The organism is Brevibacterium sp. GP-SGM9, assembly GCF_047300845.1.
Lineage (GTDB): Bacteria > Actinomycetota > Actinomycetes > Actinomycetales > Brevibacteriaceae > Brevibacterium.
This window is the reverse complement of sequence record NZ_CP178563.1, coordinates 2,198,445-2,424,185: the sequence shown is the minus strand read 5'-3', so window position 1 is coordinate 2,424,185 and position 225,741 is coordinate 2,198,445. Positions and strand designations below refer to the sequence as shown.

Here is a 225,741-nt window from a genome sequence, read left to right as displayed (position 1 = left end):
GGTACCGGTCGCGTCGAACGTCCGGGACGAGTTCGCTCAACCGGCGCCGCCTCGCCCTTCTCGCACTCTTCTTCCTGCCCGGCATCTCGATCGCCTCCTGGGTGACCCGGACTCCGTCGATCCGCGATTCTCTCGACGCCTCGACAGCGCAGATGGGCCTCGTCCTCTTCGGCCTCTCGATCGGCTCGATGATCGGCATCCTCGGCTCCGGCCCGCTCGTCTCCCGGTGGGGAGCCCGTCCGGTCGTCCTCGTCGGCACGATCGGCGTCGTCGCGAGCATGCCGATCGTCGGCATCGGTGCCGCCGTGTCCCAGTCGCTCGTCGTGGCGGCCGGGCTCGTCGTCTTCGGCCTGGGCATGGGCACCGGCGAGGTCGCGATGAACGTCGAGGGCGCCGAGCTCGAGAAGCATCTGGGCACCCCGTTCCTGCCCGCACTGCACGGGTTCTTCAGCCTCGGCACGGTGATCGGCGCGGTGCTCGGCATCGTCGCCACCGCCGCGGACTTCTCCGTGCTCATCCACCTCGTGGCCATCGGCATCCTCGGGGCGATCGTCCTCGTCCCGGCCATGCGCCACGTCCCCGCGGGGACGGGCAGGACCGACGCAGCGACCACCTCGGCGGACGCATCCGCCTCTGCCCACGACGACCGGAACCCCAGTGCCGCCTCGACGGTGTCCGGATCCCGCGCTCGCCCGGTGTGGAGGGATCCGCGGCTCATCGTCATCGGCGCGATCGTGCTCGGGATGGCTCTGGCCGAGGGCACGGCCAACGACTGGCTGCCCCTGGTCATGGTCGACGGGCACGGCTTCGATGCGGCGCTGGGCTCGAGCGTCTACGCGATCTTCGCCGCGTCGATGACGCTCGGCAGGTTCCTCGGCGGGCCCATCGTCGCCCGCTTCGGACGCCCGAACGTGCTGCTGGTCAGTGGAGCCTTCGGGCTCGTCGGGATCGGCCTGACCTCGCTGATCGACAGTCAGGTCGTCGCCGCGATCGCCGTCATCCTGTGGGGGCTGGGCACCTCACTCGGCTTCCCGGTGGCGCTCTCCGAGGCAGGCGCCTCGGGACCGAACCCGGCCAAACGCGTGGCCACGGTCTCGACGATCGGCTACCTCGCCTTCCTCGTCGGACCACCGGCGCTCGGCCTCGTCGGCGAGCATTGGGGACTGCGGAGCGCACTGCTCATCCCGATGGGAGTGCTCGTCCTCGTCGTCGCCCTCGCCCCGGTGCTGCGCCGCCGACACCGAGCCCGCCGGCCTCGCGAGCCTCAGAGCCCGAGGTAGACGGCTCCGGGATTGAGGATGTTGTCGGGATCGAGTGCCTGCTTGATCCGGTGGTTGAGCTCCATCACGTCATCGCCGAGGTGGGCCGCGAGCCAAGGTGCCTTGAGCCGGCCGACCCCGTGCTCCCCGGTGATCGTCCCGCCGAGTCCCGTCGCCAGGTCCATGACCTCGCCGTAGGCGATGCGTGCCCGCACCTGCTGGGCATCGTCCTTCGGGTCGAGGAGGAGCAGCGGATGCGTGTTGCCATCCCCGGCATGGGCGATGACCGCGATCGTCACGGCCCGCTCCTGCGAGATCTTCTCGATCCCGAGCACGAGTTCGCCGAGCATCGGCAGCGGCACCCCGACATCCTCGAGCAGGAGCGCCCCCGTCTTCTCGACCGCGGGGATCGCCATCCGGCGGGCGGCCACGAAGGCCTCGCCCTCGTCCGGATCTTCGGTGAGATAGCACTCCGAGGCGTTGTTGGCCCGGCAGATCTCCTCGAGCTTTCCTGCCTGGGACGCCGCGTGTTCGCCGGGTTCGTCCGACTGCATGACGAGCATCGCCTCGGCCTCGCGGTCGAGTCCCATGCGGATCTCGTCCTCGACGGCGTTGATCGATGTGCGGTCCATGAACTCGAGCATCGAGGGCCGCAGCTCACGGGCGATGTCGAGCACCGCCTGCGTCGCCTCGGCGAGGTTGCGGAACATCGCGACGACGGTGGTCGGCGGCAGTTGGGCCGGGATCAGCCGCAGCGTCACCTCGGTGATGATGCCCAGCGTTCCCTCGCTGCCGACGAACAGCTTGGTCAGCGGCAGACCGGCGACGTCCTTGAGCCGGGGTCCGCCGAGCTCGACCGAGCGCCCATCGGCGAGGACGACCGTCATCCCCAGCACATAGTCCGTGGTCACGCCGTATTTCACGCAGCATAGTCCGCCGGCGTTGGTGGCGATGTTGCCGCCGATCGAGCAGAACTCGAAGGAGGAGGGATCCGGCGGATACCACAGGCCGTGCTCGGCGGCAGCGGCCTTGACCTCGGCGTTGAAGGCACCCGGCTGGACCACGGCCATCCGGGTGATCGGGTCGATGTTGATCTCGCGCATCCGGTCGAGGGACAGGACGATGCCTTCGGCGATCGCGGAGCTGCCGCCGGAGAGCCCGGAGCCCGCCCCGCGGGGGACGATCGGCACCTTCGCTGCGGCTGCGATACGGACGGCGGCCTGCACATCGGCCGTCGAGGTCGCCCTGACCACAGCCAGCGGCACACCGGCGTCGGGGTCGTTCGCGCGGTCCCAGCGGTAGGCGTCCATGGAGTCGGGATCGGTGATGACGGCCGAGGAGGCGAGGGCCTCGATGAGGGAGGAGACAACGTCCATGTTGTGTGTGGGCCTTTCGTGCGATGTCCGACATCCGTGGTGTGCCGCCGACGTTACCAGGATCACATTCGGTTGTTCTCGGCGGCCATCGGTCGGACAGCGGCGGGCTAGACGGTGCGTACGCAGCCGCGTCCGCGCTGCGTCCGCGGTCGTGTCCCCGGTGCGCAGTAGGCTGGGATCATGTCCGCCGTCCCCGACCGTCCTCCCGCTGCGTGCGTGCTTGGGCGCGCCGGTGACGACCGGGTGGCCATGGTCGAGGTCGATCACGCCGGAGCAGTGATCGGCAGGACCGACATCGCCGAGGTGGAGCTGCCCGAGCGGGTCCGTGACCTCGAAGAACGCGGCCGTTCGACCCGAATACCCCCGCCGAGGTGGGTCTTCAGCGATACTCCGAAGTGGTACCCGCCGCTGCTGGCCGCCGGTGTCCGCATCGAACGCTGCCATGATCTCCGTCTGGCCCGCGCGATCCTCGCCCGTTCCGAGCTCGTGACCGAGCCCGGGGAGATCCGTGCGGCCGCACAATGGGAGGCCGGGCCGACGGCGGCTGCGGGAGTCGATGCCCCGGTCGCCCTGTTCGAGGTCGCCGAAGGTCGCGGCTACGTCAGACAGGTGCCCCACGGCATCGACGAGGCCCTGGCCGAATACGAGCGGCAGAACCGTGCCCAGGCCGGGGCGAGCGACCCCGGGCGACTGCGCCTCCTGCTGGCCGCCGAATCCGCCGGCGGTCTCGTGGCCGCGGAGATGCAGGCCGCCGGGGTGCCCTGGGACGTGGCCGAGCATGAGCGGATCCTCACAGACATCCTCGGTCCCCGCCCGATCGGGGACGGGAAGCCGGCGAAGATGCTCGCCGTCGCCGAGGAGGTGCGGGCCGCACTCGGTGATCCGCGAGCCAATCTCGACTCGCCCGTCCGCCTGCTCCAGGCCCTGCGCAATGCCGGGATCAACGTCGCCTCGACCTCGAAGTGGGAGCTCGAAACCAGCGAGCATCCGGCCGTCGAGCCGCTGCTGCGCTACAAGAAGCAGGCCCGGCTGCTCTCGGCCAACGGCTGGCACTGGCTCGACGAATGGGTCGAGCAGGGGCGCTACCGGCCCGTCTATGTTCCCGGTGGGGTCGTGACCGGACGGTGGGCGGCCAGTGGCGGCGGTGCCCTGCAGATTCCGCGGCAGCTGCGCCCGGCCCTGCGCGCGGATCCCGGCTGGCGGCTGATCTCGGCCGATGTCGCCCAGCTCGAGCCTCGGGCGCTCGCCGCCATGTCCGGTGACCGGGCGATGGCCGAGGCCGGGCGGGGCCGTGACCTCTACTCGGGCCTCGTCGACGCCGGAGTAGTCGCCACGAGGCAGGAGGCGAAGATCGCCGTGCTCGGCGCCATGTACGGGTCGACGACTGGGGAGGCCGGCGCCCTTGTGCCGCGTCTGCGCACGAGCTTCCCCGCCGCGATGCACCTTGTCGACACCGCCGCCGAGGTGGGGGTGCAGGGAGGAGTCGTGTCCACCTGGTTGGGGCGGACGTCTCCGGCACCCGGGCAGCGGTGGCTGGAGGTGCAGAAGGCGGCGAACCAGTTCGACGCCACCGCCGCCGATGAAAACCGGGCCCGGCGCGCCGCCGGTGACCAGGGGCGATTCACTCGCAACTTCGTCGTCCAGGGCACCGCGGCCGAATGGGCCCTGGCGTGGCTCGCGGACCTCCGTCTGCGCTTGGCCCGGTTGCCGGAGGCCGGGGAGAATCTCGCGGGCGACGGGAACCCGGTCGAGGGGGAGGGTTCAGCCGCCGCCTCGGGGCCGGTGTTCTCCCGCCGCGCGCATCTCGTCTTCTTCCTCCACGACGAGGTCATCGTCCATGCCCCCGCCGAGCACGCTGAGGCCGCCGCGGACGCGATCAGGGAATCGGCCGCCTCGGCGGGTCGACTGCTCTTCGGGGATGCGCCGGTCGACTTCCCGCTCGATCTTGCGATCTCCGAGCGCGCGGTCAAGGACTGAGAGGTCCGCTCGCGAGTACCGGGTGAGGAGACGGGTGAAGAATAAGCGCCCGTGCATGGAATAATCCGGGGCCCCTCGACGCTGGACGTCGTGGAACGGTGTGAGATCGTCAGCCGGCACCCGGGCCACCATGCCCGAGCTGCCGTGCCGGACGAGCGCACCGGAATCGCCCCAGTTACGTGAGGAGAACCCATGAGCATCACCGTCAAGGCTCTGCAGAAGACCGGCCCGGACCAGCCGTTCAAAGTCGCGAACATCGAACGCCGGGACCCACGGGCCGATGATGTGGTCATCGACATCAAGGCCGCAGGGATCTGCCACAGCGACATCCACACCATCCGCAACGAATGGGGCGAGGCGAGCTTCCCGCTGACCGTCGGCCATGAGATCGCCGGCGTCGTCGAGGCGGTCGGTGAGAACGTCACCGATTGGAAGGTCGGCGACCGCGTGGGCGTGGGCTGCATGGTCGATTCCTGCGGCGAGTGCGAGGAATGCCGTGCCGGCCAGGAGCAGAACTGCCTGAACGGCAGCGTCGGCACCTACAACTCCACCGACGTCGACGGCACCGTCACCCAGGGCGGATATGCGGAGAAGGTCGTCGTCAACGAACGCTTCGTCTGCCGGATCCCCGACGCCCTCGACTTCGACGTCGCGGCACCGCTGCTCTGCGCAGGCATCACCACCTACGCCCCGCTCAACCGCTGGGGCGCCGGAGAGGCCAAGAACGGGGCACCGAAGAAGGTCGCGGTCCTCGGACTCGGCGGACTCGGCCACATGGGCGTGCAGATCGCCGTGGCCATGGGTGCCGACGTCACCGTGCTCTCCCGCTCCATGAAGAAGGAGCAGGAGGCTCTCGAGCTCGGCGCGCAGCGGATGCTCGCGACCTCCGACGAGGACTTCTTCAGCGATCACAAGGGTGAGTTCGACCTCATCCTCAACACGATCAGCGCCGACATCCCCGTCGACCGCTACCTGCGCCTGCTCAAGGCGCGCGGCGTCATGGCCGTCGTCGGCCTGCCCCCGGAGAAGCAGGATCTGTCCTTCGGCTCGGTCATCGGCGGCGCCAAGGTGCTCGCCGGATCGAACATCGGCGGCATCCCCGAGACCCAGGAGATGCTCGACTTCTGCGCCGAGCACGGCATCGCCGCGAAGATCGAGACCGTGGGCATCGGCGAAGTCGATGTCGCCTATGACCGGGTCGTGTCCGGCGACGTGCACTTCCGCGCCGTCATCGACACCGCGAGCTTCGCGGACGCCGAGGTGGCCTGAGGGCTTCTGATCCGTCTGATCCGCAGGGCCGTTCCTCTCGTCGAGAGGAGCGGCCCTGCGTCGTCTGTGATCCGGCATTGATCCGGGTCTGATCCAGCACCAAGATTCCCTCGGTAGGCTTGGGACAATGACAGGTCGCGATCGTCGAATGGGCAATGCCCCACTCATCATGCTGATCTTCTACACCCTGTTCATCGCCTTCGTCACCCTCACTCCCCAGCAGCTCGACACGGGTCCCTACGGGCCGATCGGTCGGCTGCTCGAGTTCTTCGCGAGCCATTCGGCGACCGAGTGGCTGACCTATTCGCGAGTCGAGAAGCTCGCGAACGTAGGGATGTTCATCCCCTTCGGGCTCCTCCTCGCCCTTCACCTCGGACGCAGCCGCTGGTGGCTCGGCGGAGTCGTGGGGGCCGGGTTCAGCGCGGCCATCGAGATCTTCCAGGGGACGGTGCTCACGCAGACGCGGTTCGCCACCATCAGCGACCTCGTGACGAACACGATCGGTTCGGGCATCGGCGCCGCCCTCGGGCTGCTCGTCATGGTTCTGCTGCCGCCGAAGCAGGAGGAGGACCGTCCTCCGGACCGCGTGGTCAGATAAGTCGGCGGGGCCAGTTGGCGTCGCGGGGTCAGAGAGAGCCTCGCAGTCAGCTGAGGCTCAGTCTTCGCCCTCCTCGAGGGCTGCGATGCACAGCTCGAGGTCCCCGGCCAGACGCTCGCGCTGCGCCGAGTCGAGCCTCGAGATCATCCGCTCCTGAATGCGCGCGATCCGTTCGGCCGCCTGATCGAGCAGCTGCCCGCCTTCGTCCGTCAGGGTCGTCGGCAGCGCCCTGCCCGTCTCCGCCTTCTCCGGCCTGGTCACCAGACCCCGGTCCTGCAGGCCCCGCAGCAGGGTATTCATCGTCTGCCGGGTGACGAATCCGCCGCGGGCGAGCTCCGAATTCGAGGCGCCGGGACGTCTGCGCAGCTGCTCGAGGCACACGTACTGCGGCGTCGAGAGCCCAAGCTCCCGCAGCGATTCGTCCATGCGCGAGCGCAGCGCCGACTGCAGGTGCTTGAGCTGATAGCCGAGCATCGATTCGAGACTCGGGAGGTCTTCCGTGCTTCTCTGCCCCTCTTGACTCATGTAAGCATTCTGACATACATTTTTCTATGTCACGTTACTGACATGCAGGGACAGATTTACAGAGACACGTACGCAGATACACAAACACAGACACATGATGCCGCGCAGTTACGGGGCATCGGGAGAAGGGAGCCATCATGAGCGTGACAGGACTGGATTTCACGGCACTGCAGGTCCGCGACCTCGAGAAGTCAGCGGAGTTCTACGAGACCCGGCTCGGACTCACCCGGGCCCCGGCCGGTCCTCCCGGGGCGGTCGTCTTCGCGACCTCGCCGATCCCGTTCGCGGTCCGCGAGCCCCTGCCCGACGTCGATCTCGATTCGGTGGCCACCCCGGGTCTCGGAGTCGCGCTGTGGTTCCGCTGCGATGATGCGCAGGCTCTGCACGATTCACTCGCCGAGGCGGGGGTCGAGATCCTCAGCGAGCCGGCACCGAGCCCCTTCGGTCTGATCTTCGCCTTCGCCGATCCCGACGGCTACCGGGTGACCATCCACGACGAAGGCTGAACTGGGCACAGCGAATCGGACTCACTGACTCACTGCGTCAGCGAGTCGACGATCTTCGCGATCCGCCGGGCCCGGGTCTCCTCGGCCTTGGCCGTGGTCACCTGGCGCACGTGCTCCTTGCGCTTCGAGGGAGCCAGCGCGTCGAAGACCGCGCGGACATCGGCGGTTCCGAGCGCCTCGGCGAGGTCATCGGGCACTGGGGTGTCCCGGGACGAGGTGTCGTGGGTGAGCGTCACCTCGTGGGTCTCACCGCCGGCGACGCCGATGGCCTCCCGGTGCTCCTTGGCCAGTGGGATCAGGAACTTCCCGCCCATCACCGCGATCGTCGAGGGATAGGAGTAGTCCGCGATCGTGACGATCACGGGGACCCGCTTGCCGGCTCCGAAGCCGAGCACGATCTCCTCGGGGACTTCGATGCCGACGTTGTTGCCCAGCGACAGCAGCGTCGTCGTGAATGTGACCATGGGACTCAGTCCTCCTCGGTCTCAGGCTCTCCCTCGGCGTCATCGTCGAAGGCGCGTCCGCGCGGGAACCAGCAGGACACACGCCGAGTGTACTCCACGTATTCGGCCCCGAAGCGGTCCCGGAGATCGGCCTCCTCGTGGGGGCGGATGAGCCAGTTCCAGAGCAGCGAACCCGCCAGAGCGTAGACGACGATCAGCCAGGATCCGATGAGGAGTCCGATCGCCATTCCCTGGCCGATGCCGGCGATGGCCATGGGATTGCGGACGAAAGCATAGGGTCCGCGGACGACGAGGTGGTTGGCCATCTCCGCGGGCAGGGGAGTCCCGGACCCGAAGTTCGCGATCGCCCGAGCCGACCACACGCCGAGCACGGTGGAGAAGGCGAGCAGGGCGAAGCCCGCGACGACGACGAGGATCGGGAACTTGAATGACAGGTTCCAGCGGTCCTCGAGCGCGTTGATGATCGCGGGCAGGACGATGAGGAAGACGCCCCAGAAGATCACGAGCTGGACGGTGGTCCGGACCAGGAGTCGGGAGCGGATGCGCGTGTGCGAGGCCCGGAAGGCGAAGGGGCCGACGATGAGGCGGTGCGAGGGGATGCGGCCGAGCAGCATGAGCGATCCAGCGAGGACGCTGCCGATCGCGGCACCGACCATGAGGATCGCACCGATCCCGCCTGTCGTGGTGACCGTGGCGTAGATGAGCATGAAGATCGCGACGATGACCGTCCACGCCGAGGCGAGCCACACGGCCCAGCGCATGTTGAGGGCGGCAAGGGCCGAGCCGATGACGAAGAGCGGAATGTCGATGATCGAGACGAGCAGCGGGTCGAGGCCGCCGAGCGTCGCTTCCTGCAGGGCTGGAAGCGTGCTGACACCGAGCCACCAGGCGGCCCCCGCGAGGGCCTGGAGGGCGAAGTACATGCGGCCGTGGAAGATGCGCAGCCGGTTCTTCGGCTTGTTCTTGCTGGTCAGGTGCCGGCTCATGCGAGGGCCGTTCCGCGGAAGCACACGGTGGCGGCGCCGCCGACCCAGATCTTCTCGGCTTCGCGGGAGATCGAGATGACTCCTGCCCGGCCGAGTGCGGTGCCCTGGGTGGCGGAGTAGGAGTCGGGGGCGAGTCCGGCGCCGATCAGCCACTGCGCCACCGAGGCGTTGAGGCTGCCGGTGACCGGATCCTCGGCGACACCGACGCCGGGCACGAAGGCCCGGATCTCGTATTCGTGCTCCGAATCCTCCGGGTGTGCGCCGAGCACGCCGAGCTTGGCATCGGGAATCGTCGAGAAGTCTGGCTCGAGGTCGAGGACCTGCGCGGCGCTCGCGATCCGCACGGCCGCCCAGCCGGGTCCGTTGTCGACCCACTGGTGGCCGAGGATCTCCGTGCGGTCGAGGTGCAGGGCGGCCGCGATCTGCTCGACATAGTCCTCGTCGAGGGGGCCGGAGCGGAGGCGTTCGGGGGCCGCGAAGGACAGGGTCTCGGCGGTCACATCTGAGGTCACGGTCGACGGTGAAGCCTGGCCGCCTCTGCGGAGTTCGACGAGTCCGGCACCGCATTCCTGGATGATGCGGCCCGTGGTCCGGGGCGTGCCGCCGGCATCGAGCCAGGCGGCCGCGGAGCCCAGGGTGGGGTGGCCGGCGAAGGGCAGCTCGCGGTGCGGAGTGAAGATGCGCAGCCGGTAGTCGGCCGCGGGGTCGCTCGGCGGAAGGACGAAGGTCGTCTCCGACAGGTTCGTCCAGTTCGCGATCCGGGCCATGTCCGCATCGGAGAGACCGTCGGCGTCGAGGATCACGGCGACGGGGTTTCCGCGATAGGGGATGGCGGAGAAGACGTCGACCTGGGCAAAGGGACGGTTATGGGGCAATTGCACTCCTTCGGCAGAGGTGGCCCGCGCCGTTGTTCGGGGATTGCGCGGCCTCTGCCTCCAGTGTACTGGCCCTCAAGTGCACTGGGCGTCAAGTGCACTGGGCGTCGGCGCCTCACCGTCCGAGGGCGGCGGCGATCCGCTCGGGAGACAGGGCGGCATCGATGGCGAGATGGGCGGCACCGAGGATCGCCGCATCGCCGGCCGCATGTGAGGGGGCGATCGTCAGGTGCTCGGTGGACAGGGGGATCGAACGCGCGTAGACGACCTCGCGGACACCGGCGACGAGGTGCTCGGCCGCCTGGGCCATCGTTCCGCCGATGAGGATGAGCGAAGGATTCATCAGGCTCACGCAGGTGGTGAGGACCTCTCCGAGGTCGCGACCGGCCTGACGAACGAGCTGGATCGCCGTGAGGTCGCCCGCTTTGACCAGTCGGACGACGTCCCCGGGGGTCGCCGCCGGAGTGCCGGTGCGGGTGAGCTCCTCGGCAATGGCCCTGCCGGAGGCGACGGCCTCGAGGCAGCCGCGATTGCCGCAGGCACAGGGAGTCTCTGCGGCTCGGGAGAGTGCGACATGGCCGATGTCACCGGCGGCGCCGTGGGAACCGCGCCGCAGGGAGCCGCCGGAGATGATGCCTGCTCCGATGCCGGTGGCGACCTTGACGAAGATGAGATCGGTGGTCTCCGGCCAGGCGGAGGTCTGCTCGCCGAGCGCCATGATGTTGACGTCGTTGTCGATGAGCACGGGGGCCGAGAACGTCTCCCGCAGCGCTCCGGGCAGGTCGAACCGATCCCAGCCGGGCATGATCGGCGGATTGATCGGTCTGCCCGTCGAGAACTCGACCGGGCCGGGCAGTCCGATGCCCACTCCGACGACCTCGTCGAGGCTGCGCCCGGACTGCTCCAGCAGAAGCAGGGATGACGTGGTCAGCCACTCCATGGCGCTGACCGGACCGAGGGAGATCTCGCGCTCCTCCCCGGTCTCCGCGAGCAGGGTGCCGGTCAGGTCGGTGACGGCGACCCGGGCGTGCGAGGCCCCGAAATCGGCGGCGATGACGACCCGAGCCTGCGGATTGAAGGCGAACTGCGAGCTGGGGCGGCCTCCCGTCGAGGCCGCGGCGTCGACGGGCGAGATGAGTCCGAGTCCGAGCAGCTGATCGATCCGCTGTGCGACGGTGGGGCGGGAGAGCCCCGTCGACTTGGCCAGCTCGGCGCGCGTTCGCGGCTGACCGTTACGGAGCAGTTGGAAGAGTCCCCCGGCGTGGGAGACGTCGACGCTGCTCGAAGTGCTCATCTGGACCATTCATTCAGTAAAACACATTGCAGAAGAGCAACGGTTCGCGAAAGACATTTGAAAAGCTATTGACAAAAGTGGTGAGGCCGTCACCATAATGATCTATGGTCAGTGTTGCTCATACGTCCCAGACGGCACCGAGAATCGGAATGCTCGGTGGCGGCTTCATGGCGCGCACCCACACCCAGGCGGCTCGACTCGCCGGCGCGGAGCTCTCCGTGATCGCCACCTCCGGTCCGGTCGGCAGTGAACGCGCTGCGGCGGCACTGGGCTACGAGGCCGCGACGACGAGCGCGGAGTTGGACGCTCTGGGGCTCGACGTCGTCCACATCTGCACCCCGAACTCCGGCCACGTCGAACAGTCCCTGCGGGCGCTCGCCGCCGGCGCGAACATCATCTGTGAGAAGCCGCTGGCCACCGACGCGGCCTCGGCCCGGTCGATCCTCGACGCCGCACAGGAGAGGGGACTGACCGGAACGGTGCCGTTCGTCTACCGCTACCATCCGATGGTGCGCGAGGCGAGAGAGACGATCCGGCGCGGCGAGGTCGGGCGCATCCTCACCGTCGATGCCCGCTATCTGCAGGACTGGCTGCTCGGGGACGAGGATGACAACTGGCGCGTCGACGCCGGTGCGGGCGGCCCCTCGCGGGCCTTCGCGGACATCGGATCCCACCTCGTCGACCTCATCGAATTCGTCCTCGGGCAGCGCATCGTCGCACTCGCGGCGACGACGCGCACAGTGCACCCCCGCCGAGGTGGGGCCGAGGTGACGACCGAGGACACCGTTGCGATGACCGTCGAGCTCGAGGGCGGAGGGACCGGCTCGGTCCTCGTCTCGCAGCTGGCTCCGGGACGGAAGAACAGCCTCGTCCTCGAGGTCGCCGGGACCGAGGAGAGCATCGCCTTCGACCAAGAGCAGCCGGAGCAGCTGTGGATCGGTCGCCGCAGCGGCAGTCGCCTGATCATGCGCGACCCCGAGGCGCTCAGCCTCGATGCCGCTCGACTCTGCACCGTGCCCGCCGGGCACCCGCAGGGCTACCAGGATGCCTTCAACGCCTTCATCGCCGACTCCTACGCGGTCTTCGCCGGTGAGGAGCGAGAGGGAGTGCCGATGCTCGCCGACGGTGTCCGGGCCGCACTCGTCACCGAAGCCGTGCTGCGCTCGGCGGCGCAGCGGACCTGGGTGGAGGTCGAGCAGCTGTGACGGGCGCGCCTACGTCCGGTGCCCCCGTGCTGTGCGCACGCGGCATCCGCAAGCAGTTCTTCGGCGTCGAGGTTCTGCACGAGGTTTCGCTCGACGTCCACGCGGGCACCGTGCACGGACTCGTCGGCGAGAACGGCGCCGGCAAGTCCACGCTGATGAAGATCATCGCCGGGGTGCACCGACGCGACGGCGGAGAACTGACCATCGACGATCGCCTCGTCGACTTCTCCCATCCCGTCGAAGCGGGCCGAGCGGGGGTCGCCACCGTGTTCCAGGAGTTCAACCTCCTGCCCGACCGCACCGTCGCCCAGAACGTCTTCCTCGGGCGGGAACCTCGCCGGCGCGGTCTCGTCGACGTCAAGGCGATGCGAGCGGACACGCAGGCCCTGCTCGACGACCTCGGCGTGGAGGGAATCACCCCCGAGGCGAAGGTCGGGTGGCTGACGGTGGCCGAACAGCAGATCGTCGAGATCATCAAGGCCCTGTCCGTCGACGCGCGGGTCATCTCGATGGACGAACCCACGGCGGCCCTCTCCGAGGCCGAGGTGGCCGTGCTCTACCGGGTGATCGGGGCGCTGAAGTCCAAAGGCGTGGCGATCATCTACGTCTCCCACAGGCTGCAGGAGATCTTCGATCTGTGCGACACGATCACGGTGCTCAAAGACGGAGCGCTCGTGACCAGTCGCCCGGCGGAAGAATTGGATCATGCCGGCCTCGTCCGCGCCATGGTCGGCAGGCCCATCAGCGCCTTCTTTCCCGAGCCCGAGGAAGGCACGGAGATCGGCGAAGTGGTCCTCGAGGTCCGCGGCGGGGGCAGCGAACAGCTCGACGACATCGACGTGGACCTGCACGCCGGTGAGATCCTCGGCGTCGCGGGACTCCAGGGCTCGGGACGGACGGAGCTGCTCGAAGCGATCTTCGGCGTCGTTCCCTTCACCCGGGGAACGCTGCGCCTGCACGGCTCGACTCTCACCCTGAGATCGGCACGGCAGGGGGTCCGCAACGGACTCGCACTCGTCACGGAGGACCGCAAGGGCACAGGTCTCGCGCTCTCCCAATCGGTGCTCGACAACGCCCTGCTGGCGATCCGAGCGGTGTTCCCCTCCCGGGCCCGGCAGATGCGGGCAGAGGTGCCCGGCATCCTCGAATCCCTCGAGGTGGTCAGCCGCGGCTCGGCCCAGGAGGTGCGCGCCCTCTCCGGTGGGAATCAGCAGAAGGTCGTCCTGGCCAAATGGCTCGCGACCTCCCCGCAGGTGGTGCTTCTCGATGAGCCGACCCGCGGCATCGACGTCGGAGCGAAGATCGCCGTCTACCGACTCATCCGCAGCCTCGCCCGCCGAGGTGTGGCGATCGTCCTCGTCTCCAGCGAGCTGCCGGAGGTGCTGGGCATGTCCGATCGGGTCCTCGTCATGTCCGACGGAAGGGTCGCCGGCCAGCTGCCGCCGAGTTCGACCGAAGAGGAGATCCTCGCTTTGGCCGTCGGGACGGAGAACCAGGTGATCGGCGACGATGCCGGGACGGTGGGGCGGCAATGAGACTGCGGCTGCGCCGACTCGACACCACGGCACTCGTCTACCTCGCGCTCCTCGCCGTCCTCATCATCGCCGCGATCCTCGTCGCCACCACGGGGCGCAGCCTCTTCAGCCCGGGAAACATCAGGGACATCCTCACGGGGATGAGCGTGCTCGGCTTCGTCGCCATCGGCCAGACCCTCGTCATCCTCGGTGCCTCCCTCGATCTCTCGGTTCCCTATGTGATGAGTCTGGCCAGCCTCGTTGCGGCGCAGACGATGAACGGCAGCGATGCGATGGTGGTCCCGGCCGTGCTGCTGACCCTCGTGGTCACTGCCGGCATCGGTCTGGCGAACGGACTCATCGTCACCGTTCTCGGGGTCCACGGATTCGTGGCGACTCTCGGCGTGGGGCTCATTCTCAAGGGGTATCTCGACACGAACTATCAGGGAACGGAGGGCAGCGTGCCCTGGTCGTTCCAGCTCTTCGGCGCCACCGGCATCGGGCCGGTTCCGATCTCGACGATCGTCATGCTCGCGCTCGCCGCCCTCGTCGCCTTCATTCTCGTGCGCACCGCCTTCGGACACCACCTCTTCGCCGTCGGCGGCAGCTCGGAGGTCGCCCGACTCTCCGGGGTCCGGCAGCGGCTGCCGCTCATCGGCGCCCACATCGGCAGTTCAGTGTGCGCCGGACTGGCCGGCCTTCTGCTGGCCAGTCGTCTGGGCGTCGGCAGCCCCACCGTCGGTTCGCAGGGCAGCTACGATCTGCTCTCCATCGCGGCGGTCGTCCTCGGCGGCACGGTGCTCATGGGCGGGCGCGGATCGATCTGGGGGACGATCGGCGGCGTGGCCATCTTCGCAGTCCTCGACAACCTGATGAGCGTCATGCAGTTCAACCCGTTCCTCAAAGACGTCATCCGCGGACTCGTCATCATCATCGCCGTCGCCCTCTACGCCCGTCGCCGGGTCATCGCCCGCCGGATCCGCTTCGCCGCGAACGCACCGGGGCCCAACATCGCCACCGGATCGGCTCCGGCTCCCGCTCCGGCTCCCGCTCCGGCTCCCGCTCCGGCTGCGGCTCCCGCGCCGGCTGCGGAGACGGGAGGGCGATCGCAATGAACGCATCTGCCGCGGAGAACAGATCAGACCGCCTCATGACATTGGTCCGACGCGCTGTTGACCCGAAGGGCATCGTCCTCGTCCTGCTCATCGTGATCCTGACCGCCATCATCGTGCTCAACCCGAGCTTCGCCGAGCCGGGTTCCCTCATGCGCTTCATCCAACGGGTCGCACCGATCGCGATCGTCGCCATCGGTCAGTACTTCGTCATCGTCTCCGGCGAGTTCGACCTCTCGATGGGGGCGGTCGTGACCGCACAGGTGATGACCGCAGGTCACCTCATCGGCGAGGATGACACGAAGACCGGTCCGGTGCTCGTCCTCATGCTCGGCATCGGCATCATCGTCGGCATCGTCAACGGCCTGGCCACCACTCTGCTCAAGGTGCCGTCCTTCATCGTCACTCTCGGCACGATGCTCGTCATCCACGGCGGAGTCATGTGGTGGACCGGTGGGACGGCGACGGGCAACCCCGCCGAGTCCTTCCGGCGGCTCGGGCGGGGCGGGATCGAGGGTCTCCCCGTCGTCGACCTTCTGCCCTACGCGGTGCTCGTCCTCATCGCCGTGATCGTGTTCGCAGTGTGGATCTCCCGCCGGCCCTTCGGACAGACGGTGGTCGCGATCGGCGACAACGCCAGGGCGGCGACCTTCGCGGGCGCGAATGTGTGGCGGACGAAGACCTTCGCATTCGTCCTCTCCTCGCTCTCGGCCACCGTGGCGGGTGTGCTCCTGGCCGGCTATGCGGGCGTGCACCCCTCGGTGGGACAGGGATACGAGTTCACGGCGATCACCGCCGTGGTCCTCGGCGGTGTCGTGCTCGGCGGCGGTCGGGGGACCGTGCTCGGCGCTCTCATCGGCGCCTTCACCCTCGAATCGCTCTTCACCCTGCTCAACTTCACCACGGTGCCGGCGACGATGCGCGACGCGATCCAGGGCGCCATCATCATCGCGGCGGTGGCCTACTCCGGGGTGATCTTCGCGAAACGGCGCAAGCGGCCGAGCGCATCTGACATTGCCAGCGCACCGGACGATGCCACCACCTCGGCGAGGGTCGCCGAGAAGCCAATGACCACCTCGGCGGGGACACCTTCGTCGATCCCACTCACCGGCGGCGACGGCGCCGACCGGACATGACAGAGGAGATTCCATCATGAGAAGAGGCGTGAGAACAGCGGTCGCCATTGCGGGGGCCTCGGCGCTCATCGCACTGGCGGGGTGCACGACGGATCCCTCCGTGGAGCCGGCGGACGAAGGGGACGGAGGTGGGGAGGAGTCGTCGCAGGAATGGTTCGATCAGGAGCTCTATGACAAGCAGTTCGAGGAGCGCGATGTCGTGCCGGAAGGCCCGGAGGACAAACCCTACCTGCAGATGATCAACCCGGAGATGGGCGAGACTTCGGAATTCAAGGCCGAGGGCGAGAAGAAGATGTGCTTCGCGAATGCCTCGATCTCCAACCCGTGGCGCCAGACAGGGTGGATCACGATGAACGAACAGCTGAAGGAGCTGAAGAAGGACGGCGTCATCACGGAGATGGAGACCCGCGATGCGCAGGACAACGATGACACCCAGATCGCCGACATCGACTACTTCATCTCCGAGGGCGACTGCGACGGCTTCATCATCTCGCCGAACTCCACGGCCGCCATCACCCCGGCCGTCGAACGAGCGTGTGAGACCGACAAACCCGTCATCGTCTTCGACCGCGGCGTCGAGACCGACTGTGCGGTGACCTTCATCCACCCGATCGGCGGATTCGCCTGGGGCATCGACACCTCGCAGTTCCTCATCGACAATCTCAGCGAAGGCGACAAAGTTGTGGCCCTGCGCATCCTGCCCGGCGTCGACGTGCTCGAACAGCGGTGGGCTGCCGCGGACAAGCTCTTCGGGGAGGCGGGAATCGAAGTCGTCGACTACTTCACCGAGGGCGATCCGGCCGAGATCAAGAAGGTCGTCTCCGATGAGCTCGCCAAGGGTGACGTGCAGGGAATCTGGATGGACGCCGGCGACGGCGCAGTCTCGGCCATTGAAGCCTTCGAGGATGCCGGCAAGGACTATCCCGTCATGACCGGTGAGGACGAGCTGAGCTTCCTGCGGAAGTGGAAGGAAACCGAGATGACGGCCCTGGCTCCCGTGTACACGAACTTCCAGTGGAGGACTCCGCTGCTGGCCGCGGAGATGATCTTCAAGGGCGAGGAGGTGCCGACCGAATGGGTTCTGCCGCAGAGTCCGATCACTGCCGGCGACCTCGATGAGTACCTCGACCGGAATGAGGGAATGCCCGATGGCCACTATGCCAAGTTCGGCGGCGAGGACATGTCGGGATTCCCCGAGGTGTGGCAGGACAGGGTCATCCCCTGATCATCCTCTGATCGGAGTCTGCAGCCATGAACGAGCCACAGGAGATCGCGGGCGTGCCCGGCCCGACCGGGGTCGGGCCGCGTGAGCTCGGCGTCAACACCTGGGTGTGGGCGTCCCCGCTGACGACTCAGATACTGAAGGATCTGGCGGTCAGAGCCTGGGGGTTCGGGTTTGGTCTGTTGGAGCTGCCGGTGGAGCGCGCGGGCGACTGGGACCCGGACACCGCCGCCGAGGTGCTCGCCGATTCCGGCATGGGTGCGCGGATCGTCGGGGCGATGGGCCCCGGTCGGGACCTCATCGATCCGAGGTTCCGTGCGAACACCCAGGACTACCTGCGGCACTGCGTGGACGTGGCCCACACCGTGGGATCGCCCACCGTGGCGGGACCGTTCACCGCGGCCACAGGACGGGTCTGGAGGATGGACGCGGCCGACCGCAGGGTGGTCATCGACACCCTGCGGGAGGCGCTGCGCCCGGTGGCCGACTATGCGGCCGAGCGGGCAGTGGCGTTGGCCGTGGAACCGCTCAATCGCTACGAGACCAGCATCATCAACACGGTCGAGCAGGGACTCGACGCCCTGGGCCCCCTGCTGGGCAGCGGCCTCGGTTTGGCCCTCGACAGCTATCACCTGAATATCGAGGAGCGCTCGTCGGCCGCCGCAATCCGCGCCGCCGGGGACCACTGCCTGGTCGTTCAGGTCTGCGGAAACGACAGAGGTCCGGTGGGAGGAGACCGGACCGAGGGGGACCGGCGCTTCTGGAGCGGCTTCCTCGATGCCCTCGACGACATCGGCTACGGGGGGCCGCTGACCCTGGAGAGCTTCACCGCCGACAACGACACGATCGCCGTGGCCGCATCGATCTGGCGGCCGCTGGCGATCAGCCAGGACGAACTGGCCCGGGCCAGCGCCGACTTCCTCACCGAGATGCAGCGTGGTCGGATGAGAGATGCCTCCCCGGCTGAATCACCCGAAGACTCTGCACGCACCGAGAACCCTGCACACATAGACTCACCTGCAAAGGAGCAGCCATGACCGAGAGTTCGCATCCCGTCACCCTCTTCACCGGCCAGTGGGCGGAGCTGCCCTTCGAAGAGGTGGCCCGACTGGCCGCCTCCTGGGGCTACGACGGTCTCGAGATCGCGTGCTCCGGGGACCATCTCGATCTGGCTCGGGCCGATGAGGACCCTGCCTACCTGCAGTCCCGCCTCGACATCCTCGACCGACACGGTCTCAAGGTATGGGCGATCTCGAATCACCTGGCCGGGCAGGCTGTGTGCGATGACCCGATCGACTTCCGCCATCGGGCGATCGTGCGCGACTATGTCTGGGGCGACGGCGAGGCCGAAGGGGTCAGACAGCGCGCCGCCGAGGACATGAAGCGTGCGGCCAGGGTGGCGCGCAGGCTCGGCGTCGACACGGTCGTCGGGTTCACGGGCTCGAAGATCTGGCCCTATGTGGCGATGTTCCCTCCTGTCCCCGCCGAGGTCATCGACTCAGGCTATGAAGACTTCGCCGAGCGGTGGAATCCGATCCTCGACGTCTTCGATTCCGAAGGGGTGCGCTTCGCCCACGAGGTCCACCCCTCCGAGATCGCCTACGACCACTGGACGACGGTGCGAACCCTGGAGGCGATCGAGCACCGTGAGGCGTTCGGTCTCAACTGGGATCCCAGCCACCTGCTCTGGCAGGGGATCGACACCATCGGATTCATCACCGACTTCGCCGATCGCATCTATCACGTCGACTGCAAGGACACCCGACTGAGACCGGCCAGCGGCCGCAGCGGGATCCTCGGCTCGCACCTGCCCTGGGGAGACCCGCGGCGCGGCTGGGACTTCGTCTCCACGGGTCACGGCGACATGCACTGGGAGGACGCGTTCCGCGCGCTCGCCTCGATCGGCTATACCGGTCCGATCTCCATCGAGTGGGAGGACGCCGGAATGGACCGACTCCACGGGGCCGCCGAGGCGGTCGCGAAGATCCGCGAACTGCTGTGGAAGCGCCCGGAGACCGCCTTCGACGCGGCGTTCTCGAACCAGTGACCGGCCCCTACTTCACGCTGCCTGTGGTCAGGCCGCCGACGAGGCGCTTCTCGATGAGCATGAACAGCAGCACCACAGGCAGGATGCCGACGATCGAGACCCCGAAGACGTATTGCCAGCTCGTCTCGTACTGACCGACGAACTTCGTCAGCGCCACCGAGATCGGCTGATTGCCCGCCGTGGAGAGGATGACGAGCGAGGCCGCGAACTCGTTCCAGCAGGCCACGAACGTGAACACGATCGCCGTGACGATCCCTGGCCACACGAGGGGGAGGTTGATCCGGAACAGGACGGCCAGCTGGGATGCGCCGTCGAGTCGGGCCGCCTCGTCGATCTCCTTGGGGATCCCGGCGAAGAAGGAGTGCATGATCCACGTCGCGAAGGACAGGTTGAAGGCCGCATTGACGAGGATCATCGCCGCCCAGGTGTCGCCGAGGCCGAGAATCGAGAACTGTCGGAACAGGCCCGAGGTCAGCACCGCCGGCTGGAGCATCTGGGTGACGATGACGAGGAACATGAAGACCATCCGGCCGGGGAACCGGAACCGGGCGGTGTAGTAGGCGGCGGGCAGGGCGACGACGAGGACGAGCAGGGTCGCGCAGACCGAGATGATGACCGTGGAGATCATGTTCTGGGCTAGTGGCGTCTCCGGGGTCGACCACATCGACACGAAGTTCTCCCAGTGCCACTCCTGCGGGAAGTACGTGGGGTCGACCGACCTGATCTGCGACTTCGTCTTCACCGAGCCGAAGACCATGATGAGGTAGGGCAGGATGAACACGGCCAGGACGATGAGGCCGACGACCATCCGCCCGATCACGGTGCCCAAGGGCACCTTGTCCTCGGTGTAGCGCTTCGTCCGCCGAGGCGGGGCCTGAGTTCCAGGGGCGGTGCCCTGAGTTCCGGGTGCTGTGTCCTGGGTGTTCCGGTCGAGCGAGGCCGACATTTCAGACCTCCTTGAGGGGTTTGACGACGCGGACGTAGACGATGACGATGATGATGACGATCGCGAAGGCGATCACCGAGAGCGCACTGGCGACGTCGACCTTGCGCTGGAGTTCGATGTACTTGAAGATCATCGTCATGATCGTGTCCGCCCCGTAGCCGGGGATCGATCCGGTCATCACCTTCAGTATCGGCAGGGAATTGAACACGTTGATGATGTTGATGAGCACCGCGACGCTCAGCGCCCCGCGCAGCTGCGGGAGGATGACCGCGAAGTAGGTGCGCACGGGACCCGCCGCGTCCATCCGCGCGGCCTCGATCGTCTCCCGCGGGATCGTGGCCAGGCCCGCCAGCAGCGTATAGGTGGTGAAGGGCAGGGACACGAAGATCGCGATGACGATCGACCACAGGAAGGCCGTGGTCGGATTCTTCGTCCACCCGTAGCCGGCCGGATTGTCGATCAGCCCGAGGTCGACGAAGAACTTGTTGACCACCCCGAAGTACGGTTCGAGACCGTAGTAGAAGACCATGGTCGTCATCACCACCGAGGCGGCCCACGGGATGATCACGGCCAGCCGGACCAGCTGCCGACCGGGGAAGGCCTTGTTGAGCACCTGCGCGAGCCCGAGCGAGATGACCACGGTGAGACCGACGACGGCGACGACCCAGATCACAGTGCGGCCGATGATCGGCCAGAACTGCGAGAAGCCGAACACCGTGGCGTAGTTGTCGAAGCCGACCGAACCCTTGTCGAGCCCGGAGATCGCGAGATCCCGAGTCGAGTTGAACAGCATCAGCCCGGCAGGGAAGAACACGACCCCGACGATGAGTACGAGCGCCGGGGCCAGCCACGGCAGAGCCTTGAGGGTGTCACGCCACGTGGTCCGGCGCCCGGAACCCGAGCTCCGCTGCTTGGAACCCGGGCTCTTCGGTGCGGAGCCCGAACTGCTCGGTTTGGAACTCAGGCTCACCCTTCGTCGACCTGATCCTGGATCGACCCGAGCACCTCGTCGGCGGGCTTGGACTCGAGCTCACCGAAGGTGGACTTGAAGGCGCCGTCGGTGGCCGACCACTTCGAGTTCGTCGAAGGGTAGAACTGCGCATCGGGCATGAGATCGAGGAACGGTTTCAGATCCTCGTTGTCGGCGAGCTCCTCCGAGCCGGACTTCGTCACCGGCAGGAAGCCTTCGGCCTCGACCCAGGGCAGATAGTTCTCAGCGGTGTAGAAGTAGTCGAAGAACTTCGTGATCGCCTCGGCCTTGTCTCCGTCGTTCTGGAAGGCCATGAGCTGATCGCCGACGCCGAGGGTCATCGGCGAGCCGTCCTTGGTCGGAATCGGCACCACCGAGTAGTCGAGGTCGGGATTGGAATCCTTGAGCTGACCGACAGTCGGGGGCAGGCCGACCTGCATGCCGATCTTGCCCTGGACGAAGATGTCGAGCAGCGGGGTGCGCTGGGAGGAGCCCGGATCGTCCTGGGTCGCACCTTCGTCGATCATCTTCTTGATCTGCTTCGCCCCGTCGAGGTTCTCAGGCGTGTCGATCGTGATCTCCTTCTCGTCGCCGAAGGTCCCGTCGGCGCCCCACAGCCAGATCGCCGCCTCGGCCTGGGCCTCTTCGGACCCGAGCGGCATGCCGTAGCCGGCCACTCCGCCGCCGAGTTCGGAGACCTTCTTCGACGCGTCGAGGAGTTCGTCCCAGTCCTTGGGCGCCTCCTTCACCCCCGCCTCGTCGAGGAGTTCGTTGTTGACGAACAGCGCCCTGGTCGAGGCGATGAGCGGAACTGCATAGGCCGTGCCCTCGAGGGTCTCGTTATCGAGGAAGCCCTCGTCGAAGTCCTGGAACGTCTCGGGACTCGTGACGTCCTCGGCCTTGTAGAGCAGGTCGTCGGAGGCGAAGCCGGCGAAAGGCCCGCCGTTGTAGATGTCTGGGGCCTCGCCGGCCTGGATCTTCGTCGACACGACCTTCTCGAGGTTGTCCCAGGACTGGACCTCGAGGTTGACGGAGATGTCCTCGTTCTCCGCCTCGAAGCCCTCGATCACGTCTTCCCAGAGTCCCTTCGTGGCATCCGAGTAGGTGGGGACGAGGAAGTCCAGGGTGGTCTTTCCGCCCTCGTCGCCGGAATCGGACCCGCCGAAGCCGCAGCCGGACACCGTCAGCGTCAATGCTGCCGTGGCGGCGATGGCCCCGAGTGTGCGTGTTCTTCTCATGAGCAGTTCTCCATTGAACGTATCGTCGGTCGACCATCCCGGTCGCCATCGGTTGCCCGCGTCGATCGGAACAGTCGCATTGAAAGAAAGTATGCTGTGAGTGGAGTCACAAATCAAGTATATAATCGCTATTGTGAAGTTATTCCGTGAATATCAATCATAGGAATGGATCTTTCTGATAGTTCTCAATCACAAATCTGCCGAGTTCGGTGGTTGAGGACACGGTAGGGAACGGCAGGCAACAGAGAGGCGAAGGAGCCCCATGGTCAATGTTTCGCTGCGCGAGGTGAGTCTGAGCTATCCGGGAACGGAGCGGCCGGCGGTCGCCGACGTCGACCTCGAGGTCGCGGACTCCGAATTCCTCGTCCTCGTCGGTCCCTCGGGCTGCGGGAAGTCGACGACGCTGCGGATGCTCGCCGGTCTCGAATTCCCCACCTCGGGCAGCATCCTCTTCGACGGAGCCGATGTCACCGATGTGTCCCCGACGACCCGCGACGTCGCCATGGTCTTCCAGTCCTACGCCCTCTACCCGCATATGAGCGTTGCGGAGAACATGGAGTTCTCCCTGAATAACACGGGGGTGGCGAAGGACCGGCGTCGGGAGCTCGTCGCCGAGGCCGCCGCGATGCTCGAACTCGAGGACCTCCTCGGCCGCAAGCCGAAGGCGCTCTCCGGCGGACAGCGGCAGCGGGTGGCGATGGGCCGGGCGATCGTGCGCCGGCCGCAGGTCTTCCTCATGGACGAACCCCTGTCGAACCTCGACGCGAAGCTGCGCGTGCAGACCCGCGCCCAGATCTCGGCCCTGCAGCGCAAGCTCGGGGTGACCACCGTCTATGTCACCCACGACCAGACCGAGGCGATGACGATGGGCGATCGGGTGGTGGTGATGAACGAAGGCCGGATCGAGCAGGTCGGCACCCCACGCGAGCTCTACAACTCCCCGGCCACGCTGTTCGTCGCCGCGTTCATCGGCTCGCCGACGATGAACCTCATTCCGGCCAAGCGCGGAGCCGACGGCACGGCGGTCGGCGCTGGAGTCTCGGTTGCGCTGCCCCGGGACCTGCCGGAATCGGGCGAGGACATCGTGCTCGGCATCCGTCCCGAGGATCTGGCCGTCTCACCAGGGGAGGGAACGAGCGAACTCGAACTCGAGATCTCGCTCGTCGAGGAGCTCGGCTCCGACACCTTCGTCTACGGCACCACCCCCGAGCAAGATCCGCTCAAGCTCAGCGAGAAGCCCGTGGTCGCCCGGCTGAGCAAGGGCGGAGTGCCGAGGCGAGGGGAACAGATGAGCGTCCACATCGATCCGGCACAGGTGCGCGTCTTCGATGCCCGGACCGAGCGGCTTCTGGTCTGAGGGCGGCTCGAGCAACCGCCTCGGCGGGTCGGTGAACGGAGCGCGAACGCGTTCACGTTCTCGTGGGCTGTCGTCCACCTCAGGACGTTCGCCGAGGTGACGCGGCCGCAGCCATCCCGCGTGCCTGTGCCGCACGTCCCGGCTGTGCGGGTGTGATTCACCCGCATCGGCCGCGTTCACCTGCCCGATCGCGGCTGTTCAGCGACAGCGGAGTCGCGGTTCATCCTGCCTGGTGACAATGACCGAGGTCGTCCAGCCGGACGGCCGGAGTCGACCGAGGCGGAGGATGGGAATGAAGGCAGCGCTCACCCCGTCCGAGGTGCAGGATCCGCCCGCGCAGAAGGCGGCACGGCATCGCCGAGGTGTGCGCGAGTGGGCGACGTTCCTCGCCTTCCTCGCCCCGAACGTCCTCCTCATCCTTGCGTTCATCTACTACCCGCTGGCCTCGAACATCTACTATTCGATGCTCGACTGGCGCCTCGGAGCGGCCAGCGCGGATTTCGACGGACTGAAGAACTACCTCACTCTCTTCACCTCGCCGACCGGGCTCGACATGTGGCGGGTGACGCTGATCTTCACGATCAGCACCGTCGTCATCTCGATGGCGATCGGCCTGCTCCTCGCCCTCGTGCTCAACCGGAACATCCCGGGCCGGACCTTCGCCCGCACCGCCGTCTTCTCGCCCTATGTGCTCTCCGGGGTCGGGGTCGGCATGGTCTGGAACTTCATCTTCGATCCGCAGATCGGTCTGCTCTCCCACGTCTTCGCCTTCTTCGGGGCGAACTCGCCGGACTGGTACCTGGACAAGAATCTTGCTCTCGTCATGGTCATCGTCGTCTACATCTGGAAGAACCTCGGCTACTGCGCGGTGGTCTACCTGGCCGGGCTGCAGTCGATCCCGAAGGACCTGCTCGAGGCCGCGGCCATCGACCACGCCGGTCCCGTGCGCCGCTTCTTCACGATCAGCTTCGCGCTGCTGGGTCCGACGACGTTCTTCCTCATCATCACCACGATCCTCTCCTCGATGCAGGCCTTCGACATCCTGCGGATCATGACGCCGACCGGACACGGGACGAACACCATCGTCTTCGAACTCTTCCTCCAGGGCTTCGGCGTCTACCAGCGGGCAGGCTACTCCGCGGCGATCTCGGTCGTCCTCTTCCTAGCGCTCTTCATCATCACCACGGTGCAGATGCGCTTCGTCGAGCGGAAGGTCCACTACGCATGAGCGTCGAATCCAGGAACGAAGCGAATCCCGGCGCCGAGGCGGGGGCTGGGAATGCGGGCATCATCGCAGGGACCGGGGCAGGGGTTGCCGGGACCGGGGCAGATATCCCCGGCGCTGTCGCCGGGGTCTCCGGGACCACCTCGGCGCGGGGTGGATCGGGTCGATCCGGCCGTGGCCCCGCCTGGCGCGAGGCCTTCACCCCACGACATCTGGGTGAGACGATCCTCACCGGCTACCTGCCGCTGCTCATCGCGCTCGTCGTCATCGTCCTGCCGCTGGTGTGGATGGTCATCGCCTCGTTCAAGCCGCCGGGCGAGATCGTCACGCTGACCCCGACACTATGGCCGCAGGAGCCGACGGCGGACAACTATGCCGCGGTCGCCGATCGCGTGCCGCTGGGACGGATCCTGCTCAACAGCATCATCGTCACCGCCGTCGGCTCGCTCATCAAGGTGGTCCTGGCGATCACCTCGGCGTATGCGCTGGTCTTCATCAAGGTGCGGTTCAAGAACATCATCTTCCTCGGCATCCTCGTCGCCCTGATGGTTCCGCCCGAGGTCGCGCTGCTGCCGAACTATATGACGATCTCCGCCCTCGGCGGGCGCAACACCCTGTGGGGGATCCTGCTGCCGGGACTGGGCACGGCCTTCGGAACGTTCCTGCTGCGGCAGCAGTTCAAGACCCTGCCGATCGACATGCTCGAGGCCGCGGAACTCGACGGCGCGGGCCACTGGAAGAAGCTGTGGAAGATCGTCGTCCCGGTCTGTGCACCGGCGATCGCCACAGTCGCCCTGGTCACGATCGTCACCGAGTGGAATTCGTTCATGTGGCCGCTGGTCATCACCGACACCCCGGAGAACATGACCCTGCCGGTCGGGCTCAACCTGCTCCAGTCCGTGGAGGGGCAGACCGGCAGCTACGGCTACCTCATGGCGGGCGCCGTGCTCGTCATCGTGCCCGTCCTCGTCGTCTTCGCCGCCCTCCAGCGCCACATCGTCTCGGGCCTGACCCAGGGCGCGGTGAAGTAGTGACCAGCACCTGAACCGTCCCAGTCAACCTCACCATTCCAGCCACCAGATCCATTCCAGCCACTTGATCCACCGCTCTCGAGGAGAAGAACATGTCCCGCACCAGCAAGCGCTTCGTTCTCGGCGCATCAATCCTCGGTATCGCGACGCTCGGCATGAGTGCCTGCGGACCCAGCGTCGGCTCGGATTCCGCTGCGGAGACCGATGTCGACTACTCGGATGTAGAGCCCGCCGACAAGATCACCTTCTGGACGAACCACCCCGGCGGGTCCATGGATATCGAGAAGCAGATCGTCGCCGACTTCAAGAAGGAGTCCGGCATCGACGTCGAACTCGTCACCGCGGGGGCGAACTACGAAGAGGTCTCGCAGAAGTTCCAGACCGCGCAGAACTCCGACGAGGTCGGCGACATGGTCGTCGTCTCCGACGCCACCTGGTTCACGAACTTCGCCAATGACTCGCTGCTGCCCGTCGACAAGGTCCTCGAATCCGCCGAGTCGGACACCTCGACCTACCAGGAGACGCTGTTCGACGACTACCTCTACGAGGACGCCCACTACGCGGTGCCCTACGCCCGGTCGACCCCGATCTTCTACTACAACAAGGACCACTACAAGAAGGCCGGACTCGATGACAAGGCCCCTGCCACCTGGGAGGACGTCAAGGCCAACTCGGAGAAGCTGCAGGAGAAGAAGATCGCGAAGTCCGCGCTGAGCTACCCGAAGGAAGACGCCTATCCGGCGTGGATCCTCGGCAACATGGTCTGGGGCTACGGCGGCGGCTGGAGCAACGACTGGGACATGTCCGCGATGACGAGTCCCGAGACCGTCGAGGCCGTCCAGTTCGCGCAGGGTTCGACGAAGGACGGCTGGGCGAACGTCTCCAGCGGCGTCCCCGAGGACGACTTCGCCGCCGGTGCGACCAGCCAGGTGCTCGGTTCGACCGGTTCGCTGGCCGGCATCCTCGAATCCGCTGACTTCGAGGTCGGCGTAGGCTTCCTGCCGGGCGGACCGAAGGAGACCGACAAGGTCGTGCCCACCGGCGGTGCCGGCGTGGGGATCTCGGCGAAGTCGAGCCCGGAGGAGCAGCTCGCCTCGGCGATGTTCCTCGACTATCTGACGAACTCCGAGAACACGGCCACGTTCTCCGGGGGCACCGGCTACCTGCCTGTGCGCACAGACGCCGATATGAGCAAGGTCTACGAGAAGACTCCGCAGTTCGAGGTCGCGGTCGACCAGCTCGAGAAGACCCGCACCCAGGATCCGGGCCGAGTGCTCCTGCCCGGCGGTGACACGACGATCGCGAAGTCGCTGCAGAAGATCCTCACCTCGGATGCCGATGTCACCGAGGAGCTGCAGGGCGCCCAGGACGAGCTGCAGGGCCTCTACGACAACGACCTGCCGGACAAGCTGAAGAACTGAAGCCACCTTCCCGACGACAAGACACAGGAGACCGCACGATGGTCAACGTCACCCTCACAGATGTCAGCCTGAGCTACCCGCAGGCCGAGACCCCCGCGGTTGCGGGGTTCGATCTCGACATCGCCGACGGGGAGTTCCTCGTCCTTGTCGGTCCCTCGGGGTGTGGGAAATCGACGACGCTGCGGATGCTCGCCGGTCTCGAGCACCCCACGTCCGGACGGATCGTCTTCGGTTCCCAGGACGTCACCGAGGTGGGGGCGAAGGACCGGGACGTGGCGATGGTGTTCCAGTCCTATGCGCTCTACCCTCACATGAGCGTGGCCGGCAACCTCGAGTTCTCCCTGAAGAACGCTGGCGTGCCCAAGGCCGAGCGGGTGACCCAGGTCGAGACGGCCGCGGCGATGCTCGAGCTCGATGGTCTGCTCGATCGCAAGCCGCGCGAGCTCTCGGGCGGGCAGCGGCAGAGGGTGGCGATGGGCCGTGCGCTGGTGCGATCGCCGCAGGTCTTCCTCATGGACGAACCGCTGTCGAACCTCGATGCGAAGCTGCGCGTGCAGACCCGTGCGCAGATTGCTGCGCTGCAGCGCAAGCTCGGCGTGACCACCGTCTATGTCACGCATGATCAGACCGAGGCGATGACGATGGGGGATCGGGTGGTGGTGATGAATGGCGGCCGGATCGAGCAGGTCGGCACCCCGCGTGAGCTCTACGATCACCCGCGCTCGCTGTTCGTCGCCGGGTTCATCGGCTCGCCGACGATGAATCTGCTCAATGCACGCCGGGCCGAGTCGGGGCTGGTCATCGGCGACGCTCGGGTGCCCCTCGCTCGCAATGCTGCCGACACCCCCGCCGAGGTGGTCCTCGGGGTCCGCTCGGAAGACCTGCGTCCCAGCGGCGAGAGCGAGGCAGCCCTGGCTCTCGACATCGATCTCATCGAAGAGCTGGGCTCGGACACCTATGTCTACGGGTCGCTGGCCCGGACCGAGGGCGGCGGGACCGGAGCGATCGGTGGGACCGGAACGGTTCGCGGCGCCGGGACCGGAGCGGCCAGCGAGACGGGGACGGCCGGCGGGACCGGAGCGATCGGTGGGACTGGGACGGTCGGCCACCTCGGCGAGCGTCCCTTCGTCGTCCGCCTGCCGAAGGGATCGACGCCCAAGCGCGGAGATCGGATGTGGCTGGCTCTCGACCCGGAGCGCGCCCGGATCTTCGACCCCGAGACTCAGCTGGCTATCGCCTGAGGACGCCGCTCAGGGTTGATTCATAGACTTGGCGGCTATGGATCTGAAACAGGGAGCGGCGACGTGGTGGGAGGCCATCACGTCCGGATTCGGGCGTCAGGACGGCCTCGAACTCGATGTTCTGCGACTCGTCCTCGTGGTCGGCATTCCCCTGGTCGTGACGCTGACGCCGGGGGTCTGGCGCTTCTTCGGGATGTTCGTGACCTTCGTGCACGAGCTCGGGCACGCTTTCGCGGCACTGATGACGGGGCGTGTGGTCAAGGGAATCTCGCTGAACTTCGACCATTCCGGGCAGATGAACTCCTTCGGCCGGGTCGGCTTCTCGGCCACCTGGGCCGGGTTCTGGGGATATCCGGCACCCGGCGTGCTCGGATTGGTCCTCATCACCTCGGCGGTGTTCGGGTGGGCGCCTTTGGCTCTGTCGATCGGCGCTCTGATCCTGCTGGTCGCGCTCATCTTCATCCGCAATGTCGCCGGTGCCGTCATCGCCGTGTTCACGGCCGTGGCGGCGCAGCTCGTCGTCGTGTTCATGCCCCTCGAGTGGATCTCGGTGTTCGTGGCCGCGCTGGGCACGGCACTGGCCATCGGCGCGCTCAAAGACCTCGTCAAGGTCATCCGGGTCCACACGCGCAGGCGCGGTGTGCAGCAGTCCGATGCCTACATCCTCAGCCGAGGTTCGAGCCTTCCAGCCGGCGCCTGGCTGACACTGTTCGCCCTGGTCATCGTGGCATGTGCGCTGGGGTCCGGATGGATTCTGTATTCGGCGCTCGCACTCGGGTGAGTCCTGAGGGCGGCGGAGATTCGCGCTCGGCGGAGATTCGCGGTCACCTGTTCTGCTGACACCCGAACCGCGTGTTCTGCGCGCGGTCGACTCCGTCCGCCCCTCGGGTATCCGAACCTCGCGTCAGTGCCGAGTGAGACAATCAGGACATGACGCCGAAGCCGAGATATGCCGCCGTTCTGTTCGACTGCGATGGAGTCCTCGTCGAATCCGAGAGCATCACGAACGACGTCCTGCGTGAGATGCTCGCGGACCTCGGGTGGCGGCTGTCGCGAGAAGAGTCACTGGCACGTTTTGTGGGCAAGATGCTTCGGGACGAGGCCGATGTCATCGAGGAGCACACCGGATACCGCATCGATGCCGACTGGCTGTCCGAGTTCCGGCAGCGACGCAATGTCGCGCTCGAAGCGTCCCTCAAGGCGATTCCCGGTGTGGTCGAGGCCGTGCGTGAGCTGTCTCTGGCCTATCCGGGAAAGCTTGCGTGTGCGTCGAGTGCGGATCGGCCGAAGATCGAACTGCAGCTGAAGAAGGTCGGTCTGTTCGAATCGTTCGGGGGCAGGATCTTCTCCGGCATGGAGCTGCCGCGCTCGAAACCTGCCCCCGATGTCTACCTGGCGGCTGCCGATTTCCTGGAGGTCGACCCCGCCGAGGCGGCTGTGATCGAAGATTCCCCGACCGGAGTCATCGCCGGAGTTGCGGCGGGTTCGCATGTTCTCGGATTCAGCCCGGATTCCTTGGTTCACCAGAGTCCTGAGACGCTGTTGGCGGCGGGGGCGGCCGAGGTGTTCACCTCGATGGATGATCTGCCGGAGCTGCTCGTGGAGTAGGGCGAGGACGGAACGGCGTGGACTCGCGCCGCCGACCGCTGGACGGAACCGATGTTCGTGAGTGCGTTCTCCCTGCCTGAAAGTCGATCATTCATTTGAATGATAGGTGATTGTCGTTCGATTGTTTACCGAATTGTGACATTCATTCTTCGCAATCAGTAGTAGACTGGATAAAAGCACCCACACCGTCGTGGAGAGCAGGTGAAACCGATGAAGGATCCCGATGATCCTGGTACCAAAGGCCCCACCCCTGCACCCGAACCTGACCCGACTGCATCGCCCGAAACCACATCGTCCGAACTGGTCCCCGACACCGGACAGATCGGCAATGTCATCGATCCGCCCACAGTGGGGCCGGACTCACCGCGTCGCCTCGATGTTGCTCCGGACTCGCTGTTGGCCGTCCTGGCACATGTGGTGAAGGCCTCGACGATGACGCAGGTGATTGAGTACCAGGCCATCGGCAACGTGTTCATGGCCGAAACGATCCAGCAGCTCAACTTCGCCGCCAACGGGGTCGACGGCCTCTATGACTACGCTTCGTTCACCGACACCGTCGAACGATTCCTCTTCGTCGAGGCAGCCAAGGAAGATTTCCCGGATCCCGATGCACCGTCGCCGCGGGAATCGTATCGAAGCAAGCTCGATGGTCTCCGCGCACTCTTGGCCGCAGACGGTGCGGCTCCCGCTGCCGAGGTCGTCACCGAGTCGGAGTTCGAAGTCGCCGGTGAAGTCGAGACAGACCAGGATGTCGAGGCCGACCGGGAAGCCGCTGCCGAGGTGGAGGAAGTCAAAGCTGATACGGAGGCGGAGAAGCTCGAGGCTGAAGTTGAGGCTCCCACTGAGTCCGAAGCCGGCGCTTCGCTCGAGCCAGTTCGTGAACTGCCGATCTTCCCCCGGTTCCGTCTCGATCAGACATTCTCCGGATGGGTGAGAGGTCTGGCGGAGACCGATGACATCGCCGAATTCACCACTGTGCTCGGCGCGACGATCGATCACGCCTACGGCAGAATCACCACGGCCATGATGCTCAACCACGGCCTGCCCCGGTTTTCGGCCCGGGTCTTTGCGGGCGAGTTCACCATCGAACACCTCGACGCTGTTTCGAGGGCCGCCAGGAATCTCAAATTCGAGCACTTTCCGTTCCTCGACGCCTACCTGGCCCAGCGCCGTGCCGATGTCACGATTGAGACGTTCCGCAAGTCTGTGAACACGAAGGTCGCCGCTCTTGAACCCGTTGAGGACAGGCTCGAGGAAGCGTCGAAGCGTCGGCGTGTCGACATCACGACCTATCCGGACGGCACCGCGGCCGTGACTCTTTCGGGTCCTGCTGCGGAGCTGAAGGCGTACTTCCTTCGGTTGGAGGCTTTCGCGAGGGCGATCGCGTCGGGACAGATCGCCGAGTTCACCACCGAAGATACGACAGGTATGGATGTGGTCGATGAACGGAGCATCGATGCCCTCATGTTCGACATTTCGACCCGCACTCGGCCTCAGCTGACGATCGAGGTCACCACTCACGACACCACCACCGGACAGACGACGACCGACGAGATCCCCCTCAACATTCCCGAGTCGAAAGAGACCAGCCCGGTGGGAATCGTCGCCGCGGCTCGCGACCAGGCCGATGCGGCACGTGCCGCAGTCGAATCCGCAGCGAAAATCGAAGATTCCGCGAACACCGAGGTTGCCAGGGCCCGGTCCGCCGACACCGAGGTTGTCGAGGCCGGAACCGAATGTGGTGCGGTGCAGGTATCGACGACCATCAATCTGGTTCTGCCGACACAGGGGCAATGGATGGCCGGACAGGGCAAAATGCTCGTCACCGTTCCATTCCTCACCCTCGCCGGAAATGCCGAACTGCCCGGCGTCTTCTCCGACGGCGCCCCGGTCCCGGCCGACGCGGTACGCGCCATCGCCAAGGAATGCCCGACCTGGACGAGGATCCTCACCGACCCCGCCACCGGGACCCCTATCGATGCGAAAGCCACCAACTACGCCATTCCCGCATCCGTGCGGAAGGTGCTGGTTGCGAAGTGGCAGTCATGCACCACTCCCGGATGTACCCGCCGAGCCGAGACCTCCGAGATCGATCATCTGATCCCGTACGATCACCAATGCCCTGACCAGGGCGGACTGACGACTTTCATGAATACCCACCCCCTCTGCAAACAGCACCACCAGGGGAAGACCGACCGCAGATACAGTGTCCGGAAGACCTCGGACGGGTGTGTCGAATACGTGTTCAAACACGGAGTGACCACGAATGTGGCACCGGCAGATCAGCCGATCAATGTCGAACATGCCAGGCTTATCGAGAAACTGGGACGGCCGCCTGATCCGGACGGTTCCCCCGGATCGGACGCGCCTCCCGATTCGGATGGTCCTCCCGATTCGGATGGGCCATCACCTGGACCGGATGCTTCACCACCCGGACCGGGCGGCGGACCACCGATTGCATCATCGCCGTCACCGGGCACGAGCCCTCCAGCATCAGCCACGGACCCGCCACCTCGGACAGGGGCAGCCCCGCCCGATGGCACCGATACTCTCTTCGACGCTTCGGTTCGACCTCCACGGACACCCAATCCGAGAGTTCGTCCGCCGGGGAGGGAGGGTTGGTCACCCGGGAAGGAAGACCGATCGCCGGGCAACGAGTATCGCCCACCCGAACAGTCGAAGAGATCCACAGGGCGACGGAGTCGCAGGGCCGCCAGGGATTCAGGAAAGCCGATCGATCCCTGGTCCGCGAACGGACGATCGCATGACTCCTACTGGAATCGCGACGAACCCCCACCCTTCTGAACGCACTTCGCTGAGGCGACGACATCGACGGCAACGTCGACGGAGGCATCGCCTCAGCGGAATGCTCGGGTACTCAGACCTCGTCCTCCTGGATCACACGGCGGACGTCGTCCTGGGTCTTGACTTCGCCGTTCTTGGCCGCTTCGATGACCTTCTCGTGCTGTTCGTCGGTGACGACGGGGACCTCTTCGCCGTTGCAGTCGACGATCTTGCCGTCCTTGACGGTATCGCCCTCGGTGAGAATCGCCTCGTGATCGACGAGTCGCTGCAGCTCTTCCTTGCGGATGACTCGGCCCGTGCCTGCGACGAATACCGAGCGATCGGAACGGTCCTTGGACTTGGCTCCGATGTGATTGAAGACCAGGTTGAGCAGCACCGCCATGAGCGTCGCCGAGGAGATGCCCGAGTGCAGGATGATGCCGACCCAGGAGGGGAACGAGTTGTAGAAATCGGGCTCGACGACCGGAATGATGCCGAAGGCCAAGGACACGGCCACGATGATCATGTTGAGGTTGCCTTCGTACTCGACCTTCGACAGGGTGCGAATGCCGGACGCGGCGACCGTGCCGAACAGGACGATCCCCGCACCGCCGAGCACCGGAGAGGGAACCGCCGCGACCACGCCGCCCATGACCGGCAGCAGGCCGAGGACCAAGAGGATCACACCACCGGCGGTGACGACGAAGCGCGACTTCACCCCGGTGATCGCAACGAGTCCGACGTTCTGCGCGAAGGCGGACTGAGTAAACGAATTGAACACCGGCGACACAGCTGACGACAGCATGTCGGCGCGCAGACCATTGGAGATCCGCTTCGAGTCGACCTTGGTCTTGACGATCTCGCCGACGGCGATGATGTCGGCAGTGGTCTCGGCGAAGGTGACGATGATGACGATGAACATCGAGATGATCGCCGCCGCGGAGAATGTCGGCCAGCCGAACGCGAAGGGCTCAGGGAAGGCGAAGATGCCGCGAGCGAAGACCTCCGAGAAGTCTGCCCATCCGAAGATCGCGCAGACGATGGTGCCGATGACGATTGCCAGCAGAATGGAGAGACGAGAGACCGTCGCAACTGGAATCCTGCTGAGGATGAGCACGACTGCGAGGGTGCCGACGGCGATGAGGATGTTGCGTGCGCTGCCGTAGTCGGCCGCCTCGGCGTTGCCGCCCATCGCCCACCCCGCCGCGACCGGCATGAGCGAGAGTCCGATCGTCGTGATGACGGTGCCGGTGACCACGGGCGGGAAGTACTTGACGATGAGGGCGAATGCCGGAGCGACGACGAGGCCGATCACCGAGGCGACGATGACGGAACCGAAGACCGCCGGGAGTCCGTCCCCGCCGGCGAGGATCGAGGTCATCGTCGCGACACCGGCGAAGGACACGCCCTGAACCAGGGGCAGCTGAGACCCGAAGAAGGGGACGCCCCAAGACTGCAGTATCGTCGCCAGCCCGCCCATGAACAGGCATGATGCGATGAGGATGCTGATGCCGTTGGGGTCGAGTCCGGCCGCGTTGCCGATGATGAGCGGCACGGCGATGATGCCGCCGTACATGGTGAGGACGTGCTGAAGTCCGTAGGCGAATGAGGAGCCGACGGAGAGGCGCTCGTCCTCCGGACGGAGTGACTTCTTCGTGGACTGTTTGGGTGCCGACATCTATCTCTCCGTTGAGCTCTGCCGAATCGTCTGATTCGGTTCTCTCTGCGCCGATGGCCACGAAGAGTCAGGACTGACGCTTCGACGCCGCGCATCGGGAATCGGTGATCTCATATCTGCGGCTTCCTCAACCATCATCACAGCTATAACGATGTTCAAAGCGATAGCCAAGAAAATATTTCCAAGATATGAAATCTTATTTCCTTATCGCAAAACTTTAGGGGAATTGCGGTCTGACTGCAACCCATTTTCGTGAGCCGCGACACATGCTAGAGTGCAGTCTTGCCGGTATGCCATTCCGGCGCAAATCCTCGGGACAGATCTTCGCCGCCGTGTGTGGACGAAACTGTGAGGGCAAAGTCTTCGGACAGAGCCTGGTATCCCGAACGGCGGAGCAGCAGACGCCGGAAAACCTGAGCTGGAGGCGATGGCCCCAGCGTTGTCGCCGCACGTCGGGCCCGGCAGACGCGGTCCCGACCGGATCCGAACCGAAAGGCGACCTGATGTCCTTCGCCCCGCAATCTGCACCTGGCGCACCCGCACCCGCTGCTGCCACACCCGCACCCGCTGCTGCCACACCCGCCACTTCGGCCGTGTGGCTCCGTGACCCACTCGCCGTCCACCTCGGCGCCGGCGTCGATCCGGGACGAGCAGCGCGGGGGATCGTCGTCGACCGGGCGACCGGAACCATCCTGGAGCTCATTCCCGCAGGTGGGGAACCCGCCGGGGGAGTTCAGTCCGTTGGTGAGATCGTCGATGCGAGCGCTCACGTGATCACCCCCGGGCTGATCAACACCCATCATCACTTCTATCAGACCCTGACGCGGGCCTGGGCCCCGGTCGCGGATCTGCCGCTGTTCGGGTGGCTGACGAACCTCTACCCGGTCTGGGCCCGGCTGACTCCGCGCGCTCTCGAACTCGCCACCACCGTTGCGATGGCCGAACTCCTCGAATCCGGCTGCACGACCGCCGCCGATCATCACTACCTGTTCCCGACGGGGATGGACGATGCGATCGACATCCAGGTCGACGTCGTGCGGAAGTTGGGGATGCGGGCGATGCTCACTCGCGGGTCGATGTCACTGGGGGTGAAGGACGGCGGACTCCCGCCGCAGCAGACCGTGCAGGACGCGGAGGTCATCCTCGCCGACTCCCGCCGCCTCGTCGAGACCTACCACGAACGCGGTGCGGGGGCGCAGGTGCAGATCGGCTTCGCCCCTTGCTCACCGTTCTCCGTGACCACCGAACTCATGCGTGACAGCGCGATCCTCGCCGAGGAGCTCGACGTCCGCCTGCACACCCACCTGGCCGAGACTCTCGACGAGGAGGACTTCTGCCGGGAGCGCTTCGGCCTGCGGACGGTGGACTACCTCGAATCGGTCGGGTGGCTGGGTGAACGAGCCTGGCTGGCGCACGGTGTGCACTTCGACGATGAGGAGATCACCCGCCTCGGCGAGGCCGGTGCCTCCGTGGCCCACTGCCCGACCTCGAATATGCGTCTGGCCTCGGGCATCGCCCGTGCCGTCGAACTCGAGGATGCCGGGGTCAACGTCGGACTCGGCGTCGACGGATCCGCCTCGAACGATGCCTCGAACCTCATCCGCGAGGTCCGGCAGGCTCTCTACATCCAACGTCTGCGTTACGGCGCCGAGGCTGTCACCTGCGCTCGCGCCCTCGACTGGGCGACCCGCGGATCGGCGGCGGCGCTGGGACGCGAGGACATCGGCCGCATAGAGGTCGGCAAGCAGGCCGACCTCGCGATGTTCCGCCTCGACGGTCTCGCGTTCTCCGGTTCCCACGATCCGATTCCGGCGCTCGTGCTCTGCGGCGCCGAGAAGGCAGATCGGGTGATGGTCGGCGGGCAGTGGCGCGTGCTCGACGGCAATGCCGTCGGTGCGGATGGGGCTCCGATCGACAAAGAGGCGCTCATCGCGGCGCACCAGGAGGAGGCGCGGCGGCTCGTCGCCGGCTGAGGCCGGACGACGATCAGGTTCGGCCGGTCCCGTAGATCCGACCGCCCGGCCCGCCGCCTCGCCGACCGGCCTGCTGGCACTCCGACCGGCCCTGCTCAGTCCTCCGGTTTCCGGAACACCTCACGCATGTGATCGCTGGTGAGGAAGTCGCCGACGCCGATCATGACGAGACTGAAGACGATCTGCTCGGTGATCATCCACACGGGATAGAGGCCCGGGATCGCGGCCATGACCAGGGTGATCACCGGGAAGATCTGCGTGAACAGGCGCAGCCTCTGGTAGCCCCAGTAGTACCCCTTCGTCGCGCGCCAGAAGAAGTAGAACAGTGTTGCCGTCATGCCGAAGACGACGACCGTGCGCATCCACACGGCGAAGGGCACGGGGTCGCCCGACTGGGAGATGATGACGGCGACGACGACGGCGCCGAACCCGAGCACCAGCTCGAAGGACAGCAGCCACGTGATCCACCGGAATGCGGTCCTCGTCTTCGGCAGGCGGAGTCCTTCGGGCGCGACGAGGATGCCGGCCTTCTTCCCGCCGGCGAGGCGATCGATCTTCGCAAACACATTGTCCGAAACCATGGCCCCAGGCTAACCCTGCGTATGCCTCATCGCCCGCGAATTCGGGCTTCGGAGGCCTGTGAGACGAAACATCAATCGAAAGTTGGGGACGGAGTTCAATCCTCTTGGTCAGGATCGCGCGAGCAGATCCTGATGAAGTGGAACCATGAAGAAAATATTCAACGCAGCATTCGCGTACATGATCATCGGCGTCCTCTCCGGGCTGTTCTACCGAGAGTTCACCAAGGCCAACGACTTCCCGGAAGGAGACTTCACGCAGCTGGGTCTCGTCCACACCCACCTGCTCACCCTCGGCTTCATCGTCCTGCTCATCGTCCTCGTCCTCGACAAGGTCTTCGGGCTCTCGGGCACGAAGCTGTTCTCGTGGTTCTTCTGGACCTACAACGCAGGCGTCGTCCTCACCTCGGCGACGATGGTCTGGCACGGCATGCTCACCGTCCTCGGCCAGGAGTCCAGCGCCATGATCGCCGGAGTCGCCGGCCTCGGCCACATCGCACTGTCCGTGGGCATGGTTCTACTCTTCCTCGCCCTGCGCAAGAAGATCGTCACCGACAAGGAGTTGACCACGGCATCGGTCGGGTCGCTGGCCGACTGATCCGGCACTGACACCAGTTCACCCACACCCCCGCCGAGGTGGGGCCCGGGCCCGCACGACACGACGTCATCGTCGTGGTGCGGGCCCGCTCTATGTCCGCGGACTCCGGGCTTGGGCCCGGAGGCGCACAGTCCGATTGACCTCGTCAGGCCGAGATCGGCTGCTGCAGTTCGACGATCCACCCCGACTGATCGGAGTCGTCGGTGCCGTCTCCGGCCTCGAGGTAGATCTCCCGGCACGGGCCGCTGAGCGCATAGCCCTGGACGATGCACCACTCGGAGAGATGCTGCCAGCTGGCGCCGATGCGACTCATCGTTCCCTTGTGGATGAGGGTCGCGGCAGTACAGGCGGCCAGTTCTGTGATCTCGAGTGCATGGCCCGCAGTACCACCCGGCACTGTGCCGTCGTCCGATCCCGTATCGTCGTCCGCGGCCGTGTTCGTGCGGTAGCCGCAAGTGACTTCGGTGCCCGATTCGACGTCGGAATAGAGGGCGACTCCGATGTTCGGATCGCCTCCGGACTCGGCGATCTCGGCCGCCACGGCTCCGAACAGCGGGCCGATCTCTGAGGTGTCGAATGGTGGTTCGCCGAGGCTGACGGTCCGTCCGAGGATTCTCTCCGCAGGCAGTTCCTTGATGATGATGTCAGGGTGTTCCATGGTCGTCCTTCCGATGAGTGCCAGCCGAAACTCGACATCGGCCAGCTTGGCGGCCGCGGCCGACTGTTCGGCGCGCAGCTGTTGACGACGAAGGCGCAGCATGTCGACCAGACCTGCGGTGCTGAGGTCCGAGTCGAGCAGCACGGCAATCTTCTTCAGCTCGATGCCGAGCGAATTCAATGCCATGATTCTGTTCAGTCGTGGCAGCTGTGCCACCGAATAGCTCCGATGGCCGTTGAACCTGTCGACCGTCTCGGGGGCGAGCAGTCCAAGCGACTCATAGTGGCGCAACATCCGCACCGAAACCTGACCGAGCCGGGCGAAATCACCGATCTTCATCGTCTGTCCTGCCTGTTCCCTTGGGCCTTCTGCCTCGCCGTCACTGCCATTGACTCACCTGTCACTGTGTCAGGTTCAAGCCGGAAGTCGGGTTTACGGAGCAGCCGGGTCCTTGGGGCAATGGTCCGCGACCTCACTGCTGTTCGAGGAAGCCGCGCAGAAGCTGCTCTGTGCCCTCCGCGTGCTGGGCGGCCAGCTCGGCGGCTCGGTCGGCATCGGAGTCGAGGATCGCCTCGACGAGGGCGCGATGCTGAGAGCACGAGTGGTCGACGTTCGTGTGGATGAAGGGGATCCGATCGAGCAGGGCATTGACCCGTGAGCGAGTGTTCGCCGAGGCTGTGACCAGTGACGGCACCCGTGTGAGTTCGGTGATGGTGAGGTGGAAGCGGGCATCGAGGGCGCGGAACCTCTCCGCCCCGTCATCCGGCTCGACCAGTGCAGGACTGTCTGCCGGATCGCCGAGTGCGGCCCGGCATTCCTGCTCGGCAGCGCGCAGGTTCGCGATCTCCTCCGCGGTGAGCTCGCGTTCGGCCGCGATCCGCGCCGCGGCCGTTTCGAGGATGTGCCGGAACCTCACCGCATCGTCGAGCTCGACCGGATCGATCCGCTCCTCTGTGTCGGCACTCGGCAGGCGAGTGACGAAGGTCCCTCCGTATCGGCCGCGCTGAACCGTGACGATGCCCGCGGTCTGGAGTTCGCCCAGCGCCTGCCGCAGAGTGGCCCGCGAGACCTTGATCCGAGCGGCGAGCTCCCGCTCGGCCGGCAGCTTGTCGCCGACGAGATACTGGCCGAGCCGTATCGCGCGCAGCAGCTCGGCGATTGTGTGCTCGAAGACATTGCCCCCGCGTCTGGGTGAGCCGCTCAGACGACCGGTGCTCTCATCGTGATCCACCGACACCCCCTTCATCGACTCGCCTCATTCTGATTCTCTGTCAGATTCTCTCGCAGAAACTCCTTGACACTGCGCTGTGATCCAGATTACATTCGATTCAGTTCAATGGTCTGAATATGATCCATTGAATCTTCGCACCGATCATCCCAGGACGCTGAGGGCGGCTATGAGCAGAAACATCGAATACGGCAATGTCGATGACAACTATCTTGAGAAGAGACAGCTGAAGAAGGGCGCAGCCGGCTGGATCCTGCTCGCCGGGCTCGGAGTCGCCTACGTCATCTCCGGCGACTTCTCCGGCTGGAACCTCGGACTCGCCGAGGGCGGATGGGGCGGACTCCTCATCGCCTTCCTGCTCATGGGCCTGATGTATGTGTGCATGGTCTTCGGTCTCGCCGAACTCTCCTCCACCCTGCCGACCGCCGGCGCCGGCTACGGCTTCGCCCGCCGCGCCCTGGGACCACTCGGCGGATTCGCCACCGGCATGGCCATCCTCATCGAATACACCATGGCCCCCGCGGCCATCTCGACCTTCATCGCCGGCTACGTCCAAGCGCTGGGAATCCTCCCCGCCTCGGTGCCGGTGTGGACCATCTACCTCGTCGCCTACGCCGTCTTCGTCGGCATCCACCTGTGGGGCGTCGGCGAGGCCCTGCGGCTGATGTTCGTCATCACCGCCATCGCGGTCGTCGCACTCATCGTCTTCGTCGTCGCCGCCATCGGCCACTTCGATCCGAGCAACCTCTTCGACATCGAACCCACGGCCGCCCTCGGCTCGAGTTCCTTCCTGCCCATGGGCATCTCCGGACTGCTCGGCTCCCTCGTCTTCGGCATCTGGTTCTTCCTCGCCGTCGAAGGAGTCCCGCTGGCCGCCGAGGAATCGGCCAACCCCAAGCGCGACATGCCGCGCGGCATCATCACGGCCATGGCGATCCTCGTCATCTTCGGCGCACTCATGCTCACCCTGGTCCCCGGCCTCGCCGGCTCCTCGGCGATGGGGGAATCGGACAATCCGCTCCCCGAGGCGCTGCGCACCGCCTACGGCGACAACTCGGCCCTGGCCACCTTCGTCAACTGGGCGGGACTGGCCGGACTCGTCGCCAGCTTCTTCTCGATCATCTTCGCCTACTCCCGTCAGCTCTTCGCCCTCTCCCGAGCCGGATACCTGCCGAAGTGGCTGTCCCTGACGGGAAAGCGCAAGACCCCGGTGCTCGCACTCATCGTCCCCGGCACGATCGGCTTCATCCTCGCCATCCTCGTCGAAGGCAACGGGGGAGTCCTCCTCAACGTCGCGGTCTTCGGAGCCACGGTCTCCTATGTGCTGCTCAATCTCTCCCATATCCGCCTGCGCATCAAGGAACCCGAACTCACCCGCGGCTATCGGACCCCCGGCGGCATCGTCACCACATCGATCGCCCTCGTGCTCGCCTCGGTGGCCGTCATCGCCACCTTCTTCGTCGACATCTTCGCCGCCGGCATCGCCGCCGCCGTCTTCCTCGTCGCGCTCGCCTACTTCTGGTTCTACTCCCGCCACCACCTCGTGGCCAGCGCCCCCGAAGAGGAGTTCGCACAGATCGAGGCCGCCGAGAAGGACCTCAAGTGACCTCAAACGACCCCGCTCACAACAGCAAAGGAACGACGCATGACAGAGATTCCGGTCCCCACTTCTCCCACCTCGCCGCAGCGCAGCCCGAACGGATCCAAGCAGGCCGAGCCGCTCACCGTCGATGAGCTCCGCCGACTGGCCGATGAGGGCGCCATCGACACCGTCGTCGTCGCCATCACCGACCACATGGGTCGCCTGCAGGGCAAACGCCTCGGCGCGCAGTTCTTCCTCGAGGACGTGATGGACCACGGCTCGGAATGCTGCAACTATCTGCTCGCCGTCGACGTCGACATGAACACCGTCGACGGCTACGAGGTCTCGTCCTGGGAGACCGGATACGGCGACATGGTGATGAAGCCGGATCTCGCCACGCTCCGCCTCGTCCCCTGGCAGCCGGGCACGGCCATGGTCAACTGCGATCTGCTCACGACCAGCGGCGCCGAGGTGGCTCCCTCCCCACGTCAGATCCTGAAGAGGCAACTCGACCGCCTCGGCGAGCACGGGCTCAGCGCCCACGCGGGCACCGAACTCGAATTCATCACCTTCGACTCCTCCTATGAACAGGGCTTCGCCTCCAGGTACACCGAGGTGGCCCCGTCGAACCAGTACAACGTCGACTACTCCCTGCTCGGCACCGCGAGGGTGGAACCCCTGCTCCGCGACATCCGCAACTCCATGGCCGGGGCCGGGCTCTTCGTCGAAGGCGCGAAGGGCGAATGCAACTTCGGTCAGCACGAGATCACCTTCCGCTACCAGCCCGCACTGAAGGCCTGCGACGACCATGCGGTGTACAAGAACGGAGCGAAAGAGATCGCGGCCCAGCACGGGAAGTCGATCACCTTCATGGCCAAGTACGACCAGAAGGAGGGCTCCTCGTGCCACATCCACCTGAGCTTCCGCTCCGCCGACGGAGATATGGTCATGGCCGGAGATCGGGACCACGGATTCTCGACCCTGATGGAGCACTTCATCGCCGGACAGCTGGCCTGCATTGAGGACTTCACCTACTTCTTCGCTCCGAACATCAACTCCTATAAGCGCTTCGTCGAAGGCTCCTTCGCGCCCACCGCCGTGGCCTGGGGCTTCGACAACCGAACCTGTGCCTTCCGGGTCGTCGGATCCGGCCCTTCGCTGCGCGTGGAATGCCGCGTCGGCGGGGCCGACCTCAACCCCTACCTCGCCACCGCGGCCCTCGTCGCCGCGGGACTGCACGGGATCGAGAACGAACTCGAACTGCCGGCGATCACCGAAGGCAACGCCTACACCGCAGGCGCCACGCGATTGCCGACCACCCTGCAGGGAGCCCGCGACCGGCTCGAGAACTCGCAGATCGCCAGGGACGTCCTCGGCGCAGACGTGGTCCGGCACTACGTCCACGCCGCCGACATCGAACTCGCCGACTACAATGCGACCGTCACCGACTGGGAGAGGATCCGTGGCTTCGAACGACTCTGAACCCGTCATCGCCATCAGCTGCTATCTGCAGCAGGCACGGTGGGGAGTCTGGGACACCGAGGCGGCCCTCATCCCCGCCGACTACGTGCGAATAGTCAGCGCGTGCGGGGCGATCCCGGTCCTCCTGCCGCCGCACGGACAGGCGCCTGCGGTGCTCGATCGGGTCGACGGGCTCCTGCTGGCCGGCGGGGCCGACGTCGACGCGGTCGCCTACGCGCAGGAACCGCACGCTCTCACGGTCTCCCACCCCTTCCGGGACGACAGCGAGACCATGCTGCTGACCGCCGCGCGGCAGCGAGGACTGCCCGTGCTCGGCATCTGCCGCGGACTCCAGGTGATCAACGTCGCCGCGGGCGGCAGCCTGATCCAGCACCTGCCCGAGACTCTCGGGCACTCCGACTACCAGCCGAGCCCCGGCGTCTACGGCGAGGTCACGGTGACCACCGAACCCGGGTCGCTGGCCAGGGAGATCCTCGGGGAGACGACGACGGCACCCTGCTATCACCATCAGGGCGTCGACCGCCTCGGCGAGGGACTCGTGGTCACCGGGCGCAGTCCCGAAGGGCTGATCGAGACTATCGAACCGGCTTCGGCAGTCGACGGGACGCCGCCGGAAGAGGAGGCCGGCTGGCTCCTCGCCGTGCAATGGCATCCCGAGCACGACCCCGCCGACAACCGCGTCGTCCGAGCCCTGGTCGATGAGGCCCGGCGATACGCCCTGCGATATGCCCGGCGTCGAGGATCCGACGGCGCCTCGACACCCGCGACAGACATGAGGAGAGAACAGCTTTGAGCACATACACGGTGATCAACCCCGCCACCGAGGGGCCGATCGAGGAGGTCGAACTCGCCGACCTCGCGGCCACGGACGCCGCGATCGCGAAGGCGGAGAAGGCATTCGAGACCTGGCGGAACGTTGCCCCGGCCGATCGCGGAAGGATCCTGCGCCGCTTCGCCTCGGCGGTCGACGGCGCGATCGACGAACTCGCCGCGCTCGAGGTCGCCAATGCCGGTCACACGATCTCGAACGCGACCTGGGAGGCGGGCAATGTCCGCGACGTCATCGACTACTACGCGGCGGTGCCCGAGAGGCTCTTCGGGCGGCAGATTCCCGTCGACGGCGGGGTGAACATCACCTTCGCCGAACCGCTCGGCGTCGTCGGTGTCATCGTCCCCTGGAACTTCCCGATGCCGATCGCCGGCTGGGGATTCGCCCCGGCCCTGGCCGCCGGCAACACCGTCGTACTCAAACCCGCCGAGATCACCCCGCTGACGGCGATCCGCATCGGGCAGCTCGCCCTCGAGGCCGGCCTGCCCGAAGGAGTGCTGACGATCATCCCCGGCAAGGGATCCATCGTGGGGGAGCGCTTCGTCACCCACCCGAGCGTGCGCAAGGTCGTCTTCACCGGCTCCACCGAGGTGGGCAAGAAGATCATGGCCGGGTGCGCCGACCAGGTGAAGAACCTGACCCTCGAACTCGGGGGCAAGAACGCGAACATCGTCTTCGACGACGCTGACATCGCCGGTGCCGCGGCCGCCGCCCCCGGCGGCGTCTTCGACAACTCGGGACAGGACTGCTGTTCGCGCTCCCGGCTTCTCGTCCAGCGCGGCGTCTATGAGGAATTCATGGCCGCACTCGAGGAGTCCGTCTCGGCCTTCAGCTGCGCCGATCCCAGCCTCCCGGACACGGACATGGGACCCTTGGTGACCGCGGCACACCGGGAGAAGGTCGCCGGCTACGTCGCCGCCGGCGAGGTTGCATTCACCGGATCCGCTCCGGACGGTCCGGGATTCTGGTTCCCGCCGACCGTGCTGCGGCCGGCCACCACCGCCTCGGCGGACTTCACCGAGGAGATCTTCGGACCCGTGCTCTCGGTCGTCCCCTTCGACACCGAGGCCGACGCTCTGCGCATCGCCAACGACACCGAATACGGACTCTCGGGCTCGATCTGGACGAACGACCTCGACCGGGCGATGCGGGTCTCCCGGGGTGTCGAGGCGGGCAACCTCTCGGTGAACTCGCACTCCTCGGTCCGCTACTCGACGCCCTTCGGCGGGTACAAGCAGTCGGGACTCGGCCGCGAGCTCGGCCCCGATGCCGTCGCCGCGTTCACCGAGGTCAAGAACGTCTTCTTCGCCACCCGACCCGTCGGCCGCTGACCGGCGCCGACACCCATCGAACCGACACCCGCTGACACCCACAGACAGTCATTGAAATCTACAGACACCCACGCGCGATCAGAAGGAGCACCATGACCACTGCAGCAACACGCCTGAAGGACAAGATCTGCGTCATCACCGGCGGCGCCTCGGGCATCGGCCTGGCCAGCGCCCGCCGGCTGACCGAGGAAGGCGCGAAGGTCGTCATCGCCGACCTCGACGAAGTCCGCGGACCGCAGATCGCCGAGGAGCTCGGCGGGCTGTTCGTGCGCGTCAACGTCGCCGACGAGGAGGACGTGAAGAACCTCTTCGCGCGCACCGTCGAGGTCTACGGGCGCGTCGACGTCGCCTTCAACAACGCCGGCATCAACCCGACCGACGACAATTCGATCCTCACCACCGACATCGCAGCCTGGACGAAGGTGCAGACGGTCAACCTCACCTCGGTCTACCTGTGCAGCAAGTATGCGCTCGAGCAGATGGTCAAGCAGGGCTCCGGTTCGGTGATCAACACGGCCTCATTCGTCGCCCTGATGGGCGCGGCGACCTCGCAGATCTCGTACTCGGCTTCGAAGGGCGGCGTGCTGTCGATGAGCCGGGAACTCGGCGTCCAGTTCGCGAAGAACGGGATCCGGGTCAATGCCCTGTGCCCGGGACCGGTGAACACGCCGCTGCTGCGCGAGCTCTTCGCCTCGGATCCCGTACAGGCGCAGCGTCGACTCGTGCACTGCCCGGGCGGCCGCTTCGCCGAACCCGAGGAGATCGCCGCGGCCGTGGCCTTCCTCGCCAGCGACGACTCCTCCTTCGTCAACGCCTCGTCGTTCACCGTCGACGGCGGGATCTCCTCGGCCTACGTCACGGCCGAGTAGCGGCGCGCTCACCGTCGAGCAACGGCGTGCTCACCGCGAAGCCGGGGTGCACGGGTGAGAGGATTGGGGCCATGACTCACGTGAGAATCCTCGTCATCGAACATGAGAACGGCACCGGTCCCGAACGCTTCGGCACGTGGTTGGCCGAGGCCGGCGCCGAGGTGGTGACCGTCCGCCCGTACCTGGGGGAGGAGATCCCCGCCGAGGGACTGACCCGGGCCGGTGCCGACGGCTTCTCTGCTCTCATCGTCCTCGGCGGTTCGGCCGGGCCTCTGCAGGATGCGGAGAACCCGTGGTTCCCCGAGGTCAGGGACCTCCTTCGCGCCTCGGCGGCGGGAGCGTTCCCGAGCTTCAACATCTGCCTCGGTGGGGAGCTGCTCGCGGCCGCGACCGAGGCCCGGATCTCCCGTCGGCGGCACCCGCAGATCGGGATCTACGATCTCCACACCACCTCGGCGGCGGGGTCCGATCCGGTGTTCGCCGCAATCGTCGGCGAAGCGATTCCCGCGGTCCTCTTCCACCAGGAGCAGATGACGCTGCCCGGGGGCGGGGAACTGCTGCTCACCGGCTCGGACGCGCCGGTCCAGGGCTTCCGAGTCGGCGAGTTCGCCTGGGGCACCCAGTTCCATCCCGAGACCGACGCCGCCCAGATCGAACGCTGGCTGGACTCGGATTCACTTGCGCTGCCCGAGGGCAAGACCGAGGCATCCATCGTCGGCGAGCTCCTGCGGGCCGATGCCGACCTGATCCGGATCAACCGGGCGCTCGCCCACAGCTTCGTCGACTTCCTGTCGGCGCGATATCGCGACCTGTCCCGGGCTTCGTGACCGCGCAGACGCCGACAGCCAGGATCCGCCGGCAGACCCGCGGACAGCGAAGCGGCCCTTCCATATCGGAAGGGCCGCTTCGGTCGACGCACTCGACGGAACACGTCGTGCGTGGCGATCAGGCCGTCTGTGATCAGACCATCTGTGATCAGGCCTTCTTGAGCCTCTGTTCGGTGTTCGTGTAGTTGATCGAATCGGCGGTGGATCCGACCAACCCCATCGTCACCCTCAGGAGTCCCGGCTTGACGTCGTCCATGGCAGGCGGTGTGTCCGCACCCAAGGTCAGCGATTTGCCGTCCTTCGTCGTGGCCGTGATCGACCCGATGTAGACACTGACATCGCCCTTGAGCGTCATCGTGTCCGCTGTGGTCACTAGACCGTACTCCTCATCGGGCGGCTTCACGGTCAGGGAGAACCCGGAGATCGAGATCTCGTCGGCTTGGATCTTCAGAGTCACGACCTTCTTGCCGGTCTTCGTCGGAACCGAGACGAACGAGATGCCCTTCAGGCCCTTGAACGACAGCGACTCGGAACCCAGTGCTCCGGGAGTCTCCGTGAAGACCGGGGCGTTGTCATCGCTCTGCGCCTCCTTCGGGAACTTGCCGTCGAGCTTCTCATCCGGGTCATCATCCGAATCCTTGACCCCGAGTCCTCCGGGATCGGTCGGCTCCGGCGATGCCGGGTCCGTCGGTTCCTCGGACGGAGTTACGGGCGAGGACGGATCCGACGGGCTCGGACGCTTGCCGAGACCAGGCGAATCCGAAGAATCGCAGTCGGACTTCGAACTGCCGGAATCCGGGCTGCAGGTCGGGCTCGACGACGGCATCGGGTCGGGCTGAGTCGTCGCCGAGACGCCGGCTCCCACAGTGGAAGGAACGATGAGGACGAGCACCGACAGGAGCAGCGCAGTGCGTCTGCTGGATGTCTTCCTCATACGTTCCTCTCTTGTCCTGCAGAGTCTGCAGACTCTGCGTCGTCCCTCCGTCCGGCATCCGAGGCCTTCTTCGACTTGCGCTTCTTCGGCTTCGGTTCGCGCGGTCCCATCCAGGCGACCACGAGAATCGCCCCGATCGTGGACAGCAGCATCCCGAGGATGAATCCGCCGAGGTTGACCCCGATCAGCGAATAGACGGCAAGGACGAGCGCAATGATCCCGTAGAACATGTGGTGTGTGGGTCGGAACATCGCAGAGAGTCCGAGAGCCACCAGCGCGATCGGAATGATCGTGGCCTGCAGTCCCTCGATGCCGAACTGGATGTGCAGATTTCCGGTGTCCAGCTGGCCGGAGAAGAAGAGCTCGATTCCGCCGAGGACGACCAGGAGTCCGCCGATGAAGGGCCGCTGGAGACGCCAATGCCGGAAGCCCTGGCGCTTGCTCTCGTCATGATCGGCCGCGGCACGGTCACGACGGGATGTCGCGGCATCCGCGGCACCGGACTCAGTCGTCGATGCATCCGCCCCAGTCGTCGCGGCATCGAACTCGGCCGTCTCGACGTCCGATTCGGGCTGCGAGTTCTCGGGCTGCGTGTTCTCGGGCGTGCTGTGCTCGCCGGAGCGACGGCTGCGCCGGGACAGCGCAAGCAGACTCGTCTGCTGTGCGGTGGAGTCCTGAGCGGCAGCCTCCGGAGCGGTCGTCTCCGGATCTCCGGCGGCGTGCCCGTTGGTTGGTGCGTCCTTCATCAGAAGCACGTCTCGGTTCCGTTGGTGAGCTTCAGCGTCATGTCCTTGAGCGTGAACACCGACGCCGTGGTGCTCCACGAGTCCTGCTTGAGGTCCTTGATCGAGACCGTGTCGGAATCCTGGGCGAAGTCGCCCTTGGAGCCCTTGGCTGAAGTGTTGACATCTGAGGCATCGACGCCGATCCGAATGTTCTTGAACTCGGCATCGCCCTTGAGGCCCGTCATGCCGATCTGCAGATCTTTGGCGGATGCCGGCTCCTTGCCGCCGCCGGCCTTGATGAGCACGCCCACCTTGCCCATCGGCGTGTCGGTCACCGCCGACTGGCAGAGATTCTCCAGTGTGGCGTCCTTGATATTGGCCGTGACGACAGCGTGCTCGCCGCCCTCTGCGTCCTTCGCGATCCCGCTGTACTGGGAGAAGCCGGTGCCCTCGAGCTGCGAGGACGTGATCTTGAACTGGCTTCCGGACACCGCGAACGAGACCGGCACTGCACCCTGAGCAACCCCGCCCATCAGCATCGCTGAGACGACACTCGTGGGAATCGCGACCATGGCGATCCGTCCGGTGTGCGATTTGCCGAGCTTGCGGATGATGTCAAACTTCGGGAACTTCATTGATCCTCCTACGTGTTCCGACAGCTATGTCGGCGCGACCATTGTGACCTATGTTACTGCGGGGTGTTACCGACGAGTATAACGGGCATCGTTTTCGCGTCAACGGTCCGCGCCCCAAGATGTTTTCAGCAGGTCTGCGTGTAATCACTGAGCGCCGCGCGCAGCGCGACGATGCTCGGAGTCCGAGAGCTGCCGCTGCGGACCGCCGTCGAGATGGTCCGCTGCGGTCGTCCGGGCAGCTCGCTGCGCACAATCGCCGAGGTGTCCACGAGTCCCTCCGCCCCGCGCAGGGCGAGATCCGGGACGAGGGCGTCGGCGAGGCCGAGGGAGACGAGACGGACCTGCAGGATGACGTCCGAAGTCTCAAAGGCTACCCGCGGTTCGAAGCCCGCCCGCCGACACTCGGCCTGCGTCCACTGCCGTGCCCGAGCGCCGGTGGTCTCCATCGCCCACGGCCGCTCGGCGCGGTCGCTGAGCTGCAGACGCTCGCTGAGCTGCAGACGCTCGCCGAGGTGGGGCTCCGTCCCTGCAGACTCTGCGGCCGCAGTGATGAGATGAAGCGGGTCGGTGCCGAGCGTTTCGATCTGCACTCCCGGGGACTGTCGGCTCGGTCGCGAGGGGTAGTCCTCCTGGAGCACCAGGTCGAAATCGTGGGCGAGCAGAGCCGGTATGCCCTCCTCGGCATCGATGTGGGAGGTGAGGATCTCGAGCTCGGGGTGTCTGTCCTGGAGTTGGGCGACGGCCGGCGGCACGATCGTGTGCAGGGCGGTCTGGAATGCGGCGACGCGCAGGGTGCCGCGCACGGTGCTGCCCAGGGCCGCGAGTTCAGCCTCGGCCGCTTCGAGCTCACCGATGACCGCCTCGGTGTGCGTGACGAGGACCTTCGCCGCCTCGGTCAGGCGGACGCCCCTGCCGACCGGCTCGAGCAGCAGGGTCCCGACCTCGGCCTCGAGCGCCTTAAGCTGGTGGGAGACCGAGGAGGGGTTGTATCCGAGCGCCTCGGCAGCAGCCGCGAGACTGCCGCGGAGACTCACTTCACGCAGCAGGCGGAGTCGTCGGAGGCTGTACATCGGGTGCCGTCCCTTCTGTGTGGGTGCTCGGCTCTGTGCGTGCTCGGCGGTGCACTCATGTATGAATCGCATGAGTAATCGTGAAACCCATTCTATCGATTGCATGAGTGGCGATCCCTAGTCTTGACCTCATGTCGACCTTCTGCACGCGTCCATGACCATCGCCTCGGCGCTCTGGGGCTTCGCCGCGCTCGCCGCCGTTCTCACCCTCATTCCCGGACTCGACACGGCACTCGTCCTGCGCAGCTCGGTCACCCGGACGAAGATTTATGCCTTCGCCACGGCCCTCGGGGTCCAGGCCGGGATCATCGTCTGGGGCGTCGTCACCGCGCTCGGGGCGACGATGCTGCTGGCCGCCTCACCGGTGGCGTACCGCATTCTCGCCGTTGCCGGATCTCTCTATCTCATCGGCATGGGCGCAGTGATAATCCGAGCCGGATTCCGGCGGACCGCCTCGGTGCCCGATGATGTGCCGGCCTTCGAAGGCGGACCTCTCCGGGGACTGTGGATCGGTCTGCTGACGAACCTCCTCAACCCGAAGATCGCCGTCTTCTACCTGGCCACACTCCCGCAGTTCGTCCCTATGGGCGTCTCGCCGCTGCTCATGGGAGTCCTCCTCGCGCTCGTCCACGTGATCCTCGGGATGGTGTGGCTGACCACCGTCATCGGCGGTGGGCGGGTGATCGCACGGACGATGCGGACGCCGAGGTTCGCACGGTGGATCGACCGGATCGCCGGTGCCGTTGTCATCGCCTTCGGGGTGCACCTCGCCCTCGGGTCGCTGCACGGCGCCTAGCCGAAGGCGCAGGCGCCTAGCCGAAGAACGGGCACCCAGCCGTAGGTCACCTGCGACGATGACGGCACAGCCGCCTCGGCGAGGATCAGCGGACCGGGGCGTCGGGGCCGAGCGGGATGCCCAGACCCCACCACAGGAAGAACAGCAGGCTCCAGGTGATCGTCATGCAGATCGCCAGGGGCAGGGTGTGGGAGGCGAGGGTGCCGATGCCTGCGGACTTCTGGTAGCGCTGCATGAAGCCGAGCGCCATGATGAAGTACGGGCTCATCGGGGTGATCGCGGTCGACCCGGAGTCGGCGATACGGAAGATGGCCTGGCTCGTCTCGGGCGGGACTTCGAGGAGCATGAGCATCGGCACGATGACCGGAGCCATGATCGCCCACATCGCCGAACCGGAGGTGATGATGACGTTGACGACGGAGAGGACGAGGAGCACGAGGATGAAGATCACCCAGGTGGGCAGGCCGAGCCCGGTGAACAGGTCCGCCGAGGACACCGAGACGAGCATGCCGATGTTCGTCCATTCGAAGTACTCGAGGAACTGGGCGATCGCGAAGAACAGGACGAGGACCGGGGCCATGGACACGATGCCCTGGCTCATCAGCTTGGGGACGTCGGCGAACTTCTCGATCGTGCCCTCGCGGAAGCCGTAGACGATGCCGCCGACGCCGAAGAGCATGGCGATGATGAAGGCGATGCCGGTGAGGAATGGGGACTCGCCTATGGGTCCGTCACCGCGCAGCGGGGCGCCGTCGGGTACGACGAGGACGACGACGATGATGAGCATCGCGAGCACGGCGAAGCTTGCGAACTTCAGGGCCGAGCGCTCCTTATCGGAGATGACGAGGTCTTCGTACTCGGCGTCCTCATCGGCGTCGAGGTTCTGCCGCTTGGTCAGCACGAGCTCGGTGACGATGGTGATGACGATGGCGAGCAGGATCGAGCTGGCGATGTTGAAGTACCAGTTGCCGATCGGGGTGACGATGTAGTCGGGATCGATGATGTGCGCCGCCGCCGAGGTGATGCCCGCGAAGATCGCATCGTTCGGTGTGGGAATGGGGCTGGCGTCGTAGCCGGAGGCGATCGAAGTGTAGGCGACGATGATTCCGAGGACGGGGGAGCGGCCGACGGCCTTGAACACCATGCCGCCGAGCGGGACGAGGATGACATAGGCCGCCGCCGAGGCGACGTGCGAGACCGTGCCCATGAAGGCGACGGTGAAGACGATGAGAGAGGCCGGGACCCGGGCGATCGAGACCTTCATCGCCGTGGACAGCAGCCCGGTGCGCTCGGCCAGGGCCACGCCCATGATGACGACCATGATCGTGATCAGCGGCGGGAACGACTGGTAGGCATCAAGCGAGGTGCTCACGGCCATCGCGATGCCGTCGCCGCTGAGCAGGTTGTTCACCGGGGTCCATTCCCCGCTGCTCGGGTCGTTGACCCCCACACCGGCCAGCGAGAGGACGAGGCTGAGCACGGCGAGGATGGCCGCGAGGATCCAGAACAGCCAGAACGGGTGCGGCAGCTTGTTGCCGACGGTCTCGATGACGTTGAGGGCGCGGATCACGGCGGGCAGCCGCTCCTGCTGTTTCGCGGTGGGTGTGGCGGTGGTGTCCATGGCGGGCTCCAGAGTCTCCAGATGGCTGAGGTTTCCAGGTGGCTGAGTGTTCCAGGTGGCGGTTTTCCAAGTGGCTCAGGGAGCGTGAGGGCGCAGAAGGGGAAGGCCGGTGAGCTCCATTGATCGATGTGGCGGTGTTGTGATGATGTTGCGAGGGCGGTGTTGCTGGGGTGATTCGGGGGTGGTGTGGCTGGGTTCTACAGTTCGAGAAGCCTCCGGGAGTAGTCGAGGAGCTTCGTGTGGATCTCGTCGAGGATGCGCTGCCCGTCCTCGGCGGTGGCGGTGCGCGGGTCCCCGAGCACCCCGTTCTCCGCATAGCGGTCGAAGGTCACGGCGCTCGCCGGTGTCTTCGTCCGGGACAGTCTGGCCCGTGGGGAGAGCTCGCCGAGGCTGGTCGCCCCTGGTGAGAGGTGCGGGCTGTCGACGAGTGCCGGGTCGATGGCGAGCACTTGCGAGGTCTCGGATTCGCCGCAGTGGCCGCTGACCTCGGTCCGCGGCAGTGCCGCGCTCGCCTCGGTGGCCAAGGCGCTGACCGGGGAGTGGGCGAAGACGAGATCCGGATGGGAGGCCAGCAGCACCTGGGCGGCGACGCCGAGTCCGGCGATATTGCCGCCGTGGCCGGTGATGACGAGGATGCGGCGGAATCCGGCGTCGGCGAGCTGACCGGCCACCGAGGTGACGATGTCGACGAACAGCCTGGGATCGAGGCTGATCGTGCCGGGCAGCTCGGTGTGGTGCGGGGAGATGCCGTAGCCGATGGTCGGCAGCACGAAGGCGCGTCCGCTTCCTTCGGCGCTGTCGCTGTCGCTGCTGTCGGCGTCGGCCGCGAGGTCCTCGGCCAGGCGCATGGCCACGTGCTCGGCGCGGATGTTGTCCGTGGACAGCGGCAGTCCGTCGCCGTGCTGCTCGGTCGCGCCGACCGGGAGGATGAGCAGGGTGTTCTCCTGCTTGGCCCGCTCGATCTCGAGAGAGGTGAGGTCTCCGTAGCGGCGGATATGGGGGCGGATTGTCTCGATCTGCGGCCGGGTCATCGCAGGTCACCCGCCGAGGTGGCCGCGCGGTTCGCGTCGCCGGTGACACCGCTGTCGTCGCCGGCGACACTGTTGTGTCCGCCGGAGACCTCGGCCTCGCCCTCGGGCTGCCAGTCGGCGAGGACCGCGGCCTTGATCGCCTCGAGGTGCCTGCGGGTCCGGTGCGAGGCCTCGAATCCGTCTCCGCGTTTGACCGCGTCGAGGATTCCAGCGTGTTCGTCATGGTCGCGGAGACGGTCGTAGGTCGTACGTGCCGCCTGCTGGGTCCGGGAGTGGATCGCGAGCAGGGATACGAGCATCTCGGACAGCGCCCGATTGCCCGAGGCCTTGGCGAGTTCGACGTGGAAGTGTCCGGCCGGGACAGCGGTCTGGACCTGCAGCGCATTGTCCAGAGCCGAATCCATCGAGGTCACCGCCGCGGCGTCCTGCACGCTCGCGGCGAGCTCGGCGATGCCGGGCTCGATCGCGATGCGGGCGTCGAGGAGTTCGATCGCGGCCGCGAGGTCGACGGGCACATAGTGCGGATTGTCGAGGATGCGGCGGTTGATCGCCTCGCGGACATAGGTGCCGGAGCCGTGCTTGAGTTCGACGGAGCCGGTCGCCTCGAGTCGGCGCAGAGCCTCACGGACCGTCGGCACCGTGACCTCGAAGCGCTCGGCCAGGGCCTTGGCCGAGGGCAGAGTCTGGCCCGGCTGCAGATTGTCGCTGCGAATCGTCGCCACGATCTCCAGAGTGAGTCGTTCGACGAGTCCGATAGACGTATTCATAGGCACTCTCCTTCAAGTGTTTAAGTCATCTAATCACTTTGACGGCGAATGTGTCAACGGTCACTTCGCGGGTGATCCTGGAAGAACTTCCACAGGGTGGTCGTGGCCGAGAAGTGCTTCGTCACGTAGCCGCCGCCGCTGTATACGGCCTCACCTGGCCAGACGTGCCCGCCGCCGGCGACCGAGTAGAGCTCGACATCGGCGCCGGATTGTCGCTCGGGTCCCCGCTGTCCTTCGGCCGAGTCGCCCGTGCATTTCTTCCAGCGGGTCCGGAGCACGTCCTCGCCCTTCTTGCCGACATTGCGCTCGGTCTTCACCCGGCAGTCGGAGGCCTCGGCCCAGGGCTGGATCCATTCGCGGACGCCCGGATAGTCCTCGCCCTGGCGGGTTCCGCCGTCGTAGTGCATCGTCTCGTCTCCGGTGCCGTGGATGGCGAGCATCGGGGTCGGCTCGGAGTAGCCGCAGCCTTCGGTCGACTGCGGGTAGTAGGCGCCGGCGACGGTCGCGAAGGCCGAGAACCGCTCCCGCAGCTGGCAGGCGAGCACGGAGACCATGCCTCCGCCGTTGGACTTCCCGGTCGCGTACACGCGATTGAGGTCGATGCAGAAGTCGTCCTCGATCGAATCGAGGAGGTCCGAAACGAAGCGCACGTCATCGGCGCCGCTGGCATAGGGCGCGCCCTGCCAGGAGCGTTTGCCGTCCTTGAGCGCGCCGTCCGGGAACACGGTGACCGCCGGCAGCTGCGGCAGTCCCGTGTAGTTCTGGAACTCGGCGCCATCGGATCCGTTGCCGTGGAAGCCGAGGACCAGAGGCTGCGGCGCCTGTGGGTCGTAGTCGCGGGGGACATTGATCCGGTAGGTGCGTTCGCCTCCCGCCGAGGTGATTGTGCGTTCGTCGTTGCCCGGAGTCTGGTCTGTTCCGCAGCCGGCGGAAGGGTCTGTGCTGATTGCGGAGGCTGTGCCGGACTGGGCTGAGGTTTGAGTCTGGGCCGCAGCCGCCGAATCCGTCGTGACCGTCTGGGCTGTCGTGGTCAGTGCCAGGGTGAGGAGAAGGGCGATGATCGCCCCGATGGACAGAGTGCGCTTCGTCGTCGAATGCATGTTCTTCCTTTGATCGTCGGTGATCGCAGTGACAACATAGCACAAGTCATCAGATCACTTGAAGACCTCAGGAGCTGAGAGCGAGCCAGTTCTCGCGAGTGAGCTCGACGGCGGATGTGTGGTCCGCCTCGCGCAGTGCGGCGATGATCCGGGAGTGGACGTCCGGGGATGCGGTCGGCGTCGACGGTGCGGTGTCGGGCCCGTCGCCGACGGTTCCTGCATGGGTCTTTGCGGGACCTGCTGGGCCGTCGGCAGCTCCTGCCTTCCCTGTCAGCGCATCGAAGTGGAGGTGTTCGGTGCGGCGGAGGGTGGCGGTGACGAGTTCGAGATGCTCGGCGATGAGGGGATTGTTGCAGGCCGCGATGGCGACGGTGTGGAAATCGTCATCGGCGGCGATCGCGGCATCGCTGTCCGCATCGTCCAGGGCTTCGCGCAGCCGTTCGTTTGCGGCCTCCATCGCCGCGAGATCGGCCTCGGTGAGCGCGGGGGCGGCCAGTCGCATGGCCAGGGCATGGAGTTCGGCGGCGATCTGGCGGGCGTGGGCGACGGCCGCAGGATCCTCGGGCGCGACCCGAGTCATCCTCCCCGGTTCGGCGATGACCAGACCGGCTTGGGCCAGGCGCTGCAGGGCCTCCCGCACGGGGGTGCGCGAGACCTGCAGCCAGGTGCCGAGCTCCTGATCGCGCAGCTGCTCGCCCGGAGCGAGCTGCCCGCGCACGATGGCATCGCGGATCGCCCGGTAGACGTCATCGCGGAGCAGGCTGCGCCGGGCGATCGGCGCATCGGTGGGAATCGGCACGGGCTCGTCTTTCGTCTGAAGGTCGCTGGGTCTGAGTCGGCAGGTCTGGGGCGTTCGAAATGAGCGGGACTTTCTGCACGACTATTGTAAGCACTGCCGACATGCAATATATTGCATATTGCACCCCCCTATCCACATCTATGCCCCTACACCTACCCACCCGAACCCACGTCTCGAGGAGAGCACTCCATGGCCATCACCGACTTCGACCGCTATCCGCTCACCTTCGGGCCGAGCCCCGTCCATGAACTCGCACGACTGGGCGACCACCTCGGCGGGGCCCGGGTCTGGGCCAAGCGCGAGGACGTGAACTCCGGACTCGCCTTCGGCGGGAACAAGACCCGCAAGCTCGAATACATCGTCCCCGACATCCTCGCCTCGGGTGCGGACACCCTCGTCTCGATCGGCGGCTACCAGTCCAACCACACCCGCCAGGTCGCCGCTGTCGCCGCGCACCTCGGGCTGAAGGCCCGCCTCGTCCAGGAGCGCTGGGTCGACTGGGACGATCCGGTCAACGACAAGGTCGGCAACATCGAGCTCTCGCGCATCATGGGTGCCGACGTCAGTCTCGACTCGGCCGGCTTCGACATCGGCATCCGCTCGAGCTGGGAAGAGGCCATCGCCGAGGTCGAGGCCTCCGGCGGCAAGCCCTACCCGATCCCGGCCGGAGCCTCGGAGCACAAGTTCGGGGCCCTCGGCTTCGTCAACTGGGCCTACGAGGTCGCCGAGCAGGAGAAGACCCTCGGCGTCTTCTTCGACACCATCGTCGTCTGCACCGTCACCGGCTCGACCCACGCGGGAATGATCGCCGGGTTCGCCGCCCTCGAGGCCGCCGGCGGCCCGAAGCGCACCGTCATCGGCATCGACGCCTCGGCCACCTTGGACAAGACTCGCGACCAGGTCAAGCGCATCGCGAACAATGCGGCCCAGCTCATCGGTCTCGGTCGGGAGATCACCGACGCCGAGGTCGACATCCGCCCCGGCTGGGAAGGGCCGGCCTACGGCATCCCCGACGAGTCGACCGTGGGCGCGATCCGCACCACCGCCCGACTCGAGGGCGTCATCCTCGACCCCGTCTACGAGGGCAAGTCCATGGCCGGACTGCTCGACCTCGTCGGGCAGGGCGACATCGCCGCGGATTCCACGGTCCTCTACGCCCACCTCGGCGGGCAGCTCGCGCTCAACGCCTACAGCTCGATCTTCTGAGCGGAGGGCCACCCGGGTCGCCGCCGAAACGGTGACCCGGGTGGCACTTGAGTGCGGATTTCGTGCACGTGGGCACGGAATCCGCACCACCTCGGCGAGGGTGTCCCTCCGCATCGTCGACTGATGATTCCCCCAGCTTCCGCCACTTGTTGCGCAGGTCACGTGTTGATAGCGTGAGAGACAGGCATACGCGATCCGTCGATTCCGACGGCGATCGGCGATGCACCTATCTCGGACGGCGCCCGACCGGCGCCCCAAGTCGAAGGAGTCTGGAATGAGCAATGTAGGAAGCGCTGCAGGCGGCTACCGCGTCGAGAACCCGGCCACCGGTGAAGTCGTCGAGAAGTTCGACAATGCGACCGACGCACAGATCGACGAGGTCCTCGGTGCGGCTCACGACGGCTTCCTGGCCTGGCGTGAGAAGACGATCGAAGAGCGCGCCGCCGTCGTCAACAAGGTCGCCGCCCTGTTCGGAGAGCGCAAGGAAGAGCTCGCGAACATCATCGCCGAAGAGATGGGCAAGCCCGTCGCCGAAGGCATCGAAGAGGCCGAGTTCTGCGAAGCCATCTTCAACTACTACGCCGACAACGGCCCGGAGTTCGCCGCGGACGAGCCGATCAAGTCGATGTCCGGCGGCAAGGCCTTCATCCAGCGCCGCCCCGTCGGCGCGCTGCTGGGCATCATGCCCTGGAACTTCCCCTACTACCAGGTGGCCCGCTTCGCCGCGCCCAACCTGGTGCTGGGCAACACGATCATCCTCAAGCACGCGGAGATCTGCCCCCGCTCCTCGGCGAAGATCGCCGAACTGATGAAGGAGGCGGGCATCCCCGAAGGCGTGTACGCCAATGTCTACGCCACCCACGAGCAGATCGAGACGATCATCGCCGATGACCGCGTCGAGGGCGTGTCCCTGACCGGTTCCGAGCGTGCGGGATCCGCCGTGGCCGCCATCGCGGGCAAGAACCTCAAGAAGGCCGTGCTCGAGCTCGGCGGCTCCGACCCCTACATCATCCTCGACACCGACGACATGGACGAGGCAGTCGACACCGCCTGGGGCACCCGCCTGTACAACACCGGTCAGGTCTGCAATGCCAACAAGCGCATGATCGTCATGGACGACATCTACGAGGACTTCGTGTCCGGGCTGACCCAGCGCGCCCAGGACTGGACGAAGGGCACCCCCGCCGAGGCGGGCGACGGCAAATACTCGCCCCTGTCCTCCCGCGGTGCGGCCGAGAATCTGCGCAAGCAGCTCGATCGCGCCGTCGAGCAGGGCGCGACACTCGTCGGCGGCGAACTCGCCAGCGACGGTTCGGCCTACGTCTCCCCGGCCGTGCTCACCGGAGTCACCTCGGACATGGACGCCTACCGCGAGGAGCTCTTCGGACCCGTGGCCACCGTGTACAAGGTGACCAGCGACGACGAAGCACTCAAGCTGGCCAACGACACCCGCTTCGGCCTCGGCGGCGCCGTGTTCGCGAAGGATTCCGAGCGGGCCGCGAAGCTCGCCCAGCGCCTCGACGTCGGCATGTCCAACGTCAACACCCCGGCCGGTGAAGGCGCGGAGATCCCGTTCGGCGGCACCAAGCGCTCGGGCTTCGGCCGCGAGCTCGGGCCCTACGGCATGGACGAGTTCGTCAACAAGCGCATGTACTACGTGGCCGACTGAGGCTGATCGCTCAGGTTTGATTGCTCAGGTCTGACGCGCAACACGGGCGCTGTGTCGAGATTCGGGTGTGTCCACCCGTTTCCTGACGCGGCGCCCGTGTTTCGTGTGTGGTGGGCTGTTCAGCTTTCGTAGGTCCAGGTGGCCTCGGCGGGCAGGGAGGGCAGCGGCCAGTCCGGGTCGGGTGCGAAGTCCGTGTAGGCCGAGTCGAAGGGGAAGGTCCAGGCTTCGATGTCAGCGATGGCGCCGTCTGCCGCGCTGCGGATCCGGGCCACCTGCTCGGGAGAGAACATGCCCGCCTCGAGGGCGAACTCCAGTTCGTCCTCGTCCTTGAGGCTGTAGGAGCCATCGGCGGCGACGACGATGTCGAGCACATGGTCCGAGGTGAGGATCCCGGTCTCGAAGCGGGTGAACGGAGTCTCGAGGTTGACGTAGAAGGAGTCGCGGCGGGGCAGGGGGACCTGTGGACGTGAGGGGTTCTGTGGAGCGGAGGCAGCTGGGGTCTCGAAGAACCACACGGAGTAGTCCTTCCCGGGTTGGAAGACCGCGACGATGCCGGCGCCCTGCCAGGTCTTGAGGCCCTGCGCCCGTGGTGCGCCGAAGCGGGCGGGCCCATCGGCCTCGCGGATGCCCCTGCCGTCGGCGAGCACATGGTGGAGCATCGGAGTGCCCGACTCCAGCCACACCGCCAGATGCCGGTCGTCATCGGCGATGACGGTGACCGGGCGCTGGTCAAGCAGTCCGGGGTGGGCGGGATTCACATAGGTCCAATGGATCTGATCGCCGCGGCGCCAGCGGGGAATGTCCGAATCGCTCATGGCTTCATTGTTCCTGAGCGGGCGGAATCTCAGATCGCGATATTCGTCCGCGCTGAGATTGACCGCGGGAGAGTGACCAGAGCTACACTCAACCTGTCATACAGCTTGACAGGTTGCGAACACGGCGACCCGGCTGATCGAGACACCAGGAACCAGAACGAGCTGGAGGGGCGAGCGTGGGAGCCATCAATCCGACCGCTGTCGAACGGCTGTCAGCGGGCGAGGGAGTCATCCGCAGGCTCCGGGCAGAGATCGCCGAAGGCACGTTTCCCATCGGTGCCAGACTTCCCTCCGAAGCCAAGCTCGCCGACCGCTATGCCGTGAGCAGGCCGGTCATCCGAGAGGCGCTGCGTTCGTGTGCGACCCTGGGGCTGACCGAGACCAAGACCGGCAGCGGCACCTTCGTCATCGCCGCGGCCCCGGCGACAGGGCTGCACCTCGGCGAATACTCCTCGCAGGACCTCCACGAGGCCCGCCCTCATATTGAGGTGCCGGCCGCTGAGCTCGCCGCCCAGCGTCGCACCGACGAGGATGTGGCTCAGCTGCACTCCCTTCTCGAAGCGATGATCACGGAGACGAGTCCGCGCGGATGGGTCGAGCTCGACGGCGAACTCCACATCGCCATCGCCCGCGCCAGCGGCAACCGAGTCTTCGAAAGCGTCATCGCCGAACTCCGCGGCGCCCTGACCGCCCAGTCGGAGCTGCTCAACCTGGCGGCTCACCGGCAGCCGGACTCCGATGACGAACACGCGCAGATCGTCCGCGCCATCGAGCAGGGGCGGACCGACCTCGCCCGCGAGGCCATGGCCAAGCACCTCGCGCGAGTGGCCGACGCCGTCACCGATCTCGCCGCCTCGGCGAACACCGACAGAACCCACACCTGAACTCGAGGACCGTAGAACGATGCCGCTGCCTTCACCCACCCTGCCCGTTTCGGCCGAGCACACCGAGACCTGCGGCCCCGCCGCGCACATCCCGCTCGTCGAAGTCACGCGCGGAGGCCTCGTCGAAAGCCTGCACCTCGGGGCCTTCGCCGCCGTCGATGAGACCGGGGACCTCCTCGTCGACGCGGGTGACTCCGCGGCCCCCTTCTACCCGCGCTCCACACTCAAACCCCTGCAGCTGACGGCGATGCTGCGGGCCGGGCTCGACCTTCCACCCGAACTGCTCGCGCTCGCCGCCGCCAGCCACTCGGGTGCCCCGGAGCACGTCGCCGGGGCACGCCGCATCCTCGGCCTGCATGGGCTCGAGGAGTCTGATCTCGGCAATGCGCCCGACCTGCCCTACGGCGCCGCCGAACGGGAGAAGCACCTGCGGGCCGGCGGCACGCGCACCCGACTGGTGCAGAACTGCTCGGGCAAACACGCCGCGATGCTCGCGACCTGCATGATCAACGGCTGGAGCCGTGCGGACTACCTCGACCCGGAGCATCCGCTGCAGCGTCTCATCGCGGCCACGGTCGCCGAACTCACGGGGGAGTCGGCCGATGTGCTCACCACCGACGGCTGCGGCACGCCCCTGCCTTCATCCTCCCTGCGCGGGATCGCCCGCGCCTACGCGGCACTCGCGGCCGCCGCCCCGGGAACGAGTGCCGCCAGGGCGGCCGCGGCGATGCGCGCCCATCCGGAGATGGTCGGAGGTCCCGGACGCGATGTCACCGCGCTGATGCGCACGGTTCCCGGGCTCATCGCCAAGGACGGCGCCGAGGCGGTGCAGCTCCTCGCCCTGCGACCGCCGGGAGGGCGTGCCCTCGGCATCGCCGTGAAAATCGCCGACGGAACCGACCGTGCCCGCCTGCCGATCACCCGGGCCATCCTCACCGCCCTCGGAACCGAGGCGGAGGCACTGGCGGAGCTCACCTCGGCGCCGGTCGTCGGGGGAGGCCGAGCGGTCGGGGAACTGCGCGTGGCACGGGAGATCTGGGACCGCCTCGGCGGGCTCGGATTCATACACGAAGACAACCGGACAGGGGTGGGAGCATGACCACGACGAACACACGAACCGAACACGACCTCCTCGGCGATCGGGAGATCCCGGCGGACGCCTATTGGGGCATCCACACGCTGCGGGCGACGGAGAACTTTCCGATCACGGCGCAGACTCTCGAATCGAACCCGGACGCGATCCGCGGGCTCGCGGCCGTCAAACTCGCGGCCGCCCGGGCCAACCACGCGCTCGGACTCCTCGACGTCGAGCGGCGGGACGCGATCGTCGCCGCCTGCCGGGAGATCCTCGACGGGCACCTCCACGACCAGTTTCCCGTCAACGTCATCCAAGGCGGAGCAGGCACGTCGTCGAACATGAACGCGAACGAGGTCATCGCCAACCGGGCCCTCGAGATCCTCGGCCAGCCCCGCGGCACCTATGCCCGGATCAGCCCGAACGACCACGTCAACCTCAGCCAGTCGACGAACGACGCCTACCCGACCGCGGTCAAGCTCGGCACGATCTTCGCGATCAAGCGGCTGCTGTCCGCACTCGGCGAACTCGAGGAGTCGTTCGCGGCGAAGTCCCGGGAGTTCCACGACATCGTCAAGATGGGCCGCACCCAGCTCCAGGATGCGGTGCCGATGACCCTGGGGCAGGAGTTCGGCAGCTACGCGGTGACCGTGGGAGAGGATCGGGAGCGCCTCGCCGAGGCGGAGAAGCTCGTCCACGAGATCAATCTCGGCGCCACGGCCATCGGCACCGGCCTCAACGCCGCCCTCGGCTATGCGGAAGAGGTCCGCGAACAGCTCGCCGAGCTCACCGGGCTGCCTCTGATCACCGCACCGGACCTCATCGAGGCGACCCAGGACGTCGGATCCTTCGTCCACCTCTCCGGGGTCCTCAAGCGCATCGCCGTGAAGCTCTCGAAGATCTGCAACGACCTGCGGCTGCTCTCCTCGGGACCCCGGGCCGGCCTCGGCGAGATCAACCTGCCCGCCGTGCAGTCGGGATCGTCGATCATGCCGGGCAAGATCAACCCGGTCATCCCCGAGGTCGTCAGCCAGGTGGCCTTCGAGGTCATCGGCAACGATGTCACCATCACCATGGCCGCCGAATCCGGACAGCTGCAGCTCAACGCCTTCGAACCGGTCATCCTGCACAGCCTGCACAAGTCGATCTCCCACCTCGAATCCGCCAGCCGCACCCTGGCCGAGCGCTGTGTTGCGGGCATCACCGCGAACGCCGAGGCCACCCGTGCCTCGGTCGAGGCGTCGATCGGCCTCGTCACCGCGCTCAACCCGACCATCGGGTACGCCGCGGCGACCTCGATCGCGAAGGAGGCGCTCGAGACGAATCGCGGGGTGGCCGAACTCGTGCTCGAGCACGGGCTGATGACACCCGAGGAGCTCGCTCGTCTCCTGCGGCCCGAGAGGCTCGCGAATCTGAGCACCGTGTGAATCGCACATCTGACACCACTGACCTGACTGCACCGACCTGACTGCACTGACCTGACTTCATCCACCTGAGCAGAGGACTTCTATGACTCATCACCACGGGCCTGACCGCAGCGCGGCCGTCGAGCCCACCTCCACGATCGACCTCACCGCCGAGGACACCGGCTATCAGAAGCATCTCGCCCCGCGGCAGGTGCAGATGATCGCCATCGGCGGAGCCATCGGCACCGGCCTCTTCCTCGGCGCGGGCGGTCGCCTGCACGAGGCGGGACCGGCCATCGTGCTCTCCTACGCCATCTGCGGGCTCTTCGCCTTCTTCATCCTCCGGGCGCTCGGCGAGCTCGTCCTCCACCGACCCACGACGGGGTCCTTCGTGTCCTATGCGCGGGAGTTCTTCGGGGAGAAGGCCGCCTTCATCGCCGGCTGGTTCTACTGGCTCGTGTGGGCGACGACGACCATCGTCGACATCACCGCGGCCGCCCTCTACATGGGCTTCTTCGGCAAGTACGTCGCGTGGATCGCAGCGGTGCCGCAGTGGACGTGGGCGCTCATCGCCCTGCTCGCCGTGCTCGGACTCAACGTCATCTCGGTCAAGGTCTTCGGCGAGCTCGAATTCTGGTTCGCCCTCGTCAAGGTCGCGGCTCTTGTGGCGTTCCTCATCGTCGGAATCTGCTTCCTCATCTTCGGCACTCCCGTGTCCGGTCACGAGCCCGGACTCGGCCTGCTCTTCGAATCCGGCGGGATCTTCCCCAACGGGGTGCTGCCGGCGATCCTGCTCATGCAGGGCGTCGTCTTCGCCTACGCCTCGATCGAGCTCGTCGGCACCGCCGCGGGAGAGACCGCCAACCCGGAGAAGGTGATGCCGAAGGCGATCAACTCCGTGGTGCTGCGCATCGCCGTCTTCTACGTCGGCTCGCTCGTGCTGCTCGCACTGCTGCTGCCCTACACCGCGTATTCGGACGGGGAGAGTCCGTTCGTCACCTTCTTCTCCTTCATCGGCATCAAGGGCGCCGACACGGTGATGAACCTCGTCGTCCTCACCGCGGCACTGTCCTCCCTCAACGCCGGTCTGTACTCGACCGGCCGCATCCTGCGCTCGATGTCCGTGGCCGGATCCGCACCTCGGTTCGCCCAGCGGATGAATCGCAGCGGAGTCCCCTACGGCGGTATCGTCATCACGGCCGCGGTCGCCCTCCTCGGCGTGCCCTTGAATTACCTCCTGCCCGCCGACGCATTCGAGATCGTGCTCAGCGTCTCCTCGGTGGGCATCATCGTCACCTGGGCGACGATCGTGCTGTGCCAGATGCGTCTGCACCGGTGGGCGAACCGGGGGCTGCTCGAGCGTCCCTCGTTCCGGATGATCGGTGCCCCGTACACGAGCTACCTGACCTTGACTTTCCTCGCGGTCGTCCTCGTCATGGTCCTCGTCGATTCCCCGGCGACGCTGGTCGTCGCGATCATCGCCTGCGTGCTCATGGTCATCGGCTGGTACGCCTGCCGGGGACGGATCCGGGCGCTCGCCGCCGCAGGCCGGGAGGTCGAGTTCCAGGTGTGAGGCCGGCCGCGGTGTCAGACTCGGGTATCTTCGGTCCAAGGTTTCAACGTGGCAGCTACCTGGGCGACATCGAGGGCCGCATCCGCGAACCAGCGCTCGGCCGCCTTCTCGGCGATTCCCTCGGCTTGGTCGATGAGGGCGCGGCCGCTGTCGATGAGAACGAATGCACCGTCGTCCGTGCGAGTCAACCAGCCGAGCTTGACCAATGGCAGGGTGGCGCGCAGCGTCTGGGAACGGGTCTCGCTCATCTCCCAGGCAAGCTGATCCCGTGCCAGACCTTCTGAGTGGACGCCGAGGAGGCGGAGTCGAAGGAGGTCGTCCAGAGACAAGCCGACGCGGGTGAGCGCGCCGCCGATCGCAGTGTCCGCCGAGCTCTTTGCCCGCGCGAGCAGGAGCGCGGCTGCGAGGTGCGGTGCGGATCCCTCCGACCTGCGCTGGTGCTGTTCTGGGGCATCTGTCGTCATCTGCGCCTTCCAGGACGAATCTTGAGACTCTCGATGCAGACCGCGGAGACGTCGACCGTGCGCCCCCTGAGCCCGCGACCGGCAAGGTCAGCTCCGGCGAGCTCCTCGGCCCGGACGCGGGCCTCGAGTTCCGCGTCATCGGGGTTGACCTCATCGACGGTGATGAAGAACCGGTGCTGATAGTTCACGAGTTCGCGCGTATAGAGGAACGTTCCCTCCGGAGTGAACCGAGCCGCGAACATGTCATGCTCGGCTTGGTGGGTGCGCAGATATTCACATTGGTGTTCGTCGAGGTCCGAGAATCGGCCGCGAACCGTGATGCGATAACTCCAGGTCATTGAGGTGCCTCCGGTGCTCGAGCCGTTTCGGCTCGCGTCGCATGGTCGAAGAGGGCGACGATCTCGCCCGCATCGATGCCGGTGTGGGTGGGTACTGCGGTGTCGAGGACCGCGCGCAGCGACAGGGCCATGGCGATCGGATCGAACTCGCGCATCTCGCCTCGCGCCTGGCCCTCCTGGAAGAGCGCCACGAGATCCGCGACGGAATCGGCCGAGCGCCGAGCGTAGGACTGCGTGTGCTCGCCCGGTCTGTCCGCGTCGGGACGACCGGTCCGAGTCGATCGACCGAGGTAGCCGACGGCCGCGATGATGGCCGCTGCCCGCGCCGGCTGTCGGCGGCAGTAGCCGACATGGGTGGTGATGTATGCGGCCAGGCGGTCATTAGTTGGGCCCGCGGTACCCAGCGCCTGGGTGAGCTCGGGGCCGAGGTCGGCGATGACGAATGCGATGGCCGCCGAGGCGAGTTCGTCCTTGTCGGTGAAGTTGCCGTGGATCGCTCCACGGCTGAATCCCGCGTTCTCCGCCACGGCGACGAGTGACGTGGCGTCGACTCCGTGCTCGGCGAAGAGGTCGACCGCCGATTCGATGAGTCTGTTCCGGGTCTCCTGCTGGCTCTCTGCGCGCGACATCCTGGGACGGGAGGTGTTCATGCATTCAAGATACACCAAAGTATTCGAATACTGAAATGTATATGAATGATCGACGGATGCCCTCCTGCGGAGAACTGAGGACTGCCTATACTGGACCCGGCCCGTAGAGCTGCGTTCATCCGGGGCCGGAACCAGGAGGTCAGACGTGCCGATCACCGCGACGATCCTCGAGGTCGCAGACAGTGACCCCGAGCGGCTTGCCCTCGTCGGCGGCGACGAGCGACTGAGCTACGGCGAACTCGTCGCGGACTCGCGGACCATGGTCGCCGTCGTCGACTCCCTGCACCGGGCCCAGCCCGAACCGCCCACCCCGGCACCCGAGACCGAGGGCATCCCGATCACCGCGGTCAGCACCACCTCGGCGTTCCACACCTCGCGCATCATCGCCGGACTCGCCGGCTACCGCGCGGTCTCCGCCACCATCGATCCCCGCTGGCCCCTGGAACATCAGGTTCGGGTCATCCGTGTCACCGGCATCGGGCTGGTCATCAGCGACTCGACCGACCTCGCCGAGGCGCTCGCCGCCGCCGAGTGGACCGGAACCGTGATCACCACGACCGAATTTCGGGCACGCGAAGCCGCCGTCGAACCTGCCCCGCCGCCGAGCGTCCGCGCGCCGGACGAACCCTTCCTCATGCTCTTCTCCTCGGGGACGACGAGCAACCCCAAGGCCTTCATCAAGACCCGACAGCAGTATCGGGACAATGTCGCGGTCTCCTCGGCCCACCTCGAACCCCTGCCCGAGGTGGCGACGCTGGCCCCCGGGCCCGTCTCTTACAGCCTCACCCTCTACGCCGTCGTCGAGAGCCTCGCGACCGGCGGCAGCGTCCATGTCGCCGACGAGTTCGCCCCGATCGAGATGGGCCGCCGAATCGAGGTCGAATCCGTCACCCGCATCGTCGCCGTGCCCGCCGTGGTCAAAGCCCTCGCCGAGGCGGCCGCCCGCGATCCGGAACGCTTCGCCGGGATCGAGCTCGTCGTCACCGGGGGTGCCAACCTGCCCGCGAGCATCCGCGACCGCCTCGGCGAGGTCCTCCTGAACACCCGTCTGATCAGCTATTACGGGGCAGCGGAGATCGGATTCATCGGCGACAGCCGTGACGGCGACGGCACGTGGATCACGATCTACCCGACCATCGGGGCCGAGATCCGAGACGAACACGGGGCGCCGCTGCCCGAAGGCGAGATCGGCACCCTGTGGATCAACGCGGCCGCCTGCTCTCACGGCTACGTCACCGGCACCACCGAGGCGGTCCTGCGCGGACCCGACGGCTGGGCCACCGTCGATGACCAGGGACGGATCGAGAACGGCCTGCTCCAGCTGGCCGGACGAGCCGGCGACATCGCCATCACCGGCGGCTACAAGGTCTCCCTGCCCGAGGTCGAACGCGCATTCGAGACGTTTTCCTCGCGCGAGACTGGCCACGACCTCGGCGAGGTCTGCGCGGTCGCGCTCGACGATGCGAACCTCGGCAGCATCGTCGCCCTTGTCGTGGAGGTCGGGCATGCGACCGCACTTCCCGATAAGACAGCGCTCCTCGCGCACGCTCGCGCGCACCTGGCCCCGCAGTTCGTGCCGCGGCGCATCTTTGCACTGGACCGACTGCCACGCACCGTCGGCGGGAAGATTCGCCGCAGCGAAACCGTTGACCAGATCATGAAGGGCCGAGGGCAGCGACTGTGAACGACGAGCACCGAGACCGGCAAGACCGAAGCGTCGTCATCACCGGGATGGGGGCGATCACGCCCAGCGGCAACGACGTCGACACCCTGTGGGAGTCGGTGCGGACCGGGCGGAGTGCGATCGACGTCCTCGCCGGTGAGCGGTTCGCCGATCTCGCCGTGCGCATCGGCGGACAGGTCAGAGACTTCGACGCCGAGGCGGTCCTGCCCCGCGCGCTCGCCCGCCGACTCAGCCCGGTCCAGCACTGGGCCATCGCCGCCGCCGACCAAGCACTCGGGCAGGCCGGGATCGCGAATCCCGCCGAGCTCGGCGCGAACCCGGTCGACGATCTACCTTGGGACCGCCAGCGCATCGCCGTCATCGCGGCCACCGGTTCCGGTCCCGTCGACGCCATGCAGGAGGCCACTCGGGCCCTCCTCGACGGCGGACCACGCGCGGTGCCCCTGAGCCTGGCGATCCACGGGGCACCGGACTCGGCGGCGGCGCTGCTGAGCCAACGCTATGACTTCCGGGGCCCCGGCCAAGGGGTCTCGGCCACCTGCGCCTCCGGGGCGGTCGGCCTCGGCGCGGGACTGCGCCGCATCCGCCACGGCTATGCCGACGCCGTGCTCGTCATCGGCATGGAAGACTGCCTGGGCCCGGTCAACCTCGCCTCGAACGCGAACATGCGCGCCCTCGCCGCCGGGTTCGAAGACGACCCGACCGCTGCCAGCCGCCCTTTCGACCGGATACGCAATGGATTCGTGATGAGCCAGGGCGCCGGCGCGATCCTCCTCGAATCCGCCGCCGGTGCCGCAGCCAGAGGCGCCGCGGTGCTCGCCGAACTCGCCGGCTTCGGAGCCGCCAGCGACGCCCACCATCCGACGAACCCGCATCCCGAAGGCCGCGGAGCCGCCGCGGCGGTCCGCGAAGCCCTGGCCGATGCCGGCCTGACCGCCTCCGACATCGACCACATCAACGCCCACGCCACCGGCACCCCGGCCGGTGATTCCGCCGAACTCGCCGCCTTCGATGCGGCCCTCGGCGCCACGGCACACCTGATTCCGATCAGCGCCACGAAGTCATCCACCGGGCACCTGCTCGGCGCCTCCGGGATCGTCGAGGCGATCATCGCGGTCCACACGCTGCGGGAACAGACGCTGCCACCGACGCTCAACCTCGGCGATCCGGAATTCGACGACTGGGACATCGTGGCCGGTCAGGCCCGCGAAATTGAGAGCCTCGACACCGTTCTCTCGACGTCCTTCGGCTTCGGCGGACACAACGGGGCGATCGTGCTGCGCCGGCCGCGACCATGACATCCCCTCCCACGCGCCACCCCGACCCCACGAGCAAGGAGAGATGATGACCGATCGTGAGACCCACCATCGTGAACTGGCCGAGAAATACCTGCCCGCCGAGGTCCTCGAACGCTTCCGCGAGCGTGCGGCGATCTACGACCGGGAGAACCGCTTCTTCGACGAGGATCTCGAGGAGCTCAAGGCTCTCGGCTATCTCACTCTCTTCGTGCCCGACGCCTACGGCGGTCCCGGGCTGAGCCTGCACGAGGTGACTCGGCTGCAGCAGCGGTTGGCCGGCGCGGCCCCGGCCACCGCGTTGGCGATCAACATGCACCTGATGTGCACCGGGGTCGTCAAGGCCATGGCCGACCGCGGCGATTCGACGCTCAACTGGGTCTTCGACGAGGTCATGGCCGGTGAGATCTTCGCCTTCGGGATCTCCGAGCCGTCGAACGACTGGGTGCTGCAGGGGTCGAACACCGAGGCGGTGCCCACCGCCGACGGCGGGTACCTGCTCTCGGGGGTGAAGATCTTCACCTCCCTGTCCCCGGTGTGGACCCGGCTGATCGTCCACGGCGCCGTCACACCCGAGGACGAGGGGATCGCCGGTCCCGATGCCGAGGAACCGGCCGAGGGACAGCTGGTCTACGGGTTCATCGAACGCTCGGAGCCGGGCATCACGATCTCCGATCACTGGGATGTGCTGGGCATGCGGGCCTCCCAGTCGCGGGCGACGATCCTCGACGAGGTGCTCCTGCGTCCCGACCGCGTCTCCCGAGTCATCCCGGCCGGCAAGCATCCCGATCTGCTGACCTTCGCGATCACCAGCAATTTCCAGCTGCTCATCGCCGCCGTCTACGCCGGGGTCGCTGCCCGTGCGCTCGAGCTCGGGGCTGCTGGGCTGAAGAAGCGGACGTCCGCGAAGGCCGGGACCACTCTCGCCGAGGTGCCCGAGACTCGGGCGCGCCTGGCCGGTGCCCACCTCGACTACCTCAGCGTCCCGGCGATGATCGATTCCTATGCCAGGGACTTCGACGGCCTCGTCGATCACGGTGCCGGTTGGCCGCTGCGCCTCGTGGGAGCGAGGATCAAGGCTGCCGAGGCTGCCCGTCGCACTGCCGAGACCGCGCTGATGTGCGCCGGCGGCAGCGGTTTCGACAACGGCCATGAGCTCTCACGTCTCTTACGGGACGCGAGTGCTGGCCTGTTCCACCCGCCGAGCGCCGACGCCGCCCGCCCGATGTACGCCGCGGCTCTGCTCGATGACTGAAAATGGTCGTGACGCTGTCAGCGATGGCTCGCTGTTGGATCGGATGTATCCGAGGAAGCCGGTTTGGCGGTTCCTCTACTTTGCGCTCATCATTCTCACTTCGGTGCTCATCTGCCTGAGCGTGGGGATCTCCATCTGGTCGCAGATCGGCGAAGACGGGTGGGTGACGAAGGCCGCATTGGCCGTCCTGTCGTGGCTGGTCACTCTGCCTCTGCTGCTCGGATCCGTGTGCTGGTGGGTCGTGCTGATCAGCAGGCCGCGACGGTTGCCGGCACCCGAGCGGCTCAGTCCTGTTCGAGCATCTCGGCGAGGCTGACGGGCGCGGTTCCCGTCAGCCGTTCCACGCAGTCGGTGACGACATCGAGTTCACCGGCCGCGATCGCGGTGTACGTCGACACCCAGGCGTCGAGCTGCCAGTCGGGCACACCATAGGGTCGGCGTGATTCGTAGGCTTCGTCGACGGTCTCGTTGTGGAAGGTCGTCGGCCTCCCGGTCACCTCGGTGACGGTGCGGGCCACCTCGTCGAAGGTCAGCGCCTGCGGGCCTGTGAGGTCATAGGACCGGCCGACATGGGCATCTGGATCCTGCAGGATCGCTGCCGCACAGCGGGCGACATCGCCCCTGGTCACGGCTCCGACGCGGCCAGTTTCTGCAGGTCCGCGGATGACGCCGTCATCTCCGGCCATGGCGGGCAGGAAGTCGAGATAGAACGAGTCCCGCAGGAACGTCCACGCCATTCCGGATTCACGAAGCCGCTCCTCGGTGTGCCAGTGAGTGCGCGCCAGTGTGAACGTGGCCTGGGGAGAGGCTCCGAGGAATGACAGGTAGACCACGTGCCGCACTCCGGCGGCGGCCGCGGCATCGATGAAGGTCAGATGCTGTTCGAGTCGGTCGGCGCTCTCGGCGGCGGAGACCATGAAGAGGACGTCGACGCCGCGCAGAGCCTTGGTGGCGGCATCGGCATCCCCGTATTCGGCCACGGCGATGTCGCCGACACCCTGCGGAGCCCGACTCACGTCTCGGACGATGAGTCGCAGAGAGGTCTCGGCGCTGCCGAGCAGATCGGTGACGATGCGTCCGATGTGCCCCGTCGCACCGGTGATCGCAGTGACGGATCGTGGACTCATGGTCATGATTCCTCTCCTCGACGACGGATTCTGTCAGCCTACTCCGCCGCGACCGCCTCGGCGCGTGGTCTGCGCTGCGCCGCAGGCACCCACCGCGGATCCGGCTTGGCCAGAGTGACGGCTACGACGACGATCAGGTTGGCGGCGACGGCCCACAGGCCCCCGTTGATGCCGAGCAGCGGATCGTGGCCTGTGTAATGGAGGCCGACCATGACGACGGAGCCGACGATGAGTCCGGCTCCTGCTGCCTGCTTGCTCATCCGCGGCCAGTAGAGGGCGAGCAGCGCGGCCGGAACCACCTGCGCGAGCCCCTCATAGCTGAGCACCGAGAGCGAGACGAGCGCATCGGGCATGAGCAGGCTCATCACCAGGGCGATCACACCGACGATGAGGCACACCCACTGGGACAGCGTCTTCTGCCGCAGTCCGCGAACCGCCGTCTCTTCGGCCGTCATCGCCGCAGCATTCTTCGGCCCGGCCAGGCCGCCGCCCAGGACAGTCCTGCCCCACATCGACCCGATCGAGAGCATGTACACGCTCATCGGCACGATCGCCGAGAGCGCCCCGGCGACGCCGATGATCGCGACGAGGGGAGCCGGCAGCGAGTCGATGACCACGGAGAACAGCGCCAGATCGGCGTCCTTGAGGGCGGGGATGACGAAGAGCGCGGCCACGCCGACCATCATCGGCACGAGGAGCAGCAGCTGGTACCAGGGCAGGATGATCGAATTGCGGCGCAGGGCGTTCGCCGAGGTGCCCGAGAGGTACCCGGCGATCGACGTCGGGAACACGGTGATCGTGATCCCGTTGAGGATGATCGTCGAGATGAACCAGGCGCTGCCGTAGGTGCCCTCCCCGGCACCGGGGAAGGTCAGCCACTGTGATTTCTCGACGACGAGCTTGTCGAGCAGACCGCCGAGTCCGTCGAAGTAGTGCAGCGGCACATAGATGGCGAGGAAGGCCACGGCGAGGATGACGAGTCCGTCCTTGAGGGCACTGACCCATGCGGAACCGCGCAGGCCGGAGAAGAGGATGAACGCCTCGGCGACGATGAAGGAGATGATGGCGGCGACCTTGAGGTCGATCGCCCCGTAGCTCATGGCGTTGACCACGGCGCCCATGCCTTGGATCTGCAGCTGGATGTAGGGAACGATGAAGATCGTTGCGAGCACGGCGACGAGGATCGCCAGACCGCGGGAGCGGAACCGGTGTTCGACGATGTCGGAGAGGCTGACGAGCTTGTGCCGGGCCGCGTAGGTCCAGAACAGCGGGCCGACGAGGTAGGCGACGACGAGGCCGATGCTCAGGTAGCCGATGAGGTAGAGGATCGGCACGCCGTAGGAGTACGACCAGCCGGCGGTGCCGAGGAACGAGAAGCTCGTGTAGGTTTCCCCGGCCATGAGCAGGAGGATGAAGACGACGCCGAGCCCGCGCCCCGAGACCGACCATTCGTCGAGGGACTTCTCCCGACCGCGGCCGGACCAGACGCCGATGCCGATGGTCGCGAGCATGGCGAGGCCGAAGATGATGCAGGCGATGATCGCGGAGGTGCTCATTTCCCGGCCTCCTCGATGGCGGAGCTGCCGGTGGCGGGGCCGTCGATGGCGTGGTCCTCACCGAAGGCGACGTCAGCGGGAATGTGCTCAGGCCGGTCGGTGCGGTAGAAGTGGTCGCCGCGGGCGGCCATCCACACGCAGAGCCAGGTGAGGATCGTGACGATGATCGTGTAGGTGACGATGAACGGCAGACCGAAGATGCGCGGCTCGACCGTGTTCGCCACGACCGGGGTGAGGACGTAGAGGACGACGGGAACGATGAGCAGGAGAAGCGAATACCGCCGCCGAGGTGGTCCCGGCGGTGATGTTGATTCGTGAACCCGTGACATGTGCGTCCTCTTTCACCCTGGCGCTCACCGCTGGTGAGCGGCGTCTGAGTCGCCGCCGGTGGGCGGCGTAGGCCAGGGTAGTGGTGCGCGTCACGCGGGTCGTGTAGTGGTCCGTATTCTGGAACGTGCCTTGTGCTGGGGTTCACGGCTCAGGTCGGTTCAGAGCTCCGGCGTAATCAGAGCTCCGGCAGGAGCGAGACCGGGTTCTCGATGCAGTCAGCGACGAAGGTGAGGAATTGACTCGGCTCCTCGCCGTCGCAGGCGCGGTGGTCGAAGACGAAGGACAGGTACATGACCTTGCGGACTCTCAGCTCTCCGTCGACGGCCCAAGGGCGGTCCTTGATCCGGCCGAGCCCGAGCATCGCGACCTCGGGGAGGTTGATGATCGGGGCCGAACCGTCGACCCCGAAGACGCCGTAGTTATTCAGCGTGAATGTGCCGCCGCTCAGCTCCTCGCCGCTGAACTTCCCGGTGGAAGCCTTGCCGACAGTCTCGGACACCGAGTCCCGCAGCTGGCGCAGGCTCATCTCACCGGCGCCGTGGACGACGGGGACCATGAGTCCGCGCGGGGTCTGCGCGGCGAGACCGAGGTTGATGTCACCGTGGGTGACGATCTCACCTGCGACGGTGTCGATCGAGGAGTTGATGATCGGGTACTTCTTCAGCCCGGCCGTGACGAAGCGGGCGACGAGGGAGAGCAGCGAATACTTCTCTCCCGTCTTCGACTCAAGGGCGCGCTTCGTGTTCAGCAGCTCGGTGGCATCGACGTCGAGCCAGATCGTCGCCTCGGGAATCTCCTGGCGCGACCTGGTCAAGCGTTCGGACACGACCTTGCGCAGCCCCGTGATCGGGGTTCGGGTATCGCGGGAATTCTCTGTTGTCCGCGCCGAGGCGGCTGACGTCCCCGCGGGGACGAGCCCGTTCGGCGTCCCCGCGGGGACGTTTTCGACGGGGACCGGTTCGGCGGCAGTTGCGGGGGACGCGGTGTCCGAATCGATCGCCGCGAGGACATCGGCGCGGGTGACGATCCCGCCTGGACCGGATCCGGCGAGGCGTTTGGCGCTGATCCCGTGGTCTTTCGCGAGCTTACGCACGAGCGGGGAAGTGACTGGAGAGACCCGCGACTCTTCGTCGGCCTCCGTGGCCATTGCGCCGGCCTCCGCGGGGGCGACCGACTTCTCAGCCGCCGGGGGAGTGGTCGCCGAGGTTGGTGCGTTCGCTCCGGTGCGTGATCCGAAGGACCGCTTCTTCGATGACCGAGTCTTCGGTTCAGAAGTGCCGTAGCCGATGAGGTTGGCGCCGCCGCCTTCACTCGAAGTCTCGCCCTCACGCGCGGTCTCGACCTCACTCGCAGCCTCGGCGACGGTGAGCAGGGCCTGACCTGCGGCGACGGTGTCACCGGCCGCGGCGTGCAGGGCCGAGATCCGACCCGCGTAGGGGCAGGGCAACTCGACGACTGACTTCGCGGACTCGACCTCGACGACCATCTGATCGACGTGGACTTCATCGCCGACGGCGATCTTCCAGGAGATGAGCTCGGCCTCGGTCAGTCCCTCGCCGAGGTCGGGCAGGATGAAGTCACGCGTGCCCGCGGCAGAGGGGCCCGCGCCAGGGGAGCCCGCAGCGGAGGCGCCCGACGTGTCGGCGCCGGTACTCAGATCCGCACTCATCACAGCTCCCAATCCCAGGTCTCGAAGGCATCGAGCACGCGTTCGACGGTCGGCAAGTAGTACTCCTCGAGCTTCGGGGACGGGTAGGGCACGTCGAAGCCGGTGATCCGCAGGATCGGGGCCGACAGATGGGTGAAGTTGCGTTCGGTGACCCGGGCGGCCACCTCGGCGCCGTAGCCTCCGAACTGAGCGGCCTCGTGGATGATCGCCGCCCGCGAGGTCTTGCGCACGGAAGCGCTCACTGTCTCATCGTCGAAGGGGGAGAGCGTGCGCAGGTCGATGACCTCGACGGACAGTCCGTGTTCGGCTCCGGCCTCGGCGGCCTCCACGGCCGTTCGCACGGTCGGCCCGTACGCCAGCAGGGTGACGTCAGATCCTTCTCGGACCACCTCGGCGCGATTCATCGGGGCCGTGGTCACGGGCAGGGACAGGGTCTCCTTCATCCAATACCGCGACTTCGGCTCCATGAAGATCACGGGGTCGTCGGAGGCGATCGACTCGCGCAGCAGGGAGTACGCATCGGCCGGATTCGAGGGCGTGAGAACGGTCAGACCCGGGGTCGAGGTCCAGTACGCCTCGGAGGAATCCGAGTGGTGTTCGACGCCGCCGATGTCGCCGGCGTAGGGGATCCGGATCGTGATCGGCAGGCTGGCCCGGCCCTTCGTGCGATTGCGCATCTTCGCCACATGGGACACGATCTGCTCGAACGCGGGGTAGGCGTAGGCGTCGAACTGCATCTCGATGACCGGGCGCATCCCGCCCATCGCCATGCCGATCGCGGTGCCGACGATGCCCGATTCGGCCAAGGGTGAGTCCCAGACGCGTTCGGGTCCGAATTCCTTCCGCAGTCCTTCGGTGACCCGGAAGACCCCGCCGAGGCGGCCGACGTCCTCACCGTAGACGAGGACGTTCTCGTCCGCGGCCAGGGAATCGCGCAGGGCGGCGTTGAGTGCCTTCGTCATCGTCACCGGTGCCGGCGCCGAGGCGGCGGTGCCGACGCCTGAGTCCGCCGTGGGCGAGGCGGTGGCCTCGGCATCGACGCTCATGCCCGCCCCGCCGCGGCGAGTTCGGCTTCGAGAATCTTCTGCTGCTCGCCGAGGCTGGCGCGCGGTGTCGCATAGACGTGGGCGAAGAGTTCGCTCGGGTCGATGACGGCCTCGTCGTTCATGGCATCGCGGACGCTCGCGGCCAGCTCCTCGGCCGAGGCGGTGATCTCGTCGAATCCGGCGCCGTCGAGGACACCGGTCGAACGCAGGTAGGTCTCGAGGCGGGTGATGGGGTCGAACTGCTTCCAGTGCTCGACCTCTTCGGAGTCGCGGTACTTCGTGGGGTCATCGGAGTTCGTGTGCGACTCCATGCGATAGGTCAGGCACTCGATGAGGGTCGGGCCTTCGCCGTTCCGTCCCCGTTCGAGGGCGGCCGCGACGGCGGCGAACACGGCGGCGACATCATTGCCGTCGACGCGGATTCCGGGCATGCCGTAGCCGGCGGCGCGGTCGGCGAGCATCGTCGCGTTCGACTGTTCGCGCAGCGGGGTCGAGATCGCGTACTGGTTGTTCTGGAGTACGAAGACCGTCGGCGTCTGCCAGACAGAGGCGAAGTTGAAGGCCTCGTGGGTGTCACCCTCGCTGCTCGCCCCATCGCCGAGGAAGGTCAGGGTGGCCGCGTCCGTGCCCTTGAGCTTGGCGGCCATGGCGAAGCCGGTGGCGTGCAGGGTCTGCGTGGCCAGCGGTGTCGCTGCAGGTGAGGTGTGGTACTCATGTGGGTCGAAGCCGCAGTGCCAATCTCCGCGGAAGGCTGCGAGGATCTCGGCGACCGGGACGCCGCGGGTCAGCAGCGACGCGGAGTCGCGATAGGTGGGGAAGAGCCAGTCATTCGGTGCCAGCGCGGTGGTGGCTCCGACCTCGCAGGCTTCCTGCCCGGCCGCAGAGGGGTAGGTGGCGAGCCTGCCCTGCCGGGTCAGGTGCGTGACCTGAGCTTCGAAGCGACGGACATGGACCATCTGCCGGTAGAGGCCGAGCAGGGTGCGGTCGCTGGGGATGCTCAGCCCCTCGGTCGGTGCGTCGGTGGGGCTGCCGTCGGGGCCGATGAAGCTGATGGGCTGCAGCTGGGGGAGAGCGCGGCCGGTGCTGGGCGGAACGTCGATGGTCATGACCCCATGGTGACGTGAGCCGAGTCACGGTTCCATGCCTGGAAGACAGGTGGAGACGGGCGGTCATCTGTGTCGCGAAGAGTGGACGAACCGGCCCGCTTCGGTGAGGTTGGGTGGACATTTGGCCGGCGGTTCTGCGGTGGGTGGGCCCGACCTCAGATCTCTCCCCAGCGGTAGCCGCCGAGGCGGCCGACCCGTCCGCGCGTGCGCGCGGCCTCGAACTGACGATTCGCGCCGTCCGCCGGACCCTCGGTGCCGGTTCCGACATATAAGACACCGGCCCGCCGGTGGCCGCGCTCGGCACTGAGAATCCGGGCTTCGACGTCTCATTTCACAAGAATCTCCGGCAACGGGTTGTGCGGGTCCCCACCCCCGGTTAGGGTAACCTATGAGATATAGGAAACATTCGTATTTCATTAAGGCAGTCGACACACCTGCTTGAAGTTGCGAGTCCTGTTTCTCACTGTTTCATACGTCAAGGAACCCTCGGAGCTGAATACATGCCGCGCACTTCCAGGCCTCTGCAGGTATTACCGATCATCCTGCGAGAGGTGGAAGTCACCGGCATCACGGACATCACCCCCAATATGCGACGCCTAACAGTGGCTGGCGATCAATTGGCGGCGGGTGAAGTCGACGGGATGCTGCGGCCGGAATTCCGCTCCGAGGGTTTCGACGATCACGTGAAACTCGTCATTCCCCCACCCGGACGTGAAGACCTCCACATCGGTGAGCAGGAGGACTTCCGGTTCAACTGGAACCGCGAAGCGCTCAACCTCACCCGCGACTACACGGTCCGCAGCGTCGACCCCGAGGCGAAGTCCTTCACCTTCGACGTCGTCCGCCACGACTCCGGACTGGCCTCCGACTGGGCCTTCACCGTCAACATCGGCGACTCGCTGAAGTTCGCCGGCCCGAAGACGTGCGCCGGAATCAGCGAAGGCATCGACTTCCATCTGCTCATCGCCGACGAAACCGCACTGCCCGCGGTCGGGCGGTGGCTCGAGGAGGCCCCCGCCGGCACCCGCGGCCACATCATCGTCGAGATCCCCACCGCCGAGGACATCCAGACGATCCCCACCGATGCCGATGTCGAGATCGACTGGCTCGTGCGCGGCTCCACCCCGCCCGGCGAATCCACCCTCATGTACGAAGCCGTGAAGAATGTGGCCCTGCCCGCCGGGCGGACCTTCGCCTGGTGCGCCGGCGAGACCATGACCATCGCGCCCATCCGCCGCTACCTGCGCCGGGACCTCGGCCTGCCCAAGGAGGACGTCGAGGTCGTCGGCTATTGGCGCAAGATGACGACGAAGAAGGCGAGCCACGCCGAGGCGGTGCCGGAGACCGCGGCCGGCAGCGAAGGAATGGCGACCGCCGGTGCAGGCACAGTGTCCGGCGGTGCAGGCGCGGCCGTCGCGGGCACGGGCGTCTCGGGCTCGGCCGGCGACACCGCCGCGAGCGCTGAGCCTTCCGGTCCCGCCGTCGACTCCGGCGCCGCGGGCTCGACCGACGCCTCCGAGGGCACCCTGGGTGTCCTCCACCAGGTGCACGAGATGACCGAGATCCTGCCCCCGATCATCACCCGCGTCGCGGTCAGCTTCGGCGTCAACGACCTCGTGGCCGGCGGGGTCACCACTCCTGCCGCGATCGCCGCGGAACTCGGCATCGACACCGAAGGCGCACGGGTGGTGCTGACCGCGATGAGTGCGCTCGGGCTCCTCGAACGTGAGGGCGAGAACTACCGGAACACCCCCACCGGCGCGGTGCTGACCAGCGAAGGGTCCGCCGACGGACTCAACCTCGAGGATCCGGCCCTGCTCGACCTGTTCTCCGTCGTCGATCTCCTCGACGTCCTCAAGGGCGGGTATGCGGCCAGGACCTCACGCGCCTCGGCGACGGATGCCCAGAGCTGGACGGCGCTGCGCGCGAACGACGAGGCCCTCGACGCCGCCCACCGCAGCCGCACCCTCGACCACCTGCAGTACGTGCTCGACATCATCCTCGACCTCGATCCGATCAGAACCGCTGCCAGCATCGCCCTGGCCGGGGACGCCGGCGCCGAGGTGGCCGCCGCCCTGACAAGGAAGGCTCCGGATTCGGGGCGGTCGATCCACACCCCGGGGGCCGCCGCGCTCAGCGGGGAGGCGCTCTGGCCCGAGGTCGATGCCACCCTCCTCCTCGCCGGGCTGACCGGACGCAGCCGCGAGGAGATGCGCAGCCTGCTGGCGAACATCCTCAAGGCCAGCCGCAGTCTCGTCATCGTCGAACCCTTCACCGATGAGGCGGAAGAGGACGATCACCAGGCCGAAGAGCTCGTGTCCACCTTCGCGACCACCGGACATGCATCGCTGACGAGCGAGGAGCTGCGCGGCATGCTCACCGAGCTGCCGGCCGGAACCGTCGACGTCGTCGACATCGGCTGGGGCTTCGGACGCTTCCGCCGCGCCGTCATCGCTACCCGACGCTGAGCGCCTGAGTCCCGGCCGACGCAGGAATCTCGAAAGGAAACCATGAGAATCAATCGCATCAGCTCTGCCCTGATCGCGGGTGTCGCAGGATTGGCGCTGTTCGCCGGCTGCGGAAGCGGAAGCGCGGACGACGCGGAGGCCTCGAGCGAGACCCGTACGGTCACCGACTCGAGCGGGTCCGAGGTCGAAGTGCCGGCCGATCCCCAGAGCATCGTCACCCTGCACTATGCGGCGACGGAGACGCTCATGGACCTCGACCTCCCGCCCGTCGGGCAGGGTGAGTTCATGGAATCGGCCGTGCCCGAGGAGTGGTTGGATCAGCTGAACGAGATCCCGAAATTCGCGCAGGAAGCGCCGGACCTCGAGAAGATCGCCGAGGCGGAACCCGACCTCATCCTGTCCCCGAACACCTTTGAGCCCGAGATGATCGAGCAGTTGCAGGAGATCGCTCCGGTCTACCAGTTCACCCTGCGCGGCGGCGACCGTGCGAACTGGAAGCAGCGCGTCCAGGAAGTGGCGGACGCGGTGAATCAGACCGATGAACTCGAACAGCTCGACAGCGAATTCGAGGCCGAGCAGAAACGGCTTGCCGATGAGTACGGCGATGCCGCCGAAGGCACCACGATCGGTGTCGCCTCCTCCTACGAAGACAATTCCGCTTATCTCTGGGGCAGTAAGAACATGCTCGGCTCCATCCTCAGCCCGATCGGCTTCGACTGGTCGGCCGACGAAGACAAGATGGTCGAGAAGTACGGTAAGGCGGCGCAGGGCGGCAACAAGTCCGGCAAGGTCGAGCCGGAAGCGCAGATCTCCATGGAGGTTCTCGATGCGAGCCTGTCCGATGCCGACATCATCTTCGTCAACTCCGATCTGCGCGGTGACTACGACGAGCTCACCGAGACCCTGGTGGACTCGGCCGTGTTCAAGGAACTGCCCGCCGCCAAGGCAGGACACGTCTACCCGATCGGCAAGGCCACGATCGCCGGATACGCGGATGCGAAGTACGGACTCGAACTCGCGGAGAAGGCCATTCAGGAGTACGAGAAGGACTGACCCGCGTCGGCGGCTCTGATCCTCGAGCCCGCTGTGCCGACAAGCCCGCTGCGCCACGGACCGATTCCGGTCGAGCGCGGTGGGCTCGTTGCGTTCTCCGCTCCCTGACTCAGTTGTTCGAAGGCTCAACCGCTCCCTGACTCAGCCGTTCGAAGGATCAGCCGTTCGAGCCGGGCCGGTGGCCCTCGGCCTCGTCGAGGATGAGCAGGGACCGGGAGGACACCACGCCGGGGACCTCGTGGATGCGGCGCAGGATCACCTGGGACAGTGCGGTGTTGTCCGGGGCGTTGACGGTGACGAGGGCGTCGATGTCTCCGCTGACGGCTTGGACCTTCTCGACGAACGGAAGCTTGGCGAGCTCATCGCGTACCTCGGGCCACGGACGGTCGCCGATCTTGACGACGACCACCGCGGTCACGGTCATGCCCAGGGCGCTGCGGTCGACCTCGGCGGTGAACCGCCTGATCGCGCCGGACTCGATGAGGGCGGAGAAGCGCTTGTGTGCGGCGGACCGGGAGATGTGGACTCGCTCTGCCAACTGGCGGACGCTGAGGCGGGAGTCCTCGACGAGAGCGGCGATGATGCTGCGATCGATATCGTCGAGGTCGAATGCCACGAGGCGCTCCTTCGTCGTTGATGTCGGCGTCGGTCCCGCCCGAATGCCGGGATGAGTCTCATTCTAGGGCCACTCGTGGGGATGACCTCGGGCGAGGCTTCGAGTAGAGTCGGCATCACCGAAGTTTTCGATCGTTCGTACAGTAAAAGTGTTCCGTGTGGTGGAGACCACGTACCATGGTTCCTGAGCATTCGTTCGGGGCCAGAAGCGGACCCGGCTGTCGGACGGCGAAGCGCCGACTGTAGATTATGAGACGGAAGTCTCAGTGCACATTGAACTGCTTCACGGAAAAGGAGTCATCCTTGAAGATCGCGGTGTTGGTCAAAGAGGTCCCGGACACATACGGGGACCGGAAGTTGAATCTGGAGACGGGGCTGGCCGATCGCGGCGCCTCGGAAGCCGTTCTCGATGAGATCGGCGAGCGTGCCCTCGAGGTCGCTCTGTCCTACAAGGACGGCGAAGGCGATACCGAGATCAGCGTCATCTCGATGGCGCCCGACACCGCGACCGCCACGATCCGCAAGGGTTTGGCGATGGGTGCCGACAACGCCGTGCACATCGCCGACGAGGGCCTGCCCGGTGCTGACCTCGGCCTGACCGCCGAGATCCTCGCGGCGGCGGTCCGCCGCGGCGAGTACGACCTCGTCGTCACCGGCAACATCTCGACCGACGGCAACGGCGGCATGATGCCGGCGATGCTCGCCGAACACCTCGACTACCCGCATGTGACCGGTCTGAGCAGCGTCGAGCTGAGCGCCGACAAGGTCTCCGGCACGCGCGGAATCGAAGGCGGCAAGCAGCAAGTGAGCGCCGAGCTGCCCGCGGTCATCTCGATCACCGAGGCCCTGCCGGAAGCTCGTTTCCCGAACTTCAAGGGCATCATGGCCGCGAAGAAGAAGCCGTTCGAGGTCATCAGCCTCGCCGACCTCGGCGTCGATGCCGAGGATCAGTCGACCGCTCGCTCGATCATGGTCTCCGTGGCCGAGAAGCCGCCGCGCGAAGCCGGCGAGAAGGTCGTCGACGAAGGCAATGGCGGCGCCGACCTCGCCGTATTCCTCATCCAGAACCGTTTGGCCTAAGGAGAGACGCTCATGTCCGAATTCCCACAAGACAGCATTCTCGTCGTCCTGACCGCTGACTCCGAGGGCCAGCTGGAGAAGCCGGCCGCCGAGCTCCTCGGCGGTGCCGGTGAGATCGGTTCGCCCGTCGCGCTCGTCCTCGCCGCCTCCGGCGCCGAGGCGGCCGCCGAGCAGGCCTCCTCCCTCGGTGCCGTGGCCACCCTGACCGCCGAGGTGGCCGGGGACAATCTCGGCACCGCCGCGGTCGACGCGGTCGCAGCCGCCGCCGAGCTCAGCGCTCCCGATGCGGTGCTCGTGCCCAACACGCTCGACGGTCGCGATATCGCCGGCCGCTACGCCGTGCGCACAGGCTCGGCGATCAACGTCGACGCGATCGGCCTCGAACGCGATTCCGAAGGCATCGTGACCAACCACTCCGTCTACGGCGGCGGCTACACCTCGACCGCGGCCCCGACCTTCGGTGCCCCCGTCATCACCGTGCGTCTCGGTGCGATCGAGACCCGCGGCGAAGCGCAGGCGGCGAACAATCAGGCCCTCGAGGTCGCCGATTCCGGCAAGCGCGCGGCCACGATCGAATCCTTCGAGGAGATCGTGGAGACCTCCTCGCGGCCCGAGCTGCGCGGTGCGCAGAAGGTCGTATCCGGTGGACGCGGCGTCGGTTCGGAGGAGTCCTTCGAACTCGTCGGCGAGTTCGCCGATGTGCTCGGCGCGGCCGTCGGTGCCTCGCGTGCCGCCGTCGACGCCGGATTCATCGCCCAGTCCCATCAGGTCGGCCAGACCGGTGTGTCAGTGTCGCCGCAGCTCTACGTGGCACTCGGCATCTCGGGTGCGATCCAGCACAAGGCCGGCATGCAGACCTCGAAGACGATCGTCGCGGTCAACAAGGACGGCGAAGCCCCGATCTTCGACATCGCCGATTACGGTGTCGTCGGCGACCTGTTCAAGGTCGTCCCGCAGTCGATCGAGACCTTGAAAGAGAAACAGTCCTGATATGGCCACATACTCCAGTTCGCTGCGCTCGGGTCTGCCCCGAGTAGAAGGCGGAGACCCCTGGCCGCCCGAGGGCACCATCGGTGAACCGCTGGAACCGGGCGCAACGTTCGAACCGGGAACCGCGGATGACCTCGAGGAGTCCGCGGCTCCCGGTGTGGAGTCCCAGGCCCCGGTCGCCGAGGCGGTGCCCGAGGCCGAATCGGGCGGTGAAGCTGAGCCGTTCGATGAGGCCGAGTCGTTCGACGACAGCGACAACGTCGACGAGGCTGATGCGGTTGACGATGCTGACACCGAGGCGGTTGCCGAGGATGAGCCAGATGTTGCCGTTGCTGCTGCCGATGTTCCGCTGCGCCGGGGACTGCCCCGCGTCGCGGGCGGAGATCCCTGGCCGCCCGAAGGCCTCGCCCCCGCCGGTGTGAAGGCACCGTCATCGTCGGCCGCCCCTGCGGTCGAGTCCGCGGGTGGCGAGTCCGCCGTGGCCGAACAGGTCATCGATGGACAGGACGTCGACGAGGTCGACGAACCCGACACTTCCGCCGCGGCAACTGCTGCCGCGGCGACGGCCGGAGCAGGTGTCGGCGCGGCTGCCGTCGCCTCCGGCTCAGACGATGATTCGGCCGACGAGGCCGAGATCGCTTCCGATACTGATGACGTTGCGCCCGCTGCTGCAGCGGCCGATGTCCCATTGCGTCGCGGCCTGCCCCGCGTCGCCGCGGGAGACTCCTGGCCTCCGGAGGGATTTGCACCCGCCGATGCCAAGGCGCTCGCGCTTGCGGGCACCGGTTCGGCACCCGCGGCGGCTCCGGCCGCCTCGGGTGCAGACGCCCCGGCAGATTCGGGCGCAGACGCCCCGAGCGACGCCAGCTCCCACACCCAAGCCGGATCCGAGACGACAGAGGACACCTCTGACGAGTCGTCGTCCGCGGCCCCGGTCGCGGCAGGTGCCGGCGCCGCGACTGGCGCTGTTGCCGGTGGCGCCGCTGCTGCTGCCGCAAGCGGATCCGACGCTGGCTCGAACGGAGTCAGCGACGTTCCGCTGCGCCGCGGCCTGCCCCGCGTCGCCGGGGGAGACCCCTGGCCGCCCGAAGGCTTCGCACCCGCTTCGGCCGTGAAGTCGAGCGCTATGAAGTCGAGCGCTGCCGCGAGCGAGGCTCAGGAAGCGCCCGCCGCGAGCTCCAATGCCGAAGCGACTTCAGCTGAGACCCCGAGCCCGGACTCAGCAGCAGCGGCTGACGATTCCGCTACCTCGGCGCCTGACGATTCGACCACCTCGGCGCCGGCGGAGCAGAAACCGCAACGCCGCCGCTCGGGAATCGGCGGAATCGGCGCTGCCGGTGCCGCCGCGGGCGCCGGTGCTGCCGCCGGGGCCACAGCGGCTGCTGCTTCCGGCTCCGCGAAGGCCGCGCAGGACGATGAGGCCAAGGAGGCCTCGGCTGAGGAGAAGCCGGCGGCGAAAGCCGCCGACGCACCTGCCCAGCGCAAGCCCATGGGAGCTGCCGCCGGGAAGCCCGCTCAGCGCAAACCCATGGGTGCCCCTGCGGCGAAGTCCACGGACAAGCCCGCCCAGCGCAAGCCGATGGCCAAGCCAGCGGCGAAGCAGGCCGAGAAGCCCGCCGCGAAGACCGCGGAGAAACCAGCAGCCAAGACCGCTGCTCCGGCGGCGAAGGCATCGTCTTCGTCGGCAGCGTCCACCTCATCGGGATCGTCGGCTGCGGCGAAGTCCGCGGACAAGCCGGCGGCAAAGAAGGAACCGATCATGATCGGTTCGAAGTCGCTGGGTCAGTGGGCGAAGCTCGGCGGCGGCTGGTTGGCCGCCGTGGTCGTGGCCGCCGGAATCATCATCCTCGCCGCCCGCGGGGTCACGACTCTGCCGGGTGTCCCGGAGTTCCTCGAGCGCTACCCGGGCGAATACCACCTGCCCGAGTTCGTCGACGACGGCTTCCCGGCCTGGGCGCGATGGACGCACTTCCTCAACGTCTTCTTCATGGTCCTCATCATCCGCTCCGGCCTGCAGGTGCGACACCAGCAGAAGCCGCCGGCGTTCTACACCCCGAAGAAGGGCGGCAAGAAGGTCAGCATCAATCTGTGGCTGCACACCGGCCTGGATCTGCTGTGGCTGGCCAACGGCGTCGTCTTCGTCGTGCTGCTCTTCGTCTCCGGGCACTGGGCGCGGATCGTGCCCACCAGCTGGGAGGTCTTCCCGAACGCGATCTCGGCGATGCTGCAGTACATGACGCTGGAGTGGCCGGCCGAGAACGGCTGGGTCAACTACAACTCGCTGCAGCAGCTGATGTACTTCATCGTCGTGTTCATCGCCGCACCCTTGGCCGCGATCACGGGCGTGCGGATGAGCGAATGGTGGCCGAAGGACGCGGCCAAGCTCAACAAGATCTACCCGGCGCCGCTGGCTCGGGCGATCCACTTCCCGACGATGATCTTCTTCGTCGTGTTCATCCTCATCCACGTGTTCCTCGTCTTCGCCACGGGCATGCGACAGAACCTCAACCACATGTTCGCCGGCACGGACGCGCTCAACTGGGTGGGCTTCATCTGGTTCGTCGTCTCACTCGCAGTCATCGTGGGCGGCTGGTTCGCCGCCAGGCCGCTGCTGCTGGCACCGATCGCGAATCTGTTCGGGCGGGTCTCGAGCAGGTAGCCAGCGCACACACACGAGGCGTAAGCGCGAGCCGCGTGGAACGGCAGCGTCGACGAAGGGCCCCGCAGGACGATCAGTCCTGCGGGGCCCTGCTCATCGGTCGGCGGGAACGGCGGGCCGCCTCGGCGAGGGTCTAGCTCTTCTTCCGGGTCGCCAGGTGGCGGATCGTACGGATGAGCATGAGCGCGAGGAGGACGATGCCGACGTAGCCATTGATGACGTAGACGATGTTGACCATCTGCGAGAACGGGAGGACGAGGCCGATGATCGTGCCGAGCACTGCCAGGCCCACGGTCAGATACTTGAACTTCGCCGTCTTGTCGTCGAAGAACCTCGCCGAGACCGTCCACAGCAGGGGAATCGCCGTGGTGTAGATGCCGGCGAGGATCATCACGGAGATGAGCGCGCCGACCCAGGGGCCGAGGTTGCTGGCGAGGACAAGCATCGGGATCTCGGCGTCGAAGACCTGCTCCATGTTCGCCAGCAGACCGAGGCCGACGACCATGCACGCCACGGAGAAGGCGATGCCGCCGACGAGTCCGCCTGCGGTGGCCTCGCGACGGTTCTTCACGGTCTTGCCCAGAGCCGAGAGGAACGCGGCGAGCCAGAGCATGCAGAAGCCGACGTAGGACAGGCCGGAGAGGAACCAGTTCGAGGAGGCCTGGGTGACATCGAGGGTGGGCAGGATGGCGTTGCCGGTCGAGATGCCTTCGGGATCGCGCATGATGCCGTAGATGCCCAGGGCGATCGCGACGACGACGATGATGGGGCCGATCTTGCCGATGATGTCGACGAGGCTGGTCAGGCCGAACCACACGGTGAGCCCGACGACGACGGCCAGGGCGATGCCGCCGATGAACTTGGAGAGTCCGTAGTACTCCTCGAAGACGGCCCCGGCTCCGGCGATCATCACCGTGAAGCTCAAGAAGACGAAGAGGATCGAGAAGTAGTCGAAGAACGTGCCCAGGTACTTCCTGCAGTAGTGGTAGAAGACGCCCGAGGGCTTCTCGAACTGCTCGCGGCGGCCGGTGAGGAAGAACTCGACGGCGACATAGGAGATGAGAATGAGGACGAGGCTGCCCGTGCCGAAGACTCCCCAGAACCCGTAGGAGGCGTAGTACTGGAGGATTTCCTGGCCGGTGGCGAATCCGGAGCCGATGAGGAAGGCGATGATCGCGCCGGCATAGGTGATGACGCGCAGCGCGCTCGTCTTCTCCGCGGTGCCGAGATTGTTCGTGGTGGTGATGTTGTCTGCCATATGTTCCTTCTTCGTTGAGGGTGGCTGAGCTGATGTCTGCGCATCGGCTGCGTGGCCGGAAGGCAACTCAGATCAACAACTGATACATCAGTCGGCGACCAGAATACATCAGGATGTGATCAAATCAACAGTTCCGGCGGTGAAGGTGTGGCGAGTGGGTAAGTGGCGTGAGCTGTGGGGTGGGGCGATGACTGGGGGCGAGGGAGGACGAAATGGGCCGATTCTGCGTGGCGAGATCGGCCCAGAGTGACCACTTAGCGAGCCGCGGAACGTCGGAGGGAGCAGATCACAGCCCTGGTGGAGCTGGGCCTCAGCGGAGGGCGGCGCGGAGGGTCTTGTCGAATTCGCGGACGTGTTCGCCGGCGAGCTCGGCGACCGCGGAGTCGTCGCCGTCGAGCACGGCCTCGAGCAGGTCGATGTGCTCGCGGATGTGGCCGATGAGGTCCGGGATCTGCGGGATGACGAGGCACCAGATGCGGGTGGCCAGATCGTCGAGGCGGACAAGGGTCTCCATGAGGTGCGGGTTGTCGACCGAACGGTAGATGAGCCGGTGCACTTCGAGGTCGCGCTCCATCAGCGTGCGCTGGTCATCGCCGGCCTCGAGGGTGCGCAGCTCGGCGATCGTGGTCGTGAACTCATCGCGCCGGGCGGACGTGAGGTTCCTGGCCGCCTTGCGCGCGGCGATCGGCTCAAGGACCTCGCGCATCTCGGAGATCGTGGACAGGTCGGTGAGATCGACGTTCGAGGCGAAGGTGCCCCGCCGCGGATAGGAGACGACGAGGTGATCGCTCTCGAGTCGCTTGAGCGCCTCGCGGATCGGTGTTCGGCCGACGTCGAGTTCGAGACTGAGCGCCGCCTCGTTGATGGCCTCGCCGGGGGCGATGTCGAGCATGATCAGACGATGCCGGAGGATCTCATACGCTCGCGTGGCCAGGGACGTCTTCGGCGACGTCGCGTCGGCCGGGCTGCGCATGAACTGACTCCTGAAGAAACTCGCTGCGGATGCATTGCATTCATCCGATTCCTCTGCATACACTACAGGAACACATCTGATATATTAGTTGACGATCAAACGATCGAAGGAGATCCGATGACAGACCAGATCGTGGGCCGTCCCGACCGGACCGAGTTCGCACACCCCGACAGCGCAGACTTCCCCAGCCGCGAACCCGCTGAGCTGAGCACTCCCATCGGCGAGCTCGATCCCGAGATCGCCGGCTTCATCGACGCGGAGCTGGCCCGCCAGCGCGAGGGCCTCGAGATGATCGCCTCGGAGAACCACACGGCCACCGCGGTCATGGCCGCGCAGGGCTCGGTGCTGACGAACAAGTACGCCGAGGGCTACCCCGGACGCCGCTACTACGGCGGCTGCGAACACGTCGACGAGATCGAACGCATCGCCATCGACCGCGTCAAGGCCCTCTTCGGCGCCGAGCACGCCAACGTCCAGCCCCACTCCGGCGCCCAGGCCAACGCCTCGGTGATGCACGCGCTCATCCGCCCCGGCGACACCGTGCTCGGCCTCGACCTCGCCCACGGCGGCCACCTCACCCACGGGATGAAGATCAACTTCTCCGGTCGCCTCTACAACATCGTCGCCTACGGCGTCAGCGATGACACCCACCGGGTCGACATGGCCGAGGTCGCACGCCTCGCCGAAGAGCACCGACCCAAGCTCATCGTCGCAGGCTGGTCCGCCTACACCCGCCAGCTCGACTTCGCCGAGTTCCGCCGCATCGCCGATTCGGTCGGCGCCTACCTCATGGTCGACATGGCCCACTTCGCCGGACTCGTCGCCGCCGGACTCCACCCCTCACCCGTGCCGCACGCCCACGTCGTGTCCTCGACGACCCACAAGACCCTCGGCGGCCCCCGCGGCGGCATCATCCTGACCAACGACGCGGACGTCGCGAAGAAGATCAACTCCGCAGTCTTCCCCGGCCAGCAGGGCGGACCCCTCGAACACGTCATCGCCGGCAAGGCCGTGGCCTTCGGACTCGCCGCCACCGACACCTTCGTCGACAAGCAGCGCCGCACCCTGGCCGGAGCCTCGGAACTGGCGCGCCGCCTCGGCGAGGATGACGTCGCCTCACGTGGCATCTCGATCGTCACCGGCGGCACCGACGTCCACCTCGTCCTCGTCGACCTCCGCGACTCCGTGCTCGACGGCGGACAGGCCGAGGACCTCCTCGCCGAGGTGGGGATCACCGTCAACCGCAACGCCGTGCCCAACGATCCCAGGCCTCCGATGGTCACCTCGGGGCTGCGCATCGGCACCCCCGCCCTGGCCAGCCGCGGATTCGGCTCGGACGCCTTCGCCGAGGTGGCCGACATCATCGCCGAGGCGCTCAAGGCCGGCACCGAAGACGGCGGCGCCTCCCCGGAGACCATCGCCGAACTGTCAGCCCGGGTCACGGCCCTGGCCACCGCCCACCCGCTCTACCCCACCGTCGCAGAGATCGGAGCACGCTGATGGCAGACCAACTCCCGGAACACCCGGACTTCCTCTGGCGCAACCCGGAGCCGAAGAAATCCTACGAAGCCGTCATCATCGGCGGCGGCGGACACGGCCTGGCCACCGCCTACTACCTGGCCAAGAACCACGGCATGACCAATATCGCGATCCTCGAGCGCGGCTGGCTGGCCGGGGGCAACATGGCCCGAAACACGACGATCATCCGCTCGAACTACCTCTGGGACGAGTCCGCGGCGATCTACGAGAAGTCGCTCAAACTCTGGGAGCAGCTGCCCGAGGAACTCGACTACGACTTCCTGTTCTCCCAGCGCGGCGTGCTCAACCTCGCTCACACCCTCCAGGACGTGCGCGAATCCCAGCGCCGGGTCAACGCGAACTTCCTCAACGGCGTCGACGCCGAATGGCTCGACCCCAAGCAGGTCAAGGAAGTCTGCCCGATCATCAACATCGGCGACGACCTGCGCTACCCGGTGATGGGCGGGACGTACCAGCCGCGTGCCGGCATCGCCAAGCACGATCACGTCGCCTGGGCCTTCGCCCGCAAGGCTGATGAGATGGGTGTCGACATCATCCAGAACTGCGAGGTCACCGGTGTCGAACGCATCGGCGACAAGGTCGTGGGAGTGCGCACCAACCGCGGCAACATCGCCACCGAACGCGTGGCCATGTGCGTGGCCGGCGACTCCTCCGTGCTCGCAGACATGGCCGGCATCCGCCTGCCCATCCAGTCCCATCCGCTGCAGGCCCTGGTCTCCGAACTCTTCGAACCCGTCCACCCGACCGTGGTCATGTCCAACCATGTCCACGTCTACGTGTCCCAGGCCCACAAGGGCGAACTCGTCATGGGTGCCGGCGTCGACTCCTACAACGGCTACGGCCAACGAGGCGGCTTCCACGTCATCGAGGAGCAGCTGGCCGCCGCGGTCGAACTCTTCCCGATCTTCTCCCGCGCCCATGTGCTGCGCACCTGGGGCGGAATCGTCGATGTCACCCTCGACGCCTCGCCGATCGTGTCGAAGACCGAGGTCGACGGCCTCTACGTCAACTGCGGCTGGGGCACCGGAGGCTTCAAGGGAACCCCGGCAGCAGGACTGACCTTCGCCCACACCATCGCCAACGACGACCCCCACCCGCTCAACGCCCCCTACGCCCTCGAACGATTCGAGACCGGCCACCTCATCGACGAGCACGGCGCGGCCGCCGTGGCCCACTGAGCGCGGACCGGACCAGGAAGGACACCCCATGCTTCTCATCAGCTGCCCGAACTGCGGGCCCCGCGACGAAACCGAATTCCACTACGGCGGACAGGCCCACGTGCCCTACCCCGAGGACCCCTATGCGCTGTCCGACAGGGAGTGGGCCGAGTACCTCTTCTACCGCGACAACGACCGCGGTGCCTACGCCGAGAGGTGGAGCCACAGCCTCGGCTGCCGCAAATGGTTCAACGCCGTCCGCGACACCGTGACCTATGACTTCACCGCCATCTACCCGATGGGCGATCCGCGCCCGACGACATCCGAAGGAGCGGTTCGATGACGACCACTCGACTGCCCGGCGCCACCGGGATCGACACCTCCCGGCCAGTGACGTTCAGCGTCGACGGCCAGACCTACACCGGTTTCGCCGGTGACACGATCGCCAGCGCGCTCATCGCCGCCGGCCGCATCGACTGCGGCAACTCCACCTACCTGGGCCGGGCCCGGGGCATCATCAGCGCCGGCATCGAGGAGTCCAACGCCCTCGTCCGCGTCCACCCGCGCCTCGACGGCGATGTGGCCGAATCCATGCTCCCGGCCACCCGCGTGCCCATCACCGAAGGCCTCGAAGCCGACTACCTCGCGGGTCTGGGCATCCTCGACCCCGACCGCGACGAACTCGTCTACGAACACAAGCACGTGCACACCGATGTGCTCATCGTCGGCGCCGGTCCCGCCGGATTGGCAGCGGCCCGAGAAGCCGGCAAGTCCGGTGCCCGCACGCTGCTCCTCGACGACCAGTCCCTCCCGGGCGGTTCGCTGCGCTCGACCCCGAACGAGACCATCGACGAGATGGCCGCCGCCGACTGGATCGCCTCCACCGTCGACGGCTTCGCCGCGGCCGAAGAGCTGCAGTACGTGCCCAACACCACGGTCTTCGGCAGCTACGACTCGAACTTCTTCCTCGCCCTCGAAGACCGCACCCAGACCGTGGTCGAGGCCGGCAACGGCAACGCGAACTCCCACGGCTCCACCCGGGCCGCCACCCGCCAGCGGGTGTGGCACATCCGCGCAGGGCAGGTCATCCTCGCCACCGGCGCCCACGAACGTCCGATCGTGTTCACCGACAACGACCGACCGGGCATCATGCTCGCCTCGGCTGTGCGGACGTATCTGGGCCGTTACGGCGTCGCCGCGGGTGAGAACGTCGCAGTCGCGACGACGAACGACTCGGCCTACGAACTTCTGAGTGAACTCCACGCGGCAGGCGTGACCGTGCCCGCGATCATCGACTCCCGGACGACCGCCTCGGCGATCGCCCAGGAGACCACCGAGGCCACGGGCACCCGCCTCATCCTCGGCTCCGCGGTCACCGGCACCGCAGGCGACGGCCCGGCCGGGCGACTCAGCCGGGTGAGCGTCGCCGCTCTCGACGAGGACGGCGTGGCCGCCTCGGCGGGAGAGGACATCGATGCCGACCTGCTCGCAGTCTCCGGCGGATTCTCCCCGGTCATCCACCTCCACGGACAGCGCAAGGGCCCGATCGAATGGCGCGAGGACATCGCCGCCTTCGTCCCGACGACCCCTGTGCGCGACCAGTTCACGGTCGGCGCGATCACCGGCGAGTACTCGCTCGAAGCCGCCCTGCGACAGGGCGCCGAGGCGGGAAGCGCCGCCGCGAACCGGACCGGATTCCCCGCCCAGCTGGTCACCCCACAGGCCCAACCCACGGCCTTCGCACCGGCCCGCCCGCTGTGGTTGGTCACGACCGCGGATTCCGGTGAGGACGAAGCGGCACGCCAGTTCATCGACCTCCAACGCGATCAGACCGTCGCCGATGTGCAGCGGGCGATGAACGCGGGCATGCGCTCGGTCGAGCACATCAAGCGCTACACCTCGATCTCCACGGCCAACGACCAGGGCAAGACGAGCGCGGTCAACGCGATCGGTGCGATCGCAGCGGTGCTCGGGGAGAACGACCTCGGCGCGGTCGGACACACGACCTTCCGCGCCCCCTTCGCCCCTGTGCCCTTCGCGGCTCTGGCCGGCCGCCGCAAGGGCGAGCTCTTCGACCCGGCACGCGTGACCGCCATCCACCCCTGGCATGTGGCCCACGGTGCCGAGTTCGAAGACGTCGGACAGTGGAAGCGACCCTGGTACTACCCTCGCCCGGGCGAGGACATGGATGCCGCGGTGCTGCGCGAAGGCAAGGCCGTGCGCGAATCCGTCGGCTTCCAGGATGCCTCCACCCTCGGCAAGATCGAGATCCGCGGCACCGATGCCGGTGAGTTCCTCGGACAGATCTACACCAACGGGTTCAAGAAACTCAAGGTCGGCAAGGGCCGCTACGGGCTGATGTGCAAGCCCGACGGCATGGTCTTCGACGACGGCGTGACCCTGCGCGTGGCCGAGGACCGGTACTACATGACCACGACCACCGGCGGTGCCGCGACCGTGCTCGAATGGCTCGAGGAATGGCACCAGACCGAATGGCCGCACCTCGACGTCGTCTTCACCTCGGTGACCGAGGAATGGTCGACCGTCGCGGTTGCCGGACCCCGCTCGCGCGATGTCATCGCCAAGCTCGCCCCGAACCTCGACGTGTCCAACGAGGCCTTCGAGTTCATGGGCTTCCGGGAGACCACCCTGACCAACGGAATCCCGGCACGCATCTGCCGGATCTCCTTCTCCGGAGAGCTCGCCTTCGAGATCAACGTCGAGAACTACTACGGCCTGGCCGTGTGGGAGGCCACAGCCTCGGCGGGAGCCGAGTTCGACATCACCCCCTACGGCACCGAGGTCATGCACGTCCTCCGTGCGGAGAAGGGCTTCATCATCGTCGGTCAGGACACCGACGGAACCGTGACCCCGCAGGACGCGGGCATGGAGTGGATCGTCTCGAAGGTCAAGGACTTCATCGGCAAACGCTCCTACTCCCGGATCGACACGGCACGGGAGGACCGCAAACACCTCGTCGGGGTTCTCCCCGTCGACGGCACCACCCGGCTGGCCGAAGGTGCGCAGCTCATCACCGCGGGCACCCCGGTCACCCCCGAGGCGGGTCCGGTGCCGATGATCGGCCACGTCACCTCCTCGTACATGTCACCGGCGCTCGACCGTCCGATCGGCCTCGCGCTCGTCGAGAACGGCCGCAACCGGACCGGAGAGATCGTCCAGTCCCCGCTCGGAGGCGAACTCGTCGACGTCGAGATCACCTCACCCGTCTTCTACGACCCAGAAGGGAACCGCCGCGATGGCTGACACCTCGTATTCCACCCAGACCCGTGAGACCGCCGAGGTCCTCGATGACCTGCGCGTATCCCCGGCCGCCCACCTGAGTCAGGACATGGCCCGGGCCACCGCCGGCGGAGGCAATGCCGTGGCCCTGCGCGAACTGGCGTTCCGCCCCCAGATCGGCCTGCGCGCGATCCCGGGATCGGCCTCCGGGCAGGCGCTGGAGAACGCCCTCGGGCTCGCCCTGCCCAGGCGCGTCGGTGAGGTCACCGGCGACGGTGCCGGACTGCACGCCCTGTGGTTGGGTCCCGATGAGTTCCTCGCCGTCGACGTCTCCCGTGCTCAGCAGCCGGGTGAGACCCTCGTCGCCGAGGCGGCCCTCGAGGGGCTACCAGGACAGGCCGTCGAGCTCTCGGCCAACCGCACGATCCTCGAACTCTCGGGTGCCAAGGCCCGCGAAGTCCTCGAGAAGAGCATCCGCGCCGACATCCACCCGCGCGTCTTCGGAGTCGGCACCGCGATCGTCACCCAGATGGGGCCGGTGCCGATCATCCTCCACCACTTTGCGGACCACGAGTATCGGATCTACCCGCGGGCGAGCTTCGCGGACTTCGCAGTCCGCTGGCTGCTCGACGGCATGGCCGAATTCGTGTCTGCCGAGTTCGTGTCTGCCGAGACGGCGGCCGGAGCCGAGAGCAGCGGCTGATGGCACTCGGCGTCCTCGATCTCTTCTCGATCGGCATCGGCCCCTCGTCCTCCCACACCGTGGGGCCGATGCGCGCGGCCCTGCGGTTCGTCGAGGAGCTCGAGGGACAGGGAGTCCTCCACCGCGTGCGGCGGGTCAGGGTCGGTCTCTACGGATCACTGGCCGCGACCGGCATCGGCCACGGCTCGGACTCGGCGGTCCTCGTGGGCTTAAGAGGCTTCGACCCCGAAACGCTTGATCCCGATCAGGTGGAACCGCTGGTGGGGGAGGTGACAACGCAGCGCAAGCTCCACCTCGGCGGGCGACTGTTCATCGAATTCGAACCGGAGACGGACCTCAAGCTGCATCTGCGCAAATCCCTGCCGGGGCATCCCAACGGGATGCGGATCCGCGCGGAGACCGACGATGAGACCATCGAGCGCGAGTACTACTCGGTCGGCGGCGGATTCGTCGTCACCGCCGAGGAGCTCGCGGCGGAGCAGGCGGACGAAGCAGTCAGCACCGAAGCCCGCGACGTCATCGACTTCTCCACCGCCGATGAGCTGCTCGAACAGTGCCGGACGCACGAGCTGAGCATCGCCGAGCTGATGGCCGTCAACGAACGCGCCCGACAGGACGAGACCGTGCTGCGGGAGAAGCTGCTGCGGATCTGGTCGGTGATGCGCGAATGCGTGCACAACGGGTGCACTCGTGAGGAGAAGACTCTGCCCGGCGGGCTCAAGGTCCGCCGCCGTGCCCCCGAGCTGCGGGCCAGGCTCGAAGACGCCGAGTACCAGGCCACCGGTTCGCTCGACGCCCTAGAATGGGTCAACCTCTACGCGCTCGCCGTCAACGAGGAGAACGCCTCGGGCGGGCGCATCGTCACCGCCCCGACCAACGGTGCTGCGGGGATCATTCCCGCGGTGCTGCACTACATGGTCAAGTTCGTCAGCGGCGACGATGACGAGGCCATCGTGAAGTTCCTGCTCACGGCCGGAGCGATCGGCATCCTGTTCAAACGCAATGCCTCGATCTCCGGCGCCGAGGTGGGCTGCCAGGGGGAGGTCGGATCGGCCTGCGCGATGGCTGCCGCAGGACTGTGCGCAGCCCTTGGCGGGTCTGCCGAACAGGTCGAGAACGCCGCCGAGATCGGGCTCGAGCACAACCTCGGGCTGACCTGCGATCCCGTCGGCGGACTCGTGCAGGTCCCCTGCATCGAACGCAACGCCATCGCCTCGGTGAAGGCGATCAACGCCGCCAGGCTGTCGATGCACGGCGACGGCAGCCACCGGGTCAGCCTCGATCAGGCCATCGAGACGATGCGCCAGACCGGGGCCGATATGAAATCGAAGTACAAAGAGACATCCCGCGGCGGACTCGCCGTCAACGTCGTCGAGTGCTGAATCGCTGAGGAATCGCACTCTCTGGAATCGCACTCTCCGCCCTCGTGAGAAAGAATAGTGACATGCAGGATTTCATCTTCACCCTCGAATGTGACGAACGTCCCGGCATCCTCCACAAGGTGACCGGCGCCCTGCTCGAACACGGGGGTGACATCAAGGAGCTCAAGCAGTTCGACGACCAGTACACGAAGCGGCTGTTCCTCCGCATCGACTTCAGCGTCTCGGAAGAGCCGGGCAACGGCATCGATGCGCTGCGGACGGACTTCGCCGCTCTCGGTGAGGAGTTCGATGCTCGCTGGCAGCTGTGGCCGCAGGGCCAGAAGCGGCGGGTGCTCATCATGGTCTCGAAGTTCGAGCACTGCCTCAACGACCTGCTCTTCCGCGCCCAGATCGGAGAGCTGCCCATCGAGATCGCGGCAGTGGTGTCGAACCACCCGGACCACCGTGAGCTCGTCGAATGGCATCACATCCCGTTCTTCCGGGTGCCGGTGACCAAGGAGACCAAGCCCGAGGCGGAGGCGAAGCTGCTCGACCTCGTCGACCGCTTCGAGGTCGACCTCGTCGTGCTCGCCCGCTACATGCAGATCCTCTCCGACGATCTGGCCAGGGAGCTGACGGGTCGGGCGATCAACATCCACCACTCGTTCCTGCCCTCGTTCAAGGGGGCCAAGCCCTACCACCAGGCGTGGGAACGTGGCGTGAAGACCGTGGGTGCGACCGCGCACTTCGTCAACAGCGAACTCGACGAAGGTCCGATCATCGCCCAGCAGCTCGTCGAGGTCGACCATTCCTTCGGTCCCGAAGACCTCGTCGCCGCCGGCCGTGATGCCGAATGCAAGGCCTTGTCGAATGCCGTGAAGTGGCACTGCGACGGCCGCGTGTTCCTCTCGGGGAAGAGGACCGTCGTCCTGCGCTGAGCTGCTCGACGCAGCTCGACGCAGTTCGACCCAGTTCGACCCAGTTCGACGACGAAAGCACGCCGCAGCGTCGAAAGCGGGTTCCCTGAACTCTGCTTTCGACGCTGCGGCCTGCGCTCGATGCGCTCTCGGCCCTCAGCGGGAGTGGTTGATCTGCACGTGCTTGGTGCGGGAGAAGTCGTTCAGCGCGTAGATCGAGAGATCGCGGCCGTAGCCGGAGCCTTTGAATCCGCCCCATGGCACTTCGGCGGCAAGCACGAGGTGCGAGTTCACCCACACGGTCCCGAAGTCGAGGTGCCGGGGAGCGTCGAGGCTGCGCGCGGCATCCGTGGTCCACACCGAGGCGGCCAGACCGTAGGGGACCTCGTTGGCCCGTGTCAGCGCTTCGTCCTCGGTCTCGAAGGTCTCGATCGTCACGACGGGCCCGAAGATCTCCTCCTGAGAAGCCTCGGAGCCGGGAGCGATTTTCGCCAGCACGGTCGAGGCGACGAAGAAGCCGGGGCCCTCAAGCGCACCACCGCCGACGACCGGCTTCGCACCATCGGCGATCGCCCGGTCGAGGAAGCCCGTGACCCGCTCGAAGTGCGCCTCGGAGATCATCGGACCGAGTTCGACCGACTCTCCGCCGCGGGGGTCACCGACCGTGTAGCTGCCGACCTGTTCGGCGAGCAGTTCGGTGAACTTCTCCGCCACCGAGGAGTGGACGAGCACGCGCGTGCCCGCACCGCATTCCTGACCCGAGTTCCAGTACCCGGCATTGCGCACGCCCTCGGCGGCCGCCTGCAGGTCGGCGTCGTCGAAGACGATCACCGGGGCCTTGCCTCCGAGCTCGAGGTGAACCCGCTTGAGGCTCTCGCCCGCGCTCGTCGCCACGGCCCTGCCGCTGCCGACGCTGCCGGTCAGCGCCACGAGATCGATGTCCGGGTGGCTCGACAGGCGCGCACCGACACTCGGCCCGAGGCCCGTGACGATGTTGAGGACACCCGCGGGCAGCAGGTCGGCGACGAGCTCGGCGAACTTCAGCGTCGACAGCGGGGTCTGCTCGGAGGGTTTGAGGACGAGGGTGTTGCCGGCGGCGAGGATCGGCCCGATCTTCCACGCGGCCATGAGCAGCGGATAGTTCCAGGGCACGACGACACCGACGACGCCGACGGGCTCGCGCAGGATCACCGAGGTGTGCCCCTCGACATAGTCGCCGGCACCCATCTCGGTGAAGGCGCGGCCGGCGCCGGCCGCGAAGCGGAAGGTATCGGCCGACATCGAGATATCGTCCTCGGACACGACACGCGGCTTGCCGGTGTTCAGCGACTCGAGGCGGATGAGCAGGTCCGCGTTGTCCTCGATGCGATCGGCGATGGCCAGCAGAATGTCGGCCCGCTCCTTCGGAGTCGTGGACTTCCACGCCGGTAGGGCCCGACGGGACGCATCCACCGCGGAATCGACGTCGGCAGTCTCGCCCTCGGCCACCTCGGCGATGGTGGTGCCGTCGGCCGGATTGACGATCGTCGTCGTGGAAGTGGCCGCACCGGCTGCACCGGACGCACCGGCCGCCGACTCGACGAAGGCGCCGTCGATGAAATGGGTGAGCGGGGGCAGCTCGGCGGCGGTGACGAGCGGGGTCGTGGTGTCGCCGCGGACGACGGCTGGGGCGGGGGTGGCAGCCATGACGGCCTCCGTTTCCTCGGTTCGATGGATGAGTCCTCGGTGGAGGGTCGGGTCTTTCGGACGACCTCCGCAGGATGTGATCACATTAACCTCGTTTTCGGGTACGATGCAATGGAATCTCCGAAGAATGATGAGCGAATCGCTCTTCGGGAGAACTGAATACCCGCGCGGACCGGCGTGGGAGTCGACGAACACGGAGCGGTGCTCTTGGACATCACCACACAGCTGCAGACCATCGCGAATGCGATGTGGATACCGACCATCGTGCTGGCCATCGTCATGGGGGTCTACTTCACGATCCGCACCCGGCTGCTGCAGATCCGGCTCTTCCCGCAGATGCTGCGCGAACTCAAGGGCGACGGCGATGTCGCCCCCGGCGGCCTCACTCCGTTCCAGGCACTGGCGCTGACGATCGGCAACCGCGTCGGCGTCGGCAACATCGCCGGTGTCGCCACGGCCATCGGCTGGGGCGGACCCGGAGCCCTGTTCTGGATGGCGGTGATGGCCTTCTGCGGAGGCGCAACCGCCTTCGTCGAATCGACGCTCGCCCAGATCTACAAGCAGCGGGTCGGCAGCGAACTCAAGGGCGGCGTGCCCTACTACCTCTACAAGGCCTTCCAGAAGCGCTGGCTGGGCCTCATCGCCGCGGTCATCGCACTCATCCTCTACACGATCCTCGCCCCGGGCATCCAGTCCAACAGCATCGCCGTGAGCTTCGAATACGCCTTCGGCATCCCCGGCTGGATCACCGGAATCGCCGTCACAGCGGTCCTCGGATTCATCATCTGGGGCGGGCGCGAACGCATCATCAAGGTCGTCAACGTCATCGTCCCGATCATGGCCGTCGGCTACATCGGCGGGGCGATCATCGTGCTCATCGTCAACATCACCGCGCTGCCCGGGGCCCTCGGGCTGATCATCTCCTCGGCCTTCGGCACCGACCAGGTCTTCGGCGGCATCGTCGGCGCGGCCATCTCCTGGGGTGTGCGCCGCGCCCTGTTCTCGAATGTCGCCGGCGTCGGCGAGGGCACCTATGCGGCGGGCGCCGCCGAGGTCAGCCACCCGGCCAAGCAGGGACTCGTGCAGACCTTCTCGATCTACATCGACACGCTGACCGTGTGCATGCTCACCGGTCTGATGATGGTCGTGACCGGTCAGTACAACGTCATCACCGAGGATGGCCGAGAGCTGCTGGTCAACCTGCCCGGGGTCGAGGCGGGCACGAACTTCACCCAGGCCGCCGTCGACACCGTGGCCACAGGCTTCGGCTCCCCATTCATCGCGATCTCCGTGGCGATGTTCGCGATCACGACCATCGTCGCCTTCTACTTCATCGCCGATACGAACCTGTCCTTCATCGTCGGCGAAGGCAACCGGGTCTACCTGCGCATCCTCGAATGCGTGATCCTCGCCGTGTGCTTCATCAGCTGCATCGTCGACGCCGGCGCGGTCTGGGCGCTCGGGGACATGGGCTACGCCAGCCTCGGCGTCATCAACTTCGCCGCGCTCATCCTGCTCTCCCGGATCGCGCTGCGCACGCTCAAGGACTTCGACCGCCAGCGCAAGCTGGGACTCAATCCCGTCTTCGACCCGAGCAGCCTGGGCATCAGGCACGCCGACTTCTGGGAGGACCCCGCCGAGGGGGTCGTCGCGGCACGGCTGGGAGCCGAGGCCTCGGGACGCGGCTTCGACAACGACACCACCACCGATCACCACGACGAGGAGGACCGTCGGAAATGACGATCATCGCAGCGTTCCCCTACGGAAAGAGGGACAGGTCAGCACTCCATCTGGCGGCGACGCTCGCCCGCTCGAACGGGGAGGCGGTGCGCATCGTCTCGATCGTGCCCGCCCAGAGCCGGTCGTTCATCGCCAGCGGCAGCGATCTCCAACTCGCCGCCTGGTCCCGGGAGAGAGGACGCAAGGCCGTCGCCGAGGCGGAGCGCGCCGCGGCCGACATCTGCCCCGATGTCGAGACCGAGGCTGTGGCCGTGCAGGCACGGTCACGCGGCAAGGGACTCATCGCCGAGGCGGTCGACCATGACGCCTCGATGATCGTCCTCGGCTCGGGCACGGAGGGGGCGCGTGGTCGGATCCGCGTGAGCGGAACCTCTGACCGTCTGCTCCATTCGTCTCCCGTGCCGGTGGCGTTGGCGCCGAAGGGCTACCAGAGCGCACCGGGGTCGGTCATCGGGCGGGTGACCTGCTCCTTCCGCGGTGACGAGCGCTCCCAGCGGGTCCTCGCGCAGACCGCGGAGCTCTCCGAATCCGTCGAGGCGCGGCTGCGAGTCGCGACCTTCGGAGTCAGCGGCCGCACCGTGGAACCCGTTTGGGTGGAGGAGAATTCCCGACGCGCCGACTACGTTCGGCGGGTCAAGGCGGCCCAGGCCGCGGCGATCGAAGGCGTCGACGAGATCGACATCGGTGAGGCCGGGACGCCGGTCGAGGAGGCTGTCGGAATCGGCAAGGACTGGAAGTCCGCGCTGTCGGCCCTCGACTGGGGTGTCGGCGAGGTGCTCGTCCTCGGCTCCTCGGCGGACGGGCCGAAGTCGCGGGTCTTTCTCGGATCGAACGCCGCGAAGATCATCCGGCATGCCCCGGTCCCGGTGGTCGTGGTGCCGTGATGAGGCTGCGCAGCGGGCGAAGGTGCGGCGAACGGTGGCCGGGATGCGGCGAACGGCGGTTCGCACCGCCTCGGCGAGATTAGACTGTCGAGCATGAGCGAGACCCAGGCGACCCAGTCCTCGGCGCAGACCGAGACCGAAATCGGCCCGCGCATCGGCGACCAGGTGTTCGAGGCCATGCAGGCCAGCATCCTCAACGGCGAATACCGCGGCGGACAGCGCCTGCGGATCCGCCAGCTGGCGGCCGCGCTGGGCACGAGCGTCATGCCCGTGCGCGAATCGCTCGCGCGCCTCGAGGAGGTCGGGCTCGTCGAGACCAGCCCGCACCGCGGAGCCGTGGTCAAGACCTTCACCGCCGAGGAGCTGCTGCAGATCTATTCGGTGCGCCGGATCCTCGAGGTCGAGGCCACCGTGCAGGGGGCGCAGCGACTCGACGAGGTCGGCAGGGCGCGGCTCGACGAGGAGTTCTCTGCGATGGAGTCGTCTCTCGCCCACGGCGACCCGGCGGCCTACCTCGACCACGACGAGGAGCTGCTGGCAACCATCTACTCAGCGGCCGGCAACCCCGTCCTCGTCGAGACGATCCGCACCCTGTGGCTGCGGTGCCGGGCATACAAGCTCGTCGGTGCCAGGCGTGAGATGGAAGCCGGCGACCTCAACCCGCTGCTCAAGCATCAGCGCCACCTCATGGACGCCGTGGACACCGGCGATGCCGAGAGTGCTGCCCGGGTGACCGGCGATTCCTTCGACGACGCGGTGAGTCGGATCCGCAGCGTCCTGGAGGACTAGGAGCGGTCACGGTCGGTTTCGGCCGAACTGGTTCGACTTGATTCCGCGTGATTCGGGCGGTCGTGGACCTCCGCTGAAAATCTCTGAGAAAAACTCCGGCTCAACGCTTGCAATTAAATGTGATCACATCCTATGCTTCTTGCAGAAGTCCGCGCGAAGGGGTGCGGGCGTGTATGAGAGAGGGGGTATCCCCCTATGAAAGATGCCGTCATCGTCGGTGGAGGACTCGCAGGACTATCGGCAGCATGGAGACTGCGCAACTGGGACATCACCCTCCTCGAATCGCAGCACCGTGTGGGTGGGCGAATCCGGTCAGAGAACCGCGGTCGCTACTTCCTCAACTGGGGTGGGCACATGTTCGCCGGAGGCAAGACCGCGACGAATGCGCTCATCACCGAGACCCAGACGCGTGCCTCGGACATCCCCGGCTCGCTGTCGGCGATCTCGATGAACGGAAAGCTGCTGCTCAAGGGCCCGGTGCAGAGCTACCCGTTCCGCATTCCGATGTCGCTCAAGGACCGCGCATCGATGATCAAGGCCGGGGTCAAGGTCAGCGCCGATGTCCTCCGCTACGCCGAGGCGGTGCGGCTGCGCCCGAACGAGAGCGCGGAGATGCGCCAGCAGCGGATCTACGACTTCGAGAACGACCGGTCCTTCGCCGACTACATCGGAGACCTCTCCGAGGACGCCGAGGCGATGTTCCGCCCGACCATCACCCGCTCGGCCGCCGACCCCGACGAACTCGCCGCGGGCGCGGGCATCGGCTACTTCAGCCTGGCCTGGAACATCGGCCAAGGACTCAACCGGAGCATCGGCGGCGGGCCGTCGAACCTCATCGAAGCGATCGCCGCGCCCCTGCAGGAGAACATCCAGCTCGATGCGAAGGTCCACGAGATCGTGCACAAGAAGGACCACGTGGTCGTCCGCTACCGGCAGGACGACATCGACCACGAGGTCGAGGCGCGCACGGTGGTGCTGGCCACCCCGGCGACCGTGGCTCACCGGATCGCCGTCGATCTGCAGGAGGACAAGCGCGAGGCCCTGGCCAAGATCGTCTACGGCCCCTACGTGTCTGCGGCCTTCCTCACGAACGAGACCGAGCCGCAGCCCTGGGACGCCGCCTACGGCATCGCCACCCCGAAGCGCTCATTCAACGTGGTGATGAACCAGGGCAACATCGTCCGCGGCACGGAGTCCGAACGCCAGCCCGGCGGCAGCATCATGACCTTCTCCCCGGCGAGTCTCGCCAGGAAGCTGCTCGACCTCGACGATGCGGACATCCTCGACACCTACATCAAGGACCTCGACCAAGTGCTGCCCGGTTTCGCGGGCATGGTCGAAGAAGCACAGGTCCAGCGCTGGCGCACCGGGGCACCCTACTGCTTCCCGGGTCGCGGCAAACTCCAACCGACCCTCAACACCCTCTCCGGTCGGGTCTTCCTCGCCGGCGACTACCTCGGGACGCTCTACACCGAGACCGCGATCAGCTCCGGCTTCACCGCGGCCCAGGAAGCGGCGAACATCCTCGCCACCGCCCGGCAGACACGCAAGCACCACCCCGTCCAGCACCCGAACGAGGACGAACCGCCCAAGCACGGCTGAACCTCAACGATTCCAGCGATTCGAAACCCCCACTGACTGCACAGGAGAAACCATGACCGAGAACCTCAGCGGTGTCCTCACCGCCCTGACCACCCCCTTCGACGCCGAGGAGAACATCGACTTCGACGCGCTCGGCCGAGTCGTCGACCGGTCCATCGACGGCGGCGTCGACGGACTCGTCGTCGGCGGATCGACCGCCGAATTCGCGACCATGTCCGCCGAAGAGCGCCAGTCCATGGTCGAGTTCGTCATCGACCGCGCCGCCGGCCGCGTCCCCGTTGTCGCACAGACCGGAGCCACGACCACGAAGGAGGCCATCCGGCACTCCCTGGCCGCCCAGCGCTGCGGCGCCGATGTCCTCATGATCGTGACACCGTACTACGAGCCGCTGACACTGGCCGAGACCGTCGACTACATCAAGACCGTCGCGGCCGCCGTGGACATCGACGTGATGCTCTACAACATTCCGGGCGCGACCGGCATCAACCTCGACCCGGACACCGTCCGCCAGCTCGCCGAAGAGGTCGCGAACATCCGCTACATCAAGGACTCGAGCGCGGACTGGGAGCAGGCCCTCAGGCTCATCCACCATCACAACGACGTCATCGGCACCTTCATCGGCTGGGACAGCTACATCTACTCCGGTCTCGTCGAAGGCGCGGCCGGAATGGTCGCAGGTGCTGCGAATGTCGTCCCCGCGGAGATCGTCTCGGTCTCGCGCAAGATCGCCGACGGCGACCTGCACGGTGCCCGGGACGAATGGCGACGCCTCTACCCGGTCATCGACGCGATGATCTCGGAACCCTTCATCCAGTCGGTGAAGAAAGGCCTCGAGCTGCGGGGCCTGCCCGTCGGAGCACCTCGGCGACCGATGGCCGAGACCGACCCGGACGCGACCGAGCGGATCAGGACGGCGCTGGCCGCCTTGGAGAGCTGAGGCTCACCCTCGCCGAGGTTGCGGGTCGTCCCGCTGTCGACCGTGCTCAGTCCGCCGCCGACCCCCGACGCCGGAGTTCGGTCACGGTCTCCGCGGAGAGCTCGACCGCCTCGGCGAGGGGTTTGCGACCGAAGTCGATGCCGTGTTCGGTGCGCAGACGCTCGAGGTGGGCGGCGACCCTCTCGCGGTAGCCGGGGTCGATGACCTCCGGGTCGACGGCGATGATCGTCAGCCCGATGCCCGGATTCTCATCACCGTCTGCGTGCGAGGGCGCGTCGAGTGAGAAGCGGGCGCCGCCGAGTGTGGCGAGGAGTTCGACCATGATCGCGATGTTGCTGCCCTTGACCCCGCCGAAGGGCAGGAGGGTGCCGGCCAGACCGGCCGCGGCATCGGTGGTCGCCTCGCCCTGAGGATCGATCGCCCAATCCTCGGGGATCGCCTCGTCGCGCTCGGCTGCCTCGCGGACGTTGACCCAGGCCGTGGCGCTGCTGGCTTGGTCGAACAGGCGCGGACCATCCGGGTGCGGGACGGCGAAGGCGAGCGGGTTCGTCCCCGTCGCCGCGTCAGTCGAGCCGAACAGGCTCATCAGCGCCGGGGAATTCGAGCCCGCCCAGGCGACGAGTCCGCGTTCGGCGAGCCGGTGGACGAACCAGGCGAGCTCGCCGGCGGTGTAGCTGCGCGAGATCGCCGCCAGGCTGATGCCGAAGCGGTTCGCCGAGTCGACGAGGGTCTCAAAGACAGTGTCGAAGGCGAGGTGGGCCGTGCCATGGCCGGCATCCACGCGGTGGACGACGGGAGTGGGGGAGTCGAGAATGGGCACCGCGGCCCCGTCGATCCGCCCGGTTTCCAGAGCTTCGAGGAAGTCGCCGAGGTGGCCGACGCCGAGCCGTGATTTACCGCGGCGCTCGGCCGAGACGGTCGCGGCGGCGAGGCTGGCGGCCATCGCCTCCGACCCTCCGGCGGTCCGGATCGCCCGGGCGCAGAGCTCGGCGAGCTCATCGGGGCTGAGTGTGATGGTGGGCGAGGACTGTGTGTGATCGGCCATGCCTCCACGCTAACGGAATCCCGCTCGCGACCTCGGGGCTGTCCGTCGTGTGAGGTCACCTCGGAGAGACGCCTATTCCGTCACCACCCGGAAGGTGTCCATCGCCGAATCCGCGGCACCGCGGACATAGCCCGACGGTGCTGCGGCGGTCATCCGGAGGAAGGACACCACCTCGGCGCTGAGCACCTCACCGGGGAGGACATTGGGCACCCCGGGCGGGTACGCGGCCAGGGCGTCGGCTGAGACTCGGCCGACCGCCTCGGCGAAGGGCACCGTGGTCGGTTCGGCGAAATAGGCCTCGCCGATGTCCATGCGTTTCTCGCAGCTGCCGGGAACGACGAGCGGACGCTCCGGTTCGGACTCGGAGACCGGCAGGGACTGCAGTGCGGTCCAGAACCGCTCGACATCGACCGGGGATGTGGCCCCGATGAGCAGGAGCAGCGCCGAGGGGGTGGCGAGCTCGCAGTAGATCCGGTGGTCCCGGATCAGCCGATATTGGGCGTCGGTGCCGGTGATCCCGGCTCCGCGGGTGTCGATGACGACCTTGAACGGGTCGTTCGCGATCGCATCGTGCCCGCCGAGGATGTCGGGAGTGGCATCGCGGAAGCGTGCATCCTCCCTGATCCGCGTGCGCAGCTCCTCTGCCGTGGTCAGGGTCTCACCGATCGCCTGGGGGTGGGTGGCGAGATGCCGGCGGGCTTCGTCGAGGGACGCCAGGAGCAGGGAGCTGCATGAGGTCGACTGGTAGGACTTCACCACCCGGTCGACCAGGGTCTCGATGCGCCGAGCCTGCGGTCCGTGCCCGAGGTGGATCATCGCCGACTGGGCCAGCGAACCCGCCCCTTTGTGGGTGCTCGAGATGACGAGGTCGGCCCCGCAGCGCACGGCGTTGACCGGCAGATCCGGGTGCATGCCGAAGTGGGAGCCCCAAGCCTCATCGACGATGAGGGGAACATCGTGAGCGTGGGCCACCTCGGCGATGGCGGCGATATCGGCCACCGCACCGAAATAGCTCGGGGACACGAGGTAGACGGCCGCGGACTCCGGATGTTCGGTCAGGGCGAAGTCGACCTGGGCGGGGGTGACCCCGTGGGAGGAGCCGAGCCCGGCGTCGACCCGCGGGTGGAGGAAGTGGGGACGCAGCTCCGCGTGGATGACGCCGTCGATGACGGAGGAATGGACGCTGCGCTGGAGGACGAACTCGCGCCCTAGCCCCCGCACGACGGTCGTGGCGATGTGATTGCCGCCCGAGGCGCCGTTCGTGATGAACCACGTGCGGGCCGCTCCCCAGGCCTCGGCGGCCAGCGCCTGAGCACGGACGATCGGGGTCTCACGCGAATGATCGATCATCCGCCAGTTCTCCTGATCGATGCCGCTGAAGAGCATCGGGAAGTCGATGCGCAGGGCCTCGGCGCCGACGACATCGGCCAGGCCCGGGGCGTGATCGGCAGAACCCTGATGTGCCGGGACGTGGAAGCGCTGCCAGTCCTCGGCACCGAGGGCGCGGATGGCGTCGGCGTAGGGCGCCGCGCTCTGGTCGAGTCCGACCGGGCCGGCGGCGGTGGCTGGGGAGGTCTGAGAATGGTTGATCGTGCGCATATGACCCACAGTAGGGACGTGCGACTGACCTACGCTATAGCAGGAATTCGATCACCGTGACATAGTGGCTATGTCATGATGAATCTGCAGCAGTTCCGAGTCCTCCTGGCCATCCGCGAGGCGGGGAGCCTCAATCGGGCCGCCGAGGTGCTCGACCATGGGGTGCCGACCGTGACCCATCATCTGCGCACCCTCGAATCGCACCTGCGGGTCAAGCTCGTCGAGCGTTCCCGCGGCGGGGCCCGGCTGACACCTCTGGGGGAGTCCTTCGCCGAGGAGATCGCACCGGTCATCGCGCGCATCGACCGAGCCGAGGCGCTCGTGACCGCGCAGCGCGACGCCGGGGTGGTCACCCTGCGCATCGGCAGCTTCTCCTCGATCGGCTCACGCCTGCTGCCCGCCGCGATCGCCGAACTCCAGGCCCGCAGGTCCGTGCGCGTCGAGGTCGTCGAGGCTGAACCCACCGAGGTGGTGCGGCTGCTCCAGCGCGGAGAGGTCCACGCCGGCCTCATCTACGACACCCCCGAGCTGCCCGAGTTCTTCGGCCCCGAACTGCGGCTGCGCACCCTGCTCGAGGAGCCCTACCGGGTGATGGTCGCCCGTGATGGGGAGCTCGCCCGCCACGAGGTGCTCGATCTTGCGACCATGGGCGACGTCGCCTGGGTGTGCAGCCGGAACGAGGCCGAAGCCTCGGTGCGGGTGCTCCGGCGGGTCTACCGGTCGCTGGGTCTGCCGCTGCGCGAGCTCATGCGCAGCGATGACCTCTATATGATCCACGGACTCGTCGCCGAGGGCCTCGGTGCGGCCCTGACCACCGAAGCCGCCGTCGACGCGGACTTCGAGGTCGAGTCGCGGCCGGCGAAGCAGGACCTCGGCAGTCGACGGGTCTCCTTCGTCACCCGGTCGGGCGTGAACCCGGCGGCCGTGGACTGGATGGGCGAGATCCTGGAATCGGTGGCCGCACAGCGGGGGACCGCCTCGGCTGGGTAGGGGATCGATGCCGGTTCAGGGATTCGGGTGCTCGGCAAGAGCCTCGGCGATGGCCTTCGCCTCCCGGCGCAGTAGCGCGACGAGGCGTTCGACGCGGGTTCCGGTGACCCGGTCGGGGATGCTCGCGATCGACAGGGCAGCGCGCGGACGGGTGCCGCGGATGCGCAGGGGCACGCCGACGGCCCACGAGCCCTGCGCGAACAGGCCGGGGTTGTGGACGAAGCCGTCGCTGCGGGCTTGGTCGATGATGTCGAGCAGCTGGGGCACCGAGACCTTCGGGTAGCGCTCGGTCAGCAGCTGGGCATTGGCCTCGAACTGGGCGTCCACCTCGGCGGGGGTGAGCTCCGAGAGGATCGCGAGGCTGCCGGCCCCGATGCCCAGCGGATGGCGATCGCCGACGGAGAGAGCATTGTTGAGGATGTCCCCGAACCCCTCCTCGCGGCGGGCGCAGATCGAGAAGTTGCCGGTGCGCAGGGTCAGGAACGCCGTGTCCCGGCTCAGCTCGGCCAGCCGCAGCAGGCCCGACTCCGACTCCGTGACCAGCGGATCCACGGACTTCTGGGCGAGCTGACCGAGGATCTGAGACTGCACGCCGAGGCGGTACCCGCCCTCGTCCAGGCGTTCGACATAGCCCATTGCGATCAGCGCCTGGAGCATGCGGTGGACGCTGGCCTTGGGGCGCCCGCTGATCGAGGCGATCTCGGACAGCCCGGCCCCGCCTCGGCGCTCGCCGGCGATGAGCCCGACGAGGTTGAGCAGGGAAAGGGCGCGTTGGATGCTCTGGGCGCCGGTGCCGGGCTCGATGTCGTCGACGGCGTGGGCGACGTTGAAGGAGGCGGACCTGCGCAGGATCTTGCCGCGCATCCGCATGCGGTGTTCGTCGTTGGGGCCGGTGCCGTCGTGCATGCCTCCATTATGGCGCGCGACAGAGACCGCGGTGGAATCGCGTCCCGGTCGGGGCCCTCGAGCGATTTGTGGTCGGCTCACAACCGGTCGCCGTGGAGTCTGGGATTCCTCACGAAGCCCCATCTCTGTGTCGGGCATCACACTCGAAGGACACAGAGTAGTGAAAGTGAGGAACAGATGTACGACTACATCGTTGTAGGAGCAGGTTCTGCCGGATGTGTGCTGGCCGCACGATTGAGCGAGGATCCCGACGTCGAGGTGGCGCTGATCGAGGCGGGAGCCGCCGACACAGCCGATGAGATCGACATCCCCACGGCGCCGGCGACGATTCCCGGGGATCCATGATGTGGAACATCGCTCGGCCGGTGCACGACCGCCTCGGCGTGGCTCGGATCTAGAATCGAGACGATCCGACCGGAAGGTGGGATCCCGAAGACGCGAGAGGCGAGTGAGGGCACCGTGAGTGACAGAGTCCTGGATCTGGACGGGGTGACGTTCCGGCGTGGGGAGACGAAGATCCTCCACGGGATCGACCTGTGCATCGACGCGGGCGAGCACTGGGTGCTCATCGGCCCGAACGGGGCAGGGAAGTCGACGATCCTCAGCTTCGCTTCGGCGCAGGTCTTCCCCACCTCAGGGACCGTGGACATCCTCGGGCAGCGGATGGGCCGGGTCGAGCTGGCCGCGCTGCGCCGCCACATCGGCCATGTGAATCCGCGTCACCCCCTGCGCTCGAACCTGTCCGTGCGGGAGGTCGTCCTGACCGGACTGACCGGCACCATCGAGCGCCCGTTCCGCTGGGAGCCCAGCGACGTGGAGCTCGCGAAGGCCGACGATCTCATCGCCGAGGTGGGGCTTTCCGCCCGCACGCAGGCCGGGTGGAAGATCCTGTCCCAAGGGGAGCGGGGCCGAGCCCTCGTCGCCAGGTCGCTCATCGCCGACCCCGAACTGCTGCTCTTCGACGAACCGACCACCGGCCTCGACGTGGCCGCCCGCGAACAGCTGCTCGAGACCATCGACGCCCTGTCACAGAGTGCGCCGGAACTCGCGACCCTGCTCGTCACCCATCACCTCGAGGAGATCCCGGAGTCGACCTCGCATGCGGCCCTGATCTCACACGGTCGGCTGACCGCGGCAGGTCCCATCGCCGAGGTGCTCACCACCGCGGCGGTCAGCGCCGCCTTCGAACACCCGATCGAGGTCGGATTTACCGACGGCCGGTGGTCGGCGCGGGCGATCCGTGAGCGGCCGCTGGCGGTGTGAGGTTCGTGTGAGTCGGGCACGTTGGGCGGCCGCGTCATTGCGCGGGTCTGCGCCGGGGCCTAGGCTTGAAGCATGAAGATGAGTACCGTCTGGAGCGTCATCGGCGCAATCATCGCCATCATCATCGCGTGGTGGGTGGTCAACGTCGCGTTCTCGATCGCCTGGTTCCTCGTCAAGGCCATCATCGCCGTCGTCGTCGCGGCGGTCATCTTCGCGCTGATCAAGCAGATGCTCAGGTCCAAAGACAAGGACCGCACGCAGAGGTACTGACGCCAGCGCGTTCTGTGGGCGCTCTGCGCCGGACCCTCAGAGATCGCCGAGGCCGGTGTTCGCCCCGCACAATACGACGCACACCTTCTCATCCTCCGCCGGAGTGTAGCCGCCCGATCCGGCAGACGGTTTCGAGCCGTGGACTCCCGCCAGGGCCGTCGCCGCGGCATGTTCGACGGCCAGTCGGTGACCGTCCCACAGGTGACGCCGCGCCGCGATGATCTGCTCATCGTCGACGAGCACCGAGGTGACCAGATCGGTCTGCGCAGCGGCCAGAGCCAGAGGCGTGGCTCGGCGGGCGCCCAGTGAGTCCGCGGCCACCGAATCGACCGGCACATCCACGGGCTCTCCGGCCTCCAGCGCGGCACCCAGCGCGCGGCAGTTCGCAGGCTCCACGGCCACCGTGCGGACCCCATGGAACGTCGCCGCCGTGGCGACTCCCGCGAAGAGCCCTCCTCCGCCGACGGAGACGACGACCGTGTCGAGGTCGGGCACCTGGGTGAGGATCTCGGTCATGAGAGTCCCCGCGCCGGCGGCGATGAGCGGATTGTCATAGGCATGCGAAGCCAAAGCCCCCGAGGACTCGACGAACTCCTGGCAGGCGGCGGCCGCCTCGGCGTACTCCGAACCGCTCAGGCGCACCTCGGCGCCGTAGGAGCGCAGCCGCTCGACCTTGACCTCGGGTGCGGTGGTCGGGAGGAACACCGTTGCCCGGACCCCAGCATCCCGGGCCGCCCATGCGCAGGCCAGCCCCGCATTGCCGCCCGAGGCGATCGTTACTCCCGCCTCGGGAAACGTGCCCTGCTCGAGGTGGGTCTGGATGAAGTTCTGCGCGCCGCGGGCCTTGAACGTGCCCGTGTACTGCATGAACTCGAGGGCGAAGTACAGGCCGGAGGCCGTCGGGTCACCGGTCGGCGGTGCACTCCACGTCGCACCGGTCGGAGTGGCCGCCTCGGTGGGGGGACCCGGCTGCGCCGAGGCGACGGTGACCGGGCGGATGCGCCCGGCGATCCGCGCAGCGGCAGCCTCGACGTCGGGGTAGGTGAGCTGGGTCGGTTCCGTCCGGGCTGGTTCGCTCATGCGCTCAGGCTAGCAAACGTGCCCGCTGTGCCGAGGTGGCACGGGAACTTCCGGCCACCTCGGCGGAGTTGTCGATGGGGTCGTCGGTGATGACGGTGCTCAGTGGTGTGCGACGACGCCCAGCGGATTGCCTTTCGTCTCCTTGACCAGGCTGACGGCGATGAGCGAGATGATGCACACGATGATCATGTAGATCGCGATCGACAGGGATGTGCCGGTGCTGGCGAGCAGGGACTCGGCGATGGTCGGGGCGAAAGCCCCGCCGAGGATCGCTCCGAGGGCGTAGCCGATGGACACTCCCGAATAGCGGACCTGGGGCGGGAACATCTCCGCGTACATCGCCGACATCGGGCCATAGGACAGGCCCATGCCGACGGTGAGGACGAAGATGCCGATGCCGTACATCCAGATGCTGCCCGTATCGATCATGAGGAACGTCGGGATCAGCCAGAGGATGAGGAGGATGTAGCCGATCTGGAAGGTGCGCACCCGTCCGAGCCGGTCCGAGAGCGCTCCGCCCCACATTGTGAAGACCAGCCAGCCGAAACTCGCCAGGGTCGTGGCCAGGAGCACGGGTGCCCGGTCGAGGCCGACGGCTCCGCCCTCGGCGAGCGGGCGCGAGGCGTAAGCGGCGAAGAACGCGATGATCATGTAGCCCACGGCGTTGTTGCCGATGAAGATGAGCGCGGAGAGGATGACCTCCTTCGTGTTCTTCTTGAACAGGGTGCCCAGCGGTGCCGAGGATTCGGCGCGACGTTCGGCGAGTTCGGCGAAGACCGGGGACTCCTCGACCTGGCGGCGGATGTAATAGCCGATGAAGACGAGGACGACGGAGAACAGGAACGGGATCCTCCACCCGAAGCTCGCGAACTGCTCCGGCGTCAGCACCGTGGTGAGGATCCAGATGACGCCGGTGGCGAGGATCATGCCCACCGGCACGCCGATCTGCGGGTAGGCGCCGAAGATGCCGCGCTTGTTCACGGGCGCGTGCTCGACGGAGAGCAGGGCCGCACCGCCCCATTCACCGCCGGCGGAGAAGCCCTGGAGGATCCGCAGCAGTGTGAGCAGGATCGGAGCGCCCACGCCGATCGCGGCGTAGGTCGGCAGCAGGCCGATGAGCGAGGTCGCGGCTCCCATGAGGATGAGGGTGAGCACGAGCATCTTCTTCCGCCCGATCCGGTCGCCGAGGTGGCCCGCGATGATCGCGCCCAAGGGGCGGAAGAGGAAGGAGATGCCCAGAGACGCCCACGCCATGATCTGTCCGAGTGCCGGGTTGTCCGCGGCGAGCGGCCCGAAGTACTGGCTCGAGAGGATGAGCCCGGCGGCCTGGGCGTAGATGAAGAAGTCGTACCACTCGATGGTGGTGCCGACGAGGGTTCCGGCGAGGACCTTGCGTTCCTCGCGCGTAATCGACGACGTGGGCGTAGGTGCCGCGGGCGATGCAGTGGACATGGGTGATCTCTCCGTTGAAATCCCGGGTCCGGAACGCAGTGTTCTCCGTTGAGCTGCTGCGCGCGGACAATGGTGACTGTTTGGTCAGTTATTGTGCCCGATCATAGTGCAGTCGGTGATCGGTGTCACATGGGGGATGGGCGGCTTGTCGGGAGGGGTGCCCCAACGTGGAGTGCGGCGGTGATCGCCCGACCGCGCGCAATGCCGATGACAATAACCGACCGATTGGTTAGTATATTGTTCAGAGATCGGCAGCGGTGCCGAATTCGGCCGCCGCGCAACGTCAGTGGTCGTGCGGGCATCCGCGCGTCCAACCGTGCGACAAGGGGAGACCAACCATGACCGAGATTCTCAGTTCCTATGTGGCCGGAGCCTGGCACACCCCGAACCCGGATGCGCTCGATGCCCGTCCCGTGCACGACGCGACGAACGGGACGCTGACCCATCACGTCACCTCGGCGGGCATCGACTTCGCCGCCGTGAACGACTACGCACGGTCCACGGGCATCCCCGAACTGCAGAAGCTCACCTTCCACCAGCGCGGTGTGATCCTCAAGAAGCTCGGCGCCCACCTCATGGAGCGCGCCAAGGACTACCACGAGCTCTCGTTCTCCACCGGCACCACCAAGCGCGACGGATTCGTCGACATCGAAGGCGGCATCGGCACGCTCTTCACCTACTCCGGCGTCGCCCGCCGCCAGATGCCGAACTCGACCGTCCACCTCGACGGGGGAGTCGAACGCCTGTCGAAGAACGGCACCTTCCTCGGCCGCCACATCCTGACCTCCCGGCAGGGTCTGGCACTCCAGATCAACGCCTTCAACTTCCCCGTTTGGGGCATGCTCGAGAAGTTCGGGCCGATGTTCACAGCCGGCGTCCCCGTCGTCGTCAAACCCGCCACCGACACCGCACACCTGACCCGCGCAGTCGTCGCCGACATGATCGACTCCGGCCTCCTGCCCGCCGGCTCCATCCAGCTCGTGTGCGGCGATGTCACCCCGCTCTTCGACCACCTGGCCGAACAGGACGCGATCGCCTTCACCGGATCCGCGGCCACGGCGCGCCGCCTCGGCGACCTCGACTGTGTGCGTGACCGCGGCACCCGCTTCTTCGCCGAGGCGGACTCGCTCAACTTCTCCCTGCTTGGTCCCGATTCCGGCCCGGGTACCGAGGAGTTCGACCTCTTCGTCTCCGGCGTCGTCGCCGAGATGACCGTCAAGGCCGGTCAGAAGTGCACCGCGATCCGCCGCACCTTCGTACCCGTTGCCCATGCCGAGGCGGTCGGGGAGGCCATCACCGCGAAGCTCGCCACGCAGACGGTCGGCGACCCGCGCGAGAAGTCCACGCGTCTGGGCCCCGTCGTCTCGGACAAGCAGCGAACCGACGTCCTCGACGCGATCGACGAGATCATCGCCGGGGGAGCGCACCTGCTGGCCGGAGGGCGGGAGGAATCCGACAGGCTGGCCGCCGAGCTGGGCGGTGCCTATGTCGCCGGCACGGTCCTCCAGGCCGACGATGCCTGGTCCGATGCCGTCCATGACATCGAGGCCTTCGGCCCGGTGACCTCGCTCATCACCTATTCGACCACTGAGGAGGCCGTCCGACTTGCCGCTCGCGGACGCGGCTCCCTCGTCGGCTCGGTCGTCACCCACGACGCGGAGTTCGCCGCCGAATTCGTCCGTCAGGTCGCCCCTTGGCACGGCCGCATCCTCGTCCTCGACCGCGACGACGCCGAGGAGTCGACCGGACACGGCTCGCCCCTGCCCACCCTCATCCACGGCGGCCCCGGTCGAGCCGGCGGCGGCGAGGAGATGGGCGGACTGCGCGGCGTCGAACACTTCATGCAGCGCACCGCGATCCAGGCCTCCCCGGACATGCTCACCGCCATCGGCGGGGAATGGGTCGCGGGGGCCGAGCGCCGCCTCGGTGCGCATCCCTTCACAAGATCCCTGGCGGATCTGCGGATCGGCGACGCCCTCGAATCCGAGTGGCGGGAGGTCAGCCTCGAGGACATCGCGCATTTCGCGGAGTTCACCGGGGACACCTTCTACGCCCACACCGACGAGGAGGCGGCGGCCGCGAATCCGTTCTTCCCCGGTCGGGTCGCCCACGGCTACCTCATCGTGTCCTTCGCCGCCGGTCTCTTCGTCCAGCCGGACCCGGGCCCGGTGCTCGCGAACTACGGCCTCGAAGGCCTGACCTTCATCACCCCGGTCTCACCGGGGGATTCGCTCAAGGTGACGCTCACGGCCAAGCGCATCACCCCGCGTGAGACCGACGAATACGGCGAGGTCCGCTGGGACGCCGAGGTGGTCAACCAGAACGAGGAGCCCGTGGCGAAGTACGACGTGCTCACCTTGGTTGCGAAGGAGTAGACGCGACGCTGGCGAGCGTAGACGAGACACCTGCGAGCTGCGGACGATCCGTGCTGGGATCCGCGCGCGATCTCGACACAGATCGTCCGCAACTCACTGCCCGGGGCGTGAGGTCTCAGGCATCAGGCCCCAGTCTGGCACTGGCTGAGTCTCAGGTCTTGAGGTCTTCGAAGGCCATTGAGGTGACGGCGTCGGCGATGGCGGCTTTGCCGGGGACGTGGAGCTTGTCATCGATCAGGACGCCGAGGTGGTCAACCAGAACGAGGAACCCGTGGCGAAGTACGACGCGCTCACCTTGATGGCGAAGGAATAGACGCGACGCGGACCTTGAGCGCGGCGGGACGGATCGTCAGCGTCGCCGGCGTGTGCGCCACGGCGTCACCGTCGGCGAAGAGCTCGATCGGGTCCGCGTTCTCGGGCGCGGCGATGTGCACCTGACGGGCACGAGCGAATTCGATGTGCGGATGCCGACGGTGGTGCCCAGACAGGAACCAGAGGAGTTCCACCGCCAGTCGGGGCACGGGTGCGTCCTTGAACAGGACGACATCGATGAGACCATCGTCGAGTTCGGCCTCGGGCGAGAGTCTGAGGCCTCCGCCGTAGCGGCCTGAGTTGGCGAAACCCGCCGAGAGCCCGTGGAACTCAGTGAGCTCACCGTCGATGGTCAGCTCCAGACGGATGCGGGCAGGCCGCATGACGGCACGAGCCACCCCGTAGAGATAGACCCAATGCCCGTTGATGCGACGGGCCGAATCCGCGTAGCCGAGCACCGCCGAATCCAGGCCGAGGCTGACGTTGCCGACGCAGATATGACCGTCGAGATCGAGGACGTCGATGGTGCGGTCACGCCCGGAAGAGACGATTGCGGCCGCGGCCGCGATGTCCTTCGGGATGCCGAGCTTGCCGGTGAAGTCGTTGCCGCGCCCACCGGGAATGATGCCCAGAGCGGACTCCGTACCGACGAGACCGGAGGCGACCGCGCGGACCAGGCCGTCTCCGCCGAGGGAGGCGACGGTCGGCGTGCCTTGGGCAGCGAATCCGGCGGCAAGCTCGGCGGCATGTCGTAGGCTCCTGCTCTCGACCACCGACGTTTCGATTCCCTCGACGGCGAAGGCTTCGCGCAGCGGGGCGATCCTCTTGCGCACGGCACCGCGGCGGGCCGCCGGGTTGAGGATCACGGGAATCGGCGCAGGTGATGACGTCATGTTCACAGTGTGCCCGACCGATTCGCACCTGCGCCCGGATTCATCACCTCTCCAGGCCGTGCGCCGCGGTCATCAGCGGCTCGCCTGTCGGAGGAGTTGAGGCCTCGGGTCCTCAGGTTTCGAGGCCTTCGAAGGCCATCGAGGTGACGGCGTCGGCGATGGTCTTCGGGTCGATCGGGTAGCCGGGGCGGTACCACTCGGTGATCGAGTTGACCATGCCGAAGAGCAGGCGGGTGATCAGGCCGGGCGTGAAGTCCGAGCGGAGGCCGCCCTCGGCGATGGCGGCCTTGACGAGGACTCTGATCTTGTCATCGATGCGGCGGCGCTGTTCAAGCGCCTCGAGTTCGACGGGCGAATTGCCGCGCACCCGCAGCAGCAGGGTCACCGAATGGTGGTACTCGATGAGGATGACGACGCTGGCGTGGACGGCCAGACGCAGACGCTCGAGCGCATTGAGCCCCGACCGCTGACTCTCGAGCTCGACCGCGGAGTCGAGGGCGTCGATGCCGCGGTTGATCGCCAACCGCAGCAGCTCCTCCTTCGAGGTGACGTGATGGTAGATCGCGGACTTCGTGATGCCGAGTTCGCGGGCCACGGTGTCCATGGAGGTCCCGTCGTAGCCGCGGGCCACGAACACCTCGGTGGCCTTGTTGATCAGCGTCTCTCGGTCGTAGCCGGGGCGACCGCGGCGGGTGCGCTTGGTCTGGGACGGTGCGCTCGCCTCGGCGGGGGAATCCGTCTGCGCGTCTATGGCAGGGCCCACACCAGACATAGGGCCCGCATCGGACTCAGGGTCCGGCGTCTGCTCCGGTGTCCGCCCAGGTGAGGTCGTTTTCGACATGCGCACTAGTCTAACCAGCCACCTCGGCGGGCGCCGCGAGCTGCGTCACACCGATCAGCCGCGTCACACCGGCCATCCGGGTCACCCCGGCCCTCCGCGCGATGACGGCGACGTTGATCACCGGATGCCTTCGCGGCGGTCGATGATGCGCTTGAGCTTGCCGACCGAGCGTGGCAGCTCACCCGGGGACATCACGGACACGGTCGAGGTCACGCCGAGGCGCTCCTTGATCCGGGCGGCGACCAGCCGGTCGAGTCCCTCGAGCTCGACGGCTCCGACTCCCTCGCGGGACTCGACCTCGACCGTGACCTCATCCATCCGGTCCGGCCGGGTGAGGACGAGCTGGAAGTGCGGGCTGAGGTGTTCGAACTCGAAGAGCACGGACTCGACATTGGCCGGATACACGTTGACTCCGCGGATGATGATGAGGTCGTCGGAGCGGCCGGTGATCCGGGAGATCCGGCGGTGGTTCGGGTGCGCGGTGCCTGGCAGCAGGCTCGCCAGATCGTGCGTGCGGTAGCGGATGATCGGCAGGGCCTCCTTCGTCAGCGAGGTGAAGACGAGTTCGCCCTCCTCGCCGTCGGGCAGGACCTCACCGGTGAAGGGATCGACGATCTCCGGGTAGAAGTGGTCCTCCCAGATCGTCGGGCCGTCCTTGGTCTCCGCGGATTCGCAGGCCACGCCCGGACCCATCACCTCGGAGAGTCCGTAGATGTCGACGGCATCGATGTCGAAGGACCGCTCGATCTCCTTGCGCATCTCATCCGTCCACGGTTCGGCGCCGCAGATCGCAACCTTGAGGCTCGTCGAGGTGGGATCGATGCCCTGCTTGCGGAACTCGTCGAGGATGGTCAGCAGGTAGGTCGGGGTGGCCGTGATGATCTCGGGCTTGAAGTCCTGGATCAGCTGGACCTGCCGCTGGGTCTGTCCGCCGGAGATCGGGACCACGGTGAACCCGTGCCGCTCGGCCCCGTGGACGCCGAGGCCGCCGGTGAACAGACCGTAGCCGTAGGCGTTGTGCATCATCTGCCCGGGTTTGCCGCCGGCACCGATGATCGACCGCGCGATGAGGCTCGACCAGTTGTCGAGGTCCTTCTGCGTGTAGCCGACGACGGTGGGCAGGCCGGTGGTGCCGGAGGAGGCGTGGATGCGCGCGACCTGCTCGCGGGGGACCGCGAAGAGCCCGAAGGGATAGTTGTCGCGCAGGTCCTGCTTGTTCGTGAACGGCAGCTTCGCGATGTCCTCGAGGCTCGTGATGTCGGCCGGGGCGACGCCGAGGTCGTCGAAGGCCTGCCGGTAGAACGGCACCTTCTCATACACGGTTCTCACGGTAGTCTGGAGGTTGGCGAGCTGGTCGGCGCGCAGCTCGTCGAGGCCCAGCGTCAGGCCAGGGTCGGGGGTGGTGGAAGTCATCGTCGTCTCCTTGGGAATTCTGTTGTGATGCACATGCGACGGGCGCCGAGGTGGCTGCGCCGTGACCGCGGACCGCCGGGTGAGGCGGTCCCTGCGGTGAAATCAGGGGGTGGCCGGCGTCTGCGCCTCGGAGGTGGCAGGAGTCTGCGTCTCGGCGGTGGCTGGCTTCGGTGCCGGGAGGGTGCGGGAGCGTCCGCGGTAGACGGCGATGGTCTCGTCATCTCGGGTGACGGTGACGTCGTAGATGCCCGAGCGGCCCTGCTTGATGACCTCGCGGCCGCGGGCGACGAGCTCGTCGCCGAGATAGGTGGGCTTGAGGAAGTCGATGTCCCCGCCCGAGGCGACCGTGATCGATCCGGGGTAGTTGCAGGCCATGGCGAAGGTGGTGTCGGCGAAGAGGAAGACGTAGCCGCCGTGGGTGATGCCGTGGCCGTTGGTCATGATCTCGGTGACCGTCATCGAGCACTGTGCCCAGCCGGGACCGTGGTCATCGACGGTGATGCCCAGGTGCTGGGAGGCGCGGTCGCCCGCGAACATCGCGGCGGCACCGGTGAGTTCCTCGCTGCGGGCTGTCGTGGTCTCCTGGCCGGGTTCTCCCATGTCGGCTCCTCCTTGAGTCACTGAGCGCGATCGACGAGAGTGTGCCGAGCCACGCGAATAAACGACCATCTGGTCAATAAATATCGTTGTGATCGGCGTCTCTGTCAAGTTGGGCGGCCGTCAGCCCTGGCGCTGCGCATTGAAGCGCACTGCCGGTGCCCCCGCCCGCTTCTGCGTTGCGCCTCGGCGTGGGGTGTGCCACACTGGTGACCAAGGAATACAGAACAAATGGTCAGTAATTGATTTCGCTCGGGATCAGCATCGACTCACGTTAGGGCCGCGCGAAGAATGCCGCGCGAGTACAGTGTGGAGTCCGATGAAGACGTATCCAATGGCGGAACGGTCAGAGGTGGAGTGGTCATGACAACAGACATCACAGGTCCCGGGGTCCCGGCGGCGGACGCCGAGGCGGAGCTCGAGGCGCAGTTCCAGGACACGATCTCGTCCAAGGATCGGATCGAACCCCGCGACTGGATGCCGGAGAAGTACCGCAAGACCCTCATCCGACAGGTCGCCCAGCACGCCCACTCGGAGATCATCGGCATGCAGCCCGAGGGCAACTGGATCTCCCGGGCTCCCTCGCTGCGGCGCAAGGCGATCCTGCTCGCGAAGGTCCAGGACGAGGCCGGTCACGGTCTCTACCTCTACTCGGCCGCCGAGACCCTCGGCGCCACCCGCAACGAACTCACCGAGAAGCTCGTCGCCGGCAAGCAGAAGTACTCCTCGATCTTCAACTACCCGACCCTGTCCTACACCGACGTCGGCACCATCGGCTGGCTCGTCGACGGGGCCGCGATCTGCAACCAGGTGCCCCTGTGCCGGACCTCGTTCGGCCCCTACGGTCGGGCGATGATCCGCATCTGCAAGGAGGAGTCCTTCCACCAGCGGCAGGGCTACGAGCTGCTGATGACGATGATGCGCGGCACCGAGGAACAGCGTGCCTCGGTGCAGGAATCGGTCAACCGCTTCTGGTGGCCGGCGCTGATGATGTTCGGACCTCCCGATGATGACTCCCCGAACACCGAGCAGTCGATGGAATGGGGCATCAAGACCCACACCAACGACGAGCTGCGCCAGAAGTTCGTCGACATGTCCGTCCCGCAGGCCGAAGCCCTCGGCGTGACCTTCCCCGATGAAGGCCTGAAGTGGAACGAGGAGCGCGGACACTACGACTTCTCGACGCCCGACTGGGACGAGTTCTGGGCCGTCGTCAAGGGCAACGGTCCCTGCAACGAGCAGCGTCTGGCCCACCGCAAGCGCGCCTGGGACGACGGAGCTTGGGTGCGCGAAGCCGCGCTCGCCTTCGCCGAGAACCCCGAAGGACCGACCGAATCCACCCCAGCCGAGGAGGCCGCGAAATGACCGAGACCACCCCCGGCCCCACCTCGGCGGGCGCAGCACCTCGCGGCGAATGGCCGCTCTACGAGGTCTTCGTGCGCGGCAAGCGCGGACTCAACCACGTCCACGTCGGCTCGCTGCACGCACCCGATGACCAGCTCGCTATCCGCCACGCCCGCGACGTCTACACCCGGCGCAACGAGGGCGTGAGCATCTGGGTCGTCCGCTCGGCCGACATCACGGCCTCGAGCCCGGACGAGAAGGACCCCATGTTCGCCCCCTCCGGCGACAAGGTCTACCGCCACCCGACCTTCTACGACATCCCCGACGATGTCCCCCACATGTGAGGCGGCCGCGACGATGACGAACGAACCGAACATCCACGTCGGCCACGACGAGGCCGGCACCAATGTCGAACACGGCGACCACGACAACGCCTACTCCGGGCTGCTCGTCAACGACGCCCACTGGGCCTTCGGCACCGACTTCGAGGATCCTCTGGCCGGCGTCGACACCACCGTGCCCGAGGGCGTCGACCCCAAGGAACTCGCCGCCTACTGCCTGATGCTCGGCGACGACGCCCTGATCTTCTCCCAGCGGATCTCCGAATGGTGCTCCAACGCTCCTGACCTCGAAGAGGACATCGCGCTCGCGAACATCTCCCTCGATCTGCTCGGCCAGGCCCGGCTCCTGCTCGCCCGCGCCGCGGCTGCCGATCCGGCCCTCGTGCCCGAGCTGCCGGAGGGCTCGCCGGTGCCCGACGAGGACCGGCTCGCGTACTTCCGTGAGGACCTCGAGTTCCGCAACGTCCGCCTCGCCGAGGTGCCAAACGGCGACTTCGCCGAGGCGGCCGCGAAGATCCTCATCTACTCCACCTGGCGCCTGGCCATCTTCGAACGGCTGACATCCAGCCGCGACTCCGTGCTCGCGGCCATCGCCGACAAAGGCGTGAAGGAGATGTCCTATCACCGCGACTTCGCCGGCCGCTGGGTCCTCACCCTGGCCCGCGGCACCGCGGAATCGAAGACCCGACTGCTCACCGCCCTGAACGGCTTGTGGCCGCTGTGGGCCGAGCTCTTCGAGACCCACCCGATCGAAGCCTCGGTGGCAGCCGCCGGCATCGGCATCGACCCCGCCGAGGTGGCCGACGAAGCCGGGGTCATCATCGATCAGGTCTTCGCCGCGGCCGGCATCGACCGGCCCGAACGCGGCGCACTGGCCGGAGTCCGCGGTCAGAAGGGCCGCGACGGACTGCACACCGAAGCTCTGTCGAAGATGCTCGCCGATATGCAGGTCGTCGCCCGTCAGCACCCGGAGGGACAGTGGTGACCGCAACACTCGAAACCCGGACTGCTGCGATCGACCGTGCCCGTGCCGCCGCGGCCCGCGTGACCGACCCGGAGATGCCGATGCTCACGCTCGTCGACCTCGGCGTCCTTCGTGAGGTGACGATCGAGGACGGCCGCGTCGTCGTGACGATCACGCCCACCTATTCCGGGTGCCCGGCGATGGCGACGATGCGCGATGACCTGCAGCGCGAACTCCAGGACGCGGGATTCCCCGACGCCGAAGTGCGGGTGTCCCTGTCCCCGGCCTGGACCAGCGACTGGATCACCGAGGAGGGACGGAAGGCCCTCAAGGGAGCGGGAATCTCGCCCCCGGGGCAGGCTCCGACACGACAGGGACCCGTGGCCCTGACCCTCATGCCCACCCGTCGGGCCGTGGTCTGCACCCTGTGCGGTTCGGAGAATGTGCGCCTGTCCTCGGAATTCGGGCCGACCGCCTGCAAGGCGATGTACCAGTGCCTCGACTGCCTCGAACCGTTCGAACACGTGAAGGAGATCTGATGACCGAGACGATCAATCAGAACGCCGAGGCGGCCGGTGCTCCTGCGCCCACGGACCCCTCCTCACGCACGGCCTTCTACCCGCTCACGGTCAAGTCCGTCGACCACCTCACCGAGGATTCCGCGGCCGTGACCTTCGCCGTCCCGGACGACTACGCGGAGCTCTTCGACTTCGCCGCCGGACAGTCCCTGACCCTGCGGCGGATGATCGACGGCGCCGAACACCGCCGCTCGTATTCGATCTGCGCCCCGGCCGGAACAGACCCGCGCATCGGGGTCCGCGAGATTCCCGACGGACTCTTCTCCCGGTGGCTCGTCAACGACGTCCGCCCCGGTGAGACCATCGAAGTCCAACCGCCGAGCGGATCCTTCCAGGCCGACCCCGAACTCGGCGGCAGGCACCTGTGCATCGCCGCAGGCTCGGGCATCACCCCGATGCTCTCGATCGCGACGACCGTGCTGAGCAACCCGGACGCCTCGGTCACCCTGCTCTACGGCAACCGGAACACGAACACCGTGATGTTCGCCGAGGAACTCGCCGACCTCAAGGACGCCCGCAACCAGCAGCTCGACCTCATCCACGTCCTCTCCCGCGAACCCCGTGAAGTCGAACTCTTCTCCGGTCGTCTCGACGCTGAGAAGCTGCGGGAGCTGCTCACCTCGCTCGTGCCCGCCGGGGACATGGACCATGTGTGGCTGTGCGGGCCCTTCGGCATGCTCAGCGATGCCCGCGAGGTGCTCGCCGAGTTCGGTGTGCTGGGGGAACGCGTCCACTTCGAACTCTTCTACGTCGACGAACCCCCGCCGGAGGTCGTCCACGCGGACAAGGCCCTCGAGGGGGCCACCAGCGAGGTCACGATCGTCCTCGACGGACGTAGGACCACCTCGGCGATGTCGCAGTCCAAGACGATCCTCGACTCCGCGCAGGAGTCGCGGACGGATCTGCCGTTCGCCTGCAAGGGCGGGGTGTGCGGGACCTGCCGGGCGAAGATCTGCGGCGGCGAGGTCGACATGGTCCGCAACTATGCCCTCGAAGACGCCGAGGTGGCCGCGAACTTCGTGCTCACCTGCCAGACCTTCCCCGTCAGCGACGAGGTCACGGTCGACTTCGACTCGTGAATCGCCCCGCCGTGGCGGGGCACCCGAATCGCACTGCCGCGGTAGAGGTGTGCGACGATGACGATAACCGGATCCCAGCGAAGGAGCCCCATGCCCGAAGCATTCATCCTTGACGGACTGCGCACGCCGATCGGCCGCTACGGGGGAGTCCTCGCAGATCAGCGCCCCGACGATCTGGTGGCGACGGTGCTCAAGACCGTTGTCGAGAGGCCCGGGATCGACCCGGCCGACATCGACGAGGTGATCCTCGGATCGGCGAATCAGGCCGGGGAGGACAACCGCAACGTCGCCCGCATGGCCGTGCTGCTGGCCGGCCTGCCCGATACGGTTCCCGCGTTCACCGTCAACCGGCTCTGCGCCTCCGGGCTGACCGCGATCACCACGGCCAGGCAGATGATCGCCGCCGGTGACGCCGAGGTGGTCGTGGCCGGAGGCGTCGAATCGATGACCCGGGCACCCTGGGTGACCGAGAAGCCGCAGCGTGCCTGGGCGAAGCCGGGGAAATCCTGGGACACCTCGATCGGCTGGCGGTTCACGAACCCGGCCTTCGACGAGGACACGATCCTGTCGATGCCGCAGACCGCCGAACGGGTCGCCCAGCAGTGGAAGCTCGGCCGCGAGGCACTCGACGCCTTCGCCTACGACTCCCACCAGAAGGCGCTCGCCGCCCAAGCAGCCGGAAGCTTCGATCCTGAGATCCTGCCCATCGGCGAGGTCAGTGCCGACGAAGGTCCGCGGGCGGACACGACGCGGGAGAAGCTCGCCAAACTGCGGGCCATCCACGGGGAGGGCGGTGTCATCACCGCCGGCAACTCCTCGTCCCTCAACGACGGTGCCGCCGTCGTCGTCCTCGTCTCCGAGGCCTATGCGAACAAGCGCGGACTCAATCCCCGTGCCCGAGTGGTCTCCGGAGCCAGCGCCGGCGTCGCCCCGGAGATCATGGGCATCGGGCCGGTCCCGGCGACCCGCAAGGCACTCGATCGGGTCGGCTGGTCGGTCGACGACCTCGAAGCCGTGGAGCTCAACGAGGCCTTCGCCTCCCAATCCCTGGCCTGCATCGGCGACCTCGGACTCGACCCGGCCACGGTCAACGGCTTCGGCGGAGCGATCGCACTCGGACACCCGCTGGGCTGTTCGGGAGCACGCATCACCCTGACCCTGCTCAACCGCCTCGAGCAGGCCGATGCGAAACGTGGGCTCGCGACCATGTGCGTGGGCGTCGGCCAGGGTTCGGCCCTGCTACTGGAGCGGGCATGAGCGTCGGCGCGGGCAGCCCCGCAGCAGGTGCCGGCGCAGGCAACCCCGGTGCGGACTACCTCGGCGCGGGTGGCCCCGCCTCCCCGGTGCTCATCGAACGCTTCGCCGACCGCACCGTGATCCGGCTCAACCGGCCCGAGGTGCGCAACGCCATCGACCTGAACATGGTCGACGCCCTCCATGCCGTGTGCGCCGAGCTCGAGGCGAACCCGAAGGTCGCCATCATCATCGGCTCCGACGGGGTATTCGCCGCCGGCGCCGACATCTCCCAGATGCGCAATCGCGGCCGCGAAGAGGCACTGGCCGGCATCAACTCGAAGGTCTTCTCCCGCATCCAGGATCTGCCGATGCCGGTGATCGCCCTCGTCGAAGGCTTTGCCCTCGGCGGTGGGGCCGAACTCGCCTTCGCCTGCGACTTCCGCATCGGCACCCCGTCGACGAAGATCGGCAACCCCGAACCGGGACTCGGCATCATGGCATCGGCGGGAGCGGCGTGGCGACTGCGCGAACTCGTCGGAGAGCCGCGGGCCAAGGAGATCCTGCTGGCAGGGCGGACCCTGCAGGCCGATGAGGCCAAGGCGATCGGTCTCCTCAACGATGTTGTCGATCCCGAGGATCTCGAACATGCCGGGCAGGCCCTGGCCGAGCGGATCGCAAGCTTCGCACCGTTGGCAGTGCGCCTGAGCAAATCCGCCTTCCATGCACCCCGGGAGGCTCATCCGCTCATCGACAATGTGGCCCAGGCTGTGCTCTTCGAGACCGACGAGAAATACGCCCGCATGGACGCGTTCCTCGCCAAGAGGGAAGCGAAGAAGCGGGCGAAGGCCCAGGCCGTGCGCACCGAGGCCATGGACCAGCAGAACGACCCCGGCAGCGTGCAGGGTGAGACCCCCGAACAGAGAGGCGGCGCCGAATGAGCGAGCAGACCGTACACGAACCCGATGACGTGCGGACCACCGCGACGTCGGGCTCGGGTGGCGCGCAGGTCCCCGATACCGTCGGCGTCTACGGCGGCGGTCGGATGGGTGCGGGCATCGCCCACGCCTTCGCCACAGCCGGCGCGAAGGTCATCGTCATCGAGAGCACCGAAGACACGGCGGCCGCGGCCAGGGAGCGCATCGCCGCCTCGATCGAGAAGTCCCGCTCCAAAGGCATCGAGGTTCCCGGATCCGTCGCGGTCGTCCGGGATCCGACGCTGCTCGACCAGGCCCTCCTCGTCATCGAGGCCGTCCCGGAGAAGCTCGAACTCAAGCAGGAGATCCTCGCCGCCATCGCGAAATACGCTCCGGCCGCGAGCATCGGCACGAACACCTCGGCGCTCTCGATCGACGAACTCTCCGCCGCCCTGCCCCGACCGCAGGCTCTTATCGGTCTGCACTTCTTCAATCCGGTCCCGGTCTCCGAACTCGTCGAGGTCGTCGTCGGCACCCACACGGCTCCAGCGCTCGTCGAGGCCGCCAAGAACTGGGTGAGGGGCCTGGGGAAGACGGCGATCACGGTCACGGATTCGCCCGGATTCGCCTGCTCCCGCCTCGGCGTGGCCTTGGCTCTGGAGGCCATCCGGATGGTCGAGGACGGGGTCGCGAGTGCCGAAGACATCGATTCGGCGATGACGCTGGGCTACCGGCATCCGGCCGGACCGCTGAAGACCACGGACATCGTCGGGCTCGATGTGCGCCTGGGCATCGCCGAGCATCTCGAGGCCGAACTCGGGCCTCGCTTCGCACCGCCCCAGCTGCTGCGCGACAAGGTCGCCGCAGGTCAGCTGGGCCGCAAGTCCGGTCAGGGCTTCTACACTTGGTGACAGGCGCGTCCAACGCGCAGCGCGGCACCACCGTTTGAGGGCACCACCGCCTGCTGGAATCATCTGCAAAGGAGCACGCATGACCGAGATCCGACTGAAGAACCGCGAGCAGATCGCCGAACTCATCCTCGACGGCCCCGAGTCCCGGAATGCCCTCGACGCGGACAACCTCCGCGATATCGCCGCGGCCGTGAACAAGATCGCCGAGGCGATCCCCAGCGTCCGGGTGCTCCTCATCCGCGGCGAGGGCAAGGTCTTCAGCTCCGGCCGCGACATCTCGGAGGTCGATGTTGAAACCGACGATGCGCATGCGTTCCTCGCCGAGACCTTCGCCCCGGTCTTCCACTCGATCCGTGCCCTGCCGATCCCCGTCATCGCCCAGGTCCAGGGGGCCGCGCTAGGCCTCGGGTTCGGCATCGCCGCGGCCGCGGACATCATCTTTGCCGCCGATGACGCGAAGTTCGGGTCCCCGTTCGCCGCGATCGGCGCGATGCTCGACTCCGGCGCCCACCACGTGTTCCTCGATCGGCTGGGCTACCACCGGACGATGGACCTCATCGTCACCGGTGATTTCATGACCGGCGCCGAGGCGGCCGCCGCCGGGATCGTCTCCCGCGCGGTGCCCGCAGCGGAGCTCTCCGAATTCGTCGAGGCGAAGCTGGCGCGGATCGTGTCCGGACCGGCAGAGGCCTTCGCGATGGAGAAGGGCTTCGTGCAGAAGCTCGCCGACGACCGTCCCGCGCTCGCAGAGGTGCTCGCCGAAGAGGCGACCCTGCAGGAATCGGCCCGTCGGACCCCTGACTACGCGGAGGGATTCCGCGCCTTCCAGGAGCGGCGGAAGCCGAACTTCGAGTGAGGTGAGGGACTGGAGAGAGCCGCCGGCGCGGCAGCGGTCAGGCCGCTCCACGCCGGTCGCCGGCTCAGCCGTGGAGCGTGGGCCGGTAGGTGAGTTCTTGGATGTTGCCGTCGAGAGTGTGATGGTCGAGCAGTTCGAGGTCGAAGTCGTCGGCATCTGCGAAGATCGGCACGTCTCCGGTGCGGCCGCTGATGACCGGGAAGATCGTCACCTGGATGCGATCGACGAGACCCGCGGCCATGAGCGAGCGATTGAGCGAAGGGCTGCCGTGGGAGCGCAGCGGAATGTCCGAGTCCGCCTTGAGGCCGCTGACGATGTCGCCGGCATCCCCGCGCACGAGGTCGACATCGGGCCAGTCTAGGGGATCGGTGAGGGTGGACGAGACGACCGTCGTCGGCAGGTGCTTCATCCTCGTGTTCACCGGGTCATCAGCTTCTGATTCGCGGGTGAGATCACCGAGGAAACGTTGGAACATCCGGAAGGTGTTCGCGCCTAGGACGAGTCGCTGTCGCAGGCCGTACTGGGTGACCCGACGATCGAGGAACTCCGGTCCCTGTCGGCCCCAATAGCCGCCCCAATCGCCGTCGGCGCTGTAGGAGCCGAAGCCGTCGAGGGTGCAGAAGACATCCCACGTGTAGGTGGTGGTCATGGCGATTTCCCTTGAGAACGACGTCCCGTCCGCACCCGCGGTCGTCCGCGGGCTCGCGGGTCGTGTCCATTCAGAATGCTCCGGGTCTGAGGCGAAGTCAATGAAGTGAAGTCGACGAGAGGACGCTGACGAGGAGAAGCGCACGAGGCGAAGACGACGAGGCGAAGACGACGACTGGTGAAGGTAGAAGCGGACCGCTTCGGTCGAGCCGGAACTCAGGTCTCGGTGGGTTCGTCGGTTGCGTCTTCGCCCGGTTTGTCGCTGCTCTTGTGGGTGGATTTCCATCGCCGGAAGGTGATGATCGTCAGCGTGATGACCAGCGCCCAGGCGATTGCGACCGCTGTGCCGGTGAGGATCCCCGGATTTCCGATGAAGGCACCGACCGCTACGAGGGAGAGCTGTCCCGGCAGGGCCGAGACCGCGGTGGCGATGAGGAAGGTGCGATTGTCGATGCCGAGCGCCCCGCTGCCGTAGTTGACCGGCCAGTACGGGAAGCCAGGCAGGAGCCGTAAGGTGCACACGGCATAGAAGCCGCCGTCGGTCAGTCGCGATTCGACCGCCTCGGCGTGGCTGCCGAGCAGCTTCATCACCGTGTCACGGCCGAGTGCACGGGAGATCCAATAGCCGCCCCAGCAGCCGAGGACGACTCCGATCATCGACAGCAGGGTGCCGAACGGCAGGCCGTAGATCATTCCGCCGGCTACCGCCATGATCGTGACCGGGATCGGGGTCGCCGCGACGACCGCGTAGAGGAGGACGAAGAGGCCGAAGCCCCAGAAGCCCACCTCGCCGATGTCCCTGCGGAGCTCGCCGAGAGATGGGAGATGGACGTTGAAGACCAGCCACACCCCGGCGAGCACGGCTAAGGCCAGAGCGACATTGCGCAGCACCGTGGGCCAGTCGACGCGAGAGGCGCCGTGACTGTGCGTCGGCTCGGCAGGGCTGTCGTCATTCGGCATGCGTCGATCCTACGTCGGCACGGAGAGCGGCCGGGAATCGACAGCTGTGCGCCGCCGCCCCCGAGGTGGGAACGGCGGCGCATGGGTGCGGTGCCTCAGTTGTTCTCGGTCCGGCTCAGGCGGCCGGGCCTTCGATGAGCTTGATCTTCGCGGTGTGGCTCTGGCCCGAAGCATCCGTCCAGGTCACGGAGACCGAGTCGCCGGGGCTGTGCTTGCCGATGACTTCCGAGAGTTGGGACCCATCGGTGACGGCCGTCGAGTCGATCGAGGTGATCGTGTCTCCGGCCTCGAGTCCCGCCTCGGCGGCCGGAGTGTCTTCGTAGACGCCGGCGACAGTCGCCCCGGAAGTGGCGGACCCGGATGATGCCGACCTTGAGTCGCCGGTGCTCGAACCCGACCCGGGCTGAGTGGATTCGCCGTATCCGCCCGAGCTGCCGCCGTACTGCCCGGCGCTGCCGCTGCCCTGCTGGCCGGGCAGCTGACTTCCCTGCCCGTAGCCGGGGCCGTTGCCGTTCTGCTCGCTCGAACCTGACTGGCCGTTCGAGGCGGACTGGCCGGACTGGTCGGACTGTTCGACGCCGATTCCGAGGAAGGCCGGGTAGCCCAGGGTGTTCGTCGAGGTCTGCTCGCCGTCGACGATGGACTCGGCGGTCTCGAGTGCGGTCTCGATGGGGATCGCGTACCCGGTGATCTCGGCGCTGCCCGAGGAGGCTGCGGTGTTCATGCCCACGACCTCGCCGTCGCCGTCGAGCAGGGCTCCGCCGGAATCGCCTGAGACGATGTCGGCCTTGACCTCGATCATCCCGTCGAGGGTCTCGGAGTCTTCGGTGCCCTGCGCCGTGGTCGTCACCGAGGCACCGAGGTCGCTGACCGAGCCGTCGGCGGCCAGGAGCTCACCGCCGCCCTCGGCATTGCCGACCGCGGTGACGTCATCGCCGACGGCGACGGAGTCCTCATCGACCTTGGCCGGTGAGAGGTCCGTGGCGTCCTTGAGCTTGAGCACGGCGACGTCCTCCGTCGAATCGGAGCCGACGACCGAGGCCTCATAGGTCTTGCCGGTCGTCGCCACGGTCACCGATATCTCGGTGGAGTCGGCAATGACGTGATTGTTCGTCAGCACCAGACCGTCCTTGCTCAGCACGATGCCCGTGCCGGCCGCGGCCGCATCCTCGTAGCCGAGCTTCGTATCGATGAGCACAACGCCGGTCGATTCGGCGGCGCTGGCCGGGGAGGCATCGGTCTGCCCGGATCCGGTGTCGGGCATGTTCCCGTCGATGCCGGAGTTCCCGGAACCGCCCGACCCGTTTCCGGCAGTCCCGCCGTCGCTCGACCCCGGAACTGCCTGTCCGGAGAAGGGGATCTGTGTGGTGGCGGCCGCAGCGGATACGGCGCCGGGTGTTGCGGCTCGGGCCGGCAGTCCGCCGAGCCCGCCGGTGGTCAGTGCCAGGGCTGCGGCGGCACCTGCCGCCATCTTCGCAACGGTGCGCCCACGTGGGTGCCGTGCGCCCTTGCCCTCTACCGCCTCGGCGAGGTTCCGTCCTGCATGTGCGGCTTCGTTCGGCGCTGCGGCTCGGGGCTGCCTCGACTCGTTCATGGTCTGTGCCTTTCTCAATCAGGGGGATGTTCTCCTTGATCCCTATTGAGTACCCGCATCCTGTGGCCAAGCTATGGCGGAGCTGATTCCGCGCTTCGACTTTCCACGATGCCGGCTGTGCGCCGCGCGGATCACGCGGCGGCGGTGACCATTAAGCCGGTGGCGACCCCGCTGCAGAGGAGGCTGCCGGAGCGGATGAAGATCCGCTCGGGCCCGAGCCCGGATTCGGCCCGGGGCCCGTGGGGCAGCCTCGGTCAGCCGGTGAAGATGGTGACGGCCTTGACGACGGTCAGCGCCAGTCCCCAGAGGAGGCCGCCGACCACGACGACGGTCAGGGTCGAGCCGATCGTCTTGTAGGCGCCGCCGATGGGCGACTGAGGTGATCCCTCATCGGGTATGTGTGCTGTCGGAGTGGAGCTGCTCATGATCGCTGCAACCTTTCAGTCGTTGTCCTCGAGGGCGGCGGCCTGCTTCGCGGCTACCTCTTCCTCGCGTTCGAAGTACTTCTCGCTCACGGGCTTGACGAGGGCATTGGCGATGAAGCCGATGGCCAGCGCGCCGACCATGATGTACATGCCCGGGGTGTAGAGCTCGGGCCCGGTCTTGCCCGCCTTCTCGCCGGCTTCGACGACGGAGTTGACGATGAGCGGACCGGCCACGCCGGCCGCCGACCACGCGGTGAGCAGGGCGCCGTGGATCGCGCCGACCTGATAGACGCCGAAGAGGTCCTTGAGGTAGGCGGGTATGGTGGCGAATCCGCCGCCGTAGAAGGAGATGATGACGAGCGTCGCGAGCACGAACAGAATGATCGAGCTGCCGCCGAACAGGGCGACGACGAGGTAGAGGAGGAGCCCCACGCCGAGGTACATCATGTAGTTGTTCTTCCGGCCCAGGTAGTCCGAGGTCGTCGACCAGATGAAGCGCCCACCCATATTGCCGATCGAGAGCAGACCGACGAAGCCGGCGGCGGCGGCCGCGGTGATACCGAAGTAGGCCTGGATCATCGGGGCGGCGTTCTCGAGGATGCCGATGCCCGCGGTGACATTGAGGAACAGCACGACCCACAGGAACCAGAACTGCGGGGTCCGGATCGCGTTGCGCACGGAGACGTTGCCCTTGGTCTGCATGGGCTTCGTCTTCGCCTGCGAGGGATCGAAGCCCTTCGGGGTCCACTCGGGGTGGGGCACGCGGATGACGAAAGCGCCGGCGGCGATGACGACAGCGTAGACGATGCCGAGGGTGACGAAGGTCGGGGTCAGACCCGCGACGAGGTTCTCCGGTTCGGAGCCTCCGCCGTAGAAGCCCATCAGCTGGTTCGACATCGGGCTGGCGATGAGCGCACCGCCGCCGAAGCCCATGATCGCCAGGCCGGTGGCCAGGCCGGGACGGTCGGGGAACCACTTCATCAGGGTCGAGACCGGGGAGATATAGCCGATGCCCAGACCGATGCCGCCGATGACTCCGTAGCCGAGGTAGACCAACCACAGCTGTCCGGTCATGATGCCCAGGGAGGCGACGAAGAAGCCGATCACCCAGCAGGTGCCTGCGGCGACCATCGAGGCTCGGGGACCGTTCTTCTCCACCCAGGGTCCGAAGACCGCCGAGGAGATGCCGAGCATGAGGATCGCGATGGAGAAGATCCACCCGATGGAGACCTCACCGGCATCGAAGTGCTCCATGAACGGAATCTTGAAGACGCTGAATGCGTAGACCTGGCCGATGCACAGGTGGATCGCCAGGGCCGCCGGTGGGATCAGCCACCGATTGAAGTTCTTCGGCGCGACGATCGCCGAGCGGGTGAGTATCGATGCCATGGTCGGTCCTTATGTCCTTGTGTTGACGCGCGGCTGCCGCCGGAGTCGGCGGTGCCGTCTGTGTGGAGCGCGAATGGATGGCATCCGCCCTCGTGTTCCACTACAGACTAAAGTGCGTGCAAGGATTTAGCGAGGAACGCACAGCGATTCCCCAACAATGGGAATCAGAGGTTGATCGTCACATCGCCCTGCTTGCGAAGCTTCTCGGCGAACTTCTGAGTCGCCTCGGTGGACTTCTGGCTCTTCACCTGCTCCTCGAGCTGGGGACGCATCTCCTCGAGCTCGGGAACCTCCTGCTGCTGACCGCCCTGCTGAGCCATCTGCTCCTGCTGGGTCTTCGCCTGCTCGTAGGCCTGGCCGATCTCCTCGCCGGTGACCTTGAACTCGCCGTACTCGTCGGTGATGAGGTCTTCGATTTTGAGCTGGTTGGCCATCTCGGAGTTGACCTTCTTCTCGTCCATGCCTTGATCCTTCATGGCCCCCAGGAAGTCGTCCTTGCTCATCTGGCTCGACTTCGCCGACTCTTCGAGCGCTTTGTCGATGTCCTTGTCGGAGACCTTGATGTCGCGTTTGTCCGCCTCTTGGGTGAGGAGCTTCGTGCTCACGAGGTTCTCGGCAGTCTGCGTCTTCAGCTGATCCTCGTCGACCTGCTGGCCCGACTGCTGTGACTGCATCTGCATCTGCTGGTACTGAGTCTCGTAGAGGGGGACGAAGTCATCCTTGGTGATCTTGTCGCCGTTGACTTCGGCGACGACATCGGGAATGTCGTCGGTGGCGGGCTTGCCGTCCTGACCCGCCTCGGCGCCGGGGCTCTGTTCGGCTGCGGCCGAGGTCTCCTCGGACGAATCGCCGCCGTCCTCACCACCGCAAGCGGCGAGACCGACCACGGACACGGACACTGCCAGGCCAAGCAGCCACTTGTTCTTTCGCACAATCACTCCTGATCTCGGAATCAGCCTGTCAGGCTAACAGTTCGGTGTCACCGAAGTCTGTGTGGAGCATGAGCATCGCTTGGCAAGGGGCGGGCCTTGCCCAGCATGGGACACTGGAAGCATCCGATCGCCGGGTCGGGTGGGACGAAGGGGGCCGGAGATGGAATCGACATTTCGCGGGGTGTTCCTCACCTGCACCGACACCGAGGCGACCGCCGCCTTCTACCGCGATGTGGCCGGAGTCGGACTCGAATCGGCAGGCAGCGAGGAGTACACCTACTACGTCATCGACGTCGAGGGAATCCAGATCGCCCTCCACGACGCACAAGCCTTCGCCGAGTACTCCCACCCGCCGGTTCCGGGATCGAACCTCACACATCTGTACTTCCGGATTCCGAACCAGCAGGCCTTCCTCGACCACATCAAGGCAACGGGGACTCCTCTTGTCGACGTCGACGATGTCGTCGTCACCGTCGAGGATCCCGACGGTCGGAAGGTGATGTTCGGGACCGCCTGAGCGAACTGCGTCCGAGACACGGGTGGAGCGCCGAAACGCCTAGGTGCACACCGTTGTCTCGATGCTTCACCGGTGTTTCGCGTGCGGCGGCGAGCACCGCGGCCAGCCCTTCGCGCAGGTCGGTGACGAAATCGTCCGGGACTTCGAGGGACGGGAAATGCCCGCCACGCTCGGCCGCTCGCCAGCGCACGATCTGCCGGTAGCGCTGTTCGGACAGTGCGCGCGGATACTTCTCGATGTCGCGCGGGTACATGGTGATGGCCGCCGGAACCTCGACCCGCAGATCCGGATCGAGCGAATCGTGGCTCTCATAGTAGATACGTGCGGAGGAGGCGCCGCTCCTGGTCAGCCAGTACAGGCTGACGTTGTCGAGGAGGCGGTCGCGGGAGATCGTCTCGAAGGGACTCTGCTTCGTGTCGGTCCATTCGGCGAACTTGTCGAGGATCCAGGCGAGCTGACCGACCGGTGAATCGACGAGGGCATAGCCGATGGTCTGCGGCCTCGTGGCCTGCTGGTGCGCGTAGGCGGCGCGGTTGAGCCAGAAGTCTTCGGCGTCCTCGGCCCAGGCGCGATCGGCATCGCTCAGTCCCTCGTGTGAGAGTCCGGGCGGGCCGGGAGCGAAGGTGGTGTGGATCCCGATGAGGTGCTCGGGGAACCGGCCGCCGAGGATCGTGGTGATCACGCCTCCCCAGTCGCCGCCGGCGGCTGCGAACCTGTCGTAGCCGAGTCGGGCCATCAGCTTCACCCAGACGCTTGCGATCTTTTCGGTGCCCCAGCCGGTGGTGCTCGGTTTGCCGCTGTGGCCGAATCCCGGCAGTGAGGGGACGACGAGGTGAAAGGCCGGAGCGGTGGGGTCGCTGGGATCGGCGAGTTCGTCGACGATGTCGATGAACTCGGCGACGCTGCCCGGCCAGCCGTGGGTGAGGATCAGGGGAGTGGCGTCGGGGCGCCCCGAGCGGCGGTGAAGGAAGTGGATCTCCACCTCGTCGATAGTCGTGTGGAATTGGCCGATCTCGTTGAGACGGTCCTCGAAAGCGCGCCAGTCGTGCCCGGTGAGCCAGTAGTCGACGAGATCGGTCAACTCATCCAGGGGCACTCCCTGGTCCCAGCGATGCGGGTTGGCCCCGGGCTGGAAGACCGTTTCGGCCTCGGGGAGCCGGGCCGCGGCCAGGTGCGAGTGCAGCTCCTCGAGTTCGGCTTCGGGGACGTGGGCGTGGAAGGGGCGGATGAGTTCGGGGGTCGCGGGCACGATGACTCCTGGGGTCGGTGGTGCGGTGGCGGCGATATCGGTGGGTCGGGTTCTGGGTCAGTCGATAAGTGTTCGGTCAGGCGCCGAGGTTGACTCGCGCGCTGAGGTTGACCCTCACCCCGTGTTCGCCGGGGCAGAGGTGATCGGCGAGCTCCCACTCGGAGGTGTAATCGCCGGTGAATTGGGGTCGGTAGGGGATGCGCGGATCAGTGAAGAGTCCGCCGAGGCGGTCGATCAGGTCCTCGCGTGCCTTTCCGTAGTCCTCGAGCCGATCGGCACTCGGGAAGGCCAGCGGCGGCAGTGCGTCCATGCCCGTATAGGCGAAGGTGCCGTGGAGGAGCCCGAAGAGGAGTTCGGTCAGTTCGCCTGATTTTCCGCGCGGGCCGATCGCCTGCGGGCGGTCGCCGAGGGTGGTGATGACGAGCGCGCGTTTGTCGGTGAATGGACCCTGCTCGAAACGCAGTCGGCGTCCCGTGCTCGGATCGGTGCCGAAGGCGAAGCCGCTGGTGAAGACCCGGTCGAACCATCCCTTGAGGATCGCGGGCAGGCCATACCACCACAGTGGGAATTGGACGATGAGCGCATCGGCGCGGTGCAGCTTGTTCTGCTCGCGTGTGATCTCCGGCGGCAGGGTGCCGGCGATAAAGGCCTCGCGGGTGTCGGCGCTGACTCGGAAGCGCTGCGGTCTCTCGGCCGCAGACCTGACTGTGCTGGGGTCGAGGTCGCGGCCGCCGTCCCGAGGGCGGACGACGGGGTCCCAGCCCATCGCATAGAGATCGGACTCGATGACCTCGTGGCCGCCTCGGCGCAGGTGGGCGATTCCGTCGGTGCGGAGGCTCCCGGCCAGGGACCGTGGTTCGGGATAGGCGCTGACCCAGAGAACGGTGGCGGCGGTGGAATTTCCTTGCATGCTTCCATCGTCGCGGCCTACGGTAGATGCGTCTAGTACGGAGATTTCTGTCCCTGTCGAATCTGCACGACCCACGGAGGAATCATGCGTCTGCCGGTCTCACGCGCCATGGAGGTCTGTCCGGTCGAGGTCGCGGTCTCGGCGGTCGGGGGCACGTGGAAGCTCACGACCATCAAGCATCTTCTCGAGGGCACGAAGCGGTTCAACGAACTCGGCCGACTCATGCCACTGGCGAACACGAAGACGCTGACCCGTCAGCTGCGCGAACTCGAAGAGGACGGCCTCGTCGAACGCACCGTCTACCCGGTCGTCCCGCCGCACGTCGAGTACTCGCTGAGCGAACTCGGCCGCAGCCTCGGACCGATCGTCGAGGCGATGAACGAGTGGGGAGCGCAGTTCGCGCAGCAGCACTCGGGAGCTTAGCGCTCAGCGCTTGGGCACATACGCCGTGTAGGCGACCCCGCTGGCAGGGAAAGTCTTCCCGTCCGCCAGCTGCAGCCTCGGCGCAGGGGCATCGTCGGGGAAGAATCCGCGCCCCCTACCCTGCCACACAGGGTAGGTGAACATCCGAAACTCATCGATGAGCTCAGCCGAGATCAGAGCGTGTGCGAGCGTGATGCTGCCGGTGAGGATCGCGTCGCGGCCGGGTTCCTCACGGAGTGCGGCGACCGCCTCGAGCGGATCGCCGCCGATGATGCGCGTGTTCTGCCATCCGGGTTCGGTCATGGTCGTCGACACCACTCGCTTCTCGACCCGGTCCAAGTGAGCGGCGACTCCCGTGGTGTCATCGGTCTGCAGAGGCCAATAGCCCCGGAAGTCCTCGAAGGTCTGCCGACCGAGCAGGAGCACGTCCTCGTTCGCGGACTGAGCCATCAGCTTCGCGGTCAGCTCCTCATCCTGGGCCTGCGGGTCGAACCAGTCGTCGAGCATTTCGACGCGACCGTCGATGGTCATGTTCTGGGTGATGATGATGCGCACGGTGGACTCCTCGTTGAGTGGCGCTGCCGGAATCCACCGTACGCATGAGGGCCTGCGGGGTCCAGAGTCCGGTCGGACTCGGTCGAGCAGACCCCGGCCCCACCCGACCGCTGCGGACGGGGCCAGGCAGTCCCGGTCAGGCGGTCGCCTCGGCGTGTTCCGAGGTCTCGACGACATGCGAGGCCGGCCTGCTCCGCTTGATGAGCAGGACGACGAGGGCTCCGGCCACCGCCGCCCCCGCACCGATGATGAAGCAGGTGCGGAAGGCCGCCTCGGCGGGGATTTCCGTCCCACCCATCGACACGGTCTGGCTGGTGAGCACGATGGCCATGACGGCACCCGCGACGGTGGTGCCCATCGAGCGCATGAGAGAGTTGACGCCGACGCCGGCCCCCGCCTCGGCGGCGGGTGAGTTCTCGAGGATCAGCGTCGGCATGGCCGCGTACCCGATTCCGACGCCGGCCGAGGAGATGCAGGTGGCGAGCATGAGCTGCCAGGGCGCACCGTCGAGGAACACCGCGAAGAGGTAGCCGCAGGCGATGACCGTGGCGCCCAGGGCCAGCGTCGGACGCCCGCCGATCGTGGACAGCAGACGGCTCGAGATAGGGGTGAAGGCGAGCATCATCAGACCGGCGGGCGCCATCCACATTCCCGCCTGGAGGATCGATTGGCCGAGTCCGTAGCCGGTCGCCTCGGGCATCTGCAGAAGCTGGGGGACGACGATCGACTGCGCCATCATGCCGAAGCCGATGAGGATTCCCGCGATGTTCGTCAGCAGGATCGGACGCCGGACGGTGGTGCGCAGATCGACGAGCGGATGCTGGTGGCGCACCTCGTAGAACCCCCAGACGACGAGGACGAGGAGTCCGCCGATGATCGCAGCCAGGGTCGACGGTGCGCTCCAGCCCCAGTCATTGCCCTTCGACACTCCCGCGAGCACCCCGACGATGCCGACCGCCAGACCCACGGCGCCGAGGTAGTCGAAGCGTCCCGGATCCGCCGGTGCGGTGTGCGGGAGGACGAGGATCGAGAGCATGGTCATGATCGCGGCGAGCACCGCCGAGAGCCAGAACAGCATGTGCCAGTCGAAGTCCTGGGCGATCCACGCCGCGATCGGCAGGCCGAGCGCGCCGCCCACACCGAGGGTGGCGCTGATCCCGGCGACCGCGGAGTTGCGCATGGCCGGAGGTGTGACCTCGCGGACGAAGCTGATCGCCACGGGAATGTAGCCCATCGCGAATCCCTGGAGGACGCGGCCGATGAGGACCGGCCCGATGGTCGAGAATAGGGCGCAGACGACCGAGCCCGCGAGCAGGATCACGGCAGAGACCACGAGCACGGGTTTGCGCCCGTAGATATCGGCCAGACGGCCGGAGACCGGCATGGCCACACCCCCGCCGAGGAGAGTGGCAGTCACGACCCACGCGGCGTTGCTCGCGGAGGTGTTCAGGAGGTGGGGCAGCTCGGGCTGGATGGGGATGACCAGCGACTGCATGAGCGCGGCGCACAGGCTGGAGAAGCCGAGCACCATGACGATGAGGATCGGCTTGGCGGCGAGCTGTGTGGTGGTGGGTGAGTGTTGGCTGTGTTGATCGTGATGTTCGGGCTGATCGTGTGGAGCGGTCACGGTGGCTCACTTCCGGGCGAGGCTGCTGCGCAGATATGTAATCTACATATTTCGTACCTATGTAGAATACATACCTATGAGCTCTCGACCAAGTCCTCCCCGTCGGACCACCCGAGACGCCGGAGTCTCCGTCGACGCCGGCCTGCCCCGGGATCGCCGGATCGCGGCCCTGGTCACGCGCCTCGACCGTGCTCGGCGCGCGCAGTCGAACCAGATGGATCTGGGTACGGCCGACCTGCGGATCCTGTGGATGTTCTCCGATGACAAGCCGCGGACTCTCAAAGAGATCGCCGCCGAGCTCGGTCTCGAGCAGTCGACGGTCAACCGGCAGATCAACTCGGCGATGGCCGTCGGTCTCCTGCAGCGCTCGCGCCGCCCGGGCAGCGCTGCCCACGAGATCAGCCCCACGCCAGCGGGGATCCGCGCTTTCGAGGATGATGTCGAGAAGTCACTGGCGGCATTCGGGGCCGGACTCGGGGCGCTCGGGGAGCGGGCGGATGAGTTCCTCGCCGATCTCACTCAGTTCGTCAGTGCCTACGATCGCACCGTCAGGCGGGACAGCGACGAATCGTGAACCGTCGCCCGGGGAGATTCTCAGTAGAGTCGAACTCACAGCATTCCGGCCAAAGGAGAACAGCGACCATGACCGCCTCGACATCCGCATCCATCCCTGACTTCCGTACGGAAGCCGAGAGCCACCTCGGCGATCTGGTGACGCTGCGTCGCACCCTGCACGCGAACCCCGAACTCGGCTTCGACCTCCCCTTCACCCAGCGGACCGTGCTCGATGAACTCGCCGGGCTGGGACTCGAGTTCACCACGGGGGAGTCGCTGACCTCGGTGGTCGCCGTCCTCAAAGGCGAGAAGCCCGGGCCTGCGGTGCTGCTGCGCGGGGACATGGACGCCCTGCCCGTGGTCGAGGACACGGGACTCGACTTTGCCTCGACGAACGGGAACATGCACGCCTGCGGCCACGATATGCACACCGCAGGCCTCGTCGGCGCCGCGCGACTCCTCGCCGCGCACCGGGACGAGCTGCAGGGATCCGTGATCTTCATGTTCCAGCCCGCCGAGGAGGTCGAGGGCGGGGCCGAACCGATGATCGCCGAAGGCGTGCTCGACGCCGCCGGAGTCCCCGTCGTCGCAGCCTTCGGAATCCACGTCGAGGCCGATGAGCGGGGCCGCTTTACGACCAAGGGCGGATCGCTCATGGCCGGATTCGCCGACCTCCACCTCACCATCCACGGGGCCGGCGGACACAGCTCCCAGCCCCAGGCGACCAGGGATCCCGTGCCCGCGATCGCCGAGATCGCGCTGGCGCTCAACACCATGACGACGCGATCCTTCGACATCTTCGACCCCGTCGTCGTCTCGGTCACTCAGCTCGAAGGCTCACAGGCGAGCAACGTCATCCCGGATTCCGCGAAGCTCGCCGCGTCGATCCGCTTCCTCTCGGCACAGTCGCTGGAGCTGCTGCAGGAACGCGTGCACGAGATCGCCGAGAGCATCGCCCGGGCCCATCGCTGCACCGCCGAGGTGGACTTCGAGGTGGGCTTCCCCGTGACCGTGAACAATCCGCACGAGACTCAGACGACGGTCGAGCGCCTCGGCGAGGTGTTCGGCAGTGACCGGGTCGTCGAGATGGAGCATCCGCGGATGGGCTCGGAGGACTTCTCCTATGTGCTCGAGGCGGTGCCCGGCACCTTCGTCTTCCTCGGGGCGACGCCGGAGGGTGTGGACCCTGCGGCCGAGACGAACCATTCTCCGCGCGTGGTCTTCGACGATGCGCTGCTCGGTGACCAGGCTGCGGCGCTCGCCCACCTCGCGTTCGCACGCTTGGCCGACGAAGCCGGGTGAGGGGAAGGGCGCCTTGGGGTCGGTGAAGAGCTGCCGGCCTTCAGCCCGAGTTCAGAGTCCGAGGATGCGTCGCTCGCGGGTGATCTCGTCGACGACCTGATGATCAGTGCGCAGCTCTTTGATCAGTGCGATTCCGAGAACGATGACGATTGCCGTGAACGGCACGGCTGAAAGCATCGCCGCTTGCTGCAGTGCCTGAAGTCCCCCGAGCAGCAGCAGGACGACAGCGCTGGCACCGGTGAGGATTCCCCAGGTGGCGATGACTGGTCGGCGCGGCTCGAATGATCCTCGCGATGAGAGTGAACTCAGGACGAAGGTGTTTGAGTCGGCGGAGGAGACGAAGAACAGAATGACCATCAGGATTGTGAAGATCGAGGACAGCGACGACATCGGCAGCTGACCGAGAAGGCTGAAGAAGGCCGTGTCCAGATTGTCCTGAGTGGCCTGACCGATCGAAGCTCCGTCCATGTCGAGCTTGATCGCAGAACCTCCCATGATGGTGAACCACAGGAAGAACACGGCACTGGGAACGAGGAGGACGCCGGCGACGAACTGGCGAATTGTGCGGCCCTTGGAGATCTTGGCCAGGAAGATGCCGACGAAGGCGCTCCATGACAGCCACCACGCCATCATGAAGTAGGTCCAGCCAAGCATCCATTCGCTGTCTTCAGCGCTGGACGGGGTCATGAAGCTCAGCTGCAGAAAGTCTCCGGCGAACGACCCGATGGAGCGGACGAACAGATTGGAGACGAAGCCGCTGGGCCCGGTGATGAAGACGAACAATCCGAGGATCGTCGCCATCGTCAAGGTGATCTGAGAGATGTATTTGATTCCTCGGCTCACTCCTGTCAGTGCTGACCCGGTGAAGAGCAGTGTCAGCACTGCGATCACGATGATCTGCAAGACGATGGTGGAATCGATGCCGAAGACAGTGTTGAGTCCTTCTCCGATCTGAGAGGCGCCGAGTCCGAGTGATGTCGTGGTGCCGAACAGAGTGGCGATGATGGTGAGGATGTCGATGAAGTTGCCCACCCAGCCGTCGACGAAGCGGCCGAGCACCGGACGCAGCATCGCAGAGACAAGGGCCGGCCGACCCTTGCGATGAGTCGAGTAGCCGATGGCCAGACCGAATACGCCGAAGATTGCCCAGGCTTGGAAACCCCAGTCGAGATAGGAGAACTGCATCGCGCGAATCGCAGCATCCATGGTTTCGGGCTCTGCCAAGCCGTGAGGCGGAACCATGAAATGCGACATCGGTTCGGCGACGCCATAGCTGACGAGGCCGATTCCCATCACTGCAGCCAGGATCATCGCCAGCCACGTGATGGTGCTGTATTCGGGTCGAGAGTCTTCTGAACCCAGTCGAATGCGACCGAACCGACTCGCTGCGAACCACACGAGCATGACGATCGCCGCGAAAGGAACGACCAGATAGATCCACCCGATCCCCGAAGCGACGGAGTCCATCGCAGAGGTCATGATCGCGCCGAGGCTGCCAGGAGACAATGCCGCCCACAGGACGAATGCAATCACAAACCCGACCGACCAGAGGAAGACCCTTCCGATCGAACGGACGGAGCGACCGCCTGTGTCAGGCTTGGCAGCGCTTGGTTCTGTCTCTAGGTCTTCTGACATCGACATCGTTGTCTCCAAATGTAGGTGGGTGCACTGTGACGCAGTAAAGGGGGGATCGCGGGAGGAAATACCGAGCTTCATCGGCGGCAATTATTCAGCACGCGGCTATGGCTTGGGAAATGACGGCGAACGAGGCTCCGCGAACACGGTCGTTCGCGGAGCCTCGACGTCACAATGCGGTGAGGTCCTGGCTGTCGAAGAACTTTCCGGCCTTGTAGATCATCGGTTCGTCCTCCGAGGCATCTGCGCTGCGCACCCGACCGATGAACACGGTGTGTGTCAGCGCTTGGAACCGCTCCTTGATCTCGACCTCGATCGAGGCCGCGGAGTCATCGATGAGCGGTGAACCGTGGGCGCCGCTGTGCCAGTCGAGTTCGGCGAACTTGTCCGCCGCCTTCGAGGCGAAGGTGCCGATGGTCTGCCTCTGATTGCGGCTCATGATGTTGATGCCCATGTGGGTCGAGCGGAAGAGCGCGGGATAGGTCGAGGAGGTCTTCTGCACGCACACGAGGACGAGCGGGGGATCGAGCGAGATCGAATTGTAGGAGTTCACCGCCAGCCCACGCGGCTTCCCGTCCTCGTCCGTCGTGGTCACCACCGTGACACCGGTGATGAACTGACGGTTGAAGGCCTTGAGGGACTCTGCGGAAGGTTCGCCGGAGAGATCGTCGGTGACCACATCCTCGGGATAGGACTCGAATGCCGAGGACAGAGACTTCAGGCCCAGGTCGGCGAGCAGCTCGTGGGCGTCCCAGGTCACCTCTTCGCGGCTGATGCGCCCGTCAGTGATGGTGATGAGGTTGGAGCCGTGGGTCGTCACTGACTGGCCGGTGGGCGGAACGTCGTTGAGCGGTTGGGTGAATGTTCCCGTCGAGTGCCAGTAGATCGCGCCCTGGTCGCCTTCGATGAGGATCCGGTCGACCGTGGTGGTGAGATCGGGGAAGGCCGCGCGGATATCGCTGATCTCGGTCTTGGTCTCCGCGGCGCTTCTCTCCTTGCCGGAGTTCGCGGATACGCGCACATAGTCGTGGGCGAAGAGGGAATCGAGGGCATCGGTGGTGCCGGTGTCCCATGCTTCGCGCCAGGTTTCGGTGATGGTCGTCTTCACGTCGTCGTAAGGACGTGCTTCTGTGCTCTGTTGCATACTAGAGATCGTAGGATCACTGTGATGCATTAGTCAATAGTCCCGCAATGACGTGATTTATCGGCGATTATCCGGACTATTGACTTTCATCTTTGCATGCAAGTAGATTCCTTGTATGCAACAGACTGGAGTTTTGACACGATGAGCATGACCACCGCAGACGGGCAGCAGCACCGCATCGACCACCTCGGCGAGTGCGACGAACTTCCCGCCGACTTCGAAGAGCTGGCGCAGCGACTCGGCGTCCGCACCATCACGACCCACCGGGAGGAGATCCTCGCCGAGGCGGACGTTGCCCTGAGCCGACCGCTTCAGCAGGCGGCAGCCGTCGCCGTCCTGCGAAACCCGTGGATCGACATCGACCAGCACAGCGACGTCGACCCGCACAATGATGCCGGCTCGCACAGTGACGTCGACCCGTACAGCGACCTGGGACCGGCGACCGAGATGATCGCTCCGGTGCTGGCCAAGGTGCTCACCGACCGGCTGCTCTCGGCCCTGGGGTCGGCCGAGAACGTCGAAGCCTTCGGCAAGGGCGCCGTCGTCGGAGTCGGCGGCGAGATCGAGCACGCCGGGGCGCTCATCCATACTCCGTACTTCGGCAATATCGTGCGCGAAATGCTCGAGGGCACATCGGTCATCTGCTTCGCCGACGGCCGCTCGGGTCCGTCGACGTCCATCCGCGTGCCGATGTGGCACAAGACCCATGCCACCTCGCGCGACCACTACCAGACAATCGACGTCCATCTCTCGGACTCACCGCGTGCCGACGAGATCTGCGTCATCGCCGCCGCAGCGACAGGTCCCAGGCCGTTCGCCCGCATCGGCGACCGCAGAACCGACGGAACAGTCACCACCGAAATCCTGAAAGGACTCGTCAAATGAAGATCCGCAAACTCACCACCGTCGTCGAAGAGGTCCTCGCCGAAGGCGGCCGGAAGACCGACCCCGTCATCACCATCGCCGCGGTCGCGGCCGTCATCGAGAACCCGTGGCACGGCCAGGGCTTCGTCGACGACCTCGGCCCCGGCATCGAAGCGACCGCCAGCGCCCTCGGCGCCGAGCTCGCCCCGCGCGTGATGACCGCGCTCGGCGGCAGCCTCGAAGCCTACGGCAAGGCCGCGATCGTCGGTCTCGACGGGGAGATCGAGCACGGTTCGGCTCTCATCCACACTCTCAAATTCGGCAACCACTTCCGCGACGCCGCGCAGGCCTCCACCCTGCTGCCCGCCGTCGAGAAGCGCGGCGAGGCTGGAGCGGTCTTCGACATCCCGCTCAAGCACTTCACCGATGCCACGATCCGCTCGCACCACCAGACCTTCGAATGGCGGGTCGCCGACGCGCCTCATGCCGATGAGATCCTCATCGCGCTGGCAGGTTCGACCGGTGGCCGACCGCAGCAGCGCCTGGCCCCGCTGACCGCAGACAAGTAGGAGCGAGGCAGACATGTCGGATGACGAAGACGTCCCCGTCGTGCTGCTCCACGGGGTGGGGCTCGACCGCACCGTCTGGACGCGCCTCGAAGCACGGTTGGCCGGGCCCACCTCGGCGATCGACCTGCCCGGCCACGGATGCCAGCCGGCGTTGAAGGCACCGACGAGCCTCACGGAGATGGCTGCGGACGTGCTCTCGAGGATTCCGGCCGGACCCGTCCACCTCGTCGGGTTCTCCCTGGGATCGCTGATCGCCGAGCACATTGCGATCACCAGCCCCGCACGGGTGCGGACGCTGACCTGCGTGAGCTCCGTGTGCGCCCGCACCCCGGACGAAGCGGCGGCGGTCGGCCAACGCCTCGAGGGAGCGGCCAACGATTTCACCGGCAGCATGGACCGGGCGCTCGATCGCTGGTTCCCGGACGGCACGGAGACCGCCGAACTGCGGGACGAGACCCGGAAGGTCCTCGCGGCCAACGACCGGGACTCCTACCGCCATGCCTATGCCGTCTTCGCCACCGGGGACCGTGAGCTCGAACCGGAGCTGGGCTCAATCGAAGCCCCCACCCTGGCGATCACAGGTCAGCGCGATCCGGGCTCGACGCCGGAGATGAGCCGACGCCTGGCCGAGCGGATCCCCGACTGCCGGGTCGTCATCGTCCCCGAAGCCCGACACATGCTGCCCATGACGCACCCCGAGGCGCTCGCCGAGCACCTCACAGAACTGTTCCACACCACAGAAGGGAGTCGACGATGACTGTGCGACTCGACCATTTCATCGCGGGAGGCCATCATGCCCCCGCCGACGGGGACTACCTCGAGAGCACGAACCCCGCCACCCTCGAGACCCTCTACACCTTCGCTCGCGGCACCGCAGCCGATGTGGCCAGGGCCGTCGAAGCGGCGCAGTCGACCTTCGAGTCCTCGGCCTGGCAGCGCACCACCCCGACGCAGCGCGGACACCTGCTGCGTCGGTTCGGCGACCTCATCGGGGAGAACGCCGCGGAGCTCGCCCGATTCGAGAGCGAAGACAACGGCAAGCTGCTGCGCGAGATGAACGGACAGCTCAAGGGACTGCCCGAATACCTCTACTACTACGCCGGCCTGTCCGACAAGGTCCAGGGGTCCCAGATCCCCACGAACTCGCCCGAGGTCATCAACTTCACCCAACGTGAGCCCCTTGGCGTGGTCGGTCTCATCACCCCGTGGAACTCCCCGATGACGCTGACGATCTCGAAGCTCGCCCCGGCCCTGGCCGCCGGCAACACCACGGTCGTCAAACCCAGCGAATACACCTCGCGGACGATCCTGCGCCTGGCCGAACTCGCCTATGAAGCCGGATTCCCCGCCGGTGCGGTCAACGTCGTCACCGGCCTCGGCGCCGAGGCGGGGCAGGCACTCGTCGATGCGCCGCAGCTCGCGAAGATCTCCTTCACCGGTTCGACGCAGACCGGATCGGCCATCGCCCGGTCCGCGGCCGGTCGCTTCATCGGCTCGACGCTCGAGCTGGGAGGCAAGTCCCCGAACATCGTCTTCGACGACGCGAACGTGGACAATGCGGCGATGGGTGTCATCGCCGGCATCTTCGCGGCGGCCGGGCAGACCTGCATCGCCGGGTCCCGGGTCTTCGTCCAGCGTGGTGCCTACGAGGAACTCCTCGAGAAAGTCACGGCACGGGCGGCCTCGATCGTCATCGGCGATCCGATGGCCGAGGACACCGAGCTCGGACCGCTCGCCTTCGCCTCTCAGCGGACAAGGTAGAGGAATACGTCCGCCTCGGCGAGGGCGAAGGAGGACGGATCGCCTTCGGAGGTCGGCGACCCGAGGTCGGCCTGCCGGGGTACTTCTTCGAACCGACCGTGCTCACGGAGACGACGAACGACATGCAGATCTGCCAGGAGGAGATCTTCGGGCCTGTCGCGGCGATCATGCCCTTCGATACCGAGGATGAGGTCCTCGGCCTGGCCAACGACACCGAATACGGGCTGGCCGCCGGAGTGTGGACGCAGAATCTGGCCCGCGGAATGCGGATGTCCCAGTGCCTTGACGCCGGCACCGTGTGGATCAACATGTACCGGGCGATGTCGCCGATGTCCCCACGGCAGGGCTTCAAGAACTCGGGTGTGGGCATCGAACACGGACTCGAATCGATGCACGAATACACGCGGCTCAAGAGCGTGTGGATCAACACCGACGAAGGTCCGGTCGCCGACCCCTTCGTGCTGGGGCGCTGATTCCATGCCGCTCATCGACATCTCGATCGCGCGGGGACGGACTCCCGAACAGCTGCGGGCGCTGATGAAAGGCGTCCACGAGGCGGCAGCGGCGACGACCGGAGCCGCCGACGAGAACATCACCGTCATCGTCCGTGAGGTCGAGAAGGACCTCTGGTCCCGGACGAACACGACGATCACCGAACGCGAAGACACCAACTGAGATAACCGAGCGCACGCGCTCGGAGCACCACGAAAGCTTGAGATCAAAGGAGTACATTATGCGCTTTTCACTCTTCCTGCACATGGAACGCTGGGACGATTCGATCAGTCACGAACAGCATTGGCAGAATCTCGTCGAACTCGTCAAGATCGCCGAGGCCGGCGGCTTCGGCACCGTCTGGATCGGCGAACACCACTCGATGGAGTACGTCTCCTCACCGAGCCCGATGCCGCAGCTGGCCTACCTGGCTTCCCAGACCTCGACGATCCGGCTGGGCTCGGGAACCATCATCGCCCCGTTCTGGCATCCCGTGCGGGCGGCCGGAGAGGTCGCCCTGCTCGACGTCATCAGCGGCGGCCGCGCCGAGGTGGGCATCGCCCGCGGCGCCTATCAGTTCGAGTTCGACCGGCTGGCAGGCGGAATGCCCGCCGCCGACGGCGGGGAGCAGCTGCGCGAACTCGTCCCGGCCATGCAGAAGCTCCTCCAGGGTGACTATGCCCATGAGGGCAAGCACTGGCAGTTCCCGGTCTCGACGGCCGTGCCGAAGCCGGTGCAGACCCCGACGCCGCCGATCTGGTTGGCCGCACGCAGTCCCGAGACCCATGACTTCGCCGTCGCCAACGGCTGCAATGTCCAGGTCACCCCGCTGATGAAGGACGACCGTGAGGTCGAGGACCTGATGAACAAGTTCAACACCGCAGTCGCGGCCCACCCAGAGATCGAGAAGCGCCCCGAGATCATGGTGCTGCGCCACACCTACCTGCACTCGCCGGAGGATTCGGAGGGCTGGAAGGTCGGCGCGGCCGGGGTGAACAAGTACTACCGGACGTTCTCATCCTGGGCCTTCGGGAAGAAGGATCCCGTCGACGGCTTCCTCGACCCCACACCGGAGGAGAAGTTCGCCGACCGTCCCGAGTTCGAGCTCGAGGCCCTGCACAAGTCTGCGATGATCGGCACCCCCGCCGAGGTGACCGAGCGGATCCGTCACTACGAAGAGCTCGGCTACGACGAGTACAGCTTCTGGTCGGACAATGCGCTGAGCTTCGAGGAGAAGAAGGCCTCGCTCGAGCTGTTCATCGCCGAGGTGGTTCCGCAGTTCAGCTGAGGGCGCTCAGCGGTGCCCAGAGGTGCTCAAGGGTGCTCAGTCTTCGTGTCCCCCGTCATCCGCAGGCTCCTCGCGCTCGAGCGAGAGGGTTGTGCGGGTGCGGGGGACGAGGAGTTCCTGGGTCGACGCGAACACGTGGGCGCGCATCGCCGTTTCGGCTTCGAAGGGGTCTTTGTCCTTGATCACGGTGAGGATGTGGCGGTGCTCGGCGCTCGACGTCACGGCACGCCCGGGGTGCTCGAGCGTCCTGCGCACGAGCCGGAAATAGGCGAGCTGGTTCATCAGGCGCTCGTATTGTTCGACGAGCTTGGTGTTGTCGGCTCCGTTGACCAGAGTCTGGTGGAAGTCCTGGACCTGCGCGGCGTAGGTGTCGGTGTCCCCGGCATTCGAGGAGACCTCCGAGGCGGAGACGATCGCCTCGAGCTGGTCGAGTTCGGGGCATGAGCCGCGTCTGGCCATGAGTGCGGCGGCCAGTCCCTCGAGGACCTCCTTGAGCTGGAAGAGCTCGACGATCTCGCGCCTGGTCGGTTCGCGGATGAAGGTGCCCACCTTCGGGCGGATCTCGATGAGCCCCTCGAGTTGGAGCTGTTTGAGGACTTCCCGGATCGGTGTCCGGCTGACGTCGAACTCCTGAGCCAGAGAGACTTCCGAGAGCGGGTTCCCGGGTTCGAGCTCGCCGCTGGTGATCTTCGTCCGGATGCGTTCGAGGAGCGTGGCGGGCGGTCCGACTGGGGGAGTGTTCATAGCTCCGATCGTATGTTGCATGCATCAGGCGGTCAATTGGCTGCTGGTGCCACTGTGGCTGAGTGGGTGACTTCGTTGCATCCCGGAATGTTTGGCACCTTCGTGCTGGGGATTGTGCGCGGGTGTGTGAAGTGGCCGCGCGAGGTCATTGCCATGCAAGACTGCGCTTGGCGGGCCGGCGGGTTGGCGGATGACACTGCCGCGGGCCAATGGCTGGCGCCACCTCGGTGTCCTGTGCTGAAACACCGGTGGAGCGTCCAGACGCGGGTGTGCACACCCTAGTCTCGACGCTCCACCGGTGTGTCGGTGACGAGCCGTCGGTCCTCAGGCCGAAATCAGGCGCTGATCAGCCCGTGGGGGTCGAGGACGAACTTCTTCGCGACTCCCGAGTCGAAGTCGGCGTAGCCCTGTGGGGCATCGTCGAGTCGGATCGGCGTGGCATTGACGTTCTTCGCGATCGAGACCTTGTCGTGGAGGATCGCCTGCATGAGCCCGCGGTGGTACTTCATCACCGGGCACTGACCGGTGACGAAGACGTGGGACTTCGCGAAGCCGAGGCCGAAGCGCATCGACAGCGAACCCTCCTTGGCCGCCTCGTCAGGAGCTCCCGGATCGCCGGTGACGTAGAGTCCGGGGATGCCGAGGCTGCCGCCGGCTCGAGTGATGTCCATGAGCGAGTTGAGCACGGTCGCCGGAGCCTCGTGGCTGGCGTCCTTGCCGTGACCGCGGGCCTCGAACCCGACGGCGTCGATGCCGCAGTCGACCTCGGGGACGCCGAGGATCTGCTCGATCTGATCCTTCGGATCGCCCTTGGACACATCCACCGTCTCGCAGCCGAAGGCGCGCGCCTGCGCGAGGCGGTCCTCGTTGAGATCGCCGACGATGACGACGGCCGCACCGAGCAGCTGCGCCGAGGTGGCCGCCGCGATTCCGACGGGACCGGCACCGGCCACATAGACCGTCGACCCCACCGTGACTCCTGCGCCGATGGCCCCGTGGAAGCCGGTCGGGAAGATGTCAGAGAGCATGGTCAGGTCGAGGATCTTCTCCATCGCCTGATCCTTGTCCGGGAACTTCAGCACGTTCCAGTCCGCGTAGGGCACGAGCACGTACTCGGCCTGTCCTCCGACCCAGCCGCCCATGTCGACGTAGCCGTAGGCCGAGCCCGGGCGATCCGGGTTGACGTTGAGGCAGATCCCGGTCTGGCGCTCCTTGCAGTTGCGGCAGCGCCCGCAGGAGATGTTGAACGGCACGGAGACGAGGTCGCCGATCTTGGTGAATTCGACGTCACGGCCGACTTCGACGACCTCGCCGGTGATCTCGTGTCCGAGGACCAGGCCTTCGGGTGCGGTGGTGCGGCCGCGGACCATGTGCTGGTCGGAGCCGCAGATGTTCGTGGCCACGGTCTTGAGGATGACGCCGTGGTCGACCTTGCGGCCGACGTTGGCCGGGTTCACCCCGGGGCCGTCCTTGAGGACGAACTCCGGGTAGTCGATGTCGATGACCTCGACCTTGCCGGGACCTGCATAGCTGATTGCCTTGTTGCTCATCGTTGAGTCTCCCATGTGATGGTGTGCGGATGGCCGGGAGGACATCCGGTTCCGGGCCTTCGATTCCGTTCCATATGCAGACACGCTTGCTGAAATATTAGTTGTCGATCATATGTAACTGAAGTCTCGCCGTGATTGACGAACTCTGTCAAGCATCAGAGCGGAATCGTTGCGCGGGTATGTTCTGACTGGTGACGGCGGGCCCGATCAGGCATCCTCGCGCAGCCGCGTGGACAGGATGTGCTTCGAGGTCGTCCGCAGATGGGTCAGTGATTCCCGGATCAGCGGCGACCGTCGGCTGCCGGCACGCATGGCCGCGATGATCTTTCGGCTCAGCCGACCGGATCCCATCAGGCGAACGCGGCTGACGTTGTCCTCGCCGGCGAGGCTGGCGAGCCTCGGCAGCAGGCTGACCCCGATGCCCGCGCCGACGAGCGCGGCCGAGGTCTCCCATTCCGCCGACTCGTGCGCCACCGTCGGCGTCACCCCCGCCGCCGTGAACGCTGCGACGAACAGGGAGTGGTAGGGCGATCCCGGCCCGGCCGTGATCCACTCCTCTCCGGCGAGCTCGCTCAGAGTCACCGACTCCCGCCGTGCGACCGGATGGTCCGAGGGGACCATGACGTCAAGGGGGTCGTCGAGGAGGTCGACGCTCTCGAAGCGCGTATCCTCTTCGACCTGGACGTGACCCTGCATCGAGACGATGACCGCCAGGTCGATGCGCTCGGCGACGAGGAGTTCGAAGCAGCGGGTCGGACTCGCCTCGACCACATGGACGGTGACCTCCGGGCGGCTGCTGCGCAGCTTCGCAGCGAGCGGCGCAAGGAGATTCGACGAGGCGGTGGAGAAGCCGCCGATGCCGAAGTGCTTCGGGGTCTGGTCCCCGGCGCTCAGCGCCCCGGCGCGGATGTCCTCCCACGTTGCGGTGAGGGCATCGGAGCGACGCACCAGATAGCGGCCGGTCGAGGTCAGCTGCAGACTGCGTCCGTCCTTGACCAAGAGCGTCATCCCCAGGGAGTGCTGGAGGTCGCGGAGCTGTCCGGACACCGCCGAGGGGGAGTACCCGGTGAGTTCGGCAGTGGCGGCGATGGTGCCGCATTCGGCGAATGTGCGCAGGGTCGTCAGGCGCGGATCGATCATGATCACAATTATGCAGTGAATCCGCATGGTGATGAACAGGATCTCGCGCTTTTCCTGCAAAGTGAAGCTCGCTAATGTGTCATCCGTGATCGAGCTCACCGAATTCGACCGCGGTGGTCGAATCGGCGGCCGCACTGCCGAGAGACCACGACCGGATGACATCAAGGGAGATGAGAGTTGACCGCTACGAATCTGGCACCGACGAAGAAGGGCTTCCCCGCAGGTTTCAGCGAGGACAAGCTCGATGAGATCCGAGTCCGTCTCGACACCCGTCGAGCCGGCTTCTCGCTCGAGGCGCCGTTCTATACCGGCCCGGACATCTTCAACCTCGATATGCAGGGGATCTTCGGCCAGCACTGGGTGTTCGCCTGCAGCGTCGCCGAGGTCCCCGAACCCGGTGACTACATCACCCTCGACTACGGTCCGTACTCCCTTGTCGTGCTGCGCAACGACGACGGCGGGGTCAACATCCTCCACAACGTCTGCCGCCACCGCGGGGCCAGAGTGCTCACGGAGACCAGCGGTACCACGGGCAACCTCGTCTGCGGATACCACTCGTGGACCTATTCGCCCGACGGCGACCTCATCCACGCTTCGGCGCCGGGTGAGATGACCTTCGACAAGTCCTGCTATGCGCTCAAGCGCGCCCACGGCAAGATCGTGGCCGGGCTCGTCTTCCTCTGCCTGGCTGACGAGCCGCCCGCCGACTTCGACGAGACGGCGAAGATCTTCGAACCCTACGTCGCGCCTCATGAGCTGGAGAAGACCAAGGTCGCCTACCAGCAGAACATCATCGAGGACGGCAACTGGAAGCTCGTGATGGAGAACAACCGCGAGTGCTACCACTGCGACGGCCATCCGGAGCTCGCGTGCTCGCTGTTTCCGACCTGGGGTCTGACCGATGAGACCATCCCGCCGCACCTCGAGGACGTGTGGGACCGCAACCAGCAGGCACAGGCCGCGTTGGAGTACCGGTGCCGCCGCTACGGTCTGCCCTACGAAGTGGTCGAGGAGCTCGACACCCGCATCGCCGGCATCCGCATCTCCCGGGAATCCCTGGACGGAGAGGGCGAGTCCTTCTCGGCCGACGGCCGTCGGCTGTCGAAGAAGCTCCTCGGCGACCTGCCCGACTTCCGCCTCGGCCGGTGCTCGATGCACCTGCAGCCAAACTCCTGGTTCCACCTCCTCGGCGATCATGTCATCACCTTCGGAGCGTTCCCGATCAACGCGCACCAGACCCTTGTGCGGACCACCTGGCTCGTCGCCGACGATGCGGTCGAAGGCGTCGACTACGACCTCGACACCCTCACCCACACGTGGAAGCAGACGAACCTCCAGGACAAGGCATTCGTCGAGCTGTGCCAGCAGGGGGCTGCGAGCCCGTTCTATGAGCAGGGCCCGTACATGAAGAGCGAATATCAGGTCGAGGCCTTCATCAGCTGGTACGTGCAGCGGATGCGGGAGCATGTGGGATGAAGGATTCCGCTGACCCCCTGGTTCCGCTCGCGCAGCGGGTCCGGGGTCTGGAGATGCCGTGGAATCGAGTCCTGTCCAGCACCGCCGGTCCTGCGGGTGCGGCCACAGCCCTGGGGCCCTGGCATCCGCAGGAGTTCTCGGCGGAATGCGTGGAGACGATCCCCGAAGCCGGGGGCATGATGGTCTTCGTCTTCCGCCGGATGGACGGGGCTCCGTTGGCCTTCCGGTCCGGGCAGTACATCAACATCGACTTCCCCATCGACGGTCCCGACGCGGAGCCGGTGTCGCGCAGCTATTCGATCTCGAGCGCCCCGACCGAACCGTGGACGTTCTCGATCACCATCAAGCGCGACCCGAAGGGCCGGGTGTCCCCGTGGGCTCATGAGAACATCCGGCCGGGCACGGTACTCGACATGCTCGGTCCCGTCGGTGCCTTCCACCTGGCCGACTACGATCGGCGGGCGCGCTTCCTCCTCCTGGCGGCCGGTGCCGGGATCACCCCGATGATGTCGATGATCCGCACCGTTCATTCCCTGCCCGGCCAGGCCGATGTGGTCCTCCTCTATCACGGCTCGGCACCCGATCGGTTCGCCTTCGCCGAGGAGCTGGACTTCCTCGCGAAGGCGGACTTCCGGATCAAGGTCATCTACTGCCTCGGCGATCGGGAGCAGTCAGCGGACTCGGGGTGGGCAGGTCGGACGGGGCGGCTGTCGGCTGAGCTCATCGACGAACTCGTCCCCGATGCCAACGGCCGTCAGGTCTTCGCGTGCGGTCCCGAGGGCTACCTCAATGCTGCGACCGACTACCTGCGGTCCCTCGGCGTCGACGACACGTCGATCTTCATGGAGTTCTTCTCCGGCGACAGGCAGATCCGCGCCGAATACGCCGAAGAGGTCGCCATCGCCGGTGAGATCGCCGAGGAGATCGCGGCGTCGACCGAGGAGTACTACGAGTCCCAGCCCGCCGCGCTGGACATGTACGAACCCGAGTACGATGCCGACGGCCCCGTCGAGGCGGTCGGTGCGCCGGTTGAGGCGGTGGACGCCGAGGCGGTCGTGCCCGTCGACGACGAGGTCGAGATCGAGGTCATGGGATTCACGGATGTCGAAGCCGACAGTGAGACCGACGCCGCGACAGCCTCGGCGCCGGCGTCGACGGCAGATGACGAAGCCGCCGTCGTCGATCCCGCCGCTCTGCCTACAGTGGGCGAGGGCGAGCACACACTGTCATTCGTGCGCAGCGGACTCAACGTCCGCGTCGGGGAGGACGATACGGTCCTCCAGGCCGCGCGGAAGGCCGGGGTGAAGATTCCCGCGAACTGTCAGGAAGGCATGTGCGGCTCCTGCAAAGTCGTCAAGCTCGAAGGAGACGTCGACATGAACCATCAGGGCGGCATCCGGGCTCGGGAGATCGACGCGGGGAAGTTTCTTCCCTGCTGCTCGACTGCGAAATCGGACCTCGTCATCGATGCCTGAGGCTTCTCGCCGCGAGCGTTCGCAGCTCGGCCCCGGGCGAAGCGAACACGAATCAGCACCACCGAAGCAGAACCAGCACCACCGAAGCACTACCGACAAAGGAGTACCCGTGCCGAATCCCTCACCACGCGTCGTCATCATCGGAGCCGGCATCGTCGGAGCCAACCTCGCCGACGAACTCGCCCAACTGGGCTGGACGAACACCCTCGTCATCGAACAGGGTCCGCTGGACATCCCCGGCGGGTCGACCTCGCATGCTCCCGGCCTCGTGTTCTCCTCGAACGGCTCGAAGTCGATGACCGAGTTCGCGCAGTACACGATCGAGAAGCTGACCTCGCTCAAGGGCGCCGATGGGCGCGGTTCCTTCCTGCCCGTCGGCGGGCTTGAGATCGCGACCCAGGAGGACCGTCTGCAGGACCTGCATCGCCGGGCCGGTTGGAACCGGTCCTACGGCGTCGACGCCGAGGTGGTCGATGCCGATGAGTGTCTGCGCCTGTTTCCCATGCTCGACCGCGACATGGTCCTCGGCGGTCTGCTGACTCCCGGCGACGGCTTGGCGCTGGCAGCCAAAGGGACCCAGCTCGTCATCGAACGGGCACGGGCCGCCGGAGTCGAGTTCCGCGACCGGACGGTCGTCACCGACATCGAGACCGCAGGGGGCAAGGTCACCGCGGTCATGGCGGGTGAAGATCGGATCCCCGCGGACATCGTCGTCTCCTGCGCCGGTTTCTGGGGTCCGAAGATCGGTGAGATGGTCGGCACCTCGATCCCGCTGCTGCCCTTGGGCCACCAGTTCGCGTGGACGACCGAGGTGCCCTCTCTGGTGGGCAAGAACGAGAAGCCGGCCGGTGCGCAGGCGCCGATCCTGCGTTACCAGGACAAAGACCTGTACTACCGCGAATGGGGCGAGCGGATCGGCATCGGCTCCTACGCCCACCGGCCCATGCCCGTCGATCTCGACACCCTGCGCAGCTACTCGCCGGAGGAGATCACGAGCGAACGGATGCCCTCGAGCCTCGACTTCACTCCGGATGACTTCGCACCCGAGTGGGAGGCGACGAAGAAGCTGCTGCCCGAACTCGCGCAGACGCAGATCCAGCGCGGCTTCAACGGCATCTTCTCCTTCACCCCCGACGGCGGGTCCCTGGTCGGTCAGTCGCGGCAGGTCGACGGATTCTTCGTCGCCGAGGCGGTGTGGGTCACCCATGGTGCGGGCATCGCTCGCGCGGTGGCTGAGCTCATCGCCCACGGTCGTTCCGAGACCGATCTGTCCGGGGTCGATCTCAACCGGTTCGAGGACGTGCAGACGACCCCGGAATATGTCAGCGAGACTTCACAGCAGAACTTCGTCGAAATCTACGACGTCATCCACCCGCTGCAGCCACGCGTGTCACCGCGTGATGTGCGCTCGAGTCCCTTCCGCCGGCAGCAGGAGGAGCTGGGGGCCTTCTTCCTCGAGACCTCCGGGTGGGAACGCCCCCACTGGTTCGAAGCGAATGCCGCGCTGCTCGAGGCGATGCCTCCCGAATGGGCGGCACCCGAGCGGGACGCCTGGGCGGATCTGTTCCATTCGCCGATCGCCGCGGCCGAGGCCTGGAAGACCCGCACCTCGGTGGCGATGTTCGACATGACCCAGCTCAAACGCTTCGAGGTCACCGGCCCCGGCGCCGGGGTGCTGCTGCACGGGATGACGACTTCGTCGATGCTGCGCAAGCCCGGGGCCGTGAGCTACACGCTGCTGCTCGATGAGGCCGGCGGCATCACCAGCGATATCACGGTGGCGATCCTCGACGAGGAGACCTACCAGGTGGGTGCGAACTCGAACATCGACTTCGCGGTGATCTCCCGGGCGGCGAAGCACCAATCGGCCGCTGACCCCTCGAAGTGGGTGACCGTGCGGGAGACGACGCCGGGCACGTGCTGCATCGGCCTGTGGGGACCGCTGGCCAGGGACGTCATCTCCAAGGTCACCGAGGAGGACTTCAGCGACGAGGGACTCAAGTACTTCCGCACGAAGCCCGCGGTCCTCGGGGGCGTGCCGGTCACGGCGATGCGCCTGTCCTACGTCGGTGAGCTCGGGTGGGAGATCTACACCTCGGCGGATCTCGGCTCCAGGCTCTGGGATGTGCTGTGGGAGGCTGGGCAGGAATTCGGCATCATCGCCGGCGGCCGTGAGGCGTTCAACTCGATGCGCTTGGAGAAGGGGTTCCGGTCCTTCGGCACGGACATGACCAGCGAACACGAGCCCGTCCAAGCCGGGCTGGGATTCGCGGTCAAGGCCTCGAAGACCGATGACTTCATCGGCAAGGCCGCGTTGGCCGACCGCGCGGCCGCGGCTACGAAGAAACTGACCTGTCTGACCTTGGACGTGCCCTCGGACGTCGTCCTCGGCAAGGAACCGGTGTACGTGGTCGCTGGCGGGGCCGGAACTGAGCCCGGGGTCGCCTCGGCGGGAGGAGCTGGCGGCGTCGGTGACGGAACGGGCAAGGCCGACGGCTATGTCACCTCGGCGGCCTATGGATACTCGATCGGGAAGTCCATCGCCTACGCCTGGCTGCCGAACACCCTGTCCGTCGGTGACTCGGTCGAGATCGAGTATCTGGGACGTCGCCTGCCGGCAACCGTCACCGCCGAACCCCTCTTCGATCCGGAGATGACCCGGCTGAAGGGCTAGGAACGGCGGCTCCAGCGCCGCAATAACGGTCGAGCGCCGAGACAACTGTGTGTGCACAGTGGTCTCGGCGCTTCGTCGTTGTCGAGTTGGCAGTGAGGGTGGGGCCGCGCCGAGAACTAGTCGGTGCTCGACTCCTCCATCGAAGCGACCGCGGCAATGGCGGCGGCGATGGGGCGATCGAGCCAGTCGGGGATCTGGCCGCCGATGTAGCCGCGCACCATTCCGTACGGAGTCTCTCGGCACGCCAGGGCGATCAGCGCCAGCCTGCGCTGAGAGACCTCGCCGAATCTCCGGCGGGTGAGTTCGGTGATGTGTGCGGCGACGGGATCGTTGAGTCCTGTCAGTTCGTCGTTGAGTCCCTTCGGCGGGTTCGCGAGCAGCTCGGCGTGCCGGTAGAGGGTGAGGGTTCGCGCTTCTGCGGGATGTCTGCGACAGAACCGCGGGATCAGCAGACCCGTTTCGACGATCGCTTCGAGAGGGTCTTCGATCTCCGTGACGGTGGCAAGGCTGTCCTGGAAGTGATGAACGCACCGGATCCACGCTGAGGCGAACAGTGCCTCGCGGGTCGGGAACCGGTGATAGATCGACCCCGAAGGTGCGCCGAGGATTGTGGTCACGTCCGAAACGGTGGCCGCATGGCCGCGATTCGCGACTGCGCTGACGGCGGCAGCCAGAATGTCCTCGCTGGAGTAGAGAGCGCGTTTCGCCATGTCGGTCAGCCTACCGTCGTCGTGGAGCCGAGATGCACGCACCCCGCAGGTGGTTGTCTGTGTGCACTGATGGGGAAGATGATCGTCGATTCCGGATCGCGGGGTTGACCGTGCATGCTCCCTGAATCATACTAGAGAGAGTTCTCTAGATAAAGATGTCTAATTAGGAGTCGACATGGCCGTCGTGCACAGACCCAGGCACGTCCCGACCGTTCAACGATTCGCGCTGGTGGCTGCCATCACCGCCGTACTGCCCTATTCGATTCTCAAGCTTCTGTGGCTGGGCGGCTCGACGGTGGGTCTCTCATCGACCGCGGGAGCTGAGGAGATGGTCGGAGCACGGCATGTGATCGGCAATGCCCTGACGCTTGGGATGGTGGCAGTCGCCATCGTGTTCATGGTGTTCCTGACCAAGAGGTGGGCCCTGCGGATTCCGGGTGCGGTGGTGTTCGTGCTCGGTGCTGGAGCTGCCGGACTGCTCGCACCGATTCTGTTCGGCCTTCCGGTCGGTCTGCTCGTCGAGGCGATCGTCGTCGGGAGCGTGCGGCCAGCCGATCAGGACACGGCCCCCTGGGTGTTCGGTGCCGTCTATACCGGGTTCTGTGTTCTGGCAGTTGCGCTGGCGGTGATCGTCGGCGCATATGTGGTTCATCGCTGGGGTGATCTGCTGACGACTCCTCCGCCTGCTCCTTCTCGACGGGTCGTCGCGATCGGTGCCATCGGCATGCTTCCGTTCTCCTGCGCCATGGCCTATTGGGCGATCGCCGGTCCGGGGGAGGCGGGCCCGCAGGGCATGGAGCAGCTGTCCCAGCGGGCGGTGCTGCTGGCGACAGCTGTGGTCGCACTGGCAGGGCTCATCGCTCCGCTGGTCCCGCGACTGTGTCGGCTCATGCCTCGGACGGCTTGGCTGCTGACGTGGACGGGGTGCTGCGTGGCCGCGATCCAGGGGCCGACTCAGATTCTGCTCGCCCAAGGCGGTGTCGCCGAACCGCTGGTGGTCGCGATCGCCATTGCGGCGACTCCTGGAGCGAGCGTCTACGGTGTGGCCGTGCTGCGCAGACATCTGCGCAATGCCGTGCCGAACCGATCACGCACGTAACTGAAGCAGCAGTGCACAACGGTGAGCGCTCAGCCGTGAGCGCAATCGTCCCGAGGAAGGTAGGCCGAACGATGCCGAGCTGGCTGATTGCGCTGTTGGCTGCCGCATTCGTGCTCTACACCGATGACTATGTGATCGCGGGAATTCTGCCGGAGATCTCCAGCGATCTGCAGGTGTCCGAGGGGCAGGCGGGGCAGCTGGTGACGGTGTTCTCCCTGACCGTCGCCGTCGTTGCACCTGTCGCGGCGGTCGTGCTGGCTCGTCTTCCGCGGCACAGGCTCATCACCGGCGCTCTCCTGGTCTTCATTGCGGCGAACGGCCTGGCGGCAGTCGCGCCGTCCTTCGGCGTGCTTATGGCAGTGCGAGTGCTGGCGGCAGTTGCGGCGGCAGCTGCGACTCCCGCGATCTTCGCCTTCGCCGCCCGCCAGGCACCGGCCGGGAAGGCAGGACGCTATCTTGCCGTCGTCTCCTTCGGGGTGACGGGCTCGATCGCGGCCGGAGTGCCCATCGGCGCCTGGATCGGCGGCACTTTCGGCTGGCGGGCGACGTTCGCGGTCATGGGGTTGAGCGGCGTGCTGGTGGTGCTCGCGATCCTCGTCGCTGTCCCGCGCGGCCAGGAGCACGACAGGACGCTCGGACTGCGTGAACAGCTGAGCATTCTCCTGCAACGGCCGATCAGCCTGTGTCTGATCGCCAATTGCTCGCTGATGACCGGATCGATGATGATGCTCACATATCTGGCGCCTTATCTGGCGACGGTATCCGGCGCGGAGGTCGAGGAGCGTGCGCTCGCATTCGGTCTCGCCGGCGCAGCGGGATTCATCGGCATCTGGCTCGGTGGGACGGCCGCCGATCGATGGGGAGCCGACCGTGCGCTGCTGTTCGGAATCAGTGCGATCGCCGTCGCGATGATCGTGCTGTGGCTGATCTGGTTCGGTCGGCCCGTGCCTCTGCCCATCGTTCTGGTGGCGACGACCGTCTGGGGAGGCATGGCGTTCTGGAATGCTCCGGCGATCCAAGTGCGGCTGACCTCGTTCGCCGGCCCGTTGGCGGGGCAGGCGCTTGGGCTCAACACCTCGGGAACCTATTTGGGAGTCTCCTGCGGCGCAGCGATCGGTGGGCTGGCACTTGCCGAGCTCGGTGTCGGTGCCTTGCCTCTCATCTCGGCCGCTTTCGCCTGCGGGGCGGTCCTCCTCCTCGCCTGTGCACGACACGATTCGATGAAGGGAAACCACGCTCCATGACTGCCTATGCGATTGCGCATCTCCAAGAAGCCGAACCACATCCGGACATCGCCGAATACATCGAGCGAATCCCCGACACATTCTCGCCCTTCGGCGGCCAGTTCCTCGTTCATGCCGCTGCGCACGAAGTCAAAGAGGGCAGCTGGCCGGGGCACGTGGTGATCATCGGGTTTCCGGGCATCGACGACGCCCGGAGGTGGTGGGACTCACCGGCCTACCGACAGATCGCGCCGCTGCGCTCACGCCATATCGCCAGCGACATCATCTTCGTCGCAGGCGTATCCGCGGACTACGACCCATCCGGGACCGCACAGGCGATCCGCGACTCTCTGGAGTGAGGCTGGTAATTCGTCGTCAGGCAACGCGCAGCTCGAAAAAGTCGTCACCAGCGACGACCTTTTCGAGCTGCACGTTGATTGAGGCGGCCGAGCGTTCGCGAGGGTGGTGAAACGGCGTCTGCACCGGCGGCGCGATCGCCGGCATTCCTCGTTCCATATCGTGGATCTGCGTTGACCGCTGACTGGGACCGCCGACAGGATGACAGCAAGAGTTACTGTCGACCTTCCCACCCCGGTGTGGGGGACCCGAAGGAGTGTCCATGCCCAAGCCTGCGATCATCGGCTGGTCCCACGGAAAGTTCGGTCGATCCGAAGCGCCGCTTCCTCAGATGATGGCCGATGTCGCCCGTAACGCCATCGCCGAGGCGGGCCTCGAACCATCCGACATCGACGTCATCCACGTCGGCGTCTACAACAACGGACTGTCCAAGCAGGGCTTCGAGGCCGCACTCCCCGGCACCGTCTTCCCCGAACTCTCCCTCACCCCGGCGCACCGACACGAGAACGCCTGCGCCACCGGTTCCACCGCCGTCTTCGCCGCCCACGACTCCATCGCCGCCGGCCGGCACCGGACCGCCCTGGTCATCGGTGCCGAACGCATGACCCACGTCTCCGGCCACGACGTCAACGAAGTCCTCCTGACCGCCAGCTACCGGGAAGAGGAAGAGCACTTCAAATCCTTCGCCGGAGTCTTCGGAGAGATCGCCAGGCAGTACTTCGACCGCTACGGCGACCACTCGGAGACCCTCGCCCGAATCGCCGCGAAGAACCACGCCAACGGCTCACACAACCCACTCGCCCACATGCAGCGCGACCTCGGCTTCGACTTCTGCAATGCGGTCTCGGAGAAGAACCCCTACGTCGCCGAACCCCTGCGCCGCACCGACTGCTCGATGGTCTCCGACGGAGCGGTCGCCCTCGTCATGGCCGCCGAGGATGTCGCCGCCTCGGCTCCCCGGGCCGTGACCTGGCGCGGCGTGGGCAACGCCAACGACGTTCTGCCCCTGTCCCGACGCGATCCTCTGGAATTCGCGGGAGCTCGCCGTGCCATGACTCAGGCCCTGAAACAAGCAGGCATCGGCATCACCGAACTCGACCTCCTCGAGACCCACGACTGCTTCACCATCGCCGAACTCCTCGAATACGAGGCCTTCGGCCTGGCCGAACCCGGTCAGGGCCATCGCCTCCTCGACGACGGCACCACCGCCGCAGAAGGCAGACTCCCGGTCAATCCCTCGGGCGGGCTCAAAGCCAAAGGCCACCCCATCGGCGCCACCGGAGTCTCGATGCACGCGCTCGCCGCCGCCCAGCTCACCGGCCGCTCACCCGGAATCCAGATCGAGTCGCCCGAACTCGCAGGAGTGTTCAACATGGGCGGTGCCGCTGTCTCCAACTTCGCCTCGATCCTCGAGCGTGCACGCTGATGCGGGCCATCTCGCAAGCCTCGCCGGCCAAGGACTTCACCCCGACCCCGCGCCGCGGCGTCAACGTCTCCCGCTTCCTCACCCAGACCGCCCGCCGGATCCCCGAGCACACCGCGGTCATCGACGACGACCACGGTCAACGCTGGACCTGGAAGGACCTCGACGACCGAGCCGAAGCCCTCGCCCGCACCCTGCAGGCCAGTGGCGTCGGCCGACGCGACACCGTACTCCTCGTCTCCGCCAACCACGCCGAGGTGATCCAGTCCTTCTGGGGCATCATCCGCGCCGGCGCCGTCATCGCCCCGCCGAACGCGGCCCTGTCGACCGAAGAGCTGCTGAACATCAGCGCCGACGTCGCCCCCGCGGCCATCATCGTCGACCGTGCACATGAGGAATTCGTCGAGGCTCTGCAGAGCAATGGTTTCACCGGAAGTGTGCTCTGGATCGGCGAGCTGCCCGAGACCGCCGCCGAGGATCGGGCCTCGGCCGAGACAAAGACCGGCGACTTCGCGGTCGAAGAGGACGACCCCTGCTGGTACTTCTTCACCTCCGGATCCACGGGCAAACCCAAGGCCGCGACATTCACGCACCGCCACCTCGGCGCGGTGCTTTCGAACCATCGCTGCGATCTCTTCCCCACAGAGGATGAGAACGGAGCATCCCTTGTCCTCGCGCCGCTCTCTCACGGAGCCGGCATCCATATGCTCGCTCAGGTCTTCGGCGGCACGCCCTCGGTCATCCACCCCGGCGGCAAGGTCGACCCGAGCACACTGTGGACCTCGATCGACGGATACGGGATCACGAACGCCTTCACCGTGCCGACCATCCTCAACCGGATCGTCGCAGGCTACCCTGTCGATCGCGGGCCGAACGACCATTCCCTCAACCGGGTCGTCTACGCCGGAGCCCCGATGCTTGCCGCCGATCAGGCCCGAGCGCTCGAGCGGCTCGGCCCGTGCCTCGTCCAGTATTTCGGGCTCGCCGAGGTGACCGGAGCGATCACGGTGCTGCGGCCCGAGGAGCACGGACGGATCCCAGTCGACTCCGCCGGCATCGGCACCTGCGGGCGCGCCCGCACCGGAGTCGAAATCGTCATCCTCGACGAAGCCGGCAACGAATTGGCACCCGGTGAACAGGGCGAGGTCTGCGTAGCCGGACCCACCGTCTGCGCCGGCTATCTCGGCCGCCCCGATGCCAACGCCGAGTCTTTCGCCCACGGCGTCTTCCACACCGGTGACGTCGGCTACCTCGACGAGCGGGGGTTTCTGTTCCTCACCGGCCGGAAGTCCGACATGTACATCTCCGGCGGGTCGAACGTCTACCCGCGCGAGATCGAAGAGCTGCTTCTCACCGACGCCGAGGTGGCCCAGGCCGTTGTCGTCGGCGTGCCCGATCCGCAGTGGGGAGAGATCGGCATCGCCATCGTCGAGCCGACCGGTGCCGTCCCGGATGCGACAGCCTGCGATGCTGCGAGCGAGCGGCTGCGCGCCCTGTGCAAGTCGACGCTGGCGGCCTACAAGGTGCCCAAGGAGATCCACTTCGTCGAAGAGATGCCGGTGACCGCCTATGGCAAGATCGCCCGCAAGGAACTCAAGACCGAATACTCGGCAGGCAGAGGGAGCGCACGATGAGCGATCTGGATGGCAAGGTCATCATGGCCATCGGCTGCGGAACACCCGACGGGCAGATCAACAACGGGTTCGCCGCAGCACAGGCGTTCCTGGCCGCCGGGGCGAAGGTGTGCATCGTCGACCGCGACCCCACGGCTCTCGAACACGCACGTGCGGTGGTGGGCGAGGCGAACGCGAGGTCGGACAGCCTCGGCGAGGCCGGCGACCCGGCAGGACGGGTGACCACGGCCGTCGCCGACGTCGCAGATGAGGACTCCCTGGCCGCGGCCTTCGACCGCTGCGCGCGGACCTTCGGCGAACCCACGGTGCTCCACTACAACGTCGGCATCGTCGTCAACGGCGGACTCGACTCCCTGGAGACGGCGGCCTTCGCCAAGGCCCTTGACATCAACCTCACCGGGGCGTTCGCCGCGATGAAGCAGGCGCTGCCGTACATGCGGCGGGCCGGTGGAGGCTCGATCATCACCGTCTCTTCGGTCGGCGGCATGCGCTATATGGGCTATGACTATCCGGCCTACGCGGCGTCGAAAGCCGGACTCATCGAACTGACGAAGGTGATCGGAGCCCAGCATGCTGCGGAGGGAATCCGTGCGAACTCGATCGCCCCGGGACTGATCGAGACCCCGCTCATCCACAATTCGATCAGCGGCCACTACGGCTCGGTCGAGGAGATGCTCGCCGAACGCAATGCTCTCTCGCCGACCGGAACGATGGGCAGGCCCGAGGACATTGCGCGTCTCGCGGTGTTCCTCGCCTCCGACGATGCGGCCTACATCAATTCCACCCTGATCCCGGTCGATGGGGGACTGACCCACTATGCGGGTCTGCCGAAACGGTGAAGGTGCCGACGACCGCACGCTGATGTGACACGACGATAAGAGAAGAGTGAAGGAGGCAATGGTGCCGACGACGATGACGAAGAGAGCTGTGCTCGGCTGTTTAGCCGCGCTGATGGCTCTCGTCCTGGCCCTGAGCGGGTGCGGGACGAATTTCGGCACCACCGATGACGGCAAGCAGCGGTATCGGTGGAAGATGACCGTGACCACGGGCTCGACGAGCACGTGGTACCTCGCCGCCGAGAAGTTCGCTGCCGACCTCGAGAAGGAGACCGACGGCCGCATCACCCTCAAGGTCTTCGGCAACGAACGCCTCTCCGCCGGAGAAGCCACCGCCGGAGTCGAGCAGCTCATGGACGGGGCGAAGGACTTCTCCTACAACTCGCCGATCATCTACGCCGGCGTCGACCCGCGCTTCGGCGCGGTCACCGCTCCGTTCATCTTCGATTCCGTCGAGGACGGGCAAGAGGCCCTGGCCGGTGAGGGCGGCCAGGTCTATGCCGACTACCTGTCCGAACGCGGCGTCCACCTCCTCGGCTTCGGGGAATCGGGGATGCGACAGCTGACGAACACGCACCGCCCCATCCACACTCCGGAAGATCTGCACGGGCTGAAGTTCCGCATCCCCGGATTCGGTCTCTACACCGATCTCTATCGGACCCTCGGCGCCAACCCGACGACGATGCCCTTCGGTGAAGTCTTCACCGCGCTGCAGCAGGGGGCCATCGACGGGCAGGAGAACCCGATCGACGTCATCTACTCCTCCAATCTCCAGGAGGTCCAGCCCTACCTCACGCTCTGGAACTACTCCTACGACCCGCTGGTCCTCGGCATGAACGAGAAGCTCTTCGATTCTCTCAATCAGGAGGATCAGGAACTCGTCGGTCGGTTGGCCGCGGATGCCAATGAGTTCCAGATCCAGAAGAACCGTGACGGCGAAGCCAAGCTCATCGAGGAGCTCGAAGCCGCCGGCATGGAGGTCAACGAACTCAGCGATGCGGAGAAGGATGAGTTCCGCGAGGCTCTCAAACCTATCTACAGCGAATACCGCAAGGTCTGGGGCGATGACATGTCCCGGGCATTCATTCCGGAAGGACTCTGAGATGAGAATCGTCAGATGGTTCGAAGACTGGGTCGTGATCCTGTCGTTCATGGTGATCGTCATCGTCACCTTTATCAATGTCCTCTCCCGCTACATCTTCCAGTCCTCGCTGGCCTTCACCGAGGAGATCACGATCAACCTCCTCGTCGTCCTCACGATGATGGGAGCGGTCGTCGGAATCCGCCTCGGCGCGCATCTGGGCTTCACCTACCTGGTGGAGAATGCGAAGGCCACGACTCGACGCACCCTGATCCTGGTCAGCACTGCGCTGATGATCGTCTTCCTCGCCGTGCTGCTCATCTGGGGCGGGGAGATGATGATCAATCAGGCGATCCGCGGGCGGGCGACGCCGTCGCTGGGCTTCCCGCAGTGGCTGTTCACCCTCTCGATTCCGCTGGCCGGGCTGCTCGGAATCATCCGCAGCATCCAGGCCGCCCGAGAATCGCTCCACCAGGACACCTCCGCCGAGGCGGTCGCTGAGCGGCTTGCACAGGAGGCCTCACCGGTCATCGACGAACAAGGAGACCGCGCATGATCGAGCTGCTGCTGTTCGGAAGCTTCTTCCTGTTCCTCGCCCTCGGCATCCCGGTGGCGTTCTCCCTCGGGCTGTCTGCAGTCACCGTGCTCATCACCACCGACGGGCTGCAGGTCCTCGACGTCGTGCCCTCGGTCATGTTCCCGTCGATGAGTTCGGGCACCCTGCTCGCGATCCCGTTCTTCGTCCTCGCCGGCATCATCATGCAGTACACCGGCATCTCGCAGCGACTCATCGACCTCGCCTTCATCGTCTTCGGACGATTCAGCCACGGTCTGGCGGCGGTGACGATCATCTCCGCCTTCTTCTTCTCCGCCATCTCCGGATCGGGGCCGGCCACGGTGGCCGCGATCGGTGCGATCCTCATCCCCGCGCTGGTCCGCAACGGCTATGCGAAGAAGCACGCGATCTCCCTCGTCGCCGCCTCCGGTTCGATGGGGATCGTCGTGCCGCCGTCGATCGCGTTCATCATCTTCGCCGTCGTCGCCTCCGAATACGGGTCGATCTCGATCTCGCGGCTCTTCATCGCCGGCATCGTGCCGGGCATCATCATGGCTGCGGCGTTCTTCATCGCCGCCCTCTTCGTGCCCCGGGTCCGTGACCTGGCCGGTCTGCCGGTGAAGTCCGGGCGCGAGCCGCGATCGGAGACCACCGGCGCCGAGGCGAACGCAGCGTCAGCCGGGGACGGGGCGAGCGCCTCGGCGGGGACGTCCGGGACACGAACCCTCACCTCGACGGGATCGGGCGGCACCCGTCACCCCGGCACCCGTCACCCCGGCACCGGTCACCCCGGCAGCGGTGACGGGCCGGTCCCGGCCCCGACGGACACCGTAGACCCGAACGGGGGACTCGCGGAATTCCTCGGCCTGCTGGTCAAGGCGATCCCGGGTCTGCTCATCCCCGTCATCATCCTCGGCGGCATCTACGGCGGGATCTTCACACCCACCGAGGCGGGTGCCGTGGCCTCCGTGTTCGCGCTGGCCGTCGGCATCTTCGTCTACCGCGAACTCAAGTGGACCGATCTGCCGAAGGTGTTCCTCGAGTCAGGTGTCTCGACCGCGGTGATCATGTTCATCGTCGGGGTGGCCAGCCTGTTCTCCTATGTCATCACCGTCGAAGGCGTGGCCGACCGGGTGTCGACGGCGGTACTCGGAGTCACCGACAACAAGTTCGTCATCCTCGCGGTGATCACGATCATCCTCCTCATCGTCGGAGCATTCGTCGACGCGATCAGCGCCTTCTACCTCTTCATTCCGATCCTCGTGCCCATTCTGATCGGCGTCGGGGTGGACATGACGACGATCGGCGTATTCATGACCGTCAACCTCGCCATCGGCCTGTTCACTCCACCGGTGGGGCTCAACCTCTATGTGGGTGCCGGGATCGGAAAGGCGAGGCTCGAAGATGTCGTGCGGGGAATCCTGCCGTTCCTCATCTGCGCGATCATCGCCCTGCTGCTCATCACCTATATTCCGGCGATCTCGAACTGGCTGCCTGACATCCTCGGCGTGGGGTAGGCGACGCCCGCCCCGACCCCTATCCGATTTCGGGTCATCACGATTACCACCCGACCCGCCCTACAATCTCGATCAGGAGAATCATGGAACCCTATCTGCTTGCGAACACCTCGGTCCTCGTCACGGGTGCTGCCCAGGGCATCGGTCTGGCCATCGCCTCGGCGCTGGCGGTTCGCGGCGCCTCGGTCGGCATCGTCGACCTCAAAGGCGCCGAGGCTGCGGCCGAGAGCCTGACCGCACAGTTCCCGAACCAATCGTTCGCCGGCTACGAACTCGATGTCAGAGACGCCGAGGCGGTCACCGGGGCCGTCGCCTCTTTCGTGGCGGAATTCGGAAGCATCGATGTGCTCGTCAACAATGCCGGCACGGCGGCCCGCATCGGCATCGACGAGATCACGGCCGGGCAGTGGCAGCGTGACCTCGACACCAACCTCGGCGGGACCTTCAACTTCATCAAGGCCGCCGTGCATCCGCATATGCTCGATGCTCAAGCGGGCGCTATCATCAACATCTCCTCGATCTCGGGAATCAACGGCGGTGCCGTGTCCGAGGGTGATGCGGGAGCCCGGTCCGGACCCGCCTATGCCGCGAGCAAGGGCGGAATCATCGCCCTGACCAAATGGGTGGCGAAGGAATACGGCCGCCGGGGCATCCGCTGCAATTCGGTGGCACCAGGCCCGGTGGAATCCGCCCTCACCGTCGGTCAGTCCTACGACACTTCGGGCCAGGCCATCGACCGGATGGGAACGCCGAGCGAGATCGCCGAGGCGGTCGCCTACCTGGCCAGCCCGGGTGCGTCGTTCACGACCGGGCAGATCCTCCGCATCGACGGCGGGGCAGTGATGTCCTGAGGGCGGCCAGCGTCGTGAGTCTGGTCAGTGCCGTGAGTCTGGTCAGCCGAGGCGGCGGACGAAGAGTTCGAAGGTCACGGCCACCGGATTCGCGCCCGGTGCGAGCTCTCCGCTGTGGACCACGCCGTCGACATCGACGACCTCGGCCTCCAATCGCAGCTGCGGATCGTCGCCGTCGGCTCCGGACACGGTCCCGGCCAGGTGGGTGAACTCCACGGCCGGCCACGGCGCGGTGCCGTCGACCAACACCGCGCCGGTAGTGCTGCCCAGGCTCGCAGACACCTCGGCGGAGGCGAATCCCGCCGTCCGGCAGACGGCGATGACCGCCTCGTCGAGGATCTCGCCGGGGCGGACCCGGGAGACCACGGCGTCGGGGGAGTCGACCACCTGTGCGGGCGTTGACTGTGCGGGCTGTGGGGCGAAGGCCGAGAAGCCGGTTTCGGGATCGACCTGGCTGAGCAGCCGCGCATCGGCAAGAGCGTTCACCCGCAGATTTAGGCCTGCCGGCCCGACGAGAGTCCCGGGCAGCAGATGGCCGCCCCTGACCTGCCCGCCGGCGTCCGTCCACGAGGCGTGGATGTGGGCGAACGGGGCGCCGTCCTTCGTCCCCACCGTCGCCGAGGCGCGGCGCAGCCGGTTCGGACCGGCGACGTCGATGTGGTCGGTGAAGGACATCGGATGCGCGGCGTCGGGACCATAGGCCGGGTGGACATAGGTGGTCCGTCCGAACTCGCCGCTGCGGAACTCCACCATGAGGCCCTGCGTCCCGGAGGAATCGAGGCATCCGGTCAGGGCCTCGAAGAGATCGCGTCCCTCTGCGAGTTCGATCTCATGCACCGTGTTGTCGGAGGGTACCGATACGATCCTCGGCGACTGCCGAGGCCCCGCGTGGATGACGGGCTCGCCGGGGCGGTCGAGAGGGTAGTCGGGAATCCGGGTCGATGTTGCAGCGCTGGGTCCTCGCACTTCGCTCACGCTTCGTCACCGGTCTGCTGAGGGTCTGCGGTCAGGGCATCGACGATCACAGTCGCCTCGTGGTGGAGCAGCTGCGCGAGCTCGAAGACTCGGGTGCCGCTCATCCTCTCCTCGATGCTCGCCACGGACAGAGCGGCACGGGGCTTTTCGCCGGGGACTCTGATCGGCACGCCGATCGCCCAGGAGCCTTGGGCGAAGAGACCGGGATTGTGGACGAATCCGTCGTGCCTGCCCCGACGGACGATTGCCCTGAGCGCCGGAACCGAGGTGTGGGGATACCGTTCGACGATGATCCGGGCGTTGGCGTCGAAGGAGGCGTCCACCTCGGCGTCGGTGAGCTGGGACATGATCGCCAGGCTGCCGGCGCCGATGCCCAGAGGATGACGATCGCCGACCGACAGGGCGTTGTTGAAGATCTCACCGAAACCGTCCTCTCTCCGCGCACAGATCGAATAGCTGCCGGTGCGCAGGGTGAGGAAGATGGTGTCCTGGGTGAGGTCGGCGAGACGGAGCAGGCTCGACTCGGCTTCGGCGACCAATGGGTCGACGGATGTTCGCGCAAGCTGGCCGAGGATCTGAGACTGCACACCGAGGCGGTATCCGCCGTCCTCGCTGCGTTCGACATAGCCCATCGCGATGAGGGCGTGGAGCATGCGGTGGATGCTGGCCTTCGGGCGACCGCTGATCGCGGCGATCTCGTTGAGGGGTGCCCCGTCGGAATGCTCGCTGGCGATGAGGCCGACGAGGTTGAGCAGAGAGAGTGCGCGCTGGATGCTCTGAGCGCCGGTACCGGGATCGAGATCATCGACGGCATGAGCGACGTTGAACGATGCGGAACGGCGCACGATCCTCCCGCGCATCCTCACCCGGTCGAGATCTGTCCGTTCAGCTCCATTGCCCATGTCCCGATTATCCGGGGAGTCAGCGCCCGGGAGAAGCGCGATCCATGATGTGGAACGGCCGCAACGGCCATGGTGGTCGCCTGTGCCAGCGGTGGGGAGACCGCTGGTTCTGACGCAGCTGCGGCGATTCAGCCCCAGGCGTTCGGCCCCAGGGCCGATTCGACGGCATGGCGGAGGACCTGCGTCTCGGCGGCGAGGATGTCGCCGGTCCCCGGCAAGGCGCGTCTGAGCGAGAGCCCGTCGAGGACCGTGTTGAGGAGGCGGGCCGAGGCGGCGACCTCGGATTCTGCCAGGTACCCCTCTTCGGCGAGCACACTGAGCCAATGTTCGACGCGGAGGCGACCACTCTCCATCATCGCCCGGTAGGACTCTTCGACCTCGGCGCTCGGTTCAGGGTCGATGAATGTGCGCACCAGTGTCTCGAACGCCTTCCGGGCGTCTGCTCCCGTTCCCATCGGCGCGAGCACCTGACGCAGGCAGGCCAGCAGCCTCTCGCCCGCAGGCAGTGACCGGTCATGGATCGGATCATCCGAGGCCACGGTGTCGTAGACGACCTTCATCACTTCCGACTTCAGCGCGAACTGAGTGGGAAAGTGATATCTCAGCGAACCGACGCTGACGTCCGCTCGCGCCGCCACGGCCCGCACGCTCAGCGGGGCGGCCGGATCCTCGCCGAACATGGTGACTGCGGCTTCGACGACGCGGCTGCGTGACGATCGGCCTCGTCTGTTCTGCGTGACCAAGAGATACCGCCCTTCCGTATTTCTGATACATCGTGCTATTCTATCAGCGAAGCGAATCAATACGGTGTATCAAAAATCTGAGTTCGACCGAGGAAAACGATGTTCTCTGAGTGGAAGACCCGTCGTGCTGCCAAGCGCGTCCAGCCCGGTACCGGTCGACCGTTGAAGCCGTTCCGGTGGTGGCAGCAGCTCGGTCGCGCCCTGTTCTATCTGCCGGCAACGCCGGCGAGCCCCGAGTACGCCGTCGATGTCCCTCACTGGGGGAATCACGGGTCGGGCGAGGTGAAGGCCCACCTCTACCGCGACGGTCGCCACCATGCCGAGTCCAAGGTGCCGGCCGTCTTCTCGGTCGAATCCGGGCGCATCGAGGTCGCCACGAGCGCATTCGGGCTCAAGCGATGCCACCTCGTCGCCGCCGACGGGCGAGACGCCACCCTGGTTCCTGATCGGCGCTCGGCGGAAGGGCGCCGGCTGAATCTGCAGCGGGCCCGCCCCGCGCTGAGCAGACTGATCGGCGTCCTGTCAGTGTTCATCCTCCTGGGCGGGGTCGCGCTGCTGGCGCTGCAGCTGATTGACGCCCTCACCGACGTCCCTCCGATCGCCGAATCGATCGGTGACTTCACCTCACCCGTCCGACTTCCGCTGTGGCTGAATATCGGAGTGGGTCTGGTGACGGCGATGGCCAGCACGGAACGGGCGCTGCGCTTGCGCTACCACTGGCTTCTCGATGCGGCGGGGAACTGATCAGACGGGATACCTGCGAGGGCGGAGGTGCGTGCGCAGCGCCTCGATCATCTGCTCGAGCCCCACCGACTCCCTGCGCGGGTCGGCGGCGAGGATCTGAATATAGCGGGAGTCGATGCCGGGGTCGTCGATCGCCACCGCGACGCAGCCGAGATCATCGAGATTCGCCGGAATCGTTCGCTCCGCCATCATCGCGATCATCGATGTGCCCACGGCCGAGCGGATCTGGAGGATCGGGCAGGTGCACTCCAGTACCGGCGAGAACACCTGCCCCTGGGCGCGAACGGCCTGCTCGATGCGCATCCGCGAGGTGTTGCCCGCCGGCAGGGTGGCGATCGGATACTCCGCGATGTCGCGGATGAAAAGACTGGAACGCTCGCTGAGCGGGTGGTTCCGGTCGAGCACGGCGAAATTCCTGGCCTCGATCTGGTCGATCTTTCTCACGCCGGGGATCTCGGCCAAATCATGACCGGAGATGGAGAAGTTCACGCAGAGGTCGGCCTGCCGGTTCTTCAGCACCTGCATGGCCTCGAGGGAAGCCCGGTCGATCACCGACACCTGCACGCGATCGGTGGTGCGCATCACGTCGTTGATCGCATCGGCGACGACCGTCTGTCCCAAACCGGTCGACGTGACGATCGTGATCGTCTCCACCTCTCGGGAATAGTCACCGAAGGAATCGGAGAGCAGCTCGGATTCGGCGATGGTGCGGCGGGCGAAGTCGGCGACGGCCAGACATTGAGCAGTCGGGGTGACGCCCGAACTCGAGCGGTCGAAGAGGGTTGTGCCGAAATGGGCCTCGAGGGCTCGAATCTGCCGGCTGGCCGTCGAATGCGAGACGAACAGGGCCCTGGCCGCCAGGTGAATGGAGCCGTATTCGACGACGGCGAGCAGCGTCGCGAGGCTGCGGATGTCGGTCACTGTGTTGGTCCTCTTCTGTCGGTGTCATCCCAGGCTAAGTGGGTGGTGCACCGAATGCACCACCTCGGTGCAGGATCCGCACCCGGTGGTGGACGGATTCAGCTGTTCGGTGCCCGCGGATTCCGGGATGCTGGCACGCATGACCAGAGATATCACCGGCCGCGAGGAAGCGGCAGAAGGCACAGGAGCCGGTCGCGAAGTCACCCGCGGCGAACTCACCGAGGTGGCGGCGGAGTTCGTGCGCAGCGATCACTTCTTCGATCGGCTCGCTCGCCGAGTCGCCCGGCGCACCGAGAGTCAGGCAGCGGGCGGAGGAGAGTCCGCCGAGGCGTATCTCAGCGAGGAGATCGTCCCGGAGCTCGCCGAACTCGGATTCGAGTCGACGATCTATGACAACCCCGAATCAGATGAGCATCCTCTGCTCATCGCCACTCGCACCGAAGGCCCGGATCTGCCGACCGTCCTGCTCTACGGTCACGGGGATGTGCAGTTCGCCCACGACGACCAATGGGCGGAAGGCCTCGACCCATGGGTGCTCACACGAGACGGCGACCGGCTGTACGGGCGAGGCAGCGCGGACAACAAGGGCCAGCACACGGTCAACACCGTGGCACTGCGCACGGTGCTCGAGCGCATCGGCGATGGCTCACCGGCTGCCGCGAGACTCGGATACAACGTGACGGTGCTGATGGAGACCGCCGAAGAGGCGGGTTCGAAGGGGCTGAGGTCCTTCGCCGCCGCACACGCCGACGAGCTCGCAGCCGATCTCTTCCTCGCCTCCGACGGCCCACGTCTGGCCGCCGACCTCCCCACCCTCTTCCTCGGTTCCCGCGGTGCCCTCAACTTCCGCCTGCTCGTCCATGAGCGCGACGGTGATCACCACTCGGGGAATTGGGGCGGCAAGCTGCGCAACCCGGCGACCGTCATCGCCGCGGCGATTAACACGCTGGTCGACGGCAACGGGGTCATCCGAATCCCGGCGCTGCGCCCCACCGACCCACCCGCCTCGGTGCTCGAGGCTGTCGCGAAACTCCCCGAGGTCGCCGAAGCCGGAGCTCCGGAAGTCGACCCCGACTGGGGCGAGCCCGGACTGAGCCCGGCCGAGCGAGTCTTCGCCTTCAACGTCATCGAGGTACTCGCCCTCGACGCCGGCACCCCCGCTCAAGTGGTCAATGCGATCCCGGGAGCCGCCTCGGCGACCCTGCAGCTGCGTTTCGTCGTGGGCACCGATGTCAGCGACTTCGAGAATCGGGTCGGGTCCTACCTCGAGGAACAGGGCATCCGCGGGGTCGACGTCGAGTTCGAGCACTGCATGCCCGCCACCCGGCTCGACCCCGGTTCTCGGGTCGTGGCCGCGGCGGCCGAATCGATCAGGGCGACGACCGGAGTCGAGGCGGCCATCGAACCGAACCTCGGCGGGACGATCCCCAACGACGTCTTCGCCGAGGTGCTCGGCCTGCCGACCGTGTGGGTGCCGCACTCGTACCCGGGCTGCAATCAGCATGCTCCGAACGAGCATGCGCTGTCCTCGATCCTCGAGCAGGGTGCCCAGATCATGACCGGAATGTTCTGGGACATGCGGGAGAATCCGGATGACTGGTTCACCTCGAAGGAGGCCTCTTCGGCCCTTGGGGGTGCACAGTGACTGACACCGTTCACGATCGGACGACGACGGGTGCGCCGGTGAAGTCCTGGAAGGTCATCACCGCCGCCTCGGTGGGCAATGCCCTCGAATGGTATGACATTTCGGTCTACGCCTACTTCTCCGTCTACATCTCCGTGGCGTTCTTTCCCTCCGAGAGTCACGCGGTCTCGGTGATGCTCGCGCTGGGCACCTTCGCCCTCTCGTTCTTCATCCGTCCGGTCGGGGCGATCGTCCTCGGCAGCTTCGCCGACCGGCGCGGTCGCAAACCGGCATTGACCCTGACGATCTGGCTGATGTTCCTCGGTACGCTGATGATCGTGCTCATGCCCCCGGCCCACGTCATCGGCTTGGCCGCACCGCTGCTCATCCTTCTCGCCCGGCTCATTCAGGGCTTCGCCGCGGGAGGAGAGTTCGGCTCAGCGACCTCGCTGATGGTCGAGCACCTGCCCGAGCGGCGCGGTTTCGCCGCGAGTTGGCAGTTCGCCTCGCAGGCGATGTCGACGATCCTCGCCTCGGTCATCGGAGTTGCGCTGACGACAAATCTCAGCCAGGAGCAGCTCGAAACCTGGGGGTTCCGTCTGCCGTTCATCGTCGGGCTGCTCGTCGGTCCGGTCGGCCTCTATATCCGGAGACATGTTCCCGAATCTCCCGAATTCACCGCGGTGCAGGCCGAGAAGCCGAAGGAGACCGCTGCCATCGGCGGCATCCTTCGGCATCACAAACTCGCTGTGGTGCTGGCCATCGGAGCAATCGCGGTTTCGACCTGCCTCAACTACTTCATCACCTACGTCCCGACCTACGCCGTGGACAACCTGGGTATGACGAGTTCCGCGGGGTTCTGGGCGACGCTCGTCTCCGGAGGTGTGCTGCTTCTCTTTACTCCGATTGCGGGCTACTTCTGCGACAAGGTCGGCAGGCTGACGTTCATGCTTCCGGCGGCTGTCGCCGTGATGGGACTGACCTGGGTGCTCTTCACCTGGGTGGTCGCGGTCAATGCGCTGTCCGTGCTCATCGTGGTCGTTGCGATCTTCTCCATTCTCAAGGCCGCCTACTACGGTCCGCTGGCCAGCGTGATGGGAGACATCTTCCCCACCGAGGTGCGCGGGACCGGGCTGTCTCTGGGCTACAACGTCGGGGTTGCGGTCTTCGGCGGACTCACGCCTCTCGTCGCGGCATGGTTGATCGGCATGACCGGCGATGCGAAGGCACCGGCGTATTGGGTGCTGCTCGCCGGTGCACTGAGCGTGTCGGCGATTCTAGTGGTGTGGAAGAAGCTCGGCGTCCGGTGAGATGTCGGGCGAGCGGATCAGGTGTTCGAGGCTGTGCCTGAAGCCTTCGACGCTGGGACTCAGGCGTTCGAGGCTTCCGGTTCGGCCGCCTCGGCGAGGGTCCGCTTCTTCGCTCCGCGGTGGCCGATGATGGTGACGATGGCGATCGCCACGGCCACCATGGAGATGCCGATCCACTGATTGATCAGGAGAGTCGCACCGCCGGCCAGGGCGCCGATGAGGATGAGGGCGACGGCGAGGGCGCGGCGGATCCAGCGGACGCTGTCACCGCCGGCCAGCCGCGAATCTGAAGCCAGGCCGACGATCGTCGAGGTCACGACCACGGTGGTGACGTCGGCGATCTTCATCTTCCTGGCGGCCGCGGCCTGGGCGCCCATCAGCGCCGAGAGCGCCGAGGTGAAGACCGTCCCGGTGAGGCCGACTTCGGGGTCGGGCACAAGTGCGACATAGACCGAGAGCGCGGCACATCCCGCGGCCACGATCGAGAAGATCATTGTGGTGCGCCGATGCCAGCCCTCGCCGATGTCGCCGAGGATCCGACCCGACAGCGCCGCCCCGAGCATGAAGAAGACCAGTGCCAGCGCCGGACGAAGGACGGGCACCCCCTCGGCGCCGGCCAGACCCATGCCGAGGATGACCACGTTTCCGGTCATGTTGCCGGTGAAGACCTTGTCGAAGCCGAGGTAGCCGATGGCGTCGACCATTCCTGTGGAGAACGTCAGCACCAACAGCATGGCGAGGTCGAGTCGTCGTGTCATGGCAGTCCCTTCCTGGGGGCGGTTCGGTGCCCGTGCGTGTGGCTGGTGAGTAGCCCGATGGTGCTCGGTCCTGCGTCCCGGCAGTCGGTCACTCAATCGAGAGTGCGGCGAGGTCGCCTCTCCGCAGGGTCCCAGTGTTCAAGAAATTCTCAGAGGTTGTATACAAAACGTTAAGCAAGGACTAAATTGTATGCAAATAACGATCTGGTGCGGAATGTGCGTCGGATTCTGAGATGATCGGCGAAACGGGAGTTCGTGTGAAGAGACGGATACTTGCGGTGCTCACCAGCGTCGCCCTCCTCGCCGGGTGCGTACCGGTGCAGACCTTGGCAGAGCCCCCGGAACGCCCCGACGTGAAATCGGTCGAGGCAGACCCCTCGGCGTTCGAAGACGGTGGGAATCTGGTCATGGCCCTCTCCTCCGAACCCGACCGACTCGACCCGACGACCTCGTCATCGCTCTACACTCGCTACGTCATGCAGACGATGTGCCAGAAGCTCTACGACATCGACGAGAACGGTGAGATCACACCGATGCTTGCGACGAAACTTCCTGAGATCACGGACGACGGGAAGACCGTGCGAATTCCCGTCCGAGACGGTGTGAAGTTCGCCGACGGCACTGACTTCGATGCCGAGGCGGTCAAGACGACCATCGAACGGGGGTTGAACCTGGAGGAGTCCTCGCGTGCCGCCGAACTCGGGCCGATCAACTCGGTGACGGCAATCGACGATGAGACTCTCGAGGTCACCTTCGACCAGCCATTCGCCCCGTTCACCGCGGCACTGGCGGACCGGGCAGGCATGATCATGTCCCCGAAGGCGCTCGACGAGGAGGGAGACGACTTCGGAGACAATCCGGTCTGCGTGGGTCCCTTCAAGTTCGAGAAGCGCATCGCCCAGACGTCGATCAAAGTCGTCAAGGACCCCAACTACTATGATGCGGACAAGGTCCATCTCGACTCGATCACCTATCAGATCATGACGGATGCGAATATCCGTGCAGCCAATATCCGCTCCGGTGATGTGCAGGTCGCGGACACGATCTCACCTCAGGACATCGACGCTCTCGACGAGGAGACCGGAATCGGACTCCTGCAGTCGAACTCCCTGGGTTATCAGGGACTGACCGTCAACATGGGCTTCGGAGACAATCCGGAGAACTACGAATCCCCATTGGGGCAGGATCCGAAGGTGCGCAAGGCGCTGTCCATGGCCATCGACCGCACGGCATTGGTCAATACAGTTTTCAACGGCTGGTTCTCTCCTGCCTGTTCGGGAATCGCTCCCGACAGTCCCTTCGCCACCGATGCCAGCAACGACTGCGTGGACTACGATCCCGAAGGTGCCAAGCAGCTCCTCGAAGATGCGGGAATAGAGCTGCCGCTGAAGGTGAACATGAAGGTGTCGAACACACAGGACACTCTTCGGTTCGCTCAGGCGGTCCAAGCGGCGACCAAGGAGGCAGGATTCGACATCTCGGTCCAGCCGATGGAGTACACGGCTCTCCTCGACGCCCAAGACCGCGGCGACTACGAACTGCTCCAGCTGGGATGGTCCGGACGCGTCGACCCGCACGGCAACCTCTACACCTTCCACTACCCGGGGGCCGGCAACAACGTCACCGGAGTCGACGATGACGAACTCAGCGATCTGCTGACCAACGCGAGTGAGTCCACCGATGAGAGCGATCGAGCCGAGCTCTACGGCAAGGCCTCACAGAGGATCGGCGAAATCAACTCGATCATCTACCTCTATCGGCAGAAGAACCTCACCGCCTACACCGAGGACGTCGCAGGAATCGACGTCTACTCCGACGGAGTCGTCCATCTCTCCGAAGCAGGGTTCCTGAAGGAGGATCAGCGATGACTCGGTTCGTGCTCACAAAGATCTTCCACGCGATCATCACCTTCGTGCTCTCCGGAATCGTCATCTTCTTTGGTGTCCGCCTCTTGCCGGGTGATCCGGCGTTGGCCATGGCCGGCGAGGAGGCAACGCCCGAAAGACTCGATGCGATTCGGGCCGACCTCGGCCTCGACCAGCCGCTGCTCGTCCAGTTCTTCAAGTTCCTCGGCTCCATCCTCACCGGTGACCTCGGGGAATCGACTCGCACCGGACTCGCGGTGACAGAGATGATCGCCACCACCTTGCCGGTCACTTTGTGGCTGTCTCTCTATGCGATCGTCGTTGCGGTCGTCGTCGGCATCGCCCTGGGCATGGTGGCCGAACGCTTCCGCGGCCGTTGGCCGGAGTTCGGCAGCAACTTCGTCGCGCTGCTCGGACTGTCGGTGCCGAACTTCTGGCTCGGTCTCCTCGCCATCCTGGGCCTCGCCGTCGGTCTCGGGTGGTTCCCAGCCTCGGGCTACGTCGACGTTCTCTCCGACCCGATCCGCGGCATCTACTACCTCACGCTGCCTGCGGTCATCCTCGGTACGAGTCTCGCCGCAGTCATCACACGTCAGACCCGAGCTTCGATGATCGAGAGCATGGGCACCGACTATGTGCGCATGGCCCGGGCGAAGGGCCTGTCCCGACCGCGAGTGCTCTTCCGCTACGGACTGCGCAACTCGCTCATCGTCCTCGTCACGATCGTCGGGCTGCAGTTGGGCGGTCTGATCTCCGGAGCCGTGGTCACCGAACGGATCTTCGCCCTCCCCGGCCTCGGCAAACTCACGCTCGACGCTGTCTTCTCCCGCGACTACCCGGTGATTCAAGCCGTGGTCCTCGTCATCACCGCCTCCTACATTCTCATCAACCTGGCCGTCGACATCCTCTATTCGGTCATCAACCCACAGATCCGCGTGAGCGAGGATGCCTCATGACCACACCCATCGTGACCAACACCGACAAGAACACGCAGGGACTCGATCCCGAATTCCAGGCTTCGAACAATCGCACGTGGTGGCTGCTGCGCTCGATCCTGTCCACTCCGCTGGGACTCATCGGTTCGATCATGGTCGCCATCGTCCTCGTCATCGGAGTGTTCGCACCGCTCATCGCCCCCTACGGATTCGCCCAGACGAACTTCGAGGTGCCTTTCCAAGTGCCCGGCACGATCGGCTACGTCTTCGGCACCGACGATCTGGGCCGTGACATCCTCTCCCGCCTGGCCTTCGGGGTCCGCGCCTCCCTGCAGGTGGGTCTCCTGGCGGTGGCACTGGCAGTGGTCGTCGGAACCCCGCTGGGTCTCCTCGCCGGCTACTTCCGGGGACTCGATTCGATCATCTCCCGACTCACGGATGTCACTCTGGCGTTCCCGTTCCTCATCATCGCTGTCGGACTGGCGGCCATCTCCGGGCCGAGTCTGAGCAATGCCGCAATCGCTCTGGGAATCTCCCAGGTACCCACGATGATCCGAGTGGTCAGAGGTGAGACGATGCGCCTGAAGTCGGCGGATTTCGTCAACGCGGCCATCGCCACCGATGCCTCCAAGGCGCGAATCCTCGGCATGCACATCCTGCCCAATGCCGCCTCGGCGATCATCGTCCAGGCTACCGTCATCATCCCGACCGCGGTCATCGGGGAATCGATGCTCTCGTTCCTCGGGCTCGGCATCCAGCCGCCCTCGCCCAGCCTGGGCATCATGCTCTCCGACGCACAGCAGTACATTTTTCGTGCACCGTCGACCGCACTGTTCCCAGGCCTGGCGATCCTCTTCATCTGTCTGGCATTCAACCTCTTCGGTGATGCCCTGCGCGACGCCCTCGACCCCAATTCGAAGAAAGGACACTGACCTTGTCATTCACCGCACCCGCGACCCTCACCACTCGTCCCACCCTGGAGGGACACTTCGGCATGGCCGCGTCCACCCACTGGCTCGCCACCGCAGCCGCCCAAGCGGTGCTCGAACGTGGGGGCAACGCCTTCGACGCCGCCGTGTCCGGAGCGTTCCTGCTCCACGTCGTCGAGCCGCACCTCAACGGCCCGGGAGGTGACATGACCGGGGTCTTCGCCACCGCCGAGGATCCCGCCCACCCGCAGATCATGATGGGACAGGGCCCGGCACCGGCAGCCGCGACGATCGAGCACTACCGCAGCGAAGGTCTCGACATGGTCCCCGGAGCCGGAGCGCTCGCCGCCACGGTCCCGGGCGCCGTCGACTCCTGGCTCAACCTCCTCGAACACCACGGAACCTGGGAGCTCACAGACGTTCTCGAGTTCGCGATCGACTATGCGGAACACGGCCACCCGGTTCTCGCTCGTGTCATCGGCACCATCGAACGCGTCCAGGAGCTATTCACCGACCATTGGACCACCTCGGCGGCGCAGTGGATGCCGGACGGACGGATCCCGAAAGTCGGCGAACTCGTCTACAACCGCCCCTACGCCGAGGTGCTCAGACGACTGATCGCCGCAGGTGAGAAAGCGGATGACGGCACAGGTCCCGAGGGACGGGCGGCTCGGATCCAGGCGGCACGCCGGGAATGGAAGTCAGGATTCGTCGCCGAGGCGATCGCAGGGTTCGTCGCCACCCCGCACCGGCATTCGACCGGAGGCGATCACGCCGGGGTGATCACGGTCGAGGACATGGCGGGCTTCGACGCCGGATTCGAGACTCCGGTGACCGTGGACTTCCGCGGATTCCAAATCGCGAAGATCGGAGCCTGGGGTCAGGGTCCGGTCCTGCTGCAGACGCTGAAGATCCTCGAAGGCTTCGACGACGATCGTCTCGACCCGTCGACCGAGATCGGTGCCCACACCATCCTCGAGGCGCTCAAGCTGGCGATGGCCGATCGCGACACCTACTACGGCGACAGCGAGGTCGACCTCGAGTGGCTGCTCAGCGAGAAGTACGCGGCGAGCCGGCGTCTCCTCATCACCGAGGAAGCCTCACACGAGTTCCGGCCGGGTGCCACACGGGAGGGCGCGGCACCGGCCTTCACCCCGCCTCTCGTGCCGGAAGGCGCGGACAGGGAGGCGCTCATCAAAGCCGGAATCGGTGAGCCGACGGTGCAGAAGAACGGAGTCAACAACGGCGACACCTGCCACATCGACGTCGTCGACCGGTGGGGCAACATCATCTCCGCCACCCCCTCGGGCGGGTGGCTGCAGTCCTCGCCGACGATCCCGGAGCTCGGGTTCTGCCTCGGCACCCGCCTGCAGATGGTGTGGCTGGACAAGACATCACCCTCGGCACTGATTCCGGGCAAACGGCCTCGCACCACTCTGACTCCGACTCTGATCTCGAAGAACGGCCAGCCCGTCATCGCACTCGGCTCGCCGGGCGGGGACCAGCAGGAACAGTGGCAGCTGCTGATGGTCCTGCGCATGCTCGTCGGCGGATACGCGCCTCAGCAGGCCATTGATGCCCCGGCCCTGCACACCACAGCACTGGCGGGTTCTTTCTGGCCCCGCACCTGGGTTCCGGGAGGAGCGGTCGTCGAGGATCGCCTCGGCGAGGATGTCATCAACGGACTTATCAACCGCGGCCACGCCGTGACGAAGGCTGGGGACTGGGAGCTCGGGCGCCTGTCGTGCGTGACGAGGGATCCGGCGACAGGGAAGCTCACCGCGGGGGCGAATCCGCGCGGTGCCCAAGGCTATGCGGCGGGACGATGATGAACGAGCAGGCGAATGCCGACCGGGCAGGCGATGAGTTCGTGCTCGAGGTGTCCGGTCTCGAAGTCTCTTACGAAACCCCGGTGCTCCACGACGTCGGATTCACCCTCGAGCCGGGGGAGCGCTTGGCCCTCGTCGGACAGTCGGGGTCCGGCAAGTCGACGACGATCGGCGCGGTCCTCGGTCTCCTGCCCGGTGCCGGGCATGTCAGCTCCGGATCGGTGAAGTACCGCGGTGAGGATCTGGTCAGAGCTGACCGGCAGCGACTGCAGTCGCTGCGCGGACGGTCGATCGCACTTGTCCCACAGGACCCGATGGCCAGTCTCAACCCGAGCATGCGAGTCGGCGACCAGATCGCCGATGCGCTGCGGACCTACGGGATGAAAGAGACCGCCGAGGTGACCCGCAATGTCGTACGGCTGATGACCGAAGCCGGAATTCCGGACGCAGAGGCGAGGCGGCGGTCCTATCCGCACGAGTTCTCCGGCGGCATGCGCCAGAGGATCCTCATCGCCATCGCCCTGTCCGGCGAACCCGACCTCATCATCGCCGACGAACCGACCTCGGCCCTCGATGTGACTGTGCAGAAGCAGATTCTTGATCATCTCGCCGATCTCGTCGCCGAACGCGGTACCTCACTCCTCTTCGTCACTCACGATCTGGGCGTGGCCGGGGAGAGGACCGACACGATCCTCGTCATGCACGAGGGCCGAGTCGTCGAACGCGGCGCGCCTGAACAGGTTCTCGGCGATCCGCAGCACGAGTATACGAAGGCACTGGTCAAAGCTGCGCCGAGCATCGTGTTCGAGCGGCCTGCCGCGACCGTTGCGGAGGTAAGGCAGGGGGCCTTTGGCGGAGATCCGACGAACGATGCCGGCCGAGAGGAATCTTCCGGGGAGGCGGCGGCCACCTCGGCGAATGTGTTGGAGGTCAACGACCTGCACAAGGTCTACCGACTGCGCGGTCGCGGTAGGGAGGTCTACGCGCTCAAGGGCGTGAGCTTCACAGCCAAACGCGGCAAGACGACCGCGGTGATCGGAGAGTCCGGCTCGGGAAAGTCGACGATAGCCAAGATCGTGCTGGGTCTGGAGAAGGCCACCAGCGGGGAGGTCCTCGCCGACGGCCGCAATGTCGATGCCACATCTCGGGCGGAGCGAAGCATCCTGCGTCGTTTCAGTCAGCCGGTCTTCCAGGACCCATTCTCTTCGCTCAACCCGATGTGGAGCATCGAGCGGATCATCCGCGAACCACTCGACGTGTTCGCGATCGGGACTCGTCGTCAACGAACGGCGAAGGTCAGGGAGGTGCTCGACCATGTGGCGCTTCCCGAGTCAATGCTCGAGCGGCGGCCTGCCGATCTGTCCGGCGGTCAGCGCCAGCGGATCGCCATTGCCCGCGCACTCATCAGCGAGCCCGAGCTGCTCATCTGTGATGAAGCGGTGTCCGCCCTCGACGTCCTCGTCCAGGAGCAGATTCTCGATCTGCTGCGGGATCTGCAGTCGGGATTGGGCGTGAGCTGCCTGTTCATCACCCACGATCTTGCAGTTGTCGCGAACTTGGCCGACGATGTTGTAGTGATGAAGAGTGGAGAGATCGTCGAATCCGGTCCGACGAGGGACGTCATCGACCGTCCGAGTGCGGTCTACACCCAGAAGCTTCTGGCGGCCGTGCCCGGATCCGGTCTGCTCAATGTCTGACCCTTCTCAGACGGGGGCCTCTGCCACCGGGGCCGCGGCTGCGACCTCCTCGACAACTTCCAGCAGCGTCAGCGTCGGGACGAAGATCCGCCAGGACATCATCACCGGGACCCATGCTCCGGGCAGCAAGCTGCGCGAAGCTGCCTTGGCCAAGCAGTATGCGGTCTCTCGGATTCCCGTACGGGAGGCTCTGCGCTCTCTCGAGGCGGAAGGGCTGGTGGAGTCGAGGCCCTACAGTGGGTCGATGGTTGCTCCGTCCCCGGTTGAGGACGCCGAGGATCTGTTCGAGATCCGCATCGTCCTCGAATCCGCGACCGCCAAGAGGGCGGCGAAGCGATCGGCCGAGCAGAGCAGCGGCGCGGCCCCGGATGACCGATGGCACGGCGTCCGCAAGGAGATCAGCGACATCCTCGCCGAAGGCGATGTCGTCATCGAGCAGGAGCGCTACGAGGATTTGGCGGTGCTGAATATGCGCTTCCACTTCGCCGTGGCCGAACTCAGCGGCAGCGTCTCCTTCATCAGCCTGCTGCGGCAGATCTCGGGCAAGATCGAATGGCTCTACTCGCTCAACGTCACCCGCCGCGGCCCGCAGGCCTGGCCGGAGCACCGCGAGATCATCGCGGCCATCGACGCAGGCCAGGAGGCGAAGGCCGTCGAGGTCATGGCCCGCCACGTCCGCCGCAGCCGCGACTCCTACTTCGCCATGATGGCGGAAAAGACTCCCTGACCTCGCGCCAGCTCCACGTATTGTCGCCGTGCAGCCGCTTCGCGCCAGTTCCAAAATACCTCGCGGGGGCTGAGCTACCTGGCGCCAGGTAGCTCAGCCCCCGCGAGGTATCTGAGGTGGAAGCAGACTGCCCGATCAGCCCTCGGCCAGCAGTCGATCGAGCTTGTTGTAGCCCTCGACGATGCCGTGCTCCATGCCCGAGGCGACCATGCCGTCGCGGGATTCGATCGAGTCGAAGATCGAAGTGGAGCTCAGTCGGGTCCGTCCGTCGCCGAGATCGATGAGGGTGAGGATCTCGAGGTTCACGGCATCCGGGAAGCCTTCGAAGGTGAAGGTCTGGACGATGCGTTCGTTTTCCCGGACCTCGTGGAATGATCCGAAGAAGCCGTACTCGCCGGAGCCGTCCGTCGAGACGTAGCTCCAGTTTCCGCCGGTCTTCGGGTTCCACTGACGGATCGTGTTCGTGATCGTGTCCGGCCCGCACCATCTGACGAAGAGCTCCGGATCGATATGCGCTCGGAACACCTTGTCCGGGGTGCCATTGAAGTCGCGCGTGATCGACACGGTCTGAACGTCGGCGGGGACGTCGAGCTTGAGGGTCGAATAGTCGGCGGTGGTGTCGGTGGTGGTCATGTCATGCTCCCTTGCGTGATGTGCGTGCTGTCTTCTGTGCTTCGGATCCCGGCGCCGAGGCGGCTGCCGGGTTCGGGGTGTTCGTATCCTCGTCCGCGTCCATCGATTCCAGGACCGCGTCGAGGCGTCGGTAGCGTTCCTCTGCCTGCTGTCGGTATCTCTCGATCCATTTCGTCATCAGATCGAACACATTGTCTTCGAGGTGAACCGGTCTGCGCTGGGCTTCGCGGGTGCGAGTGACCAGTCCCGAATCCTCGAGCACCTTGAGATGTTTCGATACGGCCTGCAGGCTCACCTCGTACGGTTCGGCGAGCTCGTTGACCGTGGCGTCGGCGACGCTGAGCCTCGCGACCATGTCCCGACGGGTGGGGTCGGACAGGGCGGCGAAGACCTTGGAAAGCTGGTCGGCCAAAGATCCTCCTCGTATTCAACTATATGGTTGATTGAAATCCTAAGCCCGCACAGGAGGGTAAGTCAACCATCTGGTTGAATAAAGTTTTCGACGATGTGCCGCGTGATTCGGGTGGTCCTGGTCGACAAAATACATGTCCAATTCTTGAACAGTTCCAACTTAGTATGCGAGACATCGTTAGCGTAGACCGTGGCCACAGTGAGGTGGCCGCACTCGAAAGAGAGGAACCCTATGGAACTGCTGCGATTGGGACCGATCGGCCACGAGATCCCGGTGGCCCGCGAAGGCGGCGTCGACTACGACCTGCGCCCGGTGACCCTGGACATCGACTCCGACTTCTTCGCTGCGAACGGCATCGATCGAGTCCGCTCTGCGCTCGATGCCGGGGAGCTCGAGCCGCTCGTCGGTGCTGATGATCTGCGCGTCGGTGCGCCGCTGGCCAGGCCCTCAGCGGTGATCTGCGTGGGCATGAACTATGCGGCGCATGCCCGGGAAGCCGGGGCCGAACCGCCCGAGCGCCCCGTGATCTTCTTCAAGATGCCCTCGACGATCAGCGGCCCCACCGATCCGATCGAGCTGCCGCCGTACGCGACGAAGGCCGACTGGGAGGTCGAGCTGGGAGTCGTCATCGGCTCACGGACCTTCCGGGTCGACTCTGCGGAGGAGGCATATTCGCATGTCGCGGGCTATGTGCTGGCGAATGATCTGTCCGAGCGCAGACTCCAGATCGAGGAGTCCGGCGGCCAATGGTCGAAGGGCAAGAACCTGCCCGGCTTCACGCCGCTGGGTCCGTGGATCAGGCCCGCCGCCGAGGTGGACCCCGGGTCCCTGCGTCTGCGCAGCTGGGTCAATGGCGAGGTTCGCCAGGATTCCTCGACGAGCGACCTCATCTTCGATGTCGGGGAGATCATCGTCCAACTCAGTCAGGCGATGGCCTTCGAGCCGGGCGATGTGATCCTCACCGGGACACCGCAGGGCGTGGCCATGTCGGGCAAATATCCCTACCTTGCTGACGGTGATGTCGTCGAACTCGAGATCGAAGGCCTCGGCCGCCACCGCCAGGTCGTGACCGTCACCGACTGAGTTGAGGTTGGTCGTTGACCGGGGTGGTGCCCGCCGCAGAATGACCGATGCGGATTCGATGACGGGCAATATCCCGAGACGGAACGAGGGGTGGCGCACCCGAACGGTGCGCCACCCCTCATTGCTCAAACGTGGCCGGTGAGTCGATCAGCGCTGCTGGTCGAAGCCGCCTTGGCCCTGCTGGCCCTGAGCCTGCTGACCGGGAGCACCCTGCTGTCCGCCGGGTCCGTCCTGCTGTGCATTGAAGTCGTTCTGACCGTTCTGGTTGTTGCCGTCGAAATCGTTGGATCCCGTGTTCAACTCCTGTTCGGTGACGATGCGCCGCGATCTGCGACCTGCTTGCCAGTCTTGGACACCGGAACTCAGAGGACAACAGCTGGCAAGGGCAATTGCGTGGAGTTCGCTCAAGTCTCGGGCGCTGTTCACCCGGGCCGTGTGATCTGAGTATGCGGATGTCCGGGACTGCAGGTCCGAGACCTGGCACCATGGGACTACCGACCCGGCCGACCACGACCACGGTGTGCCCGCGAAAGTCGCGTACCTCGCGACCCTCGTGAACCCCGCGCACCGCTGCCGCACGATTAGGAGCATCGACATGACCAGGCGCCGACTTCCCCTCACCGGTGTGCGAGTCCTCGAACTCGGCAATTACATCGCCGCCCCCACCGCGGGCCGGATGCTCGCCGACTTCGGCGCCGAGGTGATCAAGGTCGAACGCCCCGACACCGGCGACGAACTGCGCAACTGGCGGCTCAAGGCCGGCACCACCTCGATGCTCTATCGCACGATCAACCGCAACAAGAAGTCCGTCGTCCTCGACCTGCGCTCCGACGAGGGCAGGAAGGCCGCCCTCGAACTCGTCCGCCGCTCCGACATCGTCCTCGAGAACTTCCGGCCCGGCACGCTCGAGAAGTGGGGGCTGGGCCCCGACGTCCTCGAGGAGGCCAACCCCGACCTCGTGTTCGTCCGCATCTCCGCATTCGGCCAGACCGGTCCGATGTCCGAGCGCCCCGGATTCGCCGCCGTCGCCGAAGGCTACTCCGGTTTCCGCGAGCTCGTCGGCGACCCCGACCGCCCACCCGTGCGCGTGGGCATCTCCATCGGCGACTCGATCGCCGGCATGCAGGCCGCCTTCGGCGCCGTGATGATGCTCTTCGACCGCCAACGACAGAAGATCGCCGGAGCCGCCGAGGCGGTCGTCGGCTCCGATCACAGCTTCGAAGGCGAGGGCCCGCTGTCCGAGCGCACCGTCGACGTGGCGCTGAACGAGGCGATGTTCTCCGTGATGGAATCCCTCGTCCCCGACTATTCGGCCTTCGGCGAGATCCGCACCCGCACAGGCGGACGGATGGAGGGCATCGCCCCCTCGAACGGGTACCTCTGCGCCGGCGGCAGATCCGTCGTCATCGCCGGCAACGGCGACGGCATCTTCACCCGACTGATGACAGCGATCGACCGAAACGACCTCGCCGAGGACCCCGACCTGCAGGCGAACGCCGGCAGGTGGAATCGGCGCGAAGAACTCGACGAGGCGATCGGAGACTGGTGCGCCGACCGCGAGGTCGAGGATGTCGTCGCCGCCCTCGAGGCGGCCGGTGTTCCCGCCGGCCCGATCTACACTGCCGAAGATCTCGTCGCCGACGAGCAGCTGAACTCCCGCGGAATGATCCAGAACCTCGATGTCTCCACCGGCGAAGAGATCCTCGACGACGTCGCCTTCCCCGGCATCACCCCCGTCATCGGCGGTCAGTCCCTGCCGATCGACCACCTCGGCCCGGACCTCGGCGAGCACACCGAGGAGGTGCTTAACTGGCTCGGGCTCGGCAGGGCGGCCTCCGGCGAATCGTCCGAGGAGGACGAGACCTGAACATGCTGTCCTGTTAAACGGGAACATGAGTAGGCAAAAGCTCGCGCGCTCTCACATAGCGAGCACTTTGTATACCGCTCCGCGAGCGGAATGTGGTAACTATGGACTCATCGTGCAGTGCAGCACGGTGAAACGCACTTCCCGATGACCGGGATGTCACCTCAAGGAGTCCCATGGTTCGGCCATCCAGAGTCCACATCCTCGACACCACCCTGCGCGACGGGCTGCAGATCGAGAAGGCCATCGTGCCCACGGATGCCAAGGTCGCCCTGGCCGAAAGACTCATCGCCGCGGGCCTGACCGAACTCGAGATCGGATCCTTCGTCAACCCGAAGAAGGTCCCGCAGATGGCCGACACCGACGAGGTGTTGCGGAGGCTCCAGCCCTATGAGGCCGAGGGTGTCGAATTCTTCACCCTCGTCTTCAATCTCAAGGGCGCCGAGCGTGCCGTCGACGCAGGGGCGAAGAACATCAAACTCGTCCTCTCCGCCTCCGAAGGGCACTCGCAGGCGAACTCCGACGCCCCGATCGCCCAGGCCAGCGAACGACTACTCCTCGCTGCCGAATACGCCCGTGACCAGGGGCTGCGCTTCGACATCTCCACGGCGGTCAGCTTTATCTGCCCCTTCGACGGCATCACCGAAGCCGATCACCTCGTCGAGGTCCTCCGCCCCTTCGTCGACGCCGGCGCCCACGGCATCGGAGTCGCCGACACCATCGGCAACGCCAACCCCTCGCTGGTGCGCAGGAACACCTCGGCGGTGCTCGAGGCCTTCCCCGGCAAACCGGTCAACCTCCACCTGCACGACACATACAACTTCGGCATGGCCAACGTCATCGCCGCCCTCGACCTCGGGATCGCGAACTTCGACGCGGCCATGGGCGGACTCGGCGGCTGCCCCTTCGCCCCGGGGGCTGCCGGCAACATCGGCACCGACGACCTCGTCCACCTCCTCCACCGCGAGGGCGTGGCCACCGGCGTCGACGTGGCAGCGCTGACCGAGGTGCGCGAACCCCTGATCGCGGCCGTCGGCCACGACCTGACCTCGAGCCTGTCCGACATCCCCGCGACCCCGGCCGTCTTCGACGACCGCTTCGCCCCCACCTCGGCGAGCGGGACGCCATGAGCGCGCACCCGGGGGCCACCGGCGCCGAGGCGGATGCCGGCTCCACGTCGAACCCCACCGAACCGCTGCCGCTCGAGGGTATCCGCGTCATCGAGTTCTCCCATATGGTCATGGGCCCGAGCTGCGGGATGATCCTCGCCGACCTCGGCGCCGAGGTGATCAAGGTCGAACCCCGCGGAGCCGGCGACAAGACCCGCTATCTTCCCGGGTCCGGCTCGGGCCTGTTCCCCGCCTTCAACCGCAACAAACTCAGCGTCCAGCTCGACATCGCCGAGGCGGACGACCGGGACACGGTCCTGCAGCTCATCGATTCCGCCGACGTCCTCCTCGAGAACTTCCGAGTCGGGAAGATGGAGTCGATGGGCTTTGGGTACGAGGAGCTCTCGACTCGGAACCCGGGCCTCATCTACTGCTCGCTCAAGGGCTTCCTGTCCGGGCCCTACGGACAGCGCACCGCTCTCGACGAGGTGGTGCAGATGCTCGGCGGACTGGCCTACATGACCGGCCCGCCCGGCCAACCCCTGCGTGCCGGGGCCAGCGTCAACGACATCATGGGCGGCATGTTCGGCGTCATCGGCATCCAATCGGCCCTGCGCGTGCGCGAGCAGACCGGGCACGGTCAGCTCATCAACTCCGCCCTGTTCGAGAACAACGCCTTCCTCGTCGGCACCCATATGGCCCAAGCCCAGCTCAGCGACGAACCGCTGCGACCGATGCCGACGAGGCGGGCGACCTGGGCCGTCTACGACATCTTCCGCGACGCCGAGGACAACCAGGTCTTCGTCGCTGCCGTCAGCGACGGACAATGGCGCGACCTCTGCGACGAGTTCGGACTCACCGGACTCGCCGCCGACTCCGCGCTCGAGACGAACCAGGGGCGGGTCGATCAGCGAGAGCGCATCCACGCCGAACTCCAGACCGCCCTGTCGCGACTGAGCCTGAGCGAGATCGAGGACAAGTGCACCCGCCGCGGACTGCCCGTCGCCCCGGTGAATACCCCGGCCGACCTCACCACCGATGCCCACCTCGTGGCCTCGGGAGCACTGGCATCGACCGGGCTGCCCACCGGCGAAAGCGTCGACGTGCCGCTGCTGCCCCTGACCTTCGACGGCCGGAGGCTGGGGCTGCGCAGCGGAGTCCCCGAACCCGGTCGCCACAACGCCCATTACCGGGACGGCCCGAGCGTTCCGAACGGCCCGCCGGACGAGGGCTCCGAGACGGTGGGGGACTGGGGCAGGCCTGGCGACGGGAGCGACACGGTCGGTGCGGTCGCCGAACTGCCGCCGGATACTCTCGACCACCTCGGCGACGAACGGACGCAGTCGCAGTAGACGAGCCACCCACCCACAGTGCCGGCAGCACCAACGCAGGCACACACCAGCACCGAAGCACCGCACCACCGCAGGCACCACCGAAGCACAGCAGCACCCGAACAATCACTACCCGAACAATCAGCACGGCACAGGCGAATAAGGAGAAGCAATGCGATCAACGATGATCACACGCACAGCTCGGACCACCTCGGCGATGGGCGAGGCGCCACCGAGGTCACCGCGGCGAGCCCGGTCGGCCGCGAAGGTCGGCGCGGTCCTCGCGGCCGTGGCCCTCGTGGCCACGGCCTGCGGCAACAAGGCCCAGGCGCCCGGGGAGGGCGGGGACTACCCGAAGGGACCCGTCACGGTCACCGCCCCGGCCGAACCCGGATCGGGCTGGGACACGACCGCCCGCGCCCTCGTCGAAGCCCTGCAGAAGGAGGACATCGTCTCCACCCCGCTGCCCGTGCAGAACCGCCCCGGCGGCACCGGCTGCTCGTGGATCACCTCGATGATGCAGCAGGAGAAGGGCAAGGACGATCAGATCGCCATCACCTCCCTGGCCAGCCAGACGATGAAGGCCCGCGGCCTGTGCAAATACGGCCCGCAGGACACCACTCTCATCGCCACCCTCTACGTCGAGGACTTCATGGTCGTGACCCCCGACGGCGGCGACTTCGGCAACCTCGAGGACCTGGTCAAGGCACTCAAGGACGATCCGCAGAAGGTCACCGTCGCCGCGGCCGGCGATGACACCCTGCCCTTCGCGCTCTTCGCCAAGGAAGCCGGAGTCGACCCGTCCGACATCAACTTCGTCAACTACGACGGCGGCGGCGAACAGACCACGGCCATGCTCAACGGAGACGCGAAGGTCGCGATCGCCGGGATGAGCGAATTCCGATCCGTCCTCGAATCCGGGGACATCAAACCGCTGGTCACCTTCGCCGAGAAGCCGCTCGCCGCGCCCTACGACGATGTGCCCACGGCCAAGGACTCCGGCTACGACGTGACCCTGGGCAACTGGCGCGGAGTGTTCGGTCCTGCCGATATGCCGGACGAGGCCGTCGACTACTGGGCCAAGACGCTTGAAGACATGAGCGGCTCGCAGACCTGGCAGGACACGCTGAAGAAGAACCAGTGGGCGACCGAATTCCGCACCGGCGAGGACGCCCAGTCCTATGTCGACGACGCCGCGGCCACCGTTGAGGAAGGCGTGAAGGAAACCGATCTGGGCAGCGGCGAATGAGAATCCTGCGCGGCGACGTCATCACCGGTGCCGTCATCACGATCGTCGGCCTCGTCTACTACATCGCGACATTCTCGATCCGGGAGACGAGCGATATCGTCACCCCGCGTACCTTCCCTGCGATCGTCGGCGTGGCACTCATCGTGCTCGGCCTCTTCCTCGCCGGCCAGGCGCTGTACAAGGGGCGCAAGGCCGCCGAGGCGGGGGACCGGGACGGTGCGGCCGCCTCGGCGGGGGATGCCTCTGATGATTCCTCCTCCGCGGGCACCGCCGCCGGGGTCGTCCTCGACGCTCCGGAGGACCCGCCGTCGAAGAAGGTGGTCATCCAGTTCGCGCTCTTCTTCGTCTACCTGGCGATCCTCATCCCGGTCGGGTTCCTCCTCTCCACCGCAGCCTTCCTCATGGCTCTGACCAGCATCTATGCGCCTGCGAAGTGGATCCGCAATCTCACCTTCTCCGTCCTCTTCGCAGTGATCATCTACGTCGCATTCGTCTACGGGCTGGCGGTCTACCTGCCCGTCGGGATCCTCGGGTAGGGGGCTGGCATGAACACACTCGTCGATCTAGGCGGCGGCTTCGTCTCCGCCCTCGAACCGGCCAGCCTCGCCTTCGCCCTCCTCGGCGTGCTGCTGGGCACCGTCGTCGGGGTCCTGCCGGGCATCGGGCCGATCTCCGCGATCGCGATCCTCATCCCGGTCTCCTTCGGCATGGAGCCGGTGCACGGTCTGATCCTGCTCTGCGGCATCTATTACGGGTCGATGTACGGCGGTTCGATCACCGCCACGCTCATCAAAACCCCTGGTGAGGTCGCCAGTGCGGTGACTGCCATCGAAGGCTACGAGATGGCCCGCCGAGGTCGTGGCAAGGCCGCGCTCGCGACCGCAGCGATCGGCTCCTTCCTCGCCGGCACCCTGGCCATCGTGGGCCTGACCTTCCTGTCCCCGGTGCTCGTCAAGCTCGCCAACGTCTTCGGAGCCACCGAGTACTTCCTGCTCATGGCCACGGCCCTGCTGCTGGCCTCGACGATGTCGGCGGGATCGCGGGCGAAGGCGCTCATCTCGATCTTCATCGGACTGGCCGTCGGCCTCGTCGGCCTCGACTTCCAGACCGGACTGCCCCGCCAGACCTTCGGCATCGACCTGCTCTCCGACGGCATCGATTTCACGATCTTCGCCATGGCGCTCTTCGCGATCCCCGAGGCGATCCGCAACCTCGCGCTCGGTCGCGGGGCGAAGGAGGAGATCCAGAGCTTCGGTGACGACAAGTGGATGACGAAGCAGGACTGGCAGCGCTCTGCCATGCCCTGGGCGCGTGGTTCGGTGCTCGGCTTCATCATCGGCATCCTGCCCGGAGTCGGTCCCTCGCTGGCCTCGTTCATGTCCTACATCATGGAGAAGCGGGTCTCTAAGCGGAAGGAGGAATTCGGCCACGGAGCCATCGAAGGTGTGGCCGGACCGGAGGCAGCGAACAACGCCGGAGTCGGCGGGGCGATGATTCCGCTGTTCAGCCTCGGCATCCCGGGATCGGCGACGACGGCGCTGCTGCTCTTCGTCTTCACGATGTACGGACTGCAGCCGGGACCGCTGATCTTCCGCGACGAGACGGGCCTGATCTGGACGATCATCGCGAGCATGTACATCGGCAACGTGGCGCTGATCATTCTCAACCTGCCGTTGGTCGGCGTGTTCGTCAAACTCCTCAAACTGCCCAAGGAGATCCTGTTCTCCGCGATCCTCGTCCTCGTCGTCATCGGCGCCTACGCGATCCAGTTCAGCCTCTTCGGACTCATGCTGCTCGGCATCTTCGGGATCATCGGCTACCTCATGGAGAAGGGCGGAATCCCGCTCGCCCCCTCCATCCTGGCCTTGGTGCTCGTGCCCCTGCTCGAGGACAACTTCCGCCGCATGCTCCAGATCTCGGGAGGCTCGTTCATGCCGCTGATCACCCGGCCGGTGTCGCTGTCGATCATCACCCTCATGGTCCTCGGCATCGTCGGTCCGATCATCTTCCGCTGGTGGGTTCGCCGCCGTGCACTGCTCGCGGATGTGAGCGTGGCATGAAGGCGCGATCGGAGGCCGAGATGACCGATGGCGCGGCCAAGGAGATCGGGGTCATCGACCGCAGTGCCGCAATCCTCGCGGCCCTGCAGGACACCCCGATGACCGCCGCCGAGGTGTGCCGCCGTCTCGGGTACTCCAAGTCGACGACCTACCGACTGCTGGCAGATCTGCGGGCCCACCGGTTCATCGTCCGCGACTCCTCCGGACTGCTGCGCCTGGGGCCCTTCCCGGGCAGGCGGAGCATCGCGACGACGAACTCGGTGCTCGAGCACCTGCGGACGCTGACGAGCGAATCGGTGCAGCTGTGGGTGCGCGTCGGTGAGGACCGAGTGTGCGTGCGCAATGTCGAAGCCGACCACGAACTGCGGGTCTCCCGCGGGGTCGGCACCGTGCTGCCCCTCGTCGACGGCGGATCGGCGGCGCTGGCGCTGTGCGGCCCCGGCAACCCCGCCGAGTTCTACGCGACGAAGCAGGCACGGGTGGTCGGGACCGCCTCGGCGAGTGTCGCCTTTACAGCGGGAGGGACCGTGCTCGCCCTCTGCGTGTCCTACCCGCTGACACGCGAGCCGGACAATGTGGGCGGTGCCTATCGCGGCCTGCTGGCGCAGGCGGCCGGGGAGCTCAAAGGGCTGCTCGACGGCAGCGAGGAACTCAGCGTGCTCCGCGACATCGCCCGCTTGGCACTCGGCGCCCGCCGCGCGGAATGAGGGGTGGGCGTTTGGGGTGCAGGCGTTCGTAGCGCTGGCGACCCTTGGGCGGACGTAACGGACCGATCCGGTGCAGACGTTTCGGAGCGCCAGTAGCCCTTGGGTGGACGTAATGGACTGATCCTGTGGTGGGTGGACCCTTTGGGCCGATCTGCCGCGAAGAGATCGGCCCATTTCGTCCTCTCACGCCGGGCACTTCTGCCCATTTCGTCCTCCTAAGGCGGGCGGTTCTGCAGGTCCCGTCCGCCTCGAGCCTCGCTGAACTACTCGGCCGGGGGCAGACCGAGGTAGAAGCCGGTGGTGCGCTCGGCGGCGGCCATCGCTTCGGCCTCCGGGGTGCCCGCGGTGACTGAGGCCTCGCCCCAGCGCGTGCTGGAGTCGCGGACGAACTGCTGGGCGAGGTCGATGGTGACGAAGTGGTTCTCGTCTGCCGGGCGACCGGTGCCCGCCACGAGGTGGAAGGCGAGGCCGAGCAGGGACAGGTCCCAGCCGACGCCGGTGGCGCCGGGACCGAACTGGGTCCAGAACTCCGCGCCGGCTTCACCGGTGTGGGAGTGTTCGATCGTCAGTCGGGACTCAGCGCCGTCCTCGGCGAGGCGGACCGTGACGAGGCTGGTGCCGCCGCCGAATTCCCAGGTGATCGTGTAGGAGGTGAGCGGTTCGCACTCTTCCACGGTGCCCGAGGCGTTGCCCTCGATGGCATAGCGGCCGCCGAGTTCGAGGTCTCCGCTGACCGGGGCGAACCAGCGCTCCAGTCGGGCCGGGTCGGTGCAGGCCTCCCAGAGGTCGGCGAGCGTGGTCGGATAGGTCTGACTGATCGACTGAACCGTGTGCTGGGTGCCGGCATCGATGTCGATGCTCAGCTCGCGGTCGACGGTGTCAGCCTGTGCAGCGAGGATCTCGGCTTCGGCTGGGGTGAGCGGCTCGGATGGCTTGCTGGGATCGGATGGGGCGGTCATGACTTCTCCTCTGCATCGGTGAGGGCGGTGTCGGTGTCATCGCGGTTGGTGCCGGCGGAGGCTACGGTGCTGCCGGAAGCTGCGGTGCTCTCGGCAGGGTTGTCGTGGTCTGGCTCATTGCGTCGCCGACGTTTGCCCCGGGTGATCTCGGTCGAGAGGGCGTCGAGTCGTGGGGCCCAGAAGCGGCGGAAGGGATCGATCCATTCGTCGACGTCGCGCAGGGGAGCGGGTTCGAGGGCGTAGAGACGCCGCGTGCCCTGGGCTCGGCGACTGGCGAATCCGGACTCGCGGAGGACCTTGAGGTGTTGGGAGACGGCTGGTTGGCTGATGGCGAATTCCTCGCCGACGGCATCGACGATCTCACCGGCGGTCATCTCACCAGAGGTCAGCAGCTCGAGAATCCGTCGGCGAATGGGATCCCCGAGCACGTCGAATGCGTGCATATGTTGAGTATAAGCAGAGGAGAATATAAGTCAATGGTGAAATTATGATGTCCTGGGTGAAGACGGTATCGAGCTCAACCTCCCTTCTGTAGCCGTAAACATCAGTTGTTTATCTGGAAATATGTTTTTCAAGTGCCGAGCGGGCGCTAATATCCGCAATATTGACGTCTAGCCGCGCTTAAAGATCTGAGGTATATTCGCATTTGTGATGCGAAGCACAAAGCAGTGCTCGTATCGCAGTACATTGCCCCAACTTCTGAATGGACCCTCATGAAGCGACTCGGAGTTGACGTCGGCGGAACTTTCACTGACTTAGTTCTATGGGACGACGACGGCACGATCACAGTCCACAAGACCCCTTCAACCAACGATGATCCGTCTGTTGGGACCATGAACGGCGTCGCCGCTCTCGCGCAGAAGGCAGATATCTCGCCCGAAAGCGTCGACATGTTCTTTCACGGTACGACCGTGGCAACGAACATCGTCCTCGAGCACAACGGCGACGACGTGGGCCTGATTACCACGGATGGATTTCGCGACCTGCTTCATATTGCTCGAAAGAAGCGTCCTCTGAACTATTCGAACTATCAGGAGCTTCCCTGGCAGAAATGGCAGCTCGTGCCCCGGAGGAACAGGCGAACAGTTCCAGAGCGAATCGATGCTTCCGGCTCCATCCTGACGCCGTTGGACGAGACCGCAGTCCGGCGAGAAGTGCAGCTGCTTCGAGAACGCGGAGTTGCGGCCGTGGCAGTCGCATTTCTGCACGCGTACAGAAACCCTGTTCATGAGCAGAGAGTCAAAGAGATCCTCAAAGAGGAATTCCCGGAAGCATTCATCTCGCTGTCGAGCGAAGTCGCCAGTCAGTATCGGGAGTACGAACGATTTTCGACCACTGCCCTCAACGCCTTCGTCGGGCCGAAGACATCGAACTATATTGCGAGACTCGTCGACAAGGCGAGCCACGCTGATGTGAGCGATGATGTTCATCTTATGACCTCCGCAGGCGGCCTCGTGACTGCGCGCAGCGCTCGCGAGACTCCGGTGTCGCTCCTCACCAGCGGCGTGGTGGCAGGCCTCATCGGAGGTTGTGCAATCGGAGCGGCCTCCGGGTACCCGAGTGTGATCACCCTTGACGTTGGTGGAACCTCTGCCGACGTCGGCGTAGCTCCAGATGGCCGCTTGCGGATGAAGCATCTGCTGGACACCCGAATCGGGGACTATCACGCAATGGTCCCCATGGCAGAAGTCGACACCATCGGTGCAGGCGGAGGTTCTATCGCCTCGATCGACGAGGGTGGGATGTTCCGAGTCGGACCGCGAAGCGCCGGCGCGATTCCCGGCCCGGCCTGTTTCGGCAATGGCGGCACAGAACCGACCTCCACAGATGCAATGGTTGTGCTCGGATGGCTGCGGGAGAAGAGCTTCCTGTCTGGCACAATGACCGTCAATCCCAGCCTGGCTGAAGAAGCTGTGCAAGAACACATCGCGCAACCGCTCAAGACCAGTCTGGAGAAAGCCGCGATGGGAATCTTCACGGTGCTCGCACACTCAATGACAGAAGCCATCAGCCTTCATTCGGTGAGAAAGGGCTACGATCCCCGCGCCTTCTCCTTGGTAGCTGAGGGAGGAGCCGGCCCGCTCTTCGCCTGGCATATTGCCAAGCAGTTGGACATTCCAAGAATCATCATTCCCAACCACCCAGGCATCACCTCGGCGGTTGGCCTGCTCGCTACAGACATTCGATACGAAGTTCCGACAACAGCTTGGACTTCATCCGACGACCCTGACCTCGAGCTGCTTGGCCGTGAACTGACGCGTCTGTCAGAGCAGGCAGTCGAACAGCTCAAAGACGACGGAATTCCAGACGAACAGATCAGTCTTGAACGCAGCGTCGACTGCCGATATGTCGGGCAGGGATACGAATTGAGAGTCCAAGCGCCCGACGGCGAAATCAACGGGGGATGGGTGGAAAGCGTTTCTCAGGCCTTCCACGAACTTCACGGGAGGATGTACTCACAGCGATTCGATGACAAACCAGTCCAGCTCGTCAACGTCAGAGTGACAGGTATCGGGGCGGTCCCACAGATCAAGCTTCCCGAGATCGCCAAAGGCGGTGCCGACGCGTCTTCTGCACTCGTCACGACGACTCGAACTCTTATGTGGACCGACGACGCCGGAGACCCGGAATGGATCGACACTCCGGTGTATTCGAGGGAACTGCTCAAAGCTGGGAACGTCTTCGACGGTCCTGCCATCGTCGAACAATTCGACTCCACATCAATCGTCGGCATCGGCCAACATGCCAAAGTCGATGAACTCGGACACATCATCATCGAAAGGAGCAAGTCATGAGCAAGGCAATGATGCCGAAGACTGGAGTATCACTTGCACCGGAGGCAAACCGGACATGGAATTCGGTTGAAGTCGATCCGATCACTCTGCGAGTGATCGGTGGGGCACTCGATTCCATGGCCAAGGAAATGGCTCAAGTGCTCTATAGAATGGCCTACTCCAGTCTGATCAGAGAGTCCGAAGACCTGGGAGCCGGAATCTTCGATGTCAATGGCCGCGAGCTCTGCGAATCGGACTCGACTCCCATGCACTGCGGATCGATTCCCGCATACATCAAGGGCGTCAACCGCAGACTCGCCGGCACATACAAACCCGGAGACGTGATTCTGCACAACCATCCCTACCACGGAGCCGCGCACTCGCCGGACTACGGAGTCATCATCCCGATCTTCTGGAAGGACGAGCACATCGGATTCGCTGGATGCACCGGTCATGTCTCGGACATCGGCGGAAACTTCCCAGGGCTGTGCATGGACGTGGTCGACGTCTGGGCAGAGGGCAAACTCATGGACTCGATGAAGATCTACGATGGCGGAGTGCGGAACGACGCTCTCATCCAGCACATCCTCGACAATGTTCGGACTCCCGAACAGAACCGAGGAGATCTGGAAGCTCTCGTGTCCTGCGCCAGGATCGGTGAGATGAGATTCCTCGAACTTCTCGAAGCCCACGGCTTCGACACCGTCATGAGCGCCAGCGACACGTGGATGGATTACTCCGAGAACATGCTTCGGAATAGGATTCGTGAGCTGCCCGATGGTAGCTACGAGGCGCCGATCGGTTACCTCGATGACGATGGGAAGAATCGTGGGGTACCGCTCAAAGTCGCCGTCCGCGTCGACATCAGCGGCGATGAGGTGCTCATCGATCTCACCGGCTCCAACGAGCAGGTGCCAACTGCTTTCAACGTGCCGTTCGAGGGGTCGGTTCTTCCTGTGGCGGTCAGTGCGATCCGAACGATTCTCCTGGATGAGGAGACGACCCCCGAATATGTTCCGCAGAACGACGGCTGTTTCAGGCCGGTGAAGGCGTATGCCCCTGAAGGCACGATCTTCAACCCGGACTTTCCTGCGTCGTGTTTCGCACGCTTTTCTCAAGTCAATCGTGTCTTTGATTCCATCAATCTGGCGTTGGCTCCGGTACTCCCGGACCACGCAATCGCAGGTTCATCGTCAGCGCTGTGCGCCATCGCCTATTCGGGAGTTGCCGAGGATGGGGAGAGCTACTGGGTCTATATCGAAATCAACGAAGGATCATACGGCGGTCGCAACGGGCGAGATGGCATGGACGCAGTGGATGCCCTTATGGCGAACACGAGGAACAACCCGATCGAAGAACTCGAGCTCAATCATGCGATGCGTGCTGAGCGCTATGAGCTGCGTGACGAATCTCCTGCACCAGGACGCTGGCGTGGAGGCATCGGCAGCGTGAGGCGTTGGCTGATGATGACCGATACATTCCTTGGGTCCGAGGCCGATAACAGGAGCGATGCGCCAGCTGGTGCGCTCGGCGGAGCCGATGGGGTTTCCGGATCCTTCGTACGCAACCCGGGTACCGATCGCGAAGAGGTTCTCTACTCCAAGGTCACCCAGGAGGTCGTACGTGCCGGCGATACGCTGGAGATTCGGATGCCGTCAGGGGGAGGCTTCGGCGATCCGTTCGAGAGAGATCCGTTCGCGGTGCTCCACGACGTGTGGGATGAATACCTCACCGCGGAAGAAGCCGCTCGGGACTACGGGGTTGCCGTCGACACAGAACGCTGGGTCGTTGATGACGCGGCGACGGCTTCCCTGAGAGCTGAGGCACGCGCAAGCTGATCCATTGAATGTGACCTCCTCGGTAGGGTCGGCTTGATCGGCATGATCAGTCAGCCATTCCCGAGGAGGTCATTTCTGCGATCGACCCTAATAGAACTTCTACAGTCCGCGGCTGCGATAGTACTCCGAGACGGTATCGAGGTGACGACGCATGAGCGCCATTGCGTCCATTGAGTCGCGACGGACGATCGCGTCGAAGAGCGCCGAATGATCGTGGCTGACGCTGGTGCCGATATTCGCAGCAGCATTCGACTCACCGACGATGTTCTGCAATGCATTGAATAGCGGAATCGTGACAATTTCAAGCAAGGTGTTGTGCGCAGCTTCGACGATCTGCTGGTGGAAGGTCGAGTGGCTCGAGAACGATGACTCCTCACTCCGCAGGCTCGGGTCCGAGTTCCTCAGCTTCACCAGATCCTCGTCGGTTCGCCGAGAGGCCGCGTATCCCGCGGCCGGAACCTCGGTGATATGCCGGATCTCCATGAGATCGTCAATGGAGATCGACTCGGCAGAGGCAAGCAGCGTGACACCGACTTCTAGTTGTGAACCGAGATGACCCACGGTGGGCATCGTGACGAATGAGCCGCCGTTCACTCCGCGTACGCTCTTGACAAGATGCTCGCTCGAGAGAGTCCTCAGGGCTTCTCGGATCGTACTCTGCCCAACCGCGTAAGTCTCGCGAAGTTCCGCATCCGAGGGCAGACGTGAACCGGGAGCGAGCGTCCCGTCGAGGATCTGGCGCCGCAGCTTCTCTGCAACCACTGAATAGGCGGTTCTTGATTCGACCATGTCAGACTCCGGCGATCTCGAGGCCGTGCATCGCCTGCTTCAGCGGACGGCCGAGGGTGTGGGAACTGCTGCCGGGCACGGCGGCAATCAGTGAGAAGTCGATAATGCGCTGACCCAAGCTGCCCTACTCCTCTGCGTATTCGCCCGTGTAGTCGGCTGCCACGGGCGATGCCGACTACCTGTCATGCCATCGTAATGCGAATCCGGCTCTGACCCTCACACCTCGACCTCGAGCGCGCAATGTGACCGTCGGACCATTCGGCTTCCTGCAGAACAGTTCCCAGCCGGATGCTTGGGTCTCAAGAGGCGAGGCGGAGAAGCATCTCGGCCCGCCGAATTACAACCTCGTCGATGAGCTCACCGTCAAGGGCGAATGCACCAACGGAGTGGGAATGCGCTCCGCGGACCACCGCTCGCGCCCACTCGAGTTCACCGGAGGTCGGAGCGAATGCGCGGCGGATAAGTGGGACCTGACGGGGATGGATTGCGAGCTTCCCATCGAACCCGTAGGCAGCTGCAGTGCTCGCCGCTCCCGCAAGCCCGGATTCGTCGGTGATGGCGACATGGGCCGAGTCGATGGCAGCGATGTCGAAGGATCGGGCCGCGAAGAGCAGCCTGGTCCGCGCGAACGCCAGGAGATCATCGAAGGCGGATTCGGCACCGGGTAGGGCGCGCGAGCGGAGGTCAAGCTGCAGGTCTGCCGACCCGAGGGCTAATGCTTGCACACACGGAACGGCCGCGATCGATTCAACCCCGGACACCCCCTTGGCGGTCTCGACGAGAGCAATAACCTGAAAGTCCGACAGCAAATCAAGCGGCTGGTCCTCCTCGGTCATGGGCAGCATGATGGTTCTGACTCCGAGTTCGCGCACGAGCGCAAGATCGGCAGCGAAGTCCGCTGTGGCGAAGCCGTTGATGCGGATGCAGGTCTGCTCCACGTCAAGATCGGCCGTGCGCAGAGTCTGTCTCGCCCGTTCCTTGTCAGCGGCGCGCACCGCATCCTCGAGATCGATGATCACGAGATCTGCCGAGGCGGCAGCCTTGGCGAAGCGGTCCGGTCGGTCCGCAGGGACGAACAGCCAACCGGGGCCCCGCGTGCTGATAGGAGTCGCGAGGTTCGACCCGTCGGTCCCGGAGGGATCGGGGGACTCATCCATTGAACGCTCCGATGAGCACCGCCGCAGCAGTATCGGAGGACGAGTCGGTGATCGCGGACCGGATCTCCGCGGCCTGCTGAGCGCCGAGCACAGGCACCACGCATTCGTCGAACTTCGCTTTGACCTCGTCGTTGCTCAGCGGACGTGATTCATGGCCCCTGTTGACCAGCTCTGCCTCGTGCAGAATGGCACCACCCTTGAGGGCGACGGTCAGGTCACCTGAGAAGGCCTTCGGGTAGAGGCTGGCCTCATCGTGTTCGACCGTGACAAGAGCGGCTGCCGTGAGAACATCCTCCTCGCTGCGTGCCGATTCGTCGAGCTCGGCGAAGGTGATCCTCCCGTGTTTGAGCGCCGCCGCTGTCAGGAACGGCAGGCTGAACTTCGCATCGTATTCGCTGCGTGGCCGCAGCTTGTCCTCGATTGGTTCGCACACGACCTTTGCTGGCACATCGTGGATCTTTGCCGTGATTGATTCGATCTGCTCGAAGTCGAATGCAGGATCCTCTCGCAGTCGCGTCGCGATGTCGATGAACGAATGGGTGAAATGACAGGTCGGAAACGGTTTGACCGCGACATTCTCGACCTCCCAGACCTCGCCGAGGTTGGTGAAGAGATCTGCGCTCGGCGCGGAGCGGTCCTGGAGATGGGTGCGGTAGAGACCGAACCGTCCTTCGTAGATCTCGGTCGGCCCCTCGAATCCTGCCGCGGCAAGACTGGCGGCGTGCAGTCCGGCGTTGGCGGCCCAGCCCGGGTGGAGTCGTTTCGTCGGTGCTCCCTCATCGAGAAACTGCAGGATGCCCGAGGAGAACGATCCGGCGATGCCTTGAGCGGAGACGAGCTGGTCGGCGGTCAGGCCGGAGAGTCTGCCGACACCGATAGCCGAACCGAAGGCACCGAGGACGCCAGTCGGGTGGAAGCCCTTGTCATGGAACTGGCCGTCGACGGCCATCCCCAGGCGAGCGTTGACCTCGATCGCGAGAATATACCCGACGAGCAGATCGCCGAGGCTGACGGACGTGCTGCCGGCGGCGGCGCTGATGACCGCGGCCAGCGACGAGGCGCTCACATGCGACACTGCGGCGATATGCGTATCGTCGAAATCGTGGCCATGGATCATCAAGCCGTTGGCGATGGCGGCCCCCGACTTCGAGAGAGTCTGGGAGCGCCCGATGACGGGAACGTCGCCGGGATCAAGTGATGCCAGGCCCTTCATGGCCACCTCGGCGAAGTCCGTGTGGCTGGCGGCGATGCCGACGCCGATCGAATCGAGCAATAGGTGGCGGGCACGCACTTGGACCTTCTCCGGTATGTCCTCGAGCCCGATCTGGGTGGCGGCGGAGGCGATGGTCTGGGAAATGCTGGTCATGAGTTCTCCCGAGTTCAGATCTTGGTTCGGCCGCTGAAGATGGATTTGGCAATCACCGTGTTGAGGATGTCGTTCGTTCCCTCACCGATACTCATCAGCGGAGCATCACGGTAGAGTCGTTCGATCTCATATTCCTTTGAATATCCGTAGCCGCCGTGGATCGACATGGCTTCGATGGCGGACTCGAGAGCCACCTCCGAGCAGAAGACCTTGGCCATCCCGGTTTCTCCGTCCGCGCGACCCTGGAGGAGGGACTGCGCCGACCAGTACATCAGCTGGCGTGCGGCCTGCACCCGCGTGGCCATCCGCCCGACGCGGAGCTGAATGGCTTGGAACTCTGAGATCGGCTGCCCGAACGATTCGCGCTCTTGGGCGTAGGACACGGATTCTTCAAGCGCCCGCTGTGCGATGCCGACGGAGCGGCCCGCAATATTCACCCGGCCCCATTGCAGAGCCGAGAGCACCTGCTGCATGCCGCGCCCCTCGACGCCGCCGAGGAGGGCGGACTCGGGGACCTCGCAGTTCTCGAAGACGATCTCACAGCTCTCCGGTCCCTTGTAGCCGAGCTTCTCGATGTCCTTGGTGACTTCGAATCCCGAAGTGCCGGCTTCGACGAGCAGAATGCTCATGCCTTTGTGCGCCGGAGTGGTCGTCGTGTCGGTCTTGACGAGAACCGGGAGCGGATCGGCATGTCGGGCGTTCGTGATCCACATCTTCGCGCCGTTGATGAGGTACCCGCCTTCGACCCTTTTCGCCGTGGTCTTGATGCCCTGGAGGTCCGTTCCGGCGTCCGGTTCGGTGAGCGCGAGGGCCGTGCGACGTGAGCCCGAGGCCAGGTCGGAGAGGTATGTGGCCCTCTGATCGTCGGTGCCGTGCTCGGCGATCATCTTTGCTGCCATGGTGTGGCTGCCGAGAACGCCGGCGATCCCCATCCAGCCGCGCGCCAGTTCCTCGAAGACGATTCCGAACGAGACGGGATCGATGCCCAGTCCATCGTGATCCTCGGGGATCGTCAGTCCGAAGAGCCCCATCTCCTTGAGCCCGTCGACGATGGCGCTGGGGTATTCGCCCGTGGCTTCCATCTCGCGGGCGACGGGGATGATCTCCCGGTCGACGAACGTGCGCAGTGACTTCTTGAAATCATTCTGCTCTTCGCTGAGTTCGAACATCGTCTCAGGCTCCTTTACTTGTGGTGTTCAGGCCGAGCTCAGCGAGAAGCTCAGCGCGGTGTTCATCGATCTGGGGTGCCGCCCGGTGGGAGTCGAGGCGGGCTCCGACACGAGGTGCAGTGGCTATGTTGCGGATCGTTCCCCACCGGCCATGGTCGGTATCGAAGACGAGGCCGCGTTCCTCGACGAGTGGATCGTCGAGGGCCTCTGCCACGCTCTTCACCTTCGCCACCGGCACCCCGGCGGATTCAAGCAGGCTCACCCACTCCTCGGCGGAACGCTGCAGAAATGCCTCGTCGAGGAGAGGCAGAAGTCTGTCCTTGTTCGCGATTCTTCGTTCGAAATCGGAGAATTCTTCGGCATTCAGCCGCTCGTCCCCGATCACGTCGACCAGGCGGCGATAGAACTTCTCCTTGGCGCAGCCGACGGTCAGCCAGCCGTCGGCTGCCTCGAACGCTTGGAAGGGAACGAGTGAGGGATGAGAAGACTTCGGTGTTCGGCGCGGTTCGAAACCTTCGTTGAGATGCCAGTTGCCCACGTAGCTGAGCATTGACACGGCGGTGTCGAAGAGACTGAGATCGCAGTCGGTTCCCACACCGTCACGGCGCGCGGCGTGAACAGCGGCAAGCATGGAGATCGCTGCGACCAATCCGCCGCTGAAATCGACGAGGGAGAGGCCGGACTTCGTCGGTGGCCCGTCCGGTTCACCGGTGATGTCCATCCATCCCGCGGCGGCCTGCAGCATGTAGTCATAGCCGGGCCGTCTGGCGGCTGCGCCCTGGCTGCCGTACCCGGAGAGTGTGCAGCAGACGATCTGCGGGTTGATGCTGCTCAGGTCGTCGTACGTGATGCCGAGCTTGGCGGGAACGTCTCCGCGCAGATTCGAATACACGACATCCGCCGTAGCGACGAGGCGGTCGAAGACGGCCCGGTCTTCGTCATCCTTGAGGCTCAGTGCGATGCTGCGTTTGTTGCGATTGAACGATTCGTAGAAAAGGGAGTCCTCACCTTCGCGGTAGGGCGGAACGTAGCGTCCGATGTCCCCTCCCGTATTCGGGTCCTCGATCTTGATGACGTCTGCGCCGAGGTCGGCGAGGTGCATCGAACCCCAGGGGCCGGCGCCGTACTGTTCGACGGCGATGATGCGGATGTCCTCGAGCGGCTTCATGTGTTCTGCTCCTTTGCTCGCTGCTGGTCGGCGGGGATTCGTCGTTGAGTGAGTGCTCTCATGGTCGACTCAGTTGTAGTCGAGGACGGAGTCGGAGGACTCGGGAAAATAACCCTGCCCGATTCCGCTGTCGCGGGTGGCCACCATGACCGAACGCTTCCAGGTCACGACGGTCGTACCGTCCTGGTTGAGACCGCGGGTGGTCATGGAGATGATTCCTGCGTATTCGCGTGACTTCGACCGGCGGGCATCGGTGCACACACTCTCGGCATAGAGGGTGTCCCCGACGTAGACCGGATGGCGGAAGGCGATATCGGTGAAGGCCAGATTCGAAATCGCGTTCTGGCTCATGTCATACACCGTCAGGCCGAGCACCAGGGCTACGGTGAGCCCCGAGTTGACGATGACTTTGCCGTCGGTGATCGGGTTCTGCGCGGCGAAGTGGTCGTTGAAGTGGTTCTGATTCGTATTCATCGTCAGATTCGTCAGCCAGACGTTGTCCGCTTCGGTGATGGTGCGGCCGAATGGATGCTGGTAGACGTCTCCGACGACGTAGTCATCGAAGAAGCGGCCGATGGTCGCGTCATGGGTGCTCATGTGGGTGTGACTCCTTGTCCGGGTGGTGCGGTTCTGTGGGTAGGGCGGACGACGGCCGACTTGCCGTGCTGACGTGTTTTCAGGCGATCTCTTCGAGGCTGCGCCCGCGGGTCTCGACGGGTATCGCGAAGACGACGACGATCATGCAGATGGCCATGGCGCAGACAAAGCCGATGGGTCCGAAGATTCCGAATGCGACGAACAATCCGGACATGACGAACGGCACGACGATCGAGGCACCCCGTGCGAAGGTGTAGGAGATGCCGGTCCCGCGCAGCCGATAGCGGGTTGGGTAGAGCTCGGGCATGTAGGAGTAGAGCACGAACGTGACGAGCGTGTAGATCGCCGTGACGAGCAGAATGCCGATGATGACGATCATGATGATCGACTGCGCCGATGCATATGCAAGCCCGAGCGGAATGACGATGATGGAGAAGGCCACGATGGCTGTGCGGCGGTTGAGTCTATTGATGAGCAGGAGGCAGACGAGTCCACCTCCTGGTGCGCCGAGAGCCATCGCTGTCGTGTAGGCGAGAGAATGGGAGACGTCGATGCCCTGTTCGACGAAGAACGTCGGCATCCAGGAGATGAAGCCGTAGACGAACATGTTGACACCGACTGCGACTACCGTGCCGAGCACTGCCAACTGCCAGAAGGGACGTTTGTCAGTGTCCCTCGACTCGGTCGCTGTGGTGACAGATGCGGGCGGATTGTCTTCCAGAGTGGTTTGCGAAAGCCTCTCGAACCGCTCGACGATAGCCTGCGCTTCGTTCATTCTGCCCTTGACGACCAGCCATCGAGGCGACTCGGGGCATCGCGTCCTGGCGATCCAGACGATGACAGCCAGTACGGCACCGATGACGAACATCCACCGCCACCCGAAGCTGGAGATCACCACTGCTCCGATCGCGGAGGCGAAGAGCAGTCCGGAGTTTACGAGGATGCCGAGCATGGCCGTCCAGCGGCCTCTGCTGCGCGGGGGTACGAACTCGCCGAGGATGGCCGCGGCAAGCACGAGTTCGGCTCCGAGACCGATCCCCATGATGAATCGGGTACCGACGAGGAACTCGAAAGTCGGTGCCAGGGCCGCTGCGAATCCGGCAACAGCGAATATCAGCAGATTGATCTGATAGCTCATTCGGCGACCGAACTTGTCTCCGACGAAACCCGCTGTCGCTGCACCGAGGAGCATGCCGAAGAAGGTCATTGACATGAAGACGGCGACTTCATGAACTCCGGCGAAGCCGGTCGACACCAGGGCTGCCGAGACTCCGGCGGCAACATAGATGTCATAAGCGTCGATCATTGCGCCGGCACCGATGTAGGCGAAGAGTTTTCTGTGCTCTCTGTTCGGTGTGAGCGCGTCCATACGCGCTCCGATCTTCATTTCTTCAGCAGTGGTGTCCACGGACATCGTTGTCGCGCCTTTCTACAGGGTTATTCGTACTTTCGACTCTTCGGTAGTTCTACGGATCTATTGATAGAGGGACCTCAGGTGAGTGCTTCTGCCACTATCACCGCGAAGTCGAGCAGCGCCCGATCATCGAACGGACGACCGATGATCTGCAGTCCCGCAGTCATCGAGTCCTCGGCCGCTGGCAACGGAACGGTGATGGCGGGCAGGCCCAGGTAGTTGATGACACGGGTGAACCGGCTAGCTCGCATGTAGTCCCGACGTACCTCGTCATTGGCAGCGCCATCCCGGGTCACCGCTCTCGGGGCACGGATCGGACTGGTCGGGGTGAGCAGAAAACGGGCGTTAGGCATCGCCTCGGCGAGGAACCTTCTCTGCAGCGTCTCACGCTCCGCGAGGGCATCGGCATACTCGATCGCAGAGACCGTAGTCCCGCGGATGACTCGTGAGAGGACCTGATCGCCGAGGAGGTCCCATTCCCACCCGAGTATCCGACCGACATTGCGGGCAGCCTCGACACTTACGACGACGACCGATCGGCGATTGAGGTCACTGTCGTCGAAATCGACTACGGGCGCGGGGCCGGATGTGTCTGGTTCCTGGCGACCATGCTCGGAGACGCCGAGCGCGGACAGAGCCGAGGCATATGATTCGGCGACGTCGGCGTCACAGATCCGCTCGACTGCCGAGACCGAAAGGTGAGAGAACTCAGTCCGCGAAGATTCAGGCAGCAGATCCAGTAGATCACGGTGCTCGAGGCTGACGACGGAAGCATCGGAATACATGACTTCTGCAACGGCCCGGATCGTCGCCGGGGCGGACGCAATCATGCCGATCGTGTCCAAGGTCTCCGAGAGCGGAATCAATCCGACCGAGGAGAACAGCCCGTTCGTAGGTTTGTATCCTGACAGGCCGCAGAATGCGGCGGGCAGGCGTACCGAGCCTCCGGTGTCCGTGCCGAGCGAGACGTCACTCGAACCGGATGCGACGGAAATTGCTGAACCGCTAGAGGATCCGCCGGACAAGTAGGCATCGTTGCGGGGGTTGATCCCATCGCCGAGCCAGTGGTTGTGTCCGGTGGGACTCAACGCGAATTCCGCCATGTGGTTCGCTCCGACGATTGTGCCGCCGGCGGCCTCAATCGATGTGAGTAGGGGAGATGTGAGAGCCGAACGTCGGTCGTCCAGGGCGGGGTTTCCGATGGCGAGAGGGTATCCGCTGATGCCGATGTTGTCTTTGTGGGTGAAGCGCAGTCCGGTCAGTTCTGTCGTTGAGGCACGGGCTCCGGTGATGAACGCGCCGGTGTAGTAGCGGATGATTCCAGAGCGGCGGGCGTCCTCGTCTGCGGTGACCAGCGGGTGTTCGCTTGCAGGAGGGGGACTCTGCTCCACCCACTCAGGCGCCGAGGGGGCGGTGAAGGATTGGTCGATCTCCCAAGAAGCCGCGTCGATGAGTTCGGCGGCACGAGCGAAGCCGGTCGATCCGAGGAGCTCGTTGACGGCTCTGCCGATGCGAGCCGATGAGGGTTCATCGAGGTGCGCTTCAGGGTTCATGCTCATAGCGGCCCGTTCTGGTTGTGTTCATCGGCAACGTGCGGCTCTGCGCGTGCCGGCCACGGGAAGGCCACATCGTGTGAGTCATCTTCGCGGCAAATTCGAGCTTAAACCTATGATCTTTAAACGTCAATGGGGTTGATGATGACGAATATTGCGAGTAATGGCCGCTAAATATCTGATCTATGTCATTGTTGCGCCCGGAGGTAGTGCACAGGGAGGGGGATTGCGTCGGATGACGTTGCATGGCATCCGTCGGGATGAAGTCAATGAGCGGGCAATAGCGTGGGGTCCACACTGAATCGCAGGTCGAGAGGAGCACCCATGGCAGCACGCATCGGCGTCGTCGTCGGCAACCCGAGCCCGAACTCCCGCACTCGGCAGGTCGCGGAGGATCTCGCGGCCCGGATCGCCGATCTCATCGGCGCCGAGGTGGATGAGACCATCGAACTCGCCGAGGTGGCCACCGAGATCTTCGAGTGGAAGTCGGATCGCCTCGACCGGCTGAACGATCGTCTCGCGACCGCTGACTTCGCCGTGATCGCGACACCGACCTACAAAGCCAGCTACACCGGGCTGCTCAAGGCCTTCCTCGATCGCTATGACTCGAACGGCCTGCACGGGCTCACCGCAGTCCCGGTCTTCACCATCGGTTCGCCCGCTCACACCGTCGCCGTGGAGATGACCCTGCGGCCCCTCCTCGTCGAACTCGGTGCGAGCGTGCCCACCAAGGGCCTGGCGTTCCCGACGGCGAAGTTCGATGACCGTGCCGAGATCCTCGACGAGTGGATCGAGACGCAGGGGGCATACCTGACGCGGGCCCGCTGATCGCATCAGCGGGCCCGCTGGGTTCGGAACTGTTCTGGATTCACTCGATATCGTCGGCGAGTGAAGATCGTGCGGCTCTGAACGATGGTTGGAGCGCGTCATGCCACTCTCTCAGATCGACAGAAAGCGTCAACCAGGTGAGGGAGCGGCTGATCTGATCGTATTGATGAATGATGAAATTGCGATTCGCGGTTGCGAGGGCCCAATCGATTCCGGCGGGCGAGGGTGCGCCTAACCGGGAAAGGCGATTCGCGGCTTCCCCGAGTTTCATCATCAGGGAATCGCCCGCCTCTTGCAGCAACGCGCTTTCAAGATAGGTTTCCTTGCCTTGATCGGCGATTTCATTCGCACGCAGAAGCCAGGCCTCGATATGCAGCAATTCCTTCGCAACTCGGCGTTCCATCAGAGCAGCACCGCCTCCCGCCGTATGTCATCGTCCATGCCGGGCTTCAGCCCGGCGTAGTCGACAAGGTCGATCCCCCGACCGAGCACCTTCTCAATAAGTTGCTTGAACCGAATGAACGCGAAGGACGAGGCTCCTTGCGGAGCGTCGACGATCAGATCGATATCGGAATCCGTCCGAGCTTCACGACGGGCTGCCGAGCCGAAAACGGCGAGATGTTCGTAGCCGTGTTCTGCGGCGAGCTTCTTGAGTATCGGTACGGCCGCTTCCAAGAGAAGTTCGGGGTGGACTTGATCGACGGCGGGAGCGAATTTGATCTGCTGGCTCACGGCAGGCTGAGAGATGCCGAGTTCTTCCGCGATCTGTCGCTGGCTCATACCGCTGGCGAGCATGGCTCTGAGCGCGAGTGCGCGGCGCAGCCGAGCGACATCCTCGCCTCGTTGCGCTTCGCGATACTCAGGCAGAAAGCTCATAAGACAATATTATCAGCGTGTGAATCGGGTGATCTGCTCATGGACGCGGGCCCGCTGATCGCATCAGCGGGCCCGCGGGTTCGGGTGGAATCGGCTGCGGGCTCCGGTCTGCGGCCGACCTCGGCCCCAGACCACGCAGCCGAGGAGAGTCAGCCGACCTGGAGCTCTCCCATGGCGTCCCAGTCATCCCCATCGATCTGACGCGAGATGATCTTCGGGGTCGCGGTCAGCGCGCTGTGCATGGGTCCGCCCTCGGCGGTCGCTGCCTGGAAGTGATCGGACTTCACGTGTGCCTCGGCGGCATCGTCGTCGAAGGCCTCGACGAGGACGTACTCATTCGGATCCTCGAGGCTGCGTGACCAGTCGAACCATTTGTTGCCCGGTTCGGCACGGGTCGCCTCGGTGAATTCGCGGGTGATCTCCGGCCATTGCTCGGCCAGTTCGGGCTTGACGGGGAACTTCACGACGATGAAGATCATGGGATTTCCTTCTCTCTTCTCGGTGTTTGCGGTTGGTGGTCAGCCTAGTCGGCGACCTGGCTGAATTCGAGACTCGGCCCGGCTGCCATCCAGCCTAGGAGAACTGCATGCCGCCGTCGACGAGCATGGTCTGGCCGGTGACGTAGTCGGAATCCTCGCTCGCCAGGAACGAAACGAGATTGGCGACGTCCTCGGGCACGGACACCCGACCGAGGAGGATGTCACCGGCATATTTCTTGATCGCCTCACCCTTGGCCAGCCCCTCCTCGGCGGCGAGCTTCTCATCGATGAGATCCCACATCGCGGTCCCGACGATCCCGGGCCCGTAGGCGTTGACGGTGATGCCGTGCTTGGCCCACTCCATCGCCGCGCCCTGGGTCAGCCCGCGCACGGCCCACTTGGTCGCCGAATACGGCGAGAGCAGAGCGAAGGGACGGAACGCGACGATCGAGGCGGCGCCGATGATCTTGCCGCCGTTGCCCTGCTCGATCATCTGCTTGGCCGCGGCCTGGTAGGACAGGAACACCCCGGTGACGTTGACGTCGAGGATCTTCTCGAAATCGGCCTTCGAATACTCGATCAGCGGTTCGACCTGAGCGATTCCGGCATTGGCGACGAAGACGTCGAGCTTGCCTCCCGCCTCGACGGCGGTCGCCACGAGGGACTCGACCGAGGCCTGATCGGTGACGTCGACCTCGGTGCCGGTCGCCGTGCCGCCTGCCTTCTCGATCGCGGCGACGGTCTCATCGACGCCTTCGCGCATGGTCGGCAGATCGGCGACGATGACGTGATGGCCGTCGGCACCGAGGCGCTCTGCGATTCCCTGTCCGATGCCGCGTGCGGATCCTGTGACGACGGCGACGCTGCTGGATGTGCTCATGGTTGTACCCCTTTGTGTCTCGACCTTGAGTGAGCACGATCATTCTCAGCAGAGGCGGGGGCGGGAGGACACGCTCCTTCTCATGAGGTGATAATCAGCGGTGATCCGTCGCCGAGGTTGGGGCGGGGTTCGGGCCGTCGCCGAGGTTGGGGCGGGTTCGGGCCGTCACCGATGCTCGGTGACGGGGACCGTGACCGCCCCACCGCGCAGATACCGCGAGCACAACCCGGCGCGCTCCCGCAGGGTCGACTCGATCTCCTTCGTCCGTCCGTTCGCCTTCGTCGACGGAGTGCTCACGGCGATCGCCCCGACCTGCATCCCCGTCCCGTTGCGCACCGGAACGGCGGCACAGGTCTGCCGCGGCAGGAACTCGTCGTGCTCCCACGCGATGCCGCGCGTGGCCACCTCGGTGAGGTGATCGTCGAGGAGATCGCGACGCACGATCGTCTGCGGGGTGAGCACCTGCATGCCGCGGGCATCGAGGTACTCGGTCCGCTGTGTCGAGGTCATCCCGGCCAGCAGGATCTTGCCGAAGGCCGTGGCATGGGCCGCCTCGTGGAAGCCGAAGCGCAGGGGGCGCAACCGCGGATGCTTCTCGCAGTCCGAGCAGTAGGTGAGGATGATGTCGGACCCTCGGTAGATCGCGAAATAGGCGGCCGTGCCCAGGGCCCGGTGGAGCTCATCGGTGATCTGGCGGATCGGGAACGGGGCGACGAGGCGCTGCTGGAAGGACAGCCCGAGTTCGAAGCATTTGGGCCCGAGTTCGAAGTGCTTGTCCTCCTTGAGGTAGACGAGGTAGCTCGCGTCCTCGAGTTCGTGGAGGAGTCGGTAGACCGTGGGCAACGGAATCTCGAGTCGGTCGGCGATGGTCTTCGCCGAGGCGCAGCCGGAGGCCGACACCGCCTCGAGGACGGAGAAGATCCGTCCGATCACGGCACTGTTCGACATCTCGGGCCACCTCGCCTCATGTTTATCGCCACGTGAGAATAAGGATAGTGGACGGTGGTCTGTCTCACATAGGTTGCCTATGACCGGGTCGACGATGGTGCCCGGATCGAGCCGATCGTCATCGTCAAGGAGCAAAGGAGCAGCCGATGGCATTCCCCGCCAAATATCCCTCGCTGAATGCGATGGAGATGACCGATGAGGCGAGGCAGACCCTCGTCCGAGTACTGCGGGTGGCGTTCCCGCACGAGAACTTCCCCGATGGGCCCTACGAGCGCACCGCCGACGGGATCCTCGTCGAGGCCGATGCCGAGACCTGGTTCCGGGTTGCCCTCATCCAGGGTCTGCAGTCGCTCGACCAGCTCGCCGACGGCGACTTCTGTTCGCTCGACGACGATTCGGCGCTGCGGGTGCTGCGTCGGGTCGAAGGCACCGAGTTTTTCGGATTCGTCCGCCGCACCGCCGTCCTCAACCTCTATGACGACGCCGAGGTGTGGGAGGCCCTGGGCTACGAAGGTCCCTCCTTCGACCAAGGCGGCTACATCGATCGCGGTTTCAACGATCTCGACTGGCTGCCGGAACCACGGATCCTCTACCCCGATGACGAGGACATTCCCGAGCTGGGTCCGGGAGCGCACGCGGCACCGCAGACCGTGAACGAAGCCGACGAATCGACCAACCAGCCGCGGGCGCAGCGCGCCGACATGGGAGAGGTGAAGAAGTGATGACGAGCGCTAACAGCATCGATGTCAACGACGAGGCCGTCGTCATCATCGGCTCCGGGGCGGGCGGCGGAACGCTGGCCTATGAGCTCACTGCGAAGGGGATTCCCGTCGTCGTCCTCGAGGCCGGACCGCACCTGAGCAACGAAGACTACGTCAACAACGAGTGGGAGGCCTTCAACCAGATGGCCTGGCTCGACCCGCGGACGACGACCGGCTCCTGGCGGGTCTCACGTGACTTCCCCAACCTCCCGGCCTGGATCGTCAAGGCCGTCGGCGGAACCACCACCCACTGGTCCGGGGCCACACCCCGGTTCAAGTCGCATGAGTTCAAGGCCCGGTCCACCTACGGTCGCATCGACGGGGCGAACCTCCTCGACTGGCCCATCGGCCTCGAGGATCTGGCTCCCTATTACGATCGGGCCGAGAAGGCGATGGGCTCCACCCACGTCCACGGGCGTCCGCCGCTGCCGGCGAACAACAACTACAAGGTCTTCGCAGGCGGCGCGAAGGAGGTCGGCTACAAGTTCTATGCGACCGGTCCCTATGCGACGAACGCCGAGGAATACGACGGCCGTCCCGCGTCCATTCAGGACGGTTTTAACTTCCAGGGCGATAAGAACAAGTCGAAGTGGTCGACCCTGGTCAGAGAGATCCCGCGTGCGGCGAAGACCGGGCTGCTCGACCTGCGGCCCGAATCTCAGGCCGTCCAGATCACCCACGATTCGGCCGGCCGTGCCGATGCGGTGCTCTATCTCGACAAGGAGGGCAACCTCCACCGCCAGGCCGCCAAGATCGTGTGCGTGGCGGGGAATTCGATCGAGACGCCGAGGCTGCTCCTCCTCTCCGGGACGCCGAGCTTCCCCGACGGACTCGCGAACTCCTCGGGACATGTGGGGCGCAACTACATGCGCCACCTCACCGGCACCGTGTGGGGTCATTTCGATAAACCGGTGAGGATGTACCGGGGAGAGACGATGGCCGGAGTCATCGCCGATGAATCGATCCATGACCCCGATCGCGGGTTCTCAGGCGGCTACTACATGGAGACGATCGCACTGGGCCCGGCGTTCATGGCCGCCTTCGTCGATCCCGGCACTTGGGGGCCGGACTTCGCGGGTCTCATCGACCGCTATCTCAACACCGCGGGGATGTGGATCGTCGGCGAGGACATGCCGCAGGAGTCGAACCGGATCACGCTGAATACGACCGTGAAGGATCAGTACGGGCTGCCCGTTCCCAATGTCCACTACGACGATCACGCGAATGATCTGGCGATGCGCGAGCATGCCTATTCCGCAGGTGAGAGCGTCTACAAGGCCGTGGGCGCGCAGACGTCCCACCGGACCCCTCCGTATCCGTCGACCCACAATCTGGGGACCGCGCGGATGAGCGAGCGGCCCGAGGACGGAGTCGTCGACAAGTGGGGTCGGACCCATGATGTGAAGAACCTCTTCATCTCCGACGGCTCGGTCTTCACCACCGGTGCCGCCGCGAACCCGACCCTGACCATCGTGGCCCTGGCCATCCGGCAGGCCGAATACATCGCCGAGGCGCTGCGGTCCCAGGAGATCTGAGCTCGCCGAGGTGGGGTCTGCGGGGTGCGTGACTCGGATGCCGGGCAGCCCTGGCGTCCGAGTCACGCGTGTGATTCGATGCAGTTATGACTGAAGCAATGATGCCCGGCCACCAGGCCCGCCCCCTCGATGACCACCGTGCTCGCCTCGGCGCGGGTGAGATCTACAACGGACTGTGGATGATGTCGACGAGTCCGGAGCTCGCGAAGGTCGGCTCTGCCGCCGGCTTCGACTACGTCAGTCTCGATCTGCAGCACGGGCTGATCCGTCCCACCGACGTCCTCCGGCTCACCGACGCCATCCGCGCCAGCGGTCCCGCCCTGGTCACCGCGCGGGTCGCGGCGAACCGCTTCACCGAGATCGGTGCGCTCGCCGACGCCGGGGTCGAAGCGATCATCGTTCCCCTCGTGTCCTCGGTCGCCGAGGCAGAGTCCGCCGTCCAGGCCCTCGACTACCCCAGCCGGGGAGGCGACCGATCCTGGGGTCCGACCGCCGAGCTCATCGCCGGCGACGTCCAGGACACCCGTGCCGCACGTCCGCTGCTCTTCGTCATGATCGAGAACAAGGACGGCCTGGCTGCCGTCGAGGACATCTGCGCCGTGCCCGGCATCGACGGGGTCTACGTCGGGCCATCGGACCTCGCCTTCGCCGTCGGTGCCCTGCCCGGGCAGCACAACGACGCCCACGCCGAGGCGCTCGTGCGGATCCGCACGGCCGCCGACGAAGCGGGAGTCGTCCCCGGAATCCACTGCGGTGACGGTGCGGAAGCCAAGCTGCGCAAGGAGCAGGGATTCCGGTTCATCACCTCGGCGGGGGACATCGGGGCAGCCGGACGAGCATTCCGCGAGGATCTGGAGACCGCGCGATCCTAATTGCTACCTGGCGGCGGCCCAGATACCTCGCGCCACGTTGCTGGGCCGCCGTCGGGTAGTTCTGGGAGGTCAGGAACGGAGCAGCGAGACGACCTGCTTGAGGGCAGGATTCTTCGTCTGCGTGTTCCACAGGGCCTTGAGCTCGACGATCTCTTCGCTGAGATCCTCGAACGCCAGATAGCGGACTCCGGGGACGCTGACCAATGCGGCCGATTCGGGGACGAAGGCGAGCCCGTGATTGTCGGCGACGAGGTTGATCATCGTCAGCACCTGGCTGAGCGAGTGGCGGACCATGTGGTGATCGATCGGGAAGTGCCGGACGAGCAGATCGTAGAAGTAGGTCGCTCGCGTCGCCGAGTGCATGATCAGCGGCTGGCCGGTCACGTCATCCTTGCGAAGGGGCCGCTCGAGATGAGCCAGCGGATGATCCTTGGGTACGGCGAGGAGCAGCCGTTCGGCCAAGAGAAGCTCGGACTGCACCGAGGGCGGGGTGGAGTCGAGGCGTCCGAGTCCGAGGTCGATGCGGCCCTCGGCCAGGTTCTCCAGCTGCTCTCCGGTGACCATCTCGTGAAGATCGAGGTCGATACCGGGGAAGCTCTCTTCGATCGCGGTGACCAGACTGCCGAGGATTCCGAAGCCGCTCGCCGCGGTGAAGCCGACGCTCAGTCGCCCCCATTGTCCGGAGGCGATGCGCCGTGCATCCTGCGGGGCGCGATCGGACATCGCGAGGAGCACTCGCGCATTGTCGAGGAAGGCCTCTCCGGCCGCAGTCAGCACCACACGGCGATTGTCGCGTTCGAGCAGGTCGACGCCGACGAACCGTTCGAGCTTCTGCACCTGCCGACTGAGCGGGGGCTGGGTCATCGACAGCGCTGCGGCCGCTCGGCCGAAATGCAGATGCTCGGCCACCGCGACGAAGCACCGAACTTGGTCCAAGGTGTACATAGGACCACGATACCTTTCAGGCATCATTTCATGCAGTTATCATCATAGACAATATTACTGGTGCTTCTTAGGCTCATTCCGAAGCGCTCGACAGATACGCAGGAGTGTCGACTGAGACTGAAGGGAATGGACCAGAACATGCGCAGAATCTCGAAACGGCTCGTCGGACCCCTGGCCCTGGGATCGGCAGCAGCAATGGTGCTGTCCGGTTGCGGTGGAAACGTCGCTGCAGGTGGCGGCGGGGGAGAAGAGGACTTCCCAACGAAGGAGGTCTCCATCACCGTCGGTGCCGCCGCTGGCGGATCGACCGACCTCATCGCCCGCGCACTCGCCGACGGCGCCTCGTCCGACCTCGGACAGGCCCTGCCTGTGATCAACAAACCCGGTGCCAACGGAACTCTGGCGGCCAAGGAAGTGCAGTCCGCCAAGCCGGACGGATACAACCTCGCGACGCTCAACGCCTCGCTCATCACGATCACCCCTCTCGCCGTCGGTGAGGACGAAGCTGTGAGCATCGACGACTTCGAAGTCATCACCGGCGTCTCCCAAGACGACTACGTCATGGTCGCCAATCCAGATGCCGGCGTGAAGACCGTCGACGACATCAAGAACAGCGACGAGAAGCTGTCCTTCGGCACCGCCGGAGTCGGCACCGGATCGCAGCTGGCGCAGAGTCTGCTGCTCGCGCAGATCGACACCGATTTCAAAGAGGTGCCCTTCGATTCGGGCGCTCCGGCCGTGACGGCGGCCCTGGGCAACCAGGTGAACATCTCCACGGTCCAGCTCGGTGAGGCGAAGCCGCATATCGATGCCGGCAAGCTCGTGCCGATCATGGTCTTCTCCGAGGAGCGGAACAAGTTCCTCGAGGATGTCCCGACCGCCACGGAGGAAGGCTACGACATCCCGGTCTCGCAGTACCGTGCGGTCGTCGCTCCCAAGGACACCCCCGATGCGGTGATCGAACGACTCGACAAGTCCTTCAAGGCGACGTTCGAGACCGACGCCTACAAGGAGTTCAACGAGAAGAACCTGCTCACCCCGACCGAGGTCTCCGGTGACGAGATCGCCACGGAATGGGCTGACCTCGCAGACCGCTACAAGAAGCTGATTGATGAATATGACATCGATCTTTCGGACTGAGTCGACCACGATGAACGAGCCGAAGGCGAACGGTCCCTCTGCTGACGACGATCCGACCGCGGGGGTAGTCGCCCCGGGAGACGAAGCGGAGACCCCCGACGAGCTGTTGGCCCTCTGGGAAGATGAGGGTCCTCCGCCCGCAGGCGGAATCTCGAATCTGGTGGCCTGCGGCGTGACATGCCTCTTCGGAATCGTCGGCATGATCCTCTCTTGGAATCTCTCCTTGGGAACCCTGACCGATCCGGCCCCCGGCTTCTTCCCCTTCGTCGTCGCCCTGATCGCGACCGTCCTCTCGGCGGCCCAGATCGTGCTGGGTCGCCGGGGCGGGGACGGTGAGAAGTTCATCTCCCACTCCGTCACAGTCGTCTGGGGCGTGCTCAGCCTCGTGATCTTCGTGGCCGTACTGCCGCTCGTCGGATTCGAGATTCCGTCCCTGCTGCTCTCCTTCGTCTGGATGAAGCTGCTGGGAGGCGAATCGTGGAGGTCAGCGATCCTCTATTCGGTCCTCACCGTTGTGGCCTTCTATCTCATCTTCGTCGTGGCGCTGCGCACGCAGCTCCCGCACCTGTTCTGAGGAGGACGACCTATGGATATGTTCGTCCCGGTTCTCCAGGGATTCGGCACAGTCCTCGAACCCGGAAACCTTCTGTACTGCTTCATCGGCGTCCTCGTCGGAATGCTGATCGGCGTTCTCCCGGGCCTCGGGCCCGCGGCGACGATGGCGATTCTGCTCCCGATGACCTTCGGCATCGAACCCGTCACGGCGATCATCATGCTCGCCGGTATCTTCTACGGCGCCCAGTACGGTGGCACCATCACTTCGGTGCTGCTTCGCCTTCCGGGTGAGGCCAGCGCGGTCGTCACTGTCTTCGACGGCTTCCAGATGGCGAAACAGGGTCGCGCCGGCGCTGCCCTCGGAGTCGCGGCGATCGGATCGTTCATCGGCGGCACCGCATCCATCCTGGGCCTGACGTTCCTCGCCCCGCTGATCGCCGGCTTCGCCCTCGACTTCGGTCCGCCCGAATACGCCGCACTCGCATTGCTCGGCGTCACCTTGGTGGCCACGATCAGCTCCGGCAACAAGCTCAAGGCCCTGATCGCCGCCTCCATCGGCGTGTTCCTGGCCATGGTCGGTCGGGATGTCTTCACCGGCACCGAACGATTCACTTTCGACAACCTCAGCCTCAGCGACGGAATCGACTTCGTCACGGTGGCCATGGGACTCTTCGGCCTCGGCGAGATCCTCTACAATCTCGAAGAGCGCCACAAGGCGATGGCCGCTCCGAAGAAGGTCAAGAACGTGTGGCCGACCCGCGGCGACCTCAAGCAGTCCGCCCCGGCGATCGGACGCGGATCAGTTCTCGGCTTCCTCCTCGGAATCCTTCCCGGCGGCGGAGCGACGATCTCCTCCCTCGCCGCCTACGGTGTCGAGAAGAAGGTCGCCAAGGATCCGTCCAGGTTCGGCAAGGGCGCCATCGAAGGTGTGGCAGGCCCGGAATCGGCCAACAACGCGGCCGCCACCTCGTCGTTCATTCCTCTGCTGAGCCTCGGCATCCCAGCGAACGCGACCATGGCTCTGATGTTCGGCGCGCTGCTCATCCAGGGAATCACACCCGGTCCACTGCTGGTCACCGAGGAGCCCGAGCTGTTCTGGGGTGTCGTCAATTCGATGTACATCGGCAACATCCTGCTGCTCATCATGGCGATCCCGCTCATCGGTGTCTTCGTCAAGATCCTCAGTGTGCGGCCGGCGATCCTGGCACCGATCACGGTGTTGATCACGCTCATCGGCGCCTACACGATCAAGAACTCCGTGTTCGACGTCGGACTCGTCGTCCTCTTCGGCGTGATCGGGTACCTGATGAAGAAGGCCGGTTTCGAGCCGGGCCCGCTGGTGCTTGCGTTCGTGCTGGCCGAACTCCTCGAATCGAGTGTCCGCCGTTCGCTGATCCTGTTCGAAGGCGATCTGGGTGGAGTCTTCACCCGTCCGATCACGCTCACGCTGCTGGTAGTGTTCCTCGTCGTCATACTTCTGCCGATCATCCGGAAGGTGCTCGGCCGCTCGAAGACCAAGTCGCAGGAGAAGGAGCTCGTGTCATGAGCATTCTGGTGGGATACGTCCCGACCCCGACCGGAGAGGCGGCCGTCGACGCCGCCATCAAGGAAGCGGCTTGGAGAGGGGTGAAGCTGAGGATCGCGAACTCTCGCAAGCGCGGCCCGCTGGTCGAGGAATCGGTCGCAGATGACGCCGATCTCGATGCCGTCAAGGAGCGGGCGGAGAGTCAGGGCGTCGACGCAGAGGTCTTCACTCTGGCGCATGAAGACGATGTCGTCGATTCGCTTCTCGAAGCAGCCGATGCCTGGTCTGTCGACCTCATCGTCATCGGCATGCGCAAACGGTCGCAGGTCGGAAAGTTCATCATGGGGTCCTCGGCTCAGCGCATCCTCCTGCAGGCCGATATGCCGGTGCTCGCAGTGAAGGCGGACTGAGCGGAAAGCAGGCCCAGCGGGCACGCATCTCTGCGGCTGCCTCGGTGATCGAATCTTCGCCGAGGCGGCCGCAGAGATGCGTGCCCGCCCGATGTTTCGGACAGCGCAAGAATGATCATGCGCCGGGCCCGTGGGGTCGTCACACTGGAAGCATGACGAAGAACGGTCGCGACCGATTGCGGGAGCTGCTCGATGCTGTGCTCGACGAGGGGAACGAGACTCTGGGCCAGATGGCCGAGGGGGCGCATGCCACGCAGTTCCATTTCGGGCGGTCGGTGTCCCGTGAAACGGGCGAGTCCCCGGTGGCGATGCGTCGCCGGGTGATGCTCGAGCGGGCGGCCTGGCAGCTGGGCGGCGGCGCCAGCGTCACCGACGCCGCTTGGGAGGCCGGCTACGGGTTCGCAGAGGGATTCAGCCGTGCCTATGCCAAGGCGTTCGGTCATCCGCCGAGCGCACGGGCCTCAAGCGCACAGGCGTCGAGCCACTGGCTGGCCAGCCCCAACGGCATCCACTTCCATCCGCCCGCCTCGCTCTGGGTGCGCAATGAGGAGACCCCGATGAATCCGCTCAGCGAACAGCTCATCCGACACGATCTCGACGACATCGGCCACCTCATCCGTACTTCCGCGGATCTGGAGCCGGAGGAGTTCACCCGCAGGGTGCTGCCCGGCACCACCGTGCTCGAATGGGACGGGGAGGAGGGTTCCGTTCGCCGAGGTGCTCGAGAGTCTCGTGTACACCAAGGAGGTGTGGCCCGCCTCGTTGGAGGGACTCGACTTTCCTCGCCGTCATTCGTTCCTGGATGCGGATCCCGGCTCCCGCCTCGGCGAGTATCGGGCTTCCCTCTCGGAGCGGCACGGCGAGGTCGCGGTCCGCTGGCTCGATTTCGTCGCGGACATCGATCGCCGAGGTGGATGGGACGACCGCCTCATCGATGCGCTGTGCGAACCTCCCGAGAGTTTTGTCATCAGCGCGGTGATCGCGCATGTGCTCACCTTCTCCGCCCACCGCCGCCAGCTGGTGCGGCAGATGTTGAGGTTGCTGGAACGCCCGGTCGATGACGGCGATCCGATCATGTGGCTGCGTCGGCTGCGCGGAGAATCCGACGATGAACGGTATGAAGAAGAGGGATCATGACCAGAACCGTGTACTACACCGCGACCACTCTCGACGGTTTCATCGCGGATCCGAGCGACTCGCTCGACTGGCTGCTCCGGCAGCCCTTGGATGAGGGAGGCGGGAACGACTTCGATGAGTTCTTCGCCGAGGTGGGTGCGCTCGTGATGGGATCGACGACCTATGAGTGGGTGCTCGACCACGAATCGGGGGCGTGGCCCTATCTGCTGCCGAGCTGGGTGATGACCAGCCGGGGCCTGGACCTGCCGGACCGGTTCGAGATCCGGGGGCGGCGGAGGGGAACGGGAGCCCGGGTGAGTCCGGTGCTGCATCGGACGGGCCCTCGCCCGAGCACTTCTTGCCGGAGCGCCTCGACATCCGGTTCGCCCGGGGCTCCGTTGCTGATATCCATGCGCAACAGTGTGCGTGCGCCGGTGGTAAGGACCTGTGGGTCGTCGGAGGTGGCGATCTGGCCGGTCAGTTCGCCGATGCGGGTCTGCTCGACGAGGTGATCACCTCGATCGCGCCGGTGACCCTCGGTGCGGGCCGGCCTCCGTTGCCCCGTCGTCTCGACCTCGAACTCGTCGAGCTCGGTCGCAACGGCGGTTTCCTCACCGCGCGCCATCGGGTTTTGGGCATGTTGGCGGAAGACCGGGTGTAGGCGGGCGGGTGCCGTCAAGTTCCAAGGGTGAGCGGCAGGATGGGTTCGATCAGCGCCGAGCGTCCGGCGAGCCGCGGCAGCGAGCGTATTGCAGTGCTCCCAAAACGTCTCCGCACGGCAATAATGCGCGGTCCAAGTTAGATACTGAATAGATCAAGAAGAACGAAGTCAGCAACTGGGCTCCACTCGACACACCTAGTTGTCAAATTCACTGTTCTCCAACCTCGTATCTTGTGCCTACTTGGTGTGGCGATTTATCCACCGTGAATTACAGGATGAGCTTGAGAATATGCATTAAATTCTATCGGCTCGCTTCTATCCAATCGGAATGCAGCCGCAGCCGGGTGCTCATTCCTTGGATATCGGGGTAGAGGAGTGCCGTCGTGTAACCATAGATTTGGGTCAGGGACTGTCTGATTTGGTCCTTGGCCTGAGCCTCGATTCTGAAGGTGAAGACAGGAGCCAGCCCGGCTTTATTCGGTCGCGCGCGCTTGTGCGGATTTGCGGGCCTTGCGTAGATCGAAGTTGCGGCAGCGACATCTACAGCATGCCATTGTCGGTTTTTGGCTCTCTCGAACAGTCGCAGGTTTCCTCTTGTGAACATCGGCACTCCTTCAAGCAAGAAGGCAGCGTTCTGCGCTGCAATCCTTGCGTCGTAGGCCGGAGGCACCCAGATTCGACGCCGTGCTCCAGTGCCCCATTCTGCCGTTCTTCGTTGCTCCTCGTTGTCGTACACCCAAAACGGATAGCGAGTGCTAGCAAGAACCTCGTTCAACACCGCGTCACCGGGGCTGTTATCGCCCACCGGTGCAGTCGAGAGGGCGAACAATCGGGCGTCCTCGCCATCGTCTGGTCCACTCTCGACTGCAAACCACGCGGCGATGAGTGGATTTCGCGTGACATCTAGCAACCGCGAGGGACCACCGTGATGCTGGAGACGAGCCATCAGCTCTAGTGCTGAGAGATCTGACATCCGCCAGTCTGACGCTTCATCCAGGATGGCGAGTTCCGCTTGGAGCATCGCCGACTCGTCGGGGAATATTTGGGATGCCTCGCCAGCCCCTTCGGCAGATCTCTGAGTCACTACGCCAGAGTGCTTTAGCAGTCGGCGGTACAAGCTACTGTGCAGACCCCAGTTGGCGTTCTGCTGACCACGCCATACCAAGCGGAGGCCCGGATTGATCTCCGAAAGATTGGCTAGTTCTTGCGTAAGGGAACTGAAAGAATCGACTACTACCTCGTGGGTAGCGAAAAAGCTCCCAGGGCCGGTGAAGCTTTCGGAGAACCGGCCCTCGCTAGGGATTCCTCTTTCTTGATGTTGATAATCGACTCCCGGCGTTGTTTCGCGCGGCGCCGGTAGCCCCGGCCTTGAAGCAGCAAGCTCGAGAGCAATCGCCGGGTCAAAGAATCGAGTTGAACTCCACCTGGTGGCTTGTTTGCGTATGGTGTCTTGGAGCGCCGTGCGGGTGTCGATTCTGC

The 225,741-nt window shown here is 65.9% G+C and carries 209 protein-coding genes and 2 pseudogenes (1 of these 211 cut by a window edge); 123 read left to right on the top strand and 88 right to left on the bottom strand.

Features of this window, described 5'->3' with window-relative positions; translation table 11 throughout:
* Positions 1–1,280 carry the 3' portion of an MFS transporter gene (locus tag ACH82I_RS10955; RefSeq protein ID WP_413332560.1) on the top strand. It extends 31 nt beyond the left edge of the window, so only the last 1,280 of its 1,311 coding nucleotides appear in the window; its start codon lies off the left edge, out of view; it ends in the stop codon at positions 1,278–1,280.
* Here ACH82I_RS10955 and ACH82I_RS10950 read toward each other — a convergent pair.
* Positions 1,265–2,635, bottom strand: a complete 1,371-nt coding sequence (locus ACH82I_RS10950; protein ID WP_413332558.1) for an FAD-binding oxidoreductase — start codon at positions 2,633–2,635, stop codon at positions 1,265–1,267. The genes ACH82I_RS10955 and ACH82I_RS10950 overlap by 16 nt on opposite strands.
* 180 nt (positions 2,636–2,815) lie before the next feature.
* Between ACH82I_RS10950 and ACH82I_RS10945 the strand changes: the two genes are divergently transcribed.
* From ACH82I_RS10945 to ACH82I_RS10935, 3 genes are all read left to right on the top strand, one after another.
* Positions 2,816–4,612, top strand: a complete 1,797-nt coding sequence (locus tag ACH82I_RS10945; RefSeq protein WP_413332556.1) for a bifunctional 3'-5' exonuclease/DNA polymerase — start codon at positions 2,816–2,818, stop codon at positions 4,610–4,612.
* 192 nt (positions 4,613–4,804) lie between these two features.
* The gene (locus ACH82I_RS10940; protein WP_413332555.1) at positions 4,805–5,881 is read left to right on the top strand and encodes an NAD(P)-dependent alcohol dehydrogenase; all 1,077 of its coding nucleotides are present in this window, start codon (positions 4,805–4,807) and stop codon (positions 5,879–5,881) included.
* A gap of 127 nt (positions 5,882–6,008) precedes the next feature.
* Complete coding sequence (locus tag ACH82I_RS10935; protein WP_230745622.1) at positions 6,009–6,479, top strand: VanZ family protein; 471 nt, start codon at positions 6,009–6,011, stop codon at positions 6,477–6,479.
* A gap of 57 nt (positions 6,480–6,536) precedes the next feature.
* Here the strand turns inward: ACH82I_RS10935 and ACH82I_RS10930 are convergent, their stop codons facing one another.
* A complete protein-coding gene (locus ACH82I_RS10930) occupies positions 6,537–7,004 on the bottom strand; it encodes a MarR family winged helix-turn-helix transcriptional regulator (RefSeq protein WP_413332553.1) in 468 nt (155 codons plus the stop codon).
* Positions 7,005–7,141: 137 nt separating this feature from the next.
* On the opposite strand from ACH82I_RS10930, the gene ACH82I_RS10925 reads away from it, so the two are divergent.
* Complete coding sequence (locus ACH82I_RS10925) at positions 7,142–7,510, top strand: VOC family protein (protein WP_413332552.1); 369 nt, start codon at positions 7,142–7,144, stop codon at positions 7,508–7,510.
* Positions 7,511–7,539: 29 nt separating this feature from the next.
* On the opposite strand, the gene ACH82I_RS10920 is transcribed toward ACH82I_RS10925, so the two are convergent.
* From ACH82I_RS10920 to ACH82I_RS10905, 4 genes are all read right to left on the bottom strand, one after another.
* Positions 7,540–7,974, bottom strand: a complete 435-nt coding sequence (locus tag ACH82I_RS10920; protein ID WP_413332550.1) for a YdeI/OmpD-associated family protein — start codon at positions 7,972–7,974, stop codon at positions 7,540–7,542.
* A gap of 5 nt (positions 7,975–7,979) precedes the next feature.
* Positions 7,980–8,960, bottom strand: a complete 981-nt coding sequence (locus tag ACH82I_RS10915) for a methyltransferase family protein (RefSeq protein WP_230745617.1) — start codon at positions 8,958–8,960, stop codon at positions 7,980–7,982.
* The gene (locus ACH82I_RS10910; protein ID WP_413332547.1) at positions 8,957–9,835 is read right to left on the bottom strand and encodes a PhzF family phenazine biosynthesis protein; all 879 of its coding nucleotides are present in this window, start codon (positions 9,833–9,835) and stop codon (positions 8,957–8,959) included. The genes ACH82I_RS10915 and ACH82I_RS10910 overlap by 4 nt, the downstream gene beginning before the upstream one ends.
* A gap of 115 nt (positions 9,836–9,950) precedes the next feature.
* Positions 9,951–11,129: an ROK family protein gene (locus ACH82I_RS10905; protein WP_413332545.1), complete on the bottom strand. Its 1,179-nt coding sequence runs from the start codon at positions 11,127–11,129 to the stop codon at positions 9,951–9,953.
* A gap of 104 nt (positions 11,130–11,233) precedes the next feature.
* Here ACH82I_RS10905 and ACH82I_RS10900 point away from each other — a divergent pair, with 104 nt between their 5' ends.
* Genes ACH82I_RS10900 through ACH82I_RS10870 form a run of 7 tightly spaced genes read left to right on the top strand, consistent with a single transcriptional unit; the run spans position 11,234 to position 19,365 of the window.
* On the top strand, positions 11,234–12,334 hold the full coding sequence (locus ACH82I_RS10900; protein WP_269067304.1) for a Gfo/Idh/MocA family protein: 1,101 nt from the start codon (positions 11,234–11,236) through the stop codon (positions 12,332–12,334).
* Complete coding sequence (locus ACH82I_RS10895) at positions 12,331–13,869, top strand: sugar ABC transporter ATP-binding protein (RefSeq protein ID WP_230745613.1); 1,539 nt, start codon at positions 12,331–12,333, stop codon at positions 13,867–13,869. The genes ACH82I_RS10900 and ACH82I_RS10895 overlap by 4 nt, the downstream gene beginning before the upstream one ends.
* A complete protein-coding gene (locus tag ACH82I_RS10890; protein ID WP_413332542.1) occupies positions 13,866–14,963 on the top strand; it encodes an ABC transporter permease in 1,098 nt (365 codons plus the stop codon). Before ACH82I_RS10895 ends, ACH82I_RS10890 begins: the two co-directional genes overlap by 4 nt.
* Positions 14,960–16,096 carry an ABC transporter permease gene (locus tag ACH82I_RS10885; RefSeq protein WP_413332539.1) on the top strand — a complete coding sequence of 379 codons (1,137 nt, stop codon included), beginning with the start codon at positions 14,960–14,962 and terminating at the stop codon, positions 16,094–16,096. The genes ACH82I_RS10890 and ACH82I_RS10885 overlap by 4 nt, the downstream gene beginning before the upstream one ends.
* Positions 16,097–16,112: 16 nt before the next feature.
* Positions 16,113–17,321 (top strand): substrate-binding domain-containing protein, encoded by a 1,209-nt coding sequence (locus ACH82I_RS10880; RefSeq protein ID WP_413332537.1) that lies wholly within the window; start codon positions 16,113–16,115, stop codon positions 17,319–17,321.
* Between the two features lie 26 nt (positions 17,322–17,347).
* Positions 17,348–18,355 (top strand): sugar phosphate isomerase/epimerase family protein, encoded by a 1,008-nt coding sequence (locus tag ACH82I_RS10875; RefSeq protein WP_413332535.1) that lies wholly within the window; start codon positions 17,348–17,350, stop codon positions 18,353–18,355.
* Positions 18,352–19,365: a sugar phosphate isomerase/epimerase family protein gene (locus tag ACH82I_RS10870; RefSeq protein ID WP_413332533.1), complete on the top strand. Its 1,014-nt coding sequence runs from the start codon at positions 18,352–18,354 to the stop codon at positions 19,363–19,365. The genes ACH82I_RS10875 and ACH82I_RS10870 overlap by 4 nt, the downstream gene beginning before the upstream one ends.
* A 7-nt stretch (positions 19,366–19,372) precedes the next feature.
* On the opposite strand, the gene ACH82I_RS10865 is transcribed toward ACH82I_RS10870, so the two are convergent.
* The 3 genes from ACH82I_RS10865 to ACH82I_RS10855 are packed head-to-tail and all read right to left on the bottom strand — an operon-like array spanning position 19,373 to position 22,519.
* Complete coding sequence (locus ACH82I_RS10865) at positions 19,373–20,311, bottom strand: carbohydrate ABC transporter permease (RefSeq protein ID WP_413332531.1); 939 nt, start codon at positions 20,309–20,311, stop codon at positions 19,373–19,375.
* A gap of 1 nt (position 20,312) precedes the next feature.
* Positions 20,313–21,281 carry a carbohydrate ABC transporter permease gene (locus ACH82I_RS10860; RefSeq protein ID WP_230745600.1) on the bottom strand — a complete coding sequence of 323 codons (969 nt, stop codon included), beginning with the start codon at positions 21,279–21,281 and terminating at the stop codon, positions 20,313–20,315.
* Positions 21,278–22,519 (bottom strand): extracellular solute-binding protein, encoded by a 1,242-nt coding sequence (locus ACH82I_RS10855; RefSeq protein WP_413332528.1) that lies wholly within the window; start codon positions 22,517–22,519, stop codon positions 21,278–21,280. The genes ACH82I_RS10860 and ACH82I_RS10855 overlap by 4 nt, the downstream gene beginning before the upstream one ends.
* Positions 22,520–22,781: 262 nt before the next feature.
* Here ACH82I_RS10855 and ACH82I_RS10850 point away from each other — a divergent pair, with 262 nt between their 5' ends.
* From ACH82I_RS10850 to ACH82I_RS10815, 8 genes are all read left to right on the top strand, one after another.
* A complete protein-coding gene (locus ACH82I_RS10850; protein WP_413332526.1) occupies positions 22,782–23,876 on the top strand; it encodes an ABC transporter ATP-binding protein in 1,095 nt (364 codons plus the stop codon).
* Positions 23,877–24,168: 292 nt separating this feature from the next.
* Positions 24,169–25,104: a carbohydrate ABC transporter permease gene (locus tag ACH82I_RS10845; protein ID WP_413332525.1), complete on the top strand. Its 936-nt coding sequence runs from the start codon at positions 24,169–24,171 to the stop codon at positions 25,102–25,104.
* Entirely contained in the window at positions 25,101–26,132 is a 1,032-nt protein-coding gene (locus tag ACH82I_RS10840; protein ID WP_413332523.1) for a carbohydrate ABC transporter permease, read from the top strand. The genes ACH82I_RS10845 and ACH82I_RS10840 overlap by 4 nt, the downstream gene beginning before the upstream one ends.
* A gap of 92 nt (positions 26,133–26,224) precedes the next feature.
* Positions 26,225–27,553 (top strand): ABC transporter substrate-binding protein, encoded by a 1,329-nt coding sequence (locus ACH82I_RS10835; RefSeq protein WP_413332521.1) that lies wholly within the window; start codon positions 26,225–26,227, stop codon positions 27,551–27,553.
* A gap of 38 nt (positions 27,554–27,591) precedes the next feature.
* Entirely contained in the window at positions 27,592–28,794 is a 1,203-nt protein-coding gene (locus ACH82I_RS10830) for an ABC transporter ATP-binding protein (RefSeq protein WP_413332519.1), read from the top strand.
* Positions 28,795–28,831: 37 nt separating this feature from the next.
* Positions 28,832–29,575, top strand: coding sequence for a M50 family metallopeptidase (locus tag ACH82I_RS10825; RefSeq protein ID WP_413332517.1), 744 nt, complete (start codon positions 28,832–28,834; stop codon positions 29,573–29,575).
* Positions 29,576–29,724: 149 nt separating this feature from the next.
* Complete coding sequence (locus ACH82I_RS10820; RefSeq protein ID WP_413332515.1) at positions 29,725–30,402, top strand: HAD family hydrolase; 678 nt, start codon at positions 29,725–29,727, stop codon at positions 30,400–30,402.
* Between the two features lie 210 nt (positions 30,403–30,612).
* On the top strand, positions 30,613–33,207 hold the full coding sequence (locus ACH82I_RS10815; RefSeq protein WP_413332514.1) for an HNH endonuclease signature motif containing protein: 2,595 nt from the start codon (positions 30,613–30,615) through the stop codon (positions 33,205–33,207).
* Positions 33,208–33,280: 73 nt separating this feature from the next.
* Here the strand turns inward: ACH82I_RS10815 and ACH82I_RS10810 are convergent, their stop codons facing one another.
* The gene (locus ACH82I_RS10810) at positions 33,281–34,864 is read right to left on the bottom strand and encodes a nucleobase:cation symporter-2 family protein (RefSeq protein ID WP_413332512.1); all 1,584 of its coding nucleotides are present in this window, start codon (positions 34,862–34,864) and stop codon (positions 33,281–33,283) included.
* Between the two features lie 503 nt (positions 34,865–35,367).
* On the opposite strand from ACH82I_RS10810, the gene ACH82I_RS10805 reads away from it, so the two are divergent.
* The gene (locus tag ACH82I_RS10805; RefSeq protein WP_413332511.1) at positions 35,368–36,837 is read left to right on the top strand and encodes an 8-oxoguanine deaminase; all 1,470 of its coding nucleotides are present in this window, start codon (positions 35,368–35,370) and stop codon (positions 36,835–36,837) included.
* A gap of 95 nt (positions 36,838–36,932) precedes the next feature.
* Here the strand turns inward: ACH82I_RS10805 and ACH82I_RS10800 are convergent, their stop codons facing one another.
* Complete coding sequence (locus ACH82I_RS10800) at positions 36,933–37,418, bottom strand: hypothetical protein (RefSeq protein WP_413332510.1); 486 nt, start codon at positions 37,416–37,418, stop codon at positions 36,933–36,935.
* Between the two features lie 145 nt (positions 37,419–37,563).
* Between ACH82I_RS10800 and ACH82I_RS10795 the strand changes: the two genes are divergently transcribed.
* A complete protein-coding gene (locus ACH82I_RS10795; RefSeq protein WP_413332508.1) occupies positions 37,564–38,013 on the top strand; it encodes a DUF2871 domain-containing protein in 450 nt (149 codons plus the stop codon).
* Between the two features lie 145 nt (positions 38,014–38,158).
* Here ACH82I_RS10795 and ACH82I_RS10790 read toward each other — a convergent pair whose 3' ends face one another.
* Positions 38,159–39,010, bottom strand: a complete 852-nt coding sequence (locus ACH82I_RS10790) for a MerR family transcriptional regulator (protein WP_230745574.1) — start codon at positions 39,008–39,010, stop codon at positions 38,159–38,161.
* Between the two features lie 133 nt (positions 39,011–39,143).
* Positions 39,144–39,902 carry a FadR/GntR family transcriptional regulator gene (locus tag ACH82I_RS10785; protein ID WP_230745572.1) on the bottom strand — a complete coding sequence of 253 codons (759 nt, stop codon included), beginning with the start codon at positions 39,900–39,902 and terminating at the stop codon, positions 39,144–39,146.
* Positions 39,903–40,068: 166 nt separating this feature from the next.
* Between ACH82I_RS10785 and eat the strand changes: the two genes are divergently transcribed.
* From eat to ACH82I_RS10755, 6 genes are all read left to right on the top strand, one after another.
* Positions 40,069–41,505: an ethanolamine permease gene (eat, locus tag ACH82I_RS10780; RefSeq protein WP_230745570.1), complete on the top strand. Its 1,437-nt coding sequence runs from the start codon at positions 40,069–40,071 to the stop codon at positions 41,503–41,505.
* Between the two features lie 39 nt (positions 41,506–41,544).
* Positions 41,545–42,963: a glutamine synthetase family protein gene (locus ACH82I_RS10775; protein ID WP_413332505.1), complete on the top strand. Its 1,419-nt coding sequence runs from the start codon at positions 41,545–41,547 to the stop codon at positions 42,961–42,963.
* On the top strand, positions 42,944–43,756 hold the full coding sequence (locus tag ACH82I_RS10770; RefSeq protein ID WP_413332503.1) for a gamma-glutamyl-gamma-aminobutyrate hydrolase family protein: 813 nt from the start codon (positions 42,944–42,946) through the stop codon (positions 43,754–43,756). The genes ACH82I_RS10775 and ACH82I_RS10770 overlap by 20 nt, the downstream gene beginning before the upstream one ends.
* Positions 43,753–45,123: an aldehyde dehydrogenase family protein gene (locus ACH82I_RS10765; RefSeq protein WP_413332501.1), complete on the top strand. Its 1,371-nt coding sequence runs from the start codon at positions 43,753–43,755 to the stop codon at positions 45,121–45,123. Before ACH82I_RS10770 ends, ACH82I_RS10765 begins: the two co-directional genes overlap by 4 nt.
* Positions 45,124–45,215: 92 nt before the next feature.
* On the top strand, positions 45,216–45,992 hold the full coding sequence (locus ACH82I_RS10760) for a 3-oxoacyl-ACP reductase (protein WP_230745562.1): 777 nt from the start codon (positions 45,216–45,218) through the stop codon (positions 45,990–45,992).
* 71 nt (positions 45,993–46,063) lie between these two features.
* Positions 46,064–46,819, top strand: a complete 756-nt coding sequence (locus tag ACH82I_RS10755; RefSeq protein WP_230745560.1) for a type 1 glutamine amidotransferase — start codon at positions 46,064–46,066, stop codon at positions 46,817–46,819.
* Between the two features lie 148 nt (positions 46,820–46,967).
* On the opposite strand, the gene ACH82I_RS10750 is transcribed toward ACH82I_RS10755, so the two are convergent.
* The 4 genes from ACH82I_RS10750 to ACH82I_RS10735 form a co-directional block, all read right to left on the bottom strand.
* On the bottom strand, positions 46,968–47,753 hold the full coding sequence (locus ACH82I_RS10750; RefSeq protein ID WP_230745558.1) for a hypothetical protein: 786 nt from the start codon (positions 47,751–47,753) through the stop codon (positions 46,968–46,970).
* Positions 47,750–48,499, bottom strand: a complete 750-nt coding sequence (locus ACH82I_RS10745; RefSeq protein WP_413332498.1) for a DUF6114 domain-containing protein — start codon at positions 48,497–48,499, stop codon at positions 47,750–47,752. The genes ACH82I_RS10750 and ACH82I_RS10745 overlap by 4 nt, the downstream gene beginning before the upstream one ends.
* Positions 48,499–49,113, bottom strand: coding sequence for a DUF6230 family protein (locus ACH82I_RS10740; RefSeq protein ID WP_413332496.1), 615 nt, complete (start codon positions 49,111–49,113; stop codon positions 48,499–48,501). The genes ACH82I_RS10745 and ACH82I_RS10740 overlap by 1 nt, the downstream gene beginning before the upstream one ends.
* Positions 49,114–49,238: 125 nt before the next feature.
* Positions 49,239–50,183: a LysR family transcriptional regulator gene (locus tag ACH82I_RS10735; RefSeq protein WP_413332495.1), complete on the bottom strand. Its 945-nt coding sequence runs from the start codon at positions 50,181–50,183 to the stop codon at positions 49,239–49,241.
* Positions 50,184–50,337: 154 nt separating this feature from the next.
* On the opposite strand from ACH82I_RS10735, the gene ACH82I_RS10730 reads away from it, so the two are divergent.
* Positions 50,338–50,979 (top strand): LysE family translocator, encoded by a 642-nt coding sequence (locus ACH82I_RS10730; RefSeq protein WP_413332494.1) that lies wholly within the window; start codon positions 50,338–50,340, stop codon positions 50,977–50,979.
* An 85-nt stretch (positions 50,980–51,064) separates the two neighbouring features.
* Here the strand turns inward: ACH82I_RS10730 and ACH82I_RS10725 are convergent, their stop codons facing one another.
* The 5 genes from ACH82I_RS10725 to ACH82I_RS10705 form a co-directional block, all read right to left on the bottom strand.
* Entirely contained in the window at positions 51,065–52,600 is a 1,536-nt protein-coding gene (locus ACH82I_RS10725; protein WP_230745553.1) for an AbgT family transporter, read from the bottom strand.
* A 197-nt stretch (positions 52,601–52,797) separates the two neighbouring features.
* Positions 52,798–53,631, bottom strand: coding sequence for a creatininase family protein (locus ACH82I_RS10720; RefSeq protein ID WP_230745552.1), 834 nt, complete (start codon positions 53,629–53,631; stop codon positions 52,798–52,800).
* Entirely contained in the window at positions 53,628–54,398 is a 771-nt protein-coding gene (locus tag ACH82I_RS10715) for a FadR/GntR family transcriptional regulator (RefSeq protein ID WP_413332491.1), read from the bottom strand. Before ACH82I_RS10715 ends, ACH82I_RS10720 begins: the two co-directional genes overlap by 4 nt.
* A 53-nt stretch (positions 54,399–54,451) precedes the next feature.
* On the bottom strand, positions 54,452–55,498 hold the full coding sequence (locus ACH82I_RS10710; protein ID WP_413332489.1) for an alpha/beta hydrolase family esterase: 1,047 nt from the start codon (positions 55,496–55,498) through the stop codon (positions 54,452–54,454).
* 67 nt (positions 55,499–55,565) lie between these two features.
* Positions 55,566–56,297: a GntR family transcriptional regulator gene (locus ACH82I_RS10705; RefSeq protein WP_413332487.1), complete on the bottom strand. Its 732-nt coding sequence runs from the start codon at positions 56,295–56,297 to the stop codon at positions 55,566–55,568.
* Between the two features lie 189 nt (positions 56,298–56,486).
* On the opposite strand from ACH82I_RS10705, the gene ACH82I_RS10700 reads away from it, so the two are divergent.
* Together ACH82I_RS10700 and ACH82I_RS10695 are read left to right on the top strand one after the other, a co-directional pair.
* Positions 56,487–57,503, top strand: a complete 1,017-nt coding sequence (locus tag ACH82I_RS10700) for a 1-aminocyclopropane-1-carboxylate deaminase (protein ID WP_413332485.1) — start codon at positions 56,487–56,489, stop codon at positions 57,501–57,503.
* Positions 57,504–57,777: 274 nt separating this feature from the next.
* On the top strand, positions 57,778–59,172 hold the full coding sequence (locus ACH82I_RS10695) for an NAD-dependent succinate-semialdehyde dehydrogenase (RefSeq protein WP_413332483.1): 1,395 nt from the start codon (positions 57,778–57,780) through the stop codon (positions 59,170–59,172).
* A 119-nt stretch (positions 59,173–59,291) separates the two neighbouring features.
* Here the strand turns inward: ACH82I_RS10695 and ACH82I_RS10690 are convergent, their stop codons facing one another.
* On the bottom strand, positions 59,292–59,987 hold the full coding sequence (locus ACH82I_RS10690; RefSeq protein ID WP_413332482.1) for a DUF402 domain-containing protein: 696 nt from the start codon (positions 59,985–59,987) through the stop codon (positions 59,292–59,294).
* A 176-nt stretch (positions 59,988–60,163) separates the two neighbouring features.
* On the opposite strand from ACH82I_RS10690, the gene ACH82I_RS10685 reads away from it, so the two are divergent.
* The 4 genes from ACH82I_RS10685 to ACH82I_RS10670 all read left to right on the top strand — a co-directional run bounded on the left by ACH82I_RS10685 (position 60,164) and on the right by ACH82I_RS10670 (position 64,925).
* Positions 60,164–60,871 (top strand): FadR/GntR family transcriptional regulator, encoded by a 708-nt coding sequence (locus ACH82I_RS10685; RefSeq protein ID WP_413332480.1) that lies wholly within the window; start codon positions 60,164–60,166, stop codon positions 60,869–60,871.
* Positions 60,872–60,896: 25 nt separating this feature from the next.
* Complete coding sequence (locus ACH82I_RS10680) at positions 60,897–61,970, top strand: asparaginase (protein ID WP_413336755.1); 1,074 nt, start codon at positions 60,897–60,899, stop codon at positions 61,968–61,970.
* Entirely contained in the window at positions 61,967–63,373 is a 1,407-nt protein-coding gene (locus tag ACH82I_RS10675; RefSeq protein ID WP_413332478.1) for an aspartate ammonia-lyase, read from the top strand. Before ACH82I_RS10680 ends, ACH82I_RS10675 begins: the two co-directional genes overlap by 4 nt.
* 82 nt (positions 63,374–63,455) lie before the next feature.
* Positions 63,456–64,925: an amino acid permease gene (locus ACH82I_RS10670; protein ID WP_413332476.1), complete on the top strand. Its 1,470-nt coding sequence runs from the start codon at positions 63,456–63,458 to the stop codon at positions 64,923–64,925.
* A gap of 14 nt (positions 64,926–64,939) precedes the next feature.
* Here ACH82I_RS10670 and ACH82I_RS10665 read toward each other — a convergent pair whose 3' ends face one another.
* From ACH82I_RS10665 to ACH82I_RS10655, 3 genes are read right to left on the bottom strand one after another with little or no spacing between them, the layout of a single operon-like run.
* Positions 64,940–65,389 (bottom strand): hypothetical protein, encoded by a 450-nt coding sequence (locus ACH82I_RS10665; protein ID WP_413332474.1) that lies wholly within the window; start codon positions 65,387–65,389, stop codon positions 64,940–64,942.
* Positions 65,386–65,727, bottom strand: coding sequence for a DUF6204 family protein (locus ACH82I_RS10660; RefSeq protein WP_413332472.1), 342 nt, complete (start codon positions 65,725–65,727; stop codon positions 65,386–65,388). The genes ACH82I_RS10665 and ACH82I_RS10660 overlap by 4 nt, the downstream gene beginning before the upstream one ends.
* Positions 65,724–66,377: a TetR/AcrR family transcriptional regulator gene (locus tag ACH82I_RS10655; RefSeq protein ID WP_230745538.1), complete on the bottom strand. Its 654-nt coding sequence runs from the start codon at positions 66,375–66,377 to the stop codon at positions 65,724–65,726. The genes ACH82I_RS10660 and ACH82I_RS10655 overlap by 4 nt, the downstream gene beginning before the upstream one ends.
* Before the next feature lie 145 nt (positions 66,378–66,522).
* On the opposite strand from ACH82I_RS10655, the gene ACH82I_RS10650 reads away from it, so the two are divergent.
* From ACH82I_RS10650 to ACH82I_RS10635, 4 genes are read left to right on the top strand one after another with little or no spacing between them, the layout of a single operon-like run.
* Positions 66,523–68,061, top strand: coding sequence for a class I adenylate-forming enzyme family protein (locus ACH82I_RS10650; RefSeq protein WP_413332469.1), 1,539 nt, complete (start codon positions 66,523–66,525; stop codon positions 68,059–68,061).
* On the top strand, positions 68,058–69,359 hold the full coding sequence (locus tag ACH82I_RS10645; protein WP_413332467.1) for a beta-ketoacyl-[acyl-carrier-protein] synthase family protein: 1,302 nt from the start codon (positions 68,058–68,060) through the stop codon (positions 69,357–69,359). The genes ACH82I_RS10650 and ACH82I_RS10645 overlap by 4 nt, the downstream gene beginning before the upstream one ends.
* A gap of 46 nt (positions 69,360–69,405) precedes the next feature.
* The gene (locus ACH82I_RS10640; protein ID WP_230745864.1) at positions 69,406–70,611 is read left to right on the top strand and encodes an acyl-CoA dehydrogenase family protein; all 1,206 of its coding nucleotides are present in this window, start codon (positions 69,406–69,408) and stop codon (positions 70,609–70,611) included.
* Positions 70,604–70,927, top strand: a complete 324-nt coding sequence (locus tag ACH82I_RS10635; RefSeq protein ID WP_230745536.1) for a hypothetical protein — start codon at positions 70,604–70,606, stop codon at positions 70,925–70,927. Before ACH82I_RS10640 ends, ACH82I_RS10635 begins: the two co-directional genes overlap by 8 nt.
* Here the strand turns inward: ACH82I_RS10635 and ACH82I_RS10630 are convergent.
* The 6 genes from ACH82I_RS10630 to pdhA all read right to left on the bottom strand — a co-directional run bounded on the left by ACH82I_RS10630 (position 70,896) and on the right by pdhA (position 77,445).
* Positions 70,896–71,738 carry an SDR family oxidoreductase gene (locus ACH82I_RS10630; RefSeq protein ID WP_230745535.1) on the bottom strand — a complete coding sequence of 281 codons (843 nt, stop codon included), beginning with the start codon at positions 71,736–71,738 and terminating at the stop codon, positions 70,896–70,898. The two genes, ACH82I_RS10635 and ACH82I_RS10630, sit on opposite strands and share 32 nt — an antisense overlap.
* A gap of 38 nt (positions 71,739–71,776) precedes the next feature.
* Positions 71,777–73,294 carry a sodium:solute symporter family protein gene (locus tag ACH82I_RS10625; protein ID WP_230745534.1) on the bottom strand — a complete coding sequence of 506 codons (1,518 nt, stop codon included), beginning with the start codon at positions 73,292–73,294 and terminating at the stop codon, positions 71,777–71,779.
* Complete coding sequence (locus ACH82I_RS10620; RefSeq protein WP_230745533.1) at positions 73,291–73,623, bottom strand: DUF3311 domain-containing protein; 333 nt, start codon at positions 73,621–73,623, stop codon at positions 73,291–73,293. The genes ACH82I_RS10625 and ACH82I_RS10620 overlap by 4 nt, the downstream gene beginning before the upstream one ends.
* Positions 73,624–73,799: 176 nt before the next feature.
* A complete protein-coding gene (locus tag ACH82I_RS10615) occupies positions 73,800–75,293 on the bottom strand; it encodes a dihydrolipoamide acetyltransferase family protein (protein ID WP_413332464.1) in 1,494 nt (497 codons plus the stop codon).
* A complete protein-coding gene (locus tag ACH82I_RS10610; RefSeq protein ID WP_413332462.1) occupies positions 75,293–76,339 on the bottom strand; it encodes an alpha-ketoacid dehydrogenase subunit beta in 1,047 nt (348 codons plus the stop codon). The genes ACH82I_RS10615 and ACH82I_RS10610 overlap by 1 nt, the downstream gene beginning before the upstream one ends.
* Positions 76,336–77,445 carry a pyruvate dehydrogenase (acetyl-transferring) E1 component subunit alpha gene (pdhA, locus tag ACH82I_RS10605; RefSeq protein ID WP_413332460.1) on the bottom strand — a complete coding sequence of 370 codons (1,110 nt, stop codon included), beginning with the start codon at positions 77,443–77,445 and terminating at the stop codon, positions 76,336–76,338. The genes ACH82I_RS10610 and pdhA overlap by 4 nt, the downstream gene beginning before the upstream one ends.
* Before the next feature lie 500 nt (positions 77,446–77,945).
* Between pdhA and ACH82I_RS10600 the strand changes: the two genes are divergently transcribed.
* Complete coding sequence (locus tag ACH82I_RS10600) at positions 77,946–79,913, top strand: SIP domain-containing protein (protein WP_413332458.1); 1,968 nt, start codon at positions 77,946–77,948, stop codon at positions 79,911–79,913.
* A gap of 42 nt (positions 79,914–79,955) precedes the next feature.
* Positions 79,956–80,966: an ABC transporter substrate-binding protein gene (locus ACH82I_RS10595; RefSeq protein WP_413332457.1), complete on the top strand. Its 1,011-nt coding sequence runs from the start codon at positions 79,956–79,958 to the stop codon at positions 80,964–80,966.
* A gap of 157 nt (positions 80,967–81,123) precedes the next feature.
* Here the strand turns inward: ACH82I_RS10595 and ACH82I_RS10590 are convergent, their stop codons facing one another.
* Positions 81,124–81,582, bottom strand: a complete 459-nt coding sequence (locus ACH82I_RS10590; protein ID WP_230745523.1) for an Lrp/AsnC family transcriptional regulator — start codon at positions 81,580–81,582, stop codon at positions 81,124–81,126.
* A 302-nt stretch (positions 81,583–81,884) separates the two neighbouring features.
* Here ACH82I_RS10590 and ACH82I_RS10585 point away from each other — a divergent pair, with 302 nt between their 5' ends.
* The 3 genes from ACH82I_RS10585 to ACH82I_RS10575 are packed head-to-tail and all read left to right on the top strand — an operon-like array spanning position 81,885 to position 86,310.
* The gene (locus tag ACH82I_RS10585; protein WP_413332455.1) at positions 81,885–82,661 is read left to right on the top strand and encodes an electron transfer flavoprotein subunit beta/FixA family protein; all 777 of its coding nucleotides are present in this window, start codon (positions 81,885–81,887) and stop codon (positions 82,659–82,661) included.
* A gap of 12 nt (positions 82,662–82,673) precedes the next feature.
* Complete coding sequence (locus ACH82I_RS10580) at positions 82,674–83,651, top strand: electron transfer flavoprotein subunit alpha/FixB family protein (RefSeq protein ID WP_413332454.1); 978 nt, start codon at positions 82,674–82,676, stop codon at positions 83,649–83,651.
* 1 nt (position 83,652) lies between these two features.
* A complete protein-coding gene (locus ACH82I_RS10575; protein ID WP_413332452.1) occupies positions 83,653–86,310 on the top strand; it encodes a cytochrome b/b6 domain-containing protein in 2,658 nt (885 codons plus the stop codon).
* Between the two features lie 133 nt (positions 86,311–86,443).
* Here ACH82I_RS10575 and ACH82I_RS10570 read toward each other — a convergent pair whose 3' ends face one another.
* Positions 86,444–87,568: a hypothetical protein gene (locus tag ACH82I_RS10570; RefSeq protein WP_413332450.1), complete on the bottom strand. Its 1,125-nt coding sequence runs from the start codon at positions 87,566–87,568 to the stop codon at positions 86,444–86,446.
* Positions 87,569–87,878: 310 nt separating this feature from the next.
* The gene (locus ACH82I_RS10565) at positions 87,879–88,541 is read right to left on the bottom strand and encodes a GntR family transcriptional regulator (protein ID WP_413332448.1); all 663 of its coding nucleotides are present in this window, start codon (positions 88,539–88,541) and stop codon (positions 87,879–87,881) included.
* Between the two features lie 117 nt (positions 88,542–88,658).
* On the opposite strand from ACH82I_RS10565, the gene glyA reads away from it, so the two are divergent.
* The 7 genes from glyA (at position 88,659) to purU (ending at position 97,479) form a co-directional block, all read left to right on the top strand.
* Positions 88,659–90,041, top strand: a complete 1,383-nt coding sequence (glyA, locus tag ACH82I_RS10560; protein ID WP_413332446.1) for a serine hydroxymethyltransferase — start codon at positions 88,659–88,661, stop codon at positions 90,039–90,041.
* Positions 90,041–91,258, top strand: coding sequence for a sarcosine oxidase subunit beta family protein (locus ACH82I_RS10555; RefSeq protein ID WP_413332444.1), 1,218 nt, complete (start codon positions 90,041–90,043; stop codon positions 91,256–91,258). Before glyA ends, ACH82I_RS10555 begins: the two co-directional genes overlap by 1 nt.
* Before the next feature lie 28 nt (positions 91,259–91,286).
* Entirely contained in the window at positions 91,287–91,580 is a 294-nt protein-coding gene (locus ACH82I_RS10550) for a sarcosine oxidase subunit delta (protein ID WP_230745515.1), read from the top strand.
* Entirely contained in the window at positions 91,577–94,501 is a 2,925-nt protein-coding gene (locus ACH82I_RS10545) for a 2Fe-2S iron-sulfur cluster-binding protein (RefSeq protein ID WP_413332442.1), read from the top strand. The genes ACH82I_RS10550 and ACH82I_RS10545 overlap by 4 nt, the downstream gene beginning before the upstream one ends.
* A complete protein-coding gene (locus ACH82I_RS10540; RefSeq protein WP_413332440.1) occupies positions 94,494–95,180 on the top strand; it encodes a sarcosine oxidase subunit gamma in 687 nt (228 codons plus the stop codon). Before ACH82I_RS10545 ends, ACH82I_RS10540 begins: the two co-directional genes overlap by 8 nt.
* Complete coding sequence (locus tag ACH82I_RS10535) at positions 95,180–96,562, top strand: L-serine ammonia-lyase (protein ID WP_413332438.1); 1,383 nt, start codon at positions 95,180–95,182, stop codon at positions 96,560–96,562. Before ACH82I_RS10540 ends, ACH82I_RS10535 begins: the two co-directional genes overlap by 1 nt.
* 62 nt (positions 96,563–96,624) lie before the next feature.
* Positions 96,625–97,479, top strand: coding sequence for a formyltetrahydrofolate deformylase (gene purU, locus ACH82I_RS10530; RefSeq protein WP_230745511.1), 855 nt, complete (start codon positions 96,625–96,627; stop codon positions 97,477–97,479).
* 135 nt (positions 97,480–97,614) lie between these two features.
* Here purU and ACH82I_RS10525 read toward each other — a convergent pair whose 3' ends face one another.
* Positions 97,615–99,144, bottom strand: coding sequence for an aldehyde dehydrogenase family protein (locus ACH82I_RS10525; protein ID WP_413332436.1), 1,530 nt, complete (start codon positions 99,142–99,144; stop codon positions 97,615–97,617).
* A gap of 207 nt (positions 99,145–99,351) precedes the next feature.
* Between ACH82I_RS10525 and ACH82I_RS10520 the strand changes: the two genes are divergently transcribed.
* The 5 genes from ACH82I_RS10520 to dapA all read left to right on the top strand — a co-directional run bounded on the left by ACH82I_RS10520 (position 99,352) and on the right by dapA (position 105,096).
* Entirely contained in the window at positions 99,352–100,884 is a 1,533-nt protein-coding gene (locus ACH82I_RS10520; protein WP_413332434.1) for an alanine/glycine:cation symporter family protein, read from the top strand.
* The gene (locus tag ACH82I_RS10515) at positions 100,881–101,768 is read left to right on the top strand and encodes a universal stress protein (protein WP_413332433.1); all 888 of its coding nucleotides are present in this window, start codon (positions 100,881–100,883) and stop codon (positions 101,766–101,768) included. The genes ACH82I_RS10520 and ACH82I_RS10515 overlap by 4 nt, the downstream gene beginning before the upstream one ends.
* A 93-nt stretch (positions 101,769–101,861) precedes the next feature.
* Entirely contained in the window at positions 101,862–102,557 is a 696-nt protein-coding gene (locus tag ACH82I_RS10510) for a GntR family transcriptional regulator (protein ID WP_413332431.1), read from the top strand.
* 195 nt (positions 102,558–102,752) lie between these two features.
* Positions 102,753–104,159, top strand: a complete 1,407-nt coding sequence (locus ACH82I_RS10505) for a flavin monoamine oxidase family protein (RefSeq protein WP_413332430.1) — start codon at positions 102,753–102,755, stop codon at positions 104,157–104,159.
* A 52-nt stretch (positions 104,160–104,211) separates the two neighbouring features.
* Positions 104,212–105,096 carry a 4-hydroxy-tetrahydrodipicolinate synthase gene (gene dapA / locus ACH82I_RS10500; protein ID WP_413332428.1) on the top strand — a complete coding sequence of 295 codons (885 nt, stop codon included), beginning with the start codon at positions 104,212–104,214 and terminating at the stop codon, positions 105,094–105,096.
* Between the two features lie 46 nt (positions 105,097–105,142).
* Here the strand turns inward: dapA and ACH82I_RS10495 are convergent, their stop codons facing one another.
* The gene (locus ACH82I_RS10495) at positions 105,143–106,141 is read right to left on the bottom strand and encodes an Ldh family oxidoreductase (protein ID WP_413332426.1); all 999 of its coding nucleotides are present in this window, start codon (positions 106,139–106,141) and stop codon (positions 105,143–105,145) included.
* A gap of 72 nt (positions 106,142–106,213) precedes the next feature.
* A complete protein-coding gene (locus ACH82I_RS10490; RefSeq protein ID WP_413332424.1) occupies positions 106,214–107,740 on the bottom strand; it encodes an aminotransferase class I/II-fold pyridoxal phosphate-dependent enzyme in 1,527 nt (508 codons plus the stop codon).
* Between the two features lie 75 nt (positions 107,741–107,815).
* On the opposite strand from ACH82I_RS10490, the gene ACH82I_RS10485 reads away from it, so the two are divergent.
* Entirely contained in the window at positions 107,816–108,730 is a 915-nt protein-coding gene (locus tag ACH82I_RS10485) for a LysR family transcriptional regulator (protein ID WP_230745495.1), read from the top strand.
* Positions 108,731–108,745: 15 nt separating this feature from the next.
* On the opposite strand, the gene ACH82I_RS10480 is transcribed toward ACH82I_RS10485, so the two are convergent.
* Positions 108,746–109,636, bottom strand: coding sequence for an IclR family transcriptional regulator (locus tag ACH82I_RS10480; RefSeq protein ID WP_413332422.1), 891 nt, complete (start codon positions 109,634–109,636; stop codon positions 108,746–108,748).
* A 177-nt stretch (positions 109,637–109,813) separates the two neighbouring features.
* Between ACH82I_RS10480 and ACH82I_RS10475 the strand changes: the two genes are divergently transcribed.
* From ACH82I_RS10475 to ACH82I_RS10465, 3 genes are all read left to right on the top strand, one after another.
* Positions 109,814–109,981, top strand: coding sequence for a lycopene cyclase family protein (locus ACH82I_RS10475; RefSeq protein WP_413332420.1), 168 nt, complete (start codon positions 109,814–109,816; stop codon positions 109,979–109,981).
* Between the two features lie 114 nt (positions 109,982–110,095).
* Entirely contained in the window at positions 110,096–110,899 is an 804-nt protein-coding gene (locus ACH82I_RS10470) for an ABC transporter ATP-binding protein (protein WP_230745492.1), read from the top strand.
* 72 nt (positions 110,900–110,971) lie between these two features.
* Entirely contained in the window at positions 110,972–111,169 is a 198-nt protein-coding gene (locus ACH82I_RS10465) for a hypothetical protein (RefSeq protein WP_230745491.1), read from the top strand.
* Between the two features lie 36 nt (positions 111,170–111,205).
* Here the strand turns inward: ACH82I_RS10465 and ACH82I_RS10460 are convergent, their stop codons facing one another.
* Both ACH82I_RS10460 and ACH82I_RS10455 read right to left on the bottom strand, forming a co-directional pair.
* Positions 111,206–112,249: a threonine/serine dehydratase gene (locus ACH82I_RS10460; protein ID WP_413332418.1), complete on the bottom strand. Its 1,044-nt coding sequence runs from the start codon at positions 112,247–112,249 to the stop codon at positions 111,206–111,208.
* A gap of 99 nt (positions 112,250–112,348) precedes the next feature.
* Positions 112,349–113,701 (bottom strand): MFS transporter, encoded by a 1,353-nt coding sequence (locus ACH82I_RS10455; RefSeq protein WP_230745484.1) that lies wholly within the window; start codon positions 113,699–113,701, stop codon positions 112,349–112,351.
* A 338-nt stretch (positions 113,702–114,039) separates the two neighbouring features.
* Here ACH82I_RS10455 and paaZ point away from each other — a divergent pair, with 338 nt between their 5' ends.
* Entirely contained in the window at positions 114,040–116,076 is a 2,037-nt protein-coding gene (gene paaZ / locus ACH82I_RS10450; protein ID WP_230745478.1) for a phenylacetic acid degradation bifunctional protein PaaZ, read from the top strand.
* A gap of 290 nt (positions 116,077–116,366) precedes the next feature.
* Here paaZ and ACH82I_RS10445 read toward each other — a convergent pair whose 3' ends face one another.
* The 4 genes from ACH82I_RS10445 to paaI form a co-directional block, all read right to left on the bottom strand.
* Positions 116,367–117,281, bottom strand: coding sequence for a diacylglycerol/lipid kinase family protein (locus ACH82I_RS10445; RefSeq protein WP_413332415.1), 915 nt, complete (start codon positions 117,279–117,281; stop codon positions 116,367–116,369).
* A 112-nt stretch (positions 117,282–117,393) separates the two neighbouring features.
* Positions 117,394–118,122, bottom strand: coding sequence for a TetR/AcrR family transcriptional regulator (locus tag ACH82I_RS10440; RefSeq protein ID WP_230745476.1), 729 nt, complete (start codon positions 118,120–118,122; stop codon positions 117,394–117,396).
* A gap of 117 nt (positions 118,123–118,239) precedes the next feature.
* Positions 118,240–119,535: a phenylacetate--CoA ligase PaaK gene (gene paaK / locus ACH82I_RS10435; protein ID WP_413332412.1), complete on the bottom strand. Its 1,296-nt coding sequence runs from the start codon at positions 119,533–119,535 to the stop codon at positions 118,240–118,242.
* 102 nt (positions 119,536–119,637) lie between these two features.
* A complete protein-coding gene (paaI, locus tag ACH82I_RS10430; protein ID WP_413332410.1) occupies positions 119,638–120,135 on the bottom strand; it encodes a hydroxyphenylacetyl-CoA thioesterase PaaI in 498 nt (165 codons plus the stop codon).
* 360 nt (positions 120,136–120,495) lie between these two features.
* On the opposite strand from paaI, the gene paaA reads away from it, so the two are divergent.
* The 9 genes from paaA to ACH82I_RS10385 all read left to right on the top strand — a co-directional run bounded on the left by paaA (position 120,496) and on the right by ACH82I_RS10385 (position 128,355).
* Positions 120,496–121,497 (top strand): 1,2-phenylacetyl-CoA epoxidase subunit PaaA, encoded by a 1,002-nt coding sequence (paaA, locus tag ACH82I_RS10425; RefSeq protein WP_413332408.1) that lies wholly within the window; start codon positions 120,496–120,498, stop codon positions 121,495–121,497.
* Positions 121,494–121,820 (top strand): 1,2-phenylacetyl-CoA epoxidase subunit PaaB, encoded by a 327-nt coding sequence (gene paaB / locus ACH82I_RS10420; RefSeq protein ID WP_230745468.1) that lies wholly within the window; start codon positions 121,494–121,496, stop codon positions 121,818–121,820. Before paaA ends, paaB begins: the two co-directional genes overlap by 4 nt.
* 13 nt (positions 121,821–121,833) lie before the next feature.
* Positions 121,834–122,802: a 1,2-phenylacetyl-CoA epoxidase subunit PaaC gene (paaC, locus tag ACH82I_RS10415; RefSeq protein WP_413332406.1), complete on the top strand. Its 969-nt coding sequence runs from the start codon at positions 121,834–121,836 to the stop codon at positions 122,800–122,802.
* Positions 122,799–123,320: a 1,2-phenylacetyl-CoA epoxidase subunit PaaD gene (gene paaD, locus ACH82I_RS10410; protein WP_413332404.1), complete on the top strand. Its 522-nt coding sequence runs from the start codon at positions 122,799–122,801 to the stop codon at positions 123,318–123,320. Before paaC ends, paaD begins: the two co-directional genes overlap by 4 nt.
* Positions 123,320–124,438: a 1,2-phenylacetyl-CoA epoxidase subunit PaaE gene (gene paaE / locus ACH82I_RS10405; protein WP_413332402.1), complete on the top strand. Its 1,119-nt coding sequence runs from the start codon at positions 123,320–123,322 to the stop codon at positions 124,436–124,438. Before paaD ends, paaE begins: the two co-directional genes overlap by 1 nt.
* A 90-nt stretch (positions 124,439–124,528) precedes the next feature.
* On the top strand, positions 124,529–125,695 hold the full coding sequence (locus ACH82I_RS10400; protein ID WP_413332400.1) for a thiolase family protein: 1,167 nt from the start codon (positions 124,529–124,531) through the stop codon (positions 125,693–125,695).
* A complete protein-coding gene (locus ACH82I_RS10395; protein WP_413332398.1) occupies positions 125,692–126,612 on the top strand; it encodes an enoyl-CoA hydratase/isomerase family protein in 921 nt (306 codons plus the stop codon). The genes ACH82I_RS10400 and ACH82I_RS10395 overlap by 4 nt, the downstream gene beginning before the upstream one ends.
* Positions 126,609–127,499 (top strand): 3-hydroxyacyl-CoA dehydrogenase family protein, encoded by an 891-nt coding sequence (locus tag ACH82I_RS10390; RefSeq protein ID WP_413332396.1) that lies wholly within the window; start codon positions 126,609–126,611, stop codon positions 127,497–127,499. Before ACH82I_RS10395 ends, ACH82I_RS10390 begins: the two co-directional genes overlap by 4 nt.
* 79 nt (positions 127,500–127,578) lie before the next feature.
* Positions 127,579–128,355, top strand: a complete 777-nt coding sequence (locus tag ACH82I_RS10385; protein WP_413332394.1) for an enoyl-CoA hydratase/isomerase family protein — start codon at positions 127,579–127,581, stop codon at positions 128,353–128,355.
* Positions 128,356–128,419: 64 nt separating this feature from the next.
* On the opposite strand, the gene ACH82I_RS10380 is transcribed toward ACH82I_RS10385, so the two are convergent.
* From ACH82I_RS10380 to ACH82I_RS10355, 6 genes are all read right to left on the bottom strand, one after another.
* The gene (locus tag ACH82I_RS10380; protein ID WP_230745457.1) at positions 128,420–129,004 is read right to left on the bottom strand and encodes a dihydrofolate reductase family protein; all 585 of its coding nucleotides are present in this window, start codon (positions 129,002–129,004) and stop codon (positions 128,420–128,422) included.
* Between the two features lie 215 nt (positions 129,005–129,219).
* Positions 129,220–129,963: a TVP38/TMEM64 family protein gene (locus ACH82I_RS10375; RefSeq protein WP_413332392.1), complete on the bottom strand. Its 744-nt coding sequence runs from the start codon at positions 129,961–129,963 to the stop codon at positions 129,220–129,222.
* A gap of 115 nt (positions 129,964–130,078) precedes the next feature.
* Entirely contained in the window at positions 130,079–131,557 is a 1,479-nt protein-coding gene (locus ACH82I_RS10370; protein ID WP_413332390.1) for a S1C family serine protease, read from the bottom strand.
* 254 nt (positions 131,558–131,811) lie between these two features.
* Positions 131,812–131,982 (bottom strand): hypothetical protein, encoded by a 171-nt coding sequence (locus ACH82I_RS10365; protein ID WP_413332388.1) that lies wholly within the window; start codon positions 131,980–131,982, stop codon positions 131,812–131,814.
* A gap of 15 nt (positions 131,983–131,997) precedes the next feature.
* Positions 131,998–133,371 (bottom strand): OFA family MFS transporter, encoded by a 1,374-nt coding sequence (locus tag ACH82I_RS10360; RefSeq protein WP_230745452.1) that lies wholly within the window; start codon positions 133,369–133,371, stop codon positions 131,998–132,000.
* A gap of 164 nt (positions 133,372–133,535) precedes the next feature.
* On the bottom strand, positions 133,536–134,303 hold the full coding sequence (locus ACH82I_RS10355; protein ID WP_413332386.1) for a SurA N-terminal domain-containing protein: 768 nt from the start codon (positions 134,301–134,303) through the stop codon (positions 133,536–133,538).
* A 160-nt stretch (positions 134,304–134,463) separates the two neighbouring features.
* Here ACH82I_RS10355 and ACH82I_RS10350 point away from each other — a divergent pair, with 160 nt between their 5' ends.
* Positions 134,464–134,820, top strand: coding sequence for a VOC family protein (locus tag ACH82I_RS10350; protein ID WP_413332384.1), 357 nt, complete (start codon positions 134,464–134,466; stop codon positions 134,818–134,820).
* Here ACH82I_RS10350 and ACH82I_RS10345 read toward each other — a convergent pair.
* Positions 134,771–136,069, bottom strand: a complete 1,299-nt coding sequence (locus tag ACH82I_RS10345) for an epoxide hydrolase family protein (protein WP_413332382.1) — start codon at positions 136,067–136,069, stop codon at positions 134,771–134,773. The two genes, ACH82I_RS10350 and ACH82I_RS10345, sit on opposite strands and share 50 nt — an antisense overlap.
* Before the next feature lie 76 nt (positions 136,070–136,145).
* Entirely contained in the window at positions 136,146–136,979 is an 834-nt protein-coding gene (locus tag ACH82I_RS10340; RefSeq protein ID WP_413332379.1) for an NAD(P)H-dependent oxidoreductase, read from the bottom strand.
* Positions 136,980–137,063: 84 nt separating this feature from the next.
* Between ACH82I_RS10340 and ACH82I_RS10335 the strand changes: the two genes are divergently transcribed.
* Entirely contained in the window at positions 137,064–137,402 is a 339-nt protein-coding gene (locus ACH82I_RS10335) for a winged helix-turn-helix transcriptional regulator (RefSeq protein WP_413332377.1), read from the top strand.
* A gap of 3 nt (positions 137,403–137,405) precedes the next feature.
* Here ACH82I_RS10335 and ACH82I_RS10330 read toward each other — a convergent pair whose 3' ends face one another.
* Together ACH82I_RS10330 and ACH82I_RS10325 are read right to left on the bottom strand one after the other, a co-directional pair.
* Positions 137,406–137,957, bottom strand: coding sequence for a dihydrofolate reductase family protein (locus ACH82I_RS10330; protein WP_413332376.1), 552 nt, complete (start codon positions 137,955–137,957; stop codon positions 137,406–137,408).
* A 136-nt stretch (positions 137,958–138,093) separates the two neighbouring features.
* Positions 138,094–139,584, bottom strand: a complete 1,491-nt coding sequence (locus ACH82I_RS10325) for an MFS transporter (protein ID WP_413332375.1) — start codon at positions 139,582–139,584, stop codon at positions 138,094–138,096.
* A gap of 76 nt (positions 139,585–139,660) precedes the next feature.
* Here ACH82I_RS10325 and ACH82I_RS10320 point away from each other — a divergent pair, with 76 nt between their 5' ends.
* Positions 139,661–140,158: a MarR family winged helix-turn-helix transcriptional regulator gene (locus tag ACH82I_RS10320; protein WP_230745440.1), complete on the top strand. Its 498-nt coding sequence runs from the start codon at positions 139,661–139,663 to the stop codon at positions 140,156–140,158.
* A gap of 68 nt (positions 140,159–140,226) precedes the next feature.
* Positions 140,227–141,441, top strand: coding sequence for a M20 metallopeptidase family protein (locus ACH82I_RS10315; protein ID WP_413332373.1), 1,215 nt, complete (start codon positions 140,227–140,229; stop codon positions 141,439–141,441).
* Positions 141,442–141,492: 51 nt separating this feature from the next.
* Here the strand turns inward: ACH82I_RS10315 and ACH82I_RS10310 are convergent, their stop codons facing one another.
* Both ACH82I_RS10310 and ACH82I_RS10305 read right to left on the bottom strand, forming a co-directional pair.
* Positions 141,493–143,157 (bottom strand): BCCT family transporter, encoded by a 1,665-nt coding sequence (locus ACH82I_RS10310; RefSeq protein WP_413332372.1) that lies wholly within the window; start codon positions 143,155–143,157, stop codon positions 141,493–141,495.
* Between the two features lie 88 nt (positions 143,158–143,245).
* Entirely contained in the window at positions 143,246–144,220 is a 975-nt protein-coding gene (locus ACH82I_RS10305) for a flavin reductase (RefSeq protein WP_413332370.1), read from the bottom strand.
* Positions 144,221–144,367: 147 nt separating this feature from the next.
* Between ACH82I_RS10305 and ACH82I_RS10300 the strand changes: the two genes are divergently transcribed.
* From ACH82I_RS10300 to ACH82I_RS10275, 6 genes and pseudogenes are all read left to right on the top strand, one after another.
* Positions 144,368–145,105, top strand: a complete 738-nt coding sequence (locus ACH82I_RS10300) for an amino acid synthesis family protein (RefSeq protein WP_413332368.1) — start codon at positions 144,368–144,370, stop codon at positions 145,103–145,105.
* Positions 145,102–145,653 (top strand): amino acid synthesis family protein, encoded by a 552-nt coding sequence (locus tag ACH82I_RS10295; protein ID WP_230745434.1) that lies wholly within the window; start codon positions 145,102–145,104, stop codon positions 145,651–145,653. Before ACH82I_RS10300 ends, ACH82I_RS10295 begins: the two co-directional genes overlap by 4 nt.
* Positions 145,654–145,666: 13 nt before the next feature.
* Positions 145,667–146,410: an alpha/beta fold hydrolase gene (locus ACH82I_RS10290; RefSeq protein WP_413332366.1), complete on the top strand. Its 744-nt coding sequence runs from the start codon at positions 145,667–145,669 to the stop codon at positions 146,408–146,410.
* Positions 146,407–147,887: pseudogene (locus tag ACH82I_RS10285) on the top strand (aldehyde dehydrogenase). The gene ACH82I_RS10290 and the pseudogene ACH82I_RS10285 overlap by 4 nt, the downstream one beginning before the upstream one ends.
* A gap of 4 nt (positions 147,888–147,891) precedes the next feature.
* Positions 147,892–148,089, top strand: a complete 198-nt coding sequence (locus ACH82I_RS10280; protein WP_230745429.1) for a 2-hydroxymuconate tautomerase — start codon at positions 147,892–147,894, stop codon at positions 148,087–148,089.
* A gap of 58 nt (positions 148,090–148,147) precedes the next feature.
* A complete protein-coding gene (locus ACH82I_RS10275; protein WP_230745428.1) occupies positions 148,148–149,194 on the top strand; it encodes an LLM class flavin-dependent oxidoreductase in 1,047 nt (348 codons plus the stop codon).
* Positions 149,195–149,230: 36 nt separating this feature from the next.
* Here ACH82I_RS10275 and ACH82I_RS10270 read toward each other — a convergent pair whose 3' ends face one another.
* The 3 genes from ACH82I_RS10270 to ACH82I_RS10260 all read right to left on the bottom strand — a co-directional run bounded on the left by ACH82I_RS10270 (position 149,231) and on the right by ACH82I_RS10260 (position 152,628).
* Complete coding sequence (locus tag ACH82I_RS10270; protein WP_230745427.1) at positions 149,231–149,938, bottom strand: GntR family transcriptional regulator; 708 nt, start codon at positions 149,936–149,938, stop codon at positions 149,231–149,233.
* Between the two features lie 335 nt (positions 149,939–150,273).
* Entirely contained in the window at positions 150,274–151,488 is a 1,215-nt protein-coding gene (gene fdhA / locus ACH82I_RS10265) for a formaldehyde dehydrogenase, glutathione-independent (RefSeq protein WP_413332361.1), read from the bottom strand.
* A 207-nt stretch (positions 151,489–151,695) separates the two neighbouring features.
* A complete protein-coding gene (locus ACH82I_RS10260) occupies positions 151,696–152,628 on the bottom strand; it encodes a LysR family transcriptional regulator (RefSeq protein WP_413332360.1) in 933 nt (310 codons plus the stop codon).
* A 249-nt stretch (positions 152,629–152,877) separates the two neighbouring features.
* On the opposite strand from ACH82I_RS10260, the gene ACH82I_RS10255 reads away from it, so the two are divergent.
* The 3 genes from ACH82I_RS10255 (at position 152,878) to ACH82I_RS10245 (ending at position 158,253) form a co-directional block, all read left to right on the top strand.
* Positions 152,878–154,104 (top strand): aromatic ring-hydroxylating oxygenase subunit alpha, encoded by a 1,227-nt coding sequence (locus ACH82I_RS10255; protein ID WP_413336754.1) that lies wholly within the window; start codon positions 152,878–152,880, stop codon positions 154,102–154,104.
* On the top strand, positions 154,101–155,579 hold the full coding sequence (locus ACH82I_RS10250; protein ID WP_230745424.1) for a flavin reductase family protein: 1,479 nt from the start codon (positions 154,101–154,103) through the stop codon (positions 155,577–155,579). The genes ACH82I_RS10255 and ACH82I_RS10250 overlap by 4 nt, the downstream gene beginning before the upstream one ends.
* Before the next feature lie 109 nt (positions 155,580–155,688).
* Positions 155,689–158,253, top strand: a complete 2,565-nt coding sequence (locus ACH82I_RS10245; protein ID WP_413332358.1) for a GcvT family protein — start codon at positions 155,689–155,691, stop codon at positions 158,251–158,253.
* Positions 158,254–158,369: 116 nt separating this feature from the next.
* Here ACH82I_RS10245 and ACH82I_RS10240 read toward each other — a convergent pair whose 3' ends face one another.
* Entirely contained in the window at positions 158,370–158,963 is a 594-nt protein-coding gene (locus ACH82I_RS10240) for a TetR/AcrR family transcriptional regulator (RefSeq protein ID WP_413332355.1), read from the bottom strand.
* A 229-nt stretch (positions 158,964–159,192) separates the two neighbouring features.
* Between ACH82I_RS10240 and ACH82I_RS10235 the strand changes: the two genes are divergently transcribed.
* From ACH82I_RS10235 to ACH82I_RS10225, 3 genes are all read left to right on the top strand, one after another.
* Complete coding sequence (locus ACH82I_RS10235; protein ID WP_413332353.1) at positions 159,193–160,062, top strand: hypothetical protein; 870 nt, start codon at positions 159,193–159,195, stop codon at positions 160,060–160,062.
* 71 nt (positions 160,063–160,133) lie between these two features.
* The gene (locus ACH82I_RS10230; protein WP_413332351.1) at positions 160,134–161,306 is read left to right on the top strand and encodes an MFS transporter; all 1,173 of its coding nucleotides are present in this window, start codon (positions 160,134–160,136) and stop codon (positions 161,304–161,306) included.
* Positions 161,303–161,644 (top strand): DUF1330 domain-containing protein, encoded by a 342-nt coding sequence (locus tag ACH82I_RS10225; protein ID WP_413332349.1) that lies wholly within the window; start codon positions 161,303–161,305, stop codon positions 161,642–161,644. The genes ACH82I_RS10230 and ACH82I_RS10225 overlap by 4 nt, the downstream gene beginning before the upstream one ends.
* Positions 161,645–161,660: 16 nt before the next feature.
* Here ACH82I_RS10225 and ACH82I_RS10220 read toward each other — a convergent pair whose 3' ends face one another.
* The gene (locus ACH82I_RS10220; RefSeq protein WP_413332347.1) at positions 161,661–161,789 is read right to left on the bottom strand and encodes a hypothetical protein; all 129 of its coding nucleotides are present in this window, start codon (positions 161,787–161,789) and stop codon (positions 161,661–161,663) included.
* A gap of 115 nt (positions 161,790–161,904) precedes the next feature.
* On the opposite strand from ACH82I_RS10220, the gene ACH82I_RS10215 reads away from it, so the two are divergent.
* The 7 genes from ACH82I_RS10215 to ACH82I_RS10185 all read left to right on the top strand — a co-directional run bounded on the left by ACH82I_RS10215 (position 161,905) and on the right by ACH82I_RS10185 (position 169,540).
* The gene (locus ACH82I_RS10215; protein WP_413332344.1) at positions 161,905–163,068 is read left to right on the top strand and encodes an acetyl-CoA acetyltransferase; all 1,164 of its coding nucleotides are present in this window, start codon (positions 161,905–161,907) and stop codon (positions 163,066–163,068) included.
* The gene (locus ACH82I_RS10210) at positions 163,068–164,699 is read left to right on the top strand and encodes an AMP-binding protein (protein WP_413332342.1); all 1,632 of its coding nucleotides are present in this window, start codon (positions 163,068–163,070) and stop codon (positions 164,697–164,699) included. The genes ACH82I_RS10215 and ACH82I_RS10210 overlap by 1 nt, the downstream gene beginning before the upstream one ends.
* On the top strand, positions 164,696–165,538 hold the full coding sequence (locus tag ACH82I_RS10205) for an SDR family NAD(P)-dependent oxidoreductase (protein ID WP_413332340.1): 843 nt from the start codon (positions 164,696–164,698) through the stop codon (positions 165,536–165,538). The genes ACH82I_RS10210 and ACH82I_RS10205 overlap by 4 nt, the downstream gene beginning before the upstream one ends.
* Before the next feature lie 73 nt (positions 165,539–165,611).
* A complete protein-coding gene (locus ACH82I_RS10200; protein ID WP_413332338.1) occupies positions 165,612–166,637 on the top strand; it encodes a DctP family TRAP transporter solute-binding subunit in 1,026 nt (341 codons plus the stop codon).
* Between the two features lies 1 nt (position 166,638).
* The gene (locus ACH82I_RS10195) at positions 166,639–167,172 is read left to right on the top strand and encodes a TRAP transporter small permease (protein WP_413332336.1); all 534 of its coding nucleotides are present in this window, start codon (positions 166,639–166,641) and stop codon (positions 167,170–167,172) included.
* Positions 167,169–168,689 (top strand): TRAP transporter large permease, encoded by a 1,521-nt coding sequence (locus ACH82I_RS10190; RefSeq protein WP_413332334.1) that lies wholly within the window; start codon positions 167,169–167,171, stop codon positions 168,687–168,689. Before ACH82I_RS10195 ends, ACH82I_RS10190 begins: the two co-directional genes overlap by 4 nt.
* An 83-nt stretch (positions 168,690–168,772) precedes the next feature.
* On the top strand, positions 168,773–169,540 hold the full coding sequence (locus ACH82I_RS10185) for an SDR family NAD(P)-dependent oxidoreductase (RefSeq protein WP_413332331.1): 768 nt from the start codon (positions 168,773–168,775) through the stop codon (positions 169,538–169,540).
* Positions 169,541–169,582: 42 nt separating this feature from the next.
* Here ACH82I_RS10185 and ACH82I_RS10180 read toward each other — a convergent pair whose 3' ends face one another.
* The 3 genes from ACH82I_RS10180 to ACH82I_RS10170 all read right to left on the bottom strand — a co-directional run bounded on the left by ACH82I_RS10180 (position 169,583) and on the right by ACH82I_RS10170 (position 172,160).
* Positions 169,583–170,515, bottom strand: coding sequence for a PCC domain-containing protein (locus ACH82I_RS10180; protein WP_413332328.1), 933 nt, complete (start codon positions 170,513–170,515; stop codon positions 169,583–169,585).
* Complete coding sequence (locus ACH82I_RS10175; protein ID WP_413332326.1) at positions 170,512–171,417, bottom strand: IclR family transcriptional regulator; 906 nt, start codon at positions 171,415–171,417, stop codon at positions 170,512–170,514. The genes ACH82I_RS10180 and ACH82I_RS10175 overlap by 4 nt, the downstream gene beginning before the upstream one ends.
* A gap of 128 nt (positions 171,418–171,545) precedes the next feature.
* The gene (locus ACH82I_RS10170; RefSeq protein WP_230745409.1) at positions 171,546–172,160 is read right to left on the bottom strand and encodes a TetR/AcrR family transcriptional regulator; all 615 of its coding nucleotides are present in this window, start codon (positions 172,158–172,160) and stop codon (positions 171,546–171,548) included.
* Between the two features lie 99 nt (positions 172,161–172,259).
* Between ACH82I_RS10170 and ACH82I_RS10165 the strand changes: the two genes are divergently transcribed.
* Positions 172,260–172,904, top strand: a complete 645-nt coding sequence (locus tag ACH82I_RS10165; RefSeq protein ID WP_413332325.1) for a hypothetical protein — start codon at positions 172,260–172,262, stop codon at positions 172,902–172,904.
* Here the strand turns inward: ACH82I_RS10165 and ACH82I_RS10160 are convergent, their stop codons facing one another.
* Positions 172,905–173,825, bottom strand: a complete 921-nt coding sequence (locus ACH82I_RS10160; protein WP_413332323.1) for a LysR family transcriptional regulator — start codon at positions 173,823–173,825, stop codon at positions 172,905–172,907.
* A 139-nt stretch (positions 173,826–173,964) separates the two neighbouring features.
* Between ACH82I_RS10160 and ACH82I_RS10155 the strand changes: the two genes are divergently transcribed.
* Together ACH82I_RS10155 and ACH82I_RS10150 are read left to right on the top strand one after the other, a co-directional pair.
* Entirely contained in the window at positions 173,965–175,470 is a 1,506-nt protein-coding gene (locus tag ACH82I_RS10155; RefSeq protein ID WP_413332321.1) for a M20/M25/M40 family metallo-hydrolase, read from the top strand.
* Positions 175,467–176,759, top strand: coding sequence for an MFS transporter (locus ACH82I_RS10150; RefSeq protein ID WP_413332319.1), 1,293 nt, complete (start codon positions 175,467–175,469; stop codon positions 176,757–176,759). Before ACH82I_RS10155 ends, ACH82I_RS10150 begins: the two co-directional genes overlap by 4 nt.
* A 59-nt stretch (positions 176,760–176,818) precedes the next feature.
* Here ACH82I_RS10150 and ACH82I_RS10145 read toward each other — a convergent pair whose 3' ends face one another.
* Positions 176,819–177,517 (bottom strand): YoaK family protein, encoded by a 699-nt coding sequence (locus ACH82I_RS10145; RefSeq protein WP_413332317.1) that lies wholly within the window; start codon positions 177,515–177,517, stop codon positions 176,819–176,821.
* A 233-nt stretch (positions 177,518–177,750) separates the two neighbouring features.
* On the opposite strand from ACH82I_RS10145, the gene ACH82I_RS10140 reads away from it, so the two are divergent.
* The 6 genes from ACH82I_RS10140 to ACH82I_RS10115 are packed head-to-tail and all read left to right on the top strand — an operon-like array spanning position 177,751 to position 185,499.
* Entirely contained in the window at positions 177,751–179,385 is a 1,635-nt protein-coding gene (locus tag ACH82I_RS10140; protein WP_413332315.1) for an ABC transporter substrate-binding protein, read from the top strand.
* Complete coding sequence (locus ACH82I_RS10135; protein WP_230745399.1) at positions 179,382–180,338, top strand: ABC transporter permease; 957 nt, start codon at positions 179,382–179,384, stop codon at positions 180,336–180,338. Before ACH82I_RS10140 ends, ACH82I_RS10135 begins: the two co-directional genes overlap by 4 nt.
* Complete coding sequence (locus ACH82I_RS10130; RefSeq protein ID WP_230745398.1) at positions 180,335–181,249, top strand: ABC transporter permease; 915 nt, start codon at positions 180,335–180,337, stop codon at positions 181,247–181,249. Before ACH82I_RS10135 ends, ACH82I_RS10130 begins: the two co-directional genes overlap by 4 nt.
* Positions 181,250–181,251: 2 nt before the next feature.
* On the top strand, positions 181,252–183,075 hold the full coding sequence (locus ACH82I_RS10125; protein WP_413332313.1) for a gamma-glutamyltransferase family protein: 1,824 nt from the start codon (positions 181,252–181,254) through the stop codon (positions 183,073–183,075).
* Positions 183,075–184,772 carry a dipeptide ABC transporter ATP-binding protein gene (locus ACH82I_RS10120; RefSeq protein WP_413336753.1) on the top strand — a complete coding sequence of 566 codons (1,698 nt, stop codon included), beginning with the start codon at positions 183,075–183,077 and terminating at the stop codon, positions 184,770–184,772. Before ACH82I_RS10125 ends, ACH82I_RS10120 begins: the two co-directional genes overlap by 1 nt.
* Positions 184,765–185,499, top strand: a complete 735-nt coding sequence (locus ACH82I_RS10115; RefSeq protein WP_230745395.1) for a GntR family transcriptional regulator — start codon at positions 184,765–184,767, stop codon at positions 185,497–185,499. The genes ACH82I_RS10120 and ACH82I_RS10115 overlap by 8 nt, the downstream gene beginning before the upstream one ends.
* Before the next feature lie 135 nt (positions 185,500–185,634).
* Here the strand turns inward: ACH82I_RS10115 and ACH82I_RS10110 are convergent, their stop codons facing one another.
* Both ACH82I_RS10110 and ACH82I_RS10105 read right to left on the bottom strand, forming a co-directional pair.
* The gene (locus ACH82I_RS10110) at positions 185,635–186,132 is read right to left on the bottom strand and encodes an SRPBCC family protein (protein WP_413332310.1); all 498 of its coding nucleotides are present in this window, start codon (positions 186,130–186,132) and stop codon (positions 185,635–185,637) included.
* A gap of 1 nt (position 186,133) precedes the next feature.
* Positions 186,134–186,544 carry an ArsR/SmtB family transcription factor gene (locus tag ACH82I_RS10105; RefSeq protein ID WP_230745393.1) on the bottom strand — a complete coding sequence of 137 codons (411 nt, stop codon included), beginning with the start codon at positions 186,542–186,544 and terminating at the stop codon, positions 186,134–186,136.
* Between the two features lie 231 nt (positions 186,545–186,775).
* Here ACH82I_RS10105 and ACH82I_RS10100 point away from each other — a divergent pair, with 231 nt between their 5' ends.
* Positions 186,776–187,627: a fumarylacetoacetate hydrolase family protein gene (locus tag ACH82I_RS10100; RefSeq protein ID WP_413332308.1), complete on the top strand. Its 852-nt coding sequence runs from the start codon at positions 186,776–186,778 to the stop codon at positions 187,625–187,627.
* A 147-nt stretch (positions 187,628–187,774) separates the two neighbouring features.
* On the opposite strand, the gene ACH82I_RS10095 is transcribed toward ACH82I_RS10100, so the two are convergent.
* Positions 187,775–187,927: a hypothetical protein gene (locus tag ACH82I_RS10095; protein ID WP_413332305.1), complete on the bottom strand. Its 153-nt coding sequence runs from the start codon at positions 187,925–187,927 to the stop codon at positions 187,775–187,777.
* Between the two features lie 295 nt (positions 187,928–188,222).
* Between ACH82I_RS10095 and ACH82I_RS10090 the strand changes: the two genes are divergently transcribed.
* The 7 genes from ACH82I_RS10090 to ACH82I_RS10060 all read left to right on the top strand — a co-directional run bounded on the left by ACH82I_RS10090 (position 188,223) and on the right by ACH82I_RS10060 (position 195,947).
* Entirely contained in the window at positions 188,223–189,494 is a 1,272-nt protein-coding gene (locus tag ACH82I_RS10090; protein ID WP_413332303.1) for a CaiB/BaiF CoA transferase family protein, read from the top strand.
* 173 nt (positions 189,495–189,667) lie between these two features.
* Positions 189,668–190,621, top strand: a complete 954-nt coding sequence (locus tag ACH82I_RS10085) for a hydroxymethylglutaryl-CoA lyase (protein WP_413332301.1) — start codon at positions 189,668–189,670, stop codon at positions 190,619–190,621.
* Entirely contained in the window at positions 190,618–191,952 is a 1,335-nt protein-coding gene (locus ACH82I_RS10080) for a CaiB/BaiF CoA transferase family protein (protein ID WP_413332299.1), read from the top strand. Before ACH82I_RS10085 ends, ACH82I_RS10080 begins: the two co-directional genes overlap by 4 nt.
* Before the next feature lie 163 nt (positions 191,953–192,115).
* Positions 192,116–193,180 carry a tripartite tricarboxylate transporter substrate binding protein gene (locus tag ACH82I_RS10075; RefSeq protein WP_413332297.1) on the top strand — a complete coding sequence of 355 codons (1,065 nt, stop codon included), beginning with the start codon at positions 192,116–192,118 and terminating at the stop codon, positions 193,178–193,180.
* Complete coding sequence (locus tag ACH82I_RS10070; protein ID WP_230745385.1) at positions 193,177–193,716, top strand: tripartite tricarboxylate transporter TctB family protein; 540 nt, start codon at positions 193,177–193,179, stop codon at positions 193,714–193,716. The genes ACH82I_RS10075 and ACH82I_RS10070 overlap by 4 nt, the downstream gene beginning before the upstream one ends.
* A 9-nt stretch (positions 193,717–193,725) precedes the next feature.
* Positions 193,726–195,240 carry a tripartite tricarboxylate transporter permease gene (locus ACH82I_RS10065; protein ID WP_413332295.1) on the top strand — a complete coding sequence of 505 codons (1,515 nt, stop codon included), beginning with the start codon at positions 193,726–193,728 and terminating at the stop codon, positions 195,238–195,240.
* Positions 195,237–195,947, top strand: coding sequence for a helix-turn-helix domain-containing protein (locus ACH82I_RS10060; protein ID WP_413332293.1), 711 nt, complete (start codon positions 195,237–195,239; stop codon positions 195,945–195,947). The genes ACH82I_RS10065 and ACH82I_RS10060 overlap by 4 nt, the downstream gene beginning before the upstream one ends.
* A gap of 263 nt (positions 195,948–196,210) precedes the next feature.
* On the opposite strand, the gene ACH82I_RS10055 is transcribed toward ACH82I_RS10060, so the two are convergent.
* Both ACH82I_RS10055 and ACH82I_RS10050 read right to left on the bottom strand, forming a co-directional pair.
* The gene (locus tag ACH82I_RS10055) at positions 196,211–196,906 is read right to left on the bottom strand and encodes an SRPBCC family protein (protein WP_413332291.1); all 696 of its coding nucleotides are present in this window, start codon (positions 196,904–196,906) and stop codon (positions 196,211–196,213) included.
* Entirely contained in the window at positions 196,903–197,349 is a 447-nt protein-coding gene (locus ACH82I_RS10050; RefSeq protein ID WP_413332289.1) for an ArsR/SmtB family transcription factor, read from the bottom strand. The genes ACH82I_RS10055 and ACH82I_RS10050 overlap by 4 nt, the downstream gene beginning before the upstream one ends.
* A 270-nt stretch (positions 197,350–197,619) precedes the next feature.
* Here ACH82I_RS10050 and ACH82I_RS10045 point away from each other — a divergent pair, with 270 nt between their 5' ends.
* Together ACH82I_RS10045 and ACH82I_RS10040 are read left to right on the top strand one after the other, a co-directional pair.
* A complete protein-coding gene (locus tag ACH82I_RS10045; RefSeq protein ID WP_413332287.1) occupies positions 197,620–199,701 on the top strand; it encodes a hydantoinase/oxoprolinase family protein in 2,082 nt (693 codons plus the stop codon).
* Positions 199,698–201,518, top strand: coding sequence for a hydantoinase B/oxoprolinase family protein (locus ACH82I_RS10040; protein ID WP_413332285.1), 1,821 nt, complete (start codon positions 199,698–199,700; stop codon positions 201,516–201,518). The genes ACH82I_RS10045 and ACH82I_RS10040 overlap by 4 nt, the downstream gene beginning before the upstream one ends.
* Before the next feature lie 99 nt (positions 201,519–201,617).
* Here the strand turns inward: ACH82I_RS10040 and ACH82I_RS10035 are convergent, their stop codons facing one another.
* The 8 genes from ACH82I_RS10035 to ACH82I_RS10000 all read right to left on the bottom strand — a co-directional run bounded on the left by ACH82I_RS10035 (position 201,618) and on the right by ACH82I_RS10000 (position 210,737).
* Positions 201,618–202,307: a FadR/GntR family transcriptional regulator gene (locus tag ACH82I_RS10035; protein ID WP_230745373.1), complete on the bottom strand. Its 690-nt coding sequence runs from the start codon at positions 202,305–202,307 to the stop codon at positions 201,618–201,620.
* A 299-nt stretch (positions 202,308–202,606) separates the two neighbouring features.
* Complete coding sequence (locus tag ACH82I_RS10030) at positions 202,607–203,464, bottom strand: HpcH/HpaI aldolase/citrate lyase family protein (RefSeq protein WP_230745372.1); 858 nt, start codon at positions 203,462–203,464, stop codon at positions 202,607–202,609.
* Complete coding sequence (locus ACH82I_RS10025; RefSeq protein WP_413332283.1) at positions 203,457–204,830, bottom strand: MmgE/PrpD family protein; 1,374 nt, start codon at positions 204,828–204,830, stop codon at positions 203,457–203,459. The genes ACH82I_RS10030 and ACH82I_RS10025 overlap by 8 nt, the downstream gene beginning before the upstream one ends.
* 14 nt (positions 204,831–204,844) lie before the next feature.
* Positions 204,845–205,999 carry an acyl-CoA dehydrogenase family protein gene (locus ACH82I_RS10020; protein WP_230745370.1) on the bottom strand — a complete coding sequence of 385 codons (1,155 nt, stop codon included), beginning with the start codon at positions 205,997–205,999 and terminating at the stop codon, positions 204,845–204,847.
* Between the two features lie 4 nt (positions 206,000–206,003).
* Complete coding sequence (locus ACH82I_RS10015; RefSeq protein ID WP_413332280.1) at positions 206,004–207,167, bottom strand: CaiB/BaiF CoA transferase family protein; 1,164 nt, start codon at positions 207,165–207,167, stop codon at positions 206,004–206,006.
* Positions 207,168–207,236: 69 nt separating this feature from the next.
* Positions 207,237–207,764 (bottom strand): MaoC family dehydratase, encoded by a 528-nt coding sequence (locus ACH82I_RS10010; protein WP_230745368.1) that lies wholly within the window; start codon positions 207,762–207,764, stop codon positions 207,237–207,239.
* Between the two features lie 79 nt (positions 207,765–207,843).
* Positions 207,844–209,133 carry an MFS transporter gene (locus tag ACH82I_RS10005; protein WP_230745366.1) on the bottom strand — a complete coding sequence of 430 codons (1,290 nt, stop codon included), beginning with the start codon at positions 209,131–209,133 and terminating at the stop codon, positions 207,844–207,846.
* Between the two features lie 122 nt (positions 209,134–209,255).
* Entirely contained in the window at positions 209,256–210,737 is a 1,482-nt protein-coding gene (locus tag ACH82I_RS10000) for an amidase (RefSeq protein WP_413332278.1), read from the bottom strand.
* Positions 210,738–211,055: 318 nt separating this feature from the next.
* Between ACH82I_RS10000 and ACH82I_RS09995 the strand changes: the two genes are divergently transcribed.
* On the top strand, positions 211,056–211,559 hold the full coding sequence (locus tag ACH82I_RS09995; protein ID WP_230745364.1) for an NADPH-dependent FMN reductase: 504 nt from the start codon (positions 211,056–211,058) through the stop codon (positions 211,557–211,559).
* Between the two features lie 40 nt (positions 211,560–211,599).
* Here ACH82I_RS09995 and ACH82I_RS09990 read toward each other — a convergent pair whose 3' ends face one another.
* The 5 genes from ACH82I_RS09990 to ACH82I_RS09970 form a co-directional block, all read right to left on the bottom strand.
* Positions 211,600–211,962, bottom strand: a complete 363-nt coding sequence (locus ACH82I_RS09990) for a DUF86 domain-containing protein (protein ID WP_230745363.1) — start codon at positions 211,960–211,962, stop codon at positions 211,600–211,602.
* A complete protein-coding gene (locus tag ACH82I_RS09985; protein ID WP_413332276.1) occupies positions 211,962–212,435 on the bottom strand; it encodes a nucleotidyltransferase domain-containing protein in 474 nt (157 codons plus the stop codon). The genes ACH82I_RS09990 and ACH82I_RS09985 overlap by 1 nt, the downstream gene beginning before the upstream one ends.
* Before the next feature lie 149 nt (positions 212,436–212,584).
* The gene (locus ACH82I_RS09980) at positions 212,585–212,914 is read right to left on the bottom strand and encodes a putative quinol monooxygenase (protein WP_230745361.1); all 330 of its coding nucleotides are present in this window, start codon (positions 212,912–212,914) and stop codon (positions 212,585–212,587) included.
* A 94-nt stretch (positions 212,915–213,008) separates the two neighbouring features.
* On the bottom strand, positions 213,009–213,794 hold the full coding sequence (locus tag ACH82I_RS09975) for an acetoin reductase (protein ID WP_413332275.1): 786 nt from the start codon (positions 213,792–213,794) through the stop codon (positions 213,009–213,011).
* A gap of 165 nt (positions 213,795–213,959) precedes the next feature.
* Complete coding sequence (locus tag ACH82I_RS09970) at positions 213,960–214,742, bottom strand: IclR family transcriptional regulator (RefSeq protein ID WP_230745358.1); 783 nt, start codon at positions 214,740–214,742, stop codon at positions 213,960–213,962.
* 146 nt (positions 214,743–214,888) lie between these two features.
* On the opposite strand from ACH82I_RS09970, the gene ACH82I_RS09965 reads away from it, so the two are divergent.
* The 3 genes from ACH82I_RS09965 (at position 214,889) to ACH82I_RS09955 (ending at position 217,910) form a co-directional block, all read left to right on the top strand.
* Complete coding sequence (locus ACH82I_RS09965; protein ID WP_230745356.1) at positions 214,889–215,464, top strand: hypothetical protein; 576 nt, start codon at positions 214,889–214,891, stop codon at positions 215,462–215,464.
* Positions 215,464–217,038 (top strand): GMC family oxidoreductase, encoded by a 1,575-nt coding sequence (locus tag ACH82I_RS09960; RefSeq protein ID WP_413332272.1) that lies wholly within the window; start codon positions 215,464–215,466, stop codon positions 217,036–217,038. Before ACH82I_RS09965 ends, ACH82I_RS09960 begins: the two co-directional genes overlap by 1 nt.
* A gap of 86 nt (positions 217,039–217,124) precedes the next feature.
* On the top strand, positions 217,125–217,910 hold the full coding sequence (locus ACH82I_RS09955) for an HpcH/HpaI aldolase family protein (protein ID WP_230745353.1): 786 nt from the start codon (positions 217,125–217,127) through the stop codon (positions 217,908–217,910).
* A 69-nt stretch (positions 217,911–217,979) separates the two neighbouring features.
* Here ACH82I_RS09955 and ACH82I_RS09950 read toward each other — a convergent pair whose 3' ends face one another.
* Positions 217,980–218,855 carry a LysR family transcriptional regulator gene (locus tag ACH82I_RS09950; RefSeq protein ID WP_230745352.1) on the bottom strand — a complete coding sequence of 292 codons (876 nt, stop codon included), beginning with the start codon at positions 218,853–218,855 and terminating at the stop codon, positions 217,980–217,982.
* Between the two features lie 126 nt (positions 218,856–218,981).
* On the opposite strand from ACH82I_RS09950, the gene ACH82I_RS09945 reads away from it, so the two are divergent.
* The 5 genes and pseudogenes from ACH82I_RS09945 to ACH82I_RS09925 form a co-directional block, all read left to right on the top strand.
* Positions 218,982–219,995 (top strand): Bug family tripartite tricarboxylate transporter substrate binding protein, encoded by a 1,014-nt coding sequence (locus ACH82I_RS09945; RefSeq protein ID WP_230745351.1) that lies wholly within the window; start codon positions 218,982–218,984, stop codon positions 219,993–219,995.
* A 10-nt stretch (positions 219,996–220,005) separates the two neighbouring features.
* Complete coding sequence (locus tag ACH82I_RS09940; protein ID WP_230745350.1) at positions 220,006–220,569, top strand: tripartite tricarboxylate transporter TctB family protein; 564 nt, start codon at positions 220,006–220,008, stop codon at positions 220,567–220,569.
* A gap of 12 nt (positions 220,570–220,581) precedes the next feature.
* Positions 220,582–222,096, top strand: coding sequence for a tripartite tricarboxylate transporter permease (locus ACH82I_RS09935; protein WP_230745348.1), 1,515 nt, complete (start codon positions 220,582–220,584; stop codon positions 222,094–222,096).
* Entirely contained in the window at positions 222,093–222,485 is a 393-nt protein-coding gene (locus ACH82I_RS09930) for a universal stress protein (RefSeq protein ID WP_230745346.1), read from the top strand. Before ACH82I_RS09935 ends, ACH82I_RS09930 begins: the two co-directional genes overlap by 4 nt.
* 152 nt (positions 222,486–222,637) lie before the next feature.
* Positions 222,638–222,880, top strand: a pseudogene (locus tag ACH82I_RS09925) (helix-turn-helix domain-containing protein); the annotation flags it as partial.
* 44 nt (positions 222,881–222,924) lie between these two features.
* Here the strand turns inward: ACH82I_RS09925 and ACH82I_RS09920 are convergent.
* Entirely contained in the window at positions 222,925–223,089 is a 165-nt protein-coding gene (locus tag ACH82I_RS09920; protein ID WP_230745344.1) for a hypothetical protein, read from the bottom strand.
* A gap of 128 nt (positions 223,090–223,217) precedes the next feature.
* On the opposite strand from ACH82I_RS09920, the gene ACH82I_RS09915 reads away from it, so the two are divergent.
* Positions 223,218–223,622: a hypothetical protein gene (locus ACH82I_RS09915; protein ID WP_230745341.1), complete on the top strand. Its 405-nt coding sequence runs from the start codon at positions 223,218–223,220 to the stop codon at positions 223,620–223,622.
* Positions 223,623–223,959: 337 nt separating this feature from the next.
* A complete protein-coding gene (locus ACH82I_RS09910) occupies positions 223,960–224,262 on the top strand; it encodes a dihydrofolate reductase family protein (protein WP_230745339.1) in 303 nt (100 codons plus the stop codon).
* 301 nt (positions 224,263–224,563) lie between these two features.
* Here the strand turns inward: ACH82I_RS09910 and ACH82I_RS09905 are convergent.
* A partial coding sequence (locus ACH82I_RS09905; RefSeq protein WP_413332269.1) for an FRG domain-containing protein occupies positions 224,564–225,741 on the bottom strand: 1,178 nt, incomplete at its 5' end.

What these genes read in the sequence shown, in the direction of transcription:
- ACH82I_RS10675 (WP_413332478.1), top strand. Translation starts at nt 61,967, where the DNA reads ATGACCACGACGAACACACGAACCGAACACGACCTCCTCGGCGATCGG.
- ACH82I_RS10845 (WP_413332525.1), top strand. Translation starts at nt 24,169, where the DNA reads ATGAAGGCAGCGCTCACCCCGTCCGAGGTGCAGGATCCGCCCGCGCAG.
- ACH82I_RS10690 (WP_413332482.1), bottom strand. Translation starts at nt 59,987, where the DNA reads ATGAGCGATTCGGACATTCCCCGCTGGCGCCGCGGCGATCAGATCCAT.
- ACH82I_RS10495 (WP_413332426.1), bottom strand. Translation starts at nt 106,141, where the DNA reads ATGGCCGATCACACACAGTCCTCGCCCACCATCACACTCAGCCCCGAT.
- ACH82I_RS10135 (WP_230745399.1), top strand. Translation starts at nt 179,382, where the DNA reads ATGACTCGGTTCGTGCTCACAAAGATCTTCCACGCGATCATCACCTTC.
- ACH82I_RS10515 (WP_413332433.1), top strand. Translation starts at nt 100,881, where the DNA reads ATGACGATCATCGCAGCGTTCCCCTACGGAAAGAGGGACAGGTCAGCA.
- ACH82I_RS10720 (WP_230745552.1), bottom strand. Translation starts at nt 53,631, where the DNA reads ATGACCCGGCCGCAGATCGAGACAATCCGCCCCCATATCCGCCGCTAC.
- ACH82I_RS10310 (WP_413332372.1), bottom strand. Translation starts at nt 143,157, where the DNA reads ATGAAGCTCGGTATTTCCTCCCGCGATCCCCCCTTTACTGCGTCACAG.
- ACH82I_RS10380 (WP_230745457.1), bottom strand. Translation starts at nt 129,004, where the DNA reads ATGACCACCACCTACACGTGGGATGTCTTCTGCACCCTCGACGGCTTC.
- ACH82I_RS10580 (WP_413332454.1), top strand. Translation starts at nt 82,674, where the DNA reads ATGTCCGAATTCCCACAAGACAGCATTCTCGTCGTCCTGACCGCTGAC.
- ACH82I_RS10360 (WP_230745452.1), bottom strand. Translation starts at nt 133,371, where the DNA reads ATGGCATCGATACTCACCCGCTCGGCGATCGTCGCGCCGAAGAACTTC.
- ACH82I_RS10745 (WP_413332498.1), bottom strand. Translation starts at nt 48,499, where the DNA reads ATGAAGGACGCACCAACCAACGGGCACGCCGCCGGAGATCCGGAGACG.
- ACH82I_RS10020 (WP_230745370.1), bottom strand. Translation starts at nt 205,999, where the DNA reads ATGTTCGAACTCAGCGAAGAGCAGAATGATTTCAAGAAGTCACTGCGC.
- ACH82I_RS10190 (WP_413332334.1), top strand. Translation starts at nt 167,169, where the DNA reads ATGATCGAGCTGCTGCTGTTCGGAAGCTTCTTCCTGTTCCTCGCCCTC.
- ACH82I_RS10725 (WP_230745553.1), bottom strand. Translation starts at nt 52,600, where the DNA reads ATGGACACCACCGCCACACCCACCGCGAAACAGCAGGAGCGGCTGCCC.
- ACH82I_RS10735 (WP_413332495.1), bottom strand. Translation starts at nt 50,183, where the DNA reads ATGTACAGCCTCCGACGACTCCGCCTGCTGCGTGAAGTGAGTCTCCGC.
- ACH82I_RS10145 (WP_413332317.1), bottom strand. Translation starts at nt 177,517, where the DNA reads ATGACACGACGACTCGACCTCGCCATGCTGTTGGTGCTGACGTTCTCC.
- ACH82I_RS10630 (WP_230745535.1), bottom strand. Translation starts at nt 71,738, where the DNA reads ATGAGTCCACGATCCGTCACTGCGATCACCGGTGCGACGGGGCACATC.
- ACH82I_RS10750 (WP_230745558.1), bottom strand. Translation starts at nt 47,753, where the DNA reads ATGAGGAAGACATCCAGCAGACGCACTGCGCTGCTCCTGTCGGTGCTC.
- ACH82I_RS10240 (WP_413332355.1), bottom strand. Translation starts at nt 158,963, where the DNA reads ATGGCGAAACGCGCTCTCTACTCCAGCGAGGACATTCTGGCTGCCGCC.
- ACH82I_RS10880 (WP_413332537.1), top strand. Translation starts at nt 16,113, where the DNA reads ATGAGAAGAGGCGTGAGAACAGCGGTCGCCATTGCGGGGGCCTCGGCG.
- dapA (WP_413332428.1), top strand. Translation starts at nt 104,212, where the DNA reads ATGACCGAGAACCTCAGCGGTGTCCTCACCGCCCTGACCACCCCCTTC.
- ACH82I_RS10695 (WP_413332483.1), top strand. Translation starts at nt 57,778, where the DNA reads ATGAGCAATGTAGGAAGCGCTGCAGGCGGCTACCGCGTCGAGAACCCG.
- ACH82I_RS10620 (WP_230745533.1), bottom strand. Translation starts at nt 73,623, where the DNA reads ATGTCACGGGTTCACGAATCAACATCACCGCCGGGACCACCTCGGCGG.
- ACH82I_RS10490 (WP_413332424.1), bottom strand. Translation starts at nt 107,740, where the DNA reads ATGCGCACGATCAACCATTCTCAGACCTCCCCAGCCACCGCCGCCGGC.
- eat (WP_230745570.1), top strand. Translation starts at nt 40,069, where the DNA reads ATGAGCAGAAACATCGAATACGGCAATGTCGATGACAACTATCTTGAG.
- ACH82I_RS10005 (WP_230745366.1), bottom strand. Translation starts at nt 209,133, where the DNA reads ATGGACGCGCTCACACCGAACAGAGAGCACAGAAAACTCTTCGCCTAC.
- ACH82I_RS10225 (WP_413332349.1), top strand. Translation starts at nt 161,303, where the DNA reads ATGACTGCCTATGCGATTGCGCATCTCCAAGAAGCCGAACCACATCCG.
- paaB (WP_230745468.1), top strand. Translation starts at nt 121,494, where the DNA reads ATGACCGAGACCACCCCCGGCCCCACCTCGGCGGGCGCAGCACCTCGC.
- ACH82I_RS10540 (WP_413332440.1), top strand. Translation starts at nt 94,494, where the DNA reads ATGGCTGACACCTCGTATTCCACCCAGACCCGTGAGACCGCCGAGGTC.
- ACH82I_RS10655 (WP_230745538.1), bottom strand. Translation starts at nt 66,377, where the DNA reads ATGAACACCTCCCGTCCCAGGATGTCGCGCGCAGAGAGCCAGCAGGAG.
- ACH82I_RS10505 (WP_413332430.1), top strand. Translation starts at nt 102,753, where the DNA reads ATGAAAGATGCCGTCATCGTCGGTGGAGGACTCGCAGGACTATCGGCA.
- ACH82I_RS10250 (WP_230745424.1), top strand. Translation starts at nt 154,101, where the DNA reads ATGAAGGATTCCGCTGACCCCCTGGTTCCGCTCGCGCAGCGGGTCCGG.
- ACH82I_RS10205 (WP_413332340.1), top strand. Translation starts at nt 164,696, where the DNA reads ATGAGCGATCTGGATGGCAAGGTCATCATGGCCATCGGCTGCGGAACA.
- paaE (WP_413332402.1), top strand. Translation starts at nt 123,320, where the DNA reads ATGACCGAGACGATCAATCAGAACGCCGAGGCGGCCGGTGCTCCTGCG.
- ACH82I_RS10115 (WP_230745395.1), top strand. Translation starts at nt 184,765, where the DNA reads ATGTCTGACCCTTCTCAGACGGGGGCCTCTGCCACCGGGGCCGCGGCT.
- ACH82I_RS10230 (WP_413332351.1), top strand. Translation starts at nt 160,134, where the DNA reads ATGCCGAGCTGGCTGATTGCGCTGTTGGCTGCCGCATTCGTGCTCTAC.
- ACH82I_RS10755 (WP_230745560.1), top strand. Translation starts at nt 46,064, where the DNA reads ATGACTCACGTGAGAATCCTCGTCATCGAACATGAGAACGGCACCGGT.
- ACH82I_RS10110 (WP_413332310.1), bottom strand. Translation starts at nt 186,132, where the DNA reads ATGACCACCACCGACACCACCGCCGACTATTCGACCCTCAAGCTCGAC.
- ACH82I_RS09995 (WP_230745364.1), top strand. Translation starts at nt 211,056, where the DNA reads ATGGCAGCACGCATCGGCGTCGTCGTCGGCAACCCGAGCCCGAACTCC.
- ACH82I_RS10660 (WP_413332472.1), bottom strand. Translation starts at nt 65,727, where the DNA reads ATGACCTGGAGTTATCGCATCACGGTTCGCGGCCGATTCTCGGACCTC.
- ACH82I_RS10610 (WP_413332462.1), bottom strand. Translation starts at nt 76,339, where the DNA reads ATGAGCGTCGATGCCGAGGCCACCGCCTCGCCCACGGCGGACTCAGGC.
- ACH82I_RS10120 (WP_413336753.1), top strand. Translation starts at nt 183,075, where the DNA reads ATGAACGAGCAGGCGAATGCCGACCGGGCAGGCGATGAGTTCGTGCTC.
- ACH82I_RS10165 (WP_413332325.1), top strand. Translation starts at nt 172,260, where the DNA reads ATGTTCTCTGAGTGGAAGACCCGTCGTGCTGCCAAGCGCGTCCAGCCC.
- ACH82I_RS10195 (WP_413332336.1), top strand. Translation starts at nt 166,639, where the DNA reads ATGAGAATCGTCAGATGGTTCGAAGACTGGGTCGTGATCCTGTCGTTC.
- glyA (WP_413332446.1), top strand. Translation starts at nt 88,659, where the DNA reads ATGACAGACCAGATCGTGGGCCGTCCCGACCGGACCGAGTTCGCACAC.
- ACH82I_RS09960 (WP_413332272.1), top strand. Translation starts at nt 215,464, where the DNA reads ATGACGAGCGCTAACAGCATCGATGTCAACGACGAGGCCGTCGTCATC.
- ACH82I_RS10395 (WP_413332398.1), top strand. Translation starts at nt 125,692, where the DNA reads ATGAGCGTCGGCGCGGGCAGCCCCGCAGCAGGTGCCGGCGCAGGCAAC.
- ACH82I_RS10045 (WP_413332287.1), top strand. Translation starts at nt 197,620, where the DNA reads ATGAAGCGACTCGGAGTTGACGTCGGCGGAACTTTCACTGACTTAGTT.
- ACH82I_RS10270 (WP_230745427.1), bottom strand. Translation starts at nt 149,938, where the DNA reads ATGAACACTCCCCCAGTCGGACCGCCCGCCACGCTCCTCGAACGCATC.
- ACH82I_RS10945 (WP_413332556.1), top strand. Translation starts at nt 2,816, where the DNA reads ATGTCCGCCGTCCCCGACCGTCCTCCCGCTGCGTGCGTGCTTGGGCGC.
- ACH82I_RS10925 (WP_413332552.1), top strand. Translation starts at nt 7,142, where the DNA reads ATGAGCGTGACAGGACTGGATTTCACGGCACTGCAGGTCCGCGACCTC.
- ACH82I_RS10825 (WP_413332517.1), top strand. Translation starts at nt 28,832, where the DNA reads ATGGATCTGAAACAGGGAGCGGCGACGTGGTGGGAGGCCATCACGTCC.
- ACH82I_RS10075 (WP_413332297.1), top strand. Translation starts at nt 192,116, where the DNA reads ATGATCACACGCACAGCTCGGACCACCTCGGCGATGGGCGAGGCGCCA.
- ACH82I_RS10035 (WP_230745373.1), bottom strand. Translation starts at nt 202,307, where the DNA reads ATGGTCGAATCAAGAACCGCCTATTCAGTGGTTGCAGAGAAGCTGCGG.
- ACH82I_RS10635 (WP_230745536.1), top strand. Translation starts at nt 70,604, where the DNA reads ATGACTGAAAATGGTCGTGACGCTGTCAGCGATGGCTCGCTGTTGGAT.
- ACH82I_RS10050 (WP_413332289.1), bottom strand. Translation starts at nt 197,349, where the DNA reads ATGCACGCATTCGACGTGCTCGGGGATCCCATTCGCCGACGGATTCTC.
- ACH82I_RS10930 (WP_413332553.1), bottom strand. Translation starts at nt 7,004, where the DNA reads ATGAGTCAAGAGGGGCAGAGAAGCACGGAAGACCTCCCGAGTCTCGAA.
- ACH82I_RS10600 (WP_413332458.1), top strand. Translation starts at nt 77,946, where the DNA reads ATGCCGCGCACTTCCAGGCCTCTGCAGGTATTACCGATCATCCTGCGA.
- ACH82I_RS10175 (WP_413332326.1), bottom strand. Translation starts at nt 171,417, where the DNA reads ATGGGCAATGGAGCTGAACGGACAGATCTCGACCGGGTGAGGATGCGC.
- ACH82I_RS10025 (WP_413332283.1), bottom strand. Translation starts at nt 204,830, where the DNA reads ATGACCAGCATTTCCCAGACCATCGCCTCCGCCGCCACCCAGATCGGG.
- paaA (WP_413332408.1), top strand. Translation starts at nt 120,496, where the DNA reads ATGACAACAGACATCACAGGTCCCGGGGTCCCGGCGGCGGACGCCGAG.
- ACH82I_RS10565 (WP_413332448.1), bottom strand. Translation starts at nt 88,541, where the DNA reads ATGCGCAGCCCGGCCGACGCGACGTCGCCGAAGACGTCCCTGGCCACG.
- ACH82I_RS10665 (WP_413332474.1), bottom strand. Translation starts at nt 65,389, where the DNA reads ATGACGACAGATGCCCCAGAACAGCACCAGCGCAGGTCGGAGGGATCC.
- ACH82I_RS10010 (WP_230745368.1), bottom strand. Translation starts at nt 207,764, where the DNA reads ATGAGCACCCATGACGCGACCATCGGCCGCTTCTTCGATGACTACGTC.
- ACH82I_RS10885 (WP_413332539.1), top strand. Translation starts at nt 14,960, where the DNA reads ATGAACGCATCTGCCGCGGAGAACAGATCAGACCGCCTCATGACATTG.
- ACH82I_RS10760 (WP_230745562.1), top strand. Translation starts at nt 45,216, where the DNA reads ATGACCACTGCAGCAACACGCCTGAAGGACAAGATCTGCGTCATCACC.
- fdhA (WP_413332361.1), bottom strand. Translation starts at nt 151,488, where the DNA reads ATGAGCAACAAGGCAATCAGCTATGCAGGTCCCGGCAAGGTCGAGGTC.
- ACH82I_RS10365 (WP_413332388.1), bottom strand. Translation starts at nt 131,982, where the DNA reads ATGAGCAGCTCCACTCCGACAGCACACATACCCGATGAGGGATCACCT.
- ACH82I_RS10740 (WP_413332496.1), bottom strand. Translation starts at nt 49,113, where the DNA reads ATGAAGTTCCCGAAGTTTGACATCATCCGCAAGCTCGGCAAATCGCAC.
- paaK (WP_413332412.1), bottom strand. Translation starts at nt 119,535, where the DNA reads ATGACTTCCACCACCCCCGACCCTGGCCTGACGCTGGGCCTCGACGAG.
- ACH82I_RS09955 (WP_230745353.1), top strand. Translation starts at nt 217,125, where the DNA reads ATGACTGAAGCAATGATGCCCGGCCACCAGGCCCGCCCCCTCGATGAC.
- ACH82I_RS10875 (WP_413332535.1), top strand. Translation starts at nt 17,348, where the DNA reads ATGAACGAGCCACAGGAGATCGCGGGCGTGCCCGGCCCGACCGGGGTC.
- ACH82I_RS10805 (WP_413332511.1), top strand. Translation starts at nt 35,368, where the DNA reads ATGTCCTTCGCCCCGCAATCTGCACCTGGCGCACCCGCACCCGCTGCT.
- ACH82I_RS10370 (WP_413332390.1), bottom strand. Translation starts at nt 131,557, where the DNA reads ATGAACGAGTCGAGGCAGCCCCGAGCCGCAGCGCCGAACGAAGCCGCA.
- ACH82I_RS10670 (WP_413332476.1), top strand. Translation starts at nt 63,456, where the DNA reads ATGACTCATCACCACGGGCCTGACCGCAGCGCGGCCGTCGAGCCCACC.
- ACH82I_RS10070 (WP_230745385.1), top strand. Translation starts at nt 193,177, where the DNA reads ATGAGAATCCTGCGCGGCGACGTCATCACCGGTGCCGTCATCACGATC.
- ACH82I_RS10710 (WP_413332489.1), bottom strand. Translation starts at nt 55,498, where the DNA reads ATGCATTCGACGACGAAGCGCACTCTGTCCATCGGGGCGATCATCGCC.
- ACH82I_RS10625 (WP_230745534.1), bottom strand. Translation starts at nt 73,294, where the DNA reads ATGAGCACCTCCGCGATCATCGCCTGCATCATCTTCGGCCTCGCCATG.
- ACH82I_RS09920 (WP_230745344.1), bottom strand. Translation starts at nt 223,089, where the DNA reads ATGTCGTCGAGATCGTGTCGGATGAGCTGTTCGCTGAGCGGATTCATC.
- purU (WP_230745511.1), top strand. Translation starts at nt 96,625, where the DNA reads ATGCAGGATTTCATCTTCACCCTCGAATGTGACGAACGTCCCGGCATC.
- ACH82I_RS10130 (WP_230745398.1), top strand. Translation starts at nt 180,335, where the DNA reads ATGACCACACCCATCGTGACCAACACCGACAAGAACACGCAGGGACTC.
- ACH82I_RS10085 (WP_413332301.1), top strand. Translation starts at nt 189,668, where the DNA reads ATGGTTCGGCCATCCAGAGTCCACATCCTCGACACCACCCTGCGCGAC.
- ACH82I_RS10485 (WP_230745495.1), top strand. Translation starts at nt 107,816, where the DNA reads ATGATGAATCTGCAGCAGTTCCGAGTCCTCCTGGCCATCCGCGAGGCG.
- ACH82I_RS10335 (WP_413332377.1), top strand. Translation starts at nt 137,064, where the DNA reads ATGCGTCTGCCGGTCTCACGCGCCATGGAGGTCTGTCCGGTCGAGGTC.
- ACH82I_RS10375 (WP_413332392.1), bottom strand. Translation starts at nt 129,963, where the DNA reads ATGCCGAATGACGACAGCCCTGCCGAGCCGACGCACAGTCACGGCGCC.
- ACH82I_RS10480 (WP_413332422.1), bottom strand. Translation starts at nt 109,636, where the DNA reads ATGCACGACGGCACCGGCCCCAACGACGAACACCGCATGCGGATGCGC.
- ACH82I_RS10185 (WP_413332331.1), top strand. Translation starts at nt 168,773, where the DNA reads ATGGAACCCTATCTGCTTGCGAACACCTCGGTCCTCGTCACGGGTGCT.
- ACH82I_RS10200 (WP_413332338.1), top strand. Translation starts at nt 165,612, where the DNA reads ATGACGAAGAGAGCTGTGCTCGGCTGTTTAGCCGCGCTGATGGCTCTC.
- ACH82I_RS10040 (WP_413332285.1), top strand. Translation starts at nt 199,698, where the DNA reads ATGAGCAAGGCAATGATGCCGAAGACTGGAGTATCACTTGCACCGGAG.
- ACH82I_RS10385 (WP_413332394.1), top strand. Translation starts at nt 127,579, where the DNA reads ATGACCGAGATCCGACTGAAGAACCGCGAGCAGATCGCCGAACTCATC.
- ACH82I_RS10800 (WP_413332510.1), bottom strand. Translation starts at nt 37,418, where the DNA reads ATGGTTTCGGACAATGTGTTTGCGAAGATCGATCGCCTCGCCGGCGGG.
- ACH82I_RS10390 (WP_413332396.1), top strand. Translation starts at nt 126,609, where the DNA reads ATGAGCGAGCAGACCGTACACGAACCCGATGACGTGCGGACCACCGCG.
- ACH82I_RS10830 (WP_413332519.1), top strand. Translation starts at nt 27,592, where the DNA reads ATGGTCAACGTCACCCTCACAGATGTCAGCCTGAGCTACCCGCAGGCC.
- ACH82I_RS10950 (WP_413332558.1), bottom strand. Translation starts at nt 2,635, where the DNA reads ATGGACGTTGTCTCCTCCCTCATCGAGGCCCTCGCCTCCTCGGCCGTC.
- ACH82I_RS09985 (WP_413332276.1), bottom strand. Translation starts at nt 212,435, where the DNA reads ATGAGCTTTCTGCCTGAGTATCGCGAAGCGCAACGAGGCGAGGATGTC.
- ACH82I_RS10065 (WP_413332295.1), top strand. Translation starts at nt 193,726, where the DNA reads ATGAACACACTCGTCGATCTAGGCGGCGGCTTCGTCTCCGCCCTCGAA.
- ACH82I_RS10525 (WP_413332436.1), bottom strand. Translation starts at nt 99,144, where the DNA reads ATGGCTGCCACCCCCGCCCCAGCCGTCGTCCGCGGCGACACCACGACC.
- ACH82I_RS10870 (WP_413332533.1), top strand. Translation starts at nt 18,352, where the DNA reads ATGACCGAGAGTTCGCATCCCGTCACCCTCTTCACCGGCCAGTGGGCG.
- ACH82I_RS10465 (WP_230745491.1), top strand. Translation starts at nt 110,972, where the DNA reads ATGAAGATGAGTACCGTCTGGAGCGTCATCGGCGCAATCATCGCCATC.
- ACH82I_RS10835 (WP_413332521.1), top strand. Translation starts at nt 26,225, where the DNA reads ATGTCCCGCACCAGCAAGCGCTTCGTTCTCGGCGCATCAATCCTCGGT.
- ACH82I_RS10545 (WP_413332442.1), top strand. Translation starts at nt 91,577, where the DNA reads ATGACGACCACTCGACTGCCCGGCGCCACCGGGATCGACACCTCCCGG.
- ACH82I_RS09990 (WP_230745363.1), bottom strand. Translation starts at nt 211,962, where the DNA reads ATGGAACGCCGAGTTGCGAAGGAATTGCTGCATATCGAGGCCTGGCTT.
- ACH82I_RS10730 (WP_413332494.1), top strand. Translation starts at nt 50,338, where the DNA reads ATGACCATCGCCTCGGCGCTCTGGGGCTTCGCCGCGCTCGCCGCCGTT.
- ACH82I_RS10305 (WP_413332370.1), bottom strand. Translation starts at nt 144,220, where the DNA reads ATGCAACAGAGCACAGAAGCACGTCCTTACGACGACGTGAAGACGACC.
- ACH82I_RS10815 (WP_413332514.1), top strand. Translation starts at nt 30,613, where the DNA reads ATGAAGGATCCCGATGATCCTGGTACCAAAGGCCCCACCCCTGCACCC.
- ACH82I_RS10440 (WP_230745476.1), bottom strand. Translation starts at nt 118,122, where the DNA reads ATGTCGAAAACGACCTCACCTGGGCGGACACCGGAGCAGACGCCGGAC.
- ACH82I_RS10445 (WP_413332415.1), bottom strand. Translation starts at nt 117,281, where the DNA reads ATGACGTCATCACCTGCGCCGATTCCCGTGATCCTCAACCCGGCGGCC.
- ACH82I_RS09980 (WP_230745361.1), bottom strand. Translation starts at nt 212,914, where the DNA reads ATGATCTTCATCGTCGTGAAGTTCCCCGTCAAGCCCGAACTGGCCGAG.
- ACH82I_RS10320 (WP_230745440.1), top strand. Translation starts at nt 139,661, where the DNA reads ATGAGCTCTCGACCAAGTCCTCCCCGTCGGACCACCCGAGACGCCGGA.
- ACH82I_RS10535 (WP_413332438.1), top strand. Translation starts at nt 95,180, where the DNA reads ATGGCACTCGGCGTCCTCGATCTCTTCTCGATCGGCATCGGCCCCTCG.
- ACH82I_RS10550 (WP_230745515.1), top strand. Translation starts at nt 91,287, where the DNA reads ATGCTTCTCATCAGCTGCCCGAACTGCGGGCCCCGCGACGAAACCGAA.
- ACH82I_RS10155 (WP_413332321.1), top strand. Translation starts at nt 173,965, where the DNA reads ATGACCAGAGATATCACCGGCCGCGAGGAAGCGGCAGAAGGCACAGGA.
- ACH82I_RS10810 (WP_413332512.1), bottom strand. Translation starts at nt 34,864, where the DNA reads ATGTCGGCACCCAAACAGTCCACGAAGAAGTCACTCCGTCCGGAGGAC.
- paaI (WP_413332410.1), bottom strand. Translation starts at nt 120,135, where the DNA reads ATGGGAGAACCCGGCCAGGAGACCACGACAGCCCGCAGCGAGGAACTC.
- ACH82I_RS10840 (WP_413332523.1), top strand. Translation starts at nt 25,101, where the DNA reads ATGAGCGTCGAATCCAGGAACGAAGCGAATCCCGGCGCCGAGGCGGGG.
- ACH82I_RS10555 (WP_413332444.1), top strand. Translation starts at nt 90,041, where the DNA reads ATGGCAGACCAACTCCCGGAACACCCGGACTTCCTCTGGCGCAACCCG.
- ACH82I_RS10900 (WP_269067304.1), top strand. Translation starts at nt 11,234, where the DNA reads ATGGTCAGTGTTGCTCATACGTCCCAGACGGCACCGAGAATCGGAATG.
- ACH82I_RS10140 (WP_413332315.1), top strand. Translation starts at nt 177,751, where the DNA reads ATGATCGGCGAAACGGGAGTTCGTGTGAAGAGACGGATACTTGCGGTG.
- ACH82I_RS10820 (WP_413332515.1), top strand. Translation starts at nt 29,725, where the DNA reads ATGACGCCGAAGCCGAGATATGCCGCCGTTCTGTTCGACTGCGATGGA.
- ACH82I_RS10795 (WP_413332508.1), top strand. Translation starts at nt 37,564, where the DNA reads ATGAAGAAAATATTCAACGCAGCATTCGCGTACATGATCATCGGCGTC.
- ACH82I_RS10400 (WP_413332400.1), top strand. Translation starts at nt 124,529, where the DNA reads ATGCCCGAAGCATTCATCCTTGACGGACTGCGCACGCCGATCGGCCGC.
- ACH82I_RS10315 (WP_413332373.1), top strand. Translation starts at nt 140,227, where the DNA reads ATGACCGCCTCGACATCCGCATCCATCCCTGACTTCCGTACGGAAGCC.
- paaC (WP_413332406.1), top strand. Translation starts at nt 121,834, where the DNA reads ATGACGAACGAACCGAACATCCACGTCGGCCACGACGAGGCCGGCACC.
- ACH82I_RS10935 (WP_230745622.1), top strand. Translation starts at nt 6,009, where the DNA reads ATGACAGGTCGCGATCGTCGAATGGGCAATGCCCCACTCATCATGCTG.
- ACH82I_RS10615 (WP_413332464.1), bottom strand. Translation starts at nt 75,293, where the DNA reads ATGAGTGCGGATCTGAGTACCGGCGCCGACACGTCGGGCGCCTCCGCT.
- ACH82I_RS10575 (WP_413332452.1), top strand. Translation starts at nt 83,653, where the DNA reads ATGGCCACATACTCCAGTTCGCTGCGCTCGGGTCTGCCCCGAGTAGAA.
- ACH82I_RS10220 (WP_413332347.1), bottom strand. Translation starts at nt 161,789, where the DNA reads ATGCCGGCGATCGCGCCGCCGGTGCAGACGCCGTTTCACCACCCTCGC.
- ACH82I_RS09970 (WP_230745358.1), bottom strand. Translation starts at nt 214,742, where the DNA reads ATGTCGAACAGTGCCGTGATCGGACGGATCTTCTCCGTCCTCGAGGCG.
- ACH82I_RS10060 (WP_413332293.1), top strand. Translation starts at nt 195,237, where the DNA reads ATGAAGGCGCGATCGGAGGCCGAGATGACCGATGGCGCGGCCAAGGAG.
- ACH82I_RS10100 (WP_413332308.1), top strand. Translation starts at nt 186,776, where the DNA reads ATGGAACTGCTGCGATTGGGACCGATCGGCCACGAGATCCCGGTGGCC.
- ACH82I_RS09975 (WP_413332275.1), bottom strand. Translation starts at nt 213,794, where the DNA reads ATGAGCACATCCAGCAGCGTCGCCGTCGTCACAGGATCCGCACGCGGC.
- ACH82I_RS09935 (WP_230745348.1), top strand. Translation starts at nt 220,582, where the DNA reads ATGGATATGTTCGTCCCGGTTCTCCAGGGATTCGGCACAGTCCTCGAA.
- ACH82I_RS09940 (WP_230745350.1), top strand. Translation starts at nt 220,006, where the DNA reads ATGAACGAGCCGAAGGCGAACGGTCCCTCTGCTGACGACGATCCGACC.
- ACH82I_RS10350 (WP_413332384.1), top strand. Translation starts at nt 134,464, where the DNA reads ATGGAATCGACATTTCGCGGGGTGTTCCTCACCTGCACCGACACCGAG.
- ACH82I_RS10595 (WP_413332457.1), top strand. Translation starts at nt 79,956, where the DNA reads ATGAGAATCAATCGCATCAGCTCTGCCCTGATCGCGGGTGTCGCAGGA.
- ACH82I_RS09930 (WP_230745346.1), top strand. Translation starts at nt 222,093, where the DNA reads ATGAGCATTCTGGTGGGATACGTCCCGACCCCGACCGGAGAGGCGGCC.
- ACH82I_RS10460 (WP_413332418.1), bottom strand. Translation starts at nt 112,249, where the DNA reads ATGAGCGAACCAGCCCGGACGGAACCGACCCAGCTCACCTACCCCGAC.
- ACH82I_RS10280 (WP_230745429.1), top strand. Translation starts at nt 147,892, where the DNA reads ATGCCGCTCATCGACATCTCGATCGCGCGGGGACGGACTCCCGAACAG.
- ACH82I_RS10920 (WP_413332550.1), bottom strand. Translation starts at nt 7,974, where the DNA reads ATGGTCACATTCACGACGACGCTGCTGTCGCTGGGCAACAACGTCGGC.
- ACH82I_RS10455 (WP_230745484.1), bottom strand. Translation starts at nt 113,701, where the DNA reads ATGTCCACTGCATCGCCCGCGGCACCTACGCCCACGTCGTCGATTACG.
- ACH82I_RS10940 (WP_413332555.1), top strand. Translation starts at nt 4,805, where the DNA reads ATGAGCATCACCGTCAAGGCTCTGCAGAAGACCGGCCCGGACCAGCCG.
- ACH82I_RS10570 (WP_413332450.1), bottom strand. Translation starts at nt 87,568, where the DNA reads ATGGCAGACAACATCACCACCACGAACAATCTCGGCACCGCGGAGAAG.
- ACH82I_RS10915 (WP_230745617.1), bottom strand. Translation starts at nt 8,960, where the DNA reads ATGAGCCGGCACCTGACCAGCAAGAACAAGCCGAAGAACCGGCTGCGC.
- ACH82I_RS10715 (WP_413332491.1), bottom strand. Translation starts at nt 54,398, where the DNA reads ATGAATACGTCTATCGGACTCGTCGAACGACTCACTCTGGAGATCGTG.
- ACH82I_RS10475 (WP_413332420.1), top strand. Translation starts at nt 109,814, where the DNA reads ATGTACGACTACATCGTTGTAGGAGCAGGTTCTGCCGGATGTGTGCTG.
- ACH82I_RS10510 (WP_413332431.1), top strand. Translation starts at nt 101,862, where the DNA reads ATGAGCGAGACCCAGGCGACCCAGTCCTCGGCGCAGACCGAGACCGAA.
- pdhA (WP_413332460.1), bottom strand. Translation starts at nt 77,445, where the DNA reads ATGACCATCGACGTTCCGCCCAGCACCGGCCGCGCTCTCCCCCAGCTG.
- ACH82I_RS10890 (WP_413332542.1), top strand. Translation starts at nt 13,866, where the DNA reads ATGAGACTGCGGCTGCGCCGACTCGACACCACGGCACTCGTCTACCTC.
- ACH82I_RS10000 (WP_413332278.1), bottom strand. Translation starts at nt 210,737, where the DNA reads ATGAGCATGAACCCTGAAGCGCACCTCGATGAACCCTCATCGGCTCGC.
- ACH82I_RS09965 (WP_230745356.1), top strand. Translation starts at nt 214,889, where the DNA reads ATGGCATTCCCCGCCAAATATCCCTCGCTGAATGCGATGGAGATGACC.
- ACH82I_RS09945 (WP_230745351.1), top strand. Translation starts at nt 218,982, where the DNA reads ATGGACCAGAACATGCGCAGAATCTCGAAACGGCTCGTCGGACCCCTG.
- ACH82I_RS10855 (WP_413332528.1), bottom strand. Translation starts at nt 22,519, where the DNA reads ATGAGAAGAACACGCACACTCGGGGCCATCGCCGCCACGGCAGCATTG.
- ACH82I_RS10215 (WP_413332344.1), top strand. Translation starts at nt 161,905, where the DNA reads ATGCCCAAGCCTGCGATCATCGGCTGGTCCCACGGAAAGTTCGGTCGA.
- ACH82I_RS10300 (WP_413332368.1), top strand. Translation starts at nt 144,368, where the DNA reads ATGACCACCGCAGACGGGCAGCAGCACCGCATCGACCACCTCGGCGAG.
- ACH82I_RS10775 (WP_413332505.1), top strand. Translation starts at nt 41,545, where the DNA reads ATGACAGAGATTCCGGTCCCCACTTCTCCCACCTCGCCGCAGCGCAGC.
- ACH82I_RS10700 (WP_413332485.1), top strand. Translation starts at nt 56,487, where the DNA reads ATGGCCATCACCGACTTCGACCGCTATCCGCTCACCTTCGGGCCGAGC.
- ACH82I_RS10790 (WP_230745574.1), bottom strand. Translation starts at nt 39,010, where the DNA reads ATGAAGATCGGTGATTTCGCCCGGCTCGGTCAGGTTTCGGTGCGGATG.
- ACH82I_RS10030 (WP_230745372.1), bottom strand. Translation starts at nt 203,464, where the DNA reads ATGGATGAGTCCCCCGATCCCTCCGGGACCGACGGGTCGAACCTCGCG.
- ACH82I_RS10290 (WP_413332366.1), top strand. Translation starts at nt 145,667, where the DNA reads ATGTCGGATGACGAAGACGTCCCCGTCGTGCTGCTCCACGGGGTGGGG.
- ACH82I_RS10090 (WP_413332303.1), top strand. Translation starts at nt 188,223, where the DNA reads ATGACCAGGCGCCGACTTCCCCTCACCGGTGTGCGAGTCCTCGAACTC.
- ACH82I_RS10055 (WP_413332291.1), bottom strand. Translation starts at nt 196,906, where the DNA reads ATGACCGCCCCATCCGATCCCAGCAAGCCATCCGAGCCGCTCACCCCA.
- ACH82I_RS10210 (WP_413332342.1), top strand. Translation starts at nt 163,068, where the DNA reads ATGCGGGCCATCTCGCAAGCCTCGCCGGCCAAGGACTTCACCCCGACC.
- ACH82I_RS10340 (WP_413332379.1), bottom strand. Translation starts at nt 136,979, where the DNA reads ATGCAAGGAAATTCCACCGCCGCCACCGTTCTCTGGGTCAGCGCCTAT.
- ACH82I_RS10295 (WP_230745434.1), top strand. Translation starts at nt 145,102, where the DNA reads ATGAAGATCCGCAAACTCACCACCGTCGTCGAAGAGGTCCTCGCCGAA.
- paaZ (WP_230745478.1), top strand. Translation starts at nt 114,040, where the DNA reads ATGACCGAGATTCTCAGTTCCTATGTGGCCGGAGCCTGGCACACCCCG.
- ACH82I_RS09950 (WP_230745352.1), bottom strand. Translation starts at nt 218,855, where the DNA reads ATGTACACCTTGGACCAAGTTCGGTGCTTCGTCGCGGTGGCCGAGCAT.
- ACH82I_RS10850 (WP_413332526.1), top strand. Translation starts at nt 22,782, where the DNA reads ATGGTCAATGTTTCGCTGCGCGAGGTGAGTCTGAGCTATCCGGGAACG.
- ACH82I_RS10865 (WP_413332531.1), bottom strand. Translation starts at nt 20,311, where the DNA reads ATGTCGGCCTCGCTCGACCGGAACACCCAGGACACAGCACCCGGAACT.
- ACH82I_RS10905 (WP_413332545.1), bottom strand. Translation starts at nt 11,129, where the DNA reads ATGAGCACTTCGAGCAGCGTCGACGTCTCCCACGCCGGGGGACTCTTC.
- ACH82I_RS10080 (WP_413332299.1), top strand. Translation starts at nt 190,618, where the DNA reads ATGAGCGCGCACCCGGGGGCCACCGGCGCCGAGGCGGATGCCGGCTCC.
- ACH82I_RS10260 (WP_413332360.1), bottom strand. Translation starts at nt 152,628, where the DNA reads ATGATCGATCCGCGCCTGACGACCCTGCGCACATTCGCCGAATGCGGC.
- ACH82I_RS10015 (WP_413332280.1), bottom strand. Translation starts at nt 207,167, where the DNA reads ATGAAGCCGCTCGAGGACATCCGCATCATCGCCGTCGAACAGTACGGC.
- ACH82I_RS10275 (WP_230745428.1), top strand. Translation starts at nt 148,148, where the DNA reads ATGCGCTTTTCACTCTTCCTGCACATGGAACGCTGGGACGATTCGATC.
- ACH82I_RS10640 (WP_230745864.1), top strand. Translation starts at nt 69,406, where the DNA reads ATGACCGATCGTGAGACCCACCATCGTGAACTGGCCGAGAAATACCTG.